At 49.6% G+C, this 230,686-nt stretch carries 195 protein-coding genes, 2 tRNA genes, 1 rRNA gene, 1 other RNA gene and 1 pseudogene; 47 read left to right on the top strand and 153 right to left on the bottom strand.

Annotation, left to right across the window (positions count from 1 at the left end; translation table 11 throughout):
- Positions 1-193: 193 nt before the first annotated feature.
- Positions 194-805 carry a rubrerythrin family protein gene (locus V3C10_09035; GenBank protein ID WVP63929.1) on the bottom strand — a complete coding sequence of 204 codons (612 nt, stop codon included), beginning with the start codon at positions 803-805 and terminating at the stop codon, positions 194-196.
- 696 nt (positions 806-1,501) lie between these two features.
- Between V3C10_09035 and V3C10_09030 the strand changes: the two genes are divergently transcribed.
- Positions 1,502-1,783, top strand: a complete 282-nt coding sequence (locus V3C10_09030) for a helix-turn-helix transcriptional regulator (protein WVP63928.1) — start codon at positions 1,502-1,504, stop codon at positions 1,781-1,783.
- On the opposite strand, the gene V3C10_09025 is transcribed toward V3C10_09030, so the two are convergent.
- The 7 genes from V3C10_09025 to V3C10_08995 form a co-directional block, all read right to left on the bottom strand.
- Entirely contained in the window at positions 1,780-2,253 is a 474-nt protein-coding gene (locus V3C10_09025; protein ID WVP63927.1) for a DUF523 domain-containing protein, read from the bottom strand. The genes V3C10_09030 and V3C10_09025 overlap by 4 nt on opposite strands.
- Before the next feature lie 42 nt (positions 2,254-2,295).
- Positions 2,296-4,065: an ABC transporter ATP-binding protein gene (locus tag V3C10_09020; GenBank protein ID WVP63926.1), complete on the bottom strand. Its 1,770-nt coding sequence runs from the start codon at positions 4,063-4,065 to the stop codon at positions 2,296-2,298.
- Entirely contained in the window at positions 4,065-5,843 is a 1,779-nt protein-coding gene (locus V3C10_09015) for an ABC transporter ATP-binding protein (GenBank protein WVP63925.1), read from the bottom strand. Before V3C10_09015 ends, V3C10_09020 begins: the two co-directional genes overlap by 1 nt.
- A gap of 297 nt (positions 5,844-6,140) precedes the next feature.
- Positions 6,141-6,887: a gamma-glutamyl-gamma-aminobutyrate hydrolase family protein gene (locus V3C10_09010; GenBank protein WVP63924.1), complete on the bottom strand. Its 747-nt coding sequence runs from the start codon at positions 6,885-6,887 to the stop codon at positions 6,141-6,143.
- A gap of 92 nt (positions 6,888-6,979) precedes the next feature.
- Complete coding sequence (locus tag V3C10_09005) at positions 6,980-8,389, bottom strand: amino acid carrier protein (GenBank protein ID WVP63923.1); 1,410 nt, start codon at positions 8,387-8,389, stop codon at positions 6,980-6,982.
- 147 nt (positions 8,390-8,536) lie between these two features.
- On the bottom strand, positions 8,537-9,649 hold the full coding sequence (locus tag V3C10_09000) for an ethanolamine utilization protein EutH (protein ID WVP63922.1): 1,113 nt from the start codon (positions 9,647-9,649) through the stop codon (positions 8,537-8,539).
- Positions 9,650-9,826: 177 nt separating this feature from the next.
- Positions 9,827-11,059 carry a MerR family transcriptional regulator gene (locus tag V3C10_08995; protein WVP63921.1) on the bottom strand — a complete coding sequence of 411 codons (1,233 nt, stop codon included), beginning with the start codon at positions 11,057-11,059 and terminating at the stop codon, positions 9,827-9,829.
- 1,115 nt (positions 11,060-12,174) lie between these two features.
- Here V3C10_08995 and V3C10_08990 point away from each other — a divergent pair.
- Positions 12,175-13,005 carry a YihY/virulence factor BrkB family protein gene (locus tag V3C10_08990; GenBank protein ID WVP63920.1) on the top strand — a complete coding sequence of 277 codons (831 nt, stop codon included), beginning with the start codon at positions 12,175-12,177 and terminating at the stop codon, positions 13,003-13,005.
- Positions 13,006-13,220: 215 nt separating this feature from the next.
- Here V3C10_08990 and V3C10_08985 read toward each other — a convergent pair whose 3' ends face one another.
- Together V3C10_08985 and V3C10_08980 are read right to left on the bottom strand one after the other, a co-directional pair.
- Positions 13,221-14,705, bottom strand: a complete 1,485-nt coding sequence (locus tag V3C10_08985; GenBank protein WVP63919.1) for a carboxypeptidase M32 — start codon at positions 14,703-14,705, stop codon at positions 13,221-13,223.
- Positions 14,706-14,783: 78 nt separating this feature from the next.
- Positions 14,784-15,422: a cell wall hydrolase gene (locus V3C10_08980; protein WVP63918.1), complete on the bottom strand. Its 639-nt coding sequence runs from the start codon at positions 15,420-15,422 to the stop codon at positions 14,784-14,786.
- Between the two features lie 418 nt (positions 15,423-15,840).
- Between V3C10_08980 and V3C10_08975 the strand changes: the two genes are divergently transcribed.
- Positions 15,841-16,293 (top strand): NUDIX hydrolase, encoded by a 453-nt coding sequence (locus V3C10_08975; protein ID WVP63917.1) that lies wholly within the window; start codon positions 15,841-15,843, stop codon positions 16,291-16,293.
- 98 nt (positions 16,294-16,391) lie between these two features.
- Here V3C10_08975 and V3C10_08970 read toward each other — a convergent pair whose 3' ends face one another.
- The 8 genes from V3C10_08970 to ruvA all read right to left on the bottom strand — a co-directional run bounded on the left by V3C10_08970 (position 16,392) and on the right by ruvA (position 26,287).
- On the bottom strand, positions 16,392-17,711 hold the full coding sequence (locus tag V3C10_08970) for an MFS transporter (GenBank protein ID WVP63916.1): 1,320 nt from the start codon (positions 17,709-17,711) through the stop codon (positions 16,392-16,394).
- Between the two features lie 291 nt (positions 17,712-18,002).
- Positions 18,003-18,767 (bottom strand): TSUP family transporter, encoded by a 765-nt coding sequence (locus V3C10_08965; GenBank protein WVP63915.1) that lies wholly within the window; start codon positions 18,765-18,767, stop codon positions 18,003-18,005.
- A 107-nt stretch (positions 18,768-18,874) separates the two neighbouring features.
- Positions 18,875-20,494, bottom strand: coding sequence for a penicillin-binding transpeptidase domain-containing protein (locus V3C10_08960; protein WVP63914.1), 1,620 nt, complete (start codon positions 20,492-20,494; stop codon positions 18,875-18,877).
- On the bottom strand, positions 20,481-21,809 hold the full coding sequence (locus V3C10_08955) for an FtsW/RodA/SpoVE family cell cycle protein (GenBank protein ID WVP63913.1): 1,329 nt from the start codon (positions 21,807-21,809) through the stop codon (positions 20,481-20,483). The genes V3C10_08960 and V3C10_08955 overlap by 14 nt, the downstream gene beginning before the upstream one ends.
- A gap of 8 nt (positions 21,810-21,817) precedes the next feature.
- Positions 21,818-24,061, bottom strand: coding sequence for a U32 family peptidase (locus tag V3C10_08950; protein WVP63912.1), 2,244 nt, complete (start codon positions 24,059-24,061; stop codon positions 21,818-21,820).
- A gap of 122 nt (positions 24,062-24,183) precedes the next feature.
- Positions 24,184-24,585 carry a cell division protein ZapA gene (locus V3C10_08945; protein ID WVP63911.1) on the bottom strand — a complete coding sequence of 134 codons (402 nt, stop codon included), beginning with the start codon at positions 24,583-24,585 and terminating at the stop codon, positions 24,184-24,186.
- A gap of 61 nt (positions 24,586-24,646) precedes the next feature.
- Positions 24,647-25,648, bottom strand: a complete 1,002-nt coding sequence (gene ruvB / locus V3C10_08940) for a Holliday junction branch migration DNA helicase RuvB (GenBank protein ID WVP63910.1) — start codon at positions 25,646-25,648, stop codon at positions 24,647-24,649.
- A gap of 24 nt (positions 25,649-25,672) precedes the next feature.
- Positions 25,673-26,287, bottom strand: a complete 615-nt coding sequence (gene ruvA, locus V3C10_08935; protein WVP63909.1) for a Holliday junction branch migration protein RuvA — start codon at positions 26,285-26,287, stop codon at positions 25,673-25,675.
- A 705-nt stretch (positions 26,288-26,992) separates the two neighbouring features.
- Here ruvA and V3C10_08930 point away from each other — a divergent pair.
- Complete coding sequence (locus V3C10_08930) at positions 26,993-28,084, top strand: ribonuclease H-like domain-containing protein (GenBank protein ID WVP63908.1); 1,092 nt, start codon at positions 26,993-26,995, stop codon at positions 28,082-28,084.
- A 137-nt stretch (positions 28,085-28,221) separates the two neighbouring features.
- Here V3C10_08930 and V3C10_08925 read toward each other — a convergent pair whose 3' ends face one another.
- Positions 28,222-28,770: a DUF5662 family protein gene (locus tag V3C10_08925; GenBank protein WVP63907.1), complete on the bottom strand. Its 549-nt coding sequence runs from the start codon at positions 28,768-28,770 to the stop codon at positions 28,222-28,224.
- Positions 28,771-29,110: 340 nt separating this feature from the next.
- Here V3C10_08925 and V3C10_08920 point away from each other — a divergent pair, with 340 nt between their 5' ends.
- A complete protein-coding gene (locus V3C10_08920) occupies positions 29,111-29,311 on the top strand; it encodes a cold-shock protein (protein ID WVP63906.1) in 201 nt (66 codons plus the stop codon).
- A gap of 262 nt (positions 29,312-29,573) precedes the next feature.
- Here V3C10_08920 and V3C10_08915 read toward each other — a convergent pair whose 3' ends face one another.
- On the bottom strand, positions 29,574-30,875 hold the full coding sequence (locus V3C10_08915) for an SLC13 family permease (protein WVP63905.1): 1,302 nt from the start codon (positions 30,873-30,875) through the stop codon (positions 29,574-29,576).
- Positions 30,876-31,033: 158 nt separating this feature from the next.
- Complete coding sequence (locus V3C10_08910; protein ID WVP63904.1) at positions 31,034-31,903, bottom strand: alpha/beta hydrolase; 870 nt, start codon at positions 31,901-31,903, stop codon at positions 31,034-31,036.
- A gap of 214 nt (positions 31,904-32,117) precedes the next feature.
- Between V3C10_08910 and V3C10_08905 the strand changes: the two genes are divergently transcribed.
- The 4 genes from V3C10_08905 to V3C10_08890 all read left to right on the top strand — a co-directional run bounded on the left by V3C10_08905 (position 32,118) and on the right by V3C10_08890 (position 36,056).
- Positions 32,118-33,746, top strand: a complete 1,629-nt coding sequence (locus V3C10_08905) for a helix-turn-helix domain-containing protein (protein ID WVP63903.1) — start codon at positions 32,118-32,120, stop codon at positions 33,744-33,746.
- A 223-nt stretch (positions 33,747-33,969) separates the two neighbouring features.
- Positions 33,970-34,296, top strand: a complete 327-nt coding sequence (locus V3C10_08900) for a hypothetical protein (GenBank protein WVP63902.1) — start codon at positions 33,970-33,972, stop codon at positions 34,294-34,296.
- Positions 34,293-34,511 (top strand): hypothetical protein, encoded by a 219-nt coding sequence (locus V3C10_08895; protein ID WVP63901.1) that lies wholly within the window; start codon positions 34,293-34,295, stop codon positions 34,509-34,511. The genes V3C10_08900 and V3C10_08895 overlap by 4 nt, the downstream gene beginning before the upstream one ends.
- A gap of 21 nt (positions 34,512-34,532) precedes the next feature.
- On the top strand, positions 34,533-36,056 hold the full coding sequence (locus V3C10_08890) for a carboxylesterase family protein (protein WVP63900.1): 1,524 nt from the start codon (positions 34,533-34,535) through the stop codon (positions 36,054-36,056).
- Between the two features lie 302 nt (positions 36,057-36,358).
- Here V3C10_08890 and hslO read toward each other — a convergent pair whose 3' ends face one another.
- Together hslO and V3C10_08880 are read right to left on the bottom strand one after the other, a co-directional pair.
- Positions 36,359-37,249, bottom strand: a complete 891-nt coding sequence (hslO, locus tag V3C10_08885; protein ID WVP63899.1) for an Hsp33 family molecular chaperone HslO — start codon at positions 37,247-37,249, stop codon at positions 36,359-36,361.
- Positions 37,250-37,353: 104 nt separating this feature from the next.
- Entirely contained in the window at positions 37,354-38,106 is a 753-nt protein-coding gene (locus V3C10_08880) for a class I SAM-dependent methyltransferase (GenBank protein WVP63898.1), read from the bottom strand.
- A gap of 238 nt (positions 38,107-38,344) precedes the next feature.
- On the opposite strand from V3C10_08880, the gene V3C10_08875 reads away from it, so the two are divergent.
- Positions 38,345-39,379: a DUF6709 family protein gene (locus V3C10_08875; GenBank protein WVP63897.1), complete on the top strand. Its 1,035-nt coding sequence runs from the start codon at positions 38,345-38,347 to the stop codon at positions 39,377-39,379.
- A 29-nt stretch (positions 39,380-39,408) separates the two neighbouring features.
- Here V3C10_08875 and V3C10_08870 read toward each other — a convergent pair whose 3' ends face one another.
- The 10 genes from V3C10_08870 to V3C10_08825 all read right to left on the bottom strand — a co-directional run bounded on the left by V3C10_08870 (position 39,409) and on the right by V3C10_08825 (position 50,778).
- A complete protein-coding gene (locus tag V3C10_08870) occupies positions 39,409-40,629 on the bottom strand; it encodes an ROK family protein (GenBank protein ID WVP63896.1) in 1,221 nt (406 codons plus the stop codon).
- 227 nt (positions 40,630-40,856) lie between these two features.
- Positions 40,857-42,194 (bottom strand): fucose isomerase, encoded by a 1,338-nt coding sequence (locus tag V3C10_08865; protein WVP63895.1) that lies wholly within the window; start codon positions 42,192-42,194, stop codon positions 40,857-40,859.
- Positions 42,195-42,341: 147 nt separating this feature from the next.
- The gene (locus tag V3C10_08860) at positions 42,342-43,889 is read right to left on the bottom strand and encodes a tripartite tricarboxylate transporter permease (GenBank protein WVP63894.1); all 1,548 of its coding nucleotides are present in this window, start codon (positions 43,887-43,889) and stop codon (positions 42,342-42,344) included.
- 5 nt (positions 43,890-43,894) lie between these two features.
- Positions 43,895-44,362, bottom strand: coding sequence for a tripartite tricarboxylate transporter TctB family protein (locus tag V3C10_08855; protein ID WVP63893.1), 468 nt, complete (start codon positions 44,360-44,362; stop codon positions 43,895-43,897).
- 164 nt (positions 44,363-44,526) lie between these two features.
- A complete protein-coding gene (locus V3C10_08850) occupies positions 44,527-45,618 on the bottom strand; it encodes a tripartite tricarboxylate transporter substrate-binding protein (GenBank protein ID WVP63892.1) in 1,092 nt (363 codons plus the stop codon).
- Between the two features lie 38 nt (positions 45,619-45,656).
- Positions 45,657-46,421 (bottom strand): sulfite exporter TauE/SafE family protein, encoded by a 765-nt coding sequence (locus V3C10_08845; GenBank protein ID WVP63891.1) that lies wholly within the window; start codon positions 46,419-46,421, stop codon positions 45,657-45,659.
- A 6-nt stretch (positions 46,422-46,427) separates the two neighbouring features.
- Complete coding sequence (locus V3C10_08840) at positions 46,428-48,434, bottom strand: alpha-glucosidase (protein WVP63890.1); 2,007 nt, start codon at positions 48,432-48,434, stop codon at positions 46,428-46,430.
- A gap of 59 nt (positions 48,435-48,493) precedes the next feature.
- Positions 48,494-49,165 carry a DUF4867 family protein gene (locus tag V3C10_08835; protein WVP63889.1) on the bottom strand — a complete coding sequence of 224 codons (672 nt, stop codon included), beginning with the start codon at positions 49,163-49,165 and terminating at the stop codon, positions 48,494-48,496.
- A gap of 31 nt (positions 49,166-49,196) precedes the next feature.
- Positions 49,197-50,051 (bottom strand): NAD(P)-dependent oxidoreductase, encoded by an 855-nt coding sequence (locus V3C10_08830; protein WVP64601.1) that lies wholly within the window; start codon positions 50,049-50,051, stop codon positions 49,197-49,199.
- A 40-nt stretch (positions 50,052-50,091) separates the two neighbouring features.
- A complete protein-coding gene (locus tag V3C10_08825) occupies positions 50,092-50,778 on the bottom strand; it encodes a transaldolase family protein (protein WVP63888.1) in 687 nt (228 codons plus the stop codon).
- Between the two features lie 315 nt (positions 50,779-51,093).
- Between V3C10_08825 and V3C10_08820 the strand changes: the two genes are divergently transcribed.
- Positions 51,094-51,261 carry a hypothetical protein gene (locus V3C10_08820; protein ID WVP63887.1) on the top strand — a complete coding sequence of 56 codons (168 nt, stop codon included), beginning with the start codon at positions 51,094-51,096 and terminating at the stop codon, positions 51,259-51,261.
- Between the two features lie 244 nt (positions 51,262-51,505).
- Here V3C10_08820 and V3C10_08815 read toward each other — a convergent pair whose 3' ends face one another.
- Positions 51,506-52,015 (bottom strand): SEC-C metal-binding domain-containing protein, encoded by a 510-nt coding sequence (locus V3C10_08815; protein WVP63886.1) that lies wholly within the window; start codon positions 52,013-52,015, stop codon positions 51,506-51,508.
- A 143-nt stretch (positions 52,016-52,158) separates the two neighbouring features.
- A complete protein-coding gene (locus V3C10_08810) occupies positions 52,159-53,055 on the bottom strand; it encodes a LysR family transcriptional regulator (protein ID WVP63885.1) in 897 nt (298 codons plus the stop codon).
- A gap of 316 nt (positions 53,056-53,371) precedes the next feature.
- Here V3C10_08810 and aroE (V3C10_08805) point away from each other — a divergent pair, with 316 nt between their 5' ends.
- From aroE (V3C10_08805) to aroE (V3C10_08785), 5 genes are all read left to right on the top strand, one after another.
- Positions 53,372-54,217 (top strand): shikimate dehydrogenase, encoded by an 846-nt coding sequence (gene aroE / locus V3C10_08805; protein WVP63884.1) that lies wholly within the window; start codon positions 53,372-53,374, stop codon positions 54,215-54,217.
- A 37-nt stretch (positions 54,218-54,254) separates the two neighbouring features.
- A complete protein-coding gene (locus V3C10_08800) occupies positions 54,255-55,028 on the top strand; it encodes an SDR family oxidoreductase (GenBank protein ID WVP63883.1) in 774 nt (257 codons plus the stop codon).
- Positions 55,029-55,043: 15 nt separating this feature from the next.
- Positions 55,044-56,375 carry a GntP family permease gene (locus V3C10_08795; GenBank protein WVP63882.1) on the top strand — a complete coding sequence of 444 codons (1,332 nt, stop codon included), beginning with the start codon at positions 55,044-55,046 and terminating at the stop codon, positions 56,373-56,375.
- 170 nt (positions 56,376-56,545) lie between these two features.
- Positions 56,546-57,307 carry a type I 3-dehydroquinate dehydratase gene (aroD, locus tag V3C10_08790; GenBank protein ID WVP64600.1) on the top strand — a complete coding sequence of 254 codons (762 nt, stop codon included), beginning with the start codon at positions 56,546-56,548 and terminating at the stop codon, positions 57,305-57,307.
- 22 nt (positions 57,308-57,329) lie between these two features.
- Positions 57,330-58,205 carry a shikimate dehydrogenase gene (gene aroE, locus V3C10_08785; protein WVP63881.1) on the top strand — a complete coding sequence of 292 codons (876 nt, stop codon included), beginning with the start codon at positions 57,330-57,332 and terminating at the stop codon, positions 58,203-58,205.
- Between the two features lie 188 nt (positions 58,206-58,393).
- Here the strand turns inward: aroE (V3C10_08785) and V3C10_08780 are convergent, their stop codons facing one another.
- Entirely contained in the window at positions 58,394-59,281 is an 888-nt protein-coding gene (locus V3C10_08780) for a prepilin-type N-terminal cleavage/methylation domain-containing protein (GenBank protein WVP63880.1), read from the bottom strand.
- A gap of 162 nt (positions 59,282-59,443) precedes the next feature.
- On the opposite strand from V3C10_08780, the gene V3C10_08775 reads away from it, so the two are divergent.
- Positions 59,444-60,664, top strand: coding sequence for a 6-phosphofructokinase (locus tag V3C10_08775; GenBank protein ID WVP63879.1), 1,221 nt, complete (start codon positions 59,444-59,446; stop codon positions 60,662-60,664).
- Between the two features lie 71 nt (positions 60,665-60,735).
- Complete coding sequence (locus V3C10_08770) at positions 60,736-61,620, top strand: acetamidase/formamidase family protein (GenBank protein WVP63878.1); 885 nt, start codon at positions 60,736-60,738, stop codon at positions 61,618-61,620.
- A gap of 130 nt (positions 61,621-61,750) precedes the next feature.
- On the opposite strand, the gene V3C10_08765 is transcribed toward V3C10_08770, so the two are convergent.
- The 9 genes from V3C10_08765 to V3C10_08725 all read right to left on the bottom strand — a co-directional run bounded on the left by V3C10_08765 (position 61,751) and on the right by V3C10_08725 (position 71,761).
- A complete protein-coding gene (locus V3C10_08765; GenBank protein ID WVP63877.1) occupies positions 61,751-62,500 on the bottom strand; it encodes a GH25 family lysozyme in 750 nt (249 codons plus the stop codon).
- A 29-nt stretch (positions 62,501-62,529) separates the two neighbouring features.
- Entirely contained in the window at positions 62,530-64,788 is a 2,259-nt protein-coding gene (locus V3C10_08760; GenBank protein ID WVP63876.1) for a SpoIID/LytB domain-containing protein, read from the bottom strand.
- A 69-nt stretch (positions 64,789-64,857) separates the two neighbouring features.
- On the bottom strand, positions 64,858-66,102 hold the full coding sequence (locus V3C10_08755; protein ID WVP63875.1) for an AI-2E family transporter: 1,245 nt from the start codon (positions 66,100-66,102) through the stop codon (positions 64,858-64,860).
- Between the two features lie 213 nt (positions 66,103-66,315).
- Positions 66,316-66,495: non-coding RNA, 6S RNA (gene ssrS, locus V3C10_08750), on the bottom strand.
- A 198-nt stretch (positions 66,496-66,693) separates the two neighbouring features.
- Positions 66,694-68,013, bottom strand: coding sequence for a pyrimidine-nucleoside phosphorylase (locus V3C10_08745; protein WVP63874.1), 1,320 nt, complete (start codon positions 68,011-68,013; stop codon positions 66,694-66,696).
- Between the two features lie 68 nt (positions 68,014-68,081).
- Positions 68,082-68,561, bottom strand: a complete 480-nt coding sequence (cdd, locus tag V3C10_08740; GenBank protein WVP63873.1) for a cytidine deaminase — start codon at positions 68,559-68,561, stop codon at positions 68,082-68,084.
- 35 nt (positions 68,562-68,596) lie between these two features.
- Positions 68,597-69,688 carry a hypothetical protein gene (locus tag V3C10_08735; protein ID WVP63872.1) on the bottom strand — a complete coding sequence of 364 codons (1,092 nt, stop codon included), beginning with the start codon at positions 69,686-69,688 and terminating at the stop codon, positions 68,597-68,599.
- Between the two features lie 238 nt (positions 69,689-69,926).
- Positions 69,927-70,580 (bottom strand): deoxyribose-phosphate aldolase, encoded by a 654-nt coding sequence (deoC, locus tag V3C10_08730; protein WVP63871.1) that lies wholly within the window; start codon positions 70,578-70,580, stop codon positions 69,927-69,929.
- Positions 70,581-70,600: 20 nt separating this feature from the next.
- Positions 70,601-71,761, bottom strand: a complete 1,161-nt coding sequence (locus V3C10_08725; protein WVP63870.1) for a phosphopentomutase — start codon at positions 71,759-71,761, stop codon at positions 70,601-70,603.
- Positions 71,762-72,351: 590 nt separating this feature from the next.
- On the opposite strand from V3C10_08725, the gene V3C10_08720 reads away from it, so the two are divergent.
- The 3 genes from V3C10_08720 to V3C10_08710 are packed head-to-tail and all read left to right on the top strand — an operon-like array spanning position 72,352 to position 73,868.
- Positions 72,352-72,858: an RNA polymerase sigma factor gene (locus V3C10_08720; GenBank protein WVP63869.1), complete on the top strand. Its 507-nt coding sequence runs from the start codon at positions 72,352-72,354 to the stop codon at positions 72,856-72,858.
- A complete protein-coding gene (locus V3C10_08715) occupies positions 72,839-73,306 on the top strand; it encodes a hypothetical protein (GenBank protein WVP63868.1) in 468 nt (155 codons plus the stop codon). Before V3C10_08720 ends, V3C10_08715 begins: the two co-directional genes overlap by 20 nt.
- A complete protein-coding gene (locus V3C10_08710; protein WVP63867.1) occupies positions 73,287-73,868 on the top strand; it encodes a hypothetical protein in 582 nt (193 codons plus the stop codon). The genes V3C10_08715 and V3C10_08710 overlap by 20 nt, the downstream gene beginning before the upstream one ends.
- A gap of 119 nt (positions 73,869-73,987) precedes the next feature.
- Here the strand turns inward: V3C10_08710 and V3C10_08705 are convergent, their stop codons facing one another.
- The 16 genes from V3C10_08705 to leuC all read right to left on the bottom strand — a co-directional run bounded on the left by V3C10_08705 (position 73,988) and on the right by leuC (position 90,299).
- Positions 73,988-74,653 carry an HAD family hydrolase gene (locus V3C10_08705; protein ID WVP63866.1) on the bottom strand — a complete coding sequence of 222 codons (666 nt, stop codon included), beginning with the start codon at positions 74,651-74,653 and terminating at the stop codon, positions 73,988-73,990.
- 102 nt (positions 74,654-74,755) lie between these two features.
- Positions 74,756-76,453: a phosphoenolpyruvate carboxykinase (ATP) gene (locus tag V3C10_08700; GenBank protein ID WVP63865.1), complete on the bottom strand. Its 1,698-nt coding sequence runs from the start codon at positions 76,451-76,453 to the stop codon at positions 74,756-74,758.
- Positions 76,454-76,853: 400 nt separating this feature from the next.
- Positions 76,854-77,702 carry a cell wall hydrolase gene (locus V3C10_08695; GenBank protein ID WVP63864.1) on the bottom strand — a complete coding sequence of 283 codons (849 nt, stop codon included), beginning with the start codon at positions 77,700-77,702 and terminating at the stop codon, positions 76,854-76,856.
- 476 nt (positions 77,703-78,178) lie between these two features.
- Entirely contained in the window at positions 78,179-79,501 is a 1,323-nt protein-coding gene (locus V3C10_08690; protein WVP63863.1) for a Na+/H+ antiporter NhaC family protein, read from the bottom strand.
- A gap of 53 nt (positions 79,502-79,554) precedes the next feature.
- The gene (locus V3C10_08685; GenBank protein ID WVP63862.1) at positions 79,555-79,965 is read right to left on the bottom strand and encodes a DUF126 domain-containing protein; all 411 of its coding nucleotides are present in this window, start codon (positions 79,963-79,965) and stop codon (positions 79,555-79,557) included.
- Entirely contained in the window at positions 79,965-81,182 is a 1,218-nt protein-coding gene (locus V3C10_08680; protein ID WVP63861.1) for an aconitase X catalytic domain-containing protein, read from the bottom strand. Before V3C10_08680 ends, V3C10_08685 begins: the two co-directional genes overlap by 1 nt.
- Before the next feature lie 695 nt (positions 81,183-81,877).
- Positions 81,878-82,345, bottom strand: a complete 468-nt coding sequence (gene ybaK, locus V3C10_08675; GenBank protein WVP63860.1) for a Cys-tRNA(Pro) deacylase — start codon at positions 82,343-82,345, stop codon at positions 81,878-81,880.
- Between the two features lie 103 nt (positions 82,346-82,448).
- Entirely contained in the window at positions 82,449-83,708 is a 1,260-nt protein-coding gene (locus tag V3C10_08670; GenBank protein ID WVP63859.1) for a diguanylate cyclase, read from the bottom strand.
- A 12-nt stretch (positions 83,709-83,720) separates the two neighbouring features.
- Complete coding sequence (locus V3C10_08665; protein WVP63858.1) at positions 83,721-84,257, bottom strand: V4R domain-containing protein; 537 nt, start codon at positions 84,255-84,257, stop codon at positions 83,721-83,723.
- Between the two features lie 57 nt (positions 84,258-84,314).
- A complete protein-coding gene (locus tag V3C10_08660; GenBank protein WVP63857.1) occupies positions 84,315-85,274 on the bottom strand; it encodes a hypothetical protein in 960 nt (319 codons plus the stop codon).
- Between the two features lie 132 nt (positions 85,275-85,406).
- Positions 85,407-86,387 (bottom strand): hypothetical protein, encoded by a 981-nt coding sequence (locus V3C10_08655; GenBank protein ID WVP63856.1) that lies wholly within the window; start codon positions 86,385-86,387, stop codon positions 85,407-85,409.
- 132 nt (positions 86,388-86,519) lie between these two features.
- On the bottom strand, positions 86,520-86,792 hold the full coding sequence (locus V3C10_08650) for a hypothetical protein (protein WVP63855.1): 273 nt from the start codon (positions 86,790-86,792) through the stop codon (positions 86,520-86,522).
- Positions 86,793-87,047, bottom strand: coding sequence for a sodium ion-translocating decarboxylase subunit beta (locus V3C10_08645; protein WVP63854.1), 255 nt, complete (start codon positions 87,045-87,047; stop codon positions 86,793-86,795).
- Positions 87,048-87,062: 15 nt separating this feature from the next.
- Positions 87,063-87,455, bottom strand: coding sequence for a DUF2500 domain-containing protein (locus tag V3C10_08640; protein ID WVP63853.1), 393 nt, complete (start codon positions 87,453-87,455; stop codon positions 87,063-87,065).
- Between the two features lie 1,066 nt (positions 87,456-88,521).
- Positions 88,522-89,007 (bottom strand): 3-isopropylmalate dehydratase small subunit, encoded by a 486-nt coding sequence (leuD, locus tag V3C10_08635; protein ID WVP63852.1) that lies wholly within the window; start codon positions 89,005-89,007, stop codon positions 88,522-88,524.
- Between the two features lie 26 nt (positions 89,008-89,033).
- The gene (gene leuC / locus V3C10_08630; protein WVP63851.1) at positions 89,034-90,299 is read right to left on the bottom strand and encodes a 3-isopropylmalate dehydratase large subunit; all 1,266 of its coding nucleotides are present in this window, start codon (positions 90,297-90,299) and stop codon (positions 89,034-89,036) included.
- A gap of 208 nt (positions 90,300-90,507) precedes the next feature.
- On the opposite strand from leuC, the gene V3C10_08625 reads away from it, so the two are divergent.
- Positions 90,508-91,401: a LysR family transcriptional regulator gene (locus V3C10_08625; GenBank protein WVP63850.1), complete on the top strand. Its 894-nt coding sequence runs from the start codon at positions 90,508-90,510 to the stop codon at positions 91,399-91,401.
- Between the two features lie 145 nt (positions 91,402-91,546).
- Here V3C10_08625 and V3C10_08620 read toward each other — a convergent pair whose 3' ends face one another.
- Positions 91,547-91,777, bottom strand: a complete 231-nt coding sequence (locus tag V3C10_08620; GenBank protein WVP63849.1) for a hypothetical protein — start codon at positions 91,775-91,777, stop codon at positions 91,547-91,549.
- A 172-nt stretch (positions 91,778-91,949) separates the two neighbouring features.
- On the opposite strand from V3C10_08620, the gene V3C10_08615 reads away from it, so the two are divergent.
- On the top strand, positions 91,950-92,270 hold the full coding sequence (locus tag V3C10_08615; GenBank protein ID WVP63848.1) for a helix-turn-helix transcriptional regulator: 321 nt from the start codon (positions 91,950-91,952) through the stop codon (positions 92,268-92,270).
- A 182-nt stretch (positions 92,271-92,452) separates the two neighbouring features.
- On the opposite strand, the gene V3C10_08610 is transcribed toward V3C10_08615, so the two are convergent.
- The 3 genes from V3C10_08610 to V3C10_08600 form a co-directional block, all read right to left on the bottom strand.
- Positions 92,453-92,806 carry a rhodanese-like domain-containing protein gene (locus V3C10_08610; GenBank protein WVP64599.1) on the bottom strand — a complete coding sequence of 118 codons (354 nt, stop codon included), beginning with the start codon at positions 92,804-92,806 and terminating at the stop codon, positions 92,453-92,455.
- A 239-nt stretch (positions 92,807-93,045) separates the two neighbouring features.
- Positions 93,046-94,698 carry a VanW family protein gene (locus tag V3C10_08605; protein WVP63847.1) on the bottom strand — a complete coding sequence of 551 codons (1,653 nt, stop codon included), beginning with the start codon at positions 94,696-94,698 and terminating at the stop codon, positions 93,046-93,048.
- 43 nt (positions 94,699-94,741) lie between these two features.
- The gene (locus tag V3C10_08600; protein ID WVP63846.1) at positions 94,742-96,121 is read right to left on the bottom strand and encodes an FAD-dependent oxidoreductase; all 1,380 of its coding nucleotides are present in this window, start codon (positions 96,119-96,121) and stop codon (positions 94,742-94,744) included.
- A 389-nt stretch (positions 96,122-96,510) separates the two neighbouring features.
- On the opposite strand from V3C10_08600, the gene V3C10_08595 reads away from it, so the two are divergent.
- On the top strand, positions 96,511-97,053 hold the full coding sequence (locus V3C10_08595) for an SMI1/KNR4 family protein (protein WVP63845.1): 543 nt from the start codon (positions 96,511-96,513) through the stop codon (positions 97,051-97,053).
- Between the two features lie 168 nt (positions 97,054-97,221).
- On the opposite strand, the gene ilvC is transcribed toward V3C10_08595, so the two are convergent.
- Together ilvC and ilvN are read right to left on the bottom strand one after the other, a co-directional pair.
- On the bottom strand, positions 97,222-98,232 hold the full coding sequence (ilvC, locus tag V3C10_08590; GenBank protein ID WVP63844.1) for a ketol-acid reductoisomerase: 1,011 nt from the start codon (positions 98,230-98,232) through the stop codon (positions 97,222-97,224).
- A gap of 100 nt (positions 98,233-98,332) precedes the next feature.
- Positions 98,333-98,833: an acetolactate synthase small subunit gene (ilvN, locus tag V3C10_08585; GenBank protein ID WVP63843.1), complete on the bottom strand. Its 501-nt coding sequence runs from the start codon at positions 98,831-98,833 to the stop codon at positions 98,333-98,335.
- A gap of 313 nt (positions 98,834-99,146) precedes the next feature.
- On the opposite strand from ilvN, the gene V3C10_08580 reads away from it, so the two are divergent.
- Positions 99,147-100,031 (top strand): DegV family protein, encoded by an 885-nt coding sequence (locus V3C10_08580; GenBank protein WVP63842.1) that lies wholly within the window; start codon positions 99,147-99,149, stop codon positions 100,029-100,031.
- Positions 100,032-100,163: 132 nt separating this feature from the next.
- Here the strand turns inward: V3C10_08580 and nudC are convergent, their stop codons facing one another.
- From nudC to V3C10_08530, 10 genes are all read right to left on the bottom strand, one after another.
- Positions 100,164-101,138: an NAD(+) diphosphatase gene (gene nudC / locus V3C10_08575; protein WVP63841.1), complete on the bottom strand. Its 975-nt coding sequence runs from the start codon at positions 101,136-101,138 to the stop codon at positions 100,164-100,166.
- Positions 101,139-101,388: 250 nt separating this feature from the next.
- Complete coding sequence (locus V3C10_08570; GenBank protein ID WVP63840.1) at positions 101,389-102,057, bottom strand: NAD(P)H-dependent oxidoreductase subunit E; 669 nt, start codon at positions 102,055-102,057, stop codon at positions 101,389-101,391.
- A 163-nt stretch (positions 102,058-102,220) separates the two neighbouring features.
- On the bottom strand, positions 102,221-103,372 hold the full coding sequence (nspC, locus tag V3C10_08565) for a carboxynorspermidine decarboxylase (GenBank protein WVP63839.1): 1,152 nt from the start codon (positions 103,370-103,372) through the stop codon (positions 102,221-102,223).
- 31 nt (positions 103,373-103,403) lie between these two features.
- Positions 103,404-104,606 carry a saccharopine dehydrogenase family protein gene (locus V3C10_08560; GenBank protein WVP63838.1) on the bottom strand — a complete coding sequence of 401 codons (1,203 nt, stop codon included), beginning with the start codon at positions 104,604-104,606 and terminating at the stop codon, positions 103,404-103,406.
- A gap of 93 nt (positions 104,607-104,699) precedes the next feature.
- Positions 104,700-105,566, bottom strand: a complete 867-nt coding sequence (gene speB / locus V3C10_08555; protein WVP63837.1) for an agmatinase — start codon at positions 105,564-105,566, stop codon at positions 104,700-104,702.
- Positions 105,547-106,407, bottom strand: a complete 861-nt coding sequence (speE, locus tag V3C10_08550) for a polyamine aminopropyltransferase (protein WVP63836.1) — start codon at positions 106,405-106,407, stop codon at positions 105,547-105,549. The genes speB and speE overlap by 20 nt, the downstream gene beginning before the upstream one ends.
- A 57-nt stretch (positions 106,408-106,464) precedes the next feature.
- Positions 106,465-107,919 (bottom strand): aminotransferase class I/II-fold pyridoxal phosphate-dependent enzyme, encoded by a 1,455-nt coding sequence (locus V3C10_08545; protein WVP63835.1) that lies wholly within the window; start codon positions 107,917-107,919, stop codon positions 106,465-106,467.
- A gap of 31 nt (positions 107,920-107,950) precedes the next feature.
- On the bottom strand, positions 107,951-108,712 hold the full coding sequence (speD, locus tag V3C10_08540; protein ID WVP63834.1) for an adenosylmethionine decarboxylase: 762 nt from the start codon (positions 108,710-108,712) through the stop codon (positions 107,951-107,953).
- Between the two features lie 653 nt (positions 108,713-109,365).
- Positions 109,366-109,941, bottom strand: a complete 576-nt coding sequence (locus tag V3C10_08535; GenBank protein ID WVP63833.1) for a chromate transporter — start codon at positions 109,939-109,941, stop codon at positions 109,366-109,368.
- Positions 109,938-110,504: a chromate transporter gene (locus V3C10_08530; protein WVP63832.1), complete on the bottom strand. Its 567-nt coding sequence runs from the start codon at positions 110,502-110,504 to the stop codon at positions 109,938-109,940. The genes V3C10_08535 and V3C10_08530 overlap by 4 nt, the downstream gene beginning before the upstream one ends.
- Positions 110,505-110,652: 148 nt before the next feature.
- On the opposite strand from V3C10_08530, the gene V3C10_08525 reads away from it, so the two are divergent.
- Positions 110,653-111,573 (top strand): LysR family transcriptional regulator, encoded by a 921-nt coding sequence (locus V3C10_08525; GenBank protein ID WVP63831.1) that lies wholly within the window; start codon positions 110,653-110,655, stop codon positions 111,571-111,573.
- A gap of 15 nt (positions 111,574-111,588) precedes the next feature.
- On the opposite strand, the gene V3C10_08520 is transcribed toward V3C10_08525, so the two are convergent.
- The 5 genes from V3C10_08520 to V3C10_08500 form a co-directional block, all read right to left on the bottom strand.
- Positions 111,589-112,386, bottom strand: a complete 798-nt coding sequence (locus V3C10_08520) for a prolipoprotein diacylglyceryl transferase (protein WVP63830.1) — start codon at positions 112,384-112,386, stop codon at positions 111,589-111,591.
- A gap of 151 nt (positions 112,387-112,537) precedes the next feature.
- Entirely contained in the window at positions 112,538-115,924 is a 3,387-nt protein-coding gene (locus V3C10_08515) for an SbcC/MukB-like Walker B domain-containing protein (protein ID WVP63829.1), read from the bottom strand.
- Positions 115,902-116,594 carry a DUF4194 domain-containing protein gene (locus tag V3C10_08510; GenBank protein ID WVP63828.1) on the bottom strand — a complete coding sequence of 231 codons (693 nt, stop codon included), beginning with the start codon at positions 116,592-116,594 and terminating at the stop codon, positions 115,902-115,904. The genes V3C10_08515 and V3C10_08510 overlap by 23 nt, the downstream gene beginning before the upstream one ends.
- On the bottom strand, positions 116,591-117,976 hold the full coding sequence (locus tag V3C10_08505) for a Wadjet anti-phage system protein JetA family protein (GenBank protein WVP63827.1): 1,386 nt from the start codon (positions 117,974-117,976) through the stop codon (positions 116,591-116,593). The genes V3C10_08510 and V3C10_08505 overlap by 4 nt, the downstream gene beginning before the upstream one ends.
- A gap of 59 nt (positions 117,977-118,035) precedes the next feature.
- Entirely contained in the window at positions 118,036-121,314 is a 3,279-nt protein-coding gene (locus tag V3C10_08500; GenBank protein WVP63826.1) for a response regulator, read from the bottom strand.
- Positions 121,315-122,784: 1,470 nt separating this feature from the next.
- On the opposite strand from V3C10_08500, the gene thrS reads away from it, so the two are divergent.
- Positions 122,785-124,743, top strand: a complete 1,959-nt coding sequence (thrS, locus tag V3C10_08495; GenBank protein WVP63825.1) for a threonine--tRNA ligase — start codon at positions 122,785-122,787, stop codon at positions 124,741-124,743.
- Positions 124,744-124,863: 120 nt separating this feature from the next.
- Here thrS and nrdG read toward each other — a convergent pair whose 3' ends face one another.
- The 4 genes from nrdG to V3C10_08475 form a co-directional block, all read right to left on the bottom strand.
- Positions 124,864-125,415: an anaerobic ribonucleoside-triphosphate reductase activating protein gene (nrdG, locus tag V3C10_08490; protein ID WVP63824.1), complete on the bottom strand. Its 552-nt coding sequence runs from the start codon at positions 125,413-125,415 to the stop codon at positions 124,864-124,866.
- Between the two features lie 9 nt (positions 125,416-125,424).
- Positions 125,425-127,602 (bottom strand): anaerobic ribonucleoside-triphosphate reductase, encoded by a 2,178-nt coding sequence (gene nrdD / locus V3C10_08485; GenBank protein WVP63823.1) that lies wholly within the window; start codon positions 127,600-127,602, stop codon positions 125,425-125,427.
- 514 nt (positions 127,603-128,116) lie between these two features.
- Positions 128,117-129,034, bottom strand: coding sequence for a GerMN domain-containing protein (locus V3C10_08480; GenBank protein ID WVP63822.1), 918 nt, complete (start codon positions 129,032-129,034; stop codon positions 128,117-128,119).
- 398 nt (positions 129,035-129,432) lie between these two features.
- Positions 129,433-130,464, bottom strand: a complete 1,032-nt coding sequence (locus V3C10_08475; GenBank protein ID WVP63821.1) for a hypothetical protein — start codon at positions 130,462-130,464, stop codon at positions 129,433-129,435.
- 449 nt (positions 130,465-130,913) lie between these two features.
- On the opposite strand from V3C10_08475, the gene V3C10_08470 reads away from it, so the two are divergent.
- The gene (locus tag V3C10_08470; GenBank protein WVP63820.1) at positions 130,914-131,420 is read left to right on the top strand and encodes a flavin reductase; all 507 of its coding nucleotides are present in this window, start codon (positions 130,914-130,916) and stop codon (positions 131,418-131,420) included.
- A gap of 178 nt (positions 131,421-131,598) precedes the next feature.
- On the opposite strand, the gene V3C10_08465 is transcribed toward V3C10_08470, so the two are convergent.
- The 7 genes from V3C10_08465 to V3C10_08435 form a co-directional block, all read right to left on the bottom strand.
- Positions 131,599-132,027 carry an Rrf2 family transcriptional regulator gene (locus tag V3C10_08465; GenBank protein WVP63819.1) on the bottom strand — a complete coding sequence of 143 codons (429 nt, stop codon included), beginning with the start codon at positions 132,025-132,027 and terminating at the stop codon, positions 131,599-131,601.
- Positions 132,028-132,054: 27 nt separating this feature from the next.
- A complete protein-coding gene (locus V3C10_08460; protein WVP63818.1) occupies positions 132,055-133,443 on the bottom strand; it encodes a cytochrome c biogenesis protein CcdA in 1,389 nt (462 codons plus the stop codon).
- Positions 133,444-133,498: 55 nt separating this feature from the next.
- Positions 133,499-134,887, bottom strand: coding sequence for an FAD-dependent oxidoreductase (locus V3C10_08455; GenBank protein ID WVP63817.1), 1,389 nt, complete (start codon positions 134,885-134,887; stop codon positions 133,499-133,501).
- Positions 134,888-135,202: 315 nt separating this feature from the next.
- On the bottom strand, positions 135,203-136,033 hold the full coding sequence (locus V3C10_08450; GenBank protein WVP63816.1) for a 4Fe-4S binding protein: 831 nt from the start codon (positions 136,031-136,033) through the stop codon (positions 135,203-135,205).
- On the bottom strand, positions 136,030-136,188 hold the full coding sequence (locus V3C10_08445; GenBank protein ID WVP63815.1) for a hypothetical protein: 159 nt from the start codon (positions 136,186-136,188) through the stop codon (positions 136,030-136,032). Before V3C10_08445 ends, V3C10_08450 begins: the two co-directional genes overlap by 4 nt.
- 529 nt (positions 136,189-136,717) lie before the next feature.
- Positions 136,718-139,312, bottom strand: coding sequence for a response regulator (locus V3C10_08440; protein WVP63814.1), 2,595 nt, complete (start codon positions 139,310-139,312; stop codon positions 136,718-136,720).
- A complete protein-coding gene (locus V3C10_08435; protein WVP63813.1) occupies positions 139,305-141,266 on the bottom strand; it encodes an extracellular solute-binding protein in 1,962 nt (653 codons plus the stop codon). The genes V3C10_08440 and V3C10_08435 overlap by 8 nt, the downstream gene beginning before the upstream one ends.
- 410 nt (positions 141,267-141,676) lie before the next feature.
- On the opposite strand from V3C10_08435, the gene V3C10_08430 reads away from it, so the two are divergent.
- The 4 genes from V3C10_08430 to V3C10_08415 all read left to right on the top strand — a co-directional run bounded on the left by V3C10_08430 (position 141,677) and on the right by V3C10_08415 (position 144,050).
- Complete coding sequence (locus V3C10_08430) at positions 141,677-142,240, top strand: hypothetical protein (GenBank protein WVP63812.1); 564 nt, start codon at positions 141,677-141,679, stop codon at positions 142,238-142,240.
- An 11-nt stretch (positions 142,241-142,251) separates the two neighbouring features.
- Positions 142,252-142,707 (top strand): LysR family transcriptional regulator substrate-binding protein, encoded by a 456-nt coding sequence (locus tag V3C10_08425; protein WVP63811.1) that lies wholly within the window; start codon positions 142,252-142,254, stop codon positions 142,705-142,707.
- Between the two features lie 257 nt (positions 142,708-142,964).
- Complete coding sequence (locus V3C10_08420; GenBank protein ID WVP63810.1) at positions 142,965-143,702, top strand: TraX family protein; 738 nt, start codon at positions 142,965-142,967, stop codon at positions 143,700-143,702.
- A 33-nt stretch (positions 143,703-143,735) separates the two neighbouring features.
- On the top strand, positions 143,736-144,050 hold the full coding sequence (locus V3C10_08415) for a DUF3784 domain-containing protein (GenBank protein ID WVP63809.1): 315 nt from the start codon (positions 143,736-143,738) through the stop codon (positions 144,048-144,050).
- 432 nt (positions 144,051-144,482) lie between these two features.
- Here the strand turns inward: V3C10_08415 and purD are convergent, their stop codons facing one another.
- The 7 genes from purD to V3C10_08380 form a co-directional block, all read right to left on the bottom strand.
- Positions 144,483-145,757: a phosphoribosylamine--glycine ligase gene (gene purD / locus V3C10_08410; protein ID WVP63808.1), complete on the bottom strand. Its 1,275-nt coding sequence runs from the start codon at positions 145,755-145,757 to the stop codon at positions 144,483-144,485.
- Between the two features lie 19 nt (positions 145,758-145,776).
- Positions 145,777-146,376 (bottom strand): phosphoribosylglycinamide formyltransferase, encoded by a 600-nt coding sequence (gene purN, locus V3C10_08405; GenBank protein WVP63807.1) that lies wholly within the window; start codon positions 146,374-146,376, stop codon positions 145,777-145,779.
- Entirely contained in the window at positions 146,370-147,401 is a 1,032-nt protein-coding gene (gene purM / locus V3C10_08400; GenBank protein ID WVP63806.1) for a phosphoribosylformylglycinamidine cyclo-ligase, read from the bottom strand. Before purM ends, purN begins: the two co-directional genes overlap by 7 nt.
- Before the next feature lie 84 nt (positions 147,402-147,485).
- Positions 147,486-148,004: a 5-(carboxyamino)imidazole ribonucleotide mutase gene (gene purE, locus V3C10_08395; GenBank protein ID WVP63805.1), complete on the bottom strand. Its 519-nt coding sequence runs from the start codon at positions 148,002-148,004 to the stop codon at positions 147,486-147,488.
- 396 nt (positions 148,005-148,400) lie between these two features.
- Complete coding sequence (locus V3C10_08390; protein ID WVP63804.1) at positions 148,401-149,978, bottom strand: SPFH domain-containing protein; 1,578 nt, start codon at positions 149,976-149,978, stop codon at positions 148,401-148,403.
- A gap of 327 nt (positions 149,979-150,305) precedes the next feature.
- Positions 150,306-151,400: an HD domain-containing phosphohydrolase gene (locus tag V3C10_08385; GenBank protein ID WVP63803.1), complete on the bottom strand. Its 1,095-nt coding sequence runs from the start codon at positions 151,398-151,400 to the stop codon at positions 150,306-150,308.
- A 31-nt stretch (positions 151,401-151,431) separates the two neighbouring features.
- Complete coding sequence (locus tag V3C10_08380; protein ID WVP63802.1) at positions 151,432-151,791, bottom strand: Hpt domain-containing protein; 360 nt, start codon at positions 151,789-151,791, stop codon at positions 151,432-151,434.
- A gap of 146 nt (positions 151,792-151,937) precedes the next feature.
- On the opposite strand from V3C10_08380, the gene V3C10_08375 reads away from it, so the two are divergent.
- A complete protein-coding gene (locus V3C10_08375; protein ID WVP63801.1) occupies positions 151,938-152,834 on the top strand; it encodes an RluA family pseudouridine synthase in 897 nt (298 codons plus the stop codon).
- Here the strand turns inward: V3C10_08375 and V3C10_08370 are convergent.
- On the bottom strand, positions 152,810-154,195 hold the full coding sequence (locus tag V3C10_08370; protein ID WVP63800.1) for an RsmF rRNA methyltransferase first C-terminal domain-containing protein: 1,386 nt from the start codon (positions 154,193-154,195) through the stop codon (positions 152,810-152,812). The two genes, V3C10_08375 and V3C10_08370, sit on opposite strands and share 25 nt — an antisense overlap.
- Before the next feature lie 336 nt (positions 154,196-154,531).
- Between V3C10_08370 and V3C10_08365 the strand changes: the two genes are divergently transcribed.
- A complete protein-coding gene (locus V3C10_08365; GenBank protein ID WVP63799.1) occupies positions 154,532-155,083 on the top strand; it encodes a hypothetical protein in 552 nt (183 codons plus the stop codon).
- Between the two features lie 72 nt (positions 155,084-155,155).
- Here V3C10_08365 and V3C10_08360 read toward each other — a convergent pair whose 3' ends face one another.
- The 4 genes from V3C10_08360 to V3C10_08345 are packed head-to-tail and all read right to left on the bottom strand — an operon-like array spanning position 155,156 to position 160,412.
- Positions 155,156-156,463, bottom strand: a complete 1,308-nt coding sequence (locus V3C10_08360) for an MFS transporter (GenBank protein WVP63798.1) — start codon at positions 156,461-156,463, stop codon at positions 155,156-155,158.
- Positions 156,453-157,931 (bottom strand): beta-Ala-His dipeptidase, encoded by a 1,479-nt coding sequence (gene pepD / locus V3C10_08355; GenBank protein ID WVP63797.1) that lies wholly within the window; start codon positions 157,929-157,931, stop codon positions 156,453-156,455. Before pepD ends, V3C10_08360 begins: the two co-directional genes overlap by 11 nt.
- Positions 157,932-157,935: 4 nt before the next feature.
- Entirely contained in the window at positions 157,936-159,309 is a 1,374-nt protein-coding gene (locus V3C10_08350; protein ID WVP63796.1) for a cytosine permease, read from the bottom strand.
- Positions 159,310-159,323: 14 nt separating this feature from the next.
- On the bottom strand, positions 159,324-160,412 hold the full coding sequence (locus V3C10_08345) for a DUF917 domain-containing protein (protein ID WVP63795.1): 1,089 nt from the start codon (positions 160,410-160,412) through the stop codon (positions 159,324-159,326).
- 249 nt (positions 160,413-160,661) lie between these two features.
- Between V3C10_08345 and V3C10_08340 the strand changes: the two genes are divergently transcribed.
- Entirely contained in the window at positions 160,662-161,798 is a 1,137-nt protein-coding gene (locus V3C10_08340; protein ID WVP63794.1) for a PucR family transcriptional regulator ligand-binding domain-containing protein, read from the top strand.
- 26 nt (positions 161,799-161,824) lie between these two features.
- On the opposite strand, the gene V3C10_08335 is transcribed toward V3C10_08340, so the two are convergent.
- The 3 genes from V3C10_08335 to V3C10_08325 all read right to left on the bottom strand — a co-directional run bounded on the left by V3C10_08335 (position 161,825) and on the right by V3C10_08325 (position 165,996).
- On the bottom strand, positions 161,825-163,216 hold the full coding sequence (locus V3C10_08335; GenBank protein WVP63793.1) for an AbgT family transporter: 1,392 nt from the start codon (positions 163,214-163,216) through the stop codon (positions 161,825-161,827).
- 149 nt (positions 163,217-163,365) lie between these two features.
- Entirely contained in the window at positions 163,366-164,514 is a 1,149-nt protein-coding gene (locus V3C10_08330) for an amidohydrolase family protein (GenBank protein ID WVP63792.1), read from the bottom strand.
- Positions 164,515-164,583: 69 nt separating this feature from the next.
- The gene (locus V3C10_08325; protein ID WVP63791.1) at positions 164,584-165,996 is read right to left on the bottom strand and encodes a YfcC family protein; all 1,413 of its coding nucleotides are present in this window, start codon (positions 165,994-165,996) and stop codon (positions 164,584-164,586) included.
- 888 nt (positions 165,997-166,884) lie between these two features.
- On the opposite strand from V3C10_08325, the gene V3C10_08320 reads away from it, so the two are divergent.
- Positions 166,885-167,637 (top strand): MerR family transcriptional regulator, encoded by a 753-nt coding sequence (locus V3C10_08320; GenBank protein WVP63790.1) that lies wholly within the window; start codon positions 166,885-166,887, stop codon positions 167,635-167,637.
- Between the two features lie 184 nt (positions 167,638-167,821).
- Here V3C10_08320 and V3C10_08315 read toward each other — a convergent pair whose 3' ends face one another.
- The 3 genes from V3C10_08315 to V3C10_08305 form a co-directional block, all read right to left on the bottom strand.
- Positions 167,822-168,313, bottom strand: a complete 492-nt coding sequence (locus tag V3C10_08315) for a DUF6465 family protein (protein WVP63789.1) — start codon at positions 168,311-168,313, stop codon at positions 167,822-167,824.
- Between the two features lie 199 nt (positions 168,314-168,512).
- The gene (locus V3C10_08310; protein ID WVP63788.1) at positions 168,513-169,838 is read right to left on the bottom strand and encodes a sodium-dependent transporter; all 1,326 of its coding nucleotides are present in this window, start codon (positions 169,836-169,838) and stop codon (positions 168,513-168,515) included.
- Positions 169,839-169,877: 39 nt separating this feature from the next.
- The gene (locus tag V3C10_08305; GenBank protein ID WVP63787.1) at positions 169,878-171,161 is read right to left on the bottom strand and encodes a Na+/H+ antiporter NhaC family protein; all 1,284 of its coding nucleotides are present in this window, start codon (positions 171,159-171,161) and stop codon (positions 169,878-169,880) included.
- 201 nt (positions 171,162-171,362) lie between these two features.
- On the opposite strand from V3C10_08305, the gene V3C10_08300 reads away from it, so the two are divergent.
- Complete coding sequence (locus V3C10_08300; GenBank protein ID WVP63786.1) at positions 171,363-171,974, top strand: DUF4397 domain-containing protein; 612 nt, start codon at positions 171,363-171,365, stop codon at positions 171,972-171,974.
- A gap of 102 nt (positions 171,975-172,076) precedes the next feature.
- Here V3C10_08300 and V3C10_08295 read toward each other — a convergent pair whose 3' ends face one another.
- Together V3C10_08295 and V3C10_08290 are read right to left on the bottom strand one after the other, a co-directional pair.
- Complete coding sequence (locus V3C10_08295) at positions 172,077-172,463, bottom strand: metal-dependent transcriptional regulator (GenBank protein WVP63785.1); 387 nt, start codon at positions 172,461-172,463, stop codon at positions 172,077-172,079.
- A gap of 15 nt (positions 172,464-172,478) precedes the next feature.
- A complete protein-coding gene (locus V3C10_08290) occupies positions 172,479-175,217 on the bottom strand; it encodes a transglycosylase domain-containing protein (GenBank protein WVP63784.1) in 2,739 nt (912 codons plus the stop codon).
- 171 nt (positions 175,218-175,388) lie between these two features.
- Here V3C10_08290 and V3C10_08285 point away from each other — a divergent pair, with 171 nt between their 5' ends.
- Positions 175,389-176,024 carry a manganese efflux pump gene (locus tag V3C10_08285; GenBank protein ID WVP63783.1) on the top strand — a complete coding sequence of 212 codons (636 nt, stop codon included), beginning with the start codon at positions 175,389-175,391 and terminating at the stop codon, positions 176,022-176,024.
- A 33-nt stretch (positions 176,025-176,057) separates the two neighbouring features.
- On the opposite strand, the gene V3C10_08280 is transcribed toward V3C10_08285, so the two are convergent.
- The 18 genes from V3C10_08280 to V3C10_08195 form a co-directional block, all read right to left on the bottom strand.
- Complete coding sequence (locus tag V3C10_08280; GenBank protein ID WVP63782.1) at positions 176,058-178,709, bottom strand: cation-translocating P-type ATPase; 2,652 nt, start codon at positions 178,707-178,709, stop codon at positions 176,058-176,060.
- A 766-nt stretch (positions 178,710-179,475) separates the two neighbouring features.
- Positions 179,476-181,200 carry a peptide ABC transporter substrate-binding protein gene (locus tag V3C10_08275; protein WVP63781.1) on the bottom strand — a complete coding sequence of 575 codons (1,725 nt, stop codon included), beginning with the start codon at positions 181,198-181,200 and terminating at the stop codon, positions 179,476-179,478.
- Between the two features lie 160 nt (positions 181,201-181,360).
- Positions 181,361-182,419 (bottom strand): oligopeptide/dipeptide ABC transporter ATP-binding protein, encoded by a 1,059-nt coding sequence (locus V3C10_08270; protein ID WVP63780.1) that lies wholly within the window; start codon positions 182,417-182,419, stop codon positions 181,361-181,363.
- Positions 182,419-183,423, bottom strand: coding sequence for an ABC transporter ATP-binding protein (locus V3C10_08265; GenBank protein WVP63779.1), 1,005 nt, complete (start codon positions 183,421-183,423; stop codon positions 182,419-182,421). The genes V3C10_08270 and V3C10_08265 overlap by 1 nt, the downstream gene beginning before the upstream one ends.
- A 13-nt stretch (positions 183,424-183,436) precedes the next feature.
- The gene (locus tag V3C10_08260; GenBank protein ID WVP63778.1) at positions 183,437-184,477 is read right to left on the bottom strand and encodes an ABC transporter permease; all 1,041 of its coding nucleotides are present in this window, start codon (positions 184,475-184,477) and stop codon (positions 183,437-183,439) included.
- 13 nt (positions 184,478-184,490) lie between these two features.
- Positions 184,491-185,408 (bottom strand): ABC transporter permease, encoded by a 918-nt coding sequence (locus V3C10_08255; protein ID WVP63777.1) that lies wholly within the window; start codon positions 185,406-185,408, stop codon positions 184,491-184,493.
- 170 nt (positions 185,409-185,578) lie between these two features.
- The gene (gene tsf / locus V3C10_08250) at positions 185,579-186,514 is read right to left on the bottom strand and encodes a translation elongation factor Ts (protein WVP63776.1); all 936 of its coding nucleotides are present in this window, start codon (positions 186,512-186,514) and stop codon (positions 185,579-185,581) included.
- 75 nt (positions 186,515-186,589) lie between these two features.
- On the bottom strand, positions 186,590-187,327 hold the full coding sequence (rpsB, locus tag V3C10_08245; GenBank protein WVP64598.1) for a 30S ribosomal protein S2: 738 nt from the start codon (positions 187,325-187,327) through the stop codon (positions 186,590-186,592).
- Between the two features lie 254 nt (positions 187,328-187,581).
- On the bottom strand, positions 187,582-188,424 hold the full coding sequence (locus V3C10_08240) for an MBL fold metallo-hydrolase (GenBank protein ID WVP63775.1): 843 nt from the start codon (positions 188,422-188,424) through the stop codon (positions 187,582-187,584).
- A gap of 82 nt (positions 188,425-188,506) precedes the next feature.
- Positions 188,507-189,529, bottom strand: coding sequence for a glycoside hydrolase family 5 protein (locus tag V3C10_08235; GenBank protein WVP63774.1), 1,023 nt, complete (start codon positions 189,527-189,529; stop codon positions 188,507-188,509).
- A complete protein-coding gene (locus V3C10_08230) occupies positions 189,526-190,755 on the bottom strand; it encodes a hypothetical protein (protein ID WVP63773.1) in 1,230 nt (409 codons plus the stop codon). Before V3C10_08230 ends, V3C10_08235 begins: the two co-directional genes overlap by 4 nt.
- A 16-nt stretch (positions 190,756-190,771) precedes the next feature.
- Positions 190,772-192,196 (bottom strand): MBOAT family protein, encoded by a 1,425-nt coding sequence (locus V3C10_08225; protein ID WVP63772.1) that lies wholly within the window; start codon positions 192,194-192,196, stop codon positions 190,772-190,774.
- 15 nt (positions 192,197-192,211) lie between these two features.
- Positions 192,212-194,494: a glycosyltransferase family 2 protein gene (locus tag V3C10_08220; protein WVP63771.1), complete on the bottom strand. Its 2,283-nt coding sequence runs from the start codon at positions 194,492-194,494 to the stop codon at positions 192,212-192,214.
- Between the two features lie 12 nt (positions 194,495-194,506).
- On the bottom strand, positions 194,507-195,433 hold the full coding sequence (locus V3C10_08215) for a CotH kinase family protein (protein WVP63770.1): 927 nt from the start codon (positions 195,431-195,433) through the stop codon (positions 194,507-194,509).
- The gene (locus V3C10_08210) at positions 195,403-196,092 is read right to left on the bottom strand and encodes a CotH kinase family protein (protein ID WVP63769.1); all 690 of its coding nucleotides are present in this window, start codon (positions 196,090-196,092) and stop codon (positions 195,403-195,405) included. The genes V3C10_08215 and V3C10_08210 overlap by 31 nt, the downstream gene beginning before the upstream one ends.
- A gap of 40 nt (positions 196,093-196,132) precedes the next feature.
- Positions 196,133-196,807 (bottom strand): DUF4956 domain-containing protein, encoded by a 675-nt coding sequence (locus tag V3C10_08205; GenBank protein WVP63768.1) that lies wholly within the window; start codon positions 196,805-196,807, stop codon positions 196,133-196,135.
- Positions 196,804-197,511, bottom strand: a complete 708-nt coding sequence (locus V3C10_08200; GenBank protein WVP63767.1) for a polyphosphate polymerase domain-containing protein — start codon at positions 197,509-197,511, stop codon at positions 196,804-196,806. The genes V3C10_08205 and V3C10_08200 overlap by 4 nt, the downstream gene beginning before the upstream one ends.
- A 148-nt stretch (positions 197,512-197,659) precedes the next feature.
- Entirely contained in the window at positions 197,660-198,550 is an 891-nt protein-coding gene (locus V3C10_08195; GenBank protein WVP63766.1) for a DUF692 family multinuclear iron-containing protein, read from the bottom strand.
- 247 nt (positions 198,551-198,797) lie between these two features.
- Here V3C10_08195 and V3C10_08190 point away from each other — a divergent pair, with 247 nt between their 5' ends.
- Positions 198,798-200,222, top strand: a complete 1,425-nt coding sequence (locus V3C10_08190; protein WVP63765.1) for a GntR family transcriptional regulator — start codon at positions 198,798-198,800, stop codon at positions 200,220-200,222.
- A 118-nt stretch (positions 200,223-200,340) separates the two neighbouring features.
- Here the strand turns inward: V3C10_08190 and V3C10_08185 are convergent, their stop codons facing one another.
- The 14 genes and pseudogenes from V3C10_08185 to V3C10_08120 all read right to left on the bottom strand — a co-directional run bounded on the left by V3C10_08185 (position 200,341) and on the right by V3C10_08120 (position 214,886).
- Entirely contained in the window at positions 200,341-201,123 is a 783-nt protein-coding gene (locus V3C10_08185) for a protein-ADP-ribose hydrolase (GenBank protein ID WVP63764.1), read from the bottom strand.
- Positions 201,050-201,991 carry a Sir2 silent information regulator family NAD-dependent deacetylase gene (locus tag V3C10_08180; GenBank protein WVP63763.1) on the bottom strand — a complete coding sequence of 314 codons (942 nt, stop codon included), beginning with the start codon at positions 201,989-201,991 and terminating at the stop codon, positions 201,050-201,052. The genes V3C10_08185 and V3C10_08180 overlap by 74 nt, the downstream gene beginning before the upstream one ends.
- Position 201,992: 1 nt before the next feature.
- Positions 201,993-202,637 carry a 4Fe-4S binding protein gene (locus tag V3C10_08175; GenBank protein ID WVP63762.1) on the bottom strand — a complete coding sequence of 215 codons (645 nt, stop codon included), beginning with the start codon at positions 202,635-202,637 and terminating at the stop codon, positions 201,993-201,995.
- A gap of 16 nt (positions 202,638-202,653) precedes the next feature.
- Positions 202,654-203,049, bottom strand: coding sequence for a pyridoxamine 5'-phosphate oxidase family protein (locus V3C10_08170; GenBank protein ID WVP63761.1), 396 nt, complete (start codon positions 203,047-203,049; stop codon positions 202,654-202,656).
- A 258-nt stretch (positions 203,050-203,307) separates the two neighbouring features.
- Positions 203,308-204,804 (bottom strand): ATP-binding cassette domain-containing protein, encoded by a 1,497-nt coding sequence (locus tag V3C10_08165; protein ID WVP63760.1) that lies wholly within the window; start codon positions 204,802-204,804, stop codon positions 203,308-203,310.
- Positions 204,804-205,853, bottom strand: a complete 1,050-nt coding sequence (locus tag V3C10_08160) for a sensor histidine kinase (protein WVP63759.1) — start codon at positions 205,851-205,853, stop codon at positions 204,804-204,806. The genes V3C10_08165 and V3C10_08160 overlap by 1 nt, the downstream gene beginning before the upstream one ends.
- Positions 205,854-205,917: 64 nt before the next feature.
- The gene (locus tag V3C10_08155) at positions 205,918-207,507 is read right to left on the bottom strand and encodes a response regulator (GenBank protein WVP63758.1); all 1,590 of its coding nucleotides are present in this window, start codon (positions 207,505-207,507) and stop codon (positions 205,918-205,920) included.
- 22 nt (positions 207,508-207,529) lie between these two features.
- The gene (locus V3C10_08150) at positions 207,530-208,480 is read right to left on the bottom strand and encodes a carbohydrate kinase (GenBank protein ID WVP63757.1); all 951 of its coding nucleotides are present in this window, start codon (positions 208,478-208,480) and stop codon (positions 207,530-207,532) included.
- A gap of 5 nt (positions 208,481-208,485) precedes the next feature.
- Entirely contained in the window at positions 208,486-209,547 is a 1,062-nt protein-coding gene (locus tag V3C10_08145; GenBank protein ID WVP63756.1) for an aldose 1-epimerase family protein, read from the bottom strand.
- Positions 209,547-210,233 carry a D-lyxose/D-mannose family sugar isomerase gene (locus V3C10_08140; GenBank protein ID WVP63755.1) on the bottom strand — a complete coding sequence of 229 codons (687 nt, stop codon included), beginning with the start codon at positions 210,231-210,233 and terminating at the stop codon, positions 209,547-209,549. Before V3C10_08140 ends, V3C10_08145 begins: the two co-directional genes overlap by 1 nt.
- 153 nt (positions 210,234-210,386) lie before the next feature.
- A complete protein-coding gene (locus V3C10_08135) occupies positions 210,387-211,289 on the bottom strand; it encodes a substrate-binding domain-containing protein (GenBank protein ID WVP64597.1) in 903 nt (300 codons plus the stop codon).
- Positions 211,263-212,069: pseudogene (locus V3C10_08130) on the bottom strand (substrate-binding domain-containing protein). Before V3C10_08130 ends, V3C10_08135 begins: the two are co-directional and overlap by 27 nt.
- Before the next feature lie 273 nt (positions 212,070-212,342).
- Positions 212,343-213,359 (bottom strand): ABC transporter permease, encoded by a 1,017-nt coding sequence (locus tag V3C10_08125; GenBank protein WVP63754.1) that lies wholly within the window; start codon positions 213,357-213,359, stop codon positions 212,343-212,345.
- Between the two features lie 15 nt (positions 213,360-213,374).
- Entirely contained in the window at positions 213,375-214,886 is a 1,512-nt protein-coding gene (locus V3C10_08120) for a sugar ABC transporter ATP-binding protein (GenBank protein WVP63753.1), read from the bottom strand.
- Positions 214,887-215,268: 382 nt separating this feature from the next.
- Between V3C10_08120 and V3C10_08115 the strand changes: the two genes are divergently transcribed.
- Together V3C10_08115 and V3C10_08110 are read left to right on the top strand one after the other, a co-directional pair.
- On the top strand, positions 215,269-215,643 hold the full coding sequence (locus V3C10_08115; GenBank protein WVP63752.1) for a nuclear transport factor 2 family protein: 375 nt from the start codon (positions 215,269-215,271) through the stop codon (positions 215,641-215,643).
- 26 nt (positions 215,644-215,669) lie between these two features.
- Positions 215,670-216,083 (top strand): hypothetical protein, encoded by a 414-nt coding sequence (locus tag V3C10_08110; GenBank protein WVP63751.1) that lies wholly within the window; start codon positions 215,670-215,672, stop codon positions 216,081-216,083.
- Positions 216,084-216,878: 795 nt separating this feature from the next.
- Here the strand turns inward: V3C10_08110 and V3C10_08105 are convergent.
- Positions 216,879-218,345, bottom strand: coding sequence for a DUF4454 domain-containing protein (locus V3C10_08105; protein WVP63750.1), 1,467 nt, complete (start codon positions 218,343-218,345; stop codon positions 216,879-216,881).
- Positions 218,346-218,810: 465 nt separating this feature from the next.
- Between V3C10_08105 and V3C10_08100 the strand changes: the two genes are divergently transcribed.
- The 3 genes from V3C10_08100 to V3C10_08090 all read left to right on the top strand — a co-directional run bounded on the left by V3C10_08100 (position 218,811) and on the right by V3C10_08090 (position 220,797).
- Positions 218,811-219,626, top strand: a complete 816-nt coding sequence (locus V3C10_08100; GenBank protein WVP63749.1) for an enoyl-CoA hydratase-related protein — start codon at positions 218,811-218,813, stop codon at positions 219,624-219,626.
- Positions 219,627-219,843: 217 nt separating this feature from the next.
- Positions 219,844-220,272 carry a pyridoxamine 5'-phosphate oxidase family protein gene (locus V3C10_08095; GenBank protein ID WVP63748.1) on the top strand — a complete coding sequence of 143 codons (429 nt, stop codon included), beginning with the start codon at positions 219,844-219,846 and terminating at the stop codon, positions 220,270-220,272.
- A 3-nt stretch (positions 220,273-220,275) separates the two neighbouring features.
- Positions 220,276-220,797: a GNAT family N-acetyltransferase gene (locus tag V3C10_08090; protein WVP63747.1), complete on the top strand. Its 522-nt coding sequence runs from the start codon at positions 220,276-220,278 to the stop codon at positions 220,795-220,797.
- Positions 220,798-220,827: 30 nt separating this feature from the next.
- On the opposite strand, the gene V3C10_08085 is transcribed toward V3C10_08090, so the two are convergent.
- Complete coding sequence (locus V3C10_08085) at positions 220,828-220,971, bottom strand: hypothetical protein (GenBank protein ID WVP63746.1); 144 nt, start codon at positions 220,969-220,971, stop codon at positions 220,828-220,830.
- 163 nt (positions 220,972-221,134) lie between these two features.
- Between V3C10_08085 and V3C10_08080 the strand changes: the two genes are divergently transcribed.
- The 3 genes from V3C10_08080 to V3C10_08070 are packed head-to-tail and all read left to right on the top strand — an operon-like array spanning position 221,135 to position 224,227.
- Positions 221,135-222,619, top strand: coding sequence for an NAD(P)/FAD-dependent oxidoreductase (locus tag V3C10_08080; GenBank protein WVP63745.1), 1,485 nt, complete (start codon positions 221,135-221,137; stop codon positions 222,617-222,619).
- Positions 222,620-222,624: 5 nt separating this feature from the next.
- Positions 222,625-223,857 (top strand): FAD-dependent oxidoreductase, encoded by a 1,233-nt coding sequence (locus tag V3C10_08075; GenBank protein WVP64596.1) that lies wholly within the window; start codon positions 222,625-222,627, stop codon positions 223,855-223,857.
- Positions 223,850-224,227: a DUF1667 domain-containing protein gene (locus V3C10_08070; protein WVP63744.1), complete on the top strand. Its 378-nt coding sequence runs from the start codon at positions 223,850-223,852 to the stop codon at positions 224,225-224,227. Before V3C10_08075 ends, V3C10_08070 begins: the two co-directional genes overlap by 8 nt.
- Before the next feature lie 245 nt (positions 224,228-224,472).
- Here V3C10_08070 and V3C10_08065 read toward each other — a convergent pair whose 3' ends face one another.
- The 6 genes from V3C10_08065 to V3C10_08040 all read right to left on the bottom strand — a co-directional run bounded on the left by V3C10_08065 (position 224,473) and on the right by V3C10_08040 (position 230,374).
- Positions 224,473-225,048 carry a hypothetical protein gene (locus V3C10_08065; GenBank protein WVP63743.1) on the bottom strand — a complete coding sequence of 192 codons (576 nt, stop codon included), beginning with the start codon at positions 225,046-225,048 and terminating at the stop codon, positions 224,473-224,475.
- A 109-nt stretch (positions 225,049-225,157) separates the two neighbouring features.
- Complete coding sequence (locus V3C10_08060; protein ID WVP63742.1) at positions 225,158-225,538, bottom strand: hypothetical protein; 381 nt, start codon at positions 225,536-225,538, stop codon at positions 225,158-225,160.
- Between the two features lie 11 nt (positions 225,539-225,549).
- Positions 225,550-226,845 (bottom strand): SPFH domain-containing protein, encoded by a 1,296-nt coding sequence (locus V3C10_08055; GenBank protein ID WVP63741.1) that lies wholly within the window; start codon positions 226,843-226,845, stop codon positions 225,550-225,552.
- A 281-nt stretch (positions 226,846-227,126) separates the two neighbouring features.
- Positions 227,127-227,198, bottom strand: a tRNA-Gly gene (locus V3C10_08050).
- A gap of 11 nt (positions 227,199-227,209) precedes the next feature.
- Positions 227,210-227,284, bottom strand: a tRNA-Pro gene (locus V3C10_08045).
- A 202-nt stretch (positions 227,285-227,486) separates the two neighbouring features.
- Positions 227,487-230,374: ribosomal RNA gene (locus tag V3C10_08040) — 23S ribosomal RNA — on the bottom strand.
- Positions 230,375-230,686 lie beyond the last annotated feature (312 nt).

Here is a 230,686-nt window from a genome sequence, read left to right as displayed (position 1 = left end):
AAATCCTCCTGAATCATTGATAAAATCCGGCGCTCCGGATTCCCGCGCCGGGCGCGGACGCACAGCGGCATATTATATCTTCGCGCGAGTGTGCATCTCATGAAACAACGAAAAGCACGCTTCGCGAACTTTCCATTGCCACTCAACAAAAATCAGCCTGCCCCGGCCACAGCCGGCGCAGGCATCAGGCCTCTTAGCAGTTCTCACGCAGGTTGGCGTAAGGAGCCTGCTCAAGGCGTATAAAATATCCCTGCTCATGTTCACAAACCGGGCAGTACTTGGGCGCAATTTTCCCTTCGAAAATATAGCCGCAGTTCAGGCAGATCCACTCCGTGTCTTCCTCGGAAGCAAAGAGCCTGCTGCTTTCAAGCAGATTGGCGAAAATACCGAAACGGTCCCCATGGGTTTTCTCGATATCCGCGATCATATGGAATACATGGCCGATACGGTCAAATCCCTCTTCCAGGGCCACATCGCCGAAGTCTTTATATACCACGTCGAACTCTTCAAATTCATTGTGTTCCGCCGCTCTTAAAAGATCCACGGTCTTCTCATACATATCAACCGGATAACCTCCGTCAATATGGATGGTCTCTCCCGTCATTTCCTTTAAAAACTTATAGAATACCTCCGCATGCTCCTTCTCCTGCTCGGCCGTATATAAAAAGACCTTCTCAATGACAGGAAGTCCTTCCTTCTTAGCCACTGAAGCGGCAAACGTATAGCGGTTTCTCGCCTGGCTTTCACCGGCAAAAGCACGCATCAGATTTTTAGCAGTAGCGCTTGTTTTCAAAACACTGTCCATCAAATTATTCCTCCTATTTCATTTGTTGGTAGTAGTTTCTCCGAAAACAGGCAATGTATACCAATCATAATACACTTATATTTAAAAAAACGTCAAGCAGACTTTTTATTTAGTTGAGATGCGAGGACGCCTGTGTAAGATGGCGGACGGGGTGGGGAAGGTTGTATATGAGTCTTCAGTCCCGGTTGGGTGGGTGTCGTGAGGGGGAATCCGGGAGAAAAAATTCCTACGGGGACTCGCTCCCGCTTGTGGAATGCGCAGCGAGTGCTAGCTTCGTGAAGAACCTCAGCAAGCACCGGCGGATTCCAAGGTCACCCTTCGGAAAGTTTTCTCCCTCCTTCCCCGGGCAGGTTGTCGACGAGACTGAAGACTCAGCGAAGGGTACTGCCCCGTCCGTCATCTTCAGAGGCTGATTGTCTCTTGTTTCCCGCAGGAACTTTTTCTGCCCGGATTCCCCACCCGCGACAACCTACAGCCCGGGACTGAAGACTCACCCCATCCCCTCACAATTCCGCCCCCAGCCGTCCCGGCGGCGTTCGCCTTCCTGCAAAATTCCCTCCCCTTAAACTGTATTTTTTACAAGATGACAAATCACCGCTTCCCGCCTTTCCCAGCACATAAGATGAACATAGCCAATTATGGATAATATGCAACAAAAGCGGTTCAGTATTTAATGTAGTGGGAGGTATAGATACCTTGATTACTTATGATAAATTATGGAAAACCATGAAAGAAAAAAAGATAACTCAATACCGTCTGATTAAGTACTATGGATTCAGCGCCGGGCAGATTGGACGGCTGAAAAAGAATATGTATGTATCCACCCATACAATCGAGACGCTCTGCAGCATTCTGGATTGCAGGGTGGAAGATATATTTGAATACAGGCCGGATGACGCCTTATGTGGGCCGTCCCCCGTGTCTTCTGACCGAGACTCGTTCACGGCTCTGGAAAATTCCGAACCGAAACTGCCTTAGGATTTTTTCAGGCTGCCTTCTCCGCATACGCAGATCCCAGCTTCTTTCAAAAGTCGGACTGTCATTCCGTCACCCGGGATTAATTTCTTTGCAAAGTTCCCGTCGTAGATGAAACCGCTGCCGCAGGACGGGCTCCTGTCTTTCAGGACTGCCCTCCGGCAGTTTTTTTCCTGTGCAATTTTAAGCGTCTCTTCGGCGCCTTTTATGTATTCCCCGGTCACGTCGCGGCCGTCCTCCGTGACTACCCTGTCCTCCCTGATCTCGGCGGGCGTGCGGGGTGTTGGAAGTCCCCCCAGCACCTCCGGGCAGACGGGAACGATTTCCGCTCCCGTGCTCTTTAAAAAATCCACTACGTCCTGGCAGTAATTGGACTCACCACTGTACTTGCACTTTTCTCCCAGCAGACAGGCGCTTACCAGAATCGTCTCCATTCTCATTTCCCGCTGCTCTCTTCCTATATCCCTGCACATATCGGCTCTTCTCCTTCTCCGGGCCTTCTCCGGCCCACTCCGTCATAAGACTGCAAACTGACTGTTATAGAGTTCAAAGTAAAATCCCTTCTGCTCAAGCAGTTCTTCGTGATTGCCCTGCTCGATAATCCGGCCGTCTCTCATAACCAGAATGATGTCGGCCTCCCGGATCGTGGAAAGGCGGTGGGCCACAATAAAGCTTGTCCTGCCCTCCATCATTCTTGCAAATGCCTCCTGAATCATAATCTCCGTCCTCGTATCAATCGAGGAGGTCGCCTCGTCGAGAATCAGCATCGGAGGCAGGCAGAGCATGACACGGGCGATGCAGAGAAGCTGTTTCTGTCCCTGGGACAGATTGCCGCCGTCCTCGGAGATGACCGTATCATAGCCCGCAGGCATACGCATGATAAAGCCGTGGGCATGGGCTTTCACGGCCGCCTCCCGTATCTCCTCCTCCGTGGCATCCGGTTTCCCGTAGGAGATGTTGTCGCGGATGGAGGCGGATTTTAGCCACGTCTCCTGAAGCACCATGCCGTAACCGGCCCGCAAACTCTCCCGTGTCATATCCCGGATATCGGTACCGTCCACGCGGATGGCCCCCTGTTCCACGTCATAGAAGCGCATCAGAAGATTGATTACCGTACTCTTGCCGCAGCCGGTCGGGCCCACAATCGCTATCCTCTGGCCCGGATTTACAGTCAGGTTTAAATCCTCAATCAGGCTGATCTCGGGATTGTAGGAGAAGGAAACATGGTCGATGGCGACCTTTCCCTCCACATGCTCCGGATTCTTCGCGTCTTCTTTGTCCGGAGCCAGCGGCTCCTCGTCGATCAGCTCGAAAACACGGGCCGCTGAGGCGAGGGCATTCTGGAATTCCGTAGCCACGCCCGTGATCTCATTAAACGGCTTTGTATACTGGTTTGCATAATTTAAAAATGAAGTAAGCTGTCCCACGGTCAGCACTCCCCGGATTGCCGCATAGGCTCCGGCCACCCCGACGCTGGCATAGACAATGCCGTTGACAAACCGCGTCGCCGGGTTGGTGATGGAGGAAAAGAACGTGGCCTTCAGGCTGCAGTCCGCCAGTTTGTCGTTGATCACGGCAAAACGCCTGGACGCCTCCTCCTCGTAGCTGAATGCCTGGACCACCTTTTCATTGTCCAGAATCTCATTAATCAGGGATGTAATCTCCCCTCTGGCCTCCGACTGGGCCCTGAACATATAGAAGGTCTTTTTCGCGATAAAACTGGCCACAAACAGGGAAACCGGCGTCAGCACCACAACGATCGCCGCAATAAGCGGGTTGATATAAAACATGAACGCCAGGGTTCCCGCTATGGTGAGCAGTCCGCTGAAGAGCTGGGTGAATCCCATCAGTAAGCCGTCGGAAAACTGGTCTATGTCCGTGATGACACGGCTGAGAACTTCGCCGTACTGGTGGCTGTCCACATATTTCAGCGGCAGTTCCTGTATCTTTTCAAATGCACGTATCCTCATATCCTTTACAACACGGTATGTGATATGGTTGTTAATGACGTTCATAAGCCACTGTGCAAGGGCGGTGATGAGAATTGCGGCCGCCATTGTCTTCAGTATGGCGAACAGTCCCGGGAAATTGACCTCCCCGCTGCCGATTACAAGATCCACGGCTTTTCCGATCAGGATCGGGATATAGAGGGTCAGCGCCACCGTGATTCCTGCCAGAATCAGGGACAGAAGAACCATCCATTTGTAATGCCCGATATCCTGGAGCACGCGCTTCATTGTTGTCTTTTGTTTCAATGTTTTTACTTTCTTCTCCTGCTTGGGCATTACTGGTTCACCTCCTCACCTGAAAGCTGGGACAGGCAGATCTCCCTGTATACGGGACAATTTTCAAACAGCTCCTGATGTTTTCCGATTCCGGCCACCGAGCCTTCCTCTAACACCAGGATTTTATCGGCCTGTTTCACAGTAGTGGCCCGCTGGGAAACGATAAATACGGTCATACCGTCCGTCTTTTCCCGGATTGCCTTCCGCAGCCGCGCATCCGTGGCAAAATCGAGCGCCGAAGCGCTGTCGTCCAGGATCAGGATATCCGGCTTTCTCACCAGCGCCCTGGCGATGGTCAGCCTCTGGCGCTGTCCGCCGGAAAGGTTCTTGCCTCCCTGGAGCAGGTTGGCGTCAAGGCCTCCCTGTTTGCTTTCCACCACATCCTTTGCCTGGGCGATGTCAAGCGCCTCCATAATCTCTTCATCCGTCGCGTCCGCCTTGCCCCACTTCATGTTGTCCCGGATACTGCCGCGGAACAGAACCGCCCTCTGAGGCACGACGCCGATCCGGCCTCTGAGCTCTTTCAGCCCATAATCTTTGACATCCAGGCCGTCAACTCTCACCGTTCCCTTTGTCGCATCATAAAAGCGGGGAATCAGGTTCACCACGGAGGATTTACCGGAACCGGTACCTCCGATGATACCGATCGTCTCCCCCTTCATTGCGTCAAAGTGGATATCACTGAGGGAATCCGCCTTGGCTCCCTGATAGGCAAAACTCACATGGTCAAACGAAACCATCGGGACCGCGGCCGGATTTTTGCCGGACTGCCCTCCGGCCGCTTCTTTTCTTCCGGCCGCCGCGGCGGAAGTTACGTTCTCCTTTTCCGTAATGCTGCTCTTCGTATCAAAAACACTGTTAATCCTGCCCGCGCAGGCAAATGCCTTTGTCATCGTAATAATCAGATTGGCCAGCTTGATAAGCTCCACCAGAATCTGAGACATGTAGTTGACCAGGGCCACCAGCTTGCCCTGCGGGATTGCGCCCGCGTCTACCTGCGTTGCCCCCACATAGATCAGGATCACAATAGCCAGGTTGATGATCACGTAGGTGATCGGGTTTAAAAGGGCGGAAATCTTCCCTACAAAAATCTGGAAGTCAAATAAGAGGCCGCTCTCCGCATAGTAGGCCGCCGTCTCATCCTTCTGACGGTTAAAAGCCCTGACCACCCTGACTCCGGTCAGATTTTCCCTGGTCATCTGAAGGACGCGGTCAAGCTGCTTCTGGACTTTCTTATATAAAGGCATCGTGATAAGCATGATTCCGAACACCACGATGGAGAGCAGCGGTATCGTCACCACAAAAATCATTGCCGATTTGACGTCAATGGTAAACGCCATGATCATGGCGCCGAATACGATAAAAGGCGAGCGCAGAAACAGGCGCAGCGTGAGGTTGACTCCCGACTGTACCTGGTTGACGTCGCTGGTCATTCTCGTAATCAGCGTGGCCGTCCCCTCCGTGTCGATCTCCGTATAAGAAAAATGATTGATATGATCAAACAGCTCTTTTCGAAGCGCAGTTCCGAATCCCACGGCTGCCTTTGCCGCAAAATACTGTGCGGTCAGCGAACATGCGAGGCCGATCACTCCGAGAAGGATCAGAACGCCTCCCATTCTGAGTATATAAGGCAAATCCGCATTTCTGATACCGGTATCGATAATCTTTGCCATGACGAGCGGTACAAAGAGCTCAAAACTGGCCTCCAGCATCTTAAAAAGCGGCGCCATCACCGCCTCGGTCCGATATTTTTTAAGGTATCTCATTAAGCTTTTCATCGGTCATTCCCCTGTCCTGCTTCTTAATTTTTTAAATGATGTCTATTTTATTTATTATGTATCTCACGCCGGTCAACTCATTTTTGCACTTTATTGTAGCATATCGGGAGAGAGGGTTCAAGTTGAAAAAGACCCAAAGAACCTTGAAAAAAGTTCTTTGGGTCTTCCCTGTTGGAGTAGGAACACTAAAACACGTAACGATTCAGTACCTTTATGGTTACCGCTTCGCGATGCACAAAAAGGTGGAAAATACCGTTTTCATCGGCCGTCCCGGCGGTGTCCTGATTCTTTACAACACTATTTTTCGGTACAGGCCTTTACAAATGCCCGGAAGATCGCCTGCTGCTCATCGGAATCATACATCATCTCAGGATGCCACTGAGTCGCCGCTGCGAAACGGCTGCCCGCCATCTCGATCGCCTCGGTTACGCCGTCCGTCGATACGGCGCTGACAACAAAACCGGCGCCCAGGTCTTTGACAGCCTGATGGTGGAAAGAGTTCACCCCTACGGTCTCTTTTCCGAAAATTTCCCTGAGTTTTGTTCCCTCTTTCGTTGTCACGCGGTGGGACACATGATTCATCGGATACATATCATTGAAATGGTGGTTGAATTTTCCCTCAATCTCCAGATCCTGATACAGATTGCCGCCTGCCGCCACATTCAGGATCTGGATTCCGCGGCAGACTCCCAGGATTGCTTTATCGGTCTCATTGAGTATGTACTTTGTCAGCTCCACGTCCTGACGGTCCCTCATCGGCATAATCAGGCCGCAGTAGCTCTTTGCGTCTTCTCCATACTCCTGAGGATTTACATCATGGCCGCCGCTGATGAGGATGCCGTCCATTCTGGACACCATTTCTTTCACCGTCTCCATATCCTGGCAGATGGGAATCATAACCGGCACTCCCCCTGCCTGCTCAATCGAATCAATATAATTTGCCGCCAGAAAATTCCACTTCTGGCCGGTAATTCCCATATGGGACACACTCCCAACCTCATCTCTGTAATCATAGTTGCATGTGATTCCAATCAATGGTTTCATGTTTCTTCCTCCATTTTAAGTTATAATTTAATCATTGTGTGTAACAATTCCGTCGTTTGCATGATAGCTGCCGGTCCAAAAGAACCGCTGTATTATTCGTGATGGCTTGTTCTGATATCTTTTTCTTCCATCTCTTTCCATGGTCCCCATTTTTCTGTTTCCCATCTCTTTGTATCGGAAAAATATTCTTCCGTCAGTTTCTTAACTTCCCCATGGCAGAGGTAAACACCGATCATGTTGAAGAGGATAATCAGGAAAGAGCCAAAGTCTACGTAATTGATAAGGGCGCTGATTCCCACCATGCCGCCGATAAACATCAGGCCAAGGTAAATATATTTTCCCCATACCCCGGCTTTTTCACCAAACAGCTTTACAAGCTGGTCACAGCCGAATAAGGTCTGGGCCACTGCCGTCGTGAAGCAGAACAGGGTCAGTGAAAGGGATACGATAAATCCGCCTGCAACCGGGCCGAGGGCTTTCTGGAAGCCGGCGATGGTCAGTGTTGAAACGGAAGCGTCCGTCTGCCATACGCCTGTTGTCAGGATTACAAAACAGGTAACGCTGCACACGATAATTGTATCAAAGAATACCTCAAAAATCCCCCACATACCCTGCTGTACCGGATGGTTCACATCGGATGCCGAATGTGTGATTGTGGTCACGCCGGTACCGGAGTCATTGGAATAGATACCGCGGCAGACACCCCATCTGATACACATGGCAATCGTTGCCCCGCCGAAACCGCCGACAGCCGCACGGCCTGTAAATGCATACTGGAAAATGGAAATAAATGCGGAAGGAATTTCTTTGTAGTTCACCGCGATTGCGATCAGTCCGCCTACCATATATACAACGCTCATAACAGGAACGATTTTTTCCGTAAAGCTTAAAAGTCTTGTAAGTCCGCCGAGTACGATCAGGGCAGCCGCAATAATCAGCACTGCTGTGGAAACCATACGCGGAATGTGAATTGTTTCAACGGTGTCTACGACAGAACCAATCTGAGCGGATGCCGCAAGGAACAGACAGAACGCACAGCTGATTGCATAGGCGATTCCCATCCATTTCCAACCCGTTGCCTTTGGAAGATAATACTGAGGGCCGCCGAACCATTTTCCATCCTTGTCACGCTGACGGTATTTCATGGCGAGAACCACCTCGCTGTATTTAACGACACAGGCAAACAGACCGGTCAGCCAGAGCCAGAATACGCCTCCCGGGCCGCCGTAGCCAATGGCAATCGCCGTACCTACGATGTTTCCGGCGCCCAGTGTCGAAGCAAGCGCTCCCGTTACCGCCTTATATCCTGAAATTTTATTGCTGTCTTTGCTTTTTTCATCACCCTTAAATGCTTTTACAATTGTATTTTTAAGTACAAATCCAAGCTTTCTAAACTGTATAAATTTGTATCTGAATGATAGAAAGATGCCTCCGCCTACCAGCCAGATTAACATTGGATATCCCCACACCCAGTTTGTAAACGCTAAGATCGGATTGTTCATGATACTTCCTCCTTCGTTGATTAGACTTTTTCATTCATTTACTTTTACCATTCCCGGGGTTCAGTAATTGTATGTCTAAACGATAACATGATGGGAAAACTCCATGTCAATCCGTATTTTTCTGTAATTTTTACACAAACTTAACGTTTACACCCTGTTTTTTATAATTTCTTTACGTTTTGCCAGTAAAAGAGGAGTTGACTCAAACATTTCAGCCAACACGATGCCGATCAGGCCCGCCGTCAGTTTACCGGCCACCATCGGAATCACCGCGTCGGGACGGACAGCGGAGATGTATCCCATCAGATCGCCGAGCGCCGCCGTCGCCGGAACGCTGAATGCCATGGCAACCACTTTCCCTTTTTTGTCCATATCTTTGATCATGTCGAACATAGGAAGCGAATTTGCCATTGAGGCAAGGATGCCGGCCACCGAGACACCGTTGATTCCAAGGAGCTTTGCCGCCCCCTGAAGCACCGGCGCCAGACATCGGTTTAACACGCTGACAAATGGGTAGGCTCCGGCCAGGGTCACACCGATAATCCCCACGGTCTTAAGCTGTTCTCCCAGCGGATCCATGCCGGGTATCACGACAATCCCAAGCATTTCTTCCAAAGAGGCGAACATCAGCGAAAGGACACAGACACATTTTAGCAGTTCCCCGAAGACCTTAAAGCAGGAAAGGGTCCGATCCGGCAGGACCGTGAGGAAAAAGGCCAAAATTGCGGAGATGAAAATCGCCGGAACCGAATTGGCCAGAATCATACGGCCCGGAATCCCGGCCACCACGGCTCCGGTGATTAATCCGAACGGAATCGCAATAATACCAAGCACAATCCCTTTTGAGATGGCCCTCCTGTCCTCCTCGCGGCAGACACTGAGTGAAACCGGGATTGTAAAAACAATCGTGGCCCCCATCATTGAGCTCAGAAGAACGCCGGAAAGAATCTGAATTGACTCGTTGTCCGTCATGGCCGCAGCCAGGGGGTATCCTCCCATGTCCGTGGAAAACAGGATACCGGACACCATCGCCGGATCCGCCCCCAGCTTCACAAACAGCGGCGTTGAAAAAGGAGCCAGGAACTTCCCAACCACAGGGGCAATACACATGATTCCGGCCATTGCCATGGTCAGGGAACCGACCGCATGAAACCCTTTTTCAAATTCTCCGGCCAGTCCCAGTTTTCCGCGGAGCAATGCTTTATCGATTGCCCCTGCCGCAAGGAACGCCATCATAACTACCGTAAGCATCTTTCCCATACTTTTCCTCTCTTTCCTCCATCCTGTCACCGAAATTTAGTTTTTCTCATCCTACAACCTGAAGTCCGATCCATGTCAATCCCCATTGTACAGGAAAAAGAGAGAAAAGGTGGAGTGCACTCCATCTTTTCTCTCTTTTATCGATCATGGCGCTAATCCACGCGCCAGGTGCTCAGATTACCGTTTTGCTTCATAACAGTACATGGTGAGTGGCTCTCCGTCCAAATGACAGATATACATATGGTGATCTTCCGTTTTCATCACTTTTCCTATCTCGGTTTCGGACAGCTTATATCCACAGTTCTTGTATCCTTCCCTCAGGGCTTCAATATCTGCCAGTTTTTTATTTCCCTCCGGATAGCGTTCAATCAAAAGCCGCCTGCTCTTTGCTTCCGGTGCAAATCCCTGAAATACCCCCAGCACCGTTCCGTCCGGCTTCAGCAGATGATGAATGTCTTCCAGTTGGGTCTGTTTATGATAGAAGGAATATTCATTTTCCCCGAAGAAACTCAGGAAAAGGTCGACGCAGCCGTCCTGGATGGGCGGTTTCTCCGAGGCATCCGCTATGTAGAGGATATCCATTCCGGGATACAGCTGTTCGAACAGTTCTTTATAGGCGGCCAGAACCTCCTGGTATTTGTCGATAATGATGTAAATACAGTTTTTTGGCATCTGGTGGAGATAATTATAGGTAAAGAAAAATCCGTTAATATTGGCTTCCAGGATCACCCTGCCATCCCAGTCCCGCTCATCCAGCCGTTCGATCAGTATGTCGGTGCATTTCTGGGTGTAAATTTCCCACTTCTCCCCTACCTCGCGGTACAGCTTCCGGTGCAGATCCGGCCAGTCATGCGTACCCTCATAAAGATTCTCCGTCTTGACAATGCCGTCCTCAATCCTGGCGTGATATCCGCAGGAGCAGCTCAGCTCCCCTTCGTAGATGTATTTAAAATTGATCACCGCGTTCTCAATATTCAGGTGCTGGCGGCAGTGAGGACAGACGAGAAGCGGGATTGTGCTGATCGGCACACCCGTTCGGTCACTTTTTTCGGCGTTCTTTCTCTTTTCAAAGTTTTCTATCTCCTCCTCAATCAGGTGAATGCTGTTTTCGATGGTTTTCATCTCCTCCGAAAGACTCTCCTTCTTTGCACCCAAAAGCTCCACGCAATCATCGATGGTGGCCGGTTCAATCATATTGGACATCCTTCTGAGGCAGAGAAACGCCCGGATCTCCTTAATATTAAACCGCATGTCCTTAAGTTTCTGGATATAATGAAAGTCCTCGTATTCCCGTTCCGCAAAGCTCATCTGGCTGCCCTGCATCCTTGGAATCAGGAGTCCGATATTCACATAATAGCGGACCGTGTCTTTCGTGACGTCACACATTTTGGCGAATTCACCTATCTTCATCTGCTGCTCTCCCCATCTTCCGTTCCTGACGGCCATCTCCTCCGGCCGCCAATCTCCTGCTGTCGTTCTCTCCGCCCGGGGACGGAGAGCTTGTTCATATTATTTTATTATACTTGTTCATGGCGGCCTTTTCAATGGGGATTTAGTTGAGATGCGAGGACGCCTCTGTAAGACGGCGGACGGGGTAGTGGGAGGGTGTGGATGAGTCTTCAGTCCCGGTTTGTAGGTTGTGGTGAGGGGGAAGGAGGAGAAAGACTTTCCTGCGGGGACACGCTCCCGCTTGTGAAGCGCACAGCGGATGCTAAGCTCGAAAGGACCTCGCTAAGCACCGGCGGGCTTCAAGGTCTCCCTTCGGAAAGTTTTTCTCCTCCTTCCCCCGGGCAGGTTGTCGACGGGACTGAAGACTCAGGGAAGGTTGTTGCCCCGTCCGCCGGCTTCAGGGCTGATTGTCTCTTTCGTCAAGTAAGGGGAAGGTATTGTCGCGGCCACTATGTAGTCGTGAATTTTTTACCTTATGAAGGTATTCTGGGCTGGATTCAGAGAAAAATCCAAAGCTATATTTAATGATGAATCAAAAAATTCAATGGTTATTCAAGGACAGATAAAGCTTCAAAACTCAGATTCATCAATTTAATACCATACAGGGGGCATTCTCCTGGAATTCGAGAAAATGTAGTGGCAGCGACAATCCCTCCCCCCTTTGAAGGAATAAGAACAAATCAGCGGCCGCAGGCCGGGGTTCGGGATGGCGAAAACCTTCGCGTCTTCAGTCCCGGGCCATAACCTTCCTGTGGGGAATCCGGGAGAAAAAGATTCCGGAGGGAACCTGGGAGTCCATCGGCACTTACCGAGGTTTTTTCGAGGTTAGTGTCCGCTATGTACTCCAAAGAGCGGGGGCGTTTCCCGGAGGAACTTTTTCTGCCCGGATTCTCCACCCGCGACAACCTGCAACCCGGGACTGAAGACTCACAACCTCCCCTCACCATCCCGCCCCCCGACCGTCCCGGCGGCGTTCTCATTCCTCAATTAAATCCCTATTTTCAATTAAATTGCTATTTTTCCGCCTACATGGTAATATTATTAGTATATTTATCTGAACCGATTGGAGACGCTCTATGATTTATTTTATCGTACAGTGCAAGAAAATTTACGATGAATTTGTGAAGGATGAGATTACGGTCTATGCGGCCCAAGCCTCATTCTTTATTGTTCTGTCCTTCTTTCCCTTTATTATGATTCTGCTGACGACCATCCAGTTGATCCCCACGATAACCCAGGGTGACCTGCTGCTGGTGATTTCCAGGCTGTTTCCCGCCAAGGTGTATCCTCTGGTGGAATCGATCGTCACCGATCTGTATACGACGGCCCCGGCAGCCATCCTGTCGGTGACCACTATCGCCACGATCTGGTCGGCTTCCCGCGGAATGCTGGGGATTGAGCGCGGACTTAACCGGATTATTGACTGCAACAAACGTAGAAATTATGTAATCAGCCGCCTCATCAACTCCGGGTATACCGTTGTCTTTATCCTGGTGTGCATCATGTCCCTTGTGCTGATGGTCTTCGGTTCCTCGCTTCAGAAGCTGCTGCTGCGCTATCTGCCGATCCTCAACCGGATCGCCCCTTATCTGCTCAGCCTGCGCGCCCTGATTGCTTTGGCTATCCTGATTATCTTCTTCATGGCGCTTTATACCTTCCTTCCCTATGAGAAGCAGACACTCCGCCACCAGCTTCCCGGCGCCCTGTTCTCCACGGGCGGATGGATTGTGTGTTCCTACGGATTTTCCATCTATTTTAATCATTTTAAGAGATTTTCTTATATGTACGGAAGCCTTGCCGCCGTTGTGATTCTGATGCTGTGGCTCTACTTCTGTATCTGTATCCTCTTTCTGGGTGCGGAGGTTAACCGGCATATGAAATTCAGCAGAAAACAGAAGGACAGATAAAGGGCCAGGCGCCGGATCCGGCGCAGCGCTTTATCTACATAATCTGCCGTCGGTTTTTTCCCTGGCATCCGTCCCCTTATAAACGATTTAACCCCTGAAACAGTAAATAATCTAATACCTCCTAAATAGACAAGGGAAAGAACCAAAGTCTGTTCAGGAGGTATCTTAATATTACTGCTCCAGGGGTTTCTTCACAAATATCGTGTTCTGCGCTGCTATTTTGCTCCGTATTTCTCACGCAGGTATTCGATATAATACTTCAGGCTGAAATCTTCGCCCGTCACATCCTTCAGGATCTGCCTGCTGTTTTTCAGTTTGCCGTACTGGTGGATTCTGTCCCTGAGGTATTTCCTGATCTCCTCAAGCTTGCCCTCCCTGAGCAGTTCCTCCACGTCCATCTCCTGCTTCATGGTATGGTAGATCTGCGCGCCGAAAGCGCTTCCCAGGGCATAGGACGGGAAGTAACCGAAAGAACCCTGTGACCAGTGAATATCCTGAAGGATTCCCTCCGCGTCGTTTTCCGGGCGGACTCCAAGGTATTCTTCATATTTTTTGTTCCAGATTTCCGGCAGCTTCTCTATCTCCACGTTGTCCTCGATGATCATCTTTTCAATCTCATAACGCACCAGGACATGGAGGGCATAGGAAAGCTCATCCGCCTCGGTTCTTATCAGACCCGGGATTGTCTTATTCACTGCATTGATAAAGGCATCCAGGCTTACGCTCTTTAACGGAACTCCGAACATGTCTGCCACCGTATCATAAATTGGCTCCCAGAATGCTTTGTTCCTGCCGATGATATTTTCAAAGAAACGTGACTGGCACTCATGCATTCCCATTGAGGCTCCCTGACCCACGAGGGTCTGCGTCAGATCGTCACGGATTCCGAGCTCGTAGAGGGCATGGCCTGTTTCATGGATGACGGAAAAGATGGAGGAATCGATCTTATCGCCGTAATGGGTCGTAATCCTCACATCGTGATTGTGCAGGTTTGTCGTAAACGGATGGGCGCTGACGGCCAGGACTCCTCTGTCAAAATCGAGTCCCACATATTCGGCCAGGAAATGCGCCACTTCCTCCTGTGTCTGCACGGGATACTCGGCCGTCAGGAAACTGTCGTCCACTTTTTTGGAACGCTCCGCAGCATCGTGCAGCATCGGGACAATGTTCTTTTTCAGCTCGTCAAAAAACTGGTCCAGGTTTTCCATATCAAAACCTTTTTCAAAGGAATCCAGCATTACATCATAGAGCTTTTGCCCCTCTTTAGCGCGGTAGGAGGCAAATTTTTTCTGATAATCCACGATTTCTTTCAGAATCGGGGCAAATTTCTTGAAGTCTTTCTCTTTTTTGGCCTCGGCCCAGACCCTGGTGGCTTTGGAGGTCAGCTCCGTGAACTCGCGGTATTCCTTCGCAGGGATGCATTCCAGTTTCTCGATCTCATCCGCCGCCTCACGGACAATGGCTTCCTCCGTCTCTGTGAGTCCGCTCTCTTTCCCGCAGGCTTCCACCAGTTTCTTTACGTCCTCCGATGTCATGATTTCCATATACTGCTCCGACAGGGAACCAATTACCCTCGAAGTATAAGGTGCAGCTTCCTTCGGGGCCAGAGTCTCATTATCCCACTCAAACATTACCATAGAAGCCTGGATTGCCATGGCCTTTTCCAGGTATCCACTTAATTTCTCAAATGTTTCACTCATATCTTCTGTCTCCTTTGTTAAAACTGATTATAGACTTGTTATTAAGATTAGCATATTTTCAAGAAAAAGAACAGGTAATTAATAGCAGTAGTAATGCCACTTTGTTTTCACATAAACGCCTTTTCCCTGTCTCCCGCCGGACTGCCAGATGACATTGGCGGGGAGGACGCTGCCGTTCTCCAGAAGCGATTTTGCATTGGCCCAGTTTCGGTCGGTCGGCTCTCTGTAATAATTGCCGTCCCTGGTGCAGGAATACTGGCCTTTCTGGAAGACAACTCCTTTAACCGAGTTTGGGAACGAAGGATGGCTTCTTCTGTTTAAAACAACGGAACCGACGTATAACTGCTCCTGATCCGGGCAGCTCTGGCATTCACCTGCCAGCACATGGGCCATCACATAGAGGTCTTCTTCCGTGTAGGAAGCAACCGGCTGGGCCAGCGCCTCATCCGCCCCTTCCGTCTGCGTTTCTTCTGCCGGCTGGGCTGCAGTCTGCTCTCCCTGCGCCGTTCCGGCCTGGGCTGCGGCATCGGCGGACGCATCTGCGTTTACTGCGGTTTGCGTTTCATCCGCAAGAGCCTCCGAAGCCGGTCCATGGGCTTCCGTCACAACGGCCGCCTGTTCCTGGCCCGCTGCATCACCTTCTGCTGCAAACAGCGCTCCCGGAGCCATGTACAAAAGTGTAATTACCGGTAATATGCATAATATCTTTTTAATCATAATCCTCCTTAAAAAATAAGTTTCAGTTTCTTTACCAATATATGACGATTCGATTAAAAATATATTTATTTTGTCCAAACTTCCGATAAGTATTTGTTTATACAGAGGAATAGGAATGGGTTACTGTTCACAGGCAGTATTCCGCAAGGTGTTTTTTGTGAGTGGAGCAAAGCGAAAGTCACAAACAGCGGGCCCCCTTGGGTCAAACCCGGGGGTTACGGCGCGAAACGGCGCTTTTTGCCGTTTCTGTGCATCGTGAAGCATGTTATTGTTCGCAGCACAGCTTCTTTTAGCTGGGGTGTGAACAGGAACGGGAACGGTATTAAACCCAATAACTTCTTAACAGTCTGTCTTGCATATTGTCGTAAAAAGCGGTATACTTGATGCAATATAAGCTGACACACCAGGAGGAATTGCAATGATTGAGGCAACGAGCTGCGGCGGTGTGGTTATTTTTCGAGGTAAAATTCTGGTTTTATATAAGAATTACAAGAACAAATATGAAGGTTGGGTTTTACCAAAGGGAACTGTAGAACCGGGGGAAGATTACAAGGAAACGGCACTCCGGGAGGTAAAGGAGGAGACAGGCGTATCGGCCTCCATCATTAAATACATCGGTAAGAGCCAGTACACGTTCAACACTCCCCAGGATATGGTGGAGAAAGATGTACACTGGTATCTGATGATGGCTGACAGCTATTACAGTAAACCACAGCGGGAGGAATATTTTATCGACTCCGGATATTATAAATTCTATGAAGCCTACCATCTGCTGAAGTTTTCCAATGAAAAGCAGATACTTGAAAAAGCATACAACGAATATCTGGATTTGAAGAAAAGTAATTTGTGGGGTAATAAGAAATATTTTTGACAACGGATAAACACGGGATAAAAAACGGTCCGGCGCTGAATGAACAACGCCGGACCGTTTTTTTAATGAAGGCAACTCTATCTTTCACGTACTGCTTCTTATTTCAAATTCCTGATATCCCTGTTCCTCCTGAAATACAGGCAGACCACCACTCCGGCAAATCCCAGGATGCAGTAAAGCATTGCCGCGCCGGACCCTTTTCCCGTCCCGAACATCATGACCGCCGGGCTCATCGGCCCCTGAACCTTCATAAAAGGTTCAAACACTTTATCCACCAGCACGCCGCCGAGCAGATAGCCGAGCGGGATGGTAAAAAACTGCAGGGAATTCCTCACCGAATAAACCCTTCCCTGCATCTGAACCGGTATATGGGTCCGAAACAGCACATCCATGTTGGCGTTCATAAACGGGATTGTCAGCCAACCGAGGACTGCCCCGAGACACCATACCGGCACGGTTCTTCCAAATGCCAGGAAGAAATTTTCCGTGCACATGGAAAACAGAAGGGAATCGCAGATCATCCTGACGCGGTTCTTCGGCGCCGGAAGCAGGGATGCAAGGATGCTTCCCGTAAGGCTTGCAATCCCGGTAAAGGTATTGACCAGGCCGAGAGCCGTCTTTCCGCCGCCCGCCCGTGAAAGCAGCATGGCAGGAAGGGCCGCCTCATAAATCGAGGCCAGCAGGTTGATGGCTGCCAGAAAGAGAATCAGGCCGAGGATTCCCCTGTTTTCCCGGAGGAACTTAAGCCCTTCTCCCGCAGATTCCCGGAAGCTCTCCTCTTTTTCTCCCTGTTGACAGGACGTCTCCGGCACTTTGATAAAAAAGGCCAGCGTGATAAAGGCCACGGAAAAACTGATAAAATCGAACAGGATTACCGCATCCATCCCCGCAAACGCCAGGACTGCCGTCGCAATCACCGGAGTCAGGATTGTGACAAGTGAATTCGAAAATGCCCTCAGCCCTCCGACACGCTGGTACTGTTCCTTCGGCGTCAGCAGACTGACCGCAACCTCGGAAGCCGGCTGCTGTACGGAGTTAGCCATACCGTTTACCGCATTAATAAGGTAGAGATGCCATATTTCCAGATTGCCGGTCCTTAAAAGATTCCATACAATCAGGGTCATAACGGCCGCCAGGGTATCACACACGAGCATGGTTCTCTTCTTGTTCCATTTATCGCTGAGAACCCCGGCAAAAATACTTAAAATGACATAGGGCGCATAGGAGCAGACTGCCAGAAACGCCGTAGTAAGCGCCGAGCCCTGCCGCTCATAAGACCATATAATCAGTGCAAAATTCGTCATGGAGCTGCCCAGGGTGGAAAAGGCCTGTGTGCTCCAGAGCGCCAGAAAAGCCCGCAGGCTTTTTAACGCATCTTTTATCTTATCATATCTGTTACTTCTATCATTCTGGTTCATAATGACTTTGCTCCTTTTACCGTAACTGTTTCATATTTTGGATGTAACGGTTCAATCGTTCCTGAACTGTTATGTTCGGTTTAAGTGCAAAGTCCTGCGGACGAATGATTGATACTTATTCATTCCTCCATGCAATCCCGTCCGTTACAAGACTTTGCATGGAGTTCTGTCAATGCAGAGTTTCATCTCATTCCCCTCCCTCGTGTTATAAATCCGTTACTGTTCATCTGTCTTTAACCTGGCACTGCCTGTGCAATAAACCGTAACGGTGATCTGTTTTCCGGCACCAGCCTAAAACAGCATTTCTATAAATAATTTAATAATCAGCACTGCCGCGATGACAAGCATCATCGGGCGGATAAATTTTGCTCCCTTGCGGATTGCCATCCCGGAGCCCACATATCCGCCCAGGATGCCGCATACGGCGACCGGAACCGCATAATTCCAGAGTATCTTACCCGCCAGCAGGTACGACAGGGTCCCGGCCAGCGTAGAGCTGAACACCGCGACCTTGGCATTGCCGGAAGCCTTGGTCAGGTCGTATCGCAGAAGTTTTGTATAGAGAATAATGGCAAGCGTCCCGGAGCCCGGTCCCAGCATGCCGTCGTAGGCACCCATCACTAGTCCTGTAAATACCCAGAAGACAATCTTCTTTGTCCCGGCCACCTCGTCCGAGTGATCCTCCTCCGGGTACTTTTTATTGACCAGGATCAGAACTGCCACGAACGGCAGGGAACCGAGGAGCATTAAACTGAGCGGCCGTTCCGGCATCCAGAGCACAATCCTGGAAGCCAGGACGGAACAGCAAAATGTAACCGCCCCCACAAAAGAGGCCGCCTTTATATCGATCAGGTGGTTTTTTAAATATCTTCCCGCCGACATCGCCGTGCTGATATTACAGCACAGCTTATTGCATGCATATGCATTATGTACCGGCATACCGGTAAAGAGATACGCTGGGAGCGAGAGAAGTCCTCCCCCTCCCGAAATTGCATCCACAAAGCTGGCCAGAAACATAATCGGGCATAAAAACAGCAGTGATGTTACATAGTCCATGATAACTTCTCCATCCTGTACATTTAATATGAGGACACTTCTCCGGTATCATCACCGTTTTCCGGTCCGTCCTCCTTTTCCGGTCCCGTCATCGCTTCCCGGTACCGCTATTTTCCCAAATAGGCATCGAATACGGCCCGTGCAATGGGGGCCGCCACCTTTCCGCCGGAACCTGCCTCCTCCGCGATCACGCTGATTGCGATCTTCGGATTATCGGCCGGGGCGTAGCCCACAAACCAGGAATGCGTCTCTTTTCCCGTCTCAAACTCGGCGGAGCCTGTCTTTCCGGCCGCCGAATAGGACGCTCCGCGGAGCGCGGAACCCGTCCCAAAATCCACCACGCTCTTCATCAGCTCTGCCATCATCTGGGCATCCGTTGCCGACAGCGGGCTGCCGGAGGACGACGGCAGAAACTTTTTCACAGTCTGGCCGCCGACGTTCTCCACATGGTCAACCAGATACGGCTTCATCAATGTTCCGCCGTTGGCAATGGCCGAGACTATCAACAGATTATGCAACGGCGTAATCTGGGTCTTACCCTGTCCGATGGAAGTCTGCAGCTTCTCCCAGTCATCCGCCCCTCCCGTCATCGTAAACGAACTCTGATTGTAAGGCAGGGCGTAGGGCAGGGAGGAATTAAACAGGAGCTGATCCGCAAGCGCATGAAAGCTGTCGGGGTCCAGTGACAGCCCTATCTGTGCAAACGCCCCGTTGCAGGAGTTGGCAAACGCCTGTATCAGGTTCTGCTGCCCATGGGCCTCGCTGTGGTAACACTTGATCGTGTATTCACCGGTCTGGTAAGAACCGTCGCAGTTAAATGTAAAATCCTGCCAGGTGGAAGGATTTTCCCTGATATATTCGAGGGCCGTCACAATCTTAAACGTGGAGCCAGGGGGATAAAGTCCCTGCGTCGCGCGGTTTACGAGCTGAGCCTTGGTATTGCCGGGAGCAATCAGCTCCTGCCACTTTTCATCCACCAGGTTGGCGTTGAAATTCGGCTGGGAGACCATGCAGAGAATCTTGCCTGTATCCGGCTCCATGGCGATCACCGCTCCCCGGTTGCCGCCCAGTGCGTCCGATGCCACCTTCTGCAGATTCAAATCCAGCGTCGTCACCACATTGTCGCCCAGATTTTTTTCGCCGCGCAGCTCATTGATTACCTTCTCAAGCAGGTTGACATGGGACGAAAGCAGGTAAAAATTGGCCAGCGACTCGATTCCCGTCTTTCCGTTCAGCCCGGAATAGCCGACCGAATGCACAAACAGGTAGTCAAAGGGGTAATATCTGGTCTCCGTCCCGTCCTGGGAAACCCTGGTCTCGGCAAGCACCGTCTTGTCACTGCTCATGATGCTCCCTCTGATAATCCGGTCGGCAAACTGGTCAAGCCTTGCATTGTAGGAGCTGCCGATGACATTCTCACTCTTGAACTGGATGAACCAGCCAAGATATCCGGCCATCAGCACAAATACTGCGGAAAAAGCATAGGTGAGCCTCAATATGTTCTTATTGGCCCTGCCCCTGCCATCCCCCGCGTCCTTCCTGAATTTCTTAAAGCCCAGGTCTTTGCGGGTCTTCTTTACCTGGAACCGCTTTCCGGCCCCTACCTCCCGCTTTCCCGGAGCAGATAATTTGTCTTTACCGTTTTTCTTTTTAATCGTTTTATCTTTGCCGGCTCTTTTTTCCCCTGTTTTCTTCTCTTCATTGGAGCTCTGATCACTCAGTTTCATAATCTTCCTCCTCTTCTTCATTTCTCTTCAGGATAAAAAGCCCCTGAATCACGCCAAACAGGATGAACGTACTTAAGATAGAACTGCCTCCGTAGCTGACAAAGGGCAGCGTCACGCCGGTGGACGGGATAAACTTGATAACGCCTCCGATGGTCAGGAATACCTGGACGATATAGACCGTCCCCAGCCCGAATGCGATCAGCTTATAGAAGACAGCCTGCATTTTCGTGGCAATCAGCATAAACTGTAAAAAGCAGCCCAGACAGATCAGGATAATGCAGAGCGCAAAGATGCCTCCCAGCTCCTCCGATATGGCGGCGAAGATAAAGTCCTTCTCCACGACTGGGATCTTTTTGGGCATGCCCTGGTAAAGCCCCATGCCAAACCAGCCGCCCGTGCCGATGGCAAACAGCGCCTGGGTGACCTGATATCCCTTCCCCGCAATGTCATTCCAGGGATTCTGCCAGGCCTCCACACGCACGCGCACATGGGAAAACATCTTATAGGCAGCCATTGCCGCCACCGCCCCACAGCCTGCGCCGGCCCCCAGATAGAACCAGTTGGACGTGGCGATGAAAAGCATCAGAAGATATGTCACAAAAAAGATGAGGGCGCTGCCCAAATCCTTTGAAAGCACCAGGATCAGGACGTGAGCCGCGGCCACCGCCGTCGTAATCACTATCGTCCTGAAATCGGTGGACCGGTAAAACATCGTTGCCACAAAGAAAACAAAACTGATTTTTACAAATTCCGAAGGCTGGAAAGAAAAGCCCCCGATACTGATGGCGAGCTGCGCCCCGTAGCTGGTACTTCCCAGGATGCAGACCGTAAGGAGAAGCAGCAGGCCAATGGTTCCGTAAACCCATGGAATCTTTGACAACTGCCACGTCCTGTCGATGATAAAAGGGATAATCATCGTAATCACAGCGGCTATGGCCACGATGACAAACTGCCTGACCGCCCTGTCGAAGGAAATCCTGGTCAGCATGATGAAGCTGACACACAGGAGCATACACGTATTATTGAGCAGCAGCCTGGACAGATTATGGTAAAACATCCTGTAAAAGACCTGATACAGCAGGAAAAATAAAAGCTGGGCGCCGAAAAACATCAGCGTCCTCTCATCCTCCGTCCGCAGATAAATCACCGTATATGCCAGGACATGGATAAAAAACAGAGCCACATTCTGAAGCCTGCATACCCTGTTCCTGGAATAATCATCCCTCATTGCAAAAAACCGGAAATTATAGTATGTGTAAATTGCTATCAGCAGTATCATCAGATACTTTGATAATGTTGTAACAAGATTAATCACATTCTCACCTATTCAATCCCTCGTTTAAAATGGCCTCTCGTAAAATCTCCCTTAAGATCCGTCTCTCTCCCTTCCAGGAAACAGCCGGAAAAAGCCTCGATCACAGTCCGTATTTCTTCCCGGCTCTCGGTGGTGAAATTCAGTCTCAGGCTCTCTGGTCCCAGCCGTTCTATAATCTTCCTGTCCTTTAATAGAGACAGGGGGCTGGAATTATAAATTGTATTATAGCAGAAACGGCAGTGATTCTTTACCGGGAATTCCTTGCCCATTCTGTCCTTCAGGGACAGAAGCTCCGGCTTCTTCGTACAGGCCGCCACCGTCTTCTTCATGCATTGGGCCGTCACCATCATCGGAAGACGCCCGTAGACAATCAGCTCGCCGCCGCGGCATCCCTTTTCCTCCAGTTCCCTGCTGTTAAGCTCCACTGGAAGCGTAAAACGGAACCGAAATCCGGACGCCATCCGCGCTGTCATCTTCTCGGCTTCCCTGTTCATCGTATAAATCCCGTAGTCCATGAGAATGGTAAGCTCCTTCAGAGCCGGGAATTCTTCCGACCATCCGCGGATGAGCCCGATTTCCTCCCACGCCCTGATGACCACACCGTCAAAGCCCGCAAAAAGAAAGGCGTCCCTGTTTTCTTCAAAGAAACGGGAAGCTTCCTCCCTGAAAATGTGGGGCAGCATGAGGTAACAGCGTTTGCCTGCCCGGTGGCAGTGCTCGGCTGCCTTCTTCCAGGATGCGGCGTCAAAACCGGCGCTGTCCAGGTAAATGCCGTCTACGCCCTTCTCCTGCAGGACCGTTTCAAAGGATTCCGGCTCCTCCAAGGATACCGTGAGACGGCAGGGAGTATTCTCCCCGCCTGTTCCGTTCTCATTTGACGGGCATTCACAGGCCGCGCTCCCGACGGAACCCCTTCTGAACGGAGCCAGTATTTTTTCTTCCAGTTCCGTAAAAGCCTGTCTTCTCAATTCGTTCAGCTCCTGGATCGGCACAAAGGGGTTTCCCGCCATTTCCACCTTCAAGTCATCAAAATAAAACGGCGTATTTCCCGTCTTTCCGATCTGCTTTGCGATTCTCTCCTCCGTGGCCGGCTGGTTCTTCGCCGGTTCGACCACGCCGCCCGAAACGGTGACGATTATGCTTTCGCTCTCCTGTGCCTCCCTCATTCTCCGGTTGCAGGTCAGTGTGAGGGACAGCGGTTCGCCTTCCCTGACAACGGCTGATCCGGCGACGGGCTCCCTGACGACAGCCTCCACATAGGTCTGGTCCAGATACTGGTACAGTTCCCTGTTCTCCTCGCGGAAAGCCGGTTTTTCCTTCATCACGACCATATCACGGCCGTTGTGCTGCCTGTAATATCCCTCGGTCTGGCCTCCACGGTCAAAGAGATCCAGGAGTTTTTTCCTGTCCGCCGCGTCAACGCGGTAGCCTTCCCTGCCCTTCTCCAGATAGAGGTCTGCATATTTTCTGTATATGCTTACCACGCCCGCCGTATAGCGCGGACTCTTCATCCTCCCTTCGATTTTCATCGAATAGACGCCTGCCTCAATCAAATCCGGCAGAATATCCAGGGTACAGAGGTCTTTCAGGCTCAGCACGTAACGCTCGTCTTTATTATTTAACGTCTTTCCTTCCTGTTTCACATCAAAGGGAAGGCGGCAGGTCTGGGCGCATCTGCCCCGGTTGCCGCTGCGGCCGCCGATCAGGCTGCTGAACAGGCACTGACCGGAATAACAGTAGCACAGCGCCCCGTGTACAAAGCTCTCGATCTCGGCTCCCGTTTTATCATAGATCTCCTTTATCTCCCGCAGGGACAGCTCCCTTGCCGTAACAATCCGGGTGGCTCCCAGCTTCATCATCAGCTCGGCTCCCAGCGGGCCGGTTATCGTCATCTGGGTGCTGGCATGAACCGGTAGATCCGGAAAATGCTCCCTGATATAGGAGAAAACCCCCATATCCTGGACAATCACCGCATCCAGCCCCTGTCTGTAGTAAGGCTCCAGATAATCGTATAAACCATCCAGCTCCTTCTCCTTTACCAGTGTGTTTACCGTCATATAGAGCCGGCAGCCATGCAGATGTACATAGTCGATTGCCTCCAGCATCCTGCCTTCGTCGGGATTATCGGCATAAGCCCTGGCGCCAAAACGGCTGCCCCCGATATAAACGGCATCCGCACCGGCCGCCACGGCCGCCTTCATACTTTCAAATGACCCGGCCGGAGCCAGAATCTCTACTTTTTTCTTCATCATTGCAAACTCCATTCTCTAAAAAGCGACAGGCTGATGTACCGCAAAGCCCTCTCAGGATTCTACGTTTCCATCAGCCCTCTTTTATCTGTGAATGTGCTCGGCCGCTCCGCTCCGCGGCTTCGCTACTCCGCCTTCTGCTCCTGCTTATCGTCCCTGCTGCGGGCGTTCTCCAGAGCTTCCTGCGTTTTATATTTTTCAAGCTCCACCTTGATTGCCTCCAGCTTCATCTGTGTGCTGACCAGCTCATGTTTCAGGCGGTACGTCTCCTTCTCAAGCTCTTCCTTCTGGGCGGCCAGAAGTCCGGCGTGCTCCCGCTCCTTGAAATAGTCATCGGCAATATTTAAGTATGTCATCACATTCTGATAATCTTCCGGCTGCTTCCTGAAACCGTCCTGTCTCTGCAGGCCGGCAATCTTGTCATTTAAATAGCTGGCAACCTGCTGAAGGTAACTTTCTTCCTCCAGACCACCCAGTGTATATATCTTTCCGGCAATTAAAACGTCTGTATAATTCTTGGAACCCATCTTTTCCATCTTCTCTTTCATTTGTAATTTGGAACCGTTCAATATCCATCAAACAGTTGCTCTAATTTATCTGTTGCTGCAGTCCCAGGTGATGATAGGCGGCTTCCGTCGCTACCCTGCCTCTCGGCGTCCTGTTAATAAATCCATTCATCAGAAGATACGGTTCGTAGACATCCTCAAGGGTCCCGGAATCCTCTCCGAGAGCCGCCGCCAGCGTGTCCAGTCCCACGGGGCCTCCTGAAAATTTCTCAATCATAATCGTCAGGATTGCCCGGTCGTTATTATCCAGGCCCAGTTTATCCACATCCAGGATATCCAGGGCAAAATCCGCTACTTCCTTTGTAATCACCCCGTCATACTTGACCTGGGCAAAATCCCTTACCCGCTTAAGAAGACGGTTGGCGAGCCTTGGCGTACCACGGGAACGTCTCGCAATCTCATAGGCTCCCCGTTCTTCTATCTCCACGTTCATCACTCTCGCGGAACGGAGAATGATGGTCTTTAACTCCTCGGGCATGTAAAAATCCATCTTCTGGACGATACCGAACCTGTCGCGGAGTGGGGCCGTCAGCAGTCCCGCCCGGGTGGTTGCCCCCACCAGCGTAAACTTCGGAAGTTCCAGGCGGATCGAACGGGCGGTTGAATCTTTTCCCAGCATAATATCGATCGCATAATCTTCCATCGCAGGATAGAGAACTTCCTCCACCTGCCGGTTCAGACGGTGAATCTCATCTACAAAAAGGACATCGCCCTCCTGGAGACCGTTCAGTATTGCCGCAATCTCTCCCGGCTTCTCAATCGCCGGTCCGGAGGTCACCTTCATCTTCACACCCATCTCATTGGCGATAATTCCGCATAGTGTCGTCTTGCCGAGACCCGGAGGCCCGTAAAACAGGACATGGTCGAGAGCCTCGCCCCTCGACTTGGCTGCGTCTATGAAAACCTTCAGTGTGGATTTTATCTTTTCCTGGCCAATGTATTCACTCAAATACTGGGGCCGCAGGCTGCTCTCTATGCGCTTGTCCTCTTCCGTAATCTCAGTTGTAATAATTCTCCTGCTCATATTGCACTTCCCGCTCTCCCGCTCTTATAAAAATGCCAGAAACTTGAGGGATGCCTTGAGTACTGCCTCCGCATCCATATCGTCCGTTATCTGTACACTCTTCACTGCCTTTGATGCCTCCAGATTCGAATATCCGAGAGCCACCAGCGCTTCCACTGCCTCCCTGCCCGCTTCCTTCGTCAGAGGCACGGCAGTTCTTTCCTCTTCCATACCGGCAATTCCCACAAGCATCTCCTCCGCGCTGACCTTATCCTTTAAATCCAGGATAATCCTCTGTGCCGTTTTGGCCCCCACGCCCGGAGCCTTTGAAATTGCCTTGGCATCCCCTGTGAGAATCGCGAGCCGCAGATCATCCGGCCTGAGCGCCGAAAGGATCCCAAGCGCCCCCTTGGGGCCGATCCCATTGACGCCAATCAACTGTTTAAACATCTCCAAATCCTGGCGGTTCAGGAAGCCATATAGGCTTAAATCATCTTCCCTGACCTGCAGGTATGTATATATCTTCACTTCCTCACCCAGGGGCGGAAGCACCTCCAGTACGGAGAGCGGCACATAGATTCCAAGCCCTACCGGACCCGCTTCTACCACAATCCTGTCGCCCGACTTATCCGCCAGAGCTCCCTTTACATATGAAATCACGGTTTTTCTCCTTAATTGATGTCTGTTTCTGTCTTCTTAACCTTATTTGCCGGCCGGCCGTTTTTCCTGTACTCCTGCGGTTCTTTGCCGTTTTATTCTGCGTATTTATAACTCTGCTCTGCCGGTTTGTAACTTCGCGGCTGCCTAATATTACCATATAAGGCACAACATCTCCCGGCTGATTTAACTCCAGTTTCATGCTCTTTTAATAGAAGTTACTATCCTCAATATCATACCATACGGAGGGGAGCAATGCAAGGTGTGTCGAACAAATATTCTGGGGGGATAGTTGAGAAATGAGAACGCCGCCGTTAGGTCGGGGTTCGGAATGGTGAAGGATGGTTATGAGTCTTCAGTCCCGGATTTCAGGTTGTCGCGAGTGGGAAATCCGGGTAGAAAAAGTTCCTTCGGGAAACGCTTGCGCTCTTTGAAGTGCATAACAGTACTAAGGCGCCAGAATACGCCGCCTAAGTACTGATGGACTTCCAGGTTCCCTGCGGAATCTTTTTCTCCTGGATTTCCCACAGGAAAGTTATGGCCCGGGACTGAAGACTCATAAACACCCACCCACTCCCCCGTCCGCCGTCTTACAGAGGCGTCCTCCCATCTCAACTAAATCTTTACTTTCCCTGCTTTTCCTAATATAATACTATCCATACCCATTTCAACCAATGCCCGCATTTTTTACCATAGGGAGTTATCTGTATGATTACTATAGAGAAGAAAGTAGATCTGGAAATTACATATCCACTCGGCTCAATCGGCGAGCTGGAAAAGCTGTTGTTTTTTGATATTGAGACCACCGGTTTTTCCGGGGATTACTCTACGCTGTATCTGATCGGCTGTACTTATTACCGGGAAGGCAGCTGGCACCTGATTCAGTGGTTTGCCGATACCCTGAACGCAGAGGAGGAACTCCTTCATGCGTTTTTTAAATTTATGGAACAGTTCCGTTTCCTGATTCATTTTAACGGGGACGGTTTTGATATTCCTTACCTGCTGAAACGGTGCAGGGCCTATGATCTGGAATATGATTTTCAGAAAATTGAGAGTATCGACATTTACAGGATCGTCAAACCGTATAAAAAGCTTCTGGGGCTTGAGAATATGAAGCAGAAAAGCATTGAATGCTTCCTCGGGGTCTGCCGCGAGGACCAGTACAATGGGGGGCAGCTGATTGAGGTTTATAAAGATTATCTTGTCACCCATGAGGATTTTCTATATCGGCTGCTGATTCTTCACAATGAGGATGATTTGAAGGGAATGCCGTCCATTCTTCCGATTCTCTTTTATCACGATTTTCTCAGGGAAAGTTTTGCTTACGCAGGACAGGAACTCTGTGAGGTCAAGGATGCCTTCGGCTCCCCGGTAAAGGAACTGAAACTCTGTTATGAAAGTACGGTCCCGCTGCCCGTGCCGGTCCAGTCGGACTGCAGTCCGTATACCCTGGATTTTTCCGGGCGTATTTTGACCGTAACGGTTCCGCTCTTTGAGGGGGAACTGAAACATTTTTATCCCGACTACCAGAACTATGTTTATCTGGTGTATGAAGATAATGCAATTCACAAGAGTGTCGGCCAGTACGTGGAAAAGGAAGCAAAAAAGAAGGCCACCGCAAAGACCTGCTACACAAGGGTATCCGGCACCTTCCTTCCCCAGCCCTGTGAACTCTGGGACGGCTGTCTTAAATCCGATTACAAAGACAAGCTCACCTATGTGGCCTTTCAGCCGGAGTTGTTCACAGAGGACACTGCCGTCCGGTATCTGGATGCGGTTCTGAAGCGGCTCATCGGCTGAGGCGGATGCTGGGTTGTCAAAGCAGGTATAGAACGGCGAAGAGAAAGCAGATTGATCCTTGCTTTTTCTTCGCCGTTTTCACGTCCCTCCGCCCGGAAGAAATTACGGTTACCGGGCACGGAGTGAACAGTAACAAATCACTTTCTCTTCCTGTGGCGCAGCAGTTTCCTGATATAGTCAAAAGTTTTTTCTTCTCCCTCGTCTTTCAGCATCAGAAGAAGTTTTTCAAGCTGTACCCTGGTTTTCTTATGCATCACCATGTAATCCATTCCCCGGTTATAATATTCCCAGGGGCAGGCGTCCGTATATTCGTCACCCTTGTAGACCTTGGAGGCGGCAATCCGATCCATCACCATCTCCACCAGATATTTCAGGGGCATCTCATTCCCAATCAGACCGTCCGCCTTATTGGGCGCAAAATCTATCCAGTACTCAAAATGGTGCTTGTTTCTTCCCTTATGGTGCAGCCAGGCCACGGAATAGCCCTTTTCTTCCTTTTCCGCCGCATTGGGGCTTCTGTCGCCCTGATAGTATTTGACTCCTATTTTAAATTCCTCCCAGGAATATTTAGACAGATCGTGGAGCAGGCCCTGCTTATAGAGTCCCACTTTAAAACAATTCTCCATTACCATCTGCTTATGTCTCGTTATTGTCCTGAAATGATGGACTGCATTCCAAAGATTCATGATTCTCTCCCCGCTGATTGCGCATCCGATTTATCCGGAAGGTTCTGGCTTCCCCCGGATATCGCCTGATACTTATTTTACAACAGCCCTCTCCTTTTATCAACCACGTTTCTTCCTTTCTTTTCCCTCTTTTCATCACGGTATTTCACCCCTGGAATCCCTTTTTTTCCATACTTTTTTACCATAAATACCCGTATGATTTAAAATGATTGAATTTTCCCTGAAATTCCCTGAATTTCCCATAAAACTGTTTGACAGTGACCCCAAATTGTGCTATTCTGAGAACAGGCTGTAGATAGCTACAGTTAAAACATTTTTTTTATTTTTTTGGAGGTATCATATGAATAAAGGTACAGTTAAATGGTTTAACAACCAGAAGGGCTACGGATTCATTTCTGACGAGCAGGGAAACGATGTGTTTGTACACTACTCTGGCCTGAACATGGACGGATTCAAATCTCTTGAGGAAGGCGCTCAGGTAGAATTTGAAGTGGTTAACGGAGCAAAAGGCCCACAGGCAACCAATGTAGTAAAGCTTTAATCATCAACTTTCCAGTGTACCTCTTTCCATAATATGTTTAATATATATTTTGTGAATAAGCTATATTGAAATAAGTAAAATGATTACAATTAAGAGCCATCCACCCGGATGGCTCTTTTTGTTGAGTGGCAATGAAAAGTTCGCGAAGCATGCTTTTCGTTGTTGAGTGGCAATGAAAAGTTCGCGAAGCGTGCTTTTCGTTGTTGAGTGCCGACGAAACGTTCGCAAAGCGTATTTTTCGTTGTTGTAAATTCAGTTCCGCCTACATCGGCAGCATCCCCGATACCACCATAAACAACAGCATCAGCAGACTGAATCCATATACCGGAAGAAGGGAATATTTTAAATGGCTTTTCATCTCCACCCCGGCCAGTCCCAGAGCCAGATACGGCGTCGCGTTAAAAAGGCTTAAGTTCGCACTGATCACTCCGGTTGCAAATACAGCGCCGAGCACCTGAACCGGCGTAAAGCCAAATGCTGCTACCATGGGGATAATGGCGGGCAGCACCACGGAATTCTTGGAACCGCCGATGGTGATGGAAAGCAGCATACTGAAGAGGCAGAGCACAAAGGGCAGATGGGAAAGAAGACTGCCCGAAGTATTGGACACCATCCAGTTCGCCAAATCGGCGATAGCGCCCGTCCCCTGGTTTACGCCCACCATCACGCATACGCCCAGAATCGTGACTGCCATGTCTAGCGCCATCGGCGCCTGCTTCTTCAGGTACTCCCTCTGTCTCCCTATATCACGGAAGTTAACCACCAGCAGAATTCCGAATGTGAGGCCGAAGGCAAAATTCGTTTTCACAATGCCGCCCAAAAGCGCCGCCATCAAGCACAGGGTGACAATCCCGTCAAATACCGCAACTCCCTTGCCCAGGGGGAATTCCAGAGGTTTATCTATCTCCCGCTTCATCTCTTCAAACTCTTCCCTGGTCATTCCCGCTCCGTGGCGTTTTTCATACGCTGCGAGGGGGATACAGAGGAGAAAAAGTGCGGCCAGGGAAAAAAACAGAACAGGAATCAGCCACAAAAACAGTTCGTACACATCGACATTGACGTAAGCCGCCGCCTCGCAGAGCCCCGGCGCCCAGGGTAGCAGACACAGAATCCCCGATGCAAGACTTTCTATCAGCAGCAGGGCCTCACATCGGATTCTCTGTTTTTCATAAATGGGACGCATGGTCGGGATGGTACAGATTGCCGTTGTAGCCCCCGAACCATCCAACTGGGTCAGGACGCTGATCAGCGCGGTAACCCACATCGTGCCGGTAATGCTGTTGCCGAGAAACCGCATGACCAGACGGATCAGAGCCTTGAATACCCCCGCCTCATGAAGCAGCCCAAAATATAAAACAGCAAAGACCATTAAAAACAGAGTGCCGGAAATGGCCTTTAGCCCCTCTCCAATAAAACCATTAAGCTCTGCCGGGCCAAAGCCCATGAGCAGGCCGGCTATAATGGGCACTGTGCTGAATATCACTCCCGGGCTGCTGACTCCCCGAAATAGCAGGATAATAATGAGTACCATCATAATCAGAGTTATTATACTGTTCCACGTCATCCGTTGTACCTTCCCTTACTGCGGCACGGCGTATGTTCCGGAACCATGCGTTGCCGTTCAATTACATGCCGCGATGTCTGTAATGTATCATTTCAGTCATATCATAATTTTTTTCAGTCAATTTTACAATGGATACTCTGCACAATAGGGACTCCCCTTCAATGGGCAGTCTTATCTCCGTCTTTCTCAAAAGCCTCCTCCGCAAAAGCGGCAATTTCCCGTCTCACATCTTCGCGCCTGCCGTAGTACAGCAAATGGTTCGCCTCCTGGTAGAACACGGCCTTGGCATGTTCAATGGCCCCTATCGGCTGGACCGTTTTGCCAAGAGGAACCATCGCATCCTTCATGCCGATCAGCAGAAGCACCGGAAAATGAATTTCGGAGAGCGCTTTTAACACCTCTTCATCGGTCTTCAGCCAGGGAAGCGTAATTCCCGGCTGGATTTTCATCTCCTCCGGCCCCATATCCATTTTCATCTGGTAAATCGTCTCCGCTTTCCGTTCAAATTCCGCTTTCAGCTCCGGGTCATCCCCGAACTTCTTGGCAAAATAGAGAATCCGCTGTTTGTGGTACATGGCCAGCTGCTCCACGGCCGCCCGGCTTCCCACCGCGTCGATCGTATACTTCCGGCTGGGTGAGATGGCCCCGATGCTTCTGGAATGGGGACCTGCCGCCAGCCCTGCAAAGCCTGTTAATATTTCCGGGTGGCGCAGGCAGAGATGCCAGCCGACTCCGCCTCCGTCGGAAGCGCCCGTATACAGAAAACGTCTGATTCCCATGGCGGCGGCAAAATCTGCCACGTCATCGGCCCAGATGTCATACCATCTTTCCCCATAATCCTCCATGACGTGGGCAGACTGTCCATATCCCCTCATCTGAATTGCAAAAACATGGAAGCCCTCTTCCGCCAGATCGTAGGGCCATCCCTTCCGATCCGGGTCCAGCTGCTGCATCGCCGACAAAATACAGCGTTCTCCCTGTCCAAACTCCTCATAATACAGCTTTGTATCCTTTAATTCTAAAAGCATTCCTTTCTCCCTTCCAGGCATTATGCCTTCCGGCGGCCTTTTTATTACTGTCCGCAGGTAAAATTCGTGGTTACTGTTCACACCGCATTGCGCTATGACTGCCCGTGAACAGTAATTATTCGTACCATGTTTTCGTGTGCATTTTGCACATTCTCGTTGAAATTTGTATAAAAAGCTGATATCCTAATCCTAAAATGAAAAAGGAGGCCGTTCCGTGTTCACATTTCCGATTTTAGCCCAAAGTTTTTCCGACTGCCGGCTGCGTAGCCTGTTCTCACCGGACACCAATCTGACCGTCAATAATATCCAGCTGCTTTCCGAAAAGTTATCTGCTTTTGAGCAGCAGACTGTATACATAGCCGATTCCAGGACTGCGTACAAGCTATGGCGGCAGGGGCTGATTCCGGATGGATCCATGCTCCTTCTGTCAGAGGATGGCTCCTCATCCAAAGAATCGGATGAACAGCCCTTCGGCAGGTCAGACATTTCCTTCCTCTCCTGCCGTCTACCGGCCGGGGAGATTCTAAACCGGGCCAACAGCTGTTTTTTCGACTTTACAGGCTGGATGAACCGGCTCTGCCTCCTGGCCTGCCGCAATAAAGAGATTCAGCCGCTGCTGAATGAGGCCGCTTCACGGCTGCATGTTCCTCTGTTTTTGTTGAACGGCGGATACCGTCTCATTGCCTCTAATGTGGATTATGCATTCGAGAACGCTTATATCCAGCAGCTCTTGTCCTTCGGCTACCTCTCCGCCGACAGTATTGACACGTTTTTAAATTCACCGGTCCCCGGACAGAAAAAGGATTCGGTCCCGAAAGGCATTTATGAAGCTCTGTTGGAACCGGACAGCTATGGCCTTCTGGCCCCTTTAAAATACCATTCCAGCACCTACGGGCGCCTGCTGGTATTTTCCGAATCCGCCGGCCGGGATCCGGCCCTGTTTGACTATGTAAAACTGCTTGTCTCCCTGATCCGGGAGCACTCGCTGATGCACAACCGGGAAGAATTTGAATCCAATGCCGAGTTTTCCTCTCTGATCGGCGATCTGATTGAGCGCAGAATTTCAAGTGAGGAGGAGCTTCAGAGCCGGCTGTTCCGGCTGCTGTTCCTTCCCCCGAATTTTTATACCTGCATCGTAATCACTTTTGAACCCGGTCAGAAATCCCTGCCGACCGGCCTGATCCTTCACGCCCTGTCGGAGATTTTCCCTCTCTGCCAGACCGCGGTGTATCAGGGTGATTTAATCCTTCTTGTAAAAACGGAAGAAGACTCCTGGGATATTCCGTTTGACGGAGAGCGCCTGCAAAAACTGCTGGAACGCTACCATGCATACGCCTCCATCGGCAATAAATCCGCCTTTGTCTCCTCTATCCGCCCCATTTACCTGCAGACAAAGGAGGTAATTTCCCTTGGCCGCGCCCTGAGCGGCGATCCGGGACAGAGACTTTTTTATTACGACGATTACACCGCCTACCATCTCATCGATCTCTGCGGCCGCTTTGGTTATGATTTCCACGAAAATAACCTGATTTACCTGTGTACTCCAAAGTATACGATACTGAAGCGCCATGATATTGAGGAGCACGACAACCTCTGTGAAATACTGGAAGCTTACATCAAAAATAACTGCAATACCACAAAAACGGCCAAGGACATGTATCTTCACCGCAATACCGTTATTAATAAGATCGACCGGATCGAAGAAATAATCGGCCGCAGCCTGGACGACTGGAACCTTCAGATGATCCTGATGCTCTCCTCGATGGTGGTCCGTTATGCCGAGAACTACCGGCAGGAGGATCTGCTTCATCCGATTAAAAGATACTCCCCTGCGCCTGAATGAGATAGACGGCCAAATCTGATTCTCTATTTTATCGGGATTCCCCATAAAATACAAGTGAATTCCCTGACTTTTTTCTTTATTCCGACGATTTATGAATCCTGCCCATTGGCAGGATTTTTATTTGTGCACACTGTCCATTGCTGCGTACGGAAGAAAAAACTATGATACAGCTAGAAACAGACGCCGGATAAAAAGACCGGCGTCGGAAACAAAGGAGGAAACTATGTCAATAAACGTCATTATTACACTGATAATGCTGCTTGCCATTATCATACTGATTTTCAAGGCACCCGCCAGTCCCGGGGTGATTATGACCGGTGTTCCGATTATAGCTGCGGTCTTAATGGGCTTTAGCCTGAAGGAGGTAAACGGCTTTATCGGAAACGGCTTAAAATCCGTGTCGGGAACCCTGTTTCTGATGGTGTTTGCCGTTCTCTATTTCGGTATTCTCACCGAGGCCGGTATTTTTAAGGCCCTGATTAAATTCTCTGCGTGCTGCTTTTATGCATTCCCGTTTCTATCCTGGAAAAACGCCATGGCGCAGGGATGAATGAGGCAGAATTTGCCGCTCTCAAAAAGGAACTGGATCAGCCCCTGGAGCTCCCTCTCGGAAAAAATATGGCTGTCTTTGACGGCGTGTTTACCCTGATTCTTCTTGCCGCCCTGCTGGCCGGCAAGGTAAGCTCCAACCTGGGCTTTGCCTTTGGTTACGTTCTGCTCCTGATGCTGGCCTTTATGATCGTAACGGGAATGCTCCCTGTCTAACAGAAAAGAGAAAGGAATCATATGAACACTGATTTTACAACTACAAAATCCGAACCGTCCGGTTCCATAACCGTGGATACACCCTGCGGTAAAATTGAAGGTTTCCGCGGTAAAGAGGGAATCCTGACCTTCCTGAATATCCCATTTGCCACCGCAAAACGCTGGCAGCCACCCGTAGAAATTACATCCTTTAACGGCACTCTTCCGGCTAAGTCATTCGGCCCCGCCCCGATACAGGCTGAGCCGGACCCGTTTTTTGCCGAGCGGAACGGTGATTTCACCCATGTCCCCGTCTCCGAGGACTGCCTGAATCTGAATATCTGGGCAGCCGATGTGACGGTTCCCAAAAAGAACGTGCTGTTCTGGGTATACGGCGGCTCCTACATCATGGGATACAACTATAAAAGGCTGAATCTTCCTGAAAAGCTTATTAAGGCCCATCCGGAGCTGATCGTCGTAGCCTGCAACTACCGGGTAGGCGTGCTGGGCAGCCTGAATCTCTCCTTCCTGGATCCTGACGGCAGATACCGTTTCAGCAACAACCTGGCTCTTCTCGATCTTATTGCCGCCCTGAAATGGACCCGCCACAACATCGCCTCCTTCGGCGGTGACCCCGGTAATGTTACCCTGTATGGCCATTCCGCCGGTTCCAATGCCATCAGCCATCTCCTGGTCATCCCGGAGGCCGAAGACTATTTCCAGAAAGCGGTCTGCCAAAGCTCCTATATGACCGATTTGGGCACCGTGGCCCTGGATACCAGCGAAGAGATCGGCAGAACATTTTTTGAGTTGGCTGGAGTTTCCACACTTTCAGATGCTTTATCTCTGTCCCCCGAAGAAATACTGGCCGCGCAGAAAAAACTCTTTGGCATCCGCTTCGGCGGCAGCAAGGCCAGCAAACTCTTCTCTCCCGTCCAGGACGGGCTGACCGTCAGCACGGATGCCTTTGACCGCCTGGTAAAAGGCGAATTTAAGGTAAAAGCGCTGATGATCGGAGGCAGTGAAGGGGAATATGATCAGATGTTTTTAAAGATGGATGCAGAGGAGACTAAGACATCCGTTATTCAGAGAAATACCGATAAGAAGGTAACGGACAACGATATGGAGGCCTTCCGGCTCCTTCACCCGGAGATGAGTGACAAGGAGGCCTATATGACGGTACACAATGATCTCGGACTGCGTTTAGGCGGCGAATGGATTGCAAGGGCCTGCTGTTCCCGCATCCCGGTCTACCAGTTCACCTTCCGCCTCCGGGATCCAAAGGAGGGCTTCAGAGCCCTGCACGGCGCTCCCTGCAACTATGTCTTCGGAAACCTGATTCCCAACGGCGCCCCGGAAAAACTGCAGGAACAGATGATGGACGTCTGGGCGGCCTTTGCCGCTTCCGGCAATCCCAATGTGCCGTCCATTCCTCACTGGCCTGCCTATCATCCTGACGGAGATGTCATGGCAATCGGAGAAACCTGGAGCCTTGATCCTGGTTATTGGAAAGCGGATTTTGCATTCTGGAGGGAACGGTTTGCAGAAAACGGTATCCTGGCCTGAACATCCGGCACCCCACAGCTTATCGACAAACTATATTTTTCTTATATCAGGAGTTTGAGGGTGTAACCCTCATTTTAAATCACGTAGGTGGAATTCAGTTCCGCCGTAGTGCTGAACTGCCGATTTCTAGGGGCTTTAGCCCTTGCGCGAGGAAATCGGCAGTTCTTCCTTTGGTGACTAGAATTTATGGCGTTATGCCATGAATTCTACAGAGTGGCGACTTTGTCGACACTCTGAGAGGCGCCCGCCGGCGCCCCACTCTTCCAGATTCTGCTGATTTCCCTGAGGTTCTCCCTGCCGTCTTAACGAACCGCCCTCCTGAGAAGGTCGTTCAGCTCTTCCACTGTAAACGCGTAATTCTGATTGCAGAAATGGCAGTTTACTTCGATTGTTTTGCCCTCATCGATCATTTCCTGAAGTTCCTTCCTTCCGATGCTGATCAGCGCTTTCTCCACTCTGGCCTTGTCACAGTTACAGTAAAATTCTGTCGGCATCGTGTCAAGGATTTCCAGGCCAAATTCACCGATAATGGAGTCAAGTATCATCTCCGGGGTCCGGCCTGCGTCCAGGAGGGAGGTTATGGAATCCATATCCCCCAGCTTTTTCTCCAATTTATCAATAATCTCGTCGGATGCCCCCGGCAGAAGCTGGATAATGAATCCGCCCGCCTGGCGCACGGTATTGTCTTTGTTCATCAGGACGCCTAATGCGACCGAGGTCGGGATCTGCTCCGAAGTAGCGTAATAATAGGTCAGATCCTCGGCTATCTCGCCGGAAACCAGGATGGTCTGCCCTACGTAAGGTTCTTTCAGGCCGATATCCCTGATCACGCTCAGAACGCCGACTCCTAAAGCGCCGCCCACGTCCAGCTTGCCCTTTGCATTGGGCGGCAGCATAACGGCAGGATTAAAGGCATATCCCTTTACATTTCCGGCGCTGTCGGCCGTCACGGTAAGGCCCTCGATCGGGCCGTCCCCCTCGATCCTAAGCGTCAGGATATCGTCTTTTCCCTTCATCATTATGCCCATCATGCCTCCTGCCGTCAGCAGTCTTCCCAGGGCGGCCGTCGCCACCGGGCTTGTATTATGGGCGGCTCTGGCCTTCTCCACCACTCCTCTTGTCGTTGCGGCAAAAGCCCGTATCTGGCCGTCCGCCGCCGTCGCTCTGATTATATAATCTCTGTCTGTTGTCATAATTCATCCTTTCTGTCCATATCCTCCCTTTGGCTCTTTCTCCTTGGGGAGTTCCGGATACTTTTCTTCTATAATTGAGGTCCGCGTTTGATGTTTTTCCCTCTCTACTTGCCCTGTTCCCTGGCTACCACGTAGATACGCTCGCTTGTCTCTTTCGGCGTTTCCCTTGTAAATGCGTCATATGCGGCCACAAATTCCATCCCCGCCTCTTCGATGGCCGCTTTCACTTCATCCAGCGAATATGCCCTCTGGAAATGGGTCTCCTGGTATTTCCGGTACAGTTCTCCCTCTTCCCGGATAAAAAGAGTCAGATCGTATTCATTGATACGTTCCTCCTCGTCATAGTCGTTGTCCCAGATAAAGCTGCTCTCTTCCCTGTCCTCCGCGATCGTGGACTGGCCCAGGATTTCCCTGTATTTGTATTCCGTATTGAGGTCGAATATAAAAACGCCCCTGGGATCCAGGTAATTATTCACCAGGCGGATTACCTGCACCAAATCTTCATATTCCAGAATATAGTTCATCGAGTCGCAGATACTCACAACCGCGCGCACCGTACCGTACAGCTCAAACTCCCTCATATCCTGCTGCAGATAGAGGATAGGCAGTCCGGACTGCGCCCTCTTTTCCATGGCGATCTGGAGCATGTCCTCCGAAAAATCCACGCCAATCATATCATAGCCCTGTTTCGCCAAAAGCTCGGTCAGGTTTCCCGTCCCGCAGCCCAGGTCCAGTAAAATCCCATCCTCTGCCCCGTATTCACGGAGCAGGGACGTAAGATATCCGCACCATTCCCCATAGGGGATGTTGTCCATGAACATATCGTAAACCGAGGCAAAGCCCGTATATGCATCCATATTTATTATACCTCATTTCACTCTTCTTAATAATCCGGTAAAGCGATAAAACTTCTCACAAAACCCTGCCTGTAAACAGTAACCCGATCATAACAATTTTTTTCTTTAAAAGCAACCTGTTCTTGATTATTTCACTCTCTATGCGTTATACTGGTTATTATCCTTACTTGATTACGGTAACTATCCCTGAACTGCAGTAAACCTTTTACTACAGTTCTTATTGAAAGTGAACAGACCGATGAAAAACAGTTTCATTATTAATAATATACGCAGAGCCCTGATAAAACAGCTTATTTTCCCGGTTCTGCTTCTGATTGCCGCCATGGCGGCCCTGATAAAAATCCCCAGAGCCAATTTTCTTTCTCCCCGGCCTCTGAATTCCAAAAGCCATTATGAAAATTTTTATAACCGCGCTCTCCCATACGTCACCGTTTCCGTGTCAGGCCTTCACTATACCGGCTGCAATTATGTCGTAAGCGGGCGTACGGAGGGATATTATTATTATACCCTGACGGACGGTTTCTGCCAGTTCTATCTGTTGGATAACCGCGATATTTCCAGCCCGGGCGGGGAGGCTCTTCCCTCTCTCAATTTAAGCGGCAGGCTGGTTGAGATGACGGACAGCGAATACGAGGCCGTCCTGTATGAGATGGCTGAGGGGCTCGACTGGACCATGCCGTCCCTCAGAAAGATGACGGCGCCCTACGTGGTTTCCACCCTGCCCTATCCCGCATACCTGACCGTTTTGTTTCATCTTCTGGCCTACGGCTGCCTGTTTTTATCACTGACGGACATCATCTGTTCGCTGTACTATATCTGGGAGCCCCACCGTTCCCCGACGTTCCGATATCTGGGCAGCTTCGGAGAGATCCGGACGCTTCTCCCCAAGGTGGAGATTGAGATGAAGCATGTCAGCATTGCCAAATCGGGAAACATCTATCTGACCCCCGGTTATATTGTCAATGTGGATACCGTCAGAAGCCTGATTCTGCCGCTCAAATCGGTCGTATGGGTTTATTATCACAGCAGGCGGCTGTCACTCCCCGGACTCTCCCGGTTCCATTTCCGTATGAGTTACACACTTCATATCATGGCAGACGACGGGCGCACCTATGATTTTACCGGCAAGAAAAAAGAAGATCTGGATTATATTATCGCCTCCCTGGAAGAACGTGACACAGGCATCCTTCTCGGATACTCCGAGGAAAACAGGCGGCTTGCCAGGGAAATATTAAAAAGCATCCGCAGACAGAAAGGCAGGAAAACCGGCTGACAATTACTCAGCCGGTTTTCCTGCCTTTTTCAGTTCTCCTGGCTTCCCGCCAGAAGAAATAATTCATTAACCGCCACAGCCAGGGGACCGATATATTCAATCCTGTCACTAAGCTCTGATTTTAAAATATAACCGCCGTGGTAGGATGAGTCGTAATGGCTGCAAAAATGCACAAACCGCTCCTCCACCTTCGGGTGTTCAAACATCTCCCCATAGATAATCACCTTATCCGGAGCCAGAAGTGTGATGGTATTGACCGCTACCCGGGCCATCTGTTCGATGATATCGTCAAATACCTGCCACATTCCTTCGTCCTCCACCGCCATCCATTCCGCCATATTCCTCGCTTCAATACGGCTTAAATCACCCTTGACCAGGTGATAGAGCTCCGGCATGGTTTCTTCCGTACAGGCATCCCGGATCCTGGAGGCAATAGCATGGGTGGCCACTTTCGTCTCGAGGCAGCCCCTGCGTCCGCAGCGGCACGGTTTCCCGTCCTTTTCCACGATATAATGGCCAATCTCCGCCGTCTTGGAATTCTGGCTGTCGTAAAGCCGTCCATGGATAATAATGGCCGAACCGACTCCCGGCCCCCATTTGATGAACAGAAGGTTTTCCCATTCCTTTCCGTTCCCATAGATCAGCTCGCCCTCCGCAAATGCCTTGACATTATTTTCCACAATCGTAGGCAGATCCATCTGTTTGCCTATTAACTCTCCCACTGGGACCGCTTCATTCCAAATCCGGTACGCATGCTGGCTTACGCCGGTGCTTCGCTTAACCGGGCCGGGCACCGATACGCCGATCCCCAGCACTCCATCCTTTGCAATGCCGTTCTCCCACATCAACGCCTTGCTTTCATCGGTCACCTTCTTTAAAAACTTTTCCGGGGCTATCGTCCCGTCGGTCGCCAACTGCTTTTCCCCCAGTTTCTTCCCCTTCAGGTTACTGATCGCGATAAAGGTTTTCGCTGCCTCTATACTGATAGAAAGCACATAGCTGTACTGGTAATTGATATCAATCAGGATTTTTTTCCTGCCGGCCCTCCGCTCCTCTTCCACCTCGCCCTTTTCACAGAGAATCCCTGTTGATATCAGTTCGGTGCAGATCAGCGTCACAGTTGCCGGAGTCAGCTTCAGCCGGATGGCAATGTCTTTCCTGGACATTGCACCGCAGTCATTGAGAAGCTTCAATATGGAGCTTCGGTTGCTCAGCTTCACATTCTCTAAATTGATTCCTGTATATCCCAATTTTTCGTCCTGTCCTTCTCTGCAATATTATAAACGAATAACGGTCCAGCCCCACCCGGACCGTTACAAAAAAACTGTTTCCTTGACAATCTCTTTCTTTAGTATAGGTGCAATTGTTTTTTTTAGCAAGCAGAAAGTACGCTGTGGGGAACCTGTTTAAGAGGCCATTACCTTTGAACAGGAACAAGAGGCCGTCATCCGCATATCCTCCGGTCAGGAGCTCCCGGTTAGTAACGGCAAATTTCCGCTCCCGTCATGTGTGCCAGTTTTTCAAGCTCCGACGCCACATCGCCGTAAATCACTACAAAATGAGGTTCCCATCCCTCTTTTACGCTGTCGTACACAACGTCCTTTGCCGCCTTCTCCGTCTTCACCACGACGGAGGTACCGCAGAACTGCTTCGGTTTGTCGAGCGCCTCACCCTGCGAGATGAAGAAACGGAAGGTGCCGTCCGTCTTTCTGCCGACGCGGAACACAGTCACATGCTCACAGGCCTCGCAGCCGAAATCCATGGTCGGGCCGATCTTCCTGTTTGGATGCACTCCCACCTGGGCCCCCGTATCCTTCCTGGCCAGGGAACAGGCCGCCATGCCGCAGTGCCAGTAGGTGATCGTCCCCTCTTTTTCATCCATGGAGACGGGATCCCCAAAGAATGCCGCCTTACCGGTCAACTGGCTTCCGATGAACATGGACAGCGCCCCGTACACGTCGGATTCACAGCTCGCCGAAATCCCGGCGGCGTTGAGCAGGGAAAGCACCGAACATACCGGCGTCCCAAAGGAAGTGAAAAAGTCCGGCCAGCAGCGGGAAGACAGGGCGCCGATCCCGTTCTCTTCTACATAGTCTTTGTATGCCTTGTAGAGACGGGCAAAATCTTTTACATTTTTCTCAGGGGTATCTTCCATCCCCACCATCCACTGTTTTGCTTCTTTGAGATATTCACCGCACTCCTCATCCGTAAAGCTCTTTGCCTTCTCGATCAGCTCTCTCGCCTCGATAGCCTCCAGCGTCACTCCGAAGGTATGAAGAAGCTCCGCATCCAGGGCCCGGCCAAAGCCGAAGCCCTGGGGGGTATGGCCGATGGCCGCCATTTTAAGGTTCCTTAATTTACAGCGCACATCAGCGGCACGGATCGCAGCTCCTATCTCGGCCGCCACTTCATCCTCCTCCGGGGAGCCGAAAACATATTCAAATTCTCCCTCCCGGAATGCGCGGATGGCGTTGGCCGCGGAATATGCCCCGGTCAGGGAATTCAGGCGGAGCCTGCCGCCGTCGATCACCGGCTCCCTCAGCGTCCAGAGAAGCACCGGGCAGGTAAAGCGTTTTAACACTTCGCTTGCGTAGGCCGCATTGGCAAAAGTGATATTCTGAAGAACAATTAAATCCGGGTGGATAGTATCCAGAAATTGATTTAAATCGTCCAGTGTCAAAAGCATTTTGTCAGGATATACGCCGTCCTCCGTCAGGGAGGACAGCAGTTTTATGGATTTATCAAATTCGATCTGCGCACTTTCCAGATGGAACGTGCCGACGCCGATCGGTATATAGGCAACTTGAAAACTCATTCTTTCTCTCCTTTTTCATTGTCAGCCGCGGGTCCGTTTTTGTCCCGCGGATTCCGTTTTGCCCCGTGGGTTCCGTTTTTGCCCGCGGATTCAGCTTTGCCCGCAGGTTCCGTTTTGCCCGCAGATTCAGTGTTTCGTCTCACAGGCTCAGGCTTTTCTTTCCGCCTGATCCTTCATCATCTCTTCCATCTGCGCCTGGTTTAATGATTCCACCTTCTTATTAATCCGGATCATGGAAACCACCAGAATTACGGTGAGGATCAGAATGACGCAGGAAATCGGCCGTTTGAAGAAAATCAGGTAATCTTTATCATAGCTCATCATACTGGTGACAAAGTTCATCTCCATAATATCCGCCAGGATCATTCCCAGCATCATTGGAGTGGACGAGATGTCCAGTATCGTCAGCAGGTAGCTGAACACCAGAATAGCCGCGGTCAGCACCAGTTCCTTCGTGTTTCCAGTGGCTGCAAACGCGCCGGCAAAACAGAAGATAATGATGATCGGAGCCAGGTAGGTATAGCGCACCTGGATAATTTTAGCAACCGCCCTGGTGAGGGCCAGGCCGATGGGGTACAGGAAAAGGTTGGCCACAAGGCAGCCCAGGATGATGGAATAGGCGATTACACCCTGTTTTGTAAACATATTGGGTCCGGGCTGGATGCCGTGCAGGATAAAGGCCCCGAGAAGCAGCGCCGTAACTCCGTCACCTGGAATTCCCAGGGTCAGGAGGGGAATCATGGCCGAGCCTACCACCGCGTTGTTACTGGCCTCTGCCGCCGCAATTCCTTCCAGGCTCCCCTTGCCGAAGTCCTGGGGACGTTTGGAAGCTCTCCGGCATTCGTTGTAGCACATAAACTGGGCCACACCGCCGCCCACGCCGGGCATTGCGCCCAGGATCGAGGCGATGACGGAGGAACGCGTACAGGCCGGAAGGATCGATTTGGCCTCTTTTAACGTCAGCCCTTCATTATCAATCTTCGTCATATCGTCCAGTTTTCCCTCTGCCAGGACAAAGTCCCTCAGCTTCTGCACCACCTGGGTCAGCGCAATCAGGGCGATCATGGCCGGCAGCATGTCAATTCCGTACCGCAGGGCATCGATGCCGAAGGTAAACCGCATGACACCCGTTACCGCATCGGCTCCGATGGACGCCATCAGGATGCCCAGAAGGCCCGACATGATTCCCTTTGGAAGACTGTCGCCGCTGACGCCGGCTATCAGGGAAATGCCCAGGATCGCCATCGAGAAGTACTCCACCGACGCGAATTTGGACACCAGCTTCGTGATGAACGAGGCGCAGACCAGAAGTAACAGGGCTGAAAACAGGCCGCCGAAGGTGGAGGCAAATAACGAGGTGTCCAGCGCTTTCTTCACCTTGCCCTTTTTCGCCAGCGGATACCCGTCGAACGTCGTGGCAATGGCCGAGTTGGTCCCCGGCGTATTCAGCGTAATGGCACTGATTGAACCGCCGTACATGCCTCCGACATATACGGCCAGAAGGGAAATAATCGCCGTGTCCGGGGATGAAAACGAATAGGTAAGCGGCAGAAGCAGGATAATGCCCAGGGTAACCGAAAGGCCGGGAATACATCCCACGATCATGCCCAGGACCAGGCCTCCGAAAATAATTACCAGGTTACCGACGGTAAACACCTGGTGTAAAGCGAGAATAATCTGCTGTAAATCTCCCATAAAAGTCAACCTCCCAGTCCCGGAATGCCAGGCAGCGATACATGGAATACATATTTAAACAGAAAAAAGATTCCAATCCCTGCCGCAACCGTAAAGATATAGATAAAAGGTTTGCGCTCCCCGCAGTAAAACAGAATAATCGGGAAAATAATAACTACGCCCGGAATAAATCCGATGTTAATCACCAGCGCCACAAAGACACAGAGAAGGACGATCATAATAATACATGGTTTTTCCTTTTTCCAGTCGAATTCAATAATCCTTTCTTTTTTAAATACCAGGCTCTGTATCAGCAGCAAAACCGAACAGATCAGGGTTCCCACCAGACAGATGCCCGGAATAATTCTCGGGCTGGGTGCACCGGAGTCAAACATGGGGAGACGAACCTGAGACGGCATCGCAGCCAGCATCGCAATACTGAACAGCCCCATAAGGATTCCGGACCAGAAGTTGGTTTTAATTTTAAATTTCATTGACAACACTTCCTTTCTCCGAAGTCTCTGCAAAAATTTTCCTGAGATACGGGGAATGGGCTGCCTGACGGCAGCCCATCAGCCCCTTTTGGATACCTGACCCGTGCACACGGCTTTCGGTCAGTGTCATGGTTCTCATTACTGATTCTTATCACTGATTCTTATTACTGCTGCTTGCTCAGAGTTTCAAATGCAGCGAGGGCTTTTGCACATCCGTCTTCCAGGAACGCTTTCGCGTCATCGCCGTACACTTCAAACCGGTTCAGCATAATCTCGCCAATCCAGTCGCTGTATTCCGGAGATGCCCACACGTCTTTGGAAATCTGGGCTACCTCATCGATCCAGGCCTGGTCGGCTCCGGTGCGGACTGCTACAAATCCTCCGGCCGGAAGAATCGAACCGCTGTAATCAACGTCGGCATTCAGGGCGGGATCTTTTACATCGCCTGCAATTCCAGGAACCGCAATCGGGCCGTTGGGGCCTGTAAAACCTTCAAATTTCTTGTCGGAAAATGCCAGGATCGGGATCATGGTCCCTGCCTCCACATCTTCCTGTCCGGCCTGGGTTGTACCTACGAACACATCCACTTCGCCGTCCGTCAAACCTTTCTTCTGAGCGGCTCCGCCATCATAAGGAACTACCATCACCTTACCGCCCTCCTGGGCAATCAGGGAACCGAGAGCCAGATGCGGATCTGATAACGGGTTGCCGCCGGACATCTTGATACCGCCTGATTTAGACTTTTCGAGAAGGTCTGCCAGCGTGGCATCCGGTTTTGCGTACATAATCCAGGTTCTGTCATCAATATCGGCAACCGGGTAGATATCATTTCTGTCAAAATCCACTACCTCTGTCTGGTATTTCTTTCCCAGGTCATGACGGTACGCCACACCAAATCCGTATACCAGGAGATCTTTAGTGGAAGGATCCTGGTCCGTATACCAGTTTGCCGCGGAGAATCCGTCTCCACCGGTCATATTCTCAACGATAAAATTGTATTCCGGATGAACTTTTCCTGCTACCAGGGCATATTTTCTTGCAATGGCATCGGCCGTTCCTCCTACGCCGTAAGGGCAGATAATCTTAATTGTCTGGCCGCTTCCGCCTGCTGCCGGCGCATTTGCATCGGCAGCCGCCTCCGTCTTGCCGTCCGAAGCAGCTTTCGTCTCCGCCGTTCCCGAACCGGAACTTCCACAGCCTGCCAGTGAAACTGCCATTGCCGCCGCCATCGCCAGTGCTAATACTCTTTTCTTCATAATTAAAACCCTCCTGTAAAATTTAAAATATTCTTTTGCTACTTAACCAACAGTAATACCCCTGAAATAAACAACAGCAGATATGTAATCATCATAAACAGCTTCTGGCTCATCCTCGCATAGAGCTTTGCCCCGATAAACATTCCGGCCAGCAGAAACGGGATGGAAATCAGCTGTATTTTCACAAGTTCCGCATTCCACAGCCCCATCCTGATATCGTCCGCCAGAATCATGCCGTTTAAAAAAATCCAGACCGTGGAGATGGTGGCCCTGAAGCTCACCTTGTCCGGTATCTTTTTCGTCAGATAGCCGATTAAAAGCGGGCCTCCCGATACAAAAATCCCGTGCACGATACCGGCCAGCACCAGCAGCAGATACAGCGCCGGTGAATCTTTACCCCTCTCCCGCGCTGCTAAAGCCGCTTTCTTCCCGTCTTTTCCGTCTCCCTTTTTCAGTGTGTAAATTCCCTGAACGGACAGAAAAATGATAAAGACTCCGAGAATCTTATAAAGAACCTGTTCTTTGCCTGCAAACAGCCCTTTGATCAGAATCCCTCCGATAATGCCCGCCGCCATGACGGCCACAATCTTTTTTAATTCCTTCCAGCAGACGCTCCTGTGTTTACCGGCAAAGACGTAAATCCCTGATAAAAGCCCCAGCACGTTGAGCACCGGTTTGGCTACCGGATATCCCACCAGCATCAGGCTGGGCGGCATGGCGAGAATGGTACCCGCGAAGCCGGTGATTCCCTGGATGATGTTGGTGAATAATATGATAAGAAGAAACAGTATGTAATTTGTCATCGGCGTTTACTTCCCATGTTTTCTGCGGATTTCTTCAAACAGCGGCGCATATTCCGAATCTTTTCTATAGAATACCGGCGTGTCGCCGAGGGGGGCCGGAACCGTATGGCTGCCTTTCCCGTATTCGTCCCCGGTCCACAGATGGATCCATTCTCCTTTTGGAAGATAAACCTCCCACTGGATCTGTTCCGCCAGATAGACGGGAGCTGCCAGCACATCCCGTCCCAGCATGTATTCATACTGGATATCGTAGCATACCTCATCCTCTTCGTTGTGCAGGAACAGAGGGCGCTGCACCGGGATTCCCGTCTTCGCATTCTCAGCAACCAGCATTTTTATATAGGGGGCCATCATCGTATAGACATCCACCAGACGGGCCAGCCTGTTCATGCAGTCTTCGTCCTCATAATACTGGAAATTCTCGTCCGGCCGGTTTCCCTCATGGGTCCGCATCACCGGCGTGAATGCCGCCATCTCGGCCCAGCGCAGGAACAGTTCCTTTGTCCTTGTGTTTCCGAATAGAGAGGTATATCCCCCAATATCACTGTGGTTTAAGCCGCAGCCGGTCATACCGGCGCTCAGGGCCGCGCAGATTACGGTTGCCAGGCCGTCATGGATTGTAAAGTCCACCGACTGGTCGCCCGCCCAGAGAAGGGTGCAGTACTTCTGGCTTCCGGTGCCTCCGGCCCGCATGAAATAGACCGCCTCACCGAGCTTTCCCGTTTCCACCAGCGCATCGTAATTGCATTTTGCCCAGAGGGCCGGCCAGTGGTTATGCTCCACCATCGCCGATTTCCCGCTGGCGAGCACGATGTCGTCGGTCGGCAGGTATTCGCCGAAATCCGCCATCCATCCGTCCACTCCGATATCCAGGCTGTGTTTTATGATTACCTCATTCTTAAACCACTCATAGGCGGCAGGGTTGGTAAAATCCACCACGCCGCAATAAAATTCCCCGAAATCCACCAGGTAATCGCTGCCGTCCGCCTTGGTGGCGAAGACGCCTGCTTCTTTCCCCCGGCGGTATAAATCCCCGTCGTTTACCAGGTACGGATTGATGTAGCCCAGGAACCTGATTCCTCTCTCATGCAGCTTTTTGATCTGTTCCGGCAGGCCGGGGTACATTTCCTTATGGTACTGCCAGTCCCACTGGAGGCGTTTTCCAAAGGATGTTACTCTCTTGCCGCACCAGTCCTGGCACCAGATGCCGGAAACTTTAATGCCGTGTTCCAGTGTCTTTTCAAGAAGGCCGAAGGAACGCTCATTTCCTCCCTGGACGCCGATAATCAGGCCGTTATAAATCCAGTCCGGAAGCTCCGGCTGCCGTCCGAAGAAGGCGCTCTCCTTTTCCAGGAGTTCCACGAAATTTTCCGCCGCCTCGATGCGGATGGAGGCCGGCACTTCCCATATCTGCAATTCATGGAATCCGGGACTGCGGAAATCAAAATCGGCATAGGCCGTGGAATCCACATGGAGATAATAACGCTTTGTGGAAACAAAGGTGGGCTGCGGGTAATTAGTATTGTAATAATCCCCTCCCGCCTTATTCTCCACGTCCGAACGCCATGTCACATAAGTGGTTTTGTCCCTGCCAACGCCCGGCTCGGAGGTCCACAGCGGAAAATGTCTTCCCCTTAAGTTGAAGTATGACATCTGTTCGCCGCATCCATAGCATTTCTCATCAGCGTCCGCGCTGACACGGAACCAGAACCGGTTGACGGCCGGGTTTTTCTGTTCAAAGGAGAGCACCGCACAGCCGCCGTCCAGTTTCAGGGTCATGGAAAGCTTCCCCTCCATATCAAATACCAGGCCGTCCGGCGTTTCCCGGGTTCCCGTAACGGAAAGCGCCCTGCGCTCCGTCACGTAATCCTCAATCTTGAAATTGCCGCGGTACATATCCACATTTTCTTTTCCGCATCCGACATAGATCATCGGAAGGTCTTTTCTGTATTCCAGAATCGTCTCCGAGCCGTGTTTTAATGCGAATTCATTGCCGTTTCGAATCAGTTCCATATAAATCTCCTTATCGAATCTGCCGCTGCCGCCCTTTTTACGGGCGGCGGCATCACGCCTTAATAATGTAATTCCTTATTCTCACCGATGAGTCCGGCATGGGCTCCCTGTCTGATTAACGGCTCCCGCTCCGCATGGGCGATCACCCATTTATTCTTCTGAAGCAGCAGGGCTCCCTCCGCATCCGCCGGCTCGCTTTTGTGTTCCAGCGGGGTATTAGTTCCTCTGGGAAGGATTACGATCCCTTTAAATCCTTCGTCCGTCACGCGGCAGGGGGACAGATGAAGCGTGGTCTGGTACATCTCGATTGCCGTGCCTTTTTCCACGAAAAAGACCTTTGCGTCCTCCACCCGGTATGTATTGTCATGAATTTCCCATACATGGCCCAGCACCAGCATAAAGTCGGTTACCGCCACGTTAATCTCGCTTCCCTTGTGATACTCAAAACCGTTGTATGTCGTATTCCGTCCGTTGCAGTAGCCTACCTGAATCTCCATCTCGCCGTAAAATTTGTCACGGATGTCCCGGAATACCGGCTCCGCTTCCAGCTCCGGCACCGAGGCCAGGTATACATTTCCGTCCTCTGGTATCTCCGTGTTTTCTTCCATAAAGGAGATCAGTGCAGACATATCATATCCCGTCACCACCCGTCCATAGGAGGCAAATTCCGCATCCTCCACGGAAAGGACGGGCACATCGTTGACCTGATTCAGCCTTTCAAGCGTTGTCATGCTTATCCGCCTTTCTTCTTTCTATCTTAGATCAGCCCCTTACCACCTTTATCGTGGCGCAGAAATCTTCTTTTCCGTAACCCAGTTCCAGCGCTTTGTCGTAGACACGGCAGGCATTCTGTTCACCCGGCATGGAAAGCCCGCACTCTTTTGCCAGCTCCATGCAGATATGGACGTCCTTCGCCATATTCTCCACGGAAAATGCGGTGGTATAGTCTTCCTTCTCGATCGGCGTTTTCTTGCCGTCCAGATAGAAGTTCTGGCCGCCTCCATAGGAGATGGCCTCCGCATAAGCGCTGACGCCGATCCCGTTCTTCTCAGCCAGCGCAATCGTCTCGTTGACGCCGTTCTGTATCTGGGAAACAAGAGCGTTATGGCAGATTTTCATAACCAGGCCCTTGCCGTTGCCGCCCATGCGGATTACATTTTCCCCCATATAAAGGAGGACAGGGCGCATCTTTTCACATGTCTCCTCGTCTCCACCCATATAGATGCCGAGTTTACCGGCAATGGCCGCCGGTTTCGACTTCACAACCGGGGCGTCGATGAATCCGGCTCCCGTTTTCTTAACCATCTCCGATATCTCGATGGAAACGCTTGGGTCAATTGTGCTCATGTCAATGCAGGTCTTTGTCACGTCCAGCACGTCTAAAATCCCTGTGTAAACCGCCCTGGAGTGCTCCGACTTCGGAACCATGGAAATGATTACATCCGATTTTTCAGCCAGCTCTTTTGCGCTGCCGCAGGCTTCTGCGCCTCTTGATGCCAGAAGGTCCACCTTCTCTTTTACAAAATCAAACACATAAACCGTGTCGTCATGCTTTTTTACAATGTTCTCGCTCATGGACTCTCCCATGATGCCAAGTCCGATAAATCCTATCTTCATGGTTTTTATCATTCCTTTCTCCGGTGATATATACCGCGGCCTATTCTGTAATGGTGTTATCCCATGCGTTAATGAAGGTTCCAAGGCCCTGTGTGGTGTATGCGTGTTTCATCGTATCCTTATATACGTCGAGGCCGGTTGTCACGATATCCGCTCCGGCTACGGCACAGTCCACAATCTGTTTCGGCGTGCGGATTGCCGCGCAGATGATCTCCGTCTTTCCGTAGAAGCCGTAATTTTTATAAATTTCAACGATGTTCTTTATGTATTCCCTGCAGTCCTCGCCGTTGGCCTCTTTCCAGCCGATGAACGGGGAAACGAAGAGAGAACCGTTTTTGGCCGGAAGAATGGCCTGGGCCGGTGAGAAAACGAGGGTTACATTGGTACGGATCCCCATCTTCTCCAGTCTTCTGGCTGCCGTGATGCCGGACTCCACAGCCGGAATCTTGATTACAAAGTTAGGGCTGATGGCAGAAACCTTTTTAGCCATCTCCACCATCTCGTCCGCATCATCCAGGTGGGGATTGATCTCTACGGATACCGGAAACTTGTCCACGCCCTCGATTCCCTCGGACTTAATCCACTCCGCGATATCGGTAATCGCCGTCATAAACGGTTTTCCGCTGACCATAATATGTCTTGGGTTTGTCGTCACCCCGTCAATTCCAAAGGTATTGTAAGCGTACTGGATTTCATCAAGTTTTGCACTGTCTAAAAAGTATTTCATTTCTTTCCCTCTCTTTCTTTTAATTAATTCATTTAATCATCCAATAAGTTCAAAGAAATTTCAAAGAGCTTTTTCATGACTTCTCCCTGTTATTTCTCGGTTATGAGAATATGATATGGCAACATTGCACAAATGTCAACAGGACTTTAATAACTTTTTTGTTTTTAGTTACTTTGTTTAATTTATTTAATTAATTTTATGCAATCTACCGATTTTTTCTGTTCTCAACATTTATTATAATAATTGGAAGGAACGGCTCCGCCTGTTCCGTAAACGCATGCTCCGGGCAAACGGGCTGTGAAAGGAGGATTATTTATGAAGGAGTTGATTCGTCCAAAAGATTTAACGGCAGGGAGGCCGCTCCCGGTTCTTCTCTCCTACTCTCTTCCCATGTTTGCGGGCATGTTTTTTCAGCAGGCCTACAATCTCGCCGACAGCTGGATCGCGGGCAACTGCATCGGTTCCATCTCCCTTGGACCGTAGGGACATGTTATCCGGTCACCGTCCTTTATATTGCCGTCGCATCGGGCCTCGGCACGGCGTCTGGTGGATCGGCCGGCCGCCTGGGCGGTTGGAACCTTCGTCTGCTGCCTGTCATACCGGAGGGCGGACGGATACAAGGCAGTCTATAAAATGAGCGCAAAAAAACCGGCAGGGAAACCCTGACTTGCATTCAGGTTCCTCTGCCGGTTATTACCGTTCTCTTCTCTCTGCCCTTTACCGCTTATTATTTATTGCGGCCGCAGCACTTCTTATATTTCTTTCCGCTTCCGCATGGACATGGATCGTTTGGATAGATCTTCTGCTCGTTGCGGACGGTTCCGGATGCTTTCTGGGCTTTATAAAGCTCTTTTCTCTTCTCCTCGGTCAGGATGGAATCCCACTGTGGAAGTTCAAAAAGCCAGTTAGCCTTTGCCTCTACCATATTGTAATATAATTTCTCCGGATCGATCTCAATCTTAACTGTGGTATCCTCGTCCATCGTCTCGATTGGATTCTCGTAGCCTTTCAGGCTCTCGTTGATTCCGTCTAAAAATCCCGTCATGATTAATACTTCTGTCTCATATTTCTCGGCCAGCTCTTTCACTGTGCCTTCTATTACCTCTGTGGGATTGGAAAGGATCTTCTCATAGATTCCTTTCTCAATTGCAAAATATCCGGACCAGAGTTCTTCCTTCTGTTTATCATCCATCCCATCGCCGTATGCAAGATTACGCCAGTTTTCCAACAATGTCATATGTAATAACCTTCCTTTTTCCGTGATTATTAACGCAAATGCGTCAGTCCGTCTCTAGTATATAACATGTTGACGGTTTTTGCAAAATATTTTTTTATTAACACGTATCACACAATACATCCTGTGTGAACAGTCATCCTCCCTCACTCCTGTACGGGCAGCAGAGCCGCCTGCTCTTTCACAAACCCCAAAAAACGCCTTGCTGCAGGAGAGATAAAACGGTCTTCCTTCCAGAACATATAGAGCGTGCGCGGCGTCACATAATCCGTCAACCGCAGGCAGGTAACGTGATAACGGCTGTCGCCGTACCGCCTGGGTACCACGGCAACGCCCATCCCAGCCGCGACAAGCTGTGTGACCATGATATTGTCCACCGCTTCATGGACAATCTTCCGCTTAATCCCCTGGGCCTCGTAGACTCTGTCGTTCTCATGGCGCAGCCCGCTCGATTTGTTATATGCGATGAACTGACAGTCCTTTGTGTCCCGGATGCAGACCTCTTCCCGGGAGGCGAGAGGGTGTCCCGGAGGCACAATCAGAGCCATCTCCTCCATATAGACGGGAAACGACGTCAAAGCTGTGCATTCCGGACGCGAGCCGAAACCCACATCGCTTTTCCCCGAAAGCACGGACTCTTCCGCCTCCTTGGTCGGCTGTTCAAGGAGGGTGAACTTCACGCTGTGATTCTCCGGAGTCTCACAGAACGCCCGGACAATGCGGGGGATGAATACGGCGCTCATCGCGCTGATATAGGAGAGAGTGATGTGGCCTCTGTCGGAATTCACCAGGCAGTCGATACTGTCCACGGCGCTCTCTATCTCCCCGAAAATCCTTTTTGCGTGGCCGAGCAGAATCTCGCCATACTTCGTAAGCTCCACGGTCCGCCCGTCCTTCTTCAGAAGTGGGGCATTCAATTCCTTCTCCAGCTCCTGAATCGAGAAACTGAGGGCCGGCTGGGATATAAAAAGAAGCTGGGCGGCTTTCGTATAATTCCCGGTCTCCGCCACCTTCTGAAAATATTGTAACTGCTTAAGCGTCATTCCTCTCTCTCCTTCGGGCTCTTTGTCTTTTATGATAATTCACAATTTTCCCACTGTCAATGATAAGTTTTATTGTGATTTTCCATAAAATATAAGTATTTCCTTATTTCCCCGCTTTATTATATCATCAAATTATCACAAAGGAACATTTTAACACGGCAGAAAATTCAACCAGTTCACCATTGCCGCTCTATTGCGGCATCTGCATGGCCGGTACCGGAAAAGGCGCCTTCCGGCCGGCGGAAGATGTGAACCGCATCGGGATACTCTGCCGGGCAGGCAATGAAAACCAAACACAGACCAGGAGGTTAACTATATGAACGAGAATCAATCCACAAAGCAGGTGGCAATTATTGGAGAATCCATCAGTCACAGCATGTCTCCCGCCATGATGAACGCGGCATTCCGGGAAAAGGGCCTGGACTATCATTTTTCCATCATCAACGCAGCCCCGGAAGATTTCAGAAACGTGCTGATGAAGCTTCCCGAACAAAATTACGCGGGACTGACCGTGACGATTCCTTATAAGATTGAAATCATGCAGTATCTCGATGAAATCGACCCGATGGCCCGCCTCATCGGCGCGGTCAACACCGTCAAATTTGAGAATGGAAAAATGATGGGGTACAACACCGACGGAGAAGGTTTTGTCCGCGGCCTGGAAGAAGATTTCGGTGTAAATATCCCGGATAACACCTTCTTTATCATCGGCGCCGGCGGCGTTTCCCGGGCTCTGACCACGGTGCTGGCTTCCAGAAAGCCGAAACGTATTTTCCTGGAATCCCTCTATTTTGAGGATGCCAAAACGCTCTGCGACAATATCAATCACAATGTTTACGACTGCTGTGTGCCGCTTAAGACCGATGAAGATTTTAAACCTTTCATTGATCAGTCCGATGTCGTCATCAACGCCAGCTTTATCGGGATGCCGCCTCATGAAAATGAGACGCCCATCGACACCTCCCTTCTCCGGAAGGAACTTCTGGTGGCGGATGTCATTTACAACCCCTTAAAGAGCAAATTCCTCCAGGCGGCGGACGAACTGGGATGCCGTCACTTAAACGGCCAGGTGCAGCTCTTCCATCAGGGAAAAATCGCCTTTAAAATCTGGACCGGCAAGGAGGCGCCTTCCGATGTCATGCGTAAGGCAGTATTTGGATAAACAGCTGTTTAATTTTATGGAAAAGGAGTATTGAAAGATGAAAAATATATTGGAACAGATGAGTTTAACCGGAAAAAAAGCGCTTGTAACGGGAGGCGCCCGAGGACTGAATTACAGCATTGCAGAGGGACTCTGTGAGGCAGGCGCCGATGTGGTGCTCCTCGATATCAGCGAGACCGTGTTCGAATCGGCAAAGACACTCTCGCAGCTCGGAACAAAGGTGTATGGGGTAAAAGGTGATTTGTCCGACACCTCCGATTTGGACCGGATGTATGCCGAAGCGCTCGGTTACCTGGGCGGCCGCCTCGATATCCTGATTAACGGGGCCGGTATCCAATACCGCTGCCTGGCAAAGGATTTCCCGGAAGACCAGTGGCGCAGGGTACTGGATCTCAACCTGAACGCGTTATTCTTCATGGCCCAGCGGGCGGGGCGTACGATGCTTGAGCAGGGTTACGGGCGCCTTATTAACATCGCATCCCTAAGTTCCTTCGACGGGGCCAGCATGATCGCGGCCTACACAGCCAGCAAGGGAGGCGTGGCACAGCTCACCAAGGTGCTGTCCACCGAGTGGGCGGAACAGGGCATCAATGTCAATGCCATTGCGCCCGGCTACATGGTGACGGAGCTGACTAAGAACATAAAAGAAGTGAACCCGAAGCAGTACGAAAGCATCTGCACACGCATTCCCAAAGGCAGATGGGGGCAGCCGGAGGATTTAAAGGGGCTGGCGGTCTTTCTCGCATCCGATGCCTCCGAATACATGACCGGACAGATTATCCCGGTGGACGGCGGCTACCTGAGTAAATAAAAGGAGGAAATATCAATGGATGGTATTGGAATTTTAGGCCTTGGTATCGGGCTGGGCCTGCTGATTTACTTAAGCTTCAAGGGCTGGAGCATGATACCCACATCTATCGCCGCATCCCTGGCCGTCATCATCACCAACCGGATGAATCTCTGGGAGGCCTTCAGTGTAAGCTATGCGTCCTCGATGAAAAACTACGCTGGGACCTATCTCCTTTTGTTCTTTCTCGGCACCGTCTTCGGCGGCCTGATGGGTGAAAGCGGGGCGGCAAAATCGATTGCGGTCAAGCTGCTGAACACGCTGGGAAACGGCAAGGGACTTCTGATTGTTGTTCTGGTCAGCGGAATCCTTTCCTACGGGGGAATCAATCTCTTTGTGCTGCTCTTCACGATTTATCCCATCGCGCTGGTCCTGTTCAACAATGAAAATATTCCCAAGCGCCTGTTTCCGGCGGCAATGCTGCTTGGAAGCGCGACCTTCAGCATGGTGGGCCTGCCCGGCTCCCCGGCCATCCAGAACCTGATCCCCTGTGCGGTGCTTGGCACAAACGCCTACGCGGCCCCGCTTAACGGAACCCTGGTTTCCATCGTGATGTTTGCCCTGGGCATGGTTTTCCTGGTACGCCAGCAGAAACGGCTGGCCGCGGCCGGTATCGGCTTTTTGCCCGGTTCCCGTGACGACCTTAATAAAATCCGTATCTCGGAGAACGACGAACTCCCGCACTGGGCGCTGTCCATGCTGCCGATGGCAGTTCTGATTCTCTTCATTTTCTTTACCCGTAATACCCTGGACACGGTTTACGCGGTGAATATCGCCCTGTCCATCGGAATTGCCATGGTGCTCTGCCTGTTCTGGAAACGCATTAAGAATCCGCTGAATTCAATCAACGAGAGCGCCCAAAACAGCATCACTGCCCTGCTCAACACATCGGTTATCGTAGGTTTCGGCGGCGTGGTACAGGCCTCCTCCGGCTTTGCCTCAGTTGTAGACTTCGCACTTTCCATGGCTATGAGCCCGCTCATTTCCGCCTCTCTGGCCACCGGCATTGTCTCGGCCGCCACCGGCTCATGTTCCGGCGGTCTGCAGATTTTCCTGGATTCCCTGGGACCGAAATACATCGAACTCTGCCGGGCTGCGGGCATCCCCCTGGAGATCCTGCACCGCGTTATCTGCCTGGCCGGCGCGGGCCTGGATACACTGCCGCACAGCGGAGGTTTCATCACCGCTATCGTCTATACACAGTTGACGGCAAAGGAATCCTATAAATACGTATTTTTCACAAATATCGTCGTCACCTCTATCGGCTGTGTGGTTTCCATCCTGCTCTTTATGACCCTTGGAATTATCTAGGGAAAAACCGCAGCCTGGGATTAAGGATTGATGAAACAGAAGTGAACTAAAACTGCAGCCAACACTTCACTTTTAAGAGAACCGGGTGCGGCTTTGCAATTGATACGGCCGCACCCGATAAGCAGGAATCTGATTACAAAAGAATCTGATTATAAAGGAGAATGATTATGATAAAAACCGTAACGGTCCGCGGAAAGGAAATCGGAGCCGGAGTTCCCGGCATTATCGTGCCAATCGTGGAAGTAACCGAAACAAAGATTTTAGAAAAAGCGGCGGCCATCCGCAATCTGGCCATTGATATGGTGGAGTGGCGCGTGGATTTCTTTGAACACGCTCTGGAGCCGGAGCAGGTTTTAAATACGCTGCACAGGCTCCGTGAATCGCTCCCCTCTCTCCCGCTGCTGTTCACCTTCCGCACGGCGGAGGAGGGCGGTGAAAAAGAAATATCCCTGTCAGAGTATACAGCGTTAAACCGTCTGGCCGCCGAAAGCGGCAGCGCCGACCTGATCGATGTACAGATTTTTATGGACGATGAGACGGCAAGGGAAAATATCGCCGCCATCCATGCGGCCGGCGCCCTGGTCATCGGTTCCAACCACGATTTCCACAAGACTCCTCCCCGTGAGGAAATCCTCTACCGGCTGCGCAAAATGCAGGATATGGGCGTGGATATTCCAAAGCTGGCGGTGATGCCGAGGGGCACGGACGATGTTTTGGAACTTCTCGCCGCAACGGCCAGGATGCATGAAGCTTATGCCAACCGCCCTATTATCACGATGTCCATGGGCGGAAAAGGCGTTGTCAGCCGTCTGGCCGCGGAGGTTTTCGGCTCCTCCATGACCTTCGGCGCGGTCGGCACAGGCTCCGCTCCCGGCCAAATCCCGGTCGACCGGATGTCCAGCGCCCTGGATCTCTTCCACACCGCGCTGTGAGCGGGGAGAAAGTGAGAATATCATGAACTCAATTACCACCAATACAAAACTGATAGCCCTTCTGGGATATCCGCTGGGCCAATCCGTCTCCGCGGTCTCCCACAACAGGGTATATGAAAAAAAGGGCTGGGACTGCTGCTATCTCCCCGTTGAGGTAGAAAACCCGGAACACCTTGGGAAGATTATAAGCGGAATCCGCCATATGAACTTTGCCGGTTTTGCCGTCACAAAACCGTATAAAATTGCCGTGATGAAATATCTGGACGACGCAGATGAGATGACGCGTCTGATGGGCTCCTGCAATACCGTGGTGGTGCAGGAAGACGGTTCCCTGAAGGGATACAACACGGACGGCCTGGGAGCGCTCCGCTCTATACAGGAAGAAACCGAGGTGGAAATCCCCGGCAATACCTTCCTCTGCTTCGGCGCAGGGGGAGCCGGCAAGTCCATCTGCATGGAACTGGCCTTACATAAGGCGGGGCACATCTATATCTCGGATTTTGAAACGCCGTGCCGCGAACTGGCGGAACAGATTAACCGGATAAGCCCGGGAACGGCCACCGCACTGCCGGTAACCGACCGCACCGCTGTCCGCAAAGCTGCGGCACAGTGCGGCGTCATGATGAATCTGAGCGGACTTGGCATGTATGGCCATCTGGATGAGACACCGTTAGATGAAGCATGTTTTCGGCCCCGTCAAATCTGCTTTGACGCGACCTACAATCCGGTGAGGACCCGTTTCCTCCGGGAAGCCGAAGAAGCCGGCTGTACCGCCGTAAACGGACTCGGGATGCTGGTCTATCAGGCCACCCGTCAGATTGCCCTGTGGACCGGACATGAAGAGCCTGTCGCAGAGATGCGGGAGGCAATGAGTGAAGCGGCGGAATGCATTTCATAGGAAAGTGTTCCTATAATACAAAAAAACCGGCCTGCCTGCAATCTGCAGACAAGCCGGTTTAAAAAGGGGAGGATAAGTATTCAAAAATTTCTCTTTTGTGATACTTACAGTATAACCTCCCTGTTTGAATTTATACACGCTATGAAAATATTTTTGTTAAATCAATTTTTCCAACGCAAACTGTAGGATTACTCATCTTTTTTAAAAGAACCATAATCTACGGCAGGAAATTTTCCATTCTTTCCGTCTTTCATTATTACTCGGGCTGTTCCTGTAATGATTTCATTTTTTGCTGTATCATATTTTGTGCACTTCACAGTAGTATTCTTATCCTGTTCCGTTATTTTCTCATTAGTAAGATAGAGTTCATAACTATTACCATTCTTACGCATCGTCCAGCTTTTAGCCGAAACATTTACCCCCTGTTTTTTTAATTCTATCTCAACAATATTGGCCAGGGAACCATACTTTCCATAAACTTCATCTGTTTTTTTCGTGCTTGCCTCGGAATCCAAGGTTTTTCCCGCATCATTGCCAAAATAATCTGCCAGAGTTTTGTATGTCTTACCCGCGTTGACAATCTTATATTCTTCTAAATTCATCTCATTCAGCAGATGGCTCAGCGTGACAATATCCATTGTCCAGCCTCCATGCTCGCTACATTCAAGTGTAATTGAGTGTAAATCATTCAGAAACTGACATTTATAATTTCCCCGGCTTTTGCATATGCCGGAAAATCGATAGAAAATAGACTTGTCCTCCTGGCTTTCACTCCATTTTTTATCCCCTCCATGCTCCACGATGATATCACTTAATAAATCAACGGCCGAATTCTGATCCGGCGCCTTTCCAAGATCAGTTATCCCTACTATATATTCCTCCGCAATCGTATCCATCGCATGCAGGCAGGCAGCTTTTCTCGACTTCTCAATATACTTCATAAACTGGGGGGCAAGCAGCCCAGTCAGTATTATCAATATTGCAATTGCAATTATCAGCTCTATCAGGCTGAAACCCCTGTCTTTTTTTCTCATACCGTATCCCTTTTCCCATGCTGATTGAAACGCCGTTCCCAAAACAAAGTACTCCCATTCGGGAATCCATCCAACTATCTATATTTTACCACCTGCCCCGGCTAATTACAATTCACAATTCCAAAGTATTATCCGGTTGAAATCTTCCCTCCTCTATTATAGAATATAAGATATCATACCTCTGAAAAAAAGGAGAAACACATAATGAAGAAAAATATTATCGTCGGCCAGTCAGGCGGCCCGACCGCCGTGATCAACGCCAGCCTCTGCGGAGTCATCAGAGAGGGAAAAAACCATCCTGACAAAGTAGGGACTGTTTATGGCATGATTAACGGAATCGAAGGATTCCTGGCCGGGAAATACATGAATTTGTCGGCGGAACTCAGCGAGGAAGACTTGGATCTCCTCAAACTGACTCCTGCCGCTTACCTCGGCTCCTGCCGTTTTAAGCTCCCCGAAAATCTTTCCGCTGCTTTCTATCCCACCCTGTTCCACAAATTTGAGGAACTCGATATCGGATATTTCTTCTATATCGGAGGCAATGACTCCATGGATACCGTGAGCAAATTGTCGCGCTATGCCGCCGGAATCGGCAGTGATATCCGCTTCATCGGAATCCCCAAAACAATCGACAATGATCTCGTGGGGACGGACCACACGCCCGGATTCGGAAGCGCCGCAAAGTACGTCGGCTCCACCGTCCGTGAGATTACCCTGGACGCCTCCGTTTACCAGCAGAAATCCGTCACCATCGTGGAACTCATGGGACGTCACGCCGGCTGGCTCACCGCCTCCAGCGTCCTGGCAAGAAAACATGAGGGGGACAACCCGCTTCTCATTTATCTGCCGGAGGCCCCTTTTGAATTCGAACAGTTTTCCATCGACTTAAAGAAGGCATTTGAAAAAAGCCAGACCGTCGTTGTCTGCGTCTCGGAAGGAATTGCGGATAGCGCCGGACACTTTATCTGTGAATACTCCAATGAGGCCCAGCTCGACACCTTCGGCCATAAGATGCTGACCGGCTGCGGCGAGATTTTGGAAAATTATATCCGCAACCAGTTCGGCGTCAAGGTTCGTTCCGTGGAAGTGAATGTAAGCCAGCGCTGCTCCGGCATGGTTGTCTCAGCCCAGGATATAGAGGAGGCCGCCGAGGCCGGCTCCTACGGCGTCAAAAATGCAATGGAGGGCGTCAGCGGAATGATGGTAGCGTTCAAACGTACCGGGGACGAGCCGTACACGATGGAGTGCACCCTGGCCGACGTCAATGAAATCTGCAATAAAGAGAAAACATTTCCGGCCGAATGGATCACAAAAAACGGAACCGATATCGGACCGGAGTTCCTCACCTATGTACTTCCCCTAATCCATGGAGAAGCAGAACGAAAGATGGAGAACGGCCTGCCGCTTTACCTCTACCGAAAATAAGCTTTTATTGCGGCTCTCAGTGTTTCCTGCCGTAAACCGCAAACAAAATATAAAAGGAAAGGAAATTTGCCATGACCACAATCACAAAAGAACATGTTCATTTTGCTTTCTCCCCTGCTGTTCAACCGGCGCTCAGCGTTCCTTCCGGGGACACGGTCCGTTTTGAGACTTACGACTGTTTCTTCAACCAGCTTCTCAGCGAGGGAGCCAATCTTTCAAATATCGACTCCTCCAAAGGCAATGCGGTAACCGGCCCCCTCTATGTGGAGGATGCCGGCCCCGGTGACACCCTGAAAATCGAAATCCTCGATATCGCCATGGGCCCGGTCGGCGTCTGCGGGTCTTTCCCTCAGACCGATTGGGACAACGGACTTCTCACCGAAAAATACTTCCGCCGTTTTTCAGTCAAAGACGGTGAAGCCGAATTCAACAGCTCCATAAAAATCCCGGTTAATCCGATGATTGGCGTCATCGGTACCGCACCGAAGGAAGGCGAAGTCTCCACCATGACGCCCCTCGATCATGGTGGCAATATGGACTGCACCCAGATTAAAACAGGAACCACACTCTACCTTCCGGTCAATGTCCCCGGCGCCCTTTTATCCATGGGAGATCTTCACGCCGTCATGGGCGACGGTGAAGTCTGCGGCTGCGGTCTGGAGATCGAAGGCGTCGTCACGGTCCGCGTCACGGTCTTAAAAGACTGTCCTCTTAAATGGCCGGCTGCCGTCACGGACGGACGTTTCATCGTGATCGCCGCTGCCGGAACGGTGGAGGATGCCTGGAAACTGGCAACCCTGCGGATGGAAACCTTTCTCTCTTCCCAGGCAGACCTCAGCTACGAGGACACCTCTCTTCTCTTAAGTCTCTGCGGGGATCTGGCCGTATGCCAGACCGTCAACCCGATGAAGACGGTGAGAATGGAAATCCCAATGGGAATTTTCAAGAATAAATAACACTGAAAAAAGGGAACCTCCGTCCACATAAATGATGTGAAACGGAAGTTCCCTTTTTTGCTGCCTGTCTTTTTGCTGCCTCTCAACTGCTGCCTGTTAATCAAAATATCTTTTTCTTTTTACAAACCATTCACGGCACGAGATATTGTTCCAGTTCTTCCTCCGATCCGCGGAACACATTCATGTCAATATACTTCTCCGTCCCCTCATATCCTTCCAGCACCGCGGTATCCGAGTACTGCCAGAACGTCCATCCGCTCTTATCACCAAAAACAGGCGGATAATAGACATTGCGGATCCAGAGGGGATACTCGTCAAATTCGCCCTTGATGTACCGGTTATAAACTGCATAGGTCGTATAGATAACCGGTTTCACATGATAATGCTCTTCCAGAATCCCCAGCAGTTCCCTTAGGCTTTGAACCACCGCTTCTTTATCCGGCGGATTTTGCTTCCTCCCGGCATAGTATTCCACATCCACGGCCGGAACCATCCGGCCCGAAAGCTCGCCGACCGTATCAATATATAATTCCGCCTGGGTCTTAGCCGGACTGTCAAAGCTGAAAAAATGGTAGGCTCCCGTCTTAAGTTTCGCATCCCCGGCATTCTTCCAGTTCGCCGCAAACTGTCCGTCGACATGGCCGCTGCCCTCCGTCGCCTTGATAAACGCGAAACCGACATCCTGTTCCTTCAGCTTTTCCCAGTCTATGGTCCCCTGGTAATGTGATACGTCAACACCTCTCACCTCATATTGTTTTGAGAAATATGCGTTGAGCGGCAGCCATCCCGACAGCGCTGCTGTCAGGAACGCTGCCGCCAATAAAACGGTAAACGGCAGGGCTGCTTTTATCTTCCTGTTCATCCTGTGTTTTTTTAACATGGTTTATCATACCGCATCCCAGCGCTGTTTTACTCTGTAAGCTCCCTGACCTCGATTCCGCTGTAGAAGAAGGACAGAATATCTTTGTAGGTCTTTCCTTCCTTTGCCATCTGCTGGGCGCCGTTCTGGCTCATTCCGACGCCGTGGCCGTAGCCGCCGCCCCAGATCGTAAAGGTCCTGGTGCCTTTCTCCTCGTCTCTCGCCGTCTCATCCACCGCAATAAAAGCGCTCGGCAGGGACGACCAGTCCGTCATCGTGGAACCGTCGTTTTTCTTATAAACAAGTTCTGGAGAGCCCAGCGTGTTCCTGATCTGGGTCTGGCCCTTCAGGACTTTTTCTCCGTCGCTTCCGACCACCTTCACGGTTTTTGCGATTCCGCCCGTGCCGCGTTCGGTTACAAAGAGAGCCTGAATCGTCCCGATACCGTCTATCTTCTCGGCCAGCTTCTTGTTGGTGACCGTTGTGGACCAGCGGTACATCGAATATCCGGAATCGTAATTCTTTGTCCCCTGCCCCTGTATAAACGGCACAAAGGCCTCGTTTGTCGTCAGGTCATCCATGCCGCCGTCCTCGGTGAGGGAAATTCCCTTCAGGTACGGCACATCCTTTATATCGGCTCCCCAGATCGTCCCGTCGGTGGAATAGCCGCAGGAGGTGGAGAAATAGTAGGTTTCCGCCGGGGTGTCCCCATAAAATACCATCTCTCCGTCCGTCTCCTTGACAGCCAGGTCGGTTCTCTCGTTGGATTCAATATTGTTATATACCTGATAATTGGTGCTGTCGTCCACATGGGCGCCGTACTGGCTGTAGGCATTGGCCTGAATCTGCCGGTAGGCATAGGTTCTGGCGCAGACCGCCTGGGCCTTCAGCGCCTCAACCTCATAGGAGGGAGGCATCTCGCTCGGCACCACCCTGGTCAGATAATCTTCCACATCGACCTCGTTGAGAAGCAGGAGCCCTTTCGATTCACGGCTGATTTCAAAACAGCCGAAATATTCCGGCGTCCCCTGCTGCCTGCTGACGCTCAGCACCTGAATTCCCTTTTGCCGATCCTCCGGCTCCACCGTGATCCTGCCCTTGTTCAGGCGTTCATCATCCTTTTTGATGACCAGCTCGCTGCCCGCCTCGATCCGCTCCGTAGAATCGCCGTACTCCACCGTCAGCGGCGTATCGGCCTTCAGTATCACCTGATCGTGGAAAATCGAGGAAAATCCCTTATCCATGATAAGAACCCTGATGTTCTTTGCGGAGAAGCTCTTTACCAGCAGGGCCGCGCAGATCTTTTTATCGGCCACCACGAATTTCTCCAGATTATATCCCACCAGAATATCTTTTTTCCTCTGCTCCTTTACCACACCGTATGTCTTATATACCTTAAAGTCTTTATCGAGGCGCACCTCCCCGTATCCTTCGATCTCAATTGAATCGTCGCGGACCGCCAGGACCTTTCCCTCGATTGTATCCGTTTTCAGGGACAGCTTTTTAATCTTACCCCTGCTCAGGGAGATATCGGCCAGCACGCCGCTCTCCTGCTCTTCCACTTCCTTTGCCAGTGGAAATTCCCGGACAATGGTGCCTATATAAAGATTCATCTTATCGCGTTCGCCGGCCGCCAGCCATACATTCCTGTATACGACGTCCTCCGACACCTCCTCGGTGAGGTGTATCATCTCGCCGTTTCTGGCCAGGACGCGGATCTCACGGTCGATGTGGGAATCCATGGAGAGTCCCTCAAAGCCCATAATGCCTTCGCTCGTATACGCGGTCCAGGGCGCCGCCTCCTTCACATTATCGGGAGTTCCATAAAGCAGAAGGTCGACTTCCTTAACCTCCTGTTCCTTGTCTGCGGCTTTCAGGAACGACGGATAAAAGAGCCACCACTCCTCCTTTGGCATCGGCTTGTTATACTTCTTCCTGGAGACGCCCAGAGCCTGTGAAAGCCCCTTTGACACCTGCTCCGCCGCAAATGCCGCCTCCCCGTATGTAAGAGCCGAGGATGCATAATCATCCTCCTTAACGGTTCCCTCCTCGATCAACCCCTGCTCCAGCAGGTAATCAATGTATTTCGCCGACCAGTCCTCCTGCATCCTGGCGGGAAGATGGGAGCCGTTCTCCTTCTGGGAGGACAGGCAGCCGTCCTTGTCCGTCAGCGCGAGCGCCATGGCTTTGGATGCCATGGCGCGGGAAATGTAATTATCTGCTGTATCGAGTTTGACAATTATGATAATCAGGACTATCACAACCGCCGGAATCAGGAAGGCCCAGTAAACCATCTTCTTTGATCTCATAAAAATCCTTTCCCGGACAGCGTCTCATTGTGAATTGGCAATGAAATGGACGCAAAGCGTTTCTCACTGTTATTTAATGAACTTACCGTTTTTTTCGTCAATATGATCCAGGTCCTTATAATCTTCCGTTGCCATGGACAGGTTCTTATTCCTGAGTGAAAAATGGACCGCCCTGGCAATCAGATCATAAATAACCGCAAATGCCGGAACCGCAATGATCATTCCGACAAACCCGAAAAGCCCTCCGAACAGCAAAATGGAAAACAGAACCCAGAAACTGGAAAGTCCCGTTGAATCACCGAGAATTTTCGGTCCCAGGATATTGCCGTCGAACTGCTGGAGAAGCAGGATAAATATAAGGAAATAAATACATTTGACCGGACTTACCAGCAGTACCAGGAACCCGGTCGGTATCGCCCCGATGAACGGACCGAAGAACGGAATGATATTCGTCACTCCGATAATGACGCTGATCAGCAGGGTAAAGGGCATCTTCATAAGCGACGTTCCGATAAAGCAGATGATGCCGATGATCAGGGAATCCACCAGCTTTCCAATGATGAAACCGCCGAACATCTTATTCACAAAGCGGAGCTCTTCCACCACGTTGTTGGCCCATTTGAGGTTAAGACAGCCGTAGATTACCTTTTTTCCCTGGGCTGCCAGGGTATCCTTAATGTTCAGAAGATAGACCATGACGATCAGGCCAATGAGCCAGTTCTTAACAAACACCAGAAGGCTCAGGACGCTGCTGGAGACGCCGGTCAGGAATTCTCCAAGCCTTGTCATGTCAATATTGGTAAAGGATTTTTCAAGCCAGTTTTCCGCCATCTGGACCCCGTTCTGCAGGTTGCTTAACACCATCTCCTCAATATCCGGATTGTCGGCCAGGACCTGGCGTATCCAGGAATAGAGGTTCTGCAAATAGGTAGGGAACGAATCCCGAATCCCGGCCAGGCTCTCAAGCATCTGCGGAATCAGCATCTGGAACAGGCCAGCCACAATTACCAGGACGAGGGACACGCTGGCCGCGGTCCCGACCGCCTTTGCAATGCCCGTCACATGCTTCTCGTCCTTCCATACCTTCAGGAGTTTCTGCTTAACGGCATTTGTCACCCGGTTGTAAATCGGGGTTGTAAGATAGGCAAGCACCGCACCGTATATGATCGGTGCGACAATTCCGATAATCAGATGTATCACCTTTGCCACCTGATCCCAATACTGGATGCAGTACCAGAACACGATGCAGATCGCAATCACGGTAACCGCCGTAAGACCGGTGTAAAGGTAACGCTTAAATTCATTATTTTTCATGTTTTTCCCTCGTCCGTATTTATTCACCATCAGTATACAGGAAGTCCTCCTTATTTGGCAAGTAATATCATGTAAAGATTTCTTAACAAAAAGTAAACATTGAGTGAAAATACGCCTCATGGGATGCCGCCTGTGCACGTCGGACAGGCACGCACGTTATTTTCAGCTTCAAGACAAAGCAAAAGCAGCGATTGCTCGCTGCTTTTTATCGTTTGTAACCCCAAAATGCCGGCTCTTACAGTATTGACGCCTAGCTCTGCTAGGTGGGCAACCTCACTTAGGCTTCTGCCTTCCACTCATAGGAGGCCTGACATCCGCTTAAAAATATTGGAATCCCGTTATGTCCGATGTAGGTTCAAAAAAAGTAAGAGTTGTCGAGCATCCCAGGAGTTACAAATGCTCTTATTCATTGGGATGGAAAGCTTTATCTGATTGGCTTTTCATCTTTTGATATCGTTATTATACACCAGTTCCATGTGTTTTTCAAGTTCCATTTACTGGCCCTTATCTTAAGGTTTTCTTGTCTTTCGTGTTCTTCCCTTTATTTCCAGTGTCTTCCGCTTAAAATAAAATTTTTAAAACACGGTCGTTTTATCGTTCCACGCCGTCTTTCGAAACCCTCGCATATACCAGTTTTTTGGCCTGAGGCTGGGCGTCCGAGAATTGGTAGGAGGAAAGAATTTTTGCCTCCGCCGGCCCGAACAGGCTCTCATCCGAAGCATACAGTTTTACGAGCGGCTCCCCTTTTTTTACATAGTCGCCATATTTTTTATAAAGAATGATTCCGGCCGCATTGTCGATCACGTCCTCTTTCGTGCTCCTTCCGGCCTTCAGAAGAACCGAGGCGATTCCGCACCCTTCCGTATCCATGTGCGAGACGTATCCGTCTTCCGGCGCCTCCACGGCCCTGCAATACGGCGCCTTCTCAAACCGTTCCGGATGATCGATGAAAGAGCCGTCTCCTCCCTGTGCCCCGACCATCTTTTTAAATGTTTCAAAAGCGCTTCCGTCTTCCAGCGCCCGCTCCGCCATAAAGTAACATTCCTCCGCATTCCCGCGTCCTGCGGTATGCAGCATCTCGGCCGCCAGCCTGAGGCAGACTTCCCGCAGATCCTCCGGTCCTTTTCCTCTCAGCGTGTCGATTGCCTCCATCACTTCTAGGGAATTGCCGATGGCAAAACCAAGGGGCACATCCATGTCCGTGATGAGGGCCGAGCAGGAGCGGCCGGCTCCATTGCCAATCGCAACCATCTTCTGAGCAAGCGTGATGGAGTCATCCAGCGTCTTCATAAATGCCCCGCTTCCCGTCTTGACGTCCAGGACAATCCCATTGCTCCCGGCCGCCAGTTTTTTGCTCATGATGGAGGATGCAATCAGCGGTATGCTGTCCACCGTGGCCGTCACGTCGCGCAGCGCATATATCTTTTTATCGGCCGGAACCAGGTTGCCGCTCTGTCCGACCACCGCGATCCCCGTTTTCTTGACAATCTCAAAAAATGTTTCTATCGGAATGGAGGTCTGAAATCCCGGGATTGCCTCCAGCTTATCAATGGTGCCTCCCGTATGCCCAAGGCCGCGGCCGGACATCTTCGCGACCTTCACTCCGAGCGACGCCACGATCGGGCCGACAATCAGGGTCGTCTTATCGCCCACGCCTCCGGTGCTGTGCTTATCCGCTTTAAATCCTTCGATTGGCGAAAGATCGACCATATCGCCGGAATGGGCCATCTCAAGTGTCAGGTTCGTCGTCTCCTCATCATCCATCCCGTTAAAGCAGACTGCCATCAGCATGGCCGCCATCTGGTAATCCGGAATCTCACCGTTCACGAATCCCCGGACCATAAAGCGGATTTCCTCCCGGTTAAGGCCCTCATTCCTTTTCTTTTTTTCAATCAGATCATACATTCTCATAGCCGTCTTACCTCCCTTTCATTCGGCTGTTCCAAACCGTGCAAAACGCGCGCGGATGATGCGGCGCATTACACCAGGTTCTCAGGCCCGAAGCTCTCGGGCAGTAGTTCTTCCAGCGTATAAGTTCTGTAATCATCCACCGCTCTCGCCACAATCACCTGGAAAGCGGACGGACGGCAGAATTCCCTCATCACCTGGCGGCAGATCCCGCAGGGTGCGCAGTATGTTTCCGTCTTTCCGTCTTTTCCCCCGCATATCGCAATGGCCCTGAACTCCCGCCGCCCCTCGCTGACCGCCTTGAAAAATGCCGTGCGTTCCGCACAGTTGGTCGCGGGATAGGAGGCATTTTCAACATTCACTCCCGTGCAGACCGTCCCGTCCGCGCAGAGAAGGGCGGCCGCCACATGAAAATGAGAATAGGGCGCATAGGCGGAGGGAAGCTTCTCAAAGGCCGCTTCGAGAAGACCCCTTATCTCCTCTTTTGTAAGTTCCGCCTGCACTTCGCCGTTTCCGGCCCGTATCTTCCGTATTGTCCGTTTTTCCGCCATCTTGACTCCTCCTTTACCAAACCAGGTTAAATGAACTATTTTATTTTTCTCTGCTTACGGTTCCGCGAATCTGTTTGCATCCGCTTTATAAAATTAATAATCAGCAGCGCAATGACCGCAAATGCAATATATCCGTAAATCGGGTACAGTACCCCAATCAGACTGCCGAATCCCAACTGGCCTGCAGCCCAGGCCGCAACGCCCAGCAGGGAGGAAAACACCATTCTATGCTTCTCTATGCAGGCAAACCGGCAGAAATACCGTGGAACCGGGGTGAATACCGACATTGCCGCTCCGAACATGGCTCCCAGAAGAAATATGGCGCAAATCCATGAAAAAGCGGGATGAACCATCTCCGCCAGCGTCAGGATCGGCAGCTCCGTCTCCGTCGCCGCGCTTCCCGAATGCATGGCGAAAACAAGGCAGAGCCCGATGATAAATAAAATGACGCCTCCTGCAATCACACCGCGGAGCGCCGGTTTCTTTGATCCGTTTGCAAGGCCCAGAGGCGCAAGGGCTCCGATGGCACAGAAAAAGTTATAGGAAGTGAAATTGGCGGCGGCGATTCCCCAGCTTCCCAAAAGCGGATTGGATGCGGCCTTTGGCGAAACCTCTATCCGGCCAATCCCATTCTTCAGGATTACAATCAAAGCCGTGACAATGGTCAGAGTCACCAGAACCGGGACGACTCGGCCGAAGGTCTTCACCACCGCCTCCACTCCGCCGAGCGACACGGCGGTCACAAGCGCACAGAATACGGCGCTTCCCACGATTCTGACCGTATGGCTGCCGGTCAGGTTCTCGATCAGAGTGCCCGCACCGGATGCCATAACCGTATAAATCCCAAACATAAAGGTAATCTGTACTGCTCCGCTCGCCGTGCGCAGCCACGGAAGCTCCACCGGCATCACGACCCGGTCCATCTCCCCCGTGCCGCTCATCCCTGCCGTCAAAAGCAGTATGATTCCCAGCGACGTCAATATAAAGCATGCCGCAAACAAACCGGCAATTCCCTGTATGCCAAAGCAGCCAAAATACTGCCATAACTCCTGCCCCGAGACAAATCCCGCTCCGAGAAAGCAGCCCATAAACGTGGCGCAAATCTGCCGGGTTCCTATCTTATCCATAATATCTTCCCCTGAAATATCCTATTTAGTATTATGATACGTTTAAACAGCCTGTAAGGCAAGCAGTTTTTTGCGCCGCGGCCCGCCATGCATGCACCATGTACCATGCGCCCCGGCCGGACTCCCGCGCCGGGTACTAAGAGTGCTTTCCAATGATATGAAAAACAGCGGGGACAAACCGTTTATCCGGCCCTCTCCGCTGTTTCATCATCCCGGTTCGGAACTGCTCCGCCGCCGGTTATGCTTCTTCTTTTATAATCTTAACCACTCTGCTGGTACCCAGCCGGTCGGCTCCCAGCTCCATGAAATGCTCCGCATCCTCCAGGGAACTGATTCCACCTGCCGCTTTAATCTTGATCCCATCACCTACGTGAGCGGCAAACAGCTTAATATCGTCAAAGGTGGCGCCTGCCGTGGAAAAACCGGTGGAAGTTTTGATGTAGTCGGCCTTTGCCTCCGTCACCAGACGGCACATCACAATCTTCTCCTCCTCCGTCAGAAGGCAGGTCTCAATAATCACTTTGAGGATACTGCCTGCGCAGGCTTCTTTGACCGCCCTGATTTCATGCAGGATTTTCTCTTCCTTTCCGTCCTTCAGGTCACCGATGTTGATCACCATATCGATCTCGTCGGCTCCTTCCTCTACCGCCGTCTTTGTCTCAAATACCTTGACCGCCTCGGTGTTGTATCCATTCGGGAACCCGATGACCGTACAGATACGCATTTTGTTTCCCACATATTCCTTTGCCCGTTTTACAAAGGAAGGAGGGATGCACACGGACGCCGTCCCGTATTTGACTGCATCGTCGCAAAGTTCCTTAATCTGTGCCCATGTGGATTCCGGATGAAGCAGGGTGTGATCAACCGCTGCCAGTATTTTTTCTCTGTTCATGTTAACTTCTCCCCGTTCTGTTAAATAATTTCTCCAATAAAGCTCTCTCCGGCCGTCTCTCCCGGCACATCGAGATAATCCAGGATGGATGCCGCAATATCGGCAAATGTCTTTCTCGTTCCCAGGTTTATGCCCTCTTTCACAGGCGGTCCCGCAATCACAAGCGGTGTGTACTCTCTGGAGTGGTCGGTGGAAGGCGTGCTGGGATCACAGCCATGGTCGGCCGTAATCATCAGAATGTCGTCTTCCCCAAGCATTGCGAGAAGCTCCGGCAGGCGTCCGTCAAAATAAGTCAGGGCCTTTGCATAGCCCTCCACATCATTCCTGTGTCCGTAGAGCATATCGTAATCCACCAGGTTCGTAAAGCAGATTCCGTTAAACTCCTTCTGTGCGTAGGCAAGCGTCTTGTCAATGCCGTCCCCGTTGTTCACGGTGCGCACCATATCCGTCACGCCGCTTCCGGCAAAGATATCGTTAATCTTACCGACTGCCAGAACATCTTTTCCGGCATCCTTAATATAGTTGAGCATGGTCGCCTTCGGCGGCACCAGGGAATAGTCATGGCGCCTGGAAGTCCTGCTGAACGGAAATTCTCCCTCAAACGGACGGGCAATCACACGGCCCACGCCGAATTTGCCGGTGCAGAGACGTCTCGCTATCTCGCAGTAACGGTAAAGCTCCTCAATCGGGACGAGCGATTCATGGGCGGCAATCTGAAACACACTGTCCGCCGACGTATAAACAATCAGGGCTCCCGTTTTCAGATGCTCCTCGCCGAAGTCCTTGATAACCTCTGTTCCTGAGTACGGCTTATTACAAAGAACCTTTCTTCCAGTCTCTTTTTCAAATTCATCTAACAGTTCCCTTGGGAAACCGTCCGGGAACGTTGGGAGCGGCCGCCCGGAAACAACGCCGGCAATCTCCCAGTGGCCGATCGTCGTATCCTTACCTTTGGATTTCTCCGTCATTCTGGCAAAGGCTCCGGACGGAGACGCACTTTTTTCACGGCAGTCAACGCCGTCAATATTAAAAAATCCCAGTTTCTGCATATTAGGCATGGAAAAAGAGGAACTCCGGGCCGCCGCCGCAATTGTGTTGCTGCCCGCGTCACCGTAGTCGGCCGCATCCGGCATCTCTCCGATTCCCACGCTGTCCAGTACAATTAGAAATACACGTTTCATATCATTTACCTCTTTTCTGTATTATGAGCACACGGCCGTATTGAAAAGCCGCTATTATCATTCCACATCTACAAGTATATAACAGGATGGGCGGGTTGTCACTAAAATAGTTTGGTTTAATTGAGGGTCGGGGACGCCTCTGTGAGACGGCGGACGGGGGAGTGGGAGGGTATTTATGAGTCTTCAGTCCCCGTTTGCAGGTTGTCGCAAGGGGGAATCCGGAGAAAAAAATTCCTGCGGGGACTCGCTCCCGCTTGTGAAGCGCGCAGCGGATGCTAAGCTCGGAAAAAGCGTCCTTGCTAAGCACCGGCGGGCTTCAATGTCTCCCTTCGGAAAGTTTTTCTCCTCCTTCCCCGGGCAGGTTGTCGATGGGACTGAAGACTCACAACCTCCCTCTCACCATTCCGCCCCCCGGCCGTCCCGGCGGCGTTCTCATCCCCCTTGTCTTTTCCCGCAGTCTCTGCTAAGATTATTGGCAGTTTACATCATTTTCACTCTGAAAACTTTTTTGAAGTTATTTGGGGCGGCACGTCGTTTATATAAGTGAGACGGATGAGAAAGGGGGCGATCCTATTAATGCGGAACAGCAGTTGGAACAATGGATAAACCAATATCAGAATTTAATATATTCAATCTGCTATAAGTTCACAGGCAACTATTTTGATGCCGAGGATCTGGCCCAGGATACGTTTCTTTCCGCTTATAAAAGCATGGCCTTCTTCGATGGCAGCAACGAGCGGGCCTGGCTTTGCAAAATCGCCACCAACAAGAGCCTCGACTATCTGAAACGGGCAGGCAGAAAATCAGTACCTACTGAAGACGTCTATTTTACTGCCATCGCTGCGCCCGATTCTGTAGAAGAGAAATACCTGGAAAAGGAGGTACGACAGAAGCTCTATGAGTGCTGTCTCGCCCTCAAACCTCCTTACCGGGAGGTGGCCCTTGACTATTATTATCATGAGATGGAAATCAGTGAAATCGTAGCTAAGACAGGAAAAAACATAAAAACATTGCAGACCCAGATTTACAGGGCGAAGGGGATGCTGAAAAAACTCTATGGAAAGGAGGAACCGGCATATGGAAAAACAGCACATTGATCCGAAGCGGTTTAAGGATAACCTGACACAGGAAGAATGCGCCCACCTCGCATCGTGTCCGTTCTGCCGTGAACGGTTTGCAGATTATATCGGGACGCAGGAGCTTATCACCGCGCCCAGGCATTTAAAAGCCGATATTCTGGAACGGAGCCGGAATCTGGATGTACAGATTATCGCAGGCACGAACCATCTTTCCAAACGGCTGCAGTTGTTCTACTTCAGCCTTAAGGTCGGAGCCGCTGTCCTGTGCGCACTGACTATGCTGACAATCCTCCCCGGACTTTCCAGGGAAATAAGCGCAAGGCAGGATGCGGCGGCAAGACAAAGCCATACAAGGTCCGAAAGCCAGTGGTTCTACTACGACACAGTAAATTATTTAACGGAACAGCTGGGAAAGCTGTCCAATCTCAATATGGAGGTATTTAAGAATGACGAAAAAGAAAAGTAAATTATTGACCTTCTGCTGGTCCCTGATTCCCGGCGCCGGAGAAATGTATCTTGGATTCTTTAAACAGGGGATCAGCCTCATGGCAATCTTTGCAGCATTACTCGGGATATCCGGTTTTTTACAGCTCAGTTTCCTGACCTTTCTGTCACCGATTGTCTGGTTTTACAGTTTCTTCCACACAAACAACCTGAATTCATTAAGCGATGAGGAATTTTACAGTCTCGAGGATGACTTCATCATCCACTGGAATGATATCTCCCCCAATCAGGACACCGTTAAGAAACATTACAAACTGGTGGCAGGCTGCCTGATTTTCTTTGGAATCAGCATTCTGTGGAAGCTGTTTTCGAGGCTGATGTTCTGGTACATCATTCCGGCCCTCCATCTGACCGACGAGGCGTCGGAGCTGATCCGCTTTATTACCAATACCGTGCCACAGGGTGTTGTGGCAATCGCCATCATCATCGCAGGCCTCTATCTGATTAAAGGAAAACGCGACGAACTTAACAAGGATAACCCGGATATCCCGAGTCCTCCCTATCTGGAGCATAAAGGAAACTAAATAAAGAGATCTTAAAAACCGTGAGGCGGAACTGCCCCACGGTTTTTGCTGTCGTTTCTCCCAAACACCGGACAGGAGAAGTTTATCAGGCCTCCCAGGCACCGGATAAGAGAAGTTCATCAGCCCTCCCAGGCACCGGACAGAAGGAATGTTTCAAGCTCCTCCACACTTTCTGCCAGATACTTTGCTCCGGCTCCCGTTAGCTCCTCTGAGGAGCCGTAGCCGTACAGAACTCCAACGCAGTCAATTCCGTTCTCCGCCGCACCGATGACGTCGTGTTTCCTGTCTCCCACCATGAGCACGGGTGTTACGGCCGGATCGGCATTCAGGCGCTTTAATGTATACTCAATGACATCGCCCTTTTTCACCCGTGTTTCTTCCATATCGGCGCCTCCCACCAGTTTGAAAAAGGGAAGCAGGCCGAAATGTTCAAGAATCTGTTCCGCGAAAATCTCCGGCTTGGATGTGGCCACGGCCAGGGTGAAGCCTGCGCTATTCAGGTTTCCGAGCATCGTTTCCATGCCCGGGTACACTTTATTCTCAAACATGCCCTGCTTTGTAAAATATTCGTGGAATACAGGGATTGCCTCCCTGGCATCCTTTACGGTAAAACCGTAGAACTCCACAAAGCTATCCACCAAAGGAGGGCCGATAAAAGGACACAGGCTGTCTAAATCATTTTCCTCGATTCCGTATGCTTTCAGAGCATGCTGTACCGCTTTCGTAATCCCTTCTTTCGGATCCGTCAGCGTTCCGTCCAGATCAAACAGTATGATTTTTTCCATTTTTCTTTCCCTCCGCAAATACGGAAAGAAAGGCGGTACAGCCCTCGCCGTACCGTCTTTCCTTCATCACGATGCTTCCGCATCCTGTTATTTAAGTTTCTATCAGCCTAATTCATCAACTACTTTCTGAATGGCGGCAAGCGCGTCGTCAGGCAGCTTATCATAGCCCTCTTTCGCCGTTTCAAATGCCTTGATCTCATTGACACGGTCGTTCATACGTGCCTTTAACTGGCTGACATACTCCGGATCTTCCATGTTCGGGATGAATCCTTCCCAATCCAGAATTTCGATATCGGAGAATGGACCCCATTTGTGGAACTGAGCCTTCTTCTCAACGATTGCTTCGAGAATGCCGAGGGTATCGGCCGGTTTTACCTTCTTGCCCATGAAATCACCGGTATTAACAATGTAACAGTCTACATTCTTTTCTTCTACCAGTTTCTTGAACTTATCGTAGTCGTTGGACAGAGGATAAGTACGGAATGGGTTTGCATATGGCACTACTACCAGCTTGTTCGGATCTACGCCGGGAGCCAGACGCTCAGCGGAGGAACGTTTGGTAGCCAGTGTTGCTCCCATAACGGATGCCAGGGATGCGCCTTTCAGTTTCACTACCGGCGGGATGGTCGGGTCTTTCATGATCCAGAAGATGGCGTTGACAGGGGAATCAACCTTGTCTACGCGGTTCGGGGACCAGAGTTTGGACTTGATGGCACGTCCATTACCATTACGGATGTCTTCCGTCACTAACTGAATCTTTCCGTCCTCATCAAGAGTTGCGGAGCAGTTCTGTGCCGTCAGGAGGTACTTGTTGTCCTCACATCCGGTTGGGTAATCGGCTGTCTTATCAAAGTAGGTCGGCTCCAGGGCAACGGATGCGCAGGTATCTGTGTTGATAACGAACGCGTCGTCATGGAGAACCTTAATCTCGTATTTTCCGCCATGTTTTGCATGGGTCAGAGTGGATTTACCGGAACCTGACAGGCCGTAAACAGAAGCAACATACTTGCTGCCGTCTGCCAGTGTGTATTCTTTCTGGCCGCCGTGGCAGGATGCGTAACCGTTGCGGTTGGCAATTGCCCATGCCATTGTCAGAGTGCCCTTCTTATGCTCGCCGAAATATCTCATGCCAAGGATACATGCACAGTTTGTCTCTGTGTTGAAGTAGCACAGAGTTTTCTTCTGCGGATCGGACAGGCAGTCTAAGGATACGTTCGGACGATCGGAACCGTTCCACTGCGGATCGGAGAAAATATAGATATCGGCTTCCCTGCCGTCTCCAACCGGTTTGGAATTCTTGTACATTTTTACATATTCGTCGGACATATACTGGAAGTTGAGCATCCAGTTATACATGATGTTCTCTTCACCCTCAGGAATCAGCAGATGTGCCTTAACCATAAATTCAGGATCCAGGCCTACAAATACTTCTGCATGATACATTGTTTTCCAGCGGGACTCATAAATGGCGTCCATGGCTACGAGATCCAGGGCCGCACAGTCTACACCTGGCTCACCAGCGATACGGCGTGCTGTTGCATAACGTCCGGTAATGGCTCCATCGTTAAATAACAGTACTTTCGCATCCTTCTCCAGGCCGAACTCCTCACCCCTGTATACCGGCATATCGGTTACAATGGTTCCAGGAGAATTTTTTGCTAATTCATACGCTTCTTTCAAGGTGTTTACTTTCACCACATTATTTCCGTAGAAAGCTGCTTCAATGATGGATCTTGTCTTAGAAAAACCCGGCTTACCTGCGCCGATTTCACTAATTGGGTAGTACGCTTTTGTTGACATCTTAGTCCTCCTTTATACTGCACCTCAAATTTGCCTCAATTATCTCACTTTGTTAAACAAAAGTCAATGCCTGTCCTCATAAAATTATTATTAAGGTTATTATAAAACTTTTAGTAAAACGCTTTATTTTTCAAGGCCGATTTTATGTACATTGACCAGCCGTTTTTCTCCGGAGCCGTCATTAGTTACAAATTCTCAGCCTGTTTTCCGTGCCATACTGACACCGGATGATAAAGTTCGTCTTCTGCAGACACTCCGTTTCCCTCGGTGACGGGCTCCAGAGTCATTCCAAACCGCTCCGGTAGACAGGAACACTTTCCTGCGATATGAAAAGAGGCGCCGGAATCTCCCCTTCCCGGGCAGATTCAGCACCTCATTTGCAATGTAAATCCATTATTCTTTATTTAAAAAATTCATGCCTTCCATGCTGCATGACAAAGGACAGACGGCCGTCAAACCATTTTACATTGGATGATTCCGATCCGCCCCGGTTCATAAAGTACAATGCTCCCTGGGAGTAATCTTCTCCTGCCAGCGCGCGATCCACGCAGTCTATCGTCTGCTGGGTCACCTTGCAGGTGTTTATGCTTCCGTCCATTACCGGCGAAAACTGGGATTTCTCATACACTACATCAGTTACATTGTTTGGAAACTCCCCGCTTTTAACCCGGTTTATGATGACATTGGCTACCAGAATTTTACCCTTCTCATCACAGATTCCCGCCTCTGCCTGTACGATTCTCTGCAAAACTCTGTAATCATCGTCCGAATACCTGATTACAGCCTGTTCGCGTTTTAACCGTGCGCGCTCGGCCCGTTCTTTTTCCGCTGCTTCTTCCGCGGCCTGCTGCGTCTGCATCAGGACTTCCCTTTCAATCTCCTCGATCTCCAGTGCGGATTTGGCCAGTTCATCCTGTATGTTTTTTTCCAGCAGACTTCCTATAAGCCGCTGACCCTGTTCTTTTGAAGCGGTAAGCAGAACTTCCATGTCAGTTCCAAAGCTTGTACTTTCTTCCCCCGACTGCATCATATCCGGCAGTTTTTCCTCATCCTCACTATTCTCGTGATAGGCTGCGGCCGCAGTCTTTCCTGCGCCTGCAAAACTGCTCGAACTAAAAGATACCACCGTCACAACTGTCAGTCCTGTTACCAGCACTGCGGCTGTACGGTACATTTTTTTTGTCACACTAACAACCAACGACTTGACAAAATGATAAGCAGTCTGAAGAAATGAGTAAATGTTTGGCATACACTCTCCTCTTTCTTTTAGGCTCTTTTTTGTTCTGCAATGGTTTCAGGGGTACCCTTCCCCACTGCCTGTTTCAAGTGACGGTGGTAATTATATGGGAGTTTCGTAAAAACTGTCAATAACTTTTTAACATTTTTGTGACATCATACAGTACCGCTTAACTTTTCGTTAACACTTATGTCAAATCTACACAATGTTTTCACCGTTTTTTACCATAAAATTTATATATTTTGGCAAAAGCTTTTTTCATAAGCTATAACAGTTATGGCAATTTCTTCCATAAGAAAAAAGTGTCGTTTTATGTCTATTGATTTTTATGTTAACTATTTTCAGACTTTTTGCCTTCCAATCACCGTGATTTTTTGTACTTTCCGTCAGATTAGCAAAGCAAAACCGACGATAATCCGGTCATAAAGCTGGACTGTTTCTTCTATGTGCCTGCTCCGATACTCAATCTGCGTCCCGCTCCCCCTTGCTTATAAAACTGCCGAAGTAACTATGCCTATGACAAACAAAGGTAAAGAGAATACAAGAACGGCCGGAACGGTTGAATCCCATATATGATCGTGCTGTCCATCCGGATTTAATCCTGATGTTGGCCCCAATGTCCCGTCAGATGCCGGTGAACATACGTCGCCTACAGCTGCCGCCACCCCGATCAGGCTCGCCGTGCCCAGAGCAGAATAACCAAGTGTTATGCACATTGGTACATAGATGGCCGAGAGAATAGGCACTGTTCCGAAGCAGGTCCCTGTTCCCATAACGATGGTAAAGCCAATCAATATCAGGACAGTGGATGAAACAAATTTTGATGCAGACAGTACTTCCGCAGAAACCGCTACCAGATTTTCAATTCCGTGCGTGGCCACGATCACCTCAGAAAAGCCGCTGGCCGCCAACATAATAAAAGATATCCAGCCAATCATGGCAATTCCGCTGTTAATAATTTCATCGAGCTCCGAGTATTTAAAACAGCCTGTAACCGCCATAATCAGTAAGCCTACAAGGCCGCCTATTACGAGGGAATTGAATATCAACTGAACAATAAAGGTGGATAAAGCCGCAAGGATTGCTCCGATATGCCGTCTGTTCAAAACAATTTTTCCCTCTATCTTGTTTCCTGCATCTGTCCCCGCTATTATGATATCTTTATACTCCCTGGGTTTTCTGTACAGCACCAGGACAGCAAACAAAAGGCCCAGCAGCATTCCAATACCGGCAGGAAATACCATCGCTTTCCAAATCTCCATTGTCTCCATCGGCATTCCATATTTCGTCATATTACCGGCAATCAGATGATGAAAAATCAATCCATACCCCACAGGGATAAACAGATATGGCGCCCTGTTCCCCCAGCAAAGTGCACACGCAACCGCACGCCTGTCAATTTTCATCCGATTCATCATGTAGATCAGCGGCGGAATCAAAATTGGCATAAATGCAATATTCACAGGGATTATTGTACCGGACAAACTGGAAATTCCTGCAATAACAGCGAGAAACAGGAGCTTTTTCCCTTCAAATATACGTTGCATCCCTTCAGATAAAATAGACATTAACCCCGTTTTTGCAATTCCAACCGCGATAGCCCCCAAAAGAATATATGACAATGCTGTCTCTGAGTTCCCGGCCATTCCATTCATAAATATAGTCATAGTTTGGTCAATCGGAATCCCGGCGGCAATCCCTCCCGCCATGGACGAAATGATAAGGACTAATAGAACATTCAGCTTTAACAGACAAAGCACACACATCAGTATGACAGAAATAACGACTGGATTTCTGATAATATCTAACATTTGTTCTCCTCCAAATAACCAGGCCGCATAAGCGCCTGCCCCACAAGTTTAAATTATATCGCCTCGACTTTTATTACCCCATTTTCCGAGTCGAGAGTTACAAGTTCCCCGTTTTTAATCTCATTGAAAAATTCCGGATCCACTTTATGCACCATCGGAATCTCCATTGCTACCGCTGCCGTCACAAGCACCGTGTCGGCCGTCTCAACAATCAATCCGGCAGGATGTTTCCCCTTCATCAGCAATTTGTACAGACCGTCCGCCTGTACGACGGAACTGCCTTTTCCCGACGGCATAATCAGTATTTTACCCGCCACATTTTTCCCGTTTATGTCATGATTCCGTTCAATCAGTTCCCCGGTCTCCGGGACCACAAGATAAAAACAGACTGCATCCTTGGAGACCAGTGCCTCTGCCTTGGCCGTTCCTTTTGCAATTTTTGAGCAGTTATATGTACGTTCCATTATTTAACCACCTTTCCTGAAATGGCCGCCTCTACTGCCTCCTCGAGCGGACGGATTAAGAATTTAATTCCACGAATTTCATTATAGTAAGCGCATTTTGGAGAGTCTGTCACTCCTACCAACCCGTAATAAGGTTTCCAGCATGGAGGCACATCGATGCAGGTGTCGGCTACAATATGGCCGCCGGCTCTCTGGATGATGCTCAGATATCCCATTCTATCTGCCAGCTCTCTTGTAAGGGAACTTGTCAACAGCCACGTATCTACTTTGAATTTCCGTCCCTCACAGACCTTAGCAATGATCCCAACCTGTCGGATTGTGATGTGGGGACATCCGAACATCGCAAAATCAATTGTTCCCGGTTCATTACAAAGCCGTGCTCTCGTATCCTGCAAATCTTTATCCGTAATCACGATTTCCTGTTTAATCTTTTTATTGCCGATGGCTGCTTCCACAGTGGGAGCCTCCGGTGTGATTCCTGCAATGTGATACATAGATACACAGCCCGATGTATTGAGTTGAGCGCCGAAATTCATGAAGCCTTCCGGCGTCGGCCTTTCTTTAATCCCTTTAAAGACAGGGACCTCAAGTCCTTTATATTTTTCCGGATAGCACCAGCCGAGAATCTGATAATCAAAATCCGTTTTAACATCCGCCTGGACGTCAACCAGAATTTCTGCCTTCCTATTCTCATCAAAGAGCAGCCCGTACTCTGGAACCATTCCTGTTATCGCTGCACAGAGGGCACTGTTTGCCCCTTCCCGATTGGTCCTTGCACCTATGACAGAATTGACATACGGTGTTGCGCTGGATTCCGAGAATGCAATCACCTCTCCGTAGGCCGGAACATTCTGCTGAAGATACGGCGTACAATCAAAAGTAAGCTGCGCTCCCAGCTTCCTGTATGCCTCATTTGTGGCAAATACGATATTCTTCCCCTCATCCGGGACCTGATGAAGATGTTCATCCAGATATTTGATGCAAATGCTCGGATTGATTGTTGGCGGAATCTTGCACTTCGCTCCTTTTGAAAGCAGCTTTTCCGCAAACCACAGGTCTGCATCCTGTGCGCTGAGTGCCACATGGGTTCTGGTCACAGGAACCATCCTCGGCGCATCGAATGTCTCGCCTATCGCCACCTGAATCTCCATCGCCATGGATGCGCCTTCCCCATACTTACCACTCAGCACATCCTGTTCATAATTTGAGAGTTTCATTTTCTTCCTCCTTTTTTCAAATTGGACTATTCCAAAATGTATTGATTTAAAATCAAAAGAAGAGCAATTCCCTTTATTTTCTCTTGATTTATCATAAATAATATACCTATTTTATTTTCCAGTCAATAAAATTCAGATAAATAGCGATATCTTAACGTTTCTTTCACATTATTGGAATAGTCCAATTTGCTAAAGCATACTCTGTGAATCGTTCACCTCAATCCAAACAGCCGCCGCCATACCGTTCACCGTTCCATTCTTTAATAGTGGTTTGGACACCTCCATGACCCGTCTCCGCCTCTCACCCAAGAAACTCCAACACATTCGCCAGGATGAAACCCATAAAAAAAGAGAAAACATCTCTGTTTTCTCCGGCAATAATTTCGATTATTCTATACTTCTGCTTCTATCCCCCTGATTCTATGCTTCTGATCGTATATCTCTGGTTCTGTCTCTTCACTCTTATCATCCTGTCCTATGGCAGAATCCCTATCCAGTGCTTATGCTTCAAGTATTTCCCCGGCATCTTCATCTTCCCTTCCGTCATCTATCCCATACCACAAGTTTTCGCTTAATCCCTCTCCTTTAACCTTCTTTCCATTGACATGCAGTTCAAATTTGCAGCATCCGCCAAAGGGAGCCGCCTAACTCCGCCCACTCTGCTGTTCCATTCATTGTGTTTTTTGTGCTCTCCATCAGATGAGCGGAGCAAAACCGGCTTCAATATAGCCTGCGAGATCCTCCGGATTTACTGATACCTGGACTCCGCGCATTCCAGCGCTGACGGTGATCCGATCGTAAAGCTGGGCTGTTTCTTCTATATAAGTAGGGAACCGTTTTTTCATCCCGACCGGGGAACAGCCGCCGCGGATATATCCGGTCAGAGGCAGTAACTCTTTCATGGGGATCATCTCCACTTTCTTGTCTCCGGCTGCCCTGGCCACCTTCTTTAAATCCAGTTCTTCATCGACCGGGATACAGCAGACCAGATACCCCTTCTTCTCTCCCTTCAGCACCAGAGTCTTATACATGCTGTCATGATCCACGCCCATTTTGTCGGCCGCATGGCTGCCTGATAAATCATTCTCATCCACTTCGTATTCACCCGGTTCGTATTCAATTCCGGCCGCGTCCAGAAGGCGCATTACGTTTGTTTTTGTCATAATTATGTCACTTCCTGCCTGTTCTCGTAGTCTGTACCATTTATTTCCTTTTGTTCGATATATTAGCATAGCTTCAGGGGATAGTAAAGGGGGGAACCGGTAGTCAATTCCCCTCTTGTGAAACCAAAGTACCATATTGTTTCTTATGTATATCTTTACACTTGTACATCTGTGAATCTGCCTGATTCAGGATTTCTTCCAGCGTCAGCGTGTTTTCCTTTCCTTTTATTTCTACAACACCGTAACTGAAGCTGACTGGATATTCTTTCTTATTATGCTCCATAAACCGGTTCACAATCTCCGGCATTTTACAAAGCATAGCCTCCCCGCAGTTTCCCTGCATGACTATGCAAAACTCATCGCCTCCAACTCTTGCAAAGACATCGGTTCCCCGGAATGATTCCTGAATAAGGGATACAAATGCATTAATATAGGAATCTCCCTCATTATGTCCATACCGATCATTCACATATTTCAGCCCGTCCATATCCAGGTAGCATAGAGTGATATCGGCTTTCTCATTCAAAAGCATTTTCATCTGCTCCTCAAAGAACAGACGGTTATGTATACCGGTTCCTGGGTCAAAATATGCTTTGCTCTCAAGATTCGTAGCAGTACGTTTGTCATCTGTGATGTCCTCTACAATATGGACATAAGAATTGTGTCCCCTCCATTCCATCTGAAATGAGGTAACCCGGTAGAATTTCTGGTTGTCGTCTACCGTCTCCCAAACCTTATATTGTTCGTTTCCGCGCCAGTTGATAATTTTATCGTGGAAATCAAGCTTGAATCTGCACATTTCGCAAGATGTGGAATAGGTCTGCTTCTCGTCCTCCCACTTATTGCAGAATATGATTTCTTTCGTCTCCACATCCACGGCTATAATCCATTCTTTCCTTTTGCGCGTCATCTCCGTCAACAGTTCGTTATATCCCTCTATCACTTCTGCGCGCTGCCTTACCTTTTCGGTTTCTTCTTTTAAAAGCCTCTCCCTCTCTTTTAGCTGTGACGTCATCGTGTTAAATGCTTCTGAAAATTCTCCCAGATAAGAAACATGCTGGGAATAGTCTCCCGCCGCTACCTGTTTGGCCTGCCATGTAAGATGGTTGAGATGGGCATGCAGATTTTTCAGGTTGACACACAGGAAATTTTCTCTGGACGGATATTCCCCAGAAAGATTCCCTTTCGAAAGTTCTGCCGAATATTCAAGCATTTCTTCTACTGCCTGTTGAAGATATTCGAGTCCTAATCCCAATTTTTTATAGGGCTCATCCAGATCATCCAAATCCGGCTTTTCAATCTTCCGGTCATACAGAATGCTCCGCAGATACTCAAATAACAATTCGCAGTTTTCTCTCTCCATATTCCTTCTCCGTTAATCCCTGGGTTCTGCATGGAACCTGCATACCCGATCACCGGTCGCCCAGCAGTCAATCTCAACGGCTGAATATTTTTTTCCCGTATAGGTTGACAAAATCCCTGCTATGAATCCTTCGTCATAATTACAAACTGTCTCACCAAGCAGCGGCAATCCCGAACAATCCGCATCCTCCGCGACCGTAAGCACGGCATCCCCTGTTTCTTCATCAAATTTCTCTATCCGCAGTACCCCTATCTTCATCTCGGCCATACGCAGCTGAACAGAAGATATAAACTGATTAAAAGGGAGCGACGTATCCAGAAAATTATGAGCAAAAAAAACACCAGCGCGAAAGCCGGCTCCTCTGAAAACCTTGATCTCCTCTTCCCTGCCATACCGCTCCGACAGTTCCTCCCTGAGAGAGTATTCTAAAAGACGGTATACAGTAATCGGAAGCTCTTCCCCCAGATTGCCACGCCCTTCCTGATTGAAATTCATATAATCTGCCAAGGTAAATTTCTTCCTGTCTTCTAGAAATATATTTTCTACCATTATGCAGTCCTCCTTAAACGCACAGATATTCATATACTGCTTATTTTAATCTGTATTTCAATAAACTGCAAGAGTAAAGATTTGACTTTCAAATGGAATTACATTGACACTCACATACCATTCTATCTGCTTTTGTTCCTCAAAGTATATTGAAGAACAGGCAGTTCTTATGTCCGAATCTGATAACGCAATTATCCCGCAGCCTCCTCCAATAATATGGCATGACGACGCAGACGTTCCTTTTCCGGCCGGCTTATCCGAATCTTTACAGTCCCGGATTGCGACGGATTTTGCAGATGCCCCGTCAGGTTCCACGTTGTATTTCAACATACAATAATTGTCAGGATAAATAAAACCGCCCCTCTTTTCCATCTGTTCCCTTTTAAGAGAAGCTCTTTCGCAGGACAGTACATGAAGTCGAAGGGGCTCATGGGTAATCGGATGGGTAAATTCCACATCAAAAGGAGCGCAGCCCACAGCCGAAATGAAACGGCAGCCGCACGGGACCATGTCTGCATAAGCCGTTACGGTCAGATGGAGCATTCTTATCTCTTCCGCGCCTTCAGGCCACCGGAAACGCGCCCGGTAAAACGACCAGGCCGAGTCCCGGTCCAGTTCGTACGCTTCCAGCAGTTCCCCGGCATCCTCATCTTCCCTTCCGTCATCCGTCCCATACCACGAGGTTCCGCTCCATCCCTCGCCTTTCATCTTATTTCCATTGACATGAAGATCGAATTTGCAGTGCCCGCCGAAGGGATCGGCCGCCCTCCGCTCATTTCGCTGTTCCACCGTAAGGCCAATACGTCCCATACGCGGCCATTTTTCAAAGAATTCTTTTACTTCTGCGATTGGAATCCGCCTGCAAATGTCGACGGAAATCCCCTCCTCAAAGCAGTAGGCTGCCGGTACCAGCCATTCATAGCCGTTGCAGCGGAACACGCTTTTTATGTCCAGTAGTCTGCCCTCCTGCATGTTTTTATCTCCTTCTCCAAAATCACTTGTAAAATAAACTTTCATCTGCTGCCCCCCTTCTATCTTCATTTCCAAAGTTATTGTTCACGCCGCATTGCGCTGTGAACAATAACACACTTCGCGGAATACTGCCTTTGAACAGTAACTTTCCAAACTTTCTCTGACATGCCGTTTCGATTAAATCAGTTGGTACTCCTGCGGATTATGGCGTACCGTCTTAAGGATGATATACCAGTCTGTCTGCTCCCTCTTTTCAAAGTGCACCGAGGAACGGGCTCTTTTACGGCTGTAAGCGGCCGGCGTATCTCCCTCATCCGCGCCGAAGATCATTCCGATGGCCGACGGGCCGTCTAAAGACTCTTTATCTCTGCGTTTTACCGGATCATCTTCGGATGCGTCTCTCACCACAATTTTTCCATCCAGCGGCTTATCCTCCTCCACTTCATACTCCATCACGCAGTAATTTCCCGGAAACGTAACTTTGCCTATCCCCGGCATCTCATGCTCCAGGGATTCTTCCGGCAGAGCCTCTCCTGCACAGGAAAACACAGAAAGACGATATTCCTCCCCTGTAATGGGATGGCGAAAGGGAACTTTGAACGGCCCGCAGCCTGCGGATGTTGTAAAATGGCAGCCACAGGGTATTTCCTCATCCTCCGGTTTAAACAAAAGAGACAGGGAACGGATCTCTTCCCGCCCTTCTGCGCCCCAGCGGTAATACGCACGGTGAATATACCAGGCAGAATTCCGGTCGAGACCATATGCTTCCATCGCCTCTCCTGTCACATCGCTGCCTGCTTCTTCCCCGAACCCCTGCCAGCCGCCGCCACAGCTCCTGTCTCCGGCCATCATCCTGCCGTTCACCCTGGGCTTAAAAGAAACTTCAAAGTTCCATGGGCTTTCATACTCTATCAGATCACGCTGCTCTGCGGTAAGCTCCTCTTCATCTGCTCCGGCCCACTTTCTGTAAAATGCTTTCACATTCTCCACCGGAATTTTACGGCAGATATCAAGAACCAGTCCCTGATCGCAGCAATAAACTGCGGGAACCAGCCATTCATATCCCCCGTATTCAAACGACCGGCCCAGAATTACCTGCGTACCGGCCTTCTCCCGGTTCCCACGTCCCCGGAAATTTCCTGAATAGTATACTTTCATAAATGCTGCCCCTGTTTTTCTAAATTGATACGGGTATCCTGAAAGCAATATACACACTTTTAGGATACCCGTCCTGCCAAAACGCCGTCCCCGCCGTAAATGAGGCGTAGAAACGGTTAAATGATCAATAAGTTAAGCCGTTGCGCCCGCATTCCCGATCCTCTGCAGCAGGCTGTGAGCCCATTCATAATCTTTCTTATGCACGTAGAATGTGTAAGAGCACGCCTCCCTGGCCAACAGTCCCGCCGTCAAAGGCCTCATACCAAAGCTTCCAAGCGGACCTCCCCGGCTGCCCACTTTAAACGTGTAATTAATCCCTGCGGCGGCAAGCGCATCCCTGACCTCGGCCTGCTTTTTCATATTCTGTGTTACATATACCTCCCTTCTGTTAAATATTGAAAGCATCTACCTCCCTCCTCCCTTTCTTTCTCTGATAATAAAATACGCTGCGGTAATAATAACCATTAATACGGTTACAAAATAAACAGAGGTAAAATCACCCGTCTTACAAGCTACATAGATAGCCGTCGGACCGTCCGCCCCTCCTATAATTGAAATCGCTCCCTGGGCCTGTTTATCCATATACAGGCTCACACAGCTTAAAAGTATTCCTCCTGCCGTCAAAACGGAAAGAATCAGCCCGATTACTTTTCCTTTCATCCATCCTGCCCCTTTCTATTGTCTGTTAAATCCCAGATACCTGGTTCCCTGGAATGTCAATTGCCCTGTATCTCCTTCTGCAAGCATCCCATAATCACTGCCGCCAATCCGCAGCTCCATCCTGTCGCCGCTCTCCACCTCAAATGTCGCAAAGTAGCTGGTGGAGGACGTGGTATGTGTACCGTGGGCGCCCGTGGCATCCCCGGCATTGCAGTGGGTGTGATGGCTGACGTTCATACGCTTGGCCACGATCCTGGCTTCCACCGTCAGCCTGGGCGACTGGTTATTGCGGTTCCATTCGCCGATGCCTCTTATAAACACCATAACAAACATTCCTATCACTATAAAGAATACCAGGAAAAACAGGATGTCAAAGCCTCCGCCGAAAAAAAACGAATCAAAAAACATCTTTTTCTCCTCCCTTATCTGAGTACAGTATAGATCATTTATGATGAGGATGTTTTACTTTTTTCTGTCAATTTCTGTAAATATGGATTTAGTTGGGGAATGAGAACGCCGCCGGTAACGGTCGGGGTTCGGGATGGTGAGGGGAGGGGGATGAGTCTTCAGTCCCGGTTTGCAGGTTGTCGCGGGTGGGGAATACGGGCAGAAAAAGTTCCTGCGGGAAACGCTTGCGCTCTTTGGAGTACATAACGGACACTAACCTCGTGAAATACCTCGGTAAGTGCCGATGGACTCCCAGGTTCCCTCCGGAATCTTTTTCTCCCTTCTTCCCCACAGGAAGATTATGGCCCGGGACTGAAGACGCGAAGGTTTTCGCCATCCCGTACCCCGGCCTGCGGCCGCTGAATTGTTCTTATTCCTTCAAAGGGGGGAGGTATTGTCGCTACCACTACATTTCCTCGTATTTCAGGAGAATGCCACCCTATATTGTCAAGTGATTTTCTGTATGGTATTCAATTGATGAATCTGAGCTTTGGCGTCTGACCTATCCTTGAATAACCATTGGATTTTTTGACAAATCATTAAAAAATTAGCTTCGGATTTTTCTCTGAATCCAGCCCGAAATACCTCCAAAAAGTAAATCGTTCACGACTCCATAGTGGCCGCGACAATACCTCCCCCTTACTTGACGAAAGAGACAATCAGCCCCTGAAGCCGGCGGACGGGGCAATACCCTTCGCTGAGTCTTCAGTCCCGTCGACAAACTGCCCGGGGAAGGAAGGAGAAAACTTTCCGAAGGGAGACCTTGGAATCCGCCGGTGCTTGCTGAGGTTTCTCACGAAGCTAGCATCCGCTGCGCATTCCACAAGCGGGAGCGAGTCCCCGTAGGAATTTTTTCTCCTGGATTCCCCCTCACCACACCCTATGAACCGGGACTGAAGACTCATCCATCCAACCCACCACCCCGGCCGCCGTCTTTCAGAGGCGTCCTCGCATCTCAACTAAATTCACAAACTTAAACAACAGCCGCTGTCCCTTCACCGAACAGCGGCTGTCACCCAAATTTCCCTTATTTCTGATTGATATAATTAACGAGGCCCCCGGCCGTTATGATCTTCTGCATAAACTCAGGGAACGCCTGTCCCTGGTAGTTCTTGTTCTTTGTCTTGTTGAAGATTATGCCGCTGTCAAAATCCACTTCCACTTCATCACCGTTTTCAATCGCCACCGCTGCTTCCGGGCATTCGATAATCGGCAGTCCGATATTGATCGCGTTGCGGTAGAAAATTCTTGCAAATGTCTCGGCGATGACACAGCTTACCCCGGCGCACTTGATGGCCAGAGGCGCATGTTCACGGGATGAACCGCAGCCGAAGTTCTTGTTGGCGACAATAATGTCACCGTCTTTTACCTTGCTGATAAATTCTTTATCAATATCTTCCATGCAGTGTTTTGCCAGCTCTTTTCCATCCGTCGCATTCAGGTACCTGGCCGGAATAATCACATCCGTGTCTACATTGTCGCCATATTTAAACACATGTCCACATGCCTTCATCTTACTTCCTCCTCATTCAAAAAGCATTATAATCCCAGCTCACAGGGACAGCTGATTTTGCCGGTTACCGCGCTGGCTGCCGCTATGGCGGGACTCGCCAGGTACACTTCCGAATCCACGTGGCCCATACGGCCTACAAAGTTGCGGTTTGTTGTGGAGATGCATCTCTCACCCTCCGCCAGGATTCCCATATATCCGCCAAGGCACGGTCCGCAGGTCGGCGTGCTCACAACAGCGCCCGCTTCCACGAATATTTCCATCAGGCCTTCTCTGATACACTGAAGATAAATGGACTGTGTGGCCGGAATTACGATACAGCGCACTCCCTTTGCCACTTTACGCCCTTTGAGGATTTCGGCGGCAATTCTCATGTCGTCGATTCTTCCGTTGGTGCAGGAACCGATTACGGACTGGTCGATCTTCACTTCGCCGACCTCGTCAATCGTCTTGGTATTCTCCGGAAGGTGAGGGAAGGCGATGGTCGGTTTAAGCTCCGACAAATCGATTGTGTAGACGGCATCGTACTCGGCGTCCTCATCTGCCTCATATACGGTATAATCCCGTTTTGAATGCTCTTTTATATACTCTTTCGTCAGTTCATCCACCGGGAAGATTCCGTTCTTACCGCCTGCTTCAATCGCCATGTTGCAGATCGTAAAGCGGTCGTCCATTGTCAGGTTCTTAATTCCGTCCCCGGTAAATTCCATGGATTTATAGAGGGCTCCGTCCACACCAATCATGCCGATAATATGTAAAATCACATCTTTACCGCTGACCCATTTGGACGGTTTTCCCGTAAGTTCAAATTTGATGGCGGAAGGCACTTTAAACCAGGCCTTACCCGTTACCATACCTGCTGCCATATCCGTACTTCCGACTCCGGTGGAGAAAGCGCCCAGGGCGCCATATGTACATGTATGGGAATCGGCTCCGATCACAGCATCACCAGCCACTACCAGACCTTTTTCCGGAAGCAGGGCATGTTCAATTCCCATCTCTCCCACGTCAAAATAGTTGGTAATATCGTGCCGACAGGCAAATTCACGGCAGCACTTACAGTTCTGTGCTGATTTGATATCCTTGTTCGGGATAAAATGGTCCATAACCAGGGCTATTTTATCTTTATTAAAAACAGACTGTGTATCCAGTTTCTGCATCTCATTGATTGCAACCGGTGTGGTGATATCATTGCCCAGCACCAGATCCAGCTCCGCCTCTATCAACTGGCCCGCTTTTACTTCCGGAAGGCCCGCGTGTGCAGCCAGAATTTTCTGAGTCATTGTCATTCCCATGATTTGATCTCCTCCTAAAAATTATGTATTTACATTATAGCATCAGCCCTGCTATAATACAAATATATAATACGAATATATGGTATAAACTTCAGTTATAGTTATGGTTCGCTGACTGCCAGAAAACGGCATGATGCAAACAGTAACACGGCGGTCCAGGATCACTGCCGCTGCGACTGATATACTCATTCAGATAAGGGGAAACGATATGGAACAACATTTATCCCAGTACAAAATTTTTTACGCTGTCGCCAAAGCGGGCAATATTTCAAAAGCGGCCAAGGAGCTGTTCATCAGTCAGCCGGCCATCAGTAAATCGATCAGCAAGCTGGAGGAAAACCTGGGCATCTCTCTGTTTACGAGAAATTCCAGAGGCGTCCAGCTTACGGTGGAGGGGCAGGTTCTGTTCAGCCATGTCAGCAATGCCTTCGACACGCTGAGCCGGGGCGAGAACGAGCTGAAGCGCATTAAGAATTTTAACATTGGACAGATCAAGATTGGAGTCAGCAATACGCTCTGTAAATATATCCTGCTTCCCTACCTGAAAGGATTTGTGGAGGAATATCCCCATGTCAAAGTTATGATTGACAGCCAGGATACCGCCCGTACCATATCCATGCTGGAACAGCAGAAACTGGACATCGGCCTGATCGCGGAACCCAGAACCAGAAGATCACTTTCCTTTATGCCGATTATGAGAATCGAGGACACCTTCGTCTGTACAAAATCATATCTGGACAACTTAAAAATACGCGAGGGGGAGGATGTCAACATTTTCTCCGCGGGCACGATCCTTCTGCTGGACAGAAACAATATGACCAGAACCCATATCGACGCCTATTTCTCCGAGCATAATATAGAAGTAAAGCAGGTTTTAGAGGCCACCACCATGGATCTCCTGATTGAGTTTGCCAAAACCGGCCTCGGCATCGGCTGCGTCATCCGGGAGTTTGTCCGCAATGAACTGGCCGACGGTTCACTGATCGAGATTCCGTTAAGCTCCCCTATCAGGAACAGAACCATCGGTTTTGCCTATAACCCGGCCTATGCCACGAAGACGATGAATAATTTTATACATTTCTGCTCCTCCAGCCGCGATTGACGGCATATTACCTCTTCGCGCGAGTGCACTTCCTGCCCGGAGGGCTTTTCATATCACAGGAGTTTCCTGTGATATGAAAAAGGATATTGTTTCACCACCCGCCACGGAGTGTCAAAACAATATCCTCTATTTTTTGTATTCGCTTTTATAAGTCTCCAAACAAGCTGCGTACCTGTTCTTCCGTCTCATTCAGGAGTTTCCTCCCCGATACATATTCAAAGGCTTCCCGCCACTCTCTGTCGTCGTAGCGGCCGGACTCAATCTCTCTCAATGCCCTCTTTATCTCGTCAAAGCGGCAGGAATCATGGAGATCCGATATATACAGACATCCCACGATTCGTTTCAATTCATCCAAAATCCCCTTGTTCTTATCCATTCCGATTACCTCGCCAATACAAATTGAAGTTATAATTTCTGTCATATCACGTTGAACACTACATATCATCTATTTTACGGCATCGAATGCTTCATGTCAATCGTTACTGCGCATATAATGCGATATTTTTACCAGTTTATGGCATAAACTATACATATAAAGGCGGTGTGATATGTATAGCGAATTTGACTTTGGCAGAAGATTATCGGAACTGCGCGAAAAAAAAGGGGTATCTGCCCGGGACATGAGTCTTTCTCTCGGACAGAACCCCGGTTACATCAATAAAGTGGAAAATGGAAAATCCATGCCCTCTATGGAAGTTTTCTTCTATATCTGCGAATATTTGGCGATATCACCGTCCGATTTTTTCGCATCCGGCAAAAAGGATCCGCAAAAGATTAAGGAAATTTCGGAAGAATGCCAAAATCTGAGCAGTGAAGTCCTGGGACATGTCCTGGCAATTATAAAATCTCTGGCGGAACACAGGCGCTGAAACGGCAGGCAGACGCTGCGGCTCATTTACTTCTTTGAATTTAGAAACTCCATTGCCGTGCTCTCCGTACACTAGTCACAGGCACCAATGGCGAAAAGTATGCAATGCGTACTTTTCGTCACTTTCTTTCTACTGCGCCATACCGCTGTTACACGGTTCTGCCCCGGAATCCTTTATCACCTCTATTTTTCCGTATCGTAATTCCAGTCGATAATACCGCCGAAATCATAAACGTTTTTATAGCCCATCTTTACCAGCTTATCGGAGGCGTCTTTGCTGCGTCTTCCGGAACGGCAGTATACCAGAAGTGTTGCATCCTTATCATTCAAAAGCTCCGGCTCCGTATCCAGAATCTCCTCGTTAGGAATATTAATTGCACCGGGTACATGGCCTTCCTTGTACTCCTGCAGCGTCCTCACGTCAACTACCGTCACTTCTGACTGTTCCATCATTTCCTTTGCTTCTGCCGCCGAGATTTTATGATATGCCGTCTCTTCCGGCTGCGGTTCCATCTGTGTATTCTCCTGCTCTCCCATCGGTTCCTCCATTTCTGTCTCCATGCCGGCCATCATACCGGTTTCCATGCCGGTTTCCGTCTGTACCTGTGCCGGTTTCCCGGCCTTTGCCCCTGCACATCCTGCCAGGCCCATCACAAGCAGAACTCCTGCCCCTAATCCAATCCATGTGCTTTTCTTCATATTTTAGCCCTCTTATCTGAAAAATCCAACTGGAAATATTTTCCTTTGTCTTTTGTGTCGTTATGATTATATCCTGTTTAACTCTGTCCCGGTCCTCCGGGTCCCGCCGGCCCGGCAGATTCCGTCGCTCCAGCGGGATCTGCCTGCTCTGCGGGTTGTACAGATCCGGACGGCAGCGCGGCGTCAGCGGGGCCGGTCACATCTGTGGCGTCCGGCAAACCGGTCTGATCCGTACCCGGCTGTCCTGCTTCCGGAACTCCCTCCTGGGCGCTTCCTGATTCTGCCGGTAATACCGTCTGAGGCACCGTCGTGTTTCGTTCAATTTTTCCTGCTTTGCTCTTATAGTAGCTGTTATGAAGAGGTTCCTCTTTCATTACTTTTCCGTCCTTGGTCACGACACGGAAGCTCTTCCACACAGAACCGCTCTGTCCCTGATCCACTACCTGCTCCGTTCCAAATGGAAGCTGCACATTCTCTTCGTAGGACGGCGCTGCGGGATCCGTATCCTTGACTTTTTCCGATTTAATACTTACTTTTACCCCGTCTTCCAGAACGGGTATGCCGACGATGGATAATTTTAATTCCAGTCCGTCGACAGAAGCCCGCAGCACTATGGGTGCAGCGCTTGTATTGACAAATTTAAGATCCGGGCCTGCGTAACCATCGAAGCTGACCATGGCATCCTGCCCCTTTTCTACATAAGAGGGGGCAAAACTGTGGGCGTTGCGCTCCGTGGTCTTAAAACCGGCTTCTATAATGGAGTGGTAAAGTGTAGTGGATACCTGGCACACTCCGCCGCCCGGCTCCTCAATCAGAACGCCGTTTCTATAGGCTCCCGCGGGCTGATATCCTTTTTCTTTCGTCCTGTTTCCGGTTGTATTGTTAAATGAAAATTCTTCGCCCGGCTGCAGGATGAGTCCGTCAATGGCCTCTGCGGCCAGGGTGACGTTCTGGTTCCTGTTTTTATTGTTCGTCAGCTTTGTTTTAAACGTTCCAATCACCTTATACTGGGCTTTCGCCTGCGCCTGGGTGCGTGCCGGCGCCGTCACGGTAAAACCGGCCTCCACTGGTGCGGAATAGTTCTTTTCTTTTACCATTCTCATGATATCTTCCACCAGGCGGTCCTGATTCAGCGTCCGTCCACTTGCCTCTTTGGAATATTCATAGACACCTGTTTTTTTATCAAAGGACACCACCTTGGAATCGGAGGGTTTTCTGTCCCATTTTTCGGCAAGGGCCAAAACCTGCCCGCGCACATCCTCCTCCATTTTTCCGTAGTCGAACGACAGTTTAAGTTCCTCCTCCGGCCGGGATGGGATGCTCTGAATCAGACGCCCTATCTCGTTGTCAACCGGGTTTACGAGTTCCTCCGTTCCATCCGGCCCCTGAACCGTTACGGGACCGGAATATTTTTTCTTTAATGTCTCCTGTGCTTCCTCTCCTGAAAGTCCGGTGATGACGGTATCTTCTACAGTTACCGCGGCCGTTTTCCCCGATGTCTCTAAAGTGGAACCGCTCTCTTTATCAATGATACTCTCCTGTACCTGCGTTTCCATGTTTCCCAGAGCTGCCGCCTGCTTTTTCTGTATCAGGGGCAGGGTGATTGCAAGAATCACCGCCACAGCCCCTGCCGCTCCGATGATGAACGTCGGATACTTCCGGCGCCTCCCTGCCCTCTTTCTGCTCCTTGTCATATTCTTTCCGTTCCTTCCATTATTTCGTTCCGTCATTTTTATCGTCTCTTTATCCGGCTCTACTGCCGCTGTTCATCATTTAGTCAATGTTAAATAAGTCGTTAAATGCCTCGCTCATCGTCGGGTGAGTGTAAATCATATCGCGCAGCTTTGTATAAGGAATCTGTGCGTCTATTGCAAGCTTCACCAGGTTAACCATCTCATGGGACTCTTCGCAGAAGAGATGCGCTCCCAGAATCAAACCTGTCTTCTCATCGATCACGGCTTTTAAAAGACCGGAAGGCTGCTCTAACACCTGGGCCTTCGGGATTGCCCCTGCCATCAGTCTGGCTACCTTGACCTGGTATCCCTTTTCAACTGCCTCCTGCTCGCTCATTCCCACTCTGGAGAACGGAGGATTTAAGAAGACACTGTACGGTACGGCTCCGCGTTCATTGAGCGTATAGCTGCCGTCTCCGAGAACCGCCGATTTGACAATGCGGAAATCATCCAGTGAAATATAGGTGAACTGAAGTCCACCCGCCACATCCCCCATTGCATAAATATGCGGTACGGAAGTCTGCATATGCTCATTTACAGCCACTCCGCCGCGGGCATTCAGCTCCACACCGGCTGCTTCCAGGCCCAGTTCTGTGGTATTTGGCCTTCTTCCTGTTGCTACAAGAACCGCATCCGCGCTTAATTTTGTCACCGTGCCGCCAACCTTTACCGTAACGGAGGCCCTGCCGTTATCTTCCAGCACCGACTGGATTCCGGCGCTTGTAATCACGGTTGCGCCGCGGCTCTCAAGATTCTCCCTTACGGCATTTGCTATCTCCTCATCCTCTCTCGGAAGGAAGCGCTCTTCGTTCTGGAGAATCGTAACGCTGCTGCCAAAGTCCGCATAAATGGAGGCAAACTCTACTCCGATATAACCGCCGCCGATAATTACCAGCTTCTCCGGCAATTTTTTAAGTTCCAGAAGCCCTTCACTTGTATATGCATATGGATTTCCTTTCAGCCCTTCAATCGGAGGTACAAAAGCTGCGGAACCTGTATTTAAGAAAATCTGCGCGCCTTCGAGTTCTTCCCTCCCCTGCTCTGTCGTCACCTCGACCGTGTGCGGGGAAAGCAGTTTTGCCCTGCCTGTGATAACCGTCACATTGGGAGCCTGTGCAGCCTTCTGATAATTCTTTTCGCGAAGCTTTCCGGTAAGGCCCGACTTTCCTTCGACTGCCCTCTCATACATTGCCGCCCGCTCCTCGAAGCTGCCTGCGGACATCTTTGCTTCCTGTGCTTTATGTACCAGAAACTTGGTCGGAATACACCCCACGTTGATACAGGTCCCGCCGTACATACCGGAAGACTGCTCAATCAGCGCCGTGCGCTTTCCGGCCTTTCCCATTGCCGCCGCGAGAGTTTTACCTCCCTTGCCAAAACCGATGATAACCGCGTCATAATTATGATTCCTGTTCTCCATGTTGCTCCTCCTTATTTATCTTCTTTTCAATCTGTACTTTTTTTAGTTACAGTTCATACTGTTACAATAACAGATACAGTTCTTCCTGTCAACACTTTTTTCAAATATTTTCTAATTTTACTAATATTATTTTTGCCAAAAGGAAAAAACCTCATACAGCTTTTGTAATGAAAAAAGATAAATCGGACGGCAAAGCGGAACCCAAACACCCTGTCCCCGTTACTGTTCATACCACGGTTAAAAAGCAGCTGTGCCGCAAACAATAACAGGCTGCGCGATGCACAGAAACGGCAAAAAACGCAGCGCGGGACATAAATTATTATACTCTACTTTTTTACTCATATTTGTGGTATACTTTGGAAAATTGGATGAAACAGGAGGAAACACGAATGCCTGTATATAAAAAGGAACAATACGGACAAGTCATCGTTCGGATAAAAGAAAAAATAGCTGCTTTGGAAATTGATATGGGGAACCCCCTTACGGAAGAAGAGATTCTGCGTTTTGAAACGCATTGTAATATCCGGCTTCCGGAGGCATACCGCATGTTTTTAAAAGAAATCGGCAATGGCTGCGTCATGATTGACGGCTTTCGGTTAATGGGGATGGATGAAATGGACTGGGAAGACTTATCGAGGCCGTTTATACTGGAAAAAGAATGGATCTGGGAAGATGATACGGATTTTCCCGAAGGAAATGCACTGACAGAGGCAATTGAACTGATGGCTTATAATGGAGAAATTGAACTGATTGATCTCGGTGACGCTATGAGTTATCACCTGATTGTGAGCGGCAAATGCCGGGGGGAGGTCTGGAATTTTACCGATGTCGGCGTCCAGCCCTGCTGCGAACGCCAGGATTTTCTCGGATGGTTTGAATTGTGGCTGGATCATCAGGAGGATGTGGATTATTTTAAAGATTACGCCGGCTGACCGGCAGAGACTTATTATTTTCTATCAAATGGGTATTCCGCTTTCCTTTGATTTAACAAACGGCATAGTCTGTTTAGACTATGCCGTATATGTACCAACATCTCTGTGACACGGTTCCCGATCAGGCTGCTGCCCGGAACCGCTGCTTCATTGGCCGGATGCCGGATATTAGTTATCGATTAATTTGTTTGTATTGTTCCAGCTATAGAGCTTACGCAGCTCTTTTCCGGTAGCTTCAAGCTGATGAGCCGCTTCTTTCTTTCTCATTGCGTTGAAGTGCGGGCAGTTAACCTGATTCTCAAGCAGCCAGTTCTTTGCAAACGTACCGTCCTGGATGTCTGTGAGGATCTGCTTCATTGCTTTCTTTGTTTCGTCTGTTACGATCTTCGGTCCTGTGATATAATCGCCGAACTCAGCCGTATTGGAAATGGAATATCTCATTCCTGCAAATCCGCTCTCATAGATTAAGTCTACGATCAGCTTCATCTCATGGATACACTCAAAATATGCACTCTCAGGCTCATATCCTGCTTCTACCAGAGTTTCAAATCCTGCTTTCATCAGGGCTGTAACGCCGCCGCAGAGAACAGCCTGCTCGCCGAACAGATCGGTCTCGGTCTCCTCGCGGAATGTGGTCTGTAACACGCCTGCTCTTGCTCCGCCAATAGCCAGTGCATAAGCCAGTGCCTTATCATGGGCTTTGCCCGTGAAATCCTGCTGAACTGCGATCAGACAGGGAACTCCTCTGCCTCTCTGGTACTCGCTTCTTACCGTATGTCCCGGTCCCTTCGGTGCAATCATCGTTACGTCGATGTTCTTCGGAGGAACAATCTGACCGAAGTGGATGGCAAAACCGTGTGCAAACATCAGCATGTTGCCCTCTTCCAGGTTTGGCTCAACGGACTCTTTATACATCTGAGCCTGTTTCTCATCGTTGATAAGAACCATGATAATGTCGGCCTTCTTAGCTGCTTCTGCTGCTGTATAAACCTCAAATCCTGCTTCTTCTGCCTTCGCCCAGGATTTGCTGCCTTCATATAAACCGATAATTACATGACAGCCCGACTCTTTTGCATTGAGCGCATGGGCATGTCCCTGGCTGCCGTAACCGATAACGGCAATTGTCTTTCCTTCTAATAATGATAAATTACAATCTTCCTGATAATAAATCTTTGCCATGTTTGTGTACTCCTCCTTGGGATATGTATAAAGTTGATAATTTTATAAAGAATGCCGCCGACGCCTCTCTGTGCGCCTTTGGCGACACTTTGTAACTTGGTTACGGAAGGAAGCGGACGTCGTCTGCCCCTCTGGAAAGTCCGGTAAGTCCGGTCCTTGCAAGCTCCAGTATCTCATAATCTTCCAGAAGATTAATCATCGCATCCAGCTTGGACTGATCTCCTGTCAGCATAACCGTGACGGATTCCTTGCCAACGTCTACAATCGACGCGCGGAAAATCTCGGCAATTGAATTAATTGCCATACGCTCACTGGCATTGGCTCTCACCTTTACCATCATAAGCTCACGGTAAACGGAATGACCTTCCCGGAGTTCCTTAATATCATGGACATCTTCGAGTTTTCCCAGCTGCTTCTGTATCTGTTCAAGCACCTGCTGATCTCCCAGAGACACTACCGTCATCCTGGAATATCTCGGATCGGCTGTAACGCCTACGGTAAGGCTCTCAATGTTATATCCGCGGCGGCTGAATAAGCCTGCCACACGGCTCAGAACACCGGCGGTGTTATCTACTAATAATGATAAAACAATTCTGCTCATCTGCAATCCTCACCTCGCTATGTATTACATCGCTATGTATTACATTTAATATTAACAATCAAATCTTTCTTTGTCAACTAATTAAAAGGAATGGGTCATATTACTTTCAGATATATCTTATTTATCGTTTGGGGACGCGGATGGATGGATTGTGAGTCTTCAGTCCCGTGGGAAGGTATGGTGTGGGGGGGATACGGAAGAAAGCTTCCTCCCCTCTCTTCAACATTATAACTACTTTTTAGTTGACAGCACCCTCCTATTATGTCATACTTTAATAAGTAGTTTTGATAACCACATCTGGAGGTTTTTGATTATGAATGTAGATTATAATGCGAATGAGAATAAAGATACCCATGAGAAAGTTGCTATTCTGATTGACTCGGGCTGTGATGTTACGGACGAGCTGATCAGGCAGTATCATATGAAGCTTCTGCGGCTGCATGTCATTTATCCTGAAAAGGATTATTCCGATGATCTGGATATTACACCGCAGATGGTGTACAGCCGTTTTCCGGGGGAAATCCCGCACACTTCCACTCCCGGACCGCAGGAAGTGAAGGATATGGTGGATGAGATTAAGCGGGAAGGTTATACCCACGTACTGTCTTTTGCCATCTCGAGCGGGCTGAGCGGCACCTATAATACGATTTGCGGCGTTTTGAACGAGGAGACGGAACTGACCTCCTTTGTTCTTGACACACGCAATGTTTCCTTTGGATCGGGGGTTCTAGCCGTATGGGCCGCGAAAAAGCTGGAGGAAGGCATGTCCTATGACGAACTGGTCCGCATCCTTCCCGGCAAGGTGAAGGATTCGAAGATCTTCTATTATATGGATACCCTGACCTATCTGCAGAAGGGGGGACGGATCGGACTCGTCACCTCCATCGTAGGCAGTATCTTAAATCTGAAACCGATTATCTCCTGCAACGAGGAGGGTGTCTATTATACAGTCGCCAAAATCCGGGGCTCCAGACAGGGTCTGACCAAGCTTCTCTCCGAGGCGAAGGAATTTGCCGGAGATTCTCCGGTTTGGTTCTCCCTGTTGAACGGCGACGCCGCTGCCGCGTCCGCCGAGATGCTGCCACGCCTTTCAAAGGAAATCCCGAACGGGGAGCTTCTTCTTACCAAACAGATCACCGCATCCCTTGCCGTACATACAGGACCGGGACTTTTGGGAATCGGAATCATGAAATTATAGGAAACGCAGAATCACCCATAGAAATACAAACAGGCCGCGGCAGATAATCGCCAGCGGCCTGTTTGTATTTCTATCATTATTAAATTACCGATTTTCCATATTACTGTATTTCTTATCGCGTTTCCGTACGTTTCAGGCTCTTGCGCTTTTTCTGGTTTCCCCTGTCTCCCCTGCTCCTTTTGCCGTTCCGAGCTTCTCCATCCAGTCGTCACCATATTTAAAGGCCATTTTCATCTCACTGCCGACGCTGATCAGTACCTCGTCATCCGGAATCTCTTCCCTCGTATACCAGCCTGCCTCGGCAAGTTCATCCTCCTCCAGGCGGATGGAGTCGTCTCCGTCCAGTTCGGCGTAGAATCCAATCATCTCCGTATCGGTAAATGCCCAGGGCTGGCTCTTGAAATACCGGATATTTTTGACCTTCAGGCCGACTTCCTCCATGACTTCTCTGCGGACTGTCTCCTCGAATGTCTCTCCAATCTCTACGAAACCGGCAATCAGGGCATAGCCTCTGTATGCACGGCCGCGGTATTTTGACATCAGCAATTTATCTCCGTTTGTAACCGCCACAATGACGGCCGGGGAAATCTTCGGATATTCAATCTGTCCGCATGCCGGGCATACAAGGGCCCGTTCCGTCTTACTGTCCATCGTCCTTGCACCGCAGTGGCCGCAGAACTTTCTGCTCTCGCGCCACCGCCAGACCTGTGTTGCCGTGATTGCGGCAAACGCCTGGAACATCGGCTCCATCATTCTGAAATACTGTGTTCCCTTCCATTCCAAACAGCCATTTCCCTCTATTTCTTCCCCTTCTTTTTTCTCCAGAAGAAAATATGGTTTTTCATCGATTGAAAATAAATAAACCGCCCGTTTACGCGCATCGGGCACGATTGCCGCCAGATCGGAAAACGTTGGGATTTCAAAGAGAGCTTCCCGGGCAAAAAAAGCGTTCTGATTCTCCATGTTTCCGCTTTTGTCCTGCACTTCTGCCTCCCTGTTAATCAGAAGTGCGCCGTTATTATGTATCAGTAAGACGTAATCATCCAGTTCCGGTTTCCGGTCGCTGAAGGCATTGTCAAATTTATGAGGGGCAATATCCTGTATCATTTCGTATACCATCCTTTTCATCTTGTATATTTTCAGACGGGAAATGGGGCATCGGCCAGAGACGAAGTCCGCCCAGTCCTTCTTTTTCCCGTTCTCATCCACTTGAACTATTATATTGCTTTTTGGCAGGAGGTGCAATGGAAATGTCGTTTTATATTACGGCAAAAAAAATAGAGGGCGCCGAGTAAGGCACCCTCAAGGTCTGGTTCTTTGTATACCTTTTCCGGCCTAAACGTCTTCAAGCGTTTTCTTACTGCTCCGCTTTCAGCGTTTTTATCAGCTTTTTCACGTCACAGTTCCCACTCCCGGCATAAAGCCTGCCGTCCAGAAGAAAATTGGGAGCGGTCCTGCACTGTTTCAGGCAGTCTCTCGTTTCCAGGAGGATTTTCTTATCCGGGGACAATGCACCAGAGGAAGGAATTTTCCCCTTGATCCCAAGCTCCTTCTTTATCGTGTCCAGAAAATCTTTGTCTTCCCGGTGACAGTTTTTCCCCGTGCAGACGGTGAGGCGGTGCCGGTAGGGAGCCGGTTTCAGGCTTTTGTACAGCTTCATGATACAGTCGATTACCGTCCCCTTCACCCCTGCCGCTTCCGCCGCCATCGCGCTGTGTTCGGGGGTAATGCAGCCGTACAGCTCCTGTATCTCCTGCAGCATGGAAACAATGTTCTCCTGGGAGGAAGGGGATGTCATGCTGCTGTAATATCCCAGTATTTCCTTCAGCCCCTCCTCGCGTTTATCCGATATGGTTTCCCCAATCAAGCTTTCCCCGGCCAGGCTCCCCCCGGTCAAGTTTCTCCCGGCCAGGCTTTCTCCAGCTGCGCTTATCTTTGCCTCTGATTTTTTCTCCTGGTTTTTCATTTTGCTCTCACTCTCCTGCTCATACTCCTGCCACCGTTCCCCTTTACTGTAAGTTTGCATTGGGAAGACGGCAGCCTGTTTACGCCTTTCGCTTTTCGGATAGTATGGGCAAAGTAAGGAATTTTTATCCTTTTGTTAACGTTAAACTGCGCCTCGCGGGATAACGGGCTCTTCTTATCGCGACATGGCAGGCTCTGCTTTTCGGGTCACAGCAGGTTCCGCTTTATGAAAGACGGTTTTTAAAATCTTCATAGCCAAACTCTTTTACCAGCCGCAAATTCCCTACGGCATCCCTGAATACGATGGACGGCAGCGGCATTCCGTTAAATGTATTATTTTTCACCATTGTATAGAGCGCCATGTCACAGAAAATCACCTGTCCGCCCTCCTCAAGCGGAGTGTCGAAGGAATAGTCCCCTATGACATCTCCGGCCAGGCAGGTTGGGCCGCCGAGGCGGTATGTATACTTCTTTTCCCCTGGTTCACCGCCGCCCTGTACCGGCGGGCGGTAGGGCATCTCCAGCACATCCGGCATGTGGCAGGCGGCCGACGCGTCGAGAATCGCAATCTCCATTCCGTTTTCCATCCGTTCCAGCACCGTGGAAACGAGGAAACCCGCATTCAATACAACGGCCTCCCCCGGCTCCAGATATACCTCCAGACCGTATTTTTCCCTCAGCTTTTTAATCAGGCTTATCAGCTTTTCCCTGTCATAGTCCTGTCTCGTGATGTGATGGCCGCCGCCCAGGTTCAGCCATTTAAGACCGGACAGGTATGGACCGAACTTTTCTTCTACCGCCGCCAGCGTTATCTCCAACGCATCCGAATTCTGTTCACAGAGAGTGTGAAAATGGAAGCCGTCCAGAAGGGGCAGTATCCCGTTCTCAAAGTCTCCGGCGCTGCCGAGATTCTTCTTTACGGTACCCAGCCTGGAACCCGGGGAACAGGGATCGTAGATCGCATGTCCCTCCTGGGTTGAACACTCTGGATTTAAGCGGAGTCCTACGGATTTTCCCGCCCGTTTTGCCCTGTCCCCATATTTTTTCACCTGGGACGGTGAATTGAATACAATATGATCCGCGTACCGGAGGATTTCCTCAAACTCATCTTCCCTGTATGCCGCGGAAAAGACATGGGTTTCGCCTCCAAATTCCTCGTGCCCCAGCCTGGCCTCAAAGAGGCCGCTGGCAGCCGAACCGGACAGGTATTTTTTCAGAAGCGGGTAGGCGTAAAACATGGAAAACGCCTTCTGCGCCAGCAGAATTTTACAGCCAGAACGCTCTGAAACGTCCTTTAAAATCTTCAGGTTTTCCGTTAACAACGCCTCATCCACCAGATAATAGGGGGTTCTCAATGTTTGATTCCGGTTTTCCATCTGCTGTCTCTCCTTCATTGATGCTGTATTCTCAGTCTACCAGTACAGGCTCATGAGATTCTTTCCATGGAAGTCCCCATTTGTTCAATGCATCCATAAAGGGATCCGGATCAAATTCCTCGATATTGTAAACTCCCGGTTTCTGCCATGTTCCGTTCATGACCAGCATCGCGCCTATCATGGCCGGTACGCCGGTCGTGTAGGAAATTGCCTGGGAGCCAACCTCTTTGTAGCATTCCTGGTGATCGCAAATATTGTAGAGGTAATATTTCTTCTCTATTCCGTCCTTCTTTCCCTGGAAAATGCAGCCGATGTTGGTTTTTCCCACCGTGCGCGGACCAAGGGAGGCCGGATCCGGAAGAACCGCTTTTAAGAACTGAAGGGGAACAATTTCCCTGCCCTCATACATAATCGGTTCAATGGAAGTCATTCCTACGTTTTCAAGGCATTTCAGGTGGGTCAGATAGCTCTGTCCAAAGGTCATAAAGAAACGGATCCGTTTGATGCCAGGCATATTTAACGCCAGGGACTCGATCTCCTCGTGATGCAGCAGATACATATCCTTTTCGCCGACGCCTTCAAAGTTATAAACTCTCTTGATCTCCATCGGCTCTGTCTCCACCCAGTGTCCGTCCTCCCAATAGGAGCCTTTGGCCGATACCTCGCGGATGTTGATTTCCGGGTTGAAGTTGGTGGCAAAGGGATAACCGTGGTCGCCGCCGTTGCAGTCCAGGATGTCGATATAGTTAATCTCATCGAATTCATGTTTCAGCGCATATGCGGAAAACACACCGGTCACTCCCGGATCGAAACCGCTTCCAAGCAGAGCGGTGATACCCGCTTTTTCAAATTTTTCCCTGTATTCCCACTGCCATTTGTATTCAAATTTGGCCGTGTCCTCGGGTTCGTAATTGGCCGTATCAATATAGTGGGTTTTCGTTTCCAGGCAGGCGTCCATGATCGCCAGATCCTGATATGGCAGAGCCAGGTTCAGCACCACGTCCGGTTTGTATGATTCAATGAGGACAACCAGTTCCTCCACGTTGGCCGCGTCCACCTGCGCAGTCTCGATTTCCGTCTTTGTTTTTCCCGCCAGTTTCTCTTTTAACGCATCACATTTTGACTTTGTTCGGCTCGCAATGCAGATTGATTCAAATACTTCGCTGTTCTGGCAGCATTTCTGGATGACCACAGATGCTACGCCGCCGCAGCCGATAATTAACGCTCTTCCCATGATAAATCCTCCCTTTTCTGATTATTGTCTGTTCGGTTTATTGTCCTGTTCTTGTTATTGCCTGTTTTTGCTATTGCCTGTTTTATCCCTGGTCTAACGCCGTCCAGACAGGGCAATCAGCATTTCCCTGACGATTTTACAGGCTGCTGCGGTTGATGCCCCGGATGCATCAAGCATCGGAGCCAGTTCGTTGACATCACAACCGACCACGCTGGCGTTCCCGCAGACCAGGGTTACGGCCCTGCGGAGCTCGTCAAAGCTCACGCCTCCCGGTTCCGGCGTTCCCGTTCCGGGAAATACCGACGGATCCATTACATCGAGATCCACGGTAAAGTATACGGGTTTTCCTTCCAGCACTTTTAAAGTCTCTCCGATGTCTTCTTCCCTGAGTGTAAAGGGAACCATTTTCACGTGTCCGCGTCCCCAGTTCCACTCTTCCCTGTCACCGGATCGGATTCCAAACTGGAAGATCCGGCCGTCCCCCACCAGTTCATGGCACCGCCTGATTACGCAGGCGTGGGAAAGTTCAGTCCCCAGATATTCCTCCCTCAAATCGGCGTGCGCATCGAAATGGATGATATGAAGATCCGGATATTTTTTCTTTGCCGCCCTGACGGCTGCCAGGGTTACCAGATGTTCACCGCCGATTAGAAACGGCAGTTTTCCATCCTGAAGTATCCCGGCCGCCCTCTGTTCCAAATCCGCAAGGGCGGCTCCTGTATTCCCGAAACTGAGTTCCAAATCCCCGCTGTCAAACACGGAGCATTCTAAAAGATCCCGGTCCTGATAAGGAGAATAACTCTCCAAACCGTACGATTCCGACCTCACCGCCCTGGAACCGAAGCGCGCGCCGGGCCGGTAGGAGGTGGTGGAATCAAAGGGCGCGCCGTAAAGCACGATCCCGGCCTCCTCATAGGCTGCATCGCAGGCCAGAAAATTTTCAATATTTGCCTTCAACATCTTCTAACATCTCCTCTACGTAAGCGGGCAGATAAAACGCGCCCTTATGAAGTGTGGTGGTATAGTAGCGGCACGGGAGGCCCCGCATATTCCATCTTGTCTCATTTAAATCCTTAAGCGGATGGTATTTCTTAGACGCAAAGCCGAACAGCCAGTGGCCCGACGGATAGGTCGGGATGTGGGCCTGGTAAACACGGCTGATGGGAAATGATTCCACAATCCGTTTATGCGCCCGTTTGCACGCCTCCGCATCGTCATCATAGAAGGGGCTCTCATGCTGGTTCACCATGATGCCGTCCTCTTTAAGAGCCTTGTAACAGTTTCCGTAAAATTCCCTTGTGAAGAGTCCTTCTCCCGGACCAAAGGGATCCGTGGAATCCACGATAATCAGATCGTATCTGTTCTCACAGTCCCGGATGAATTTCAGCCCGTCTTCGTAGTGGATGGCAAGTCTTTCGTCATCCAGGCGGCAGGCCGTTTTCGGAAGATATTTCCTGCATACCTCCACCACAAGGGGATCGATCTCCACCATATCGATATGCTCGATCTCGTGATACCTGGTCAGTTCCCGGATCACGCCGCCGTCCCCGGCTCCGATTACAAGCGCCTGCTTTACCGACGGATGGACGGCCATCGGCACATGGGTAATCATTTCATGGTAGATAAATTCATCTTTTTCCGTCAGCATCATATATCCGTCCAATGTAAGAAAACGGCCGAATTCCGGTGAATCGAAAACATCGATCCGCTGGAATTCACTCTTGCCGCTGTAGAGCTGCCGATCCACCCGGATCGACAGTTTCACATTTGGCGTATGTTGTTCAGAAAACCAAAAATTCATTTTTATCCCCCTTTCAGTTTGGATACTCCGTTATGCGCCTCTTTTTCTGCTCTTCTTTTATACCCCTCTCAGCACGTTCAGTCTCTCGATCCGGGCATCCTCCGGTCCGGTCATCGAACAGCCCTTATCCTTTGCATACTGTATGTAATCGATTATCTCACCCGTAATCTGCTCTCCCGGTGTCAGAATCGGAATTCCCGGCGGGTAGCACATGACAAATTCGCTGCATATCCTCCCGGCCGTGTCTCTGAGCGGCAGGGATTCCTTATCTGCGTAGAACGCCTCCTGCGGTGACAGAATCACCACGGGATCGATATAGTCGTAATCCATCAGACTGGCCTTATCACGGCTGAACCGGCGCCGTATTTCCGAAAGCGCGCTCACGAGGCGCTCCACCTCTCTCTGCCGGTCTCCGATGGAAAGGTAAGCCAGGATATTGCCGAGATCGCCGAATTCGATCTGGATATCATACTCATCCCTCAACAGGTCGTAGACTTCGATGCCCGCCAGGCCGATATCCCTGGTGTGTATGGAAAGCTTCGTCACATCAAAGTCATAAATACTGTCCCCGTTGACAAGCTCCCTGCTGTAGGCATAATAACCGCCAATCCTGTTTATCTCATCTCTGGCATACCCGGCCATTTCGATTACCTTTCCAAATGCCTCCCTTCCTCTCAGAGCCAGGTTCCTCCTGGAAATATCGAGGCTTGACAGCAGAAGGTAGGAACCGCTTGTCGTCTGGGTCAGATTGATAATCTGCCTCACATAACCGGCCGGCATCGCAGGGCCTGTAAGGAGCAGGGAACTCTGGGTCAGGCTCCCGCCGGACTTGTGCATGGAGATGGCCGCCATATCCGCGCCAGCCGCCATGGCCGGCACCGGCAGTCCTTCCCCAAAATAGAAATGCGTTCCGTGGGCTTCGTCGGCCAGACAGAGCATCCCATGTTCATGCGCCAGCCGGGCAATGGAACGCAGATCGGAACAGATTCCGTAGTAAGTCGGGTTGTTGACAAACACGGCCTTCGCATCCGGATTTTCTTCAATGGCCTTCCTGACGTCCGAAAGACGCATTCCCAGAGGAATTCCCAGTCTCTTGTCCCCGGCCGGGTTCACATAGACCGGCACGGCTCCACAGAGTACAAGCGCGCCCATCACACTGCGGTGGGCGTTCCTGGGAAGGATAATCTTCTCCCCCCTCTTTACGGAGGCCAGCACCATACTCTGGACCGCCGAGGTCGTGCCTCCCACCATCAAAAATGCATGGGCGGCGCCAAACGCCTCCGCGGCCAGCCGCTCCGCGTCGGCGATGACAGATACGGGATGGCACAGATTGTCGAGGGGTTTCATCGAATTGACGTCCATCTGCATACATGTCTCCCCGAGCAGGGCAGTCAGCTCCGGGTTCCCCCTCCCCCTCTTGTGTCCCGGCACGTCAAAGGGCACAACTCTCATTTTCTGAAATTTTTCCAGCGCCTCATAGATGGGCGCCCTCTCCTGGGAAAGCTCCGTCATTTTCCATTTCCTCCCTGGTTCCGTCTTCTTGTTAATAAATATTGCGTCCGCTGAAAATCTCAATCATCTCCCGGCGCAGGCTGTCCATGATGGCCAGCCTGGTTCTCGGCGGAAGCTCGTAAACATCTGTTTTAAACAGATAATTCTGCAGGTCTATGTCTTTCACCATCATCTTGGTATGAAAAAGATTGGCCTCGTAGACATTGATATCCACCACATCGTATCTGCGCAGTGTCTCCTCCGCAATATAATCCTGGATGGACTTGACGCGGTGATCCATAAACAGCTTCCTGCCGTCCATATCCCTCGTGAATCCGCGGACACGGTAATCCATTGTGATGATATCCGAATCAAAGGAACCGATCAGGTAATCGAGCGTGGACAGCGGCGTAATCTCCCCGCAGGTAGCCACGTCGATATCCACGCGGAAGGTAGCCAGACACGTTTCCGGATGGTATTCCGGATAGGTATGGACCGTCACATGGCTTTTGTCGAGATGGGCCACCTGTGTCTCCCGCCCCACCGGGACCATAGAACCCTCGGCTATCAGAAGCGTCACGGACGCCCCCTGCGGCTCATAGTCCTGCTGAGAAATGTTTAACACGGTCGCTCCAATCATATCCGTCAGCGTCGTCAGGATTCCGGTCAGACGGTCGGAATTATACTGCTCGTCGATATAGGCTATGTAATCCTTCTGCTCCCTGGGCGTTTTGGCGTAACAGACATCGTAAATATTAAAACTGAGGGCTTTTGTCAGGTTATTAAAACCATATAATTTTAACTTCTGATCCATCTTCTCTCCTTCTCCTGTTTCGTTACTGTTTACTCCGTACCCAGTAACCTAAAACCTGTTTCCCCGTTCCAGGGTAATCGTTCATAGAATCCCGCTCGCTGGATTCTTGCGCTGCCGCGCGGTTGCTTCAGCAACTATTTACCTCTGCGCGGCATGTGCATTCTCGCGGAGCGTTTTTTAATTCATAGGACGTAATTTCCTATGAATTAAAAAAGCGCAAGTAATGTGTCACCATCACTTGCGCATAATCTCAGTCTTTGTTCGATTCTCCTGGATCCGCCGGGTATACTCCCGCCGCATCATAATTTTTATACACCCTTCCCGGGCGTTCTCACGATTCAGGAAAACTTAGATTTTCAGAGTCTATATAGCAAATATTTTACTTTTACCACTCTTATTGACCGTTTCACAAGTTGATGTGCATCATCGCACCGGTTATAAAGTAACCAACTTATAAAATTTGAGCTTCTAACTCAATCAATAAGGCAACGAAAGTTGCCGCTCGGCATTTGACCCGGCTGTCCGTATGGCCTCTACCCGTCTACGGCGGGTGGTCAAGAATATTTGCATGGATGACTCATCCAAAAAATCATCATTTCCCATGTCGCGAGTATCATATCATTTTTTGTGGGGTGAAGTCAAGTAAAAAATTTTCAACGAAATATCGCAAGCCCTCCAAAATAAAAACCAACCTGAATCACTCCCGACAACACCATCACCGTTACCGGATTCATGTGTTTCCACCTGAGCAAAAATACCGCTATACAGAAAATCACCACCGCCTGAACTTTCAGGTTTGAGAGGAGGATTCCCCCCTGCTCCCCGAAGAAAGCGGTAATCATAATAGAGAGTCCGGCCGCCCCGATCAGGGATACCACGGCGGGACGCAGGGAATTCAGGATTCCCTGAAGAAGTGTCATTTTCCTGTATTTCATATAAATCCATGCGATAACCGACACGATAATACAGGAAGGCAGGATACAGCCGAAGGTGGCGCAGAGAGCGCCCGGAAAGCCGGCTATCTTAAGACCGACAAAGGTGGCCGAGTTGATAGCGATGGGACCGGGCGTCATCTGGGATATTGTGACTAAATCGGTAAACTCCCCCAAGCTGAGCCACCGGTGCAGATCCACGACCTGTGCCTGGATCAGGGGCATCGCAGCATAACCGCCGCCGAAACTGAATGCGCCAATCTGAAGGAAACTGAGAAAAAGCTGCAGATAGATCATGATGCCTTTCCTCCTTTCTGTGAAACTACCGTCCTCACGGCGCCGAAAATACCGCAGGCCAATATAATGTAAACCGCGCTGATATTAAGGAAATACACGGCAATGAAGGACAGAACCATAATCAGGATGGAAATATAACTTTTCCCCCTCACAATGCCCTCGCCCATATCGTAAACAACGGAAGCAATTACCGCTCCGACTCCGGCCTGCATGCCCTGGAGCATCAGGGCGATATAGAGGTTGTCGCGAAACGCCGTGTAAAACATCGATACCACCGACAGAATGACAAAAGGCGGGGTCACGGTTCCCAGTATGGACATTAAAAGCCCGGGAACACCAGCCAGCTGATAGCCTACGACTATCGCCCCGTTGACTGCAATCGGTCCTGGGGCAGACTGGGCAATGGCTACCAGATCCAGCATCTCCTCCTCGTCGATCCAGTGATATTCATCTACGAATTTCTTCTTCATCAGTGTGATGATGACATACCCTCCTCCGAAAGTAAAAGCGCTCAGATAGAGCGTGGAAATAAACAGTTTCCAGATTACTTTCTTCTTTTCCATGTCCCTTTCCTCCCTTGTTTTAAGTCCGGTTACTCGAATTATACCCGTTCTTGATTTATTTGTAAAATACTATTATTATATAATATAGATAATTAATTCATTATGTATTTAAAATGATATGCCTCCCCCCGATAGAAAGGAAGACAGTATGACACTCCGCCATATCCGAATCTTTGTCACCGTATATCAATGCGAAAGCATCACAAAAGCCGCCGCGAAACTGCATCTGGCACAGCCCTCCGTGAGTCTCGCCATCAGTGAGCTGGAAGAATATTACGGACTCCGCCTTTTTGACCGTATGGCAAGGCGTATCTATATAACGGAGGCCGGCCGCCAATTCTACAGCTATGCCCTTCACATCTCCTCACTTTTTGACGAGATGGAAAAGGGAATGAAGAAGTCGGGTTCCACCGGCACCCTGAGAGTCGGCGCAGGCATTACCATCGGCTCCCGTCTGCTTCCGGAGCTTCTGGTGCGTTTCAGAAAACAGCATCCCGATTTCAGGGTGAAGGCCCTCATTAAAAATTATTCGGCCGTCGAGGAGGCGCTTCTGTCCAATCAGATCGACTTTGCGCTGGTGGAAGGATCCCCCTCCGCCCCACAGTTCGTCGACATCCCATTTATGAAAGACCGCCTCTGTCTCCTCTGCGGCTCTTCACACCCACTCGCAAAAAAGGACTGCGTCCTGCCGGATGAACTTCTGCCCTATGATTTTCTGATGCGTGAGACGGGCAGCGCAACCAGCGAAATTGTCAAAAGCCTCTGCGCTCTCCACGGCCTGAAGATTACTCCCGCCTGGGAGAGCGCCAGCAATGAGGCCATCATTGAAGCCCTCAAAAAAAACCTGGGGATCACAATCCTCCCCAGGCTCGTCGTACAGAAAGATTTATTAAGCGGCGCCCTCAAAGAGGTCGGCCTCAAAAACATCAATCTGGAACGCATCTTTTCAATTCTTTACCATAAAAACAAATATTTGCCGGAAGTGGCGCGTGAATTCATTGCCTTCTGCTCCGTCACCGCAGAGGAACTCTGCCGTGACGACGCCGTGCCGGAACTTCCGCCCTGTTAAAAACTTCCCGGCCGATTACTGCTGCTCTTTGCTGTTTCCCGCCGCAGCCCCGGCTGTGCTCTCCTTTTTGAACTTCGGGCTGGCAATAAACAGAATCACGCCTGCCGCAAAGATGAAAATGGAGATAAACTGGGAGGTGGAGAACGTGCCCACCGAACCGCGTATCAGGTCTCCTCTGAAATATTCGAGAACAAAACGTCCCGCGCTGTAGCAAATCAGATACAGAGCCGATACCTGCCCCGGCGCTTTCGCCCGCTTGGCAAACAGAAGCAGGATCATGCAGTGTACGAAATTAAGTCCGCTGGAAATCAACTGGGTCGGCAGAAGCGGCACCCCGTTGGGTGCAAAGGCCGAATTCGTAAACACGATGGAAATCGGGCTGTCCGCCTGGATACCATAGCAGCATCCGGCAAGATAACATCCGATTCTTCCCAGTCCCTGCGCCAGTGCGACCGCCGGCATAACCAGGTCAAAATACCGGAAAAATGAAATCTTGTAAACGCGTGAAAATAGGTAGCCTCCAAAAATCCCTCCGATAATTCCTCCGTAAACCACAAAACCGTCCCCAAAATCCAGAAGCAGCTTTGGGTTTTTAACGATATCGTCAAATATTGTGATGTAATACAGCAGCTTTGCACTGATAAGCCCGGACACAATTACCCACAGAGCCAGGGAAATAATCTTGTCACTGTCAAGCCCCTGTTTCTGCGCCCTGTGTTCCGTCATAAAATAAGCAGCCACAAAGCCCAGCCCTATCATGAGGCCGTATCCGTGTATCGTGACGCCGCCGATTGTAAGCAAGTCGTTATGCATATTGTCCTCCGTTCGTGTATTGATGCGGTATTGTCCGCATTCCGGCCATGTAAAAACACCGGTAATACAGATGTGTAATTCTTGCATCGGACATTAGTATAACTTTTTTTCAGGGTTACCGCAACGGATATGTGGTTTTTTTCAGAGAAATTTAATAAAAGGGAGGGGTTTCCACCATCCCAATCAGTTTCGGCATCTCCTCCCGCTCAAACTCCTGGATGGAAATCGCCTTTTTATTCGGATTGGCAAACACAAACGTCTTATTCACATTCTCCACGTAATTCTGGATCTTATCATTGGTGGCGCTTATGATGGCCTGGAAGCCCAGGTCACGGATTAACTGGATACAGCTGGCCACTTTCTCCGCATCCATTTTTGAAAATGCCTCGTCCAGCACCACGAGACGGATCGTCGGATTTCTTCTGAGTTTCGGTGAAAGGCCGATGCGGTAGGCCTGGGCAAAGCTTGCAAGGAGCGCTACATACAGCGGGTTCTGCCCCTCTCCGCCCGAGTTTTTCCGGATCATCTTGCTGAGCTGCAGCTTCATGACGCCGTCGTCGTTTCGGATGATCTGCTGCATATCAAAGGAGAGGTAGGTGCGGTAATCCGCATATTTATCCATGTTTCTTCTGGCTTCCTCCATCTCCTCGGCCGACGCGTTTTCCGGTGGGATGAAGATGCTTATCAGTTCGTTAATCTGTTCTCCATACTGGTTTTCATGCTCCATTGTAAAGAAGTTGAGCTGGTTTTCAAAGGACTGGCTGAGCTTCGAAGGATTGATCTCCAGAGCTTCATCCATAAACATATCGTAGAAACGGCCGTCCGCCCCCTTGTTTTTCCCAATGACAAACTGATATTTGTCCTTTCCAAAGTTCAGGCTGCTGATAATCCGGTTGAGTTCGTCCTTGCGGCCGATGGCCTCGCCGATGGCGCTGCGGATTTTATACATAAAATCGTCTTTGAAACGCTCCACCGCCGTCTTTGCCTGCTCCGCGGCCGCCTCCCTGTAATGCTCCAGATTATCGCAGCCGAGTGTAACAAGCAGCTTTTCATACGCCTCATTATTTCTCACGCTGGGTGAAAAATTCCTGTTTGGATACCGTTTCAGGTAAGCGAGCCGCTCAGACAGCAGAATATCAAACGCCTGATCCCTGGCTTCCGCCGCCGAACCGGCCTGTCCCTTAAAATAATCCCTCAGCTTGTCGTAATTCGGGTTGTCACGTTTGGAGAGGAACTCGCAAAGCTGCTCTTCCAGCATCTTTTCTTCTTTGAAATCACGCTCCCTGTCGGAAAGTTCTCCCTGTTTCCAGACGGCCTCTTTCTTTAACCGCTCCAGCTCCTCCTGGCTCCGGTTCGTCTGCCGGTCGATCTCACGCAGTTCCTCTTCCTTACCGGATCTCAGAACCTCAACCGCCTCTCTTTCCTTCTCCCACTCGTCAATGTTCTGCTCCTTCATCTTCCGGAGCTTTTCTTTCAGCTGGTTTTGCTCTCTTGTCTTGATCTTTAGCTGCCTGATATCTTCAAGCCATTCCAGGTAAGTGTCCGCACTGCTCTCCATCTTTTCAAGCTCCAGGATGCGGCCGCATTCCTTCTGCAGTTCTTCCTGCGGCGCTCTCTCCGTGCGGCAGCGCGTGATCTCCTCCTCCAGCAGCCTGATTCTTTTTCTCACACTGGCTTTTCCAATATAGGCGAATTTTGTATAGTGGTCGGGATTTACAAACTGCAGGCGTAAATTGTGGTACAGCATGCAGTCGGGCGTGATTCCAGTCCTGTTTTTACGGAGTTCCTCTATGGTGCGGCATTTAATAACCTTTCCAAGAAGCATATCGATGTATGGCCTTAAATAATCCTCCTTGACGAGAACCTCCTCCGACAGGGCGTTTTCAAAGACCTGAGGTGTGATTTCCGCCGCCTTCTCCGTGTCGAGGACCGCTACGTTCCAGTATTCTTTTCGGTCCAGTTCCCCGTATAGTTCCATCGCCGTTTTCGCATAGGCGGGCGGCACGACAAGAGACAGCTTGTTTCCGGCCAGATAGCCCTCCACGGCATTTCTCCACTCGTCGCTTTTAACGTCCAGAAGATCGGAAAGGACATAAACCTCCACCTGTTTTTTCCGTTCCTCAAACAGCCGCTTTTTTATGTAGGAGCGGGCATTTTCCAGGTATTTGGGGTATGCTTTTCCTCCGGCCCGGAGCTTCTCCAGCTCTTCGACGGCCTGTTTCTCCCTCTTTACCAGTTCACGGATGGCGGCTCCGGCCTCCTGCTTCTGCCTGGCCACGTCCTCCCTCGTCTCTTCCACCGAACTTTTCAGCCGTTCGAGAACGGCCCTGTCGATGGATCGGGCCTCGAATTCCTCTATATCCCAGATGGTCTGGTTGGATGTGATATCCTCGTCCACCCAGGCCTTTAACCCGGCGGCCGTCCTCTGCCACCTGTCCTCACTTTTCATAAGACGCTCCAGGAGTTCGTTCATCCCCTTAAGCTTCTCCTTCAGTTCATCATAACCGGTGGAAGAAATCTGGCGGAGAAGTTCATCGCTCTTTGCCTTAAGCGCCGCAATCTGGCTTTTTACCTGCTGCCCCGTCTCTTCCTGTTTTCGCAGGTCAAATGCAGTCTGTTCCATCCGGTCCGACAGTCCGGCCACCTGGATGCGCAGATCCAGAATCTCCATCTTATCCATGTAATAGGTGTTTTTCCGGATCAGTTCTTCCTGTGCCTCCACCGCCCTGTATTTCTCAGAAAGGGCCTTCAGCTCCTCAATTTCCCGGCAGGTATCCTCTATCTTTTTTCTCATTCTGCCGTACTGCATGACGCTCTCCTGCATATCCTCAATGTGGATATCCTGCTCCATGCAGATATATTCCTTTACAAAATCCTCCAGCTTGATATTCATCCTGAAGGGAATCGCCCGTTTAAAAAGCAGGGGGAATTTTTCCTGGTCGAGGCCTCCCAGATACACATCGTAGAGGATCCGGCGGAACCTCTCGTTGTGGGAGGTATAAAAGCACTCTTCTTTGCCGTAGGAACGGTTCAGCCGCTCCTCCACCTCGGCGATGGTCATCGCCCGTTCGCCCGTCCGGTAACCGTCTTCCCACAGCGGCCCCTTGTGCCAGAAAAATTTTCTTGAAATCTCATTCGTGGAGGTCTCCACGTCGAATACGATACCGACGCACTGGCAGTCCTGTGTGTCCGTCCTCTTCAGTTCCAGGACTATGGTCGTAGAGAAATTCCGGTTCCTTAAATAGGCAAACTCATTATTTTCTCCAATATTCACCATGCCTCTGAGGTATTCAATCAGGCTCCGGTCCGAATCATCCGCGGCGGCCTTGTTGAAAAATCCCCTTCCGTCCGTATTGGCGTACAGCACAATCTGCATTGCATCGATTACGGTGGATTTGCCGCTCCCGGAATGGCCGGTAAAAAAATTGATCTCCTCGCTGAAAGAGAGGGTTTTCCTGCTGATATAGTGCCAGTTATTCAGGCAAATGCGGGAAAGCGCCACAAAACGGTCCGTATCATTCCTCGTCTGCTGTGTCATCCTGCTCCTCCTCCTGCGTACTGTCTGCTCCTCCCGGCTCCGCCTCTGTTTCCAATTCGGGTTCTGAGCCCGGTTCCTCGTCCATAAAGGATTCCAGAAGTTCCCTGACATCATCCCCCATCAGCACCACGTTGATGCAGGGGTAAACGATCAGCCTGCTGCTTCCCTTTAAATCATCTAAAAGCTCCAGAGGCTCTATAATCTGGTATTTTTTAAGCAGCGTCACGGCTCTTTTAATATCGGTTGGGGAAGGCTGCTTTTTAAAAAGGCGGTAGCTCCCCAGCTTCTCATGCATCTCTCCCAGCGTCGTGTAAACATTTACGCTGGTGGACACACTCTCCATCTGTTCGTCGTAAATCAGTTTCAGAATCAGCAGGTACAGGGTGGCAAGCCTCGGCAGCTTATCTCCCACCAGCGTTTCTCCCTGGATATAAATCACGCCCAGCTGGCTGTTTTCACAGACAGAGATACCGCTGATTGAAAAATAGAGCCGTATGAATTCCAGATGCTTGTTGCAGATCCTGAATTCACGGTTATACTGGAACCGTCCCGTCCGTCTGTCGTATTTGCGTTCCAGGATAAAGGTCTGGCGGAGCAGGAGACGGATAGAGTCCGTAACCTCCTTCTGCTCTTCCCCCATCAGACCGTCAAAATACGGAATTTCTGTCATTTGTCCCTCCTTACAAATACCAGCTTCGGATAGCGGTATCTGCCGTTGTCTATCAGTTCAGCCTCTTCCTCCTCCACATGGTACAGACTTTTCTGTCTGGTGGAGTAATCATAGGCCAGGATCAGTTTCTCAAATTCTTCATCATTTGTAACCGTCTTCTCTCCCACTTCCATCTTTCCCGAAACGGCGCGCTGTGTGATAAAGCTCTCTATCTCGGCGCGGCTGTAGCGGCACTTTACACGGTTCAGGTTAAGTATTTCCTCTGTTGTCAGCTCTTTTTCTTCCTCGTCCGGTTCCAGGTCCTTTGCAAAATCCGCCTTCACCCTCCTCCGTTTATAGAGCGAGCCCTCCGACAGGATATTCATCTGGGACAGATTCATCCTGCTGCCGATTTGAACCAGCTTTTCATCCTGACCGCCGTCGTCCGACAGATGGTTGAGCAGACGGATAATCAGGCCCTTGGTATTGTCCTCCTGGTTCAAAAGGTAGTTTAACCTCGTCACGGTGGCTCTCACATATCTGGAATGCTCCTTATCCATGTTGGAAATCCTGCGCTCGATGTCATCGAAACCTCTCTCAATCTGGCTCAGTGTCTCCTGGATTTCGGTAAGCTTTTCTTCATCCACTGCACCGTCGTCCGATACCGTCCCTCCGCCCTTTCGCACAAGATTTTCAAGCCAGCGGCCATCCTCCCTCATCTCTGCAATCCAGAACTTGATGTCGTTTTTATACAGATAAAAGTTGTCCGACGTCTTAAGAATGTGATATTTCTTCCTGACGATTTCCTCCACATAGCCCTCCAGGTGATCTTTTAACAGATTTCCATAGGTCTTCTGCTCCAGAAGGCCTGCAAAAAATTTATCCATGTTATGCAGCATATCCTGAAGCGTCTTATTGAGCCTTTTCGTGTTGATCAGCGCAGTATTTAACAGGCTTAAGCCCGCTCTCTTGTCATTCTTAAGGGAAAACAGAATTGCATAGATATTCTGAATATAGATCTGAGTTTCGTCTTCCTCATCGTTCAAAAGCTTTCCGAATGCGTCCAGCATGACGGCTGCGTAATCGGGGATTACAATATTGGCCGTCATGGATGCATAGTCGTCTACTTTCCTGAGCCAGCCTGCACGGAGCAGCCAGTTGAGGACTCTGGTCGCCGGCGGTTCCAGCGTATCCAGATCGTCCTCCATCTCATCCTGCCAAATTACATACTTTTTACGGGCAAAGTGTTCACCCAGAATCCGTATGCAGGCCTCCCTGCTCAGAAAATAGTTACTGTATTCGTATTCTTCGTTTATTTTCAACAATGCCTCTATGTAGATGGGCCGGTTGACGGAGCGGAATAGGCCCCAAAACCGGTCCGGTATTTCATTCATCAGTTTCATCTTCCGCCTCCGCTGTCTTTCGCCATCACACCGCGATATAATGCCATATTTCCCCCGCTCTAATTCTCCAGGGATTTAAGCGCCGCAAGGAGCACCGAGAGGTCAAGCGGCTTCACAAGATATCCGTTCATTCCGGCTTCCATGGCCTGGCACCTGTCTTCCTCGAACGCGTTGGCCGTCATAGCCAGAATCGGAACCGTCGCCGCGTCCCTTCTATCCATGGAACGGATGGCTCTCGTAGCCTCTAACCCGTTCATCACAGGCATTCTGATATCCATCAGAACCGCAAAAAAGCTGTTTTCCGGCGATGCCTCAAACGTCTCTACGGCGTTTTGCCCGTCTGCCGCCGTCACGATGCAGAGGCCGTGCATTTCCAGAAGCGATTTGGCAATCTCCAGGTTCAGTTCATTATCTTCCACCAGAAGAATCTTCTTTCCAAGAAATTCACTTTCCATGGCCTGTTTGCTCAGGCTGGCGCTGCGGCCTGCCCGGAACTTTGTAAATGTTTCGTATACCGATGTCCGAAACAGCGGTTTTGAGATAAAGTAATCCGCTCCCGCCGCCCTGGCTTCCGCCTCGATGCTGCTCCAGTCATAGGCGGAGATGATAATGATCATCGTGTTCGGCCCCGTCAGTTCCCTGATGCGCCGGACCGTCTCGATGCCGTCCATCTCCGGCATCCTCCAGTCGATCATCGCCACGTCAAACATCCATCCCGCCACCAGGGCTTTCTCCACTTCCGCCACCGCTTTGATACCGGAATTTACGAACACGGTACCTGCGCCGATTCCGTCCAAAATCGCGGCAGCCTGCTCACCTATGTATTCATTGTCATCCGCAATCAGAACTTTCAGGCCCTTTAACAGTTCCCGTGTTTTGCGCTCTTTTTCTCTTTCCCCGTCATCGTGAAGAAGGCCGAAGGGAAGTCTGACCGTAAAACGGCTTCCCTCATTCTTCCTGCTCTCCGCCTTAATGTCTCCGCCCATCAGATTGACAAGGTTATACACGATAGACAAGCCAAGGCCGCTGCCGATCTTGTTTCTCGCGCTGTCCGCCGTCTCCTGTTCAAAAGGCTGGTAAAGCTTCTCCAGGAACTCCGCAGACATGCCGATTCCCGTATCGCTGACGGAGAGCTTCAGTATGGCAAAACCGTTGACGCGTTTTTCCTCTTCTATCTCTATCCGGATCTTCCCACCGGCCATTGTAAATTTCACGGCATTGGACAGCAGGTTCATCAGGATCTGTTTAAGCCGCAGGGAATCGCCGATATAGTAGCGTTCCAGCGGGTCCTTGTGGTGAATCTCATAGTCAATTCCGCGTTCCAGGGACTGCGGGAATATGATGGAGTTGATCTCGGCAATCATTTCAATGAAATCAAAGGTTTCACTGGACAGCGTCATTTTCCCCGTCTCGATCTTGGACATGTCGAGAATATCGTTGAGCAGCGACAAAAGGTATCTGGATGAGGTGTCAATCTTATCAAAGCAGTCCTTCACCCGGACCGGATCCTCTATTTTCAGTTTGCCGATGGTACTCATTCCGATAATCGCGTTCATCGGTGTCCTGATATCGTGGCTCATCCTGGAAAGGAAGTCGGACTTGGCGTTATTGGCCGCCTTTGCCGCCGCCAGGGCATCTCGCAAAAGCTGCTCCTGCTTCGCCGTCTCCGCCCTCTGTGCATCCAGAAGTTTAATCATCCTGATGGCAATCATATCTCCGCTCACGGAATTCTCAACGAAAATCAGGTGTGAAGAAATCCAGTGGTACTGTTCGTCGGAGCCCATCTGACGATACTCCAGGTATACCTCCTTCTCACCGCCCGAAAACTTCTGAATTATATTTTCCCTGGAAAACGTCTTTAGATAATCTTCCCTGTATGCGGGATAAGTCCGGCTGCTGCTCTCCAGAATCATCTCATCGTAACTGCCGCACCGGTTGATCGTGTAGGCATTCTGTTCTTCCACAAAACAGTCATAGTAATCCCTCGTCAGGTTCACCCTCATAATCAGAGGATATGCCGTACAGATGGCGGCACGCAGCGACTGGTTCTCGATCAGCCTCTGCTTTTCCGCTTCCAGTTCAATTCGCTTAATCTCGGTAATATCGGTAAATACCGCCTGGATTACCTCCTCGCCGTCCGCATTGACAATCCGGCCCATCGTGACATTAACCCAGACCTGTTCCCCGTTTTGCTTTCTGCTCTCTCTGGTATAAGCAGCCACATCCCCCCACAGGGTCAGTGATTCCGCCGTCTTCATAACCCAGTCCATATCTTTGTCAAGCACCATCTGAAACGGTGTTTTAATATGGTTTCTGTACTCCTCCTCCGACGCATAGCCGTAAAATTCCCAGGCCGTCCGGTTGACGCTGACGAGACGGTGAGAGGGATCCGTCGTAAACTGAAGGATTCCGCAGGGAACCGTATTGTAAAGCTGGGTGAGGAATTTTGCCGTCCGCTCCACTTCCCTGGCCGCACTCTCGATTTTCAGCTCATTTTGTTTCTTCTCCGTTATATCGGTAATGAAACTGTAAAGCACTTCTTCGTCCTGTTCATATACTTTTTTCCCGAGATCGGCAACCCAGATAACACTCCCGTCTTTTCTGGTAATACGGTATTCCGTGTAATAAGAGTCTCCCCGGTTAAGGCCCTCCCCAATTTCCGACCTTACTGCGGCGAAATCTTCGGGCAGAATAAAGTTCTTACAGCAGTTGCCCGTTGCATCTGCATATTCCGTCTGGCTGCCGAAACCCAGCATCTGACAGAGGCTCGGGCTTACCCACCGGGTGGTGAACCTGTCGTCATTCAAACAAATCTGCATTCCTCCGGGAAGCTGCTCAAGCATCAGTTCTATCTGACGATCCCTCTGGTTTAAAATCTCCTGAAGCTGCTCGTAGGACTCCCTCGCAGCCGTCACCGGAAACAGCTCATCATCCTTCACATCTCCATAGGAAGCCGAGTGATGGAGGTGCACAAGCCAGAGTTTTCCGTTCTCCCTGCGGTAGATGAAAGTCGCTCTCTGGTGGAGTTTCATGTACATCCTGGTTCCCTCCACCGACTCCACCCATCCCGTACTCTCACAGAAATAACAGTTCTCCGCCAATTCCCGCACGGTAAATGTCTCATCATACATCTCACATGGAATCATATCGCCTTTTCCTGCACGGAAGGCCTCCGCCACTGCTTCACGTCCCTCTGCCTTCATCTTCTCGCCCGCCCCGATCCACACAATGTCCGGCGCAAACTTGGATATCAGAAATTCCATATCAGATTCACAAAAATATTTATGCAGTATCTCTTTTGTCAAATCCCTTATTTCCTTCAGGATCTCATCCTTCATTTAACTCCCCTTCTCCTGAAACGGCGGCCTGCCCACTGACGTTCCGCCACCCCGGCCCGCATCTTTGTACAGGCAGTCTGCCCGCCGGATGCACCTGTTCGCTCGTTTTTATCCAATATAAGATTATATCAGAATTAGAGACTCAGGTAAAGAAAAAGACGGGGATTTCGTTGAGAAATGAGAACGCAGCCGGATAGCCTGGGGGGCGGAATGGGTAGGGATGGTTATGAGTCTTCAGTCCCGGTTTTTAGGGTGTCGCGGGTGGGGAATCCGGGAGAAAAAATTCCTGCGGGGACCCGCTCCCGCTTGTGGAATGCGCAGCGGATGCTAGCTTCGTGAAAAATCTCAGCAAGCACCGGCGGATTCCCATGTCCCCTTCGGAATATTTTCTCCCTCCTCCCCCACAGGCAAGATTATGGCCGGGACTGAAGACCGGGCAGGTTATCGGCCATTCCGCCCCGTCGGCCTGCGGCCGCTGATCTGTTCTATTTCTTCAAGAGGGGGAAAATATTGTTGCCGCCACTACATTGAGTTCTATATTGAAAACAACGTCGGCTTTTGCTTTACAAGCAGCATTGACTTTATTTTATATTTCGTCTGAGATGCCGTCAGAATATAAAGTATCACAACTTAGTAGTGGCCGCGACAATACATCTCTCCGCACTTGGCGAAAGAGACAATCAGGCTCTGAAGCCGGCGGACGGGGCAATCATCTTCGCTGAGTCTTCAGTCCCGTCGACAACCTGCCCGGGGAAGGAAGGAGAAAAGATTCCGAAGGGGACATTGGAGCCCGCCGGTGCTTAGCGAGGTCCTTTCGAGCTTAGCATCCGCTGTGCGCTCCACAAGCGGAAGCGGGTCCCCGCAGGAATCTTTTCTCCTGGATTCCCCCTCACCACACCCTATAAACCGGGACTGAAGACTCATAAACACCCACCCACTCCCCCGTCCGCCGTCTTACAGAACCGTCCCCGCATCCCAACTAAAATTAAACCCTTTGACAAATCCCCCTTCCATGCTATAATAAAAAGGAAAATTGAACAGTCCAAACGCTATGAAGGGACCTGCAGCACGCACAACAATCCAGAGAGAGACGCATTGGGTGGAAGCGCCTTATTGGGAAGCCGCTGTTACCAGCCCGGAGCGGCCTTAATACGGCCCGGTGATCCCGTTATCATCCGATATGATGAAACTTATTTCAGCTGTTTTCATCATGATCAATGAGAGGTTAACCAGCCGGATTTCCGGCACGGTGATGGAAAGCGCAGTACGCGTTTCTCACCGTCAACCATATAAAAAGGGTGGAACCGCGAGCAGATATGCCCGCCCCTTGCAGCAGTTGTGCTGCAGGAGGGCTTTTTTTGATCAGGAACGCAGTTTCCTGGCCTGAAAAGGCATCCTGACCGGAAAATGTCCGGCGGGACATTACCTTCAGAAACGTTAAACACATTCATACCATAAAGGAGACAAATTATGATCATCACATTAAAAGACGGTTCTCAGAGAGAATATTCCGAACCGAAATCCATCATTGACATTGCCTTCGACATCAGCGAAGGCCTTGCGCGCGCTGCCTGTGCCGGAGAGATTGACGGCAAAACCGCGGATCTCAGAACCGTTGTGGACAGTGACTGTACCTTAAATATCCTGACCGCAAAGGATCCGGAAGGACTTTCCGCCATCCGCCACACCTGTTCCCATGTCCTGGCTGAAGCCGTTAAACGGATGCGTCCCCAGGCCAAGCTGACCATCGGCCCGTCCATTGAAAATGGATTCTACTATGATTTTGACACGGAGCCGTTTACCAGAGAAGATCTTGACAATCTGGAAAAGGAGATGAAAAAAATCATCAAACAGGGACAGAAGCTCGAGAAATTCACGCTTGAAAAAGCTGCCGCCATCCGCCTGATGGAGGAGAGGGAGGAACCGTACAAGGTGGAGCTCATCGAGGCCCTTCCCGAGGGTGAAGAAATCTCATTCTACAGACAGGGAGACGATTTTACCGATCTCTGTGCCGGACCTCACCTGATGAGCACAAAACCAATCAAGGCTTTCAAGCTTATCTCCTCCTCCATGGCTTATTGGAGAGGCGATTCCAGCAAGGCCCAGCTCCAGAGAATCTACGGAACCGCATTTGCCACAAAGGAAGAGTTAAACGCCTACCTGGAACATCTGGAGGATATTAAAAAACGCGACCATAACAAGCTGGGCCGCGAGATGCGTCTTTTCACTACGGTCGACGTCATCGGCCAGGGCCTTCCCCTGCTGATGCCGAAGGGCGTCAAAATCGTCCAGTCCCTGCAGCGCTGGGTCGAAGACCTGGAGGACAATGAGTGGGGCTACATCCGTACCAAAACTCCTCTGATGGCCAAATCCGATTTATATAAGATTTCCGGCCATTGGGATCACTATAAGGACGGCATGTTTGTCCTGGGAGATGAGGAAAAAGACAAGGAAGTCTTCGCACTCCGTCCGATGACCTGTCCTTTCCAGTATTACGTATACAAGAACGACCAGCACTCCTACCGCGAGCTGCCGCTGCGCTACAGCGAAACGTCCACCCTGTTCCGGAATGAGGACTCCGGCGAGATGCACGGCCTGACACGCGTCCGTCAGTTTACCATCTCCGAGGGCCATCTGATTATCCGTCCTGACCAGGTGGAGGAAGAACTGGCCGGCTGTCTGGATCTGGCTGTCCACTGCCTGACTACTCTGGGGCTTCAGGATGACGTGACCTACCGTCTGTCCAAATGGGATCCCAACAACCGGGAAAAATATCTCGGGGACGAGGAGTACTGGGAGAAGACACAGGGCAAGATCCGCGACCTGCTGGTAGAAAAACAGGTTCCATTTACCGAGGCCGACGGTGAAGCCGCATTCTACGGCCCGAAGATCGACATCCAGGCTAAGAATGTGTACGGCAAAGAGGACACGATGATCACAATCCAGTTAGACTGTGCCATTGCCGAGAATTTTGATATGTATTTCATCGACCAGAACGGTGAAAAGGTACGTCCCTATGTCATCCACAGGACATCCATGGGATGCTATGAAAGAACGCTGGCATGGCTCATCGAAAAGTATGCTGGCAAGTTCCCGACCTGGCTCTGCCCTGAGCAGGTGAGGGTTCTTCCAATCTCAGACAAATACGAGTCATACGCGGAAGAGGTGGAAAAAGAATTAAAGAAAAACGGCATCTCCTGCACTCTGGATAGCCGCTCCGAAAAGATTGGTTATAAAATCCGCGAGACGAGACTTGACAAGGTTCCTTATATGCTGGTTGTCGGTCAGCAGGAAGAGGCTGATAAGACGGTCTCCGTCAGAAGCCGTTTTGCAGGCGACGAGGGCGTGAAACCGCTCGGCGAATTCATTGAGCAGATTTGTAAGGAAATCCGGACAAAAGAGATTCGTGAAGAAGTGAGCGAAGTATAAAAATTCCTGTAAAGCAAAGAAAGAGCACCGTTCCTGATATGAAATCAATGTGATTTCTCATCAGGAGCGGTGCTCCTTCTTAATTTACCTACTATCTTAATCTTCTATTTTACCTTCTGTTTATCTCTTTTCGTGCCCTGCAAACATGGGATCGTCCTGCCAGAGTACAACTCTGCCTTCCCTGAGTGAGGCGGGAAGGTCGATGAGCCTCTGATTTTTCGAGCCTCTGAAGCGGAGGGTGATATCGTACTCCTCCTCCACAAACCTGCCGTCTACCAGAATATCCAGGTATCCCAGCAGTTCGTCCGTGGCCTCGCAGTGCGCTCTCCCGCCTTCCGTCAGATCCTTCTCCAGCGTATAACCGGTGTAGCACCAGATATCCTTGCCGGGACAGGAGGACTTTACCTTCCTGATGAAGGGAAGAAGCGCCCGCTGGTTGGCCGGCTCCATCGGTTCGCCTCCAAGGAGGCTCAGTCCCGCAATGTAGGCCGGTTTCAGGCTGTCTATCAACTTCTGCTGCGTCTCTTCCGTAAATGGTTCGCCAAAACCGAAATCCCAGGCCTCACTGTTAAAGCATCCGGGACAGCGGTGAGTGCAGCCCGATACGAAAAGGCTGGTCCTCACACCGGTTCCATTGGCGATATCACAGTATTTGATATTGGCATAGTTCATGATTATCTCCTACAGATGAAGAACCCTGTCACGGATTTCTTCGGTACGTCCCTGGTTCCAGAACTGTGTTCCGATATATCCGCAGGTACGTCTGGCTACGTTCATCTTGGACTGATCGCGGTTCTTACAGCTCGGGCATTCCCAGACAAGCTTTCCGTCATCCTCCACGATACGGATTTCCCCGTCGTAACCGCATTCCTGGCAGTAATCGGATTTCGTGTTCAGCTCTGCATACATAATGTTATCGTAAATGAACTGCAGAACGCTGATAACAGCCTCCAGGTTATCCTGCATGTCTGGCACCTCCACATAGCTGATGGCTCCGCCCGGTGAAAGCTTCTGGAACTGGCTTTCAAACTGCAGTTTTGTAAAGGCGTCTATCTCTTCGGATACGTGGACGTGGTAGCTGTTTGTAATATATCCCTTATCGGTAATTCCCTCCACAATGCCAAAGCGCTTCTGCAGGCATTTGGAGAATTTGTATGTGGTGGACTCAAGAGGAGTTCCATACAAGCTGAAATCGATATTATGCTCCGCCTTCCACTTTGCACACATATCGTTCATATGCTGCATCACCTTCATGGCAAACGGAGTCACCTCCGGATCGGTGTGGGATTTGCCGGTCATATATTTACAGCATTCGTAGAGACCCGCATACCCAAGGCTGATGGTGGAATATCCACCGTAGAGAAGTTTGTCGATCACTTCCCCCTTCTCAAGCCGGGCCAGGGCGCCGTGCTGCCACAGAATCGGAGCGGCATCGGACAGGGTTCCCTTAAGGCGGTTGTGTCTGCACATCAGCGCCTCGTGGCAGAGCTCCAGACGTTCGTCAAAAAGCTCCCAGAATTTATCGAAGTCACCTTCGCTTGAAAGTGCCAGATCCACCAGGTTGATAGTCACAACGCCCTGGTTAAATCTGCCGTAGTATTTTGCTTTTCCCGTCTCAGGATCGACGTATGGGGTCAGGAAACTTCTGCAGCCCATACAGGTATAGCAGTGGCCTTCACCATTCTTATCAACCTTGTTCTGGAGCATAATCTTCTCGCTGATATAGTCGGGAACCATTCTCTTGGCCGTACATTTTGCCGCCAGCTTCGTCAGATAGAAATAAGGCGTTCCCTCCTTCAGATTATCTTCCTCCAGCACGTAAATCAGCTTTGGAAATGCCGGAGTTACCCAGACGCCTTCCTCATTCTTTACGCCCTGGTAACGCTGAAGCAGCGTCTCTTCAATAATCAGCGCCAGATCTTCCTTCTCCTGCTGGTTGCGCGCTTCGTTGAGATACATGAAGACGGTTACAAACGGCGCCTGGCCGTTGGTGGTCATCAGGGTTACAACCTGATACTGGATCGTCTGCACCCCTCGGCTGATCTCCTCTTTCAGGCGCTTGTTCACCATCTCTTCCATCTGGGCTTCGGTAGCGCTGATCCCTAAGCTTGCCATCTCTTCCTGCACACTCTGGCGGATTTTCCTGCGGCTCACGTCTACAAAGGGAGCCAGGTGGGTCAGGCTGATGCTCTGGCCGCCGTACTGGCTGCTGGCCACCTGGGCAATAATCTGGGTGGCGATGTTGCAGGCCGTGGAAAAGCTGTGCGGTTTATCGATTCCCGTCCCGCTGATAACGGTGCCGTTCTGCAGCATGTCCTCTAAATTGACGAGATCGCAGTTGTGCATATGTTGTGCGAAGTAGTCGGAATCGTGGAAATGGATGATCCCCTGCTCATGGGCTTCCACCACTTCCTGCGGAAGCAGAAGCCGTGTGGTCAAATCCTTGCTGACCTCGCCTGCCATATAATCACGCTGCACGCTGTTCACAGTCGGATTCTTGTTGGAATTCTCCTGCTTTACGTCCTCATTATTACACTCGATCAGGCTCAGAATCTTGTCGTCCGTCGTATTGCTGGTACGTTTCAGCGTTCTGATGTAACGGTATGTGATGTACTTTCTCGCCACCTCAAATGCCTGCTGCTCCATAATCTGGTTCTCAACGAGATCCTGGATCTCCTCCACACTCATCGTGTGCGGCCTTGTGCTGCATACCTGCTCTACCCGCTCTGCAATGGCGTCAATCTGTTCTTTGCTAAGCTGCTGGTTCGCCTGAACGACCTCATTGGCTTTGCTGACCGCCATCATGATCTTTGATATGTCAAAGACTGCTTCTGATCCGTTTCGTTTGATAATCTTCATACCCCAAACTTCCTCCTGTAACTCATTCTATATATGGTAGTATCGTGAGCCGGGCCGCTGGTCCGGCATCCATTAGTTGTTTGACAATAAAAAGCCGGCAAACCGTGCTTTTCGTTGTTGGCGGCGGTAGCCTTCACGTGATGCGTTCCGGTATCGCTTTTGCCTTATTAGTATAAGCCAGGATACAAATACTGTCAACATCAAAATACCATATATTAGTTCGTTTTTCTTTTCACACTACCATATCTTGTGTTTTATAACTGATTCTTTCAATACCATCCGTTTGGTCCCGATGCTGGGAAATGCCTGAATTCAAAGGAATGCGAGGCATTTATGGAAAAAAATACCCCGGTTTTCTGCGCCCCGCCATTATTAGTTTTTCCCATATATTACCATATCTTGGGTATGGCTGTTCCAGGCGTCCAAAATCCGGACACAGAACGGTTCTGCATCCGCGGGTTGGGATGCAGAACCGTCCAGGCCATACACTATGTTTTTTGGTTGTACCCGTTTATCAGTAACTCGGCTCAAACACGGCTTTATCTTCCAGTCCGGTATCCGTGGATCCGTCCTTGTCATACACCAGGTTTTCCCCCTGGATGTCAAACACGTAGACTGCGTCGGTTCCCTGCCGTTTCATTACCACCCTGCCGTTCTCCAGCTCATAGTCTCCCATCGGTATAGAGCTCATCAGGACTGAATATTCAAAAATAAAACGGCCGTCTTCGCCGAGCTCCACGAAGGGTTTGAGAACCTCCTCTGAAGCTACGAATTTATATTTGCCCGTTATTTCTCCCGGATTGGGCCTGAAAAAGCGGAGAGCTTCGCTGTAGATGTTATGGCCGCTCTCGGCCGGTTTTCCATCGACGGTGATCTTTACCGCATATGCGTCAAACGCCTTCAGGAACGTGTTGACAACGCCTCCCATATAGAAATACTCTCCCGAAGTTCCCATTCTGTTCAGTTTCGTGAGGAATGCTTCGTTAAAATCAAGCTCCAGGTATGTCATCCCCTCTTTTTCCGATATTTCCAATGAATTTACTTTTACGCCCTTCTCCAGGACACCTGCTTCAATCAGAGCGTCCGCCAGGTTTTCGGCAGTTAAGTCAGGAAGCAGCGCCTCTTTTGTCACCATCATCTCCACCGTATCGTTGCCGTGGTATATCGTCACTTTCGTCCCGGCTTCATCCTGTGTTTCAAGCATCTGTTTCTCTTCATCCGTCTCAATGGCTGCCCGGCTCTGTTCCACGGCGGCATCTCTGTCGGCCGGCTCACTGCTGCCCGGAACTTCTTCTTCGATCTCGGAGCTCTTTCCCGGTAAATTCGTTTCCCCGCTCTTTCGTCCCGCCGAACACGCCGTCAAAGACAGGGCCAGCGCAGCCATGAGCATAATACCTGTAATGCATTTTCCCGAACTGATTCTTTGTTTCATAATATCTCCTCCCGTGCTGCGGTAAAACGTGCTTCTTTGTTTTATTGTAACACAGGAGGGGTTTGTTTTTGATAGAGATTCTATTACGTATTCTTACAATATTTTGTACTTCTCATCATGCCGTCCGGCCGTCCACGCTCTGTTCCTCCATCCTCTCATCCTGCGGTTTTACCGTATCCTCATGGCTGATTGGAGGATTATTGGTTGGAAAACCTGGCTGTGACATTTTTTTCTCCCTTCAGAGTAATTCGGTGAATTTTCAGTATGTCCACCTCATGTATAATATGTCCTTTTAAGCTCTTTTGCCACCTGCCGCCGGACTATAATGCCGTTTACCGCGAGCGAAAACCCGGTCCGCAGAGCTTCCTTCTGCGGACCGGGTTTTCGTCATACTGCTGTCACTGTTGGGCCAGAACGCCGTCTTCGCCGACATATTTCCCGTCCGGCGTCGCCGAATTTGTCAGCATCTCCCCATTCTCATTCAGGAAATACCATTTTTCCTTCCAGTTGACCCATCCGGTCATCCTGTATCCCTGTTCGTTGAAGAAATACCATTTCCCGTCTATCTGCTGCCAGTTATTCGTCACATACGTCCCATCCGAATTGCTGTACCACCAGCCCACCGCATCACTTTTCCAGGTTCCCGCCGCAGGACCGCTGCCGCTCGGTTTATAGGCGGCCGCTGCCGTGAGTTCCGCCGCTTTCTCCGCAGATACCTCCAACGTGTCGGATTCCTGCCACTCGCCTTTTCGTGATGAATTATAGTAGGCCCGCACTTCAAAACGGTAGGTGCCGGCGCTGGTGATGTATTTTGAAAAATTATAAAAGGTCTCTTTCACCGGGCGGACAGATGTCACAAACTTGTCGTCACGGTAAAGACGCAGCTCATAATAGGAGGCGTCCTCACTGTCACTCCACGCTCCCACTCCGCTGTATTCATTCCACTCCACTTCGTCCGTGTCCAGCTCATAGTCATTGTCGTCCGCCTTCAGGGCTTTTAAGGTCACCGTCACGATCAGTTCCTCCGCACTCTTTCTTCTCACGGAACTTACGCTTCCCTTTGAACCGGTCAGGCTTACTTTTTTCTTGCCGAATCCCGATTTGAAATAGTAATCGGACTCCGCCTCCAGCGTCACCTCCACCTTGGGCTTGTCTTTGTGTTTCCACTCTCCGTTCGGCTCGTTGATCACATCCACATTTGCTATATAACATCCTTCTGAGCCGGTCGTCACCTCCACATCGGAGCCGCTGTCCTTCACCTCAATCGAGGACGCCACATCGAGCGCCACCCCCTCCACAGGCGTGCGGTCCTCCTCCGCCACGGCCGTGATCGTGCCGGCAAATGTCATTCCGGCGGCGGCCAGAAGAAGGAGCCATGTCCTGACTGGCTTTATTCTGTTTTTCTTCTCATTTACTCTTTTGTCTCTCATAACTGCTTCCTCCCGAAATTACTTTTAACGCGCTCTCAGTGTGCCGGCTCTGTCTGGTCCGATTGATCCACGGCGCCGCATTTTACCGACTCCTCGATTCCATCCTTCTTACACTGCACTCTGCCCAGTCGCCGGCAAAGTTCAGGGCGGCCTCCAGAAGCCGCCCCGGCTGGTCTGTTCACTATGATTTTACCACATTTTCCGAATTCTGTCTCCCCATTCCATATTATGATTCATTACCGTATTCCTTCTTTTGGCGCGCTGCGCAGTGCGTCATTTCTCCACCATTTCTGCGCATCGCGGTACATGTTGATGAACACGGAGGAAACAGCAGCGGCCGGATGGCACAAATTACAGAAAAGCCTGCGTTATTCTTGATTTTTTTAGCAGTTTGTGCTAAATAACTGTATAGTGTTAATAATATTTCACTATGAAAAGGAGACGATACCATGAGCTTTAGAGAAATAAAAGCAGAAGAGCTTACCTTTAACCCATTCACCAGAATCGGTTCCGACTGGATGTTAATCACAGCCGGTGATGAAAAGAAATTTAACACGATGACTGCCAGCTGGGGCGGCGCCGGAGTATTCTGGGGGAAGAATGTGGTAACCTGCTATATCCGGCCTCAGCGCTATACAAAAGAATTTGTCGATGCGAACGACACCTTTACCCTCTCCTTCTACGGTCCCGAATATAAAAAAGCCCTGAATATCTGCGGATCTGTTTCCGGAAGGGATCACGACAAAGTTACAGAAACCGGCCTCACACCGTATTTCACCGACGGCACCGCCGCGTTTGAGGAAGCGGATCTCATCTTTGTGTGCAAAAAAATTTACCAGGATGAGATGCCGTATGAGAACTTCATCGCCAAAGAAAACGATGCAAAATGGTATCCCAATAAGGATTACCACACCATGTACATGGCAGAAATACTGAAAATACTTGTAAAAGACTGATTCCCGTTGTGTGAAATCTGCTGATTGTAACATAACCGGTTTTGCTGTAGAATAACGGCGCAGGCCTTCGGCTTGCCACAACTTTCCATTGTGACAAACCGGAGGCCTGCGCCGTCTGTTTGAATCGTATCTTTTTTCGTATCTCTATTCAGTTATATTTCCCGTACCTTAATTCTTTTTACCGTTTATCCGGATGTGACGCAAATATCCGGTCTTCTATGTCTGATATCGTAATCTCTTTTAACCGTTCACGGCATCTCTGGTCCAGACCGTCGTAAATCTCCGTCATGACCCCGGCCATCCCCGATGAGACAAGGCAGTCTTTCTCGGGATCTCCGCTTTTCCATGCTGTGGTAACAAAGGAAGCCTGAAGCGCATCCGCAATCATTAAAAGATTCACCTCCGAGGCATCCCTGTGGAAAAGGTATCCGCCCTCGGCCCCTTCCTTCGTTTTAATCAGATCCGCTTTTTTAAGTTTTGCCATCACCTTCCTGATTCTGGCGGCATTTGTGCACACATTCTCCGCGAGCCCTTCGCTGGAGTAAACAGTCCCCTTGTGTGATAAAAATACAAGGGCGTGCACTGCAATTGTAAATTCGCTGGTCATATTCTCATCCCCCTTGCAGCATTTTGCTTAATTTCTCTTTCCTGCCATCGTCTGATCGATGATGCTCTTCATCATATCCTCACTGAGCTGGCCGCTGGCATATCCAAATACATTGCCGTCACGGTCAATCATAAACGTGGTTGGGAAAGAATAAATTCCATAAGCTGTAAACATCTCACCCGTCGTATCCATCACGACAGGATACGTATATCCATTTTCACTCAGGAATTCTTTGATTCCTTCTTCCGACTTCTCACTTCCCATATTCGGTGCGGCAATGCCAAGTACGATCAGGGCGTCGTCGCCTTCCGTGTCATAAGTGTCATAAAGCTTCTGGATATCCGGCATCTCGGCGCGGCACGGCGGACACCATGTTGCCCAGAAGTTCAGGAAAACGGTCTTTCCTTTATAATCCGACAGCGTATGGGTATTGCCAAACTGATCCGTCAGGGTAAAATCGATTGCAGGCATCAGTACTGGCTCTTCCGCTGCAGTCTCACCCGAAGCGGTTTCTCCGGCTGCGGAACCGTTATTTTCCGCCGTCTCTCCGCCGGCTGTCTCTCCGCTTCCCGGCCGGGGCGCATTTTCCGTTGTATCTTCAGGCGCCTTTTCTTCTTTGGAAGCCGCCTCTGTGGATTCCTCCGTACTGCCGGCGCCTGTATTATACTCAGTTCCCGAAGGCGGTGTAAGCCTTGAAAGGTAACCGGTTACAGCATTCATCTTTCCGGTAAACATCAGTATTCCCATGAATACCATCAGGATTCCGCCGACTCTTACCGTATACTTTACAACGTTCATATGGCTCTTAAAGAATTCCAGCAAAGAAGTGGTAAACAGGCCAACCGCCAGGAACGGAAGCACAAAGCCCGCCGTGTAAACGCCTATCAGCATAAAGGCCATTGCCTTTGTGCTGGCCGAGGCCGCCATCAGGAGAACACTGGCCAGAGCCGGTCCTACGCAGGGTGTCCACGCAAAGCTGAACGTAAAGCCCATAATCAGGGCAGTAATCGGCGACATGGCAACAGTATCAAGTTTGAAGGGAAGTCTTCTCTCTTTGCCGAGCATGGCGCTGGTCCCGAAAACGCCGAGCTGGTACAGACCGAAAAGTACGACGATGATGCCGCCGACCCTTGCAAACATCAGCTGGTTTTTATTAAAGAAGTTGCCCATGGCTGAAAATCCCAGTCCCAGGAGGAAGAAAGCAAAGCTGACTCCGATTACGAAGAAAAGCGTATGCGTCATTACCTTGCTTCTCTTATAATAGATTCTGCCGTCCTCTCCCCGGCTTCCGGTGCCTCCGGACAGATACCCGATGTATAACGGTATCAGCGGCAGTACACAGGGTGAAAAAAAGCTGATCAGGCCCTGAAAAAACACTGTCAGAACCGGTACACTGATATCTAATGAAAATCCCATATAGTACACTCCTTTATGTCTTGTAAAATTCTAGTTTCGTCTTGTTACAGCCGGTTTATACGGCAAATAAGTCGTTAAACGCTTCCGCCATCGTGGGATGGGTAAAGATCATGTCTCTGAGCATGGTGTACGGCGCTTTTGTATCCATGGCCATTTTGATAATATTAATCAGTTCATAAGATTCCTCGCAGAAGAGGTGGGCTCCCAGTATCAGTCCTGTCTTCTCATCGATGACAGCTTTTAAAAGGCCGTCGGTCTGCTCCAGCACCTTTGACTTGACAATATCCGCCGCGGCAAGTCTGGCAATCTTTACCTGATATCCCGCCGCTATGGCATCCTTCTCACTGAGCCCTACCCTGGAAAACGCAGGAGCCAGGAAAACGCTGTAGGGTACGGCTCCTCTCTTCTTCCGCGTATAGCTCCCGTCACCGAGAATCCTGGATCTGATGATTCGGCTGTCGTCCAGAGAAATATAGGTAAACTGAAGGCCGCCCGTCACATCTCCCATCGCATAAACTTCAGGGGCCGTTGTCATCATGGAGTCATCGGTGATGATTCCGCCTCTTGAATCCACCTCAATACCGGCTGCTTCCAGGTTAAGGCCGCCCGTCTCCGGCCTGCGTCCCGTTGCAACAAGGACCGCGTCGGCACTCAGGGTCTTTTCCCCTTCGCCGTCTTCAAATGTGACTGCCGCATTCTCCTGCGCCTGCCGCACCGACCTTACTTTTACGCCGGTCAGCACCTCAACGCCTCTGGATGCCAGGGATTTCCTCACCGCATCTGCGATATCGGCATCCTCCCTGGGAAGAAATACGTCTTCATCCTGGAGAACCGTCACCTCTGAGCCAAAGTTTGCATAGATGGAGGAAAATTCAACTCCAATGTAGCCTCCTCCTATGATCACCAGTTTCTTCGGAAGTTCTTTCAGATCCAGAAGAGTCTCGCTTGTATATACAAAAGGATTGCCTTTTATCCCGTCAATCGGAGGGATAAAAGCGGAAGCGCCGGTGTTTATAAAAATCCGGCTTCCCGCAAGCCTCGTGACCGTACCTTCATGTTCCACCTCGACCTCGTGAGATGAAACGAACCGGGCCGGGCCGTCCATTACCGTAATATTCGGATGGCTCGACAGCTTCAGGTGGTTCTTTGCACGCAGCCTTCCCGTTAGTTCATCCTTGTGTTCTACGGCTTCCCTGTATGCTGCGGCCTTCTCCTCAAAACTGCCTCCCGCGGCCGCTGCGAGCCCCGCCCGGTAGACATACGACTTGGTCGGTATACATCCGACATTCGGACAGGTTCCTCCATACATTTTAGGGGATTTCTCAATCATCACCGTCTTCTGTCCCGCATCTCCCAGCGCTTTCGCCAGTGTCTTTCCACCTTTTCCAAAGCCGATTATAATTGCGTCATAATTTTCTGATATCTCTATCGCTTTCTGTTCCATTATCTTATCTCCCTGCCGATTGATACAAAATGTGTATCTATTTTTATTACAGTTGTTATCTGTAACTTTAACAGATACAGTTTTGTTTGTCAAGGATTTTTTTGAAAGATTTGCGGCATTCTCATTTCACAACCGCTCTCCCGCTTTGTGACCGCAGATGATGATCAAAAGAAAAGCAGAGGACTTCTGCCTTGTTACGGCGGCCGCCCTCTGCTTTTCACGAATTATCATATTTTCACAAATTATGAGTGCGGATTGTCACCGCCTCCCCGCCCTCCTCAATGATCGTTCCGGTATAGTCGATAAAGACCGCCTTCAGCATATGAGCCGTCTCCTTTCGATAAATAATTCGTTCTCTTTCCTGCCTGAACATACCTTTTTCATCTTCTGTGAAACGCCAAAAAGCAGGACTTTGTTTAAATCCCGCGCATGCTGCGGACAGACTGAAACACAGCGCATACAGGAGATGCATTTTTCCTTGTCAACCGAGGACGGATTGCCGGCCGGGATTGCGCCGACGGGACATTTCTTCGCGCACAGGCCGCACTTCGTACATGATTTGTCTCCTTCCGGTTTGAATGGAACGCCGTTATATTCCCGGTAGGGGCGGTTGCCGGGAAGCCCGGCAATTCCGGCATGCTCCATGCCGCCTGCCGTCCTGTCTCCTTCTTCCGATAACATATCCTCAATTCTTACCGCAAAATCGGTCAGCTCTCTCTCATCCTCCGCATCCGGCCTTCCCCCGGCAAACTGATGCATAATGGAGTGTTCCGCGACCGCTGCAATGGCTGCCGCCGGATCAAACCCGGCCGCAAGGAGCGTATCTTCAAGCTCCAGAAGCGTATCCTCAAACGCCCTGTTCCCGTATACTGCCACCAGCACGGCTCTGGCGCCTCCCCCTTCCATCATCTTAAGGCGTTCCAGCGCCGCGGCAGGCACACGGCCGCCAAATGACGGCACTGCGATAACACAGACATCCTCCTCGCCAAAACAATACTTTGCATAGTCCTCCTCAGGAAGTGATAAATCAATCTCTTTATGTACCGCTTTCGTTCCGTCCCCTTTGCCTTCCATGCCGCGGCTGATGATCTCTGCCACCTTTTTTGTCCCGCCCGTCGGGCTGAAATACATTGTATTAAGTGTCATTCTTTCTTCTCCTCTCTCACCCAAGGACATCTCCCCATCATTTCCAACGCCTCGTTCCAGAACTCTGCAATCCGCTTCATACTGCTGCTTTCAGGATCCGGATAATAAAAGTTCTTTGTGCCGCACTGGCGCACCTCAAAGGAATCTTTTTCCATTTAGCCGCCCTCCTGAATCATCCGTCATTTACTGATTCGAAATGAATGGTCGATATTTATTGACCATTATACACAGTTCTCTCCGGAAATACAAGATTGGTAAAGAAAATCGGGTTCATTGGAAGGGCCGGAGTTACTGTTCAGCAGCCACATTAGACGGCTACAGTAAGTTTTACTGGCTTATCCACGGCAAACCCATTGTGCGATATCTGGATGAATACGTCCGCGACGGGAAATGTCCTGCGCTGGAGCGGTTCGGTTCCCTACTCGGGCTGCTGCCCGCATGGTCCGGAGAACTTGAATAGGCTGCCGAGAACCGCTTTATCTGGGAAATGAGTGACAGCCCGGAAGCGCTGAACGTCCCTATTCTGGTCTGTGAGGACGACTGTGATTTAAGCTGTATTGTCATACTTGCCAGAATAAGAAAAACAGAGGATTTCATCTTCTGGAGCGAAAATGTCAACTGGATGTTTGCCGCCGGACAAATCAATGATTCTTTTCAAGATATCCCGCAGGCAGTCCGTACCGGTTATTCTATCTGGTTTTGCATCAAATACTGTTTCATCGTCTCATAAAGAACCTTTACATCCAATGGTTTGCCAATATGCGCATTCATGCCCGCGCGTTTGCTCTCTTCTACGTCTTCGGTAAATGCATTAGCCGTCATCGCAAAGATCGGAATCTGTTCGGAGTCCGGCCGTAACAGGGCTCTGATTTCTTTGGTCGCCCTATATCCGTCCATAACCGGCATTTGTATTTCCATCAAAATCAAATCATAATATCCCGGGGCGGAACCGCCGAATTTCTCAACAGCCTCTTTTCCATTTTCCACAGACTCTATCTCTGCCCCTGTCGCCCCGATCAGTTCGATGGCAATTTCCCTGTTGATTTCATTATCTTCCGCTAGAAGGATACGTTTACCGTGGAAATCAAATTCCACCGGACGATATTGTATATGAAACAGTGGCTGCTCCCCCTCAAGTCCCGAAAATGCTTCAACCAGCGTAGACATGAAAAGTGGTTTTTGAATAATGCCCGCAATCGCTCTTTCATCCGGAGCCAGTTCAATTTCCGTTGAATCATATGCTGTTATAAGAATTGCCGGTTTATCTTTCCCTACGCGCTGCCGTATCAGACGGGCTGTCTCCATTCCATCCATACCTGCCATTTTCCAATCCAGCAGACAGACATCATAGCCGGTATGTTCCAAATATGCCCTTTCCGCTATGGCAGCGGCAATCTTACCATTGTCTGCACAGTCCACTTCGGCTTTCATCCGTTCCAACAGAGAGGCGGTATGGTTTAAAGCATCTTTGTTCTCCTCCGCTATCAGCACTCTCATTCCCGTGAGGTCTAAAGGCTCAACCTGCTTTTCCACCTTCCCAAAGGGCAGATCCACGAAAAACGTACTGCCGCTCCCAACCCGGCTTTTAAGCCTTACCTCACCGCCCATCAATTCGGTAAATCCTTTAACAATGGCAAGCCCCAGCCCCGTTCCACCGTACTTGCCCGACACACTGGAATTCTCCTGCTCAAACGATTCAAAAACCTTTGTATAATTTTCCTCCGCTATCCCACATCCCGTGTCGCTGACTTCGAAACAGAGCCTGACCTCTCCCCCTGTCTCATGAAGCGTTGACACCCGAAGTGTAACAGTTCCTCCGGAAGGAGTAAATTTTATGGCATTTGACAGGAGGTTGGATAATATCTGCTTCAGCCGCAGGGAATCTCCGACCAGTTTCTCATCCACATCGCCCGCCAGGATTGCTTCATAGCGGATTCCCCTTTGATGCGCCTGGGTGTAGTAGATATTTCCAATCTCTTCGATACTGTCCCTGAGTTCAAAGGGTACATGCTGAAGTTCTATCCTGCCGCTTTCAATTTTCGTCATATCCAGGATATCATTGATGAGAGACAGCAGATGCCGCGATGACAAAACCTGTTTTTTTAAGCATTCTTCCACCTTGAACGGATTTCCGATATTTTGTCTGGCTACTTCGCCCATCCCGATAATTCCATTCATCGGCGTCCTGATTTCATGGCTCATTCGGCTTAAAAATTCACTTTTGGCCCGGCTTGCTTTCTCCGCTTTTATTAACGCCTCTTCCGCCGCCGCGTTTGCAAGCCGCAGCTTCTGTTCATTCCTGCTCATGTTAGTAAAAAAGAATACGAATACACAAGACAGCATAATCAGAACGAATACTACCATGCCGATGGCATTCCTGTTAAGCCGGCTAATCAGGCTGCTGATGGTCAGGTTCACCACCTCATATGGTATAATGGTTAAAAGATACCAGTCCGTTCCCTGGATTGGGGCATAGTACATATACTGCCTTTGGCCTTCGATCCTATATGCCGATAATCCTGCTCCCCCGTTGGCCAGATCGGTCCGGATCGTCTCCAGAGAATAGCCCGATGTGAATTCTGCATATTTTTGGAGTTTCGACAGCACATTGGTACTCTGTGATAATTCGGTATTGTAGCTGTTATTTATGATAAATCTGCCGGAGCGTTCAATGACACTCGAATATGTCTTTGCATTTTCTCTTTTCAGGGAAAGCTGGCTGTTAATGACATTGACATCCAGTCCGGCCAATACCGCAACCATCTTCTGCTCTCCGTACCTGATGGGATTGATGGAATCTCCAATCAAAATCATATCTTCTCCCAGGATTGTCTCATTGTAGGAAAACAGGCCTGACTGTCCCTCCAGCAGACGGCCGAGAAAACTTATCTTGGATGCCGCCGGAAATACACCGTCTGTACAGTAATATTTTCCCTCCTCATCCACCAGTGCAAAGAAATTGAAGTTATTATACTCCTTTGTCCTTTTCAGGTAAGCATTTAAGGTTTCCGAGTCCCTTAAGTCATCATCTTTCATGGATGCAGCCGTAGTCCGAAGCTGGGAGAACTGACTGTTGATACTGGTCTGAAAATGGCCTATCGTCTGTGTTGTCAGCTCTCTGAGATAGAGGGTGTCCATCTCCACTCCGGCCTCCTGAGAGGCAATAGACGACGCATGAATCAGCCATATACTGGAAACCGTACAGGCAACTGCCATAACAATAAAAAACACCGTCACATACCATCTGTTATTCCCGGCTTTCCTAATTTTTTTATTCATCGCTGTCTCCTGCTACGGTAATTCGTCCCTCCAGCTTTACCTGTACCGGTTCGTCCCTGTGATTTTGAAAATACTGTCTCAGCGCTTCTCCGTACGTCGCCCCCGTCTCCTTTAAAAGCTTCACGTCCCCAGTCTTCGGAGCCGTATCACTGTACAGGTTAAGCATCGTATAACCGTCGCCGTTATTGTTTAAATATCCGCTGCTGCCTGCCATATAGTTGGTTATGGCGAGTGTGTACCAGGTATCCATTCCCACTTCGGAGCCGTCCTCTAAAAATACGGACAAAAGTTCGGCCGTTTTTCCTTCAGCCGCAGGCCGATATGAATAAGATAAGCCGGAAACCTGAAGAAAACGGCCAGACGGTATCATATCTTTCCCCTCGGTCTGGGAAATACCGTTTCTCAGCATATCGGCAATCACGGCCCCCTTTGCCTCGACCGTGATGATTTCATTCGGATAAGGACAGACCGCGTTCAGATCTTCGCCAAGAACATCTCCTTCATATAAACTGCCGCGGATTCCGCCTCCGTTGACTACCGCAATATCTGCCCCGGTATATTCTTTCAAGGCGTCGGCGATCAGATTGCCGATGGCCGTCTCCTCTTTTCTGGTATTATAATTTTCATAAAGAAGATCGTCTGCCACACTTCCAACCACCGACTGGCCGTAATCCACCTCCGGTGAGCCATTGATGCAATAATCGTCAATTGCAGCGAGCGCTTCCTTTAAATCCATCTTCTCATCTAAAGCGGAGATCATACATTTTCCAAAATACTGAACTATATTGGAAGGCAGCTGAAGGTCGTAAATATAGCCGTTCTCCACACACCCGGCAATTTCTTCAGGCAGCGCAGCCTGTACCGGTTTGTAATCCTGCAGATAAGAATAAATAGACGAAGTGTCTACCATCCATGCCTCCTGTCCTTCAGGGGTGGACAGTAATCTAAGAATCCGTATGCAGGCATCCAGCTTCTTTTTCTCATTTCCATTCGCCAGCGCTCCGTTAATCCCGATATATCCGTCCGGTTCGGAAGTAATCCACGGTTCATTTCCCTTATCGCTCAGATACGGAAGCATCGTATATTCATATTGACTGCTTTTACTGTTTAATTTCGACAGCATCTGCACATTCCCATAGGACATCACCAAAGTGCCGTTCAGCATTCTCTCTTCAACCGGCATTGCATTCCTAGTATTTGCCGATAATGTATCCGAATTCAGATAGCCCTGTTTTGTCCACTCAAACATCAGTGCCAGACTGTCATCCCATATGCCGTTGAATCCTGCCGTTCCGGCCTCAAAATCAGACATCCATCTGATTCCCGCAGCCGTTCCCAGAAAGTCCGGTACCTGCGTTCCGATAATATAAGTTCCGACCGCTCCGGGTGAAACGGTGACAAGGCCAAACATAGCGCCGTCCTCTCCGATTCCCTTTCCCTGCTCTTTTGCCGCTTTAAATAGTTCCGTCAGTTCCCTGTTTGTATCCGGCACTTCCATCCCAAGCTCTTCGACGAGCGTACGGTTCAGTATGTAACCCGAATATTGTCCCGGAAGAGGAAGATACCGCGTCTGTCCGTCAACCATGACCGGTCCGGTGATACTCCCCTGGTAAGCTGTTGCAAAGGTCTCTGCGCTTAAATCCAGGGTATAATTTTTCACCTCTCCGGTTGGAAAGGTCGTCACCACGAGATCCGTGCCGTGCCCTTTTCTGAGACGCCTCTCACTGTCGCTGTTCATAACCGCAGTTGTAGTCATTTCCACCTGCAAATCAATATCCGGATATTCCGTGTCCACCAGCTCTTCAAAATTCTTTAGATTCTTGGGATACATCATCGTAATCTTCGTCTGACTTTCCTCCGGCTGCTGCCGGGAGTCCACCTGAGTACTGCATCCTGTAACAAAAGAGAGAGCCACCAGGCTAAGCCCCCACCGAATCCATCTTCTGTATCTCATATTGCCGCCTCCATGATTACACCTTTTCGCCTCGTTCTGATATACTTATGGACAATGTAGTGATAAAAATATAGTGAGATTACCTCCCCTCTGAAACTTAAATGTCCGGAAAGGATAATTTCACTTAGAATCGATTCTTTTATATTACATCATCTTAAATTCATGCTGTATACATCTTTCTACTTTTTGCATAAAACCTCTTTATGCTCCATGCACAAAGTCCGGAATGCAAGCTTTGTCCACATAAGAACCAGTTTCTCTTATGCCAAGTTTATCACCATCAGAATAAAAAAGCAATCTTTTTGCCGGCAATGATTCCGTATATTCATTGAAGCCACCTAAATCATTTCTTGTCCTTTTATGAAACTGCTGGTATACTATTATCATATTACATATATAAGGGGAATAACATGAAAAAAATATGCCCATATTGCGGTCGAATCGATGAATTAGGCAGCGCCTGTAAAGGATGTGGATATGTTCTTCAGGTGGCCGATAAGGATGCTCCGGATGATGTCCAGCAGGATAAGGATAAGGCTCAGAAAGAGGCGGAACAACAGGGAGGCGTTTATCAGAAATATGTTTACGAGGAATATGTTTTTCATGGCACGGACGCCGCACCGCAGCCTGAGAATGTGGTAAAACGTTCTGAGTTGAAAATGCCGCGTAAGGCAGAGAAGGCTAAGAATCATACGGTGATACCGAAAGCCATGCGTCTCTTCTGGACCGTTTTCGGGATTTCTATCCTGGCTTTTGGGGTTTTTGGTTTTTTTGCCACTCTTACTTTTTACCGTACTGGCGATCTATTAAACGGCTTGGTTGGAACATCTGTCGCGGTCGTAATGAGTTTTTGCGGTTTATCCTGTATTCAGGCATTCCGAAAGAGCAGATTTTGGAAATTTGCCAAATATGCAATGATTGCCGCCCTGGTTATTGCGATCGGAATTCCGTTATTCCAGATGGTGATGAATTAATCCTTTTTATAATGAAGATGTTTAAACTCAAGAAGAGCCCCCAGTTTTGGGAGCTCTTCTGTCGATTAGCAATAAAGCTTGCGGTACTGCCGCCCGACCATCCATTGTCAGAAAAGGATATGGTTTCCGTGAAAGATCTTGCTAAGGAACCTTTTATCCTTATGGACGAGCTGGGCTATTCCTATCCGCTGGCAGCATTCAAAGAGGCAGATGTACAGCTGAAAAATCTGAAACTGACGGTCTATGACGACTATACAGTCATGGAAATGGTTCGCCAAGGCTTGGGTGTATCCATGCTTTATGAACGCATCCTGCGAGGCTTTGATACCGGTTTGACCATACGCCCACTAAAAGAAAAACCAAAGCGCATCGTTGCCATCTGTTGGAAAGACAGAAAAACACTGTCTCTGGCGGCAAGAAAATTTCTCGAACACATCGAAGATTCAAATATATTTACTTATTTGTAAATGTTTTTGGAATTTCGGCCTGAGCAGCTTGCGTTACAGGGCGATAATCAATCATGTTTCTTGTGGAGTGCCACAGCTATCCTCGGCTTGGTGCTGTTGTTATCAACGCTGATAACAATTTGAAGGCAGGAAATTGAAAGGGTGTTGGAATAATAGAAACATGGGGTATGGCGGTGGCCGTGCCCCTTAGTTTTTGTGGTAGATTATGTGGTGGTATGCTATACTTAGAGCAACAAATCGGAATTTGTGAGGATTGTATGGAGAAAAAATTAAATTCTAATCATTTAAAAATAATAGCTATCATTGCTATGACGATAGACCATATCACAGATTTGTTTTATCCCGCTTTTCCGACACAGCCTTTACCAATAGTGTTACATATTTTAGGAAGGCTGACGGCACCGATCATGTGGTTTTTTGTTGCAGAGGGATATTACTATACGCATAATGTGAAAAAATATTTGCTTAGATTAGGAATATTTGCTGTTATCTCACATTTTGCTTACTGCTTTGCTTTTGGAAATAGCTTTATTCCATTCAAAACAGGTATATTTAATCAGACAAGCGTGATGTACCCTCTATTTATAGCAGTATTTGTATTATGGCTTCAAGATACCGAATTAAAACATAACGAGTTGAAGAATGTTATCATTTTTCTTTTAATATGGAGTGCCTTTCCCGCAGATTGGAGCTGCATTGCTGTATTGGCAATCATAGATATTTATAGAAATCGGGGAGACTTAAGAAAACAGACGTTCAGAATGATGGTTTGGGTTTTGCTCTATGCAGTTGTGTCGATTTTCTTTGTAAACAAGGTATATGGGCTAATTGAAATGTTCGTTATATTAGTTTATCCATTGATGAAACAATATAATGGTCAGCGTGGAAAAGCGACATGGTTAAAATGGTTTTTCTACATTTACTATCCTACACATCTTATCATAATCGGTATTATAAGAGTGATGATGTATGGGAATATTAACATTTTGTTTTAAAAAATATTGGAAGTTGTGAAGGAGGCAAATTATATGATTGTGATAATAATTCTTACAGTTATATTTGCAATAATGGGGATAGTGTTTGCACGTGGCAAAGGCGGTTTTCTTATCGCTGGATATAATACTGCAAGTAGCAAGGATAAGGCAACGTACGATGAAAAAAGATTAAACAGATGTTTTTCCATTTTCTGCTTTGGAATAGCGATAGTAATTGGAGTCACAGGATATATTGACACGGAAGCATTTGCTGTCCGTGTAGGGCTAACACGACAAGTTCCAGCTTGTCGGGCAGAAAAGCAGGCAAAAAAAATTAGCCGCAAATCCAGTATAACACAATACATCTGACATTGCCAGATGTATTGCTATGCTTCAAATCGCTGCATTGAAAAAAGCACACATATTACCTTCATTGCACGCAACTTGAAGACCAATGTAAAGCCAGACTTGCAGTTTTAAGTCAACCCTTCCCTCATCGCAACACAACATACAAAAAGGAGCCGGAAACCTTGCTCCCGGTCTCCAGCTCCTCTATAAAATGTTTTGAGAACATCCAACATGCCAAGGCTGTTTTTAAAAGATAACAATCCTTATATTACCTTTTCTATTGCAAAACAGCAGACACTCTTTGTTACCGATACATTTACAAACACACCCCGTCATGTCATGACTCTATGTTACCGATGTATTTATAAAAAATATGGCGTTTTTCCCCAGTATGTTACCGATGTAATCTAATATTACCTTTGTATTTCTAAAGAAGCATTTTAACCGCGTTCTTTAAACCTCATCAATCGCCTTACCAATATCATGTCTCATATACTTATTATCAAACTCGATCCATTCCGTCGCCTTATAAGCGTTGGCTCTGGCATCCTTCAAATCTTTTCCGGTTGCCGTTACGCCCAGCACACGGCCTCCGTTTGTCACGATATCGCCGTCGGCATCGAATTTGGAACCGGCATGGAACACATAATAACCCTCTTTTTCCTTGAACGTATCAAGGCCTTTGATCTTGAATCCTTTTTCGTATTTTACCGGATATCCGTCGGAAGCGAGCACGACGCAGACCGCCGCATTATTCTCAAACTCCAGTTCAATCTGATCCAGTGTTCCGTCTACGCAGGCTTCAAATACATCCACGATATCGTTCTTCATACGGGGAAGCACAACCTGGGTTTCCGGATCTCCGAAACGGGCATTGTATTCCAGCACCTTCGGTCCCTTTTCGGTCAGCATCAGGCCGAAGAAAATAATCCCCTTAAAGGTCCTGCCCTCTGCTTTCATTGCATCCACAGTTGCCTGGTACACATATTTACGGCAGAATTCATCGACTTCTTCCGTGTAGAACGGACTGGGGGAAAAGGTCCCCATACCGCCGGTGTTCAATCCCTGGTCGCCGTCCTTGGCACGTTTGTGATCCTGGGCGGATGTCATGATTTTGATTGTATTTCCGTCTACAAAAGAGAGAACGGAAACTTCGCGGCCTGTCATAAATTCCTCAACCACCATCTGGTTTCCTGCGGAACCAAATTTCTTATCCATCATGATCTCTCTCACTCCGGCCTCTGCCTCCTCGTGAGTGTTGCAGATCAGCACGCCTTTTCCAAGAGCCAGGCCATCCGCCTTCAGTACGATAGGCATCTCGGCTGTCTTCAGGTAGGAAAGCGCTTTCTCCGGATCGTCAAAAGTCTCGTAACCAGCTGTCGGAATGTTGTATTTCTTCATCAAATCCTTGGAAAATGCTTTGGAACCCTCCAGGATAGCCGCATTTTTTCTCGGGCCGAATACTTTTAAGCCTTCTGCCTCGAATACATCCACAATGCCGCCGACCAGAGGATCATCCATACCGATAATCGTCAGGTCGATGGCATTTTCCTTTGCAAATGCCGCCAGCTTGTCGAATTCCATAGCTCCGATCTCTATGCACTCCGCATATTCAGCAATTCCCGCATTGCCGGGTGCACAGTAAATCTTATCTGCTCTCTTGCTCTGGGCTACCTTCCAGGCGATGGCATGCTCACGGCCGCCGCCTCCAACGATTAGAATCTTCATTATCTCCTGTCTCCTTACCTTATATGGCCTGTATATTATTCGCTATCATGTTGATTGCCTGGGGAAGAATTACCCATTCCGCTTCCTCCATAACGCGCCTCTGGAGTATCTCCGGCGTATCTCCTGCCCTGACCTCCACCGCTTTCTGAAGAAGGATGGGACCGGTATCAGTTCCCTCATCCACGTAATGAACCGTAGCGCCCGTCACCTTGACCCCGCGTTTAAGGGCCGCCTCATGAACCTTCAGCCCGTAGAAACCGACGCCGCAGAAAGACGGGATTAAAGACGGATGAATATTGATAATCCTGTTTTTATATGCAGCAATCATCGCCTCTGGTATCTTTACAAGGAAACCGGCCAGGACAATCAGATCCACTTTGCAGGCATTCACTGTCTCAAGCAGGGCGTTGTTAAACTCTTCCCTGCTGCCGTATGCTTTCGGTGAAACGATAAAAGCCGGAATCTTGTGGTTCCTGGCCCTCTCTATGGCATAGGCATTCTCATTGTTGCTGATTACGGCCACCACCTCGGCCCCCACAATGCTCCCGCCGTCGATGGCATCCAATATGGCCTGTAAGTTGGTTCCCCCGCCGGAAACCAGCACGCCTACCCTCAGCATAAGGTTACTCCCTTTTCACCGGCTTCAATGGAGCCTACAATATACGGGGTCTCTCCGGCTGCCTTTACCGCTTCCATCGTCTTATCCACATCAGCGGGAGCGACTGCCATAATCATTCCAAGGCCCATATTATAGGTATTGTACATCATCTCTTCTTCAATATTGCCCTTCTTCGCCAGAAGTCTGAAGATGGCAGGAACTTCGTAGCTGTCTTTCTTCACTACGGCGCGTGTTCCTTCCTTTAACATACGCGGAATATTCTCGTAGAATCCGCCGCCTGTGATATGGCTGCACGCTTTTATTGTGACGCCGGCTTCTTTGACCGATTTAAGCGCTTTTACATAAATTTTAGTCGGGGCAATCAGGGCCTCGCCCAGTGTGGCGTTCAGCTCCTCATAATAAGTATTCAGCCCTTCTGTCGTCAGTTCGTTCTCAAATACCTTACGGACAAGGGAAAAACCGTTGCTGTGCACGCCTGAGGATGCCATTCCGATGAGGACGTCACCGGCCTCCAGGTTTTCACCCGTAATCAGATCCTTTTTATCTACCGCGCCAACCGCAAAACCTGCCAGATCGTACTCATCCTCCGGATAAAATCCAGGCATTTCAGCCGTCTCGCCGCCTACAAGGGCCGCGCCCGACTGCTTACAGCCTTCCGCAACGCCGCTTACGATGGTTGCGATTTTCTCAGGCACATTCTTGCCACAGGCAATGTAATCCAGGAAAAACAGGGGCTCGCCGCCTGCACATGCCACGTCGTTGACACACATGGCAACACAGTCGATGCCGACCGTATCATGTTTATCCATCAGGAAAGCAAGTTTTAACTTTGTTCCCACACCATCGGTTCCCGACAGCAGCACCGGCTCATCCATCTCTTTAAAAGCAGCGGCGGAGAAAGCTCCTGAAAATCCTCCCAGGCCTCCCATTACTTCCGGTCTCATGGTTCCTTTTACATGTTCTTTCATCAGCTCAACTGATTTGTATCCAGCTTCAATATCAACTCCGGCGTTCTTGTAATCCATCTTTTTCCTCCAGTATCTTTGAATTCACTGTTCTATTTTCAACTTCTTAGTTTTCGCTCTATATGCTCTTCCAAACAGGTACGCTTATTTCTTCATCTGGGCTACATACTCTTTGTAACCAATCTGATCCAATTTCTCCGCTTTCGCAACTACTTCATTCTTCATCTCTTCGGAGTAGTCTTTTAACTTCTGAAGCAGTTCCGGATCGGATGTGGCCAGGATCTTGGCAGCCAGGATTCCCGCATTCTTTCCGCCGTTAATGGCAACCGTTGCAACCGGGATACCGGACGGCATCTGTACGATAGAATAAAGAGAATCAACTCCGCCTAAATCAGAGGTCTTCATCGGAATACCGATAACCGGCATCTGGAACAGGGCGGCACACATTCCCGGCAGATGGGCAGCTTTCCCGGCACCGGCAATAATTACTTTATAGCCCCTCTCCTCAGCGGACTTGGCATATTTAAAAAATACATCAGGCTCCCTGTGGGCTGAAATTACCGTCATCTCAAAATCAATTCCCATCTTCTCCAGGAAATCCGCTGCCTGGGCCATTACAGGCATATCAGAGTCACTTCCCATTACAATTCCTACTTTAGCCATTGTTTGTTCTCCTTTTCTGCTTGTTTATCTTCTGGATTTTCATTTGCAGTTACTCTGCGGTATGTGCAGAATAATTCATTACTGTTTGATAATAAATTTATTAGTTGTACTTATAAGTATATTTAATTAAAGTACTATTACTTATTAGTAATGATACTAGGTTTTTGGGGGCAAGTCAATAGAAATTTTATTTGCCTGCTCCACTCCTCTCTTTCTATAAGACGCTATCTCCATTATAATTTTTTTTGCGACGCCGGACAATAGTTTCCTGACTTTTTCCTATGCTTTTACAATACAGGCTTTGCCTTACTGGTCTAAAACAACGAAAAGCACGCTTCGCGAACTTTTCATTGCCACTCAATCAGAGCGCCTGCCGGAACCGGCAGGCGCTTACTCTTATCGTGACGTCCCCTCTTCAGGCACGACGGATTTTATCCGGTCATTTGTTGCCGGTTCCGTTTCAACAGTTTCTTTCTTCTCTGTCTCCTTCTGCACTTCCAGCGTAGCCTTCAGTTCCGGAATATCAGAGATGCTGATGTTCCGGTTGACCTTGGCATCATATGTCTCGCCGCGGATTACCTCCGCCAGATCGACGCCGGTGGCTTCTTTGATTGTCTCGAATGTTTTGGCCATTCCTATCGGCACATAGTCGGAGATACTCTGCACACCATCACTCCCGGAGCCTCCTCCAAAGATCGTAATCTTATCAATCTGCTCCACGGATTTGGATACCTGAGCTGCCATATCCGGCAGAATTTCAACCAGCATCTGAATAATGGCGGCATTGTTATAGAGTTTGAACGCCTCTGCCTTCTTCTGCATACCTTCCGCCTCCGCCTTGGCTTTTGCCTCAATGGCGGATGCCTCCGCTTCACCTTTGGCGCGGATCCCCTCCGCCTCCTGCTCTGCGCTGTATCTTGCCGCATCTGCGAGTGCTTTCCTCGCCTCGGCTTCTTTCTCCTGCTCGTATTTCTTTGCTTCGGCCTCTCTCTGGCGTTTGGTCAGCTGGGCAGCTGCCTCCTGCTCCACGCGGTAGCGCTCAGCATCGGCCGTTTTGTTAATCTCCGCTTCCAGGGCCTGCTGCTGTACTTCCACTTCCTGGCGGCGCAGCTCCGCTTCTCTCTCCGCCTTGGCAATCTGGGCATTTACAGTCGCAATCTGGATGGTCTTCTGCTGTTCCTGGCTCTGAATCTCGTATGCGGCATCGGCCTCCGCCTTCTTTGTATCAGCATTGGTCTTCAGTTCGGCCCTTTTGATGTCAAGCTCCGTATTTTTCTTTGCAATCTCGGTCTCGGCCAGTACCCTTGCGTCATTGGCCGCCTTGTCGGCCGCCGCCTGGGCGATGGCGATATCACGCTCCGCCTCGGCCTTCGCAATGGATGCCTCTTTTCTAATCTTACTGGTGTTATCCATACCCATGTCCTGAATCAGCCCATGCTCGTCTTCCACGTTCTGAATATTGCAGGAAAGAATTTCAATTCCCAGCTTCTCCATATCCTTTGACGCTTTTTCCATTACCTGATCGGAGAATGAATCGCGATCCGTATTGATGGCGCGCAGAGAAAGAGTTCCTATGATTTCACGCATATTACCCTGTAAGGAATCCGTCAAATCCGCCGCAATCTGATCCTGGTTCTTATTTAAGAAGTTTCTGGCCGCCAGTTTCATCTTAACCGGGTCTTCCGAGATACGTATCTTGGCCACGGCATCCACCATAACGTTGATAAAGTCGTTGGTCGGAATGTAGGTGTCCGTCTTAATGTCCACCGTCATCTGCCCCAGATACAGTCTGTCCAGTCTCTCCAGAAACGGAATCCGGATACCTGCTTTTCCGATCAGGATTCTGGGTTCCTTTTTCAGGCCGGAAATCAGGAATGCCTTGTCCGGCGGAGCTTTCACGTAGCCGCCTGCAAAGATACCGATGATTAGGACTGCAACCACTGCAATAATAATAAGTGTACCAAAATTCTCCATACATTTACCCCTCTCCACTTTGTCGTTTTTTGTAAAATGCTGTTACTTATATGATAAGAAATACTGGCAATTTTGTCCAGTGTCAGAATCTTTCAATTTTCGTATTTTTCTTTACGTTTCTTTTCTTTTTTATTAAGTCTTTTTCAGAACATTTAATTATGTAAAAATCATACCGGATAAACGTAATAAGGTCAGGCTGCCGGTCCGTAAAACCTGCCGCGCACAGAACGCCGAAGCAACGAAAAGCACGCTTCGGGAACTTTTCATTGCCAATCAAAAAAAGAAGCAGACCACTGTCTGCTTCCATTCTCTCTAAAATAAAACCGTTTATTGATCCGCCTCCGACCTGTTCTTGTCGCCACCCTGCTGCTTCAAGATGTCGGATACTTCGGCAAATGCCTTCAAAAGGGCCGGGTTAAACTGGCCGCACTCGCCTCCCTGTATCATCTCCAGCGCCTTCTCGTGACTGTAGGCCGGTTTATAAACGCGTTCGCTTACAAGGGCGTCATAACAGTCCGCCAGAGCCACTACCTGTGCCCAGATTGGAATTTCGTCTCCCTTGAGACCGTCCGGATATCCTCTGCCGTCCCATTTTTCATGATGCCAGCGGCAGATATCGTAATAGTATACAAATGAATCTGAATTTCTGAGAATATCCACACTTTGCAGGATCTCGCAGCCCTTTACCGTGTGCTCCTTCATAATTTCAAATTCTTCCACGGTGAGTCTGCCCGGCTTGTTCAGGATATGATCCGGAATAGCTATCTTGCCCACATCGTGCATGGCCGATGCGACCGATATCTCCTCAACCGTGGCCGCTGGAAACCGGTAAGCCGGATCCGCCTCGCCAAGAGCCTCCATCAGCACTTTGGATGTTGTCCTGATCCTCTTTACATGTTCTCCCGATTCACAGTCACGGAACTCGATTACCGTGCTGAGCGTATCGACCATTGCAAGGCTGGTCTCGCGGAGTTTCTCTGCCTGTTCTTTAATCTTTCTGGTCTGCCCCTCTATGATGCTTTCCATCCGGAAACGTCTCTCATAAAGCTCTATCGTATTCTTCACACGGCGTCTGATAATACTGGGATTAAACGGTTTATTGATTACATCGTCGACTCCCATATCATAGCCTCTGTTGATAATCTCTTCCGAATCTTCCGCCGTGATAAAGAAAACTGGGTATTTCTTGTTCTTGTAATGGCGTTTCAGTTCCTTCAGGACACCAAATCCATCCAGTTCAGGCATTACAATATCGAGCAGGATAATGGCGATCTGATCTCCATATTTTTCAATTGCTTTCAAGGCCTCGATCCCGTTACCGGCCTCTTCCACACGATAGCTCTGATAAAACAGTTCTTTTAAAATGGCTCTGTTCAGCTCAATGTCATCCACGATTAAGATGACTTTCCGCAGATCCTCCATCCGGTTCTCCCCCGCTTACTTCAAAATATGATTATACACTGGTATCCAGTCCGGCTATACATTTCATCACGTTCCCGTATTCTGCAGACATTGCTTCGGAAAACTCCGGAATTTTATCAATTTTATCTTCCCTGACCGCCCCCACAATTGCAGCCGCTGCTTTGCTGAGTCTGTTCAAACCCAGATTCGCCGCCACTCCTTTCAGAGTATGCGCGCCTCTCTCAATCTCAGGATAATCCTTATCCTCCAGGCTCTTCATAAGATTACCATAGGTCGGATCATCCTCAAACTTTCTGACAAAACGCTCCAGAAGAGATGCGTTTCCTCCAAATCTGGCAAGGACAAGTTCCGTATCTTCCCCGAGTTCCGTATACACATCTTTTATATTCATTGATTATCTGCCTTTCCGACTAACATATTCAAATACTTTCTGTCATTTCTCACTCTTAATTGTAGCAAATATAAATATAATTTGCAATGAATTTTATCTTTTCTCCCCGCTTGTAAACGGCTCTCTTTTTTGCTACAATTACCTGCATGGAAAAGAAAATTTGTTATCAAATTACAGAACAGGACTGTGGAAAATCAATTGAAACATTTTTAAAAGAACATGGATTTTCACGTAAAGTAATCATACACCTCAGGAAGACGGAACTGGGTATTACGCTGAACGGTTCCCTGGCCTACACGACCAGAATCATAAGCCCGGGCGATGTGCTGTCCATTCTGCTTTCAGAAGACGTTTCATCGGAAAATATCGTACCGGTTCCCATGGACATTGATATTGTATATGAAGATGAAGATATGATGGTGATCAATAAGGCGGCCGGGGTTCCGGTCCATCCTTCCCAGGGCCATTACGACAATACCCTCGCCAACGGCCTTGCCTGGTACTTTACGGAAAAAAAAGAGGCCTTTGTTTTCCGCGCCGTCAACCGCCTGGACCGCGACACGACGGGCCTGCTGCTGATCGCAAAGAATATGCTGAGCGGAGCCGTCCTCTCCTCCATGGTTTCCCGGAAAACAATACACCGTGAATATATGGCGGTTGTCTCCGGCCTGACCGAAGAAGAAGGAACGGTCTGCCAGCCCATCGCCAGGGTGGATGGCTCCACGATTGAGCGCTGCGTGGATCCGGAACGGGGAGAGTACGCATGCACCCACTACCGCCGCCTCGCCTATGATGAGGAAAAGGACTGTTCCCTGCTTCTGCTCACCCTGGACACGGGACGGACGCACCAGATCCGGGTCCATATGAAATATATCGGCCATCCGCTGCTGGGCGATTTTCTCTACAATCCCGATTACCGTTTTATAAAGCGGCAGTCGCTTCACTCCTGCCGCCTCTCATTCACTCACCCCGTCACGGGTGCACCTATGGAATTCTCCGCCCCCCTGCCTGAGGATTTTCACTTTCTGAGTCCCTTGGGATAGTGGTTTTTAAGTATTCCACCGGCAAGTTTAGCCCAGCCGAGAGAATATCCTTCCACATTCATTAAAGTCCAGCCCTTATCCCCCGGCTGCCCGTGCTCATCGGCGATTGCCTCCCCCTTCAAGTAGGCGGCCGTTTCCGGCGAATCAGCAGGGTAATCACGGCACAGGCCCACTTCCTCTTTTTTAAGTGCCAGTGCCAGTGCATGGGACGGCTCAAACCTGTTCTTCTTAAAACTTCCCAGATGAAGTCCTGGCCTTACCACCTTCAGCTTGTCCAAATCGGGCATTTCTTCCGGTATCAGGTAAAGCTGCTCCCCAAAGAGAATTAAATTTTTTCTGTCCGTCCATTGGCCCGGCTCCGTTAAACTGCTGCGGCAAAATTCAAAATAGTCTTTAAGCACTTTCCTGTCCTTGATATAGGCGGGCCATTTCCTCTTTATATCCCGCTCTGTCCCGTCTTTCCTGAGAACGGCGATATAATGGCCTTCCCCTTCCGTTCTTTGCGGCCAGATCCGGACCGTATTTTCAATCCCTTCGACAGTTTTGTTTCCCCACTCCTTCACTCCTTTGGAAAGGCCTTCATAATCTTCCGTTTTCTCTATTGCGAATTCAGGATGGCTTTCTATAAATGCTTCGATCGTCATCTCATTTTCCATGGGCGCAAAGGTGCAGGTGGAGTAGACAAGCCTTCCTCCGGGTTTCAGCATCCGGGCCGCATTGTAAAGAATTTCCTGCTGGCGCACAGCGCAGCGTTCCACGTTCCCGGGACTCCACTCCCTGACTGCTTCCTCGTCCTTGCGGAACATCCCCTCCCCGGAACAGGGCGCGTCAACCACAATCCGGTCAAAATACTCCGGGAAATATTCGGCCAGACGGCCTGATTCCTCATTTGTCACAACGCCATTCCTGACTCCCATCCGCTCCACGTTCTGTGAGAGGATCTTTGCCCTGGCCGGATGAATCTCATTCGTCAGCAGAAATCCCCGTCCCTGCAGCGCGGATGCTATCTGGGTCGTCTTACCTCCCGGCGCGGCACAGAGATCCAGTACCCTGTCCCCTGGCCTGGGATCTAAAAATGTGACCACCGCCATCGCGCTGGGCTCCTGGATATAATATACCCCTGCCTCGTGAAACGGATGGCGCCCCGGCCGGTCGGCGCTGTTGTAATAAAAACCGTCCCTGGCCCACGGAACCGGCTCCAGGGTATACGGAAATTTTTCCATAAATTCCTCACGTCCCGTTTTAAGCAGATTCAGCCTGAGCCCCTGGGAACGCTCCCTGTCATAGCTCTCTATAAAATCATTGTACTCTTCTTTCAGCATATCTTTCATCCGCTCTTTAAATGCCGATGGCAGCTCCATAGTATCTCTCTCCTTTTTTCCGGCCTGAGACTGCACTGTCCGATCTCATGATCAGGTTCCGGCCTTCTGAGTCCGTACCGGTCATTTTGCAGGCGCAGCCCGCCCGATTCCATTCCTGTACTGATTTTTTCAATTGAATTATTCTACCATAATCTTTTCGTTCTTACAACTTTTGTTGAGGGATGTTGAAGAAGGAGAACGCCGCCGGGACGGTCGGGGGGCTTCACTGGTGAAGGTGAGTACCCGCAGGAATTTTTTCTCTGGATTTCCCTATACATATGCCGCACGGCAATGGAGATACTATCTCAAGCGTAATCTGCAGTCGGAGGTGGCATCATGGTTTCAGCCTTTTTTTCTTATATTCTTATTCCTTTTTTAACTTTTTTCCTGGCCCGAGGGACCGGTTATTTTTCAACCAATTTTTCTTCTATCCGCACCGCGCTGTCGAGACAGGGGGAATTTCTTCTGTGGAGTATTATAACCGGAACTTACTTCTTTTTTTCGCTGCGGCTGATTCTTTTGAAGGCAGGACAGTATTTTTCCACGAAAAAAGAAACCCTGCTGCTCTTTCTCTCCGCCGGCATGATGCTTCTTTTTGTCATCACGCCGTACCTGCCCGCACGGTTTCCTTTTTTATCTTTTATCCATGTAATTACCGCTATTATTTCCACGGTCGTACTTTTTTTCTGCCTTCTGATTCTGGCGCTTAAGCTCTACTTCCTGGAGCCGGAAAAAGGACGTCCCTGCCTTTTTCTTCTGATTTCCACCGCCGCATTCTGCATCTCTTCCCTGATTTTATCGGGAATTATCAATACGGCGATGGAAATCTGGTTTGTGCTGGCCTGCTGTCTTCTGATCCGCGCCTATCTCCGGCTGTTTTCCAAATAGGATATCCGATATGCCGCGGCAGAACCGGGAACCGATATTGCCTCCCGGGCGTTTGCTAAAGCTTCTGACGGGCTATTTGCCCAGATCATTTGCAATCTCCCGGCCAACAGTACTTACCGCGCTTTTGGCCGCTTTGGACGGAATCCTGGTATTACACTTCACTCCGTGCCGGTATACATAGAAAGCCATGGCCGCGGCAAGAAGTCCCGTTGCAGCGAGAAAACCAAATATCAGCGGATAACCTCCTCCCTGGTAACGGTCCAGCCAGGCCCCGAACAGAACCGAATATACGGCGTCGGGCAGATATCCGATAATCGATATAATCCCAATCACCGTGCCGGTCATTGTCTTCGGGATTCCCACCTCTGCGACGACCGAGGAGATGACGCCGTAGGTCATCATGACGACGGCTCCCGGTATCAGCGTATAAAAGCTGGCAAGCCCGGCATTCATCCCCTTCGGAAGGACGAGTACGATTCCAAACAAAACCGCCGTAAGCGTAAATGCGGTGCAGAGCCATTTGCTTGTGGACTTAAAGCACTTATCCGCAATCAGGCCGCCGACCGGGGCAAGAAGCAGAAGAAGGTAGGTTCTCACCGCCGAGAGAAGTCCGGAATCCACCATGGAAATCCCCACCACCTCCGTCAGATACGGATTGAAATACGATGTACTCATATAAAAGCCGTAGCCGCAGAACATGATCGCCGAGATAACCCAGACCACCGGATTTTTAAGCAGTTTTCCCACATCTGCCATCCGGAATTTCGGTTCACCGTCGTCAGCCCCCGCTTTTCCGTCCTCTTCCCTGAGAAGGATCAGCAGAAGCGCCGCCACGATAATGGGAACAATGCCGCCGAATACGCAGGCGCGGAAGAAGCCGCTTTCCATGTCGGCCCCCGTCTTGTAGACGAGGACGGCTGCGGCATTCACGGCCGCAGCCGCGATGCCGTTGCATGCGTAGTAAAGGCCGTACAAAAATCCCTGTTCTTCCTCGGTTCCGATGATTCTCACCGTCTTAAGAAGCGCCGCCCATACGACAAAGCCCGTGCTGAACGCAAGTCCCATCCAGATAATCATGGAAATGACAAAATTTTTCATCGTGAAGAGGTACAAAAATACGAACGCCGAAGTCCCGAGGCAGGACCAGGACAATGCTTTTCTCGGTGAAATCCGGTCGGCCAGTATCCCGCCCGGCAGATACAGGATCACATTTCCGATTGTGTACATGGTCATAAGATATCCCGACTGCGTGTTGGTAATGTTCATGCAGGCTATATGGGCATCATAAAAAACATATTTGATATAGGGCAGGAAGTAAATAGAACCGCCCGCCAGCCCCAATGTAATAATAAGCAGATATTTTCTTAATTTACCGTTCATTTCCGTCTTCCTCCCTGTCCGGCTCCATTTGATTTATTTTTGTAAGGGCTGCATCCAAAAGTCTGAATACCTTTCCCACAGAGGCCGCCTCCACTGCCTCGTTTACCGTGTGCGCCCCAGTAATCGTCGGGCCGATGGAAACCGCTTCTTTCACGGATGGGCAGTTTTTCATGATTATACCACACTCCACCCCCGCGTGGACATTTTCCAGAACCGGCTCACGGCCAAAACGTTCCGAGTAGGCCTCACGGAGAACTTCCGTAAGCTTTGACTCCTTTTTATAAGACCAGGCAGGATATTCATCTTTGATTACAGTCCCTGCTCCAAAGCGGTTTCCCAGCCGGCAGATGCGTTCTGCCTCGTCCCTGTACCAGGACTCATAGGAGGATCGAAGGCTGAGTTCTATCGTCAGCATCCTCTTTTGTCCGCTGCTCTCCCTTACGGAGGCCAGATTCACGGAGGAACAGATGAACTCCTCCGTCCTGCTTTTCACCCCGTGGGGCAGATTTTCCATCAGGAAAAGAAGCTCTTCCCTGCACGAAGGAGCATATACGTTTCCCTCTTTCACATCCCCATTCTTTTCCACGGTCAGAATGAGTTCTTTTTCCTCATCGCTCCATTCATTACAGCGCTGCTCCATAAAAAGGGCGGCCTGTTTTTCTATGAAAGCGGCATTTTCAGCCAGAATCACCGCTGAAGCCTCCGAAGGAATCGCATTGGAACGGCTGCCGCCTTCCAGGGCGGAAAGTTCCCACACGGCTTCATCCAGTGATCGGAGAAACCGGACGAGCAGGCAGATGGCGTTTTCCCTCCTCTCCCCAATTTCCAGGCCGGAATGGCCGCCCTTACCGCCCCGGACGGCGACTGTTACGGCTTCTCTTTTCCCTGCCTTTTCTTCCATCACGGGAAATTCGAGCAGGACGGAGATTCCACCCGCCGCTCCGATTGTAAAAACACCCTCCTTCTCACTGTCCAGGTTAATCAGCCATTCTCCGCTCAGAACCTCACCGTTCAGCGCCTCGGCGCCTCCCATCGTCTCTTCCTCGTTGGATGTAAAAACAGCTTCCAGGGGAGGATAATCACCTCCCTTATTTAACAGTGCAAGAATCAGCGCCACTCCGATTCCGTTGTCGGCTCCCAGCGTCGTTCCCGATGCCTTTATATAGCCGCCCTCCTCGTGAATCCCGTGCGGAATCTTTTCTCCCGCCGTCTGCGTGTTTTCCGTTTCCCAGACCATATCCGTATGGGCCTGCAAAATGACGGAAGGACAGCCGGTTTCTTTTTTCTCCTGTCTCAGTATCACATTATTGTGTCCGTCCCGGAATACGCCAAGCCCCAGTCTCCTCCCCTGCGCTTCCAGGTAATCGGCAATCTTCTCTTCTTCATAGGACGGCCTTGGAATTTCCGCTATCTCCCTGAAACAGGCAAGGACACGTTCTGCATCTTCTTGATTCTTTCTTCCTCCCATTCTATCACTCTTCTCCTTCTTTTTTACATTCTGCCGCACCGCATTTTAGTTTTGAGCCGTAACTCTGGGCCGCAGTATAGATAAGCATGGCGACGGCAATGCACACGACGGGCACCGGGACCACATCCCCAAGTCTGGAATAAAGGCCCAGTCCCACCGGCCGTTCCGTCATTGCAAGCCCCACGGCCGAAGCGGCGGCCCAGGCGGCCAGGGCATCCCATTTAACGGCATATTTCACAGAACCTATCTCTTCATCATAACTTTTCCTGTTGCAGATATAGAAATCGGCGATCAGTATCCCCGTGATGGGAGTGATGAATACGCCGAGTACTGATAAGAAATCCACAAAATACCGGTATACGCCAAGCGCCGCAATGGCCGTGCTGACCGCTCCCAGAATCAGGGTCAGCCTCATCCTCGGGATACGCGATACCCCGTCCAGTGTGTTCATCAGCCCAAGGACGCTCCCATAGAGATTATTGTCATTGGTCGTCCACTGGCCGAGCACCAGCACCACGGCCCCAAACACGCCCATGCCGAGGGACACGATCATGACCTCCACCACATTCCAGTTCCGGAATGCGTAGGTAAAAAAGGCTCCGCACATCATGACCGGGATATATCCCCAGAAATAGCCAAGGCTGATTCCAATGGCACAGTCTTTCCCCGATTTGCAGAAACGGCTGAAATCTCCCATCATGGCAATGCCGACGGCAAAAGAGCCAACCACAATCGAGATCCCCGCGGAAATGCTGATCCGGTTTCCAACCGGCCCGGCGCTCACAATCTCTTCAAACGGTATCAGCCGCCCCGTCTTAAGGACGGCCGCAATGCAGAGGATGAACAGGAGAGGAAGGCCGATTTCACTCAGTCGTTTGATGGCCTTAAAACCGAAGATGGCGGTCGTCGACATGGCCAGGCCTCCGAGCACGGTAAACAGTACCGGGGCAATCTCCGGCCCTCCCAGCTGTTCCACCACCGAGGATATCGTATTTCCGAATAAATCCGCCTGAAATGCATACCAGCCGAAATTGCAGAAACAGAAGATCACGCCAATCAGTTTGGCGCCTCCGACTCCAAAAGCCCTCCGGCAGTTAAATGAAGTGGCCAGATGGGTGTGGGCGCTCACCAGTGCGCAGGTGGTGGCAAGAAGAAACACAATAAACGCTCCAGCAACACAAACGATGCACATTTCCCGGAAAGGCAGGCCGTCGGCCAGCACGCCTCCGACGGCCAGGCCGCTCAGGCCAAAACCTTCCCCCAGCCACACCATTCCCTGTTCCAGCCATGTTTTTCTGGCTTCAGCGGGAACCGGCGTCTTCTCATAATCATTATATTTTTCCTCCAGGGAATTCCCTGTTTCCGGCCTTTTCTCCATCTCATCCCCTCCTTTTACCGCTCCAGGAATACACAGTCCTCGTCAAATCCAAAGAACCTCGGATTCAGGATTTCCAGCGCCCTCTCCGTTCTCCAGAGCTCATGGCAGGGGAATCCCAGGACGCATAGCTCCATTCCCTCCTTGCAGTTGGGGTTTGTGACGGGCATCCCCGTCTTCTGCTCCAGCACACAGATGAGATCCGGGCAGGTCAGGCGCAGTTTCCCGTCCACCCACATCATCATGTTTTCATTCTTATACCAGACTCTGGCGCTGCTTCCCGCATCGACCCCGGTTCCGTCCAGCCAGATATTGCCGTAAGTAAAACCGTCCCGGTTCTCCCAGTCCGTCTGAGCGGAGGCGCGCCCGGTAAATAAAAGTCTGCCGCCGGCTGCCTTCAGGACGGCTTCGATCGGATCTTCCCCTCTCTCCTCCGCCAGCCTTCTCGCCTGGCCGACCAGACAGGCTTTTGACAGGGCCCCCGGGATTACCGATTTTCGAAGCTCCCTTCCCTTCATCGGATGATCCGTCATGCCGACCGCCCCGTTTGTCGCCACCGCCATAAAGCGGGTGAGGGCTTCCGCCCTGGCATCCTCACGCACAACGGGAATGATTGCTACGTCGCCGTAAATTGTCCCCACCGCCAGGGGTGTGATGGGCTGTCCCGTCACATAGTAGGTCGAAAACTGCAGTTCCGGCACCGCTCTGCCCGCCGCATCGGCATCCACGATGAACTTGCCTGTCTTCGCGGCCATCGCCATGACCTCACCCGTATTCCCCGCCCCGTATTCGATGGATACAAGGCCATGGAAACTCGTTTCCATATAGTTTTCAAGCGCTTCCACGGAAAGGGCGATATCACTTCCGTCAAACAGGTCTTCCTCCGCCTCCTGTTCCTCCGGTACCATGCAGCCGCAGTAATACGGACTTGCATAATATGATTCGTCCTCTATTTCATCGAACTCCAGCAGCTTGAACTCATGGCCCCTGTTCCATTCACGCTCCACCGCGCCCATGCCTTCCGCCAGGGAGCCGCCCCCGCCCGTTCCCATAATCGCGCATCCCGTCATAATATCCTTCAATTCCTGTAACCCCAGTTTCCTCATTTTCTTTCTCCTCTCCTGTCTCTCTGCCGATACTCCAATGTACCGCTGCACTGTTTTCATAATTCTATTGTACTGTCTGCGCTCTGACGGTTCATCATGATAAAGTACAAAAAACAAGCATTTATTTTGTAATATTTACAACCCTTTTCTTGACATGGATTCCCCCCTGTTCCATAATGACTACAGGACAACCGATTTTTTGATTTAAAGGAATCTAACAACCGATATGACATTTGAAAGGACACTTTTATGGGAATAACGGTAAATGATATCTTGAAGCTTGAGATTTTAAAGAATGCGGAACTGGCATGCGGCGCGGCAGGGCTGAACCGGGAGGTTATGCGCGTCAATTTCACCGACTCCCCGCTGGATCCGGAGGACCCCGGTTATGCCCTGGTATCCCAGGGGGATTTGTATATCCACAGTTTTTATACAGACGGAAATTATGAAGAACAGATTTATAATATCATCCGATTTTATATCCAGACCGGAAGTTCCTGCTGCATCGGCGTGCGTTACCGCGTCCGGGAGCTGCCGGAGCGGGTTATCCGCCTCGCCAATCAAAACCGCTATCCCATCATCATGATTGACAACGATATTCCCTACGGCAGGCTGATTAAGGATATTTCCGAACTAATCCTGACCGAACAGCTGGACCTCCATTCCGAGAACAAGCTCAACCGCCTTCTTTACGACAACCTCTCGGCCGCGGAATGCAGCGAGCTGATCCAGTATCTGGTCCCGGAACTGCCGCCCGGATACCGGTGCCTTTACGTCACCTTTCCGTCGCTGGCCCCCATGCGGTTCCGTCTGCTGAAAAATGACCTGGATACCCAATACGGCCTTCCTTTCCTGCGCTACCAGAAAGGCGGTTTTGTGATCATGAAAACAGAAAACGCTGCCGGCAGCCCACCTTCCGCGGACTCCCTCCTCCGGCTCTTTTCCCGGTACGGCGATGGCTTCTTTGTTGGAATAAGCGGCCGTTTTGAGGACGCGGGCGGCTTTGTCCGGGCGCTGAAAGAGGCCTGTTCCGCCCACGAAATCAGCCGGATTACGGAAAACCGGATTACATGGAACGACGATGTCTCGGTTTATAACCTGCTCCTGCCCATGAGAAACCACGACTCCCTCCGCATTTTCTGCCGGGAAACCCTGGGGCCTCTCAGGGACTATGAAGCCAGGCACGGCATTGAGCTTGTAAAGACCGTCTCCACATTTCTTGAAACAAACGGCAATATCAAAAAGACGGCCGAACGGTTAAACACCCACGAAAACACGGTGCGTTTCCGCATAACAAAAGCCCGGACAATTCTCGGGCTTCTGGAAGAACCTTATGTATTTATCGAACGCGTCTCACTGGCGCTGAAAGCGGAAAAACTTTTATAATCCCTGATATCCTCTGCACTGTCCGCCTACACGGACAGCGCCACGGATATCAGCATAAATATCACCTGCAGCGCCATCATGATGCAGAACAGAGGCGTCATAAATTTATACCATTTATTGAGCGGCACACCCATGAGACCGCATTCCAGCGCACAGGCCGTGGGCCAGAACATATCCGAGAATCCGTCCCCAAAGCAGTAGGCCAGAACGGCCGTCTGACGGCTCAGTCCCACGATATCGGCAACCGGAGCCATAATCGGCATCGTAATGGTAGCCTGGCTGGAAGAGCCCGTAATGAAGAAATTGATCACGTTCTGGATGATCAGCATGCCGACTGCGGAAATGTACTGGCTGCAGCCGTTCAACATCTGGGACAGGTAGTAAACTACCGTGTCGGATATCATCGCGTCCTGCATGGTCAGAAGAATGCCGCGGGTAAAGCCCACGACCAGCATGGACGACACCATACTCTGCGTGGATGTAATAAAAGTCTTACAGATCTTTGTCGCGCCGTACCCGCCCACAACACCGGTGATAATCATCATCATCAGAAACATCGCCGCTATCTCATCAATATACCATCCCAGCTTCATGGTACCATAGAGCAGAAATCCTATCGTAAACACAAAAAGCCCAAGGCAGAGTTTCTGCCTTAAGGTCATCTTTTCCTCCGTCACCTTATGGACCGGCAGCGTTTCCAGTTTTTCACCAAACAGCACCGATTTTTCCGGATTTGCCTTTACCCTCTTTGCGTACCACATAACATAGATAATTGCCACCGTCTGAAAAACCAGGAAAATGACGGCGTGGTAGGCCAGCCCGGAGAACATCGGCACACCGGCAATGCTCTGGGCGATACCGATGGAAAACGGATTCGTTGTCGCGGCCGCAAACCCGGTGGCCACGCCGACAAATACGATGGCTCCTCCCACGATCACATCGTATCCAAGAGCCACCGCAATTCCGACGAAAACGGGAACCATTCCATACAGTTCCTCAAAGATTCCCATTGTGGAGCCGAGCACGCCGAAGGCAAACATACTCACCGGGATAATCAGGTAAGTCCTTCTGCCCATGGAAGAAAGCATACAGTTAATCAGGCTGTTAAGCGTCCCGTTGTCAATCAGCACATAGACATAACCGTAGGCAAAGATAATCAGAAAAAGGATATTCGCGGCGCTGACATATCCTCTCTGAAGAGCCAGGAATACATCGAAAAATCCCGGCCTCACTCCCTCGGTAAAATGAAAGGACTCCGGAATGACAATCATTTTATTGCTCACAGGATCGAGAATCCTGTCATACTCCCCCGCAGGGACCAGATAGGTGAGAGCCACCACAGCCAGAAGAATAACCGTAAGAATTACATAGGTGTGCGGCATCTTGATATTCTGTACTTTATTTTTTATTTTTCCCATTTTTCATCCCCCATTACTTTATGCCAGAAATCCCGGGGAAAAATCCCCGGGTTATGTCATTTAATTATAACGGTTCATCACCTTCACAGTTATCGTTTTCCGGAATACTGCCTTCTGAACAATTATAATAAATCCTATATCATATTTTCCTATTCCGTCATATCCCGGCCTTCCATGTAGACTTTTTCCACCTTTGTATCATAATCAAACGGATGTTTCGACCAGATCACAATATCGGCGTCACGCCCCACGGCCAGTTCTCCCTTTCTGTCGTCGATTCCCAGGACCTCCGCAGGATTTTTTGTAACGGCCTTTAATCCTTCCAGCTCGTCGAGTCCGGCGCGCACCGACTGTGCGGCATACACGGAAAGGTAATAAATCGGCGTCACGTCATGATCCGCCGTGATGCAGATCTTAATTCCCGCCTTGCTTAACACTCCCGCCGTCTCAAAGCTGCGGCTCATGCTCTCAAGTTTGGAACGTGGATACATCGTCGGTCCGAGAATAACCGGATAATCATGTTTTGCAAGGTAATCCACGATGGAAATTCCGTCCGTGCAGTGGACAATAACCAGTTTTAAATCATATTCCTTTGCAATCCTGATTGCCGTGCATACATCGTCGGCCCTGTGTACATGGGCATGGAGGGGTATCTTCTTATCCAGAAGCAAAAGCATATTTTCCATTCCGATGTCGGTCCTGAAATAATTTCCCGCTTTTTCCGCCTCTTCCTTTCTGTGCTTGTAATCAATGGCATCCTCAATACATTTTCTCAGCAGGTAGGCATTGCCCATCCTGGTCTTAAAGCCGTATCCGGCCCTCTTGGGATTTTCGCCGAAGCTGCACTTAACGGCCGCTTTTCTCTGCAGCACCATGTCTTCCGCCACATTTCCCTTAAGCTGGATGGCGCTGCATATGCCGCCCACCACGCTGTCGCTTCCCGGGCAGACACAGGCGCAGGTCACACCGGCCCTCACCGCCGTATCCACCGCCAGATCAAAGGGGTTAATGCCGTCAATGGTCTCCAGATAAGGCATTACGGCTTCGCTGTAATCGTTGCAGTCATCGGCGATGGCTCCCATCCCCTCCTCGCTGATGCAGATATGGCTGTGGGCGTCAATCATTCCTGGGGTGATGAACCTGCCCCCGGCGTCAATTACTTCCCCGCCGTCTTCCACGGCCTCCGCTTCCGCGATCGATTCCGCTATTTTAACAATCTTTCCGTCTTTCACAAGGATATCTCTTTTTACAAATCCGCCCTCTTCAAAAAGCAGAACCTGTCCGTTTTTAATAATCATATCGTACCCCGCACTTTCTGATTCATGTATTCTTCAATCTAAAACCTTCCGGCGTGCCTTGCACCGGCATTAACAATAACCAATGGCAACTGCAACCGTCATAAAAATAACTTCCAGTATCAGCACGATTCCAAAGAACGGCGTGATGAACTTATACCATTTATTAAGTGGAACACCCATAAGACCGCAGTAAAGGGCACAGGATGTCGGCCAGAACATATCGGCAAAACCGTTGCCGAACTGGTAAGCCAGAACCGCAATCTGTTTGCTCAGGCCAATCAGCTCGGCCGTAGGAGCCATAATCGGCATCGTGATGGTAGCCTGGCTGGATGAACCCGTGATAAAGAACTTGATGATATTCTGAAGGAAAAGCATACCGTAGGCGGATACATACTTGCTCGCACCGGAGAGTAAGGATACCAGATAATAAACAATTGTATCGGAAATCATGCCGTCCTTCATGACAAGCAGGATGCCTCTTGTAAATCCGACGATCAGCATGGAAGAAACCATGGCCTTCGTGGACTCGATAAATGTCTTGCAGATATCGGTTGCCGAATACCCGCTCGCAATTCCCGCAAAGATCATCATCATCAGGAACATGGCCGCAATCTCATCGATATACCAGCCGAGCTGTGTCGTACCGTAAAGAAGGCTGCCCAGTGTCGCAAAGAAAATGAGCAGACAGATTTTCTGTCTCGTGTTCATCTTTGCCCCTGTCAGTTCATCCAGGCTCTTTCTCTGGACAAATTCACTCTCCACACCATACATGATGGATTTGGTCGGATCCGCTTTCACCTTACGTGCATAATTCATAATGTACAGAATCGCCGCCAGCTCAAACACAACCAGGATTACGACGCGCAGCCCCAGTCCCGAGAACATCTCCACACCGGCAACGTCCTGGGCAATACCGATCGTATACGGGTTAAACGTACCGGATGCATATCCGATGATAACACCCAGACACACGATCGCTCCGCCAACGACAATATCATATCCCAGCGCCACCGAAATTCCCACAAACACCGGGAACAGTCCGTATACCTCCTCAAAGATACCGAGCGTCGAACTTAATGCTCCGAGCACAATCATCGTAATCGGAATCATAAGCTGGACCTTCTTGCCCACAAGGCGCACCAGCGTGCCCAGGGCCGCATCCATGGTTCCGTTCTTAACCAGCATATACACAAAGCCATACGCAAAGATAATTAAGAACATAATGTTGGCAGCGTCCACATAACCGCGCTGCAGGGACAGGAAGATATCAAAGAATCCAGGGGCCTTAATATCCACAAACTCAAAACTTCCCGGCACTACAATCATCTTCCCGCTGACCGGATCCTCCACCCTCTGATACTGCCCGGCCGGAATGATATGGGTGAGAATTGTCATAATCACAAGTATCGTTATCAGTATAACATACGTGTGGGGCATCTTCACCCGTTCAAACCACTTCTTCTTTTCTGTTGTTTCACTCATACTGAATCCCTCCTAAAATTACAAAAATCGACATTTCTGTATTTGTAATTATAAAGCTTCAAGTTACTTGAATGTCAATAGGGGAAGGTGTATAATTGAAAAATCAGGACGAATCTGGGGGAGGGGTTGGGGTGGGGAGTGGAAGGTTGGTGAGTCTTCAGTCCCGGGCGGAGATTATTGGTGAGGCGGGGGTTCCGGGAGAAAAAATTCCTCCGGGGACCCGCTCCCGCTTGTGAAGCGCACAACGGATGCTAAGCTCGTGAGGGACCTCGCTAAGCACCGGCGGGCTTCAATGTCCCCTTCGGAAAGTTTTCTCCCTCCTCCCCCACTGGCAGACTATGTCCGGAACTGAAGCCGCGTAATTTACTGCCCACCCCAACCCGGTTCGCAGACTCTATACTTTCCTGATTCCTTTCAAGGACACCGGTAGGGTCGCTGCCACTACTCGGTGGCTGTTCCTTCAAAGCTTTTCATGTCACCTTCAGGATGGCTTTATAAAACTTCCTTCGGAAACATGTAGTGGCTGAGACAATACCCCTTTCTAAAAAAATCAGGACAGTCAGCCGCCGGGACGGCCGGGGTTCGGGATGGCGAAAACCTTTGCGTCTTCAGTCCCGGTCATAACCTTCCTGTGGGGAAGAAGGGAGAAAAAGATTCCGGAGGGAACCTGGGAGTTCATTGGTACTTACCGAGGTCTTTCCGAGGTTAGTACCACTATGTACTCCAAAGAGCGCAAGCGTTTCCCGCAGGAACTTTTTCTGCCCTGATTCCCCACCCGCAATAACCTGTAAACCGGGACTGAAGGCTCACACCCCTCTCACCATCCCGAACCCCGGCCGTCCCGGCGGCGTCCTAATTTTTCACCCCACACACAGAAAGGACCCCTCTATGGAAAAACTTCTCTCCATCGGCGAAGTCTCACGCCTCCTGGACATCCCGGAATCCACCCTGCGCTTCTGGCAGGACAAGGGGATTTTCAGCGTTGAGAAAGCCGACAATAATTACAGGCAGTACACGGTCAAGGATTTGACGAATATCGCGGAGATCGCATTTTACAGGAATCTTGGAATGCCGGTACGGCAGATGGGGCGGTTTAATCAGTTTGGCCTCGAAGATTATGATAAGGTCCTCTCCTCCGTCAGGGAAACCCTGGAGGAAAAGATTAGAATGTATACGGCAATGTATGAATCCGCCTGCTTAAAAAGTGAACATATTAAAAGCATCCACGATTTAAAAACAGTGGATTACACGTACGAGAGCGTTCCCTTTGACACGGTTGTCCGATTTGAGTACAGTGACCGCAATAAATTAATACGGTATACCCGCAATCCTTCGCTCTATGTCCGCTGCATGGATTCCCATGACCCGGATCACGATAAAAATGATATCAGGGGAATTATTGTATCCGAAGCGGAGGAGGATGACGAGCTGGTCTGGCAAAAGGAAAAAGACGGCCGCTTTGCCGTCTTCCTGATAGAGGAAATTGCCTCTGAAAACTATAGAAACAACATTTCCGAAAAGCTTGAAATCCTTCAGCAGAAACATAACACAGGAATTCTTCTGGCCAATTTTCTCCTGAGTGAGACGATAGGGAAAAAACGAATTGACTATCTGAAGGCCTATGTGGAACTGCTGGACTGAGAATCGGACCGCTGCGGGCACAGAACACCCCCCCGCTCCCCGGAAACAGAGGCCGCAGAAAGTCTGGCCGGGTACCGGCCGCCGCTCTCAATGGAAAAATAATAATAAGCGCCGTCTGCATCATGCAAAACGGCGCTTATCATCTATTCAAGTCCATCTATGTCGGTATTCTATCGGTATCCCATTAGTAAACAATTTTGTATCCGTCGGAGCCTTCGCCGTTGATTACATAGTAAGCAGCATTCTCTTCCGGTTTCACATAAATTTCAACCGTTTTGATATCTGCCTCTTTATGTCCTGCGGCTACATATGCTTTCTTCGCTGCTGCGATAAGCTTCTCCACCTCTGCCTCTTTTCCGGCGTACTGTATGTATACAGCGGTTTTTACTTCCTTCTTTACCGGGGCTTTCTTGGCCGGAGCCTTCTTAGCCGTGGCTTCTTTCTTCGGTGCAGCCTCTTTCTTCGGAGCGGCTTCCTTTTTCGGTGCAGCTACCTTCTTTGGTGCAGCCTCTTTCTCTGGTGCCTCCGCCTTCGTTTCCGGAGTCTTCTCAACTTCTTTCTTAGCTTCTTCCTTCATCTCAGGTACTGCCGGTGCTGCTGCCTTCACTTCAGCCACAGGTTTTGCAGTTTCTTTTACAACTGCTGCCTTTGTCTCAGTTTTCTTTGTTGCTGCCATCTGCTTTTCCTCCTCAAATCAACTCTGATAAAACCCAACTGCTCTGATGCTTTAATCTGTTGTTGTCGATTGAGGGAATTATAAGCCCATTTTCGTATTTTGTCAACCTTACAGCAGTCTGCATTCGACAGGCTTGTCCCGGAAAAGCCTTGCGGTTCCTGGGTTTTTTTGTCATTTCACGCGTTTTCGGCCCTGGTTTTTATTTAAATATGACTAAATAAATCTGCCAGAAACCTGTTAAAGTAACAATACCAACCAAAATTGGTGTAATGAAACGAATTGCGATAATCCAGAGCTTTTTCAGCCTGAATGGAACGCCGTCCCTCTCTATCTCACTGATCAGATACTCGGGATGCCACTTCCAGCCCACATAGTAACACATCGTCAGTCCGCCCAGCGGAAGCAGGATGTTATCCGTAATCACTCCGATAAAATCGAAGACACTGTATTTCAGGATTGTGACGTCCCCAAGCATTCCGAAGGAAAGCGCGCTGGGGATTCCCAGAAGGAAAATAGCGCTTCCTATCACAAGGGTCGCCTTGCGCCGTGACCACTTCAGTGTGTCGATTGCAAAGGATACCGGCACCTCCAAGAGGGCAATGGCACTCGTCACCGCCGCGAAGAATACGAGGGCAAAGAACAGGAAAGCAAACAGAGGGCCGCCTTTTATCTCGGCAAATACCATCGGCAGCGTTCCAAAGATCAGTCCCGGGCCCTGCGTCGGTTCCAGATGGAAGGAAAATACGGCCGGGAAGATGGCGACTCCTGCCAGGATGGCAATCGCCGTATCAAGGCCGGCAACGGAAAGACAGCTTCTCGGGATATTCTCTTTCTCGCTCAGATAACTGCCGTATGTGATGGTAATGCCCATACACAGGCTGAGGGAATAGAAAACCTGTCCCAGAGCGGCGCTGACCGAACTTAAACTGAATCCGGAGCCCTCCGGGGAAAAGATAAATTTAAGGCCTTCCGATGCTCCCGGAAGCGTCACGCTTCTTACAATGATGATGAGCAGAAGCACAAACAGCAGGGGCATCATAAACTTGCTGGCCTTCTCAATGCCGCTGATGCCAAAGAAACAAATTGCCGTCGTGATCGCCATAAAGACAAAGTGCCAGATAACCGGCTCCTCGGTACTGATAAACGCGGTAAAATCGGCCGGAGCCGCAAGCGTTGTTCCGTAGCTGATAATATACTTGATAATCCAGCCTCCGATAACGCTGTAATAGCTTAAAATGATAAACGCCGCCAGGGTGCCGAAGATCCCTACAATTCTGGCATGGGGATCGATATCGGCATAGGCCTGCACCGGATCATGGCGCGTCTTTCTGCCCAGGGACATCTCCGTCATCATGACCGGCAGCCCCAGGATTACAATAAAGGCCAGGTAGGCGACAAGGAATGGGAATCCGCCGTTTCTCCCCATCAGATAGGGGAATTTCCACAGATTTCCAAGGCCGATGGCCGCGCCTGCCGTCGCCATGATAAAGCCGAGCTTGCTGGCCCATTGATTTCTCGTATTCATAAATTGTGTCCTCTTACTTTCTCAGTTAATCGCATTCCATCACTGCTGTCTTTTCTTTATAAAAATGAAAACCAGTCCGCTGACTCCCATTAGTATCGGATAAAAACAGTATGGTATAATGTCAAACGGAGTAAGCCCCGTCAGGCTGGCTGCAGCCAGAAGCTGCGCGCCGTAAGGAATCAGTCCCTGTCCCATGGAGCTGAACATATCCAGGAGGGATGCCGAACGCCTCGGCGTCACACCGAAGTCATTGCTGATTTCCTTTGCAATCGGGCCTGCCATTACAATGGCAACCGTATTGTTGGCCGTACACATATCGACCAGAAGCGACAGCGCGGCAATCCCCAGCTCTCCGCCCTTCTCGCTGTTAATCCTCTTACGAATGACAGAAAGCACAAAATCAATGCCTCCGTATTCCTTCACCAGGGCCACAATACAGGCCACGATCATGGAAATAACGGTAATATCATACATTCCCATGATTCCGTCACCGACATGGACAAACATTTCCGCCGGTCCGAAAGCACCGGTAGCCAGTCCCACAATAAGAGACAGCACGGTTCCCGATATCAGCACAATAAAAACATTAATTCCGGCCAGGGCGCCTATGAGCACCACCAGATATGGAAGAACCTTAAATATGTTGTAAGAAAGAGCGCCCACGTCATACTCCGATTTCCCCGCCAATACAAGGAAAATAATCACGGTCACCACCGCTGCCGGAAGCACGATCATGAAGTTCTCGCGGAACTTGTCCTTCATCTCGCAGCCCTGTGTTTTAACAGCCGCAATCGTCGTGTCCGAAATCATGGAAAGATTGTCACCGAACATCGCTCCGCCGACTACCGCTCCCGCGCAGAGCGCCAGTGAAAAACCGGTCTTATCGCTGATTCCCACGGCAATAGGCCCAAGCGCCGTGATTGTTCCCACAGACGTACCCATGGAAATGGAAATAAAGCAGGCGATGACAAAAAGGCCCGCCACTGCCATTCCGGACGGCATGATAGATAATCCCAGTGATACGGTGCTCTCCACACCGCCCGCCGCCTTGACCGAACCGGAGAAGGCGCCTGCCGCAAGGAAAATCAGGCACATCGTAATAATGTTCTCATCCCCGACTCCCGCTGCCGCCAGCTTGATTTTTTCGGAAAATTTGAGGCTGCGGTTCTGGGCAAAGGCCACCACCAGCGCTATTAAAAATGCTACAATCGCAGGCATGCTGTAAAAGTCGCCTGTAATAAAACCTGATCCAAGAAAAATTAGTAGAAACACGATAATAGGAAGAAGCGCCGACGCTCTTCCCTTATTTTCACTCTGACTCATGGAAATCCCCCTGTTTATTTTGTAATTATAAGCTATATCTGATATAACCAGACATTATAGTACATAATTATATATGATCTGAGCTTTTGTTTCAATAGAAATCTCTTTCTCTTTTTGCCTCTCTTTTTTCCTGCTTCCTGTGAACTTATCTCTCTTCCTTCCATATAATAATATATAAAAAACAAGCGAGGTATCAGATATATGGAAACCTACAACTATGACGATACGACTGCAACCCCCGGCTTCGGCCCGGAAGGTCCCGTTACTCCTTCTGTTCCCGACAACGGAAATGCAAATGACGTTCCGGCCACTCCCGGTTTCGGTCCGGAAGGCACGCCTGCCCCTTCTCTTCCCGGTAATGGCAACGACGTTCCGGCTACTCCCGGTTTTGGTCCCATCGGCCCTGTAACTCCTTCTCTCCCCTCCAACAACAATCAGGGATGCATCAACTGTACCGGCACGGTGGTATGGCCAAACTCTCCGACAGGAATCCTCTGGACCTGGGGCACACTCTCTCCATTCTTCTCCACGACCTCCGATATTGCCCATGTACGGTTCTACAATGCGGCAGCCATCCGTGAACCCCTCGACATTTACTTAAACGGGCGCCTCGTCGTGTCTAATCTGGACTACATGAATTATACAAGATACCTTCACATCATTCCGGGCGTGTACCGGCTGACCATTTACAGAAGAACGAACCCGGGCGTTCCGATTATCGACACGGGTGTTCAGTTCCGCGGCGGCAGCAGCTATACGATGGCGATCCTTGGAACGGTAAACAACTTCTCCGTACAGATCATAACCGCCTGAAATGCCAGCCACGCCCAGCGTGGGCGCACTTCGGAAACAGGTTCCCACCTTCAATAAAAAACGGACAGAACCGCTGATATAATCAGGGTTCTGTCCGTTTTTTTATTTCCCATTGACGGGATTTGTTTTCTCCGTCACATGCTTTTTGATTGCCGCGAAGCTCTCCGAGCTTACAACATGTTCAATCCTGCAGGCATCCTCGACCGCCGTCTCCCTGCTCACCCCGAGCGCCACGAGCAGATCGGTGAGCATCGTATGACGCTCGTAAATCGTCTTGGCGATCTCACGGCCGGAAGGCTCCAGCGTGATATATCCCTCATGATCCATGGAGATGTAACCATTCTCCCTCAGGTTTTTCATCGCAATGCTGACGCTGGGTTTGGAATATCCCAGTTCATTCACAATATCGATGGAACGTATCATCGGTTTGCGCCTGCTCAAAACAAGTATTGTCTCCAGGTAATCTTCTGCTGACTGCTGTATTTTCAAAATAACCTCTCCTCTTTATTCTACAATCTCCATCGCAGGCCCCTGCGGTATATCCTGTCTCCCCTTGTTGCTGGTATCGCTTCCCGGACCGGACGGAACCGTCTCTGGCGGCGCTTCCTCCTGTGTCGGTACCTCGACCTGAGGCAGGACAGGCGGTGGCGCAGCCACTGCTCCCGAGCTGCCTGATGAATTCAGAATACCCTTCATCCTGCTTCTCAGCGTGGTTCCCGTAATCTGGTTAATAAGGGCTTCGGCCTCACCCTTGAGCTGTTTTCTTGTGCTGGAGCCCGATTTTCTCATCTGATCGATCAGTTCCTGTGCCGCATCGGCCAAAGCGTGATCCTTTCGGAAATCGCCTACCGTGTACCCCTCGGAGAGCATCTCGTCATCATCACGGCCCGGCAGATATTCACTGCCGTCCCCGATTCCGGTCTCCGGTCCCGGCTTTGTAAATGACGCCGGCTCCAGGCCGTCCACCAGCTGCACCATCGCTTTCTTCCATATGGATGCCGGATAAGTGGCTCCGTAAAGGTTCGACAGCATCTTCGGCTGGTCGTAGCCAACCCATACGGAAATCGTATAATACGGCGTCATGCCGCAGAACCAGCCGTCCTTACTGCTGTTGGTCGTACCGGTCTTACCGGCCGCCTCAATATCGCCTCTCCAGCCCATCGAAGCAGCCGTCCCCCTTGTGATAACACCCTTCATAATATCTGTCATCACATTGGCCGTGTTCTCCTGATAAACCTGGATCACCGGATATTCTTCAAAAACATCTTTTCCTGTATTGTCGATCAGCTTCATGATACAGGTCGGTTCCTTATACCGTCCGCTGTCCGCCAGGGCCGCGTAGGCTCCGGCCATCTCCTCCGTCGTGGCTCCGTATGTAAATCCGCCGAGAGCTGATGCTGGATAATAGTCGTCGGGAACGATATTGTCAAATCTCATCTGAGTGAGATAGGACATCCCAAGCTCCGGTGTAATGTCGTCGTAGATATACCATGCAACACCGTTCCGGCTCTTCTCAAGCGCCGTCCTCAGAGGCATCATATCACCGGGCAGATCCTTTACCACGGCATCCTTCTTCTTGGCGTCCTCCACCTTGATGTTCTTCACCATGGTCGTGGATTTATATCCGTTCTCCAGGGCCGGTGCATAGACGATCAGCGGTTTGATGGTACTTCCCGGCTGACGGAAACTCTGGAACGCGCGGTTCAATGTATAAGTGTCCGTCTCCTGGCTGCGGCCGCCTACAATGGCAACCACCTTGTTATTGCTGTTGTCAACGACGGTCGCCGCTCCCTGAAGGGAATAAATGCCGTTGGCCGCCACCGCATCGTCGAATGTCAGGACACTGTCCACTGATTCCTGCAGCATCTGCTGCTTGGCGGGATCCAGGGAGGTGTAAATGGTATAACCGCCGGTATAGAGGTTATCCCTCTCCTGGTTATAGACTTCTTCATACTGCTTCTTGTATTCCAGGTACTTTTCCTTATCCTGGAAACCATACTTGAATTCAAATCCGTCCATCCGCATCAGATAGCGGATCGCGCAGTCAATGGCATATGTCGTCTCATAATTTCTCATCGGCGTCTTCTGCCTCTGCACGTTGATTGTCTCATTAAGCGCTTCCGTGTACTCCGACTCCGAGATAAAGCCCATGTCCTTCATATCGCCCAGGATCTTGTCTCTCCTCTTAATCGCGTTCTCCGGATGCTTGTACGGGTTATAGTAGGACGGCGAGTTCGGTATTGCGCACAGATAGGCAATCTGGCTGAGGCTCAGGTCACCGGCGTCCATGCCGAAATATCCCCTTGCCGCCGCCTGAAGGCCGTAATACGTATTGGCAAAGCTGATATCGTTAATATAAAATTCCATGATCTGTTTCTTTGTATACTTCTTCGTCAGATCCATGGCGACAAGCATCTCCTTGGCCTTACGCTCGATGGAGACTTCCCTTGTCAGGAACCTGTTCCTCGCAAGCTGCTGGGTGATCGTGCTGGCTCCGTGCACTTCTTCCCCTTCCGTCTTAAAATAGTTTATGGCGACACGGAAAATCCCCTTTATATCGATTCCCGAGTTGTCCCAGAATGTCCTGTCCTCAATGGCGATAAATGCGTTTACCGCATATTCCGGTATCTCCTCATAGGGCAGATAACTGGAATCCTCATCCCCGGTCAGCTTCGCCAGTACTTCGCCGTTGGCGTCATAGATAAAGCTGGCCTCCTGAAGGCGGAACGTATCAAGCGTGCTGGCCTCCACAATCCCTTCCACCTGGGCTTTGTATTCCTTATACATCGGATAAACCTTGTAGGCCCCAATTCCGGCTGCCGCCATCAGGGCTATCACGCAGATGATGAACAACGTCATAAACATGACTTTCAGGACCTTGAACATGGACCGGAAAACAATCTTTATATATCTCCACAGCCCCCTGGAATTGTCCTCTTTTTTCTTTTTTTCCTGTTTTTTCAGTTTCTTCTGCTGCTTTATCTCCCGTTTTTTATCTTTTCTGCTCTTCCTCTGTCTTTGCTGTCCGCCAGTGGCCGGTGCGTTCGGCTGAGTTCCCTTCGGCTGCCCGTCCCGTCCGTCATCCGTCCGGTCATCTGATTCATTCACCGCCCGGCTTTCCGAAACAGTTTCTGTCTGCTGGTTCTGAGCAGCTACAGACTGGCTACCCGGTTTATTTTCCGGCATATTCTCTGTATTAATTTCCTGAGTGTTATCCAGTATGCCTTCCTCTCTACCTTCCATTTCATACCCCTTTTGTCATCAGTATATTTCTGCCGCAGGCAGAGTATGTCTCCTACCATTATAGGAGATTTCATCTTAAAGAACAACCACTAATTCCAAAACTTCCTTCTGTAACCGCCTGTTTTTTCACGAATAGTATAAAATAACAGGAATTTTTAGAAGGAATTATCCATGAATAGCACCTTTCCCCAACTCTTTCTGCTGATAACTGCCCTGTCGCTGGATGCCTTTGCCGCCAGCTTTGTTTATGGAACAGACCGCGTAAAAATCCCGGCTGCCTCAGTCGCTGTCATCACAGCGCTGTCCACCGGGATTCTCATCCTCTTTCTTTTGCTGGGCAAGGGGTTCGGCAGCCTGATGCCTGCCAGGGCCACCTCCATACTCTGTTTCCTGATTCTTTTTATCCTCGGATTTGTCAAACTGTTCGACAGCACCATTAAATCCGTAATCAGGAAATCAGAGTTTTTTGAACGGAAGGTTTGTTTTTCCATCTCACAGCTGAATTTTATCCTGACCGTCTATGCCGATCCGTCGGCAGCCAACGGTGAAGACATTGCCGTCCTCTCTCCTGTGGAGGCTCTTTCCCTGGGCCTGGCGCTCTCGTTAGACAGCGCTGCGGCCGGCTTTGGCGCCGGCATGATGGTCACCCATATGCCGCTCACCATCATCCTGTCCCTGGTCCTCAACACAGCCGCAGTCCTCATCGGAAGCAGACTCGGGCGGATTCTTGCCAAACGTTCCAGCCTCGACTTATCCTGGCTCAGCGGCCTGCTCTTAATCGGGCTGGCCATCGGAAAACTTTTATAACGGCAGTTTTTCCTTCTCCGTCACCCTTCTCCATCACTCTTCTCTGCGGCCCATTGATTTCACCAGGACGATGACTTCATGCGCCAGCAGGGGAACCGCCGCCAAAAGCAGCAAAAAAATCCACTCCCCGGGTGAGAGAACCGAGGTCCTGAATGCCGTAACTAAAAACGGGATCTCCGTGACCGCAAACTGTAATAAAAGACCTGCTGCAAAAGCCAAAAGCATCAGAGGATTTGTAAAAAGGCCGCTTTTAAAAACCGATACATCCACATTGCGCATTCCCACGGCATGGAAAAGCTCAGACAGCCCGAGTACGGTAAACGCATAAGTCTGCGCCCTGCAGAGTACCGGCTCCTCCTTCAGCACCGCCGATACCGCCGTCATGGAGAAATGAAGTCCTCTTCCCGTCACTACCTCCCAGGGCACATGGAAAAACGCCGCCAGGCTGACCGCCGCAATGAGCAATCCATAAAATACCGTATAGAACCAGCCTCCACCTGCAAAAAGACTCTCTCCCGGTTTCCTGGGCGGTTTCTTCATCAGGAGTTTACCGTCATTCTTATCGATTCCCAGGGCCAGAGCCGGGAGGGAGTCTGTAATCAGGTTAATCCACAGGATATGGCTGGATTTGAGCGGTGACGGTATTCCTGCGGCAATAGCCGCAAACATCGTCGCTATCTCCCCGAAGTTGGAGGACAGCAGAAAAATAACCGATTTTTTAATGTTCTCATAAATTCCTCTGCCCTCTTCAATCGCCCTTTCGATTGTGGCAAAATTATCATCCGTCAAAATCATGTCCGACGCCTGCCTTGCCACGTCCGTACCCGTTTTTCCCATGGCAATTCCAATATCGGCGCTCTTAAGCGACGGCGCGTCGTTTACGCCGTCCCCGGTCATGGCGGTAATATTGCCGTCCCCCTTTAAAGCCCTGACAATCCGGACCTTATGATCGGGCGAAACCCTGGCGAAAACGGCGGCGTTCCTGATCCGTTTCTTCAGATCGCCGTCCCCCATCCGTTCCAGCTCCTCGCCGGATATACACTGCTCCTTATTCTCCGCAATTCCCAGCTGCTTTGCAATCGCCAGCGCCGTATCCACGTGATCCCCCGTAATCATTACCGTTCTCACCGACGCCCGTTTAAACGCCTCCACCGCGGCCTTTGCTTCCTCCCTGGGAGGATCAATCATGCCTGCCATTCCGAGGAACACCAGATTTTTCTCCGACGGTTTAGAGACGCCCTCCGCCATCGCTCCCGCCAGAACGCGGAGAGCCCTGCCGGACAGCTCCGTGGTGGCATCCTGAATCCGCTTTTTATCCCTGCTTTCAAGGGGCTGTACCTTTCCGTCCTTCATAATCATGCTGCACCGTTTCAGTACCTCGTCCGGAGCCCCTTTTGTATAGGAAACATAAGATTTCCCCTCTCTATTGAGGGTTGTCATCATCTTCCGGTCGGAATCAAAGGGTAGTTCGCCGTGTCTCGGCTTCTCCCTCTCCTCCCTCTCTTTCCGGATCCCGCCGGTCTCCGCAAAACGGATGAGGGCCGTTTCCGTCGGATCCCCTGTATCCTCCGTCGCGTCGTTACACAGGCAGAAACAGGTCAGCAGCCGGTTTCCCGTCTTCCCATATTCAATGGCCGGGGCCTCCCTGATCCGGCCGTCCAGGTAGCAGGCCGTCACCGTCATCTCATTCTTCGTCAGCGTACCCGTCTTATCGGAACACACCACGCTGACCGCTCCCAGCGTCTCGACGGAGGGCAGGCGTCTCACAATCGTACCGGCTTTTACCATCCTTGTCACACTGAGCGCCAATACAATCGTCACGACCGCCGGCAGACCTTCCGGAACCGCGGCAACGGCCAGGGAAATGGCGGTGATCAGCATCTCCATGACATCCCTCTTCTGGATTACCGCCAGCGCGAACAAAAGGGCGCAAAGGAAAACAGCCGTCAGGCTCAGTACCTTCCCCAAGTCCGAAAGCCGTTTCTGCAGCGGCGTCTCCTCCTCCGGAGCCTCGTGGATTAATGCGGCAATTCTTCCAATCTCCGTATCCATGCCCGTGGCAATGACGATACCCGCACCTCTTCCGTTTGTCACATAGGACGTCATAAACGCCATGTTCTTTCTGTCGCCTGCCTGAACCTCCGACGGCGCAATAAATGTGCTGCTCTTGGAGACCGGGACGGATTCCCCCGTCAGGGCCGACTCCTCAATCTTCAGGTTGGCTCCCTGGACAATCCTTAAATCGGCCGGCACCTGACGTCCGGCGTCCAGCATCACCAGATCACCCGGCACCAGCTCTTCCGCCGGAATGATCCGTTCCTTTCCGTCCCTGATTACCACCGCTTCCAGCTTCGTCATCTTCCGCAGAGACTCCAGCGCCTTCTCCGCCTTTCCCTCCTGAATCACCCCGACCACAGCATTCATCGCCACCACGGCCAGAATAATCACGGCATCGCTGTACTCGTGAAGCATGATCGAGATCGCCGCGGCCGCAAAAAGGACAAAAATCAGAGAATCGCAGAGCTGCTCCGCAAATCTCTGTATTAAAGTCTTTTTCTTCGCCTCCCGTAACATATTCTTCCCATAATGCCTGAGGCGCCTGTCGGCATCTTCCTGTGTAAGACCTGTCCGGCCATTGCATTCAAACTGTCTGCACACTTCTTCTATTGTCCTGTTTTCGTACATCTATCTCTCCCTTTCTGTGACAGGTTGTCTTATCTCACAATATGCCCTGGGGGGAGGAAATATACTAAGGATTTAACTGAGGTGAGGAGGACGCGTCCGGAGCGGACCATGTCCGGTGTGGTGAGGGGGCTGGCTGAGTCTTTTGTCCCCTATTGGAGGTTTTCGCGGCACCGGACATGGTCCGCTCCGGACGCTGATTGTCTCTAACCTAAAATGGGGAGGACCCTGTCGCGGCCACTACGAAGCTGCGATACTTTTACGGTCTGACGGTATCTCACCAAACCAGTCAGAGACCGGATAGCAGATATTTTGAAGCATTCGGAGGAACATAGTGATTGCGACGCTCCTCCTCCCCCTTTGAAGGAATAAGAACAAATTAGCGGCCGCAGGCCGGGGTTCGGGATGGCGATAACCTTCGCGTCTTCAGTCCCGGCCATAACCTTCCCGTGGGGAATCCGGGAGAAAAAGATTCCGCAGGGAACCTGAAGTTCATCGGCACTTACCGAGGTTTTTTCGAGGTTAGTACCGCTATGCACTTCAAAGAGCGCAAGCGTTTCCCGAAGGAACTTTTTCTGCCCGGATTCCCCACCCGCGACAACCTATAGCCCGGGACTGAAGACTCACAACCTCCCCTCACCATCCCGCCCCCCGACCGTCCCGGCGGCGTTCTCATTCCTCAATTAAATCCCCATGGACTCAACCGGCTAAAGCGCAAAAAAACTCCCCCGGGGCTGCACATCATGCAGACCGGGGGAGTCTCATTCATTTATTCTTCAACCGTAGCGTACATAAAGTACCAGTATCCGTAAGGAGAATGCCATGTACCCTTTAATTTCGGGCTCTGTACCCAGAAGTCATTCTCGTATGCAACAGGCGCCATAGCGCTGTCTTTTAATGCCAGGTTCTCTGCTTCGTGAAGCAGTTTGTAATGCTCTTCCTTATCAGCCGTTTCACGTGCTTTTTTAACAAGGGCATCGAATTCAGGATTGCTGTATTTACCATCATTGTTACCGTTTCCTGTCTCTAACAGGTTGATCATGTTGGACGGATCGTCATAGTCATATACCCAGCCGTTACGTGCGATCTCGAAGTCACCGTTACGACGGGTTGGTGTGAAGGTAGACCACTCAACGATCTTGATATCCGTGTTGACTCCAAGCTCTTTCCATGCGCTCTGTAAATACTCGGCGATTGGTTTGTGGTATTTAGCGTCGTTTGTCATGTACTCGATGGTCGGGAATCCCTGTCCATCCGGGTAACCGGCCTCTGCGAGAAGCTGTTTTGCCTTTTCAAGGTCGGCCTCGTAGTTGTCTACATTAAAGAAGTCGCCTCCGTTGTTTGCTCTTGTAACTTCCTCGAAGGAGGAACCTGGTGTGGCATCGGAGATACCAGGGCCTACGAAGTTAGTAGCCGGGGAATAAGTTCCCTGTGTTACTGTCTCAGCAATGTATTTACGATCGATTGCAAGGCTTAATGCTTCACGCACTTTTGCATTGTCGAACGGCGCTTTCTGAATATTGAAGGAAATGTAGTAGGTTCCCATGATTGGAGCAATATGGAAATCTTCTGTTCCTGCCAGGCTTGGAACTTCCTCGGAAGGAATATCTTTTGCCATAATAATCTCGCCTGTCTTATATGCACTGTATGATGCGTTGGCATCTTCCATTAATACAAATTTTACAGTATTGACGGTAACCCTGTCTGCATCCCAGTAGTATGGGTTTTTCTCATAAAGGATGTAGGATCCCGGAACCCACTCTTTCATTCTGAGCGCGCCGTTTCCAACATATGTCTCAGGATTAATTGCCCACTGATCACCATTTGCCTCAATGATGTCTTTCTTTACAGGGCTTAATACTGCGAAAGCGGAAATCTTGTCATAATATACACATGGGCTTGCAAGCTCAACAACAAATGTCTTTGCATCAGGTGCAGATACACCAAGTCCGTCTACTGCAGCCAGTGTCTCTTCTTCTGTTGCGTCTTCGCCTAAAGCCATGACTGCGTCATAACCTTTTACCACATTCAGCATGTCGTAAGCATATGGCGCTGCTGTCAGCGGGTTAGCAAGACGTTTGTAGGAATATACAAAGTCCTCTGCCGTCAAATCGGAACCGTCGCTCCACTTTAATCCGTCACGCAGATGGAACGTATAGGTTAAACCGTCATCCGATACGTCAAACGATTCTGCCTGTCCAGGTACGATGTTGTTCTCCTCGTCAAATGTGAGCAGTGTCTCAAATGCGTGGATAATCATGTTTGCTCCGTCAATTGCGGAGTTTAACGCCGGATCAAGAGTCTCCGGGTCAGGTCCGATCTGGACTGCAATGTCCACCCCTCCTGTTGATTCACCTGTTGCTGCTGTCCCCTGTTCGCTTCCCTGCTCGCTTCCCTTCGACGCATCAGTTCCCTTGGAACCGCCGCCGCAGCCCGCAAGAACTGTGGTGGAAAGCATAGCTGCTGCTACCAGTAATGCTACTTTTTTCTTCATAATATCCTCCTTTGGATTTATATTTTAACCGGCTGCCCGCCGAAAGACGACGGACTGTCGGTTAATTGCATAAAATAGAATCCCGCTCAGGGGATTCCCCGCCTTCGGCAGGTTACTTTAGCGGCATAATTCCTCTCCGCTGCCTCTTGGCAGCCGCTTACTAATTCACCCGATCCAGGTGGTGGCAGGCTGCATAATGGCCTTTGGACACTTCCTGCCATACGGGTTCCTGAGCCGCGCACTGCTCGTCCGCATACGGGCATCTCGTTCTGAACCGGCATCCGGACGGCGGATTTACCGGGCTTGGAACGTCGCCACTCAGCACGATACGTTTCGATTCCCTGCTGGTTCTCGGATCCGCGATCGGAATTGCGGAGATCAGGCTCCTTGTATATGGATGGACGCTGTGGAACGTCAGCTCATAGCTGTCGGCCAGCTCCACCAGGTTCCCCAGATACATAACACCGATTCGGTTGGAAATGTGCTTTACAATTGAAAGATCATGGGCAATGAACAGGTAGGTCAGGCCCATCTCTTCCTGGAGTTCCTCAAACATGTTGACAACCTGGGCCTGGATGGATACGTCCAGGGCCGATACAGGCTCATCGCAGACGATGAATTCCGGGTTCACGGCCAGTGCGCGGGCAATGCCGACACGCTGTCTCTGTCCGCCGGAGAACTCATGAGGATAACGGTTCGCATGCTCGGAGTTAAGGCCGACGCGGCGCAGCATTTCGATAATGCGCTCCTGTCTGTCCTTCTTTCCGGATGCCAGTTTATGAATGTCAATGGCCTCTCCTACAATATCGGCCACGGTCATACGCGGATCCAGGCTTGCATAAGGGTCCTGGAATACAATCTGCATTTTCCGGCGGTAAGGCAGCATGTTGACCGCCGTCTTTTTGCCGTATACCGGTTTTCCGTCCGCCGTCTGAGGCTTTCCGTCTTCCCCGTACACCGGCACGTCGCCGCTGTCGAAAATCGTCTCTCCATCATAGAGAATACGGCCGCTGGTCGGCTCATGAAGGCGCAGAAGCGTACGTCCTGTCGTCGTCTTACCGCAGCCGGACTCTCCAACCAGTCCCAGCGTCTCTCCTTTATTAAGGTAGAAAGAGACATTATCCACGGCCTTTACCACTTTTTTCTCAAACAGCTTGCTGCTGGCAACAGGGAAATACTGTTTCAGGTTCTGGACCTCAACTAATCTCTTATCTTCCATCACTTATTACCTCCCTGTGCTTTTTCAAATTCTGCCTTCTGAAGCAGCCAGCAGGCGCTGTAATGAACATCCGAAAGATCGGTATACTCCGGCATCTGGCGCAGGCAGATCTTCATACAGGAATCACACCTTGGTGCGAAAGGACATCCTGCCGGAGGATTCAGCATATCGACCGGGCTTCCCTCGATTGGGACAAGCCGGCTGTGCTCTTTTTCATTGAGCTTTGGAATGCTCCGTAACAGTCCCTTTGTGTATTCGTGGGACGGATTGTAAAAGATATCGTCCGTTGTACCATATTCTACCACTTTTCCGGCATACATGACAGCAATTTTATCACACATGCTGGCCACAACGCCGAGGTCGTGGGTGATCATAATGATGGCCATACCCAGCTTCTCCTTCAGTTCCATCATCAGCTCCAGAATCTGGGCCTGGATGGTAACGTCCAGAGCCGTCGTCGGCTCATCGGCAATCAGAAGCTTCGGCTCACAGGCCAGTGCGATGGCAATCATGACACGCTGGCGCATACCGCCCGAGAGTTCGTGGGGATACTGTTTCAGCCTCTTCTCCGGTTCGTTGATTCCAACCAGTGTCAGAAGCTCTTTTGCCCTCTCCCTCGCCTCCTGTTTCGACTTCTTTGTATGTAGAAGAACCATCTCACAGATCTGGTTTCCTATCGTATATACGGGGTTTAAGCTGGTCATCGGATCCTGGAAGATAATAGAAATCTCTTCCCCGCGGATTTTTCTCATCTGTTTCTCGTTCATCTCATCGATCCGGTGTCCGTTGAATTCCAGGGTTCCGCCGATCAATTTTCCCGGATATGCGGTCAGTCCCATCAGACTGTACGCGGTAACGGATTTACCGGAACCGGACTCGCCTACGATTCCCAGGACTTCGCCCTCCTTCAGATGGATGGAGACGTCGTTTAATGCCTTTACCTCACCGGCCGGGGTGAAGAAAGAAAGGCGTTCGTTCTTTATATCTACTAAATACTCGCTCATTCTTCGTTCCTCCCTAGTTCTTCATCTTCGGGTCAAATGCATCGCGCAGGCCGTCACCCAACAGGTTAAAGCTCAGGATAATGACGGAAATCATAAAAGCCGGAGCAAACAGGCGGTGCGGATAGCTCTGGAGACCGTTAATAGCGGCACTTGCAAGGCTGCCCAGGGACGGCATCGGCGCATTTACACCAAGTCCCAGGAAGCTTAAGAAGCTCTCCGTAAAGATGGAGGACGGAATCTGAAGCGTTGTCGTAACAATCAGAGTACCGATACAGTTGGTTAACAAATGCTTTCTGATAATACGGCCGCTGGAAGCGCCCAGCGCCCTGGCTGCCGTCACATATTCCTGCTCTTTCAGAATCATGATCTGGCTTCGCACGATACGCGCCATACCGACCCAGTAAAGGAGGGCAAACACGATAAAAATACTAATCAGGTTTACACCAATGATGCCGATCCATTCAAATCCCGGCTTCTGTGCCAAATCCTTTAAGGGATAATTGAGCACGGCCGCAAGAAGAATGATAATCAGCACATCGGGGACCGTATAAATAATATCTACAATACGCATCATCACCATATCGACCCATCCTCCGAAGAATCCGGAAATGGAGCCGTACAGGGAGCCAATCAGAAGAATGATTGCCGATGCGACAAGTCCTACCAGCAGGGAAACACGGCTTCCCATCATAACGCGGACCGCATAGTCACGTCCCAGGTTATCGGTGCCGAGAATGTGCGGGAATACTTTCTCACCTGCGTCGATCTGCGCCTGCTCCGCTTCAGAATACTGCATTGGAGCCAGGTTGACGCTTGTCTTAATCTGCTGCTCATATTTATAAGGATAAACCGTTGGTACAATGAATGAAAGCACAAAGATAACCAGTACAACAAACAGGCTGACCATGGCGATCTTATTCTTCTTTAAACGGCGCATTCCGTCCTGCCAGAAGCCGACGCTCTCTCTCATCACGACAAGGCTTTGTTTTTCACTTTCATCTGCCGGGAGGAAGTCGCTTACATCCATCTGAAATGATAATTTATTATTGTCCATCACATGTGCCTCCCTATTTTAGTTTTATACGCGGATCGATAACAGTGTACAAGATATCAACGACCACGTTCATTGTAATAATCAATGTAGCAAGGAAAATTGTAGTACCCATAATCAGAGGGTAGTCACGGCCTGTGATGGCGCCGATAAACTCGGAACCAAGACCCGGGATCGTAAAGATCTTCTCTACAATAAAGCTTCCTGTAACCGTATAGGCAAGCAGGGGACCCAGATATGTAACAACCGGCAGTACGGCATTTCTGAGCGCATGCTTAAATACGCTGAAAAACCAGGTAACTCCCTTCGCCCTGGCGGTTCTCATGTAGTCCTGTCCCAGGACATCCAGCATGGAAGAACGCATCAGACGTGAGATATAGGAAGCCGGGTATAAGGCCAGCGCCGTTACGGGCATAATATAGTGTTTCCACGATGTCAGTCCATATGTAGGCAGCCATTCCAATTGAAATGACAGTACGTACATGAGCAGGGTGGAGATAACAAAACTCGGCACTGCGATTCCGCAGGTACTGAAAACGATGATAATGTTATCCGTCATTTTACCTCTCTTAAATGCTGCGATACTCCCGAGCGGAATACCGACCAGTACGGCAATCAAAATGGAAATTCCTCCCAGTTTTGCCGAAACCGGAAATTTTGTTTCAATAATCGAATTCACGGTACGGCCTCTCTGCTTTACGCTGGGACCTAAATCTCCGTGAAGTACTTTTCCCATATAAATTGTGTATTGCTCCGGAAGTGGTTTATCCAATCCGTATTTTTCCATCATCGCCTGCTGGGCCTGGGGTGTAAGGGCTTTCTCAGCCATAAATGGGCCGCCTGGTACCAGGTTCATCAGGAAAAATGTAAGAGTGGCTACCAGCCAGCATGTTACAACGGCCAGGCCAATACGCTTTGCAATATATTTTGCCATGATATCTCTCCTTTCCTGTGAGTCGGGGTGGCAAAAAATGGACATTTGAAATACATTTGTCACCCGTGTGCGGACATTGTCTGCTAAAAAATAAAATCCCATGGTTATCCGCCATGGGATTTTATTGCAATGAAAAGTTCGTCGTTCCTACTTTTCGTTGTTATCTAGCATTACATTCCCATCTGTTTAGCTACTTCTTCTGCGAAGTTCTCTTCTTTCTTTTCAAGGCCTTCACCTGTCTCAAAGCGTACAAACTTCTTAACTGCCACTTTCGCGCCATTAGCCTTGGCAACTTCTGCCACGTACTGGGATACGGTCTGTTTGCCGTCTTCAGCTTTTACATAAACCTGATCAAGTAAGCAGATCTCTTTTAATTCTTTGTTGATACGTCCTCTTACCATTCCCTCAATGATTTTGTCATTGGCGTCCGGTTTCTCGTTCTTAGCTGCTGCCGTGAGAATCTCTGTCTCTTTCTCGATATAATCGGCATCCACTTCGTCTCTGTTTGTGTATAATGGTTTTAATGCAGCGGCCTGCATTGCAACGTTCTTAGCCATCTCTTTGAGAGCGTCATTTACTACGTCTGTCTCAACATCAACTAAAACGCCGATCTTTCCGCCTGCATGGATATAGGAAGCAACAAAGCCGTTAGCCTCTTCGATCTGTGCAAATCTTCTGATCTTCATGTTCTCGCCGATAATGGAAATCTGGGAAGAAAGAGCTTCTGCAACTGTTAAGGAAGGTTCCTTATCCCACTTCTCATTTAAGAAAGCGTCGATGTCCGCTGCCGTTGTGTTGAGTGCCTGTGCCGCAACATCTGCTACGTAGGTCTGGAACTTCTCGTTCTTTGCTACGAAGTCTGTCTCGGCGTTAACCTCTACAACAACTGCCTTCTTGCCGTCTTCGGATAAGGTAGTTGCTACAATACCCTCTGCTGCGATACGTCCAGCTTTCTTAGCTGCGCCTGCAAGTCCTTTTTCTCTTAAGAACTCAATCGCTTTATCCATATCACCGTCTGTAGCTGCAAGAGCTTTCTTGCAATCCATCATGCCGGCGCCTGTCGTCTCACGTAATTCTTTTACCATTGCTGCTGTTACTGCTGCCATTTTTAATTCCCTCCGTATATTTTTTCATTTCCAATTTCAATGGTGTTCTGCCTGTCCTGAAACATTCAGCGGTAATTATGCCTCTGCTGCTTCAGCAACATCCTCGCCCTCGAATACAGGAGCTTCTGCTTCGCCCTGTCTTGCTTCGATAACGGCGTCTGCCATTCTGGAAACGATTAATTTTACGGCTCTGATAGCGTCGTCGTTACCCGGGATTACATAGTCAAGCTCTTCCGGATCACAGTTGGTATCGATGATGCCGATTAACGGAATTCCCAGTGTGTGTGCTTCCTGTACGCAGATTCTTTCTTTCTTAGGATCTACTACGAAGATAGCGTCCGGAACTCTCTTCATCTCTTTGATACCGCCAAGGTTCTTCTCGAGCTTCTCCCACTCTTTCTTAAGAGCGATAACTTCTTTCTTTGGAAGAACATCAAATGTTCCGTCCTCAGACATGGTCTCGATCTGTTTTAATCTTCCGATACGGCTCTGGATGGTCTTGAAGTTGGTAAGCATACCGCCTAACCATCTCTCATTTACATAGAACATTCCACATCTCTCAGCTTCTGTCTTGATAGCGTCCTGAGCCTGTTTCTTTGTTCCTACGAACAGGATTGTGCCGCCGTCTGCTGCGATGTCTGCTACTGCCTTGTAAGCTTCATCCACCAAACCTACGGATTTCTGTAAGTCGATGATGTGGATACCGTTTCTCTCTGTGTAGATGTATGGAGCCATCTTAGGGTTCCATCTTCTTGTCTGGTGACCAAAATGTACACCAGCTTCCAGTAACTGCTTCATTGAAATAACGCTCATGTTTCTTTCCTCCATTTGGTTTTCTTCTTCCGCCGTCTTCTTTGCTTCCTCGGGGACTCCTGGCAGAACAAAAAGGCCTGTGACAGCCGTTTTTCATCCTGTTTCATTGGAGCACCGTCCTTAAGAATCCGTCCGGCGTGATTTTTTAACCTTTATACTATATCACAGGTAAAATTTTTCTGCAAGTGGTTTATACGCGAAAATACCACTAAATTGTTGATTTCTGCTGGTTATTTTTATTTTTACAGGCCGGCTCATTTATTTTCAGGTGAAATCTTTTTTCCGTCACTCATAAAGGAGATATCCTGTGTAACCGTAGTGAGGACTTTTGTTCCGCTTTCCCGGAACGCTTCCCTGATTTCGTCCTCCGGCTCCTGCGCCGTCACCACCGCGTATTCCGGTTTCAATTCTTCAATCAGTTTTACGCCTCTTTTGGAATTTCTCCCATGATGGGCCGTCTTATATACGTTGACCTGGGGCAGATCCAGTTTCAAAAGTTCCCCCAGACGCTCCTTCTCGGCATCTCCTGCCAAAAACAGCGTCACGTCTCCGTGCTTTACCAGCGCCGCCAGGGAGTAGTCGTTTGATTCATCATAATGGAATTCCTCCGGCGGGAAAACGCGGATATCCAGTTCGCCAAAGGTGAAAAGGCGGTCACGGGAAAGCGATTCTACGGGAATATGCTCCGTTTCAAGTTTGTCAAGCAGATCCCGGTAAAGCGGTTTTTCCCCTTCATAATAGGGAGTGATAACCTCCGTTACAGGAATACTGTCCACAAGAAAAGAGGCGCTGCCGATATGATCCTTATCGGGATGGGTCAGAATCAGGCAGTCGATTTTATCCACATTCCTGTCCTTAAGTAGTTCCAGAATATGGGCGCCGTCCTTTTCTTCCCCTGTGTCTATTACAACACAGTCCTCTCCGCTTAAGAATACCGCACAGTCCGCATCCTCCTGTGTTCCAACGAAAATAAATTCGGCATTTTTTGTTACTCCCCGGTTCTCTAACAAATACCAGCCGCCTATCAATGCGGCACATAATGCGCACACACCGAGTACGCGCAGAAATAGTACGGTAATTTTACGAGCAGTTTCCATTCATACCTCCCTGTAGATTTTCCTGGATCTTTGCTTATCTATGTTTTGACTTATCAATACACAGTTTAATCTATATGCAGGCTCATTTGAATGCTGAAAAAATAAACCTGCCGAAGTCGGTTAAATCTTCCTGAGTCCATCCGCTGTATTTTTGGCAGTCACTTCTTATCATACTGTGCGCCTCATTTTTGTTACTTAATGACCAGGCGGTCCAGCTGATGTTGTGCTCCTTCATATACTCGACAAAAGGCCGGGCATTCTCCTGGTATGTCTTCATCCCGCTGTCATATGAGCCATCCTTCAGATATGCCTGTTCACCGACCGCAGTCCCCCATTCACTGACAAATATCGGTATCCCGCTCTCTACGACTGCTTCTATCTTCTGGTTGTCACAGGGCTTTTCTTTCGTTACATCGATATACCGGTGCATCGTATACATAATGTTTTCATACTTAAGGGGAGTTTCTATTGGTCCTGAAAAATCGGTACAGTACTTCGGCGTTCCAACCAGGATTACCGCTCCTGGCGCATTGGCGCGTATCACCGGTATCACTTTATCTGCATAATTACTGATATCTTCCCAACTCGTATCGCCGTTTGGTTCATTGCATATTTCGTACAAAACACCCGGATTTCCACCGTAATGGCGGCTGATTTCATCGAAAAAAGTGACCGCCTCTTCTGCATATTTATTGGGATTACCGTCCTTTAGAATATGCCAGTCTACAATTACATACATGTCCGCGGCCAGAGCGCTTTCTATCCCCATATAGAGATAGTCAAGGCTCTGTTCAGGATTTTCAACATACGCATTATGAGCCTCTATATACATCGCGAGCCTCTGTACATTAGCTCCAAATCCGAACAGCGTCTCCATGGCGCTCCCGTTCAGATATCTGGGGTACCAGGTGACTCCATGGCTGCTGGTTCCCCGTAATACCATCGTATTTCCCTTTTCATCCTTCAGGGAGGCGCCGTCCACATGCAGGGCGCCATGGGAGCTGACGCCAGGACTCTCTGCCCCTTCCGCGGTTTTGCAGCCGCAGAGTACGGCCAGCGCTGTCGTAAAACCACTTAAAAGCAGAACATTTTTTAAATATTTCATGGTGTTTCCTCCATTCCAAAAGGAAATGCCGCTCCCTTCAGGTTCTCAGGATAAAGAGCCAGTAATACATAATCATAGTGATTTTTTGTCAGAAAATCCATAAGCTCCTCTTCACTCAGCTGCAGCGTCCAAAGCATATCAACCTGTTCAAAAGACTGAGCTAAAAATGCCCCTACAGGTGTGGCATAAGAATCGCGCAGAAGGAGAATTTTCTTCTTTGACCCGTTTTCCAAGTTCCGTATGGAAACATAATTATCAACCCCCTTATGCAGATAAACCGTCTCTCCGTTTCCACTGTAGATACCGCTAAGACTATCTTCATTCACATCCAGTTTAAGTAAAGCTTCTTCAAATCCACCGGTATATTCTTTATAATCTTCAATATCTCCCCGCCACAGCAGATAATCCCCCTGATATTCCGGGTAAATTACAGTATAATCTTCCGCTCCGCCTGCAAATATCACGCCGGTCTCACGTCCTTGTGACCCCAGCATATAATTGGGAAATGTTACCTGATTATAATTTCCGAGATCACGCAATTTGTAATCAGGATCCAGAGAAACATCAAAAGATTGCTCCATCCAGTTAATAATATTACAATATCCGGAAAAAGCCGCTATAGGAGTCCAATGATGATCTGTTTTGAAAAAAGCTTCCTGGTGTGTTAATCCGCTAATTTTACATATATTTCTTAAATCCAACACAGGAACTTTGTAGTAACGAAGCCATGATGCAAAATCCCCCGCTAATTTTGAGAAATCATTATATGGCAGTCCATAGTATCGTTCCTGTTCTTCCGGTAACTTCATCGGGAAAAGGACAACCCCCATTTCTGTCCCCTCTTCCTCTAACAGGTCATGCAGTCTTCGTGTTCTCACGGCCAGTTCCTTCTGATCATCACCAAAGCCGTTCCAAAAACTGGCATCGTAGAGCATTCCATCTTTTCCCTTTATATTAGAAAAAGCATTCTCTTCCTTTTTCCCCATTATAAGCTGCAGTGCCCCGTATCCTTCAATCAAAGGATAACGGAAGAACAATTTCTCACTCATCTCCCTTTCAATCACAGCAATTGCCTGTTTAGGTTCATGAAAGTCAGGCTTTACCTTCCTCAGCTCTTTCATGAGCTCCGGCCCCCTGCAAATAATGTTAAAAGCTGCAAAGGAGAACAGGCATATTAAAAATAATATGGAAAATATAGACTTTCCCTTTTTATTGTTTTCTTCCATGTATCTCCTCTCTGAATTAGAAATTAAAGTAAATAAACGGATTGTAACCGCTTTTGGAAATATAGATTACCGAGATCACAAACAAAACCGTCATTCCCAATGGATATAGCGCCTGAGCCTGTTTAGGGTATCTGCCACACCATCGCATACCGGCTTGTTTTACGGCCGGTGTGCACAGCAGAATGCCAACTCCCCACAATACCGCATATTCTTTCAAAAACATCCAGGTATAAGGACTAAAAAAGCCATTGTGATTCATCCAGAACATATTTCCCAAATACTCTTTCAACTGATAAAAACTCTCGCAGCGAAACAGCACCCAGCCCATATTAACTACAAAAAGAGCATAAACATGTCTCCAAACCGATTTACTCTCCCTCTTTTCCAGTTCAAACAGACGTTCCAATACCAGAAATGCAAAATTAATCAGCCCCCAGAACAGGAAATTCCATGCCGCCCCATGCCACAAACCGGTCAGAATCCAGACAATCAGCATATTCTGGATCATCTTGCTCTTACTTTCAACTCTTGAACCGCCAAGCGGAATGTATACGTATTCTTTGAACCATGTTCCCAGCGAAATATGCCACCGTCTCCAGAATTCTCCGATAGAACGTGATATATAGGGATAGGAGAAGTTCTCCTCAAAACGGAATCCAAACATTCTTCCAAGGCCTATTGCCATATCCGAATACGCGGAAAAATCAAAGAAAATCTGCAGCGTATAAGCAAATGAGCCAAGCCAGGCAAGCGTAACCGGGATAGCCATAAGCCTGTGTCCCGCGTTCGTCATCGAATAAATATTGTCTGCAACTATGGCAAAGGAATTTGCTAAAACCAGCTTTTTAGCAAGACCCTGTACAAAGCGCGTACTGCCGGATGAAAACAGCTCCCATGAATGGGTCCGGCTCAGTATTTGTTGTTCAACTGTATTATATCGCACAATCGGCCCGGCTACCAGCTGTGGAAAAAAAGAGATATACAAAGCTACATTCAGAAGATTTTTCTGAACCTGTGCAGTCCCGCGGTATACATCGATCACATAACTGAGAGCCTGAAACGTAAAAAACGAAATTCCTATCGGCATTAGAAGAGATACCGATAATCTTAAATTTGTACCCATAAGACCATTCAGGATCGACAGCACAAAATTTAAATATTTAAATAAAAACAGCACCCCGAGATTTCCTACGCAGCCGATTAAGAGCCATATTTTCCCTGCTTTTTCCCATCTGGAAAGCGCCAGGGCCACAGCCCAGTTAAATATACAGCTTCCTATCAGAAGAATGACATAATACGGTTCTCCCCATGCATAAAAGAAGATACTCGCCAACAACAGGAAAAAATTTCTAAGCCTGATGCTGAACCGTAAAACCGTATAATACAAAACCAGCACCGCCGGTAAAAAATAAAATAAAAATACAATACTGGAGAAAACCAAAATTGTTTACCCCTTTCAACTGACCTTATCTTTTTTCTCTTCTGCCAGGGCAAAAATCAGATCAAACGCGTCCGAAAAAAGCAGTTCCTTCCAATTATCCAGACGGTACAGCCCGGCCTTGTTCCCTGCTTTTATGCATTTCATCACATTGTCACTACCCGGAATTCGTATCTCCATAGCCTCCGGCAGATTCATTTCTTCTTTAACAAGTAAATACTCATAGTTACAATTCCGTACAAAAACTTCTCTTCCATCCACAGTCTGCATTGTTCGATTCAATTCAACTCTCGGAAGCTGCCTCTTGGAATTTTCCACATGCGTGGAACGTTTCTGGACATTCAGGAAGATATCATCAATTATGCTGACGGACGGGCTCATCGTCTTCGCCAGGCTGTGATCGCGATCATAAACAATCTGGAAATAGCTGTCCCTGTTATCTCCCTCCATACCGGTAATTTGAATTCCATATTTCCATTTATCCCCCTGTTTTTGTACATGCACGCACTTTGCCCCCAGTTCCGCTTCATATCGTTCCGTCTTTAGCCGGATCGTCATCTGCTCTTCACCATGAGGCATATAGATAGATTTATCACAAAGCACAGCCAGACCTGTCTCCGACAGATCCGTTGTCACACCGTAGAACTGTTTGCCCTGGTATGAAATCTCAACCGGAACACGGACATAAAAACGATCCGTGGTACGCAGATTGCGACGCCCCGACATGAAGAACAAAGCCATAATAAGATGCTGGGCATTAAGCATCAGCCAGTAGATGAGTACGGCCGCTCCGTAGTTGCCGGTCTGGAAGGCGTTCATTGCGGCTATGATTAGCGCCGCCACATCAAATACCAGAAGAATAATCTGCGGCGTTGCCAGCATCATATCTGAATGTCTGACCGTATCACGCGTTTTACTCGTAACATTAAATTTCTTCTGTCTGATAAACAGTGTTTCCAGTAGAACAGGTATAATCATATATGGGAATATAACGGTATCCACCGTATTACTCCATCTCTTATTTCTAATCTTACCGGATGTCACTTTCAATGCCTGGTTATAAAGGACATAGGATGGAAACCAGATAAAAACCAGTTCCCTGAGGCTGCAGATTACAACCGGTATCCCGAACAGAATAAAGAGGATTGGGGACACAATGTAGATAAATCTTCTGAAAAATGTCCACCAGTACATCCAGCAGGCCAGATAGCTGATTTTGGCATTCAACTTTATATGAGGGTTGAACAAAAGGTTGGTGCGTCGCAGAGAGGTAATACAGCCGCGTCCCCATCGTATACGCTGTTTTATCAGGTTGTCGATGTCCGTCGGCGCAAGTCCGTGTGCAAGCGTTTTATCGACCGCATAGCAGGTGTAGCCTTTTGCCTGAATTTTAATTCCCGTTTCAAAATCCTCTGTAATCGTCCCGGTTGCAATTCCTCCGACAGAGTCCAGGGCTTCCCTGGAAATTAACGTATTAGAACCGGCATAAATCGGAGCATTGGCATTATTTCTGCCGACATTGATTTCACGGAAGAAAAAATCCTGTTCATTGGGAATCCTTGTTTCACTGAAAAAATTGTACTGGAACATATCAGGATTATAGAAACTCTGCGGCGTCTGGATAAAGCCAATCTTATACTTCTCATCGATCTCTTCCTCCGTGCGCTCCGCCCATGTCCCATCATCCATCTTCTTTACACGCGGCAGAAAAATATAAGGTACCGTCTCCATCAGAAACTCATGGGTCGGGATCATATCCGAGTCGAACGTCACAATCCATGGAGACGATGTTTTACTCAGGGCGTGATTCAGATTTCCAGCCTTCGCCTCCTTATTATCGGCCAGTCCAAAATATCCCACCTTCATCTTTCTTGCCAGTTCCGCCATTTCCGGGCGGTTCCCATCATCACAGATATAGATATGTACTTTCTTTTTATCGGGATAATCCATATGCTTACAGCCGTTGACGGTTTTATAAAGAAGTTCCGTCTCCTCATTATGGGTTGCAATCAGAATATCTACATCCGGATACCAGTCGAGAGGCACCACCGGCATATCCGGAACCGATTTTTTCCCGAGCCTTGCAAAATGCTCTGTTCCTTCCAGCATGGAGATTGTCTCCGAGACTGCCAGAAAAATACCGCATATCGTTGCCAGCCATCCATATACATTGTGATCCGGTATCGTGAAGAAAAGACGCCAAATAATATAAACCGTCATACTGACGAGAGCCACTGCAATCCAGAATTTTTCCTTTGTTCCCTTCTGATTCTGTTTTACTATTTTAATCTTCTTTCCCACTCCTGCCACCTTCTATCTGATTCCTTCCCTGGCTCTTTGAACCAGAATAATTGATACAAAAAATGCGATGATAAAATAGACTCCCAGCATGGTATTTGGGGTTTCGTCTCTTCCAAATTGAACAAACCGATATAATTGTGTTATATCACTATCCAGGAAATCTCCGTGCAAACGCATTACATCTTTCAGCCGTTCTATCTCTTTCTCCCATGTTGATGTTTCTCTGTCAACTATAATACCAGTGCCTTTTTCCTCATTTAATTGCATTGGGTTGCTATATAGTGCCGACCATCTGCTTAGATCTCTCTTTACCGGCTTTTCTATAAAGCTTGCCGCTTTATCAATTTTATCATAAAGCTTACCCTCACTTAATATATTTTTTCTTAACTCTCCATACCGCTCAACGACTTTATTTACAAAGTCCTCATCTCTGAGAAGGCTGTCAAACCATGGTGCATTCGGAAGTGCCGTCTCCCTCACTTCCAGCATTTCTTTTGTGTAATTATCCAAAGCTCCGTCAAAATCCCAGTATGGCCCGATAAATAATTTTCCGCTCCGGTTTTTATACATAAATGTAGAATTCCATCCCGCATCATAGTTTGCAAAAAATTCATTAATAATAAAATAATCAACAAAGGAACCAACATTCAATTTACTTTTATATTCTTCAAATTTCTTCTTATCATCAGAGTAGAGACTGTCCTCAATTTTATTCACATCATTTCTGATATAATCCCAATATTCTTTCGATACCTTATCAGGAGACGGATATTCCAGATTCACCCAGTTATTGCTCCTTTGGTGTTTAGTGGACCAGACTGGCATAGAAAGTCCTTCCGTATCAATTCGATCCCGAAGCAGGAGATAGCCGGTATCCTTCTCGATTTCAACGCGTCCCTCCCCCTGCTCTATCTTTTCATACATGCCGTACAGCCCCATATATTCATACTTTTCCCCCTTTTCAATGCCATCTCACAAAATCTTATGTCTGGAGTATGGGGTGAAAGTTCGCCGGCCGTATTCATTGCAATATAGTTTCTCAGATAAGTTCTGTCTAACTGAGTTCCGTTTAGAATCCAGGTATCGGAGGCTGTCATACCAAATACTTCCATGATGTTCGGTTCTTCATCATCATCCAGAAGTTTCATAAGGTATTGCTTTTTGGGAAAAATTTTTGAGGAAGAAGTATTTCCTCGAATTTTAATTTTTCCGTAAGAAACCCCCGTAGGTTCATCTCCCAAGCGATTTACCATATTTTCATTATCCACGAATGAAATCCGCATTTTAATATATGGATCTACTCCCTCTTTATAGATAAGCGACTGTGATTCACTGTCATAGTACTTATAATTCACAATCTCTTCCCCACCCGTATCAATTATAACGAGCGGCAAATGCGACGTAAAGTTCCCATCCACCATAAAGTCTTCGGGAACCGAGTCAGTTCCCAGCGTCGGATCGGCTGCGGCCGCCAGTTCATGATGCCACACCCGCTCTTCCTTTTTGTCAATTGCCTGATATTTCCATATCCCAAATCCCGCACAGACTGCCGCACTGAATAATATCATGGCAAAGGCCGCTTTCCACTTTGCACCCATACTTAAGTCACTCTTTCTTTTTTGTCCGTTTTTCTGTCATTTATGCAGAAATTTCATCGTTCTGGCCTACGAGGTTTACTTCCATAACCCCTTTCTGTTCCAGAAGCTTCTGGCTTACTTTTCCATCCTGCCAGATTTTCACCTGTTTTTCAGACAGCTCATAGATATATTCCATGCTTTCCCTGCCCTGGTTTTTGACGCAGAGGCGCGCTTTTCCTTTGAGCGGCTCCTGAATCATGTTCTCCACCTCACCGGCCATATCCGACTGGCCGCGCACAATCAGCAGATACCTTGTATTGCTGCGCACACCGCCGATTGCCAGCATCAGAAGAAATATGATGACACTGCCAATCGAAGCAGTCACAAAATCGGAAATTCCGCAGCAGATTCCCACGGCAATGCACCAGAAGATATAGGCTGTATCCCTGGTATCTTTGATTGCGGTACGGAACCTGACAATCGATAATGCACCGACCATACCAAGCGACAATGCGATATTATTGCCGATTACACACATAACCATGGTCGTGACGATTGTCAGCATCCAGAGGGACACGTTAAACCGGGCATTGTAGACTGCCCCCGAATGGGAAAAACGGTATGACAAAAAGATAATAAATCCGATTACCAGCGCACTGAAAAAGTTAATCAGCAGTTCCTGTACCGACAGGCTCCCTGCATGGTTTGTTATGTAATATAAAAGATCTTCATTCATGAGATAGTTCCTCCTAATCCAAAATAACGTGATGCCGTATATTTGCTGCTGGCTGACTCCGTAAGTTCAAACGGAGAGAGCGCAGTTCTGATATAATCTAACAGGAAGTGATTATATTTTACTTCCAGTGTCGTTTTCCCCGGGTAGGTGACCGGATAAAACGGTATGTCTTTCCTGAACAGGTCATACCGGCCTTCCTGCGATGAAATTTGGCTGTCAAGCGTCAGCCTGATATCATTGGTAGGAATTGTAAATGCAAGGCGCCGGTACCGTATCAGGCATTTGGGCCTGTAAACTTCTTCCGTCATCATCGTATAGAATATTTTCGGAAGTTCTCCCTCATACTTCATCAGGCAGCGGTAATCTCCGCTGATCATGCATTCCGCGTCAGCTTTTGTAAGAAGCAGACTCTGTTTTCTCTGTTTCGCACCCTGTTTCCGTTTCCATTCCAGCTTTACAATATCGCCTTCCCCATAAACGCGGAGGCGGATTTTCTTTCTGAATTCCACTCCGTTTTCTTTCTCTCTGTAATCCCTGTTATACAGCGAATCAAAATAGAGTGAATTGACAATATACGGCTGTGCATTCCTGCAGTTCTGATCAAGAGGCATGACATAAGACAGCCTGGCGGCTATCTTTCCTGCCGTGACAGAAGAGACCGGATACTTTTTCTCCGTTCGCAGAACATCTAAGAATTCAGCCATGTCCCTGCACCTTCCTTCCCTTATATTTTTACTTAAGCTTCACCACTATAGCAAAGAAAAAAACAGTTGTAAAGTTCACACGAATCCCTCATTTTACCATAAATTCAGACTTTTAAAAAATTATGTATAAATTGGTATTTTTCCGCTGCTAATAACCTTCCATAATTTGGAAAACACGCCTTACCTGTTCTTCAATTTCCCCCTTCGCCCTTTCGTTTCCTCCATCCGGCCCCATCAGGGGAATTCCCGCCGCCATCCTGTCATCCATCCTTCCGTACTCAATTGTCAGAATCTCAGGAGTTTTATACTTGTCCAATATCATTTCCAATATCGTATACGTATCTTCACTCATAGCAACATGTGACATCAAATCATTCCGGCCGTTAATCCATCCGTTGATATGGATTTCATACAGCTGATCCATTGGGAGCCGATCCAGATATTCTTTGAAATCAATTCCCAAATACAGCGCGGAGCCATAGGCATGGCTGACATCCAGAAGGAATTCCGCTCCCGACTCTTCCGTCACTTCCCGAATAAAAGCAGGCTCAATGCAGCAGCCCGCTTTCTTACCGAAGATAAAAGGATTGCCATCCATATTTTCTATGGCCAGATGAGAAATCTCCGGAAACAGCTCCCGGATAAAACGAATATTCTCCACCGCAAGTTCTTTTATTCTTTCTCTCGTATATAACTCCTGTTTCATCCTGTTTCCCAAAGCCAGATGGCCCGACAATTCCGGAGTTTTTGTAATTCCTATAATCTGTGCCGCCAGTTCTTTATCAAACTCAGGCCTGAACCGGTCGGACGCCATGTTATAATCCTGCGGGCCAAACCCATGCAGGAGAACCGGAACCACTTCCTGTATCCTTTGTATCTCCTTTTTAAGTTCTGCCAGCCCAGCAGCCTTGTCGGCTCCCGGGGCCTTATAACAGTCATACTGGAATCCCAGGGCCGGTACTTTGACATAGTCAAGGGTAATTCTGCCTTCACGCAAAAGTTCTATCGTTTCTTTATAATAGTTACAGGCAATTTTCATATTTTCTTTCCTCCCGATATTAAGCCATATTTCCTGCCTGTATTTATCGGCTCCGAACTTTATTCTGAAATACATCGCCATAAAGTATATTTGCGCTTCCTATCCTTGTTCAGGTACAGATATTTGTATTGTACCGAATTATTCCGCAAAATGCAATAAAATATGAAGGTTTTATCTGTTTTTTCGTCGAAAAAAGATGTATAATGTTCAAATCATGAAGAACAGCATACTAAAAAGGTGGGAAGCTTTGGAACGAGAGAGATATAATTCTATCTATAAATACTACACTTGCCATATTTTATTTGGACATCTTGCACATGGAAGTTATCTGCCTACCATTGAGCAGATATGCGACATCTTCCATGTAGCGCCCGAGACGGTGCGCAGCGCCTTAATGAAACTGCAGAAAGACGGCCTTATCAGTGTTTCCGCCGGACGGCGCACCACTGTTACCTATGTCGCCTCCCCCGAAGAAAAATACCGTTCTGCCGAGAATTATTATCTTGCGCGCAAAGAGGACATAGAAAATATATACCACGTAACCGATCTGATTCTAATGCCGCTTTTTTACGAGGGGTGCAAACGGTTGAGCGATGATGAACTTTTGCGCCTTTCCATTGCAACCGGACAGGGTGCCTCCAATCTTGCCGCAATCTCAATGATTTGCTGCAATACCATGATACAGAAACTGAATAACCGGCTGGCAAAAGATCTCTTTTTTGACATTGTCGCTTTCTTCCAGTTTCCATATATCCCGTCGTTTGATAGAAGAGTGGAAGAATTTCAGCAGGACTACCGCTCACTGCTGTCCAGTTGTGAAACCTCAGACAGAGACGGCCTTTTCCGTGCGTTTTCTTATTTGCAGGATCTAACCCGGAAAGCGATTCTTGGCTTTATCGGCAAAGCCGCCATAAACCAGCCGGCGATACCTCAGATTTCCTTCCATTGGCAGACGAACCGCGACAGGCCGCAGTATTGTCATTCCCTCGCTTCATGTATCATCCAAAACATTATAGACGGTAGATACAGTAAGACGGACATGCTGCCATCTTATGAAAAGATGGCGGAGGAATTTTCCGTTTCCGTCAGTACGATCCGGCGGACCGTGGGGTTACTGCGTGATATGGGCGTCCTCAATTCCATTAACGGTGTAGGCAGCCAGATTCATTTCACCTCCCCCAACTGGAAAAAGCTTAAGCGGCCCGCTATTGAAAAGAATATCGTGAGAGCGATAGAAAGCGTTGAATTTTTCTCCATAACGTCTAAACCTGTTTTATCCCGGATACTGCCCTCTCTTACACCGCTTCAAAAGAATAAATTAAAAGGGATTCTGGAAAAGAGTCGGGGAAACCATCCTTTAGAATCATTTATCCGGGTTACAGAATACATAGCCGGCATTTATCCGTATCCGATACTGTTTGAAATATATAAGAAATTATCCGAATTTTTACTTTTTGTCTACCCGCTTCTATTAAGCCTTACGGGGACAGAAAGCCGCAGGGATACAGCTTTTATCGGAGAAATAATGCTTGCTCTGGAACAGGACGATACAGGTTTATTCTGTCACGCTTTTTCTGTCCTGGCAGAAGCAGTGTGTGAAGACCTTCATGTATTGAAACAGTGTCTGATGAAGAGTGCAGGTGATACCGGCAGTTTCGATGGCCGTAACTAAATTTCAGCCATGTTAATAACAACAGTTATTAACATGGCTGTGCTCCCTTTGCATCTCCCTATTTCATGAAATCACATTATCCTGTATTTCCCAGGTAAGGCCTGCTGCCGGACGTGCATTATTCCGAAAGAAGTTCTCTGTATATCTCCAAATCCTTCTCTTTAAACACATTAAATATCACTCTCTCCAGTTTCTTATCGGCGCTCAGGAAATCCTTCACCGTGCCGACGGCAATTTCGGCCGCCCGCCTGTTTGGAAAACGGAATTCCCCGGTGGAAATACAGCAGAATGCAATACATTTGCAGCCGTTTTCCACAGCCAGATCAAGGCAGGAGCGATAACAGGAGGCCAATTGCCTGCAGTCTTCTTCCGTCACCCGGCCATAAATCACAGGGCCGACGGTATGAAGAATATATCTTGCAGGCAGATTAAAACCCGGGGTAATTTTAGCTCCCCCGGTTATCTCCTCATGTCCCTGCCTTTTCATAATATCGCTGCAAAACAGCCGCAGCTGAATTCCGCTTTTGGAATGGATAATATTGTCAATGCAGGAGTGAAGCGGATGGAAACACCCCAGCAGGGCGCTGTTGGCGGCGTTTACGATGGCATCCGCTTTCAATGTCGTTATGTCGCCCTGCCATAGGATAATTCTCGGATCTGCGTGAACGGCCGGAAGCAGGTTTGCATCGGTCAGTTCCTCCATATCCCGTTCCGCAGACAGATATTCATCTTGAACTTCCAAAAACTCCCGGCTGACCGCCCTTGGCGGACGGACATTCATCAGACTGCGCAGAAGATCTTTCTGCCCCTGTACATCCTCCGGTATTTTAATTTGCCGATACCGCATTTCCTCCGCCAGCAGTTCCCTGATCAGATACATTCTTTGTTCTTCGTGCCGCATCCCGTCCGCCTCCATTCCCATTCTCTGCCCTCAGCGCATCCTGTTTTCTCATATCTGCCAGAACCGCAGCGATATCTCCCCGTATACAAACAGAACGCCCCTCAATCTCCTCTGGCGCCCGGTTCTCATCCAGATTGATACAGGCATAGCGGGCATTCGGATTCTGATATGTCATCTGCCAAAACGGATATTTAATGATAACAGGAGTATTCATCCCGACACCCAGTTCCAGGAAAAGAAGCTTTCCCTTTCGATTCGCCGACAGAAAGCGTTTATATCTTCCAGCCGCCAGGTGCCACGCCTCATCCTCCACAAAATAGCCGTCACAGCGCAGGTTCACTTCCATCTCTCCGCCGCACACCGGACATTTCGGCACCAGATGCGCGGGAATGCGGCAGTTCTTCTGTTCCCTGACCATGGCCCGGACCTGGGCCTCATTGTCATACAGCTTATTGTGGCAGGCCTTCCGGCACTGAAACTTGCCGTAATCACCCTGAGTGGCAAAAATACGGTCCGCTTTAAACCCGGCCAGCCAGAACTGGTGATCCACGTTGGTGGTCAGCACAAAATAATTTTTCTTCTTCACCAACGCAAGCAAATCCAGGTATGCCCCGCCCGCCGGCTGATCGTACCGGTTGCAGAATATATGCCTGCTCCAATAGGCCCATTTTTCTTCCTGGGTGGCAAAGGGATAGAACCCGGCGGAGTACATATCTTTCATCTGATACCGCTCAATAAAGTCGCTGAAATAGTTTCTGAACCTCTCACCCGAATAGGACAGCCCCGCTGCCGTGGACAGCCCGGAGCCAGCGCCAATGACAACGGCATCCGCGTCATCAATCCACCTTAACAGTTCCTTCTCTTTCATCTCACACCCGCCTTTTTACAACCGCCTCAAAGGGGCAGATTTCATAACAGTTTCCACAGTGCAGGCAGTGCTCCTGCAAAATCACGCAGGGGGACGCCTCCGTATCAATACATTTCTGAGGACATTTGGAATAACAGAGCCGGCAGCCGCGGCACCGTTCCGTGATCAAATAACCTCCCGCGGCTCCCGTAACTTCCTCCTTGGCCGTCTTTCCCAGTAAAAAGGTGTCTCTCGTAATCGGTTTCGTGGACAAATCGAAGAATTCTCCCCGGCCTTCATAGAGCTGAAACACTTCCAGGGCCGTTCTGCTGCCCTCATCCGGATAAATTTCAGCCATGTAGGGGTTTTCTTCAAAGACCTGCGAAAGCAGTCTGCTGCCGGTATTCCTCACCTTTCCCCGCACGGAAACGGCCTTCTTTTCCATCGAGCCAGCTCCGCCCGTCATTCCGCTGACCGAAACATATCCCGTATCCATCAGCTGACGGTAAAACTCCTTCCCCTTAGCCGTAATGAAATATAGACTGTCCCGATCCGCAAGCATAATGTCAATTACCCTCGTTACAGGAAGTCCCTCCCCGTCGGCCGTGGCAAATACGGCAGAGTGGATTTCATCCTTCAGGATTCTGAGATAGTCCTCTGTTTTCATTGGCAATCACCCCCTGTTAAAATTCATACGGCGGATTTCCTGAAAAATCTGCAATGACACCATGGGGATCTTCCAGGTAAAATACTTCAAAAATCGGATTTGATGCTGTTTCATACTGTCCCTTCACAATCGGGTTTGCCATGCATGCTTCTTTGATTGCCATATTATTCTCAAACACCGCCCGGCCGTGCAGCCTGAGCCATGCAAAACTGGAATCGGAAACGCTGATTTCAATTTCAGGGTTTGCCTGCATATCTTTGTATACATCCTTCTGATTGTTGGTACAGAACCATAACTTACCCTCTTTTTCAAAACAGAACATAAACGGACGGCACTTGGCCTTTCCATCTCTTCCAACGGTTGCCAGATACTGAACCGGGTTTGCCTGCAAAAATTCTACTGTCTTACTCATAATCTGTTACTTCCTTTCCTTCCCTCAAAACTGCTTTTACATCACAGTTGTTCTAAATCTTTCAAACAACGAAAAGAACGCTTCGCGGACTTTTCATTGCCACTCAATAAAAGCGGCCGCTTCTTATGATTCCATAATAAAGCAGCCGGCTTCATTTGCAAAGAACGCACTTTAAAGTGGGATAGGTACCCAAAAGTAAGACAGTTACCGCGGGGTTTCATAGTATCCAAAAGATACCTGTAAAAGAACACCCTGTTCTCATTCCTGTTTCTCCCTGTCCTGATAGAGATACAGCCATGGCGCGTCTACCGGCAGGTTTCCGAAGTCTTCCCTGCCGTACTCCTCCATCATCCGGCCGCGCCCCACCCGAATCAGGCGGTCGGCGAGAGCCAGTGAATCGGCCAGGTTGACCGCCAGTATTACCACGCCGATCCCCTTATCCAGGAAACGTTCGAGAAGTTCCCAGACGTGGATTCGGATGGCGACCTCCGCTCTCTTAAACGGCTGGACGCAGAAAACCACCTTCGGGTTCTGGACCAGGATTCTCATATATATCAAATCGTATTTCTGCTTGTGGGACAATTCCTCGACCCTCAGGTCAAAGACCTCCTCCCCCAGCAGCCCGGCATATTCCTGCCTCAGGCTCTTCTTGATCTTATTTCTGAGCCAGACGTCGTGAAACCGGTGATCCAGGGTAAAGCAGAGATTATCCAGGTAACTCAAGTTGGGAAACAGCATCGTCTGCACCGGGACCTCCTGTATCACGGCGATCCGGCGATCCGGTTTCTGTTTAAACTTCTCATTGCCAATCCACAATTCTCCCCGTTCCGCCCTTTTTTCCCCGGACAGCACGGCCAGGAGATCCGGCAGAATCCGGTTGTCCAGATCCTGTAATACCAGGCATTCCCCCGGCGCCACGGCAAAACTTAAGGCCTTTACCTCGCCATAACAGAGATTTTCCGCCCGAAAGGCCGGCTCCTCGGTATCGGAATGAACCGTTTTTTTTGAAATCTGTTCGCTGACGCGCCTGTCAAACCCTTTCGTCCAACGGTACATATACGTATCCGGAATATGCTCCGAGAACATGAAATACTTAATAATCTGGCCGTTCTGCATCACGGCCGTGCGGTCGCAGATCTGCTTTACTTCCTCATAATGAGGAGCGACGTAGAGAAACGACATCCCCTGATCCGCGTAGTGACGGATAATCCGGTGGAGCTTCTGAAGCTCCACGTCACTGATAAAGGAGCTGATATCGTCCAGGACCACAAGATAATTCCCCGCCACAACTGCTTTTAGAAGCTCCACCACAAAACGCTTAAATGGGGACAGCTCCTCAATATAGGCATCTGCGTCAATATCGATATCAATATCTTCCAGGAACGGCTGAAGCTGCTGTTTCAAAATCTTCGGCTGCATCAGGCGTTTTCTAAAGCCTGGACGCAGCACAAAAATGTTATCTGCCACCGTGAGTCCCTCGGCCAGACAGCTCTTGTTCTGAATCACGCTTAACCGGTTTGTCCCCGAGTCGGAAAAGCGCCAGTGGTTTACCAGTTTTTCGTGATAATAAACATATCCGTAGTGAAGCGGAAGATTATGCCTGAGAAGCTTGATGAGCGCAGAAATCCCATGGCGGTTCACGGGCATGAGTCCAAGAATCTCACCCGCCCGGATCGACATGCTGAAATTTTCCAACTGGGTCACGCCGTTTTCCCGGTATGTCACCCGCTCCATTCTCAATGTTTCTTCCCTCATTATTTCAATGCCTCTTTGTTCTTGATTTCCCTGTCACTCGTGATGGCAGGAAGTGATATCTCCACATCCGTCCCCACCCCGGGCATAGAAAATACGTGGAGTCCGTATTCCTCGCCAAACAGCAGATGGATCCTGTTATTTACATTGACAAGGGCAATTCCTCCCTTGGTCTCCGTATTCTGTAACGCAAATGCCCGGCCGCTCTTCTCAAGACGCTCGTTCATCCTGGCCAGGGACGCCTCGTCCATCCCGACCCCATCGTCGGAAATCCGGATCAGCAGACGTTTTCCGCTGCGTTCCAGATGAATGGTCAGATGGCCGCTCCCGATTTTGCACTCCGTCCCATGGATAATACTGTTTTCCAGAATCGGCTGCATCGTGAGCTTCGGCAGACGGCAGCAGTAAATCTCCTCCCGATCGTCGGGATCGCACTCCACCGACAGGCTCAGGCGCGTGCCGAACCGATACTGCTGGATCCTGAAATACGTCTCACAGTTCTGAAGCTCCTCCTCCACGGACACCAGGTTTTCCACCTTGCTGATGGTATAGCGGAAAAATGTGGCGAGCGCTTCCGTCATCTCCGCCACACTGTCCAGCCCGGCGATGAGCGCCTCACTCCGGATGCTCTCCAGCGTATTGTAAAGGAAATGGGGATTAATCTGGTTTTGCAGAGCCAGGTACTGGGCCTGTCTCTTATTCAGCTTTAAAAGCTCCGATGAATCCATCATATCCGTCATGCGCTCCAGCAGGCGGTATCCGGCCGGTGTAGGCGCGACATCGTACAAATCGCCTATCTCCATCGTCGTATACCCATCCGTAAAAAGACGCATCGTCTTCTCAAACCTCAGATACGGTTTGACCACATAGTAAAAAGACGCGCCAATCAGACAGAAGAACACGGCCAGCGCCAGAAAGAACGGCCACAAAGGCGCCTCCTCAAAAATAATCATTTTCAGACACATGATCAGCAGAAAGAGGATCAGCAGCGCTCCCGATACGGCCAGCGCCGATACTCTGTACGACAGAAATTTTGTCTTCTTTCTATCCATTAAAGTATTCTCCTTCCCTTCCTGTCACCAAAGAATCCGTTTATCATATCTTCATTTCAGTCACTCAGCCGTACAGTTTCCTGTATTCCGCGGGATTCAGCCCTGCAACCTTGTGGAAGGTATGGGTAAAATGTTTCCTGTCACTGTATCCGACCCTCTCACAAATCTCCGCCACCGGCATATTTGTCTCCCGCAGAAGCCGCTTCGCCTCGTCCATCCTGACCCTGGTCAGGTATTTGGCAAAACCCTCCCCTGTTTCCTTTTTAAACAGGACGCTGAAATAGCTGACGCTGAACCCGGCCGCCTCACAGACATCCTCCAGCGTGATCGGCTCATGAAAATGCTGCATCACGTACTGCTTGGCAATCCTGACGGGCCGTCCCGCCTCGCTTTTCCGAAGCTCCCCTGTTTCTGTAATCAGTACTTGCTGTATCTCTTCCAGCTGTTTAAACAGTTCCTCTCCCCTGCAGCACTGGCGGCACCGGTATTCAAAATCCTGTTTGATTCCCTCCACATTACTGACGGCGCAGCGCGCCACAAAGAGGTGTCCGGCTGAGAGCACCAGTTCAAAGAGCTCCCGGCCGCAGATTTTATGGGTTTCTATGGCGGACTGCCATAATGTTTTACAGGCGGACGAGGCCTCCTCCACACTGAAGACCTCAATTGCATGCTCCGTTGCCTTCACATACTTATCCAGAAGATTCTGCTTTTCAATTCCCGAGCCGTCCGGAATTCCCTCTAAAAGGCGGCCGGGACCTTCCACAAGACGCTCCATTAATGCGCCTCCCGCATCCTCCAAAGAATCTGCCAGTCTGCCGCAGTCGTCCACCGCAGTACCCAGGGAAAGGGAAAATTCCACTTCCCCATACAGATTTTTCTTCGCATCCAGAAGGTTCAGGCACTCCCTCAGGCTCCGTCTGACTTCCGCTCTTTTTTCCAAATCATAATTCAATATCCCATATCCCGTATAATCCTGGAAATACAGATGGTATTCCGGACAGATGCCGGAGAGGCCGTTTTCAAATATCTCGCGCGCCTTTTCCTGCAGTATCTCGTATGGGGAACCTCCCATTTTCCTGACATCACAGTCGATTTTCAGCATGAAAACCTGATAGGTATTGCCCTGCGTCTGAAAATGGTAGGTATCGCGCAGCGTTTCTTCCGTCAGATGAGGCGGGTTCGGCGAGAGCAGATCCTTCACCAGGCTGCTCCGGAGGCGCCTCAAATCCTTCTGGCTGTTCTGATGATGTTTTGCCGCCCCCTCCTCCCTCTGAAAACGCGCCTCACACCGTTCTCCCATCTTCCGCAGGGTTTCCATCAGCTCATCCTTTTTAATCGGTTTCAAAAGATAGTTGCCGACACCGTACTGGATCGCGCTCTGCGCATACTCAAAATGGGCATATCCGCTGATAATCACGACTTCCAGCTGCGGCCTGAGCTCCTTTGCACGCCTGATCAGCTCCAGGCCGTCGCACCCGGGCATTCTGATATCCGTGATCAGGATATCCGGCTCCAGAGATTCCACCAGCTCCAGGGCCTCCAATCCGTTTTCGGCAGTTCCCGCCACTTCCATTCCCAGCGCATCCCAGTCGGCCAGGGCCTGCACAAGGCGGCAGATCAGCTTTTCATCATCCGCTATAATCACTCTTATCATACTGCGCCCTCCCCCATATCAATTATAAAACAGCGAGAACTTCCGCCTCCGCCGGGATGCTCGGAATCCCGCCCGTCTTCTGGGTGGAAAGACTGGCCGCGGCCGATGCAAATCCCGCGATTGCCGCCAGTTCCTCTACTTCAAGACAGTCTGGTTCCTTCCCCATCTTTAAGAGACGCGAAACGGCGCTGCCGCCGAAGATATCTCCCGCTCCCGTCGTGTCGATCGGTTTTACGGCCGGGCATACCGCCGATGCTCCGCCGTTCTTATTCGCCAGATAAGCTCCCTTCGGTCCCAGCGTTATCATCGCAAGCTTAACCCCATATTCATCCAGCAGTTTGGCCGCCGCTTCCTTCTCATCGGTAATCCCCCACAGGAATTCCACTTCCTCATCGCTGATCTTGACGACGTCCGCATTCGAAAGCCCCCACAGGATCTGCTCTCTCGCTTCTTCCATGGAACTCCACAGCGGAGGACGCAGGTTTGGATCAAAGGTGATAAGCTTTCCCTTTTCCTTTGCATAGGCCACCGCCTTCTGCGTCGTCGTGCGGACCGGCTCGTCCGTCAGGCTCAAAGTTCCGAAATGGAAGACCTTTGCCTCGTCAATCAGCGCCAGATTAAGTTCTTCAAAGAGAAGCCTGGTATCGGCTCCCGGCTTTCTGGCAAAGCTGAAGGAACGGTCCCCATCCGGGCTGAAGGTGACAAAGGCAAGGGTGGTAAATACCGTACCGTCCGTCACAATGCCCCTTGTCTCGATTCCCGCATCGGCCATGGTCTTCCGAAGAAGTGTTCCGAAGGCATCATCACCGACCTTTCCCAGAAATGCGGTTTTTGCCCCGTAGGCGCTCAGCGCCGCCAGAAAATTCCCCGGCGCCCCGCCCGGGTTGGCCTTCATCGTCGGGTATCCCGCCCCATCCGTTGAAAGCGCCGCAAAATCGATTAATAATTCTCCAATTGCCGTTACATCATACATGATTCTCACCCCGTCTGCCTTTTCTCATTATCCATCAAAGCCCTGCATTCTTCTTCCAGCTCCGCTATCTGGCCACGCCCGTCGGCGATGCAGAAGCGGATCTCATTACAGTGTTTCTCAAAAGGCGCCAGCATCCCTGTCTGTCCGGCCCTTCCGTCAAAGCCGCAGTTCGTCGGTTCCATGGCCATCGCATAGTCTCCCGAAGCGCTGCTCTTCCACTGGGTCATATACGGAATCTGCTTCACATTCCACCTGATGCAGAGCGCCAGTTCCAGACCGTCGTTTACAAACGCCCCGAAGGTATTTCCATCCTGATCCGACGCCAGCGTATGCTGGAACACCTGCTCTGGCTCCCCGTCCACGGCCCGGCCTATCGTAAGCCGGTCCGCCATCCCCCGTGCCGCCGCTTCATCCCGTGGAACGCAGGAAGCTTCCGGTAGAATCAGACGGCTGCCCGGCGCCAGAAGGGGATATCCGGCGTTGCAGTGGTATAGGAAACAAAGGGGTTCCGGTTTAAAACCCTGGTTTTCTATTTCATCTCGAAACAGGATCTCCTTAGAACCGTACACCGTCTCCACCGTTCTGCGAAGTACCATGTTCTCGCCGAATATCCTTGCCTGACGCATCTCTCCCGTCACGCGCACCGTGTACCTGTCCCCGTCGAAAAAGGCATCCATCCCGACCTTTTCGGCCGGTGTCGTCCTCATTCTGCCATGGGTCGGATATTCCGTTCCGTCTATCATCCTGCACCCGTGGACATGGTCGAGGCCGCAGGTGAACATGGCCCCGCCCATGATGGAGCGCACCGCCTCCTCCCCGGCCGTGTCGTAGGAATTCCTCCCCTGCAGGCCCGGTTTGCTAAGGAAGCTTAAGTTGATTCCACGGTAGCGGATCCAGGCGGGATCCAGGCATTTATCAAGCATCAGCGGAAATTCCAGGGCTCCGTTTTGGACCAGGGCGCACCTGAGTCCGGAAGCCCGTCCGTCCTCATAGGTCACCCGCCTCACGCCGGCTGCCTGCTCCATGCTGCCGCAGTAACGAAGGAGCTCTTCTTTTCCCCCGTCCATCACTCTGCCGCCGGATACTCGTTGCAGAGCAGGCGGTATGGAGCCTCATCCTCCTCAATCTTCGGGAAACGTCCCATCTTCTCGTAAAAGCGGTTATCGGTATTGTCGTCGTTGCACTGGCTCACCTCGCCCAGAAGCACGGCGCCGGTTCCTTTTTCCACCTCAAAATCATGATACATATAAGGATAGATCGTGATACTCTCCCCCGGCGTCAGGCGCACCTGGGTTCCCGCCGGTACGACAATCTCCCTGCCGTCGATATGGACATGGACGTCATTTACCTTATCTAAATCCTCTTCCGGGGTGGAGTTGTAAACACGGATCAGGACATTGCCGCCTCCGCGGTTAATAATGTCCTCCATCTTGGACCAGTGGAAATGCATCGGGGAGTACTGTCCATCCTTGATATACAGAAGCTTTTCCGCATAAGATTTTGTGTATTTATCGCGCATCTTCAGATTGCCGTTTCTGATTGTAATCAGGGAAAATCCAGTCTTATCAAAATTTCCAAGGCCGTAATCCGTGATGTCCCAGCCCAGCATATTGTCGCGGATCTCGTCGTAGTCATGCCCCTTCTCCCGCCATTCCTCCGGTGTGAAATTACAGAAGGGGGGAACCGCAAAACGGTACTCCTTCACCATCGCTTCCATCTCTTTTAAGGCCGCATTGATCTCGCTTCGTTTCATACAAAAACCTCCTTAATCTCTCTTTTCATCATATCATGGCTGTTATTACAATTCAACAAAAACGCCGAGCCTCCGGTTCGGCGTTTTTGCCTGTCCACTCTCCGTCCCCTTAGGGGGAATCCGGGAAATGACAGTTATAAAACGGTTATATCATTATTTTTTAAGTACGGAAACGCCTGTATCTTTTACAACTCCGCCAAGGGAATTGCCTTCCAGAGCCTGTACGCATGCCTCAACACCCATGGAACCCATTACGTCTGGATTCTGAGCCATTGTGCAGAGTAAGTATCCGTCGTCGATTAAGCCGAGGATTGCATCCGATTTATCGAAACCTACGCCGATAATGCCATCTTTGCCTGCTGCCTTAATTGCGTTTCCTGCGCCTGTTGTGGAACCTTCGTTACAGCCGAAGATGCCGACTACGCCCTGAGTGATGTAGTTCTCTGCGATACTCTGGGATTTGGCTGCATCGCCCTCGCCGTACTGTGTTTCGAGAATTGTATAGTCTGTTCCCTCAAATGCGGAGCGGAATCCCTCTTCACGCATCACACAGGAATCGGTTGCCGCGTTTACGTTGATAACGCCGATGGAACCGGTTGTTACGCCTGCATCTTTGAGGGTTTTTAACATTTCTTCCCCGGCTGTCTTTCCTGCCGCTTTGTTGTCGGTTGAGAAGGTTGCTTCTGCCTCTACGTTGGCCGGTGAGTCAACATAGACAATTTTTACGCCTGCCGATGCCGCTTCTTTCAGTGCGGAAGAGATGGCGTCCGGGCCGTTTGCCGCTACCATGATTGCATTGTAGCCGCCTGCCACTGCATTATTGACACACTCGATCTGCTGTGCATCGTCTTTTGTGTTCGGGGACATAAATGTTACGGACACGCCCAGTTCTGCTGCCTTTTTCTGTGCGCCTTCATTTAATGTTACCCAGTGCTGGTCGATAGAGTCCATGGTAATAAGGGCAATTTTCCATTCTTTGCTGGCTTTTGCCGGAGCTGCTGCCGCCGCGCCTGCCGCTGCACCTGCTGTTAATACGGAAACGCCTGTATCCGTCACTTTTCCGCCCAGGCTCTCACCGCCGATTGCCGCTACTGCTGCCTTTACGCCCTCTGAACCCATTACATCGGGATTCTGAGCCATTGTACAGAGTAAGTATCCGTCGTCGATTAAGCCGAGGATTGCATCCGATTTGTCAAAACCAACGCCGATGATTCCGTCTTTGCCGGAAGCTTTGATGGCATTGCCCGCGCCTGTTGTGGAACCTTCGTTACAGCCGAAGATGCCGACTACGCCCTGAGTGATGTAGTTCTCTGCGATACTCTGGGATTTGGCTGCATCGCCCTCGCCGTACTGTGTTTCAAGAATTGTATAATCTGTTCCTTCAAATGCGGAGCGGAATCCCTCTTCACGCATCACACAGGAATCGGTTGCCGCATTTACATTGATAACGCCGATGGAACCGGTTGTTACGCCTGCTGCCTTAAGAGCCTTTAACATCTCGTCGCCGGCCGTCTTTCCTGCCGCCTTGTTGTCGGTTGAGAAGGTTGCTTCCGCCTCTACGTTGGCCGGTGAATCAACATAGACAATTTTTACGCCTGCCGATGCCGCTTCTTTCAGTGCGGAAGAGATGGCGTCCGGGCCGTTGGCCGCTACGATAATTGCTTTCGCACCGGCTGATACCGCGTTGTTTACACACTCGATCTGCTGTGCGTCGTCTTTTGTATTCGGAGCCATGAACTGAACGGTTACGCCCAGTGCCTTTGCTTCCTTCTGAGCTCCCTCATTCAGGGTTACCCAGTGCTGGTCGATAGAATCCATTGTGATAAGGGCAATCAGGTCTCCTGAGCCCTCCGCAGCCTTCTCCGTTACGGCGCTGCCTGTTTCCGCCGTCTGTGAAGTTTCCTTTTTGCCGCAGCCTGCAAGCGCTGTGACAACCATACAGGATGCACAGAAAAGAGCGGCGAGCTTCTTCATTTTCTTCATGTAACTTCCTCCTTTTTTCGCAGTCCGCCGCGTTGATCCGACCGATCAGCCGCGGGCCGCATTCTCTTTTTCATTCTATAATTAGCGCTGCTTCACAGCGTCTAATTTCAGGTTACTCCGGCAAAGCTAGTTGGCGCGTTTTTTCTTAAACAGTCCTTTTCTGAATACGACATCCAGAAGTACGGCAAATACTACGATGATACCGATTACGAGACGCTGGATACCTACCTGTACGCCGATCATGTTAAGACCGTTTTCCAGTGTCTGCCATACGGAGGCTCCTGCCAGTGTCCCGAGAAGGATGCCGGTGCCGCCGAGCGGTGAGATACCTCCGATAACGCCTGCCGCAACCGCATACATCTCATACATGTTGCCTGCCTCCATGTTACCCATGTTGGCCTGGCCGCAGAGGATTAAACCTACTACGAAGGAACAGAATGCACTGACGATGTATGTCTTTGTGATCGTCCCCACTACGCTGACGCCGGAGAGCTTCGCAGCCTCCACATTGGAACCTACCGCGTAGATGTGGCGTCCCGTTCTCGTCTTGGAGAGCAGGAAGAAAAATACGAGGAACAGGGCTATTGCAATCCAGAATGTATTATACACACCCGCGGTCTTTCCATAGTAGAAGAAGTTCTGGAATTTATCTGCGGCTTCCTTGCCGATACCGGAGCTGATAGCATCCGTATTCCTGTTTCCGTTCACCATGTATGCCACGCCTCTGGCCACAAACATGGTTCCCAGTGTCGCGATAAATGGAGGAAGCTGGAACTTTCCTACCAGAATACCGTTAATCACGCCGATTACGAGACAGCATGCCAGGGTAATCAAAATCGCCACCGCCGGCGTCACCCCATGGGTCATAAGCGTTGCTGAAATCATTGCGCTCATGCCTACCACGGAACCGATGGAAAGGTCGATGTTTCCGGTAATCAATATGTAGCTCTGGCCAATACCGATAATCAGGTATTTGGACATGGAACGAAGAAGATTCATTACGTTCTGGCCTGAAAATACGGTCGGATTGATGATTCCAAATGCGATATAAATTACTATCAGTCCGGCAAACGCTGTCAGCGCCCCCCGCATTCCACGGACATTAAGAATTCTCTTAATCGGATTTTGTTTTGTCTGGTTCATTTTTTCTCCCCCTTATCACTCACCGCTGGCAATCTTTTTCTCAAACTGTGTTGCCAGTGTCAATATCTGATTCTGCGTTGCTTCTTCCGCTTTCAGCTCTCCGGTAATGCGGCCGTCGCACATGACGATAATCCGGTCCGCGATTCCCATAACCTCCGGCATCTCAGATGAAACGAACATAACTGCGATTCCCTGCTGCTTTAACTCATTCATCAGGTTGTAGATTTCCACCTTGGCCGCCACATCGATTCCCCTGGTCGGTTCGTCAAATATGACAACCCTTGAGTTTCTCGCCAGCCATTTTCCTACAACGACCTTCTGCTGGTTTCCGCCTGATAAGTTTCCCGCCTCCACTTCCACGGTCGGCGTCTTAACCTTTAAGTTTTCCACAACGCTGTCACACATCTCATGCTCTTTTGCACTGCTGACAACGCCCAGCTTATTGCAGAGGAGATCCAGGTTCGGAAGCGCTATGTTGTGACGGATGCTTAACTTCGTGCACAGGCCGTCTTTCTTCCTGTCCTCCGGCGCCAGTACAATCCCCGCCTTGATTGCATCCTCCGGCTTATGTATTACAACTTCCTTTCCGTCAAGGATAATCTCGCCGCTCTCTTTCGGGTCAACACCGAAAATCGCCCTCGTCGTCTCGGTCCGCCCGGCTCCCATCAGCCCGGCAAAACCGACTATCTCACCCTCATAGAGGGAAAACTCAACATTTCTGACCAGCCGCCCGGCGTTTAAATTCTTGACCTCCAGGACCAGCTTTCCCTTCTCACACTCTACCCTTGGGAATTTTTCCTTAATCTCGCGGCCTACCATGTTGGCGATAATTTCATCCATCGTCGCATCCTTAAAATTCATGGATGTGATGTACTGGCCGTCACGCATGATTGTTACTCTGTCCACAATGTGCTGAAGCTCTTCCAGCCGGTGGGAAATATATACGATTCCGCAGCCCCGCTCCTTCAGTTCCCGTATGATTCTGAATAAGTCCTCAATCTCCCTGGCTGTCAGGGCCGATGTCGGCTCATCCATGATCAGGATTTTGGCATTGGTGGAGAGCGCTTTGGCAATCTCTACCATCTGCTGCATGGATACCGGAAGCTCTCCGACTACCTGCTGCGGCCTTAAATCAATTTTTAAATCATCGAGAATCCTCTGTGCTTCGGCTTCCATCGCCGAATTCGAGAGCATAATGCCTTTTCTCTTTTCTCTTCCGAGGAACATATTTTCCGCTACCGAGAGATGGCGGCACATGTTTAATTCCTGATGGATGATTGCCACTCCGACTTCCTGGGCCTGTTTCGGGTTTAAATCCCCGTACTCCCGGCCGAAGATTGTCATGCTGCCCTCGTCCCTTGTGTAAACACCGCTCAGGATTTTCATCAGTGTGCTTTTTCCTGCTCCGTTTTCCCCCAGAAGCGCCATTACTTCGCCTGAACGAAGCTCAAAATGGACGTGATCGAGCGCTTTAACTCCCGGAAAGCTCTTGCTGATATTTTCCATAGAAACGATTGTCTCATTCATTTTCTGACACCTGTCTTTCCCTTTTTCTTCCCTGCTTATTTTTCATATCATCGTTATGGTTCTATTATATCAGAGGGGTTTTGTACAAATAAGGGGGTAAAGATTGTTCTTATAGGGGGTTTTTTATGCACTTTAACCGAGCCGGTGGGTGGTTTTTTTGTTTTTTATTGACGAATCGGTGAAATGGACGGACTGTGAGGATTTTTCTGTTGGGAAGATTTGCAGAAATGAGCGGCGGAGCCTGCCGGGAGGAGCACGGCAGAAACGACAGAGACGGAATAACCTGCGGTACCGTTTGGCATTTGGCGGAATCTCAATATGCCGGTACAATACCTGCACGTATTATGGTAAAATAGCCGTATCAGAGTTGAAAGGAGAAGTTATGGATCTATATCGTTTCTGGCGTGCGGTACTGAAACAGGATGCCGAAGCCATCCGAACCTTTTTCCATCCGGAAGCTCACGTAAGGTGGCATAATTCGAATGAGGATTTTACAGTGGAGGAATTTATACGGGCCAACTGTGAATATCCCGGAGAATGGGACGGAAAGATAGAAAGAATTGAAACAAACGGCAGTTTAACCGTCACCGCCACCCATGTGCATTCCGTTGACCATACGTTATCATTCCATGTTGTTTCCTTTATCAGGATTGAGGACGGTAAGATTATCTCGGTCGATGAATATTGGGGTGACGACGGCCCCGTCCCGCAGTGGCGTCTCGATAAACACATTGGAAAAGCCATCATAAAATATTAAAACACAATTTGTCAGGAGGTATCACTATGCCGGAGAAACCGGAAGAAATGAAACAATTCATGGAGCGTCTGGAGCGCTCCAACGCAGGTCAGGAGAAATATGCCAAGCTTCAATACAGAATGAGCCAGATTACCGCTGCCGCCAGCATCCTCATTCTCTGTATCGTCCTCTACACGGCCGCCACCGTCATTCCAAAGGTCACCACCCTGTTTGACGACATCCAGGTGTCCGTGTCCAATATTCAAAAAATATCCCAGGACCTGTCCGACGCCGACCTGCCGCAGATGATCGACAACATGGACAGCCTCGTTACCACCAGCGAATCCAGCATCCGGGACGCAGTGGACAAACTGAACTCCATTGATTTTGATTCGCTGAACAGCGCGATACGGGATCTGGCGAATATTGTGCGGCCGCTTGGGAGATTGTTTGGGGGGTGACTTTAAAAATAAGGATTTAATTGAGATGCGAGGACGCCTCTGTAAGACGGCGGACGGGGTAGTGGGTTGGATGGATGAGTCTTCAGTCCCGGTTTATAGGGTGTGGTGAGGGGGAATCCAGGAGAAAAAATTCCTACGGGGACTCGCTTCCGCTTGTGGAATGCGCAGCGGATGCTAGCTTCGTGAGAAACCTCAGCAAGCACCGGCGGATTCCAAGGTCTCCCTTCGGAACGTTTTCTCCTTCCCCGGGCAGTTTGTCGACGGGACTGAAGACTCAGCGAAGGGTTTTGCCCCGTCTGCCGGCTTCAGGGCTGATTGTCTCTTTCGTCAAGTAAGGGGGAGGTATTGTCGCGGCCACTATGGAGTCGTGAATCTTTTACCTTATGAAGGTATTCCGGGCTGGATTCGAAGAAAAATCCAAAGCACGAGAAAATGTAGTGGTAGCGACAATACCTCCCCCCTGAAGGAATAAGAACAAATCAGCGGCCGCAGGCCGGGGTACGGGATGGCGAAAACCTTCGCGTCTTCAGTCCCGGGGTATAACCTTCCCGTGGGGAATCCGGGAGAAAAAGATTCCGGAGGGAACCTGGGAGTTCATCAGTACTTAGGCGGCGTATTTTGGCGCCTTAGTACTGCTATGCACTCCAAAGAGCGCAAGCGTTTCCCGCAGGAACTTTTTCTGCCCGGATTCCCCACCCGCGACAACTTGCAAGCCGGGACTGAAGACTCACACCCTCCCCTCACCATCCCGCCCCCCGACCGTCCCGGCGGCGTTCTCATTCCTCAATTAAATCCTCAATCTCCCCAGAAATAAAGCGCCTTCACATACCCTTTTGCATCTCTGACCAGAACATTCCCCGAGTACTCCTGAGGCCCATACGGCCCCTGTTCGTCAAAATCCATCACCCTGTAATTCCCGGCCGACTCTTTCAGTTCTTCCCGCTTCATATTAAAATATCCGTAATACTCTTCACAGGCTCCCTTCAAAACATAGACGTCTCCCTGATACACCCTTTTAAACCTTGTATCGGCGCTGTCCGCCCACAGGCTGTAAAGTCCCGTTCCCGGGTTATAGGAGCTCATGACATAATCGCCTTCCGCCTCATCTCCGAATACAAATTCTCCGTATTCCTGGTCTATTGCCTTTTTCAGCGTTTTCTGTTCTCCCGTAAGCTCATCGGTAGAAACCACAAGTTCCTCCCCATCCGAAAGCCTGCGGTACTGCTCCCGTGTCAGCGTGATAGGAACTGAAATTGTTCCTTCCGCCTTATAATAAATACCTCTATCTTCCGTATGCTCCCTGTCCGAGGCCAGCGTAACCAGGATCTCGCCGCTCTCCGGCAGCAGTGACAGATAGGGCGCCGGAGAGAGCGCATCGTACTCCCTCTTCTGCTCTTTTGCCTTATTTGCATCATAATCATCCTCGGCTTCCTGTAAAAAGGATATATTTCTTTTTATCAGGTTTCCCAGGAGCCTGTCATCAAACTGAGCCGGATCCGTTGTGCCCTGATACCAGGGTTTTGCCCCAAAATATGCGTTCAGCTCTTCATTCTGGAACTTTCTCCCGTAAACCGCATAAAACTGATTTCTGATGATTCTCATCTGTTCCTTATTAAGGCCAATCAGATCGGCGCCGTTTAACGGTCTGTAAAAGGCCTCCGGCAGTTCCAGGTTCTCTTTGCATGTATAGTATATCCCTGCCGCCTCGCCGTTTCCGTTCAGGGAGACGGTTCCGTCCCGGTTCACACTCAGTTCCACAGCGGCCGCGGTATTACCGGCCGCTCCGTCCATCTCATTTGTAAGGCTGTAGGATGAGGTTTTGCTGCTGTAAGGCAGACGGTACACGCCCAGTCCCAGGACGGCATTCGAACGCTCCCAATCCTGAGGCTCCATGCTCCTCTTATTGACCGTAACACTTAATGTGTTTCTCTCCCCCGGTCCGCCCGGTAGGATCTCCATGGTGTACCGAAAGTCCCCTGCCTTAAAATAAGAACTGCAAAGCGCCGAAGCACCTGCCGGGAATTCGAATTCGTTATCCATTGCATTCTGCGTAGTTTCCTCTGTTTCCGTCTCCGTTCTCCTGCCGGAGCCGACGCCGTTCTTATCCGGCTCCGCTCCGTTTTCTCTCTCTGTATTTTCCAGACGCTCCTGATTTTCACTTCCGCTTTCACTTACCGGTGTTTCGCTTTTGCCACACGCAGAACAGGTGCTGAGCAGTAATACAGAAATCGATACTATAATCAATTTGTTCGTTTTTTTCATATTGCTTTCCCCTCTACTCTTTTTCTCTTCTGAAAAACTCCGCTATCTTTCGAGCCAGAGTCTTCTGTTCCCTGCCTTTTATTCCCATCTTCCATCCATATCCGCATCTCCTTTTGTCCCGGTGCTCTCTTTTTACTTATTTTACCATAGGTAAACCGCCCTTTCCATCCGCTCAGCCTGTCAAAATCATTGCTTTTTTCTTACGATTGAACGTTCCGAACTTCTCCCGTACCCTGTCGTTTTCATATGACGGCCGCAATACATGGAGGAATAATTCAGGGACGGATTGGGTATGTTGTTAAGAGATTGTTACAGGATAGATGCAACATTGACAGTAACGGATAGGCTCACTATAATGGTAGGGAATCAACGTTCGGCAGGATTTTTCCTTTTTCAGTTTTCTTTCCTGCTGAATAGAAAACGCAGGAAAACTGCGGCTGATTGACACAAGGAGAGAATAAGACTATGCCGGATTTAATTTATGAAGTAAAAGACCATTTGGCCCGCATTACAATGAACCGCCCGGAACACCTCAACTGCTTCAGTGAAGAAATGATACAGCTCTGGACAGCGGCGCTGGAGGATATAAGAGACAGAGACGATGTCTATGCCGTCCTGCTTTCAGGCAATGGAAAGGCATTCTGTGCCGGAGGCGATGTAAAGGCCATGGCAGCCGGTGATGGTTTTTTTGAAAGCCGCGATGATATCACATCCACCGCTCTTGCCAGGAAGAACTCCCTGTGGACGGGGATTCAGAGGATACCGCTCATTCTGGAAGAGATCGACAAGCCCGTAATTGCCAAAATCCACGGAGCCGCTGTCGGCGCCGGGCTGGATATGGCCCTGATGTGTGACGTTCGAATCGCCTCGGAAAGCGCCACTCTGTCGGAGAGTTATTTTAACGCCGGTATCGTACCGGGAGACGGCGGCGCCTATTTCCTTCCGCGCCTGGTTGGACGCGATAAAGCGCTTGATATGTTCTGGACCGCCAGGGTATTAAAGGGAGAAGAAGCGGAACGGATTGGACTGGTAACACACACGGTTCCCCCTGAGGAGCTTGATGAATATGTAGAAAATTACATGCAGAAACTTCTGGAAGCCCCCCAGCAGGCCATGCGCCTGACAAAAAGGGCTATCTATCAGAGTGAACAGAGCACGCTCCGCTCCTCCCTGGATATGGTTTCCTCCTTTATGGGTATTGTAACCGAGCTGGACGATTACCGCATGCGCACCGCTGCGCTGGTGGAACGCCTGAATAAAAAATCCGATAAAAAACGATAAAACAACGAAAAGCACGCTTCGCGGACTTTTCATCGCCACTCAAGAAAAGCCGTGAGAACTGTTGGCATAATGCCTCCTGTTTTCACGGCCTTTTCTTATTTATATCATAGGAGCACTTTCCTATGATATAAATATATTATGACAACCAGTTGTCATGTTTTATCTGCTATACTGTAACTGACAATATGAAAGACCACATCATAATGGAGGATAAAATATGAATGTAAATTTAAATGAACTGCAAAAAACACTGGCCGAAACCGAAGTAATCTCACTCGCGACCAGTGCAGACGATCTGGTCACCGTCCGTCAGGTCAGCCCCCTGTCCATCGGCCTGCTTCTCTATGTGAGGACCTCTCTTTCTTCCAGAAAAGCAATACAAATGATGGAAAACCCGAACGTCGCCGTCTGTGTGGAGAATTTCTATTTTACCGGCCGTTCGGAACTGCTCGGAAAAGTGACGCTTCCGGAAAATGAGGAAATTAAAAATGCATACAGGAAACGGTATCCCGAATCCTTCTCCGAGGATGATGAATTCATCCAGGACGATGAAGTTTTCTTTCTCATCCGGATACGGAAAGTCTCACAGTGGGTCTATGAAAATAATATCCCTGTCGGACTGGCAGAGCTTAAACTGGAGGAATAAGTTATGCGCTTTGAATGTTTGACCACCGTTGATAATGAAATGTACTTAAGAGCCATGGAACTCTACAAAATCAGCTTTCCTTATCATGAGCAGAGAACCGCCGCCTCCCAGACGGAAATCATGGGAAACAGGGAGTACCAGTTTAACCTGATTTATGATGAAGAGGATTTTGTAGGAATTCTTTTATGCTGGGAAACGGAATATTTTATTTACATCGAACATTTCTGTATCGCCCCCGATAAACGCAATCGGCAGTATGGCCAAAAAGCCCTCGCACTTCTGGGGCAGAGGGGAAAGACAGTGATTCTGGAAATTGATCCTCCCGTTGATGAAGTTTCCATCCATCGGAAAGGATTTTATGAAAGAGCCGGATTCAGGGTAAACAGCTTCGATCACGTTCACCCACCGTACCACGAAGCTCACCAGGGACACCGTCTGGTTGTGATGTCCTGCCCGGAGCCGCTTGAAGAAACAGAATATGGCTCATTTAACTTATATTTAAAAAATACGGTCATGGGATGCTGAAATTACCTCACTTCCTAAAATCCGATTCAATCATGTCTCATGCTTATCTGTCCGTCTGCCGGACAGATAAGCATCGCCATCTATGATTCCCCCATTATTTCCAATTCTGGCAAGCCGTTTTCCCGACAGATAATCTTTGCCGAATCTTGCAGCAATAGCAACTTTTTTTACCATACATCCAGAATCCGCATATTTCCTTATAAGCAGGCGCATGATCATCTCGAAGACACGCCCATATTCTTGACATATGATTTTATTCAGATATAATTGAGCTAGCTAATTTAAGTCCATTTCAGTCATGTAAGTTAATTTTCGTCGCAAGAAAGGAGTTAACTAATTGAATCAAATATATGATGTTACAATAATCGGGGCAGGCGTCATCGGCTGCGCTGTGGCCCGCGAGCTTTCACGGTACAATCTGAAAACTGCGGTTGTGGAAAAAGCGCCCGACGTGTGCTGTGAAACCAGCTCCCATAACTCAGCGGTGCTCCACTCCGGATATAATAATAAACCGGGTTCTTTGATGGCAAAATTTTGTGTGGAGGGCAACGCCTGTTTTGATCAGATTGCCGGAGAGCTTGATATTCCGTATAAAAGGACCGGAAAGCTGATCGTCGGCTTTTCCGGAGAGGATCGGGAAAAACTTTGGGAAATGAAGGAAACAGGGGAGAAAAACGGGATCCGGGGACTGGAAATTGTAGAGAAAGATTTTATCCGTGCAAAGGCGCCCTGTATCGACGGTGAGTTTGCCATGTGGTCTCCCACCACCGCCATTTTAAGCCCGTTTGAATTTACATTTGGACTGGCTGAAAATGCTGCGGAGAATGGGGTGGAATTCTTCTTTAACCGCGAAGTCACGGATATCACCCGCGAAACCAAACATTCAGAACAGGGAAACTTTCATTACCGTGTCTGTACGAAAAACGGTTTCTTGATGACCCGCTGGGTCATCAACTGCGCCGGTCTATACTCCGATAAAATATCGGCCATGTTGGGAATCGATGAATATACCATTTATCCCTGCAGGGGAGAATATTTTATTTTAGACAAAAAGCTGGGGGATAAACTGCCCCTGCCGGCCTATCCGGTTCCCGACTACAGTACCGGCGGACTGGGAATCCATCTGACGCCAACGGTGGACGGCAACATCATGATCGGTCCCAGCACCGAGTACATTGATGAACGCGACAATTACGCCGCTACCAAAGACATCATGGATATGCTGATAAAAGACGGGGGACGTATCTTCCCATACATAAAAAGAGACAGTTTTATCCGCAACTTTGCAGGGATAAGGCCCAAACTTACGCCTAAGGGCGTCGGCGGTTATCACGACTTTGTCATAGAACGCCGCGATGAACTCGCTCCCCGCACCGTCAATCTCGTCGGTATCGAGTCGCCCGGACTTACAAGCGCCGTTCCGATATCACGGGAGGTGGTGCGGCTGATTAAGGAGGTCGAGGCACTAAGGCCCAATCAGAACTTTAATCCGATCCGAAAACGTTTCATCTCCTTCCGCGGCCGTACGCCGGAGGAACAGGAACGTTTGATCCGCAGTAACCCGGATTATGGCGAAATTATCTGCCGCTGTGAAACAATCACAAAAGCAGAAGTGTTAGACGCGATCCGGCGGCCGCTGGGCGCAAATACCGTAACCGGCGTAAAATACCGCTGCCGGGCCATGATGGGCCGCTGCCAGGGAGGCTACTGCCAGACCAGGATCACGGAACTTCTGATGCGGGAGAAACAGATACCACTTACAGAACTGACATACAGCCGGAATGGCTCATCCATATTTACGGGAGCGGTGAGAGACGAATGAATAGAATCCATAAAGATGTGATAATCATTGGCGGCGGCCCCGGAGGCCTGGCTGCCGCGATTAAACTAAAAGAAAACAGCGTCCAAGATATCCTGATTGTGGAACGGGAACATCACCTGGGCGGAATCCTCCGCCAGTGTATCCACGACGGATTTGGCCTGACGCGCTTTAAAACAAGCCTGTCCGGACCGGAATATGCCCAGTATTTTATCGATCGTGTAAAGGAACTGGGCATCGAATTTGTCACAGACACCACGGTAATCGGCCTTACTCCCGACAGGAGGGTGATCGCCGCTTCCTCCGGCGGACTGTCGTGTTACCAGGCGGACGCCGTCATCCTGACCATGGGATGCCGGGAGCGCACCCGCGGCGCGCTGTCTATCCCCGGTGAACGGCCATCCGGTGTCTTTACGGCCGGAGTGGCACAGACATATATTAATTTAAAAAATAAAATGATCGGAAAACGCGTTGTCATCCTGGGTTCCGGCGATATCGGAATGATTATGGCCAGAAGACTGACCCTTGAAGGCGCCTCGGTTGAAGCCGTATTTGAGATACAGCCCTATCCCAGCGGCCTTCCCCGCAACATTGAACAATGCCTAAACGATTATCAGATTCCGCTCTATCTGAGCCACACCGTGACGGAAATCAAGGGCCATAACCGCCTGGAATCCGTCGTCGTCAGCAAAGTGGATGAAGAGATGAATCCAATACCGGGGACGGAAAAGGAATATCCCTGCGATACCCTCATCCTCTCCGTCGGCCTGATACCGGAAAATGAGCTGACCTCCATGGCGGATGTGGAACTGGATCCCAGAACCAAAGGCGCTGTGGTGGACGAATTTTACCACACCAGCACGCCCGGCATATTTGCCGCCGGCAATGTTCTTCACGTACATGACCTGGTGGACTTTGTCTCCCTGGAAGCGGAACGCCTGGCCGATTCTGTGACACGCTATCTGTCCGGCAGTCTTCCCGCCCCGTCCATTACTTTGGAAACAGACGGCTCCATCGGATACACCGTGCCTCAGAAGATCACCGGGACATGTGATGCGCTTCTCTCCTTCCGTCCCCGCAGGCCGTTCAAAAACTGCTGCGTCCGTTTAGAACAGGATGGAAAAATCATTTCCTCTGCGCACTTTGACAGGATGATACCCGCGGAAATGGAACAGATTGCCCTCCCTAAGAGCGCTCTTCTCTCAAATCATACAATAAAGGTGGTGATGAGCAATGACTAAAACATTTACCTGTATCCTCTGCCCGGGCGGCTGTGAAATTGAGGCGGTGTACGACGGTACCGAAGTCCTCTCTTTAAAAGGAAACAAATGCCCCAGGGGCGCCGATTACGTCGGGCAGGAACTGACTCACCCGGTACGCACCATTTCCACCTCGGTCCTGGTCAGGAGCGGGGAACTCCCGCTGTGCAGCGTGCGCCTGACAAACCCGGTGCCCAGAGAGAAAATTTTCGACGTCATGGGTGAAATCAGGAAACTCAGCCTTGACGCCCCGGTGCAGATCGGGCAGATCCTGATTCACAATGTGCTTGGACTGGACAGTGATGTTATTGCGACACGGCCAATTGAGAGGGTGAATTTAATCGAGGAATGAGAACACGGCGGAACGGACGGGAACTGGATGATGAGAATAGGGTTGTGAGTCTTCCGTCCCGGGCTTTAGGTTGTCGCGGTGGGGAGAATCCGGGCAGAATTTGCCAAAAAAGGAGCCCCGGTTTCGGGGCTCTCAGTTACGATGCCAATAGTAAATGTGAGTCTAAGTCAGGCGTCTCTACTATTTACCTTTTATTTTTTCTCACCTTTTATTCTGCCTGAATTTTATTTTACTCGCCTATTATCCTATTCGCCCTTTATCATAGAACCGCAGTATTCACATTCCGTTACGGCTCCCCTTGCCACCTTGTTCACGCCTCCGCATCCTTTGCAGTTCACCGTCATATATTCTATCTTCTGCTGGACCGGCGCCTGGTTTATAGCCGGCGGAACCGGCCGTGACTGTGCGGCGGCCTGACTTTTTCCGCCAATTACCAGACGGTTTAAATTTGCATCGATATAAGCATTGGCAAATAAATTCTTTTTGATCATTTTCTCGATGTTAGACTTGACAATATCCGGGGAAGTATTGAGCGCCGCCGCCAGATAATCGATGTTTCCCGTCTCATTACCCGACAAGGCCGTTACATATTTTTTAAAGTCCACGGTCAGCTTACGTCTTTTTCTGCTGAAGAAAATTAAAACCAGTCCTATCACGTCGCAGACAAGACAAAACTGTAAAAAGCCACCGGCTCCCAGTTCGTGATCGTAAAGCGACATAATCGTACATAAACCGAAAAGCAGCAAGATAATAATTCCTGCCACCAACTGAACTTTTTCGATAATCTGGTTTATTACCAGGGCTGTTTTGGAACTGTTCACCTCATATACCTCCACGCTGTAATGATTCTGTTATACTTCAAAACCTGTTTTAATATTCCATTCAATCCTGCCGCTGAAACGGCTGCGGCCCGCGTTAAAAACGCGCAGTTCATCGTTTCATTGCCTTTGAAACGGTATAAAATATAGTTCCGGCCATCATCCCCACAATTAGCAGCACCGCTTCCACTGCGATAAACCCCTTTACCGCCTCCTTCAGTACCGTCATAAAGAGCAGGGAGCTTATAAATGTTAAAAAAGAATATGTAATGATTACCGTTCCGATACCGACTCTCGCTATAATCTGGGATGTCTTATCCGCTATTGCGTCAAGGAATATTAATCCGCCAAACAGAACTCCTTCCGACAAAACCATGAAAAACAGCGCCACAGCCGTTACACCATGCCAGTCCCTTATAAACAATCCACACAGGATCAGGGTCAGAATAATTGTTAATGCCGCCAATATCCCATATGTTTTTCTATATTTCATATGCGTCTCCTTTAAAGCTTTTCTCCACATTCCAGACAGAATTTCGGACTGCCTTCAAATGCCGTGCCGCATTTCGGACATCTCTTTACCAAAGCTTCCCCGCACTGCGGACAAAATTTCATCTCTGAGGTAATTGCGGCTCCGCATCCGGGACACGCCTTTTTCGGTTCATACCCGCAGGCAGAGCATTGAACGTCTCCCTCCGCCAAATCATTGCCGCATTCCGGGCAGTGATTTATCTTTCTGCCGCATTCCGGGCAAAATTTAACAGATTTTGTAATTTTACATCCGCAGGCCGAACATTTTGCCTCCGCCGGTTCTTCTCTCGGCTCCTGATCGGTATCAAATCCGCACATACCGCAGAATCTTTGCTTACCCGTCATGGCTGCGTGGCACTTGGGACATTCTTTCGTTCCGCCATCGTCCGTTTTTAATCCTTGCGCCATCTCGGTAAAAGCTCCGCCTACGCCGTGCCCCATTCCGAGGCCCATTCCCAGTCCCATGCCTGCCCCCATGAGGGGAGCAGCCGTCGAACCTGTATTTTTTGCAGCTCCCTCCAGGGTATCAAAGGAACGTTCCTGCTGGTAATTATATCCGATGATATTCATCTCCGCTCTCTTTGCGAGGGCCGCCTTCAGCCGTTTAACGGCCGGATCCTCCTCGGGGACACTTATATCATTGACGTAAAATGTTGCCAGCTTGATTCCGTATTCCTCCAAAACCGGCTCCATCCGTGTTTTCATGAATTCAGAAAGTTCATCCAGATACGCATTGATTTCCAGGATGCTGATTTGTTTATGTATCAGATAGGTGGAAATGGAATCCTTTACCTTCGTTATGTACAGACCTCTGAAATATTTGATAATATCCATCTTTCCAAACGCCGGAAGGGTCCCCACCAGTTTTACCAGAAATTTTTTGGAATCCTCAATCTGGATTCCAAAGGCACCATTCGATCTGACCGGTACAAAAATCCCGTACTTTGCATCCTGCACCTGGATCGGTGTCGGTGTTCCCCACTTTACATCAAGATTATATGCCTTATTGACAAACCATACCTCCGCGGTAAAAGGGGAACGGTTGCCGAAGGGCAGATTGATAATTTTGTTCAGAAACGGAATATTGGCCGTATCTAAAGTGTGACGGCCACTTTCAAAAACATCCAGCGCCCGGCCGCCCTTAAACAGAATCGCTTCCTGGGATTCATTCACAATAAGCTGTGTCCAGGTTCCCAGCTCCTCGCTTGGGTATTTCCATGCAAAGGTATCCGGGTTCCCATTATATTTTATCACATCAACAATAGCCATTCTTACTACCTCCTTGGCTGTTTTGGTTCATTTTTCACCATAAAAATAGTCGAATTTTGTAATAGAAAGCACATTATTGACGACTTATTTTATTGTATACATAAGAAAGGATACCACAGAATCAGGAATATTACAATTAGGATGACAGGATTTAGAATATTTTGAAAAAAAGAAAAAAGATTATATGGGCTAATATTTGCACTTTGTATAAGAAAATTGCATTTTATATAACAAAAAAACCAGAATTCCTCTTATATTAAGATAATTCTGGTAATAAAAAGAGCGCGAGACGGGATTCGAACCCGCGACCCTCGCCTTGGCAAGGCGATACTCCACCACTGAGCCACTCGCGCATATCATAGAATCGGGGTGACAGGATTCGAACCTGCGACCTCCTGGTCCCAAACCAGGCGCTCTAGCCAAGCTGAGCCACACCCCGTCATCCGTTTCTGATATAATCTTATTCAGTTATGAAAAAATCATATACCTTCAAAACCACATATTGAAATTCATCCGTTTTAAACTTTGTTTCCCTGTCAATTCACTAAACTCGGTAACACCTCGTTAAGTGTCTGACGTGCCTCGTACTAAGTTCGGCAATACCTCACTAAGTACTCTGGCAATATCCATAACCTAACCTTTTGGTTAAGCCCTCGACCGATTAGTAACAGTCAGCTGCACATGTTGCCATGCTTCCACCTCTGCCCTATCTACCTCGTCGTCTTCAAGGGGTCTTACTCTTGCGATGGGATATCTCATCTTGAGGGGGGCTTCACGCTTAGATGCCTTCAGCGTTTATCCCGTCCCGACTTGGCTACTCTGCCATAGGATTGATTCCTAACAGATACACCAGAGGTCAGTCCATCCCGGTCCTCTCGTACTAAGGACAGCTCCTCTCAAATATCCTACGCCCGCGCCGGATAGGGACCGAACTGTCTCACGACGTTCTGAACCCAGCTCGCGTACCGCTTTAATGGGCGAACAGCCCAACCCTTGGGACCTACTTCAGCCCCAGGATGCGATGAGCCGACATCGAGGTGCCAAACCACTCCGTCGATGTGAACTCTTGGGAGTGATAAGCCTGTTATCCCCAGGGTAGCTTTTATCCGTTGAGCGATGGCAATCCCACTTTCATACCACCGGATCACTAAGTCCTACTTTCGTACCTGCTCGACCCGTCAGTCTCGCAGTCAAGCTCCCTTATGCCTTTGCACTCTTTGAATGGTTTCCAACCATTCTGAGGGAACCTTTGAGCGCCTCCGATACCCTTTCGGAGGCGACCGCCCCAGTCAAACTCCCCACCTGACATTGTCCCACCACCGGATCACGGTGGCTGGTTAGAAATCCAGTATCACAAGGGTGGTATCCCAACAGTGACTCCAAGAAGACTGGCGTCCTCCCTTCTTTGTCTCCCACCTATCCTGTACATGCAATACCGAATCCCAGTATCAAGCTAGAGTAAAGCTCCATGGGGTCTTTCCGTCCTGGCGCAGGTAACCAGCATCTTCACTGGTATTTCAATTTCACCGGGTGCATTGTTGAGACAGCGCTCAAATCATTACGCCTTTCGTGCGGGTCGGAACTTACCCGACAAGGAATTTCGCTACCTTAGGACCGTTATAGTTACGGCCGCCGTTTACTGGGGCTTAGATTCAAAGCTTCGATTGCTCTAACCTCTCCTCGTAACCTTCCAGCACCGGGCAGGCGTCAGCCCATATACCTCACCTTACGGTTTTGCATAGACCTGTGTTTTTGCTAAACAGTTGCTTGAGCCTATTCTCTGCGGCCCACTCTCGTGGGCACCCTTTATCCCGAAGTTACAGGGTCATTTTGCCGAGTTCCTTAACAATGCTTCTCCCGCCGGCCTTAGGATTCTCTCCTCATCCACCTGTGTCGGTTTACGGTACGGGTACATATCACACAATAGCGGCTTTTCTCGACAGCCCCTACGCCAACTTCGCTACTAATAATTCGCTACGCGTCACGTCCTCCTGTTGTTAAGCGGATTTGCCAGCTTAACCAGTCCTACGCTTGCCCCGGTCTTTTCATTCCCGGGTTTGGCACCGGTTCTGTGTCCCCACAGTTCTGATGATATGCAGTACAGGAATTTCAACCTGTTGTCCATCGACTACGCTTCTCAGCCTCGCCTTAGGCCCCGACTTACCCAGAGCAGATCAGCTTTACTCTGGAAACCTTAGATATTCGGCCTGGAGGATTCCCACCTCCATCTCGCTACTCATTCCGGCATTCTCTCTTCTTAAAAGTCCACAGCTCCTTATCGGTACTGCTTCGCTCCTTTAAGAATGCTCCTCTACCAATTGTCTTACGACAATTCCTAAGCTTCGGTGTTGTGTTTTAGCCCCGGACATTTTCGGCGCAGGACCTCTCGACTAGTGAGCTATTACGCACTCTTTGAATGTGTGGCTGCTTCTGAGCCAACATCCTAGTTGTCTTTGAAATCCCACATCCTTTTCCACTTAACACACACTTTGGGACCTTAGCTGTAGGTCTGGGCTCTTTCCCTTTTGACTACCCAACTTATCTCGTGCAGTCTGACTCCCGTACATCATTTACGCGGCATTCGGAGTTTGATATTCTTCGGTAGACTTTGACGTCCCCTAGGAAATTCAGTGCTCTACCTCCGCTAAACTAATACGAGGCTAGCCCTAAAGCTATTTCGAGGAGAACCAGCTATCTCCGGGTTCGATTGGAATTTCTCCCCTATCCACACCTCATCGCCACCCTTTTCAACGGATGTGCGTTCGGTCCTCCATTTCCTTTTACGGAAACTTCAACCTGGACATGGATAGGTCACCCGGTTTCGGGTCTGCACATGCTGACTTGACGCCCTATTAAGACTCGCTCTCGCTTCGGCTCCGCACCTGTAGTGCTTAACCTTGCCAGCATCCGCAACTCGCCGGACCGTTCTACAAAAAGTACGCGGTTGCACCTTAACGTGCTTCCACAGTTTGTAAACACAGGGTTTCAGGTTCTCTTTCACTCCCCTCCCGGGGTCCTTTTCACCTTTCCTTCACAGTACTATGCGCTATCGGTCACTAAGAAGTATTTAGCCTTGGGGGGTGGTCCCCCCGACTTCCCGCAAGGTTCCACGTGTCTCGCGGTACTCTGGATCCTGCTGCTGCCTATTGTTTTCATGTACGGGGCTTTCACCCTCTCTGGCCGGTCTTTCCAGGACCGTTCCATTAACAAATCGGCTCACGTATGCAGTCCGTAACCCCAGAGTGCACGCACTCTGGTTTGGGCTCTTTCCCTTTCGCTCGCCGCTACTCAGGAAATCGATTTTTCTTTCTCTTCCTCCGCCTACTTAGATGTTTCAGTTCAGCGGGTTCCCTTCCATACGTTATGTATTGGCGTATGGATACTTGAGGTCTTCTCAAGTGGGTTTCCCCATTCAGATATCTCCGGATCAAAGGATATTTGCTCCTCCCCGAAGCTTTTCGCAGCTTATCACGTCTTTCATCGGCTCTTAGTGCCAAGGCATCCACCCTGCGCTCTTATTAGCTTAACCAATTGACTCAAACCTGCGGGTGCGGGTTCTTGTCTAAGATTCATAGCGTTGAATCTCTGGTTTAGGTTTACAAATAAATTCGTTTTGGTTTGTTTTTCGGTTACACTTTCGTGTAACACCTCGGATGTCTTGATTTTGTCTCTCTCCCCTTCCTTGTGGCAAGCCACTCAGAAGAGTTTTGAAACTCTATCTAGATATTATTTCAATATGCAGTTTTCAAGGTACATGCGATGCGTTTGCCTGGTCCAGAGTGCCACTCAAGGTCTACGACCTTTCGTTCACGGCGTTTCACGCCTATGCCTGATTCCTCAT

The sequence above is a fragment of the [Clostridium] symbiosum genome (assembly GCA_036419695.1).
Lineage (GTDB): Bacteria > Bacillota > Clostridia > Lachnospirales > Lachnospiraceae > Otoolea > Otoolea symbiosa_A.
Note: the sequence above shows the minus strand (reverse complement) of the source record. Positions and strands in the feature narration are given on the sequence as shown.

Excerpts from the sequence above, each read along its gene's own strand:
- V3C10_09035 (WVP63929.1), bottom strand. The coding sequence starts at position 805 with ATGGACAGTGTTTTGAAAACAAGCGCTACTGCTAAAAATCTGATGCGT.
- V3C10_09025 (WVP63927.1), bottom strand. The coding sequence starts at position 2,253 with ATGTGCAGGGATATAGGAAGAGAGCAGCGGGAAATGAGAATGGAGACG.
- V3C10_09020 (WVP63926.1), bottom strand. The coding sequence starts at position 4,065 with ATGCCCAAGCAGGAGAAGAAAGTAAAAACATTGAAACAAAAGACAACA.
- V3C10_09015 (WVP63925.1), bottom strand. The coding sequence starts at position 5,843 with ATGAAAAGCTTAATGAGATACCTTAAAAAATATCGGACCGAGGCGGTG.
- V3C10_09010 (WVP63924.1), bottom strand. The coding sequence starts at position 6,887 with ATGAAACCATTGATTGGAATCACATGCAACTATGATTACAGAGATGAG.
- V3C10_09005 (WVP63923.1), bottom strand. The coding sequence starts at position 8,389 with ATGAACAATCCGATCTTAGCGTTTACAAACTGGGTGTGGGGATATCCA.
- V3C10_09000 (WVP63922.1), bottom strand. The coding sequence starts at position 9,649 with ATGGGAAAGATGCTTACGGTAGTTATGATGGCGTTCCTTGCGGCAGGG.
- V3C10_08995 (WVP63921.1), bottom strand. The coding sequence starts at position 11,059 with ATGAAGATAGGTGAATTCGCCAAAATGTGTGACGTCACGAAAGACACG.
- V3C10_08990 (WVP63920.1), top strand. The coding sequence starts at position 12,175 with ATGATTTATTTTATCGTACAGTGCAAGAAAATTTACGATGAATTTGTG.
- V3C10_08985 (WVP63919.1), bottom strand. The coding sequence starts at position 14,705 with ATGAGTGAAACATTTGAGAAATTAAGTGGATACCTGGAAAAGGCCATG.
- V3C10_08980 (WVP63918.1), bottom strand. The coding sequence starts at position 15,422 with ATGATTAAAAAGATATTATGCATATTACCGGTAATTACACTTTTGTAC.
- V3C10_08975 (WVP63917.1), top strand. The coding sequence starts at position 15,841 with ATGATTGAGGCAACGAGCTGCGGCGGTGTGGTTATTTTTCGAGGTAAA.
- V3C10_08970 (WVP63916.1), bottom strand. The coding sequence starts at position 17,711 with ATGAACCAGAATGATAGAAGTAACAGATATGATAAGATAAAAGATGCG.
- V3C10_08965 (WVP63915.1), bottom strand. The coding sequence starts at position 18,767 with ATGGACTATGTAACATCACTGCTGTTTTTATGCCCGATTATGTTTCTG.
- V3C10_08960 (WVP63914.1), bottom strand. The coding sequence starts at position 20,494 with ATGAAACTGAGTGATCAGAGCTCCAATGAAGAGAAGAAAACAGGGGAA.
- V3C10_08950 (WVP63912.1), bottom strand. The coding sequence starts at position 24,061 with ATGATGAAGAAAAAAGTAGAGATTCTGGCTCCGGCCGGGTCATTTGAA.
- V3C10_08945 (WVP63911.1), bottom strand. The coding sequence starts at position 24,585 with ATGGGTTCCAAGAATTATACAGACGTTTTAATTGCCGGAAAGATATAT.
- ruvB (WVP63910.1), bottom strand. The coding sequence starts at position 25,648 with ATGAGCAGGAGAATTATTACAACTGAGATTACGGAAGAGGACAAGCGC.
- V3C10_08930 (WVP63908.1), top strand. The coding sequence starts at position 26,993 with ATGATTACTATAGAGAAGAAAGTAGATCTGGAAATTACATATCCACTC.
- V3C10_08925 (WVP63907.1), bottom strand. The coding sequence starts at position 28,770 with ATGAATCTTTGGAATGCAGTCCATCATTTCAGGACAATAACGAGACAT.
- V3C10_08920 (WVP63906.1), top strand. The coding sequence starts at position 29,111 with ATGAATAAAGGTACAGTTAAATGGTTTAACAACCAGAAGGGCTACGGA.
- V3C10_08915 (WVP63905.1), bottom strand. The coding sequence starts at position 30,875 with ATGACGTGGAACAGTATAATAACTCTGATTATGATGGTACTCATTATT.
- V3C10_08910 (WVP63904.1), bottom strand. The coding sequence starts at position 31,903 with ATGCTTTTAGAATTAAAGGATACAAAGCTGTATTATGAGGAGTTTGGA.
- V3C10_08900 (WVP63902.1), top strand. The coding sequence starts at position 33,970 with ATGTCAATAAACGTCATTATTACACTGATAATGCTGCTTGCCATTATC.
- V3C10_08895 (WVP63901.1), top strand. The coding sequence starts at position 34,293 with ATGAATGAGGCAGAATTTGCCGCTCTCAAAAAGGAACTGGATCAGCCC.
- V3C10_08890 (WVP63900.1), top strand. The coding sequence starts at position 34,533 with ATGAACACTGATTTTACAACTACAAAATCCGAACCGTCCGGTTCCATA.
- hslO (WVP63899.1), bottom strand. The coding sequence starts at position 37,249 with ATGACAACAGACAGAGATTATATAATCAGAGCGACGGCGGCGGACGGC.
- V3C10_08880 (WVP63898.1), bottom strand. The coding sequence starts at position 38,106 with ATGGATGCATATACGGGCTTTGCCTCGGTTTACGATATGTTCATGGAC.
- V3C10_08875 (WVP63897.1), top strand. The coding sequence starts at position 38,345 with ATGAAAAACAGTTTCATTATTAATAATATACGCAGAGCCCTGATAAAA.
- V3C10_08865 (WVP63895.1), bottom strand. The coding sequence starts at position 42,194 with ATGAGTTTTCAAGTTGCCTATATACCGATCGGCGTCGGCACGTTCCAT.
- V3C10_08860 (WVP63894.1), bottom strand. The coding sequence starts at position 43,889 with ATGGGAGATTTACAGCAGATTATTCTCGCTTTACACCAGGTGTTTACC.
- V3C10_08855 (WVP63893.1), bottom strand. The coding sequence starts at position 44,362 with ATGAAATTTAAAATTAAAACCAACTTCTGGTCCGGAATCCTTATGGGG.
- V3C10_08850 (WVP63892.1), bottom strand. The coding sequence starts at position 45,618 with ATGAAGAAAAGAGTATTAGCACTGGCGATGGCGGCGGCAATGGCAGTT.
- V3C10_08845 (WVP63891.1), bottom strand. The coding sequence starts at position 46,421 with ATGACAAATTACATACTGTTTCTTCTTATCATATTATTCACCAACATC.
- V3C10_08840 (WVP63890.1), bottom strand. The coding sequence starts at position 48,434 with ATGGAACTGATTCGAAACGGCAATGAATTCGCATTAAAACACGGCTCG.
- V3C10_08835 (WVP63889.1), bottom strand. The coding sequence starts at position 49,165 with ATGACAACGCTTGAAAGGCTGAATCAGGTCAACGATGTGCCCGTCCTT.
- V3C10_08830 (WVP64601.1), bottom strand. The coding sequence starts at position 50,051 with ATGAAGATAGGATTTATCGGACTTGGCATCATGGGAGAGTCCATGAGC.
- V3C10_08825 (WVP63888.1), bottom strand. The coding sequence starts at position 50,778 with ATGAAATACTTTTTAGACAGTGCAAAACTTGATGAAATCCAGTACGCT.
- V3C10_08820 (WVP63887.1), top strand. The coding sequence starts at position 51,094 with ATGAAGGAGTTGATTCGTCCAAAAGATTTAACGGCAGGGAGGCCGCTC.
- V3C10_08815 (WVP63886.1), bottom strand. The coding sequence starts at position 52,015 with ATGACATTGTTGGAAAACTGGCGTAATCTTGCATACGGCGATGGGATG.
- V3C10_08810 (WVP63885.1), bottom strand. The coding sequence starts at position 53,055 with ATGACGCTTAAGCAGTTACAATATTTTCAGAAGGTGGCGGAGACCGGG.
- aroE (WVP63884.1), top strand. The coding sequence starts at position 53,372 with ATGAACGAGAATCAATCCACAAAGCAGGTGGCAATTATTGGAGAATCC.
- V3C10_08800 (WVP63883.1), top strand. The coding sequence starts at position 54,255 with ATGAAAAATATATTGGAACAGATGAGTTTAACCGGAAAAAAAGCGCTT.
- V3C10_08795 (WVP63882.1), top strand. The coding sequence starts at position 55,044 with ATGGATGGTATTGGAATTTTAGGCCTTGGTATCGGGCTGGGCCTGCTG.
- aroE (WVP63881.1), top strand. The coding sequence starts at position 57,330 with ATGAACTCAATTACCACCAATACAAAACTGATAGCCCTTCTGGGATAT.
- V3C10_08775 (WVP63879.1), top strand. The coding sequence starts at position 59,444 with ATGAAGAAAAATATTATCGTCGGCCAGTCAGGCGGCCCGACCGCCGTG.
- V3C10_08770 (WVP63878.1), top strand. The coding sequence starts at position 60,736 with ATGACCACAATCACAAAAGAACATGTTCATTTTGCTTTCTCCCCTGCT.
- V3C10_08765 (WVP63877.1), bottom strand. The coding sequence starts at position 62,500 with ATGTTAAAAAAACACAGGATGAACAGGAAGATAAAAGCAGCCCTGCCG.
- V3C10_08760 (WVP63876.1), bottom strand. The coding sequence starts at position 64,788 with ATGAGATCAAAGAAGATGGTTTACTGGGCCTTCCTGATTCCGGCGGTT.
- V3C10_08755 (WVP63875.1), bottom strand. The coding sequence starts at position 66,102 with ATGAAAAATAATGAATTTAAGCGTTACCTTTACACCGGTCTTACGGCG.
- V3C10_08745 (WVP63874.1), bottom strand. The coding sequence starts at position 68,013 with ATGAGAATGTATGATCTGATTGAAAAAAAGAAAAGGAATGAGGGCCTT.
- cdd (WVP63873.1), bottom strand. The coding sequence starts at position 68,561 with ATGGCGGAAAAACGGACAATACGGAAGATACGGGCCGGAAACGGCGAA.
- V3C10_08735 (WVP63872.1), bottom strand. The coding sequence starts at position 69,688 with ATGGATAAGATAGGAACCCGGCAGATTTGCGCCACGTTTATGGGCTGC.
- deoC (WVP63871.1), bottom strand. The coding sequence starts at position 70,580 with ATGAACAGAGAAAAAATACTGGCAGCGGTTGATCACACCCTGCTTCAT.
- V3C10_08725 (WVP63870.1), bottom strand. The coding sequence starts at position 71,761 with ATGAAACGTGTATTTCTAATTGTACTGGACAGCGTGGGAATCGGAGAG.
- V3C10_08715 (WVP63868.1), top strand. The coding sequence starts at position 72,839 with ATGGAAAAACAGCACATTGATCCGAAGCGGTTTAAGGATAACCTGACA.
- V3C10_08710 (WVP63867.1), top strand. The coding sequence starts at position 73,287 with ATGACGAAAAAGAAAAGTAAATTATTGACCTTCTGCTGGTCCCTGATT.
- V3C10_08705 (WVP63866.1), bottom strand. The coding sequence starts at position 74,653 with ATGGAAAAAATCATACTGTTTGATCTGGACGGAACGCTGACGGATCCG.
- V3C10_08700 (WVP63865.1), bottom strand. The coding sequence starts at position 76,453 with ATGTCAACAAAAGCGTACTACCCAATTAGTGAAATCGGCGCAGGTAAG.
- V3C10_08695 (WVP63864.1), bottom strand. The coding sequence starts at position 77,702 with ATGCCAAACATTTACTCATTTCTTCAGACTGCTTATCATTTTGTCAAG.
- V3C10_08690 (WVP63863.1), bottom strand. The coding sequence starts at position 79,501 with ATGTTAGATATTATCAGAAATCCAGTCGTTATTTCTGTCATACTGATG.
- V3C10_08685 (WVP63862.1), bottom strand. The coding sequence starts at position 79,965 with ATGGAACGTACATATAACTGCTCAAAAATTGCAAAAGGAACGGCCAAG.
- V3C10_08680 (WVP63861.1), bottom strand. The coding sequence starts at position 81,182 with ATGAAACTCTCAAATTATGAACAGGATGTGCTGAGTGGTAAGTATGGG.
- ybaK (WVP63860.1), bottom strand. The coding sequence starts at position 82,345 with ATGACAAAAACAAACGTAATGCGCCTTCTGGACGCGGCCGGAATTGAA.
- V3C10_08670 (WVP63859.1), bottom strand. The coding sequence starts at position 83,708 with ATGGAGAGAGAAAACTGCGAATTGTTATTTGAGTATCTGCGGAGCATT.
- V3C10_08665 (WVP63858.1), bottom strand. The coding sequence starts at position 84,257 with ATGGTAGAAAATATATTTCTAGAAGACAGGAAGAAATTTACCTTGGCA.
- V3C10_08660 (WVP63857.1), bottom strand. The coding sequence starts at position 85,274 with ATGAAAGTTTATTTTACAAGTGATTTTGGAGAAGGAGATAAAAACATG.
- V3C10_08655 (WVP63856.1), bottom strand. The coding sequence starts at position 86,387 with ATGAAAGTATACTATTCAGGAAATTTCCGGGGACGTGGGAACCGGGAG.
- V3C10_08650 (WVP63855.1), bottom strand. The coding sequence starts at position 86,792 with ATGCTTTCAATATTTAACAGAAGGGAGGTATATGTAACACAGAATATG.
- V3C10_08645 (WVP63854.1), bottom strand. The coding sequence starts at position 87,047 with ATGAAAGGAAAAGTAATCGGGCTGATTCTTTCCGTTTTGACGGCAGGA.
- V3C10_08640 (WVP63853.1), bottom strand. The coding sequence starts at position 87,455 with ATGTTTTTTGATTCGTTTTTTTTCGGCGGAGGCTTTGACATCCTGTTT.
- leuD (WVP63852.1), bottom strand. The coding sequence starts at position 89,007 with ATGAAGGCATGTGGACATGTGTTTAAATATGGCGACAATGTAGACACG.
- leuC (WVP63851.1), bottom strand. The coding sequence starts at position 90,299 with ATGGGAATGACAATGACTCAGAAAATTCTGGCTGCACACGCGGGCCTT.
- V3C10_08625 (WVP63850.1), top strand. The coding sequence starts at position 90,508 with ATGGAACAACATTTATCCCAGTACAAAATTTTTTACGCTGTCGCCAAA.
- V3C10_08620 (WVP63849.1), bottom strand. The coding sequence starts at position 91,777 with ATGGATAAGAACAAGGGGATTTTGGATGAATTGAAACGAATCGTGGGA.
- V3C10_08615 (WVP63848.1), top strand. The coding sequence starts at position 91,950 with ATGTATAGCGAATTTGACTTTGGCAGAAGATTATCGGAACTGCGCGAA.
- V3C10_08610 (WVP64599.1), bottom strand. The coding sequence starts at position 92,806 with ATGGGAGAGCAGGAGAATACACAGATGGAACCGCAGCCGGAAGAGACG.
- V3C10_08605 (WVP63847.1), bottom strand. The coding sequence starts at position 94,698 with ATGACGGAACGAAATAATGGAAGGAACGGAAAGAATATGACAAGGAGC.
- V3C10_08600 (WVP63846.1), bottom strand. The coding sequence starts at position 96,121 with ATGGAGAACAGGAATCATAATTATGACGCGGTTATCATCGGTTTTGGC.
- V3C10_08595 (WVP63845.1), top strand. The coding sequence starts at position 96,511 with ATGCCTGTATATAAAAAGGAACAATACGGACAAGTCATCGTTCGGATA.
- ilvC (WVP63844.1), bottom strand. The coding sequence starts at position 98,232 with ATGGCAAAGATTTATTATCAGGAAGATTGTAATTTATCATTATTAGAA.
- ilvN (WVP63843.1), bottom strand. The coding sequence starts at position 98,833 with ATGAGCAGAATTGTTTTATCATTATTAGTAGATAACACCGCCGGTGTT.
- V3C10_08580 (WVP63842.1), top strand. The coding sequence starts at position 99,147 with ATGAATGTAGATTATAATGCGAATGAGAATAAAGATACCCATGAGAAA.
- nudC (WVP63841.1), bottom strand. The coding sequence starts at position 101,138 with ATGATACAGGATATTGCCCCTCATAAATTTGACAATGCCTTCAGCGAC.
- V3C10_08570 (WVP63840.1), bottom strand. The coding sequence starts at position 102,057 with ATGCAAACTTACAGTAAAGGGGAACGGTGGCAGGAGTATGAGCAGGAG.
- nspC (WVP63839.1), bottom strand. The coding sequence starts at position 103,372 with ATGGAAAACCGGAATCAAACATTGAGAACCCCCTATTATCTGGTGGAT.
- V3C10_08560 (WVP63838.1), bottom strand. The coding sequence starts at position 104,606 with ATGGGAAGAGCGTTAATTATCGGCTGCGGCGGCGTAGCATCTGTGGTC.
- speB (WVP63837.1), bottom strand. The coding sequence starts at position 105,566 with ATGTTGAAGGCAAATATTGAAAATTTTCTGGCCTGCGATGCAGCCTAT.
- speE (WVP63836.1), bottom strand. The coding sequence starts at position 106,407 with ATGAATTTTTGGTTTTCTGAACAACATACGCCAAATGTGAAACTGTCG.
- V3C10_08545 (WVP63835.1), bottom strand. The coding sequence starts at position 107,919 with ATGACGGAGCTTTCCCAGGAGAGGGCGCCCATCTATGAGGCGCTGGAA.
- speD (WVP63834.1), bottom strand. The coding sequence starts at position 108,712 with ATGGATCAGAAGTTAAAATTATATGGTTTTAATAACCTGACAAAAGCC.
- V3C10_08535 (WVP63833.1), bottom strand. The coding sequence starts at position 109,941 with ATGATCTATCTGCAGCTTTTTCTCAGTTTCCTTCAGATTGGCGCATTC.
- V3C10_08530 (WVP63832.1), bottom strand. The coding sequence starts at position 110,504 with ATGGAAAAGAAGAAAGTAATCTGGAAACTGTTTATTTCCACGCTCTAT.
- V3C10_08525 (WVP63831.1), top strand. The coding sequence starts at position 110,653 with ATGACACTCCGCCATATCCGAATCTTTGTCACCGTATATCAATGCGAA.
- V3C10_08520 (WVP63830.1), bottom strand. The coding sequence starts at position 112,386 with ATGCATAACGACTTGCTTACAATCGGCGGCGTCACGATACACGGATAC.
- V3C10_08515 (WVP63829.1), bottom strand. The coding sequence starts at position 115,924 with ATGACACAGCAGACGAGGAATGATACGGACCGTTTTGTGGCGCTTTCC.
- V3C10_08510 (WVP63828.1), bottom strand. The coding sequence starts at position 116,594 with ATGACAGAAATTCCGTATTTTGACGGTCTGATGGGGGAAGAGCAGAAG.
- V3C10_08505 (WVP63827.1), bottom strand. The coding sequence starts at position 117,976 with ATGAAACTGATGAATGAAATACCGGACCGGTTTTGGGGCCTATTCCGC.
- V3C10_08500 (WVP63826.1), bottom strand. The coding sequence starts at position 121,314 with ATGAAGGATGAGATCCTGAAGGAAATAAGGGATTTGACAAAAGAGATA.
- thrS (WVP63825.1), top strand. The coding sequence starts at position 122,785 with ATGATCATCACATTAAAAGACGGTTCTCAGAGAGAATATTCCGAACCG.
- nrdG (WVP63824.1), bottom strand. The coding sequence starts at position 125,415 with ATGAACTATGCCAATATCAAATACTGTGATATCGCCAATGGAACCGGT.
- nrdD (WVP63823.1), bottom strand. The coding sequence starts at position 127,602 with ATGAAGATTATCAAACGAAACGGATCAGAAGCAGTCTTTGACATATCA.
- V3C10_08480 (WVP63822.1), bottom strand. The coding sequence starts at position 129,034 with ATGAAACAAAGAATCAGTTCGGGAAAATGCATTACAGGTATTATGCTC.
- V3C10_08475 (WVP63821.1), bottom strand. The coding sequence starts at position 130,464 with ATGAGAGACAAAAGAGTAAATGAGAAGAAAAACAGAATAAAGCCAGTC.
- V3C10_08470 (WVP63820.1), top strand. The coding sequence starts at position 130,914 with ATGAGCTTTAGAGAAATAAAAGCAGAAGAGCTTACCTTTAACCCATTC.
- V3C10_08465 (WVP63819.1), bottom strand. The coding sequence starts at position 132,027 with ATGACCAGCGAATTTACAATTGCAGTGCACGCCCTTGTATTTTTATCA.
- V3C10_08460 (WVP63818.1), bottom strand. The coding sequence starts at position 133,443 with ATGGGATTTTCATTAGATATCAGTGTACCGGTTCTGACAGTGTTTTTT.
- V3C10_08455 (WVP63817.1), bottom strand. The coding sequence starts at position 134,887 with ATGGAACAGAAAGCGATAGAGATATCAGAAAATTATGACGCAATTATA.
- V3C10_08450 (WVP63816.1), bottom strand. The coding sequence starts at position 136,033 with ATGACACTTAATACAATGTATTTCAGCCCGACGGGCGGGACAAAAAAG.
- V3C10_08445 (WVP63815.1), bottom strand. The coding sequence starts at position 136,188 with ATGGAAAAAGATTCCTTTGAGGTGCGCCAGTGCGGCACAAAGAACTTT.
- V3C10_08440 (WVP63814.1), bottom strand. The coding sequence starts at position 139,312 with ATGAATAAAAAAATTAGGAAAGCCGGGAATAACAGATGGTATGTGACG.
- V3C10_08435 (WVP63813.1), bottom strand. The coding sequence starts at position 141,266 with ATGAGATACAGAAGATGGATTCGGTGGGGGCTTAGCCTGGTGGCTCTC.
- V3C10_08430 (WVP63812.1), top strand. The coding sequence starts at position 141,677 with ATGAAAAAAATATGCCCATATTGCGGTCGAATCGATGAATTAGGCAGC.
- V3C10_08425 (WVP63811.1), top strand. The coding sequence starts at position 142,252 with ATGAAGATGTTTAAACTCAAGAAGAGCCCCCAGTTTTGGGAGCTCTTC.
- V3C10_08420 (WVP63810.1), top strand. The coding sequence starts at position 142,965 with ATGGAGAAAAAATTAAATTCTAATCATTTAAAAATAATAGCTATCATT.
- V3C10_08415 (WVP63809.1), top strand. The coding sequence starts at position 143,736 with ATGATTGTGATAATAATTCTTACAGTTATATTTGCAATAATGGGGATA.
- purD (WVP63808.1), bottom strand. The coding sequence starts at position 145,757 with ATGAAGATTCTAATCGTTGGAGGCGGCGGCCGTGAGCATGCCATCGCC.
- purN (WVP63807.1), bottom strand. The coding sequence starts at position 146,376 with ATGCTGAGGGTAGGCGTGCTGGTTTCCGGCGGGGGAACCAACTTACAG.
- purM (WVP63806.1), bottom strand. The coding sequence starts at position 147,401 with ATGGATTACAAGAACGCCGGAGTTGATATTGAAGCTGGATACAAATCA.
- purE (WVP63805.1), bottom strand. The coding sequence starts at position 148,004 with ATGGCTAAAGTAGGAATTGTAATGGGAAGTGACTCTGATATGCCTGTA.
- V3C10_08390 (WVP63804.1), bottom strand. The coding sequence starts at position 149,978 with ATGGAGAATTTTGGTACACTTATTATTATTGCAGTGGTTGCAGTCCTA.
- V3C10_08385 (WVP63803.1), bottom strand. The coding sequence starts at position 151,400 with ATGGAGGATCTGCGGAAAGTCATCTTAATCGTGGATGACATTGAGCTG.
- V3C10_08380 (WVP63802.1), bottom strand. The coding sequence starts at position 151,791 with ATGAATATAAAAGATGTGTATACGGAACTCGGGGAAGATACGGAACTT.
- V3C10_08375 (WVP63801.1), top strand. The coding sequence starts at position 151,938 with ATGGAAAAGAAAATTTGTTATCAAATTACAGAACAGGACTGTGGAAAA.
- V3C10_08370 (WVP63800.1), bottom strand. The coding sequence starts at position 154,195 with ATGGAGCTGCCATCGGCATTTAAAGAGCGGATGAAAGATATGCTGAAA.
- V3C10_08365 (WVP63799.1), top strand. The coding sequence starts at position 154,532 with ATGGTTTCAGCCTTTTTTTCTTATATTCTTATTCCTTTTTTAACTTTT.
- V3C10_08360 (WVP63798.1), bottom strand. The coding sequence starts at position 156,463 with ATGAACGGTAAATTAAGAAAATATCTGCTTATTATTACATTGGGGCTG.
- pepD (WVP63797.1), bottom strand. The coding sequence starts at position 157,931 with ATGGGAGGAAGAAAGAATCAAGAAGATGCAGAACGTGTCCTTGCCTGT.
- V3C10_08350 (WVP63796.1), bottom strand. The coding sequence starts at position 159,309 with ATGGAGAAAAGGCCGGAAACAGGGAATTCCCTGGAGGAAAAATATAAT.
- V3C10_08345 (WVP63795.1), bottom strand. The coding sequence starts at position 160,412 with ATGAGGAAACTGGGGTTACAGGAATTGAAGGATATTATGACGGGATGC.
- V3C10_08340 (WVP63794.1), top strand. The coding sequence starts at position 160,662 with ATGGGAATAACGGTAAATGATATCTTGAAGCTTGAGATTTTAAAGAAT.
- V3C10_08335 (WVP63793.1), bottom strand. The coding sequence starts at position 163,216 with ATGGGAAAAATAAAAAATAAAGTACAGAATATCAAGATGCCGCACACC.
- V3C10_08330 (WVP63792.1), bottom strand. The coding sequence starts at position 164,514 with ATGATTATTAAAAACGGACAGGTTCTGCTTTTTGAAGAGGGCGGATTT.
- V3C10_08325 (WVP63791.1), bottom strand. The coding sequence starts at position 165,996 with ATGAGTGAAACAACAGAAAAGAAGAAGTGGTTTGAACGGGTGAAGATG.
- V3C10_08320 (WVP63790.1), top strand. The coding sequence starts at position 166,885 with ATGGAAAAACTTCTCTCCATCGGCGAAGTCTCACGCCTCCTGGACATC.
- V3C10_08315 (WVP63789.1), bottom strand. The coding sequence starts at position 168,313 with ATGGCAGCAACAAAGAAAACTGAGACAAAGGCAGCAGTTGTAAAAGAA.
- V3C10_08310 (WVP63788.1), bottom strand. The coding sequence starts at position 169,838 with ATGAATACGAGAAATCAATGGGCCAGCAAGCTCGGCTTTATCATGGCG.
- V3C10_08305 (WVP63787.1), bottom strand. The coding sequence starts at position 171,161 with ATGAGTCAGAGTGAAAATAAGGGAAGAGCGTCGGCGCTTCTTCCTATT.
- V3C10_08300 (WVP63786.1), top strand. The coding sequence starts at position 171,363 with ATGGAAACCTACAACTATGACGATACGACTGCAACCCCCGGCTTCGGC.
- V3C10_08290 (WVP63784.1), bottom strand. The coding sequence starts at position 175,217 with ATGGAAGGTAGAGAGGAAGGCATACTGGATAACACTCAGGAAATTAAT.
- V3C10_08285 (WVP63783.1), top strand. The coding sequence starts at position 175,389 with ATGAATAGCACCTTTCCCCAACTCTTTCTGCTGATAACTGCCCTGTCG.
- V3C10_08280 (WVP63782.1), bottom strand. The coding sequence starts at position 178,709 with ATGTACGAAAACAGGACAATAGAAGAAGTGTGCAGACAGTTTGAATGC.
- V3C10_08275 (WVP63781.1), bottom strand. The coding sequence starts at position 181,200 with ATGAAGAAAAAAGTAGCATTACTGGTAGCAGCAGCTATGCTTTCCACC.
- V3C10_08270 (WVP63780.1), bottom strand. The coding sequence starts at position 182,419 with ATGGAAGATAAGAGATTAGTTGAGGTCCAGAACCTGAAACAGTATTTC.
- V3C10_08265 (WVP63779.1), bottom strand. The coding sequence starts at position 183,423 with ATGAGCGAGTATTTAGTAGATATAAAGAACGAACGCCTTTCTTTCTTC.
- V3C10_08260 (WVP63778.1), bottom strand. The coding sequence starts at position 184,477 with ATGGACAATAATAAATTATCATTTCAGATGGATGTAAGCGACTTCCTC.
- V3C10_08255 (WVP63777.1), bottom strand. The coding sequence starts at position 185,408 with ATGGCAAAATATATTGCAAAGCGTATTGGCCTGGCCGTTGTAACATGC.
- tsf (WVP63776.1), bottom strand. The coding sequence starts at position 186,514 with ATGGCAGCAGTAACAGCAGCAATGGTAAAAGAATTACGTGAGACGACA.
- rpsB (WVP64598.1), bottom strand. The coding sequence starts at position 187,327 with ATGAGCGTTATTTCAATGAAGCAGTTACTGGAAGCTGGTGTACATTTT.
- V3C10_08240 (WVP63775.1), bottom strand. The coding sequence starts at position 188,424 with ATGGAAACTGCTCGTAAAATTACCGTACTATTTCTGCGCGTACTCGGT.
- V3C10_08235 (WVP63774.1), bottom strand. The coding sequence starts at position 189,529 with ATGAAATATTTAAAAAATGTTCTGCTTTTAAGTGGTTTTACGACAGCG.
- V3C10_08230 (WVP63773.1), bottom strand. The coding sequence starts at position 190,755 with ATGGAAGAAAACAATAAAAAGGGAAAGTCTATATTTTCCATATTATTT.
- V3C10_08215 (WVP63770.1), bottom strand. The coding sequence starts at position 195,433 with ATGGGGCTGTACGGCATGTATGAAAAGATAGAGCAGGGGGAGGGACGC.
- V3C10_08210 (WVP63769.1), bottom strand. The coding sequence starts at position 196,092 with ATGGGTGCAAAGTGGAAAGCGGCCTTTGCCATGATATTATTCAGTGCG.
- V3C10_08205 (WVP63768.1), bottom strand. The coding sequence starts at position 196,807 with ATGAATGAAGATCTTTTATATTACATAACAAACCATGCAGGGAGCCTG.
- V3C10_08200 (WVP63767.1), bottom strand. The coding sequence starts at position 197,511 with ATGGCTGAATTCTTAGATGTTCTGCGAACGGAGAAAAAGTATCCGGTC.
- V3C10_08195 (WVP63766.1), bottom strand. The coding sequence starts at position 198,550 with ATGAAAATTGCCTGTAACTATTATAAAGAAACGATAGAACTTTTGCGT.
- V3C10_08185 (WVP63764.1), bottom strand. The coding sequence starts at position 201,123 with ATGCGGCACGAAGAACAAAGAATGTATCTGATCAGGGAACTGCTGGCG.
- V3C10_08180 (WVP63763.1), bottom strand. The coding sequence starts at position 201,991 with ATGAAAGAGAAGGAACTGTTAAGGTGGATTGATGACGCGGATGCCGTT.
- V3C10_08175 (WVP63762.1), bottom strand. The coding sequence starts at position 202,637 with ATGAAAACAGAGGACTATCTCAGAATCCTGAAGGATGAAATCCACTCT.
- V3C10_08170 (WVP63761.1), bottom strand. The coding sequence starts at position 203,049 with ATGAGTAAGACAGTAGAATTTTTGCAGGCAAACCCGGTTCAGTATCTG.
- V3C10_08165 (WVP63760.1), bottom strand. The coding sequence starts at position 204,804 with ATGAGGGAAGAAACATTGAGAATGGAGCGGGTGACATACCGGGAAAAC.
- V3C10_08160 (WVP63759.1), bottom strand. The coding sequence starts at position 205,853 with ATGGATAGAAAGAAGACAAAATTTCTGTCGTACAGAGTATCGGCGCTG.
- V3C10_08155 (WVP63758.1), bottom strand. The coding sequence starts at position 207,507 with ATGATAAGAGTGATTATAGCGGATGATGAAAAGCTGATCTGCCGCCTT.
- V3C10_08150 (WVP63757.1), bottom strand. The coding sequence starts at position 208,480 with ATGTATGATGTAACGGCAATTGGAGAATTATTAATCGATTTTGCGGCG.
- V3C10_08145 (WVP63756.1), bottom strand. The coding sequence starts at position 209,547 with ATGGACGGGGGAAAAGAAGAGCTCCTTCGTTACTGCGGCAGCATGGAG.
- V3C10_08140 (WVP63755.1), bottom strand. The coding sequence starts at position 210,233 with ATGAAACGAAGCGAGATCAATGCGGCCTTAAAAGAGATGGAAGCGATG.
- V3C10_08125 (WVP63754.1), bottom strand. The coding sequence starts at position 213,359 with ATGAACCAGACAAAACAAAATCCGATTAAGAGAATTCTTAATGTCCGT.
- V3C10_08120 (WVP63753.1), bottom strand. The coding sequence starts at position 214,886 with ATGAATGAGACAATCGTTTCTATGGAAAATATCAGCAAGAGCTTTCCG.
- V3C10_08115 (WVP63752.1), top strand. The coding sequence starts at position 215,269 with ATGGATCTATATCGTTTCTGGCGTGCGGTACTGAAACAGGATGCCGAA.
- V3C10_08110 (WVP63751.1), top strand. The coding sequence starts at position 215,670 with ATGCCGGAGAAACCGGAAGAAATGAAACAATTCATGGAGCGTCTGGAG.
- V3C10_08105 (WVP63750.1), bottom strand. The coding sequence starts at position 218,345 with ATGAAAAAAACGAACAAATTGATTATAGTATCGATTTCTGTATTACTG.
- V3C10_08100 (WVP63749.1), top strand. The coding sequence starts at position 218,811 with ATGCCGGATTTAATTTATGAAGTAAAAGACCATTTGGCCCGCATTACA.
- V3C10_08095 (WVP63748.1), top strand. The coding sequence starts at position 219,844 with ATGAATGTAAATTTAAATGAACTGCAAAAAACACTGGCCGAAACCGAA.
- V3C10_08090 (WVP63747.1), top strand. The coding sequence starts at position 220,276 with ATGCGCTTTGAATGTTTGACCACCGTTGATAATGAAATGTACTTAAGA.
- V3C10_08085 (WVP63746.1), bottom strand. The coding sequence starts at position 220,971 with ATGGTAAAAAAAGTTGCTATTGCTGCAAGATTCGGCAAAGATTATCTG.
- V3C10_08070 (WVP63744.1), top strand. The coding sequence starts at position 223,850 with ATGACTAAAACATTTACCTGTATCCTCTGCCCGGGCGGCTGTGAAATT.
- V3C10_08060 (WVP63742.1), bottom strand. The coding sequence starts at position 225,538 with ATGAAATATAGAAAAACATATGGGATATTGGCGGCATTAACAATTATT.
- V3C10_08055 (WVP63741.1), bottom strand. The coding sequence starts at position 226,845 with ATGGCTATTGTTGATGTGATAAAATATAATGGGAACCCGGATACCTTT.